This is a genomic window from Streptococcus mitis (assembly GCF_001281025.1).
Lineage (GTDB): Bacteria > Bacillota > Bacilli > Lactobacillales > Streptococcaceae > Streptococcus > Streptococcus mitis_AK.
This window is the reverse complement of record NZ_CP012646.1, coordinates 1,540,695-1,771,380: the sequence shown is the minus strand read 5'-3', so window position 1 is coordinate 1,771,380 and position 230,686 is coordinate 1,540,695. Positions and strand designations below refer to the sequence as shown.

The following is a 230,686-nucleotide window of genomic DNA, read 5'->3' as shown; positions in this document are numbered from 1 at the left end:
CAACTATTGACAATTCCAATTTACATATTATCTGTAAATAACACAATTGTATTGGAAAATATTATCTTTTTACCCATGTTAGGCTATTGTATGATAACTACGATAATCACTTTATTAGTATCTGAACAAGAAATCAATGCTAATAATTATCAGAATATTAAAGGCTCGAGAAATACAGCCAGTATATGGGGAGCGAAAATTTTTGTGTTAGATTTACTATTATCTTTACTTACTATTCCTTTATGGGTAGTTGTAGGTATAGAGTTAGAACACTTTTCATATTATTTTTACGTAGGAATAGTTAGTTGGTTATTACTAATATTGCTAAATCATTTCCACATGCTATTGACATTGTTTATTGCGAAAGGTGGCAATTTACTTATTGCTGTTGTAGAAAGTTTATTTATATTATTTGCAACAAATAAAGTTTTTCTTAATATTTTTTGGATTCCAGTAATTTTACCAGTTAATATAATTTTAGAAAATAATTTTAGAAGCACAACTAATTTATTAGCTTTAACTTTTTATGTTGTATTATTGTTTGTTGCTAATTTAGTAGTTGTAAGCAGAAAAGGTGTTTAATTATATACTATGATTGAAATGAAGGGAGTGTTAAATTTTTGGATGGAAGTTTGGGAATTGTTTTGACTTTACTTTATATCCAAAATAAGTCTGTAAAGACATATTGGAGAGAGGCGTTATTGATTTTTGATAATTTAACTATAGAAAATTAGGAGGAGAACTATGAAATTCAAAAAAATCTATCTTTCCGTAATTTTTTTCTTAAGTTTACTTGGATTGACTGGATGCACATATGAGAAGTATGATGTTAAATTTCTCGACTCAAGTTATAATCGATTTGATTATAAAGGAGAGCATTATGGTGTAACTAATCAATTAATTTTATATGAAGATATTGAAAGTAAAGTAAGCAATCATGATGATATTTATGAAATATCTTACGATGATTCCAATAATGAAATAAAGAATGATTTATTGGAGATGGGTGACTTATATCAGACCAAGAATAGAGAATTTGCCATAAAAATTGATAGTACTTTCTATAAATGTAGACTACTTGATAATATTTCTAAAGAAGAACTCCTAAAAGTTTCTGACTTATTTTATGTTCACTTAGTAGGAGGATTTGCTATCAATGAGCAAGAAGCCAGAGAGTTGAAGATAGGGGAACAATCATTTACAATTACTGAAGAAATTATTCCAAAAGAAGAGCTTAGTGCTACAGTTGCTAACTTAGATAATCAAGTGAAGTCTGTCACTAGATTATCAGGGGAGCATGAAAGTTGGAAATATGGAGAAATTTGTTCTTTAAAAAATCAGTCTATCCATGAGAAAGTAGCAGTTAAATTGAATGGAGAATATCATTTGGCTTTCTTTAGAAGTTAGTTTGTATATTAGATATGTGACACAAAAATTTTTCCCAGCATCTTTCAAATCAAATTCCCTTGACTTTCTTTATAATTGTGAGATAATAAGTAAAATATATAAAGGAGTTATATAAAATGGCTATAGCGAATTCAAGTAAAATTGTGACCTTCCAAGCTAATAGAGAATTAGTAAATGATGCCATGGAAGTGTTAAAAGAAAAAAATCTCTCTCTTTCATCGGCACTTAGATTATTTTTAAAGAATGTTGCCGTAACAAATGAAGTAGATTTACTTAGTGAAGAGGAATTGGAGAAGGAGTATTTATTTAGACAATTACAAGCAGAAGTTCAAGAAAGTTATGCTAAGATTGAGGCTGGGAATTACTTGACAGATGAGGATGTTGTGACACGCTATGGATTATAAAAAATATAGGATTTTGTATTCTCCTAGAGTGATTGATAGTTTGGATAAAATATATCAGTATATAGCAGAGGAAATCGGTTCTGTAGAGTCTGCGAGACGAAAAGTGGCGAGTATCAGAAAAGATATTAATCGTCTAGAAATTTTCCCCCAAGCTGGATTTGATGCCGATGAAAAATTTGGTAAGAAATTAGACCCTCGCTACCAAACGCGAGGATTGGCCTTGAGTAAGGATTATATTGTATTATATACAATTGTTGAGGATACCGTCAGACTTGCTTATTTACTTCCTTCAAAAAGTGATTACATGAAATTATTCAAGACTAAGTCGAGATATGACTAATTCATAATCTAGAAGATGTATGTTTAGTGATGAATAAAAATCCTAGTTTGGCTCAGCCAAACTAGGATTTTCTTACACGTTTTTGTCTACGATAGCCATTGAGTTTCTTATTTTCCCAATAGCTATTAAAGATTTTCTCCTTGCTTTCACGATTGATTTCCAAAAAATAGGCATAAATCAAATCGATAAAGAAGAGCATAGGAAGTTGAGCAGATATACGTTGAATGTAGGAAGGCTGACTGTGGCTAGCAACAAGAACGTTTTCTGTATAGGTCTGACTATCTTTATTGGGAACACTTGTAAAGAGTACAGTCTTTGCCCCCATCTCCTTAGCGTCTAATAGACTATCTAAAATAGAAGGAGTTGTGCCAGAAAGTGAGAAACCAAGTACGAGACAATTTTCGTCCATAATACTGGTTGTCCAAGCAAAGCCGTCTTGATCGGTCAAAGCCTCGCAGACCACACCTAGACGCATGAAGCGTAATTTCATTTCGCGAGCAACGAGGCCAGAACTCCCTGTTCCGAAGAAGTAGACACGCTCAGCATCTTCGATTAACTGGGCAATTCGTTCTAGTTGGACTTCGTCAATCAAGTCTTGTGTTTGTTCCCTCATATTGCTATAGCTTCTGAGGACTCGTTTGGTCAGTGGACTGTGCTTGGAGACTTGGTTGGCTTGATTTTCTGCCTGATGTTGGTATTGGAAAATGAATTCTCGGTAGCCAGTAAAGCCACACTTTTTAGCAAAGCGAGTTAGTGCAGCCTGAGAGATATGTAATTTTTGAGTGACCTGTTGGGAAGATAAATCATCTGTAATCGTTTCAGCTTGCAAAAAATAGCGAGCGATTTCTTGCTCTAGGTCTGTCATTTCTTCAAAATGAAGATCAATAATGCTTGCGATATCTTGCGGGTTCATGATACTCCTTTATTTGAGTCTAGCTATTAATCGATAATTATTTTTTGTAGCTTTTGTAAATATTATATCATATAAAATAGTTATGTTTAAATAAAAAAACCATCAGAAACTAAATTAAAAAAGCTCACTTCTTTTCCATAATTTTCTTCTCAAATTGTGGTACAATGAAGAGTAAGATTTTAAATAGAAATGAGACTGACTTGTATGAGAAAATTTGATAGCCATTCGATTCCGATTCGGCTTAATTTATTGTTTTCAATTGTTATTTTGCTTTTTATGGCCATTATTGGTCGCCTGCTTTACATGCAGGTTTTGAATAAGGATTTTTATGAGACAAAATTAGCATCTGCTAGTAAAACAAAGGTGACCACTAGTTCGGCTCGGGGCGAAATTTATGATGCTAGCGGCAAGCCTTTGGTTGAAAATACTGTGAAACAAGTTGTTTCCTTTACTCGAAACAACAAAATGACGGCTGCAGATTTGAAAGAAACAGCAAAGAAGTTGCTAGCCTATGTGGGAGTTTCTTCACCAACATTGACTAATCGACAGTTGGCAGATTACTACCTAGCAGATCAAGATGTCTATAAGAAGGCAGTGGAAAGCTTACCACGTGAGAAACGCCTTAATTCTGATGGCAATCAATTATCTGAGTCTGAGCTTTACAATAACACAGTAGAAAGCATAGATCCAAGTCAATTGACCTACTCGGATGACGAAAAGAAAGAAATTTACCTCTTTAGCCAACTCAATGCAGTTGAAAATTTTGCGACAGGTATCGTTGCGACAGATTCCTTGACAGATACCCAGATTGCCTTGATTGCTTCGGCTTCTAAGAATTTACCTGGTATCAGTATTTCGACTTCCTGGGATCGAAAAGTTCTAGAAACTTCACTTTCTTCTATAGTAGGAAGTGTTTCTAGTGAAAAAGCGGGTCTCCCAGCTGAGGAAGCAGATGCTTATATTAAAAAGGGTTATTCTTTAAATGACCGTGTTGGAACCTCTTATCTAGAAAAACAATATGAAGAAACCTTGCAAGGGAAACGCTCGGTGAAAGAAATCCAGCTAGACAAGTATGGCAATATGGAAAGTGTCGAAAATATCGAAGATGGTACCAAAGGGAACAATATTAAACTGACCATCGATTTGGCCTTCCAAGATAGCGTGGACAATCTGCTTAAAAGTTATTTCAATTCCGAGCTAGGAAATGGTGGAGCCAAGTATTCTGAGGGTGTGTATGCAGTTGCTCTAAATCCAAAAACAGGTGCTGTGTTATCCATGTCAGGGATCAAACATGACCTGAACACGGGAGAGTTAACACAGGATTCCTTGGGAACTGTGACCAATGTCTTTGTACCCGGTTCGGTTGTTAAGGCCGCTACCATCAGCTCAGGTTGGGAAAATGGTGTTTTATCAGGAAACCAAACCTTAACAGATCAGCCTATTGTTTTCCAAGGTTCAGCTCCAATTTATTCTTGGTATAAATTGGCATATGGATCTTTTCCTATTACAGCTGTGGAAGCCTTGGAGTATTCATCTAATGCTTACGTGGTTCAAACCGCTCTTGGAATCATGGGCCAGACCTATCAACCAAATATGTTTGTTTTAACTAACAATTTAGAATCCGCTATGGGGAAACTTCGTTCGACATTTGCTGAATATGGTCTTGGAGCCTCAACAGGCATTGACCTTCCAAATGAGTCAACTGGTTTTATACCAAAAGAGTATAATTTCGCTAATTACATTACCAATGCATTTGGTCAGTTTGATAACTACACCCCAATGCAATTGGCCCAGTACGTTGGAACCATTGCTAACAATGGTGTTCGAATTGCACCTCACATTGTTGAGGGAATTTATGGAAATAATGAACAAGGCGGCTTAGGGAACTTAATCCAATCTATTGATACCAAGGAAATGAATAAAATTAATATTTCTGAGTCTGATGTTTCCATCCTCCAACAAGGATTTTATCAAGTTTCACATGGTGGGAGTGCTCTGACGACAGGTCGTGCCTTTTCCAATGGTGCAGCTGTATCCATTAGTGGTAAAACAGGTACTGCCGAAAGTTATGTTGAGGGAGGTCAAAAAGCTAACAATACCAATGCTGTGGCTTATGCACCATCAGATAATCCTCAAATCGCTGTAGCTGTTGTCTTCCCTCATAACACCAACCTTACAAATGGTGTCGGACCTTCTATTGCGCGCGATATTATCAACCTCTATAACCAACATCATCCAATGAATTAGAAAGGAACATATGCTTTATCCAACACCTATTGCTAAGCTAATTGACAGTTATTCGAAGTTACCGGGTATCGGGATTAAGACGGCTACCCGTCTGGCCTTCTATACTATTGGAATGTCTGATGACGATGTCAATGAATTTGCTAAAAATCTCCTTTCTGCTAAGAGAGAGCTAACCTATTGCTCCATCTGTGGTCGTTTGACTGATGACGATCCTTGTTCTATCTGTACCGATCCAAGTCGTGACCAGAAAACGATTTTAGTCCTCGAGGATAGTCGTGATGTGGCAGCCATGGAGAACATCCAAGAATACCATGGACTCTATCATGTCTTACATGGTCTTATTTCTCCCATGAATGGTATCAGTCCAGATGATATCAATCTCAAGAGTCTCATGACTCGTCTGATGGATAGCGAGGTTTCAGAAGTGATTGTGGCCACAAATGCTACGGCAGATGGTGAAGCGACATCCATGTATCTTTCACGTTTGCTCAAGCCAGCTGGGATCAAGGTTACGCGTCTAGCACGAGGTCTCGCTGTGGGAGCAGATATCGAGTATGCGGACGAAGTTACACTCTTACGAGCCATTGAAAATCGAACAGAGTTGTAAGTCTAGACAAATTAACACACTCAATTCATTTATACAAAAAATCAAGAAGGCCGATATTTGTTTTATCGGTCTCTTTTTAGATTTCTTGAAGACTAGTATCAGGTTCAAGTTTCAAAAAAAGAAGCAAATATGATATACTAAAGAGCGAGTATTCTATTAGAATTAGGACAAGTAATATGAAACAAACGATTATTCTTTTATACGGTGGGCGTAGTGCAGAGCGTGAAGTCTCTGTCCTTTCAGCTGAGAGTGTCATGCGTGCGGTCAACTATGATCGTTTCACAGTCAAGACTTTCTTTATTAGTCAGTCAGGTGACTTTATTAAAACGCAAGAATTTAGCCAGACTCCCGGTCAAGAGGATCGTCTTATGACCAATGAAACCATTGATTGGGATAAGAAAGTGGCACCAAGTGCTATCTATGAAGAGGGAGCAGTGGTCTTTCCAGTTCTTCACGGTCCGATGGGAGAAGATGGCTCAGTTCAAGGATTTTTGGAAGTTTTGAAAATGCCTTATGTTGGTTGTAACATCTTGTCATCTAGCCTTGCCATGGACAAGATCACGACCAAGCGTGTGTTAGAATCTGTCGGGATTGCCCAAGTTCCTTATGTGGCTATCGTTGAAGGCGATGATGTGACTGCTAAAATCACCGAAGTTGAAGAAAAATTGAATTATCCAGTCTTCACAAAACCATCAAACATGGGTTCAAGTGTCGGTATTTCTAAGTCTGAAACTCAAGAGGAACTCCGTCAAGCTTTGAAACTTGCCTTCCAATATGACAGCCGTGTCTTGGTAGAGCAAGGGGTAAATGCTCGTGAAATCGAGGTTGGTCTCTTGGGCAACTACGATGTCAAGAGTACGCTACCAGGAGAAGTAGTCAAGGATGTTGCCTTTTATGACTACGATGCCAAGTATATTGACAACAAGATTACCATGGATATCCCAGCTAAAATCAGTGATGATGTGGTAGCTGTCATGCGTCAAAATGCAGAAACTGCCTTCCGTGCCATTGGTGGCCTCGGTTTATCTCGTTGCGATTTCTTCTATACAGATAAGGGAGAGGTTTTCCTCAACGAGCTCAATACCATGCCAGGTTTCACCCAGTGGTCAATGTATCCACTACTTTGGGACAATATGGGAATCAGCTACCCAGAACTAATCGAGCGTTTGGTTTACCTTGCCAAGGAAAGTTTTGACAAGCGCGAAGCGCATTTGCTATAAAATGAAAGAGAGGGTAGAAGCCAGAACCATCACTGCAAGGTGACTAGAGTTCTCGAGCTTCGACCCTTTTTAAAGGAGTAGAAATGAAATTAACAATCCATGAAGTGGCTCAAGTTGTCGGAGCTAAAAATGATGTCAGCATCTTTGAGGATGCTCAGTTGGAAAATGCTGAGTTTGATAGTCGTTTGATTGCGGCAGGGGATTTATTTGTGCCACTCAAAGGTGCGCGTGACGGTCATGACTTTATCGAAAGAGCTTTTGAAAATGGTGCAGCAGTAACCTTATCTGAGAAAGAGGTTGCAAATCATCCCTATATTCTAGTAGATGATGTCTTGACTGCATTTCAAAAACTAGCTGCCTACTATCTTGAAAAAACGACTGTTGATGTTTTTGCAGTTACAGGTTCAAATGGTAAGACAACGACCAAGGATATGTTGGCACACTTGCTATCAACAACCTACAAAACCTACAAAACACAAGGCAACTACAATAATGAGATTGGTCTTCCTTACACAGTTCTCCATATGCCTGAAGGAACAGAAAAGTTGGTCTTGGAGATGGGGCAGGATCACTTGGGCGATATTCATCTCTTGTCAGAATTGGCTCGTCCAAAAACAGCCATCGTGACCTTGGTTGGAGAAGCCCATTTGGCCTTTTTCAAAGACCGTTCTGAGATTGCTAAAGGAAAAATGCAAATTGCTGATGGCATGGCGTCTGGTTCCTTGCTTTTGGCACCAGCAGATCCGATTGTAGAGGACTACTTGCCTACTGATAAAAAGGTGGTTCGTTTTGGGCAAGGAGCAGAGCTGGAAATCACAGACTTGATTGAGCGCAAGGACAGTCTGACCTTTAAGGCCAATTTCTTGGAGCAAGCCCTTGATTTGCCAGTGACTGGCAAGTACAATGCCACCAATGCCATGATTGCATCCTATGTTGCCCTGCAAGAAGGAGTGTCAGAGGAGCAAATTCGTCAGTCCTTCCAAGGTCTTGAATTGACGCGTAACCGTACTGAGTGGAAGAAAGCAGCCAATGGAGCAGATATCCTATCAGATGTTTACAATGCCAATCCAACCGCTATGAAGCTGATTTTGGAGACATTTTCTGCCATTCCAGCCAATGAAGGTGGCAAAAAAATCGCTGTCTTGGCGGACATGAAGGAACTTGGTGACCAGTCTATTCAGCTTCATAATCAGATGATTTTGAGCCTTTCTCCAGATGTGCTGGATACTGTTATTTTCTATGGAGAAGACATTGCTGAATTAGCCCAATTGGCTAGTCAAATGTTCCCAATTGGCCACGTTTACTACTTCAAGAAAACAGAAGACCAAGACCAATTTGAAGACCTAGTCAAGCAGGTCAAAGAAAGCCTTGGAGTCAATGACCAAATCCTACTCAAAGGCTCTAACTCTATGAATCTAGCCAAGTTGGTAGAAAGTTTAGAAAATGAAGCCAAGTGATTTTGTCAAACATTTACGTATTTCTAAATCCATTTTTGACAAATAGCATGGTATAATAAAATGCAGGAAAATTTTGAATCATGAGGAAGACTAGATGAATTTATGGGATATTTTCTTTACGACCCAAGCAACAGAACCACCCAAATTTGACCTTTTTTGGTATGTTAGCCTATTTACGCTTTTAGCTTTGACCTTTTATACAGCCTATCGTTATCGTGAAAAGAAGGTTTGCCAACGATTTTTTAAAATCTTGCAGGCTGTTCAGTTGATACTCCTTTATGGTTGGTATTGGGTCAATCATATGCCGTTGTCAGAAAGCCTACCTTTTTACCATTGCCGTATGGCTATGTTTGTAGTGCTCTTGCTTCCTGGTCAGTCCAAATATAAACAATACTTTGCATTATTGGGGACATTTGGGACACTAGCGGCCTTTGTTTATCCAGTGCCAGATGCCTATCCTTTCCCACATATTGCGATTTTATCCTTTATCTTTGGCCACTTAGCTCTCTTGGGGAATTCTCTAGTTTATCTATTGAGACAGTATAACGCGCGATTGCTGGATGTGAAGGGAATTTTTCTCATGACCTTTGCACTAAATGCCTTGATTTTTGTGGTCAATTTAGTAACAGGTGGAGATTACGGATTCTTGACAAAACCACCATTGGTTGGAGACCATGGCTTAGTAGCTAATTATTTGATTGTTTCTATAGCCTTGTCTGCTGCAATAACTTTGACTAAGAAAATCTTAGAACAATTTTTAGAACAAGAAGCAGAAAAAATGATTGCAAAGAAAGCTTGATTTTAAGCTTTCTTTTTTTCATAAATCTGATTTTTTATAACTTGTTTGGAAAATAAAAAAATCTAAGGAACGAATGTAAAAAAATGGTAAGTAAATTTAGGAAAAACTAAGCACGATTGGATTTTTTGTGTTATAATATTCTGTGAATAGCTATGCCCTATTTTAGCTATTTTGAATAGAAGTTTGAAACTTGGAAGAGAGAGGATGCGATGTAATGGCTAGAGATGGTTTTTTTACAGGCTTAGATATCGGAACTAATTCGATTAAAGTATTGGTTGCCGAACTTAGAAATGGTGAACTTAATGTAATTGGTGTAAGTAATGCCAAGAGTAAAGGTGTAAAGGATGGGATTATCGTTGATATTGAAGCAGCAGCAACTGCTATCAAGTCAGCTATTTCCCAAGCAGAAGAGAAAGCTGGCATTTCAATCAAATCAGTGAATGTTGGTTTGCCTGGAAATCTTTTGCAAGTAGAACCAACTCAAGGAATGATTCCAGTTACATCTGATACAAAAGAAATTACAGATCAAGATGTCGAAAATGTTGTCAAATCAGCTTTGACAAAGAGTATGACACCAGATCGTGAAGTCATTACTTTTATTCCAGAAGAATTTATCGTAGATGGTTTCCAAGGTATTCGTGACCCGCGTGGCATGATGGGTGTTCGTCTTGAAATGCGTGGTTTGCTTTACACAGGTCCCCGTACTATTCTTCACAATTTACGTAAGACAGTTGAGCGCTCAGGTGTTCAGGTTGAAAATATTATTATTTCACCATTGGCTTTGGTTCGTTCTGTCTTGAACGAAGGAGAGCGTGAATTTGGAGCTACTGTGATTGATATGGGAGCAGGTCAAACAACTGTTGCTACAATCCGTAACCAAGAACTCCAGTTTACAAATATTCTTCAAGAAGGTGGAGATTATGTCACAAAAGATATCTCTAAGGTCTTGAAGACTTCACAAAAACTAGCTGAAGGATTGAAATTGAACTATGGTGAAGCCTACCCTTCACTTGCAAGTAATGAAACCTTCCAAGTTGAAGTAATTGGTGAAGTAGAACCTGTAGAAGTTACAGAAAGCTACCTAGCAGAGATTATTTCAGCCCGCATTAAGCACATTTTTGAACAAATCAAACAAGAGTTGGAAAGAAGACATTTGTTGGATCTTCCAGGTGGGATTGTTCTGATTGGTGGAAATGCTATTTTACCAGGTATTGTAGAACTTGCACAGGAAGTGTTTGGCGTTGGCGTCAAACTTTACGTTCCAAATCAAGTTGGAATCCGTAATCCTGCCTTCGCTCATGTGATTAGCTTGTCTGAATTTGCTGGTCAATTGACTGAGGTGCATTTGTTAGCACAACGAGCAGTCAAGGGTGAAGATACTTTGCGTCACCAACCAATTAATTTCGGTGGGATGATTCAACGTGTTACGCAAGTAGCACAACCTACCCCTATTCAACCAGTTCAAAATACTGAGGTAGAGCAATCAGCTTCTACAAACGTAGTTGCTCCGAAAGAAGATAAAGTATCTTCTCAAAACAAACCAAAAATCGCAGATCGCTTCCGTGGTTTAATTGGAAGTATGTTTGATGAATAAAAGAGGAAAAATAAACTATGACATTTTCATTTGATACAGCGGCTGCTCAAGGTGCAGTGATTAAAGTAATCGGTGTTGGTGGAGGTGGTGGTAACGCCATTAACCGCATGGTTGACGAAGGTGTTGCAGGCGTAGAATTTATCGCAGCAAACACAGATGTACAAGCTTTGAGTAGTACTAAAGCAGAGACAGTAATTCAATTGGGTCCTAAATTGACTCGTGGTTTGGGTGCTGGAGGTCAACCTGAAGTTGGTCGTAAAGCTGCTGAAGAAAGCGAAGAAACATTGACAGCTGCTATCAGTGGAGCGGATATGGTCTTCATTACTGCTGGTATGGGAGGTGGATCAGGTACTGGTGCGGCTCCTGTTATTGCTCGTATTGCTAAAGATTTGGGTGCTCTTACAGTTGGTGTTGTGACACGTCCTTTCGGTTTTGAGGGAAGCAAACGTGGTCAATTTGCTGTTGAAGGAATCAACCAACTTCGTGAACATGTGGATACCCTATTGATTATTTCAAACAACAACTTGCTTGAAATTGTTGATAAGAAAACTCCACTTCTTGAAGCTCTTAGCGAAGCAGATAACGTACTTCGCCAAGGTGTTCAAGGGATTACGGATTTGATTACAAACCCTGGTTTGATTAACCTTGACTTTGCCGATGTGAAAACAGTTATGGCAAATAAAGGGAACGCCTTGATGGGTATCGGTATCGGTAGTGGAGAAGAACGTGTGGTAGAAGCAGCTCGTAAGGCAATCTACTCACCACTTCTTGAAACAACTATTGACGGTGCTGAAGATGTTATCGTTAACGTTACTGGTGGTCTTGATTTGACCTTGATTGAAGCTGAAGAAGCATCAGAAATCGTCAATCAAGCAGCTGGTCAAGGAGTGAACATCTGGTTGGGAACATCTATTGATGAAAGCATGCGTGATGAAATTCGCGTAACAGTTGTTGCAACTGGTGTTCGTCAAGATCGTGTTGAAAAAGTTGTTGGACATGCACCAAAACAAGCAGTTCGTCATGAGCAAGCAAGTCCTAGTCATGCACACAATCATAATCGTCAGTTTGATATGGCTGAAACTGCAGAAATTCCAAGTCCAGCACCTCGCCGTACAGAAACTTCTCAATCTTCAGCATTTGGTGATTGGGACTTGCGTCGTGAGACAATTGTTCGACCAACTGATTCAGTTGTATCACCAGTTGAACGTTTCGAAGCACCATCTTTACACGATGAGGATGAATTAGACACTCCTCCATTTTTCAAAAATCGTTAAGTAAATGAATTTGAAAGAAAATACAGAACGTGTTTTTCAACAAATAAAAGATGCAAGTCAGCAGTCAGGAAGAGAAGCCAATTCTGTTTCGGTTGTTGCTGTTACAAAATATGTAGACGTACCGACAGCGGAGGCTTTGCTTCCGCTAGGTGTGCATCATATTGGTGAAAATCGTGTGGATAAATTTCTTGAGAAATATGAAGCTTTAAAAGATAGAAATATTACCTGGCATTTGATTGGAACCTTGCAAAGACGCAAGGTCAAAGATGTCATTCAGTATGTTGATTATTTCCACGCTTTGGATTCATTAAAACTAGCAGAGGAAATTCAAAAAAGAAGTGACCGAGTTGTTAAGTGTTTCTTACAAGTAAATATCTCAAGGGAAGAGAGCAAACATGGTTTTTCAAGGGAAGAACTATTGGAGCTCTTGCCAGAATTGGCCACCTTAGATAAAATCGAATACGTCGGCTTGATGACCATGGCTCCTTTTGAAGCTAGTAGTGATGAGTTGAAAGAGATTTTTAAAGCTACGCAGGATTTGCAACTAGAAATTAGAGAAAAACAAATTCCCAATATGCCAATGACGGACTTGAGTATGGGTATGAGTCGTGACTACAAGGAAGCGATTGAATTTGGCTCAACATTTGTCAGAATTGGTACAGCATTTTTTAAATAGGAAAGAAATATGTCTTTAAAAGATAGATTTGATAAATTTATAGATTATTTTACAGAAGATGGAGAAGATGTTGGTACTGCATATCAGCCTAAAGCTGAAGAGCCGATTGTGACTCCAGTCCCTTCTGTTCAAGAGTTGCCTCAACAAGCTGGTAGCACGCCATCTAAAGATAAAAACATCACTCGTCTTCATGCCCGTCAACAAGAGTTGGCTATGCAAAGTCAACGTTCTACTGATAAGGTGACAATTGATGTTCGTTATCCACGTAAATACGAAGATGCCACAGATATTGTTGATTTATTAGCTGGTAACGAAAGTATTTTGATTGATTTCCAATATATGACAGAAGTTCAAGCTCGTCGTTGTTTGGACTATCTGGATGGGGCGCGCCACGTTTTAGCTGGTAACATGAAAAAGGTAGCATCTACTATGTACCTGCTGACACCAGTTGATGTTGTCGTCAATATTGAAGACATCAAAATTCCAGATGAATCACAAAATGGTGAATTTGGCTTTGATATGAAACGTACGAGAGTGAGATAATGCTCTTTCTCATTCGTTTTATTCAAAATGCAGTGGATATCTATTCACTGATTTTAATCGTGTTTGCTCTGATGTCTTGGTTCCCTAATGCTTATGAATCACGTCTTGGACGCTTGATCATTAGTTTAGTGAAACCGATAATAGCTCCCTTGCAACGTTTACCCCTCCAGATTGCAGGTCTTGATTTGTCTGTCTGGATTGCGGTATTACTAGTTCACTTCCTAGGGGAGCAGTTGATTCGACTTTTAGTAATCTTTCTATGAACAAGATGATTTATCAACACTTTTCTAAGAATGATTCGTCTTTTATTGATAAGGGAGTAGAATGGATAAAAAAGGTAGAAGATTCTTATTCTCCTTTTTTAACACCCTTTGTAAATCCCCATCAAGAAAAGATTTTAAAGGTGCTAGCATCAACCAACGGCATCTCCTACATGAGCAGTCGGCAGTTTCTTGAAACTGAATATGTACGGGTACTCCTGTATCCTGATTATTTTGAGCCGGAATTCTCTGATTTTGAACTATCCTTGCAAGAAATAGTCTATGCTAATAAGTTTGAATGCTTAACGCATGCAAAAATATTAGGGACTGTTTTAAATCAGCTGGGAATCGATAGGAAGCTATTTGGTGATATCTTAGTCAATGAAGAGAGGGCACAGATTATCATTAATCGACAGTTTATGCTCCTTTTTCAAGACGGCATTACGAAAATTGCTCGTTTACCGGTTCGTCTAGAAGAACGGGATTTTACTGAGAAAATTGCTACAGTAGAAGATTATCAAGAATTAGATATTTGTATTTCTAGTTCTAGATTAGATGTTTTTCTGGCAGGTGTCTTCAAGCTGTCTAGAAATCAGGCAAGTCAGTTAATTGAAAAACAGGCAGTCCAAGTGAATTACCATTTAGTTGAAAAATCAGATTATGCAGTTCAAGTTGGTGATTTGATTAGTGTTAGGAAATTTGGTCGATTGAAACTCGTTAGAGATAATGGGCAAACAAAAAAAGATAAAAAGAAATTAACGGTCCAATTGTTATTAAGTAAGTGAGGAAAAATATGCCAATTACATCGTTAGAAATCAAAGATAAAACCTTTAGCACACGCTTTAGAGGGTTCGATCAAGAAGAAGTAGATGAATTTTTAGATATTGTAGTCCGTGATTATGAAGATTTGGTTCGCTCTAATCATGATAAGGATTTACATATTAAGAGTTTGGAAGAGCGTTTGTCTTACTTTGATGAGATGAAAGATTCATTGAGTCAATCTGTATTGATTGCACAGGATACAGCTGAGCGAGTAAAACATGCTGCAACTGAACGTGCAAATAATATTATCCACCAAGCAGAGCAAGATGCACAACGCTTGCTGGAAGAAGCTAAGTACAAGGCAAATGAAATTCTTCGTCAAGCAACTGACAATGCTAAGAAGGTTGCTGTTGAAACAGAAGAATTGAAGAACAAGAGTCGTGTCTTCCATCAACGTCTTAAATCTACAATTGAGAGCCAGTTAGCAATTGTTGAATCTTCAGATTGGGAAGATATTCTTCGCCCAACAGCGACTTATCTTCAGACAAGTGATGAAGCTTTCAAAGAAGTGGTCAGTGAAGTCTTAGGTGACTCTGTCTTGCAACAACATCAAGAGGAAGAACCAATTGATATTACTCGCCAGTTTTCTCCCGAGGAAATGGCAGAGTTGCAAGCGCGTATCGAAGCGGCTAATAAGGAACTTGCAGAAGCCGAAGCAAGAGCTGAGCAGGAACAAGTGGTTTCACCAGCTCCGGTTGTTGAAGAAAGTCCAGCTCATCCAGTTGGTCCAATGTATGAAGAGCCAGAAGTAGCTCCAAGCCATTATTCAGGACCAACACCAGCTACTGAAGCTGTAAACTCAGAACCAGGTTTTGCGGCACCGCAAGAATCTGTTACAATTTTATAAGAAATGATTTGAGAACAATATCTTATCCTTATATTTCCAGCGAGCAGGAGATGGTGTGAGTCCTGTAATCCCTAATGATAAGATTATCCTCTCAAAAACTCAAGTCTGAAGCTAGTAAGATTTGACGTTCCCCACGTTACGGGAAAAGAGGGAGAAAGATTAGATCTTTTTCCGAACAAAGGTGGTACCACGATTTTCGTCCTTTTTGGCAGTCGTGGTTTTTAATTTGTTATTATTTATAAAGGAGATACCATGAAACTCAAAGATACCCTTAACCTTGGGAAAACAGCTTTCCCAATGCGTGCAGGACTTCCTACCAAAGAGCCAGTTTGGCAAAAGGAATGGGAAGATGCAAAACTTTATCAACGTCGTCAAGAATTGAACCAAGGAAAACCTCATTTCACCTTGCATGATGGCCCTCCATACGCGAACGGAAATATTCACGTTGGACACGCTATGAACAAAATTTCAAAAGATATCATTGTTCGTTCAAAATCAATGTCAGGTTTTTACGCACCATTTATCCCGGGTTGGGATACTCATGGTCTGCCAATCGAGCAAGTTTTGGCAAAACAAGGTGTCAAACGTAAAGAAATGGACTTGGTTGAGTACTTGAAACTTTGCCGTGAATACGCTCTTTCTCAAGTAGATAAACAACGTGAAGACTTTAAACGTTTGGGTGTTTCTGGTGACTGGGAAAATCCATATGTGACTTTGACTCCTGACTATGAAGCAGCCCAAATCCGTGTCTTTGGTGAGATGGCTAATAAAGGTTATATCTACCGTGGTGCCAAGCCAGTTTACTGGTCTTGGTCATCTGAGTCGGCTCTTGCTGAAGCGGAGATTGAATACCATGACTTGGTTTCAACTTCTCTTTACTATGCCAATAAGGTAAAATATGGCAAAGGTGTTCTAGATACAGATACTTATATCGTAGTCTGGACAACAACTCCATTCACCATCACAGCTTCTCGTGGTTTGACTGTTGGTGCAGATATTGATTACGTTTTGGTTCAACCTGCTGGTGAAACTCGTAAGTTTGTGGTTGCTGCAGAATTATTGACTAGCTTGTCTGAGAAATTTGGCTGGGTTGATGTTCAAGTTTTGGCAACTTACCGTGGTCAAGAATTGAATCATATCGTAACAGAACACCCATGGGATACAGCTGTAGATGAATTGGTTATCCTTGGTGACCACGTTACGACTGATTCTGGTACAGGTATCGTCCATACAGCCCCTGGTTTTGGTGAGGATGACTACAATGTCGGTATTGCTAATGGTCTTGAAGTCGCAGTGACTGTTGACGAACGTGGTATCATGATGAAGAATGCTGGTCCTGAGTTTGAAGGTCAATTCTATGAAAAGGTAGTTCCAACTGTTATTGACAAACTTGGTAACCTCCTTCTTGCCCAAGAAGAAATTTCTCACTCATACCCATTTGACTGGCGTACTAAGAAACCAATCATCTGGCGTGCAGTACCACAGTGGTTTGCCTCAGTTTCTAAATTCCGCCAAGAAATCTTGGACGAAATTGAAAAAGTGAAATTCCACTCAGAATGGGGTAAAGTCCGTCTTTACAACATGATCCGGGACCGTGGCGACTGGGTTATCTCTCGTCAACGTGCTTGGGGTGTTCCGCTTCCTATCTTCTACGCTGAAGATGGTACAGCGATCATGACTGCTGAAACGATTGAACACGTAGCTCAACTTTTTGAAGAACATGGTTCAAGCATTTGGTGGGAACGTGATGCCAAAGATCTCTTGCCAGAAGGATTTACTCATCCAGGTTCACCAAATGGTGAGTTCAAAAAAGAAACAGATATCATGGACGTTTGGTTTGACTCAGGTTCATCATGGAATGGAGTTGTTGTAAATCGTCCTGAGTTGACTTATCCAGCAGACCTTTACCTAGAAGGTTCTGACCAATACCGTGGTTGGTTCAACTCATCACTCATCACATCTGTTGCCAACCATGGTGTAGCACCTTACAAACAAATTCTGTCACAAGGTTTTGCCCTTGATGGTAAAGGTGAGAAGATGTCTAAATCTCTTGGAAATACCATTGCTCCAAGTGATGTTGAAAAACAATTTGGTGCTGAAATCTTGCGTCTTTGGGTAACAAGTGTGGATTCAAGCAACGACGTGCGTATCTCTATGGATATCTTGAGCCAAGTCTCTGAAACTTACCGTAAGATCCGTAACACTCTTCGTTTCTTGATTGCCAATACCTCTGATTTTAACCCAGCTCAAGATTCAGTAGCTTACGATGAGCTTCGTTCAGTTGATAAGTACATGACGATTCGCTTTAACCAGCTTGTCAAGACCATTCGTGATGCTTATGCAAACTTTGAATTCTTGACAATCTATAAGGCCTTGGTGAACTTTATCAACGTTGATTTGTCAGCCTTCTACCTTGATTTTGCTAAAGATGTTGTTTACATCGAAGGTGCTAAATCATTGGAACGCCGTCAAATGCAGACTGTCTTCTATGACATTCTTGTGAAAATCACGAAACTCTTGACACCAATCCTTCCTCACACTGCGGAAGAAATTTGGTCATACCTTGAGTTTGAAACAGAAGACTTTGTTCAATTGTCAGAACTGCCAGAAGCAGAAACTTTTGCTAATCAAGAAGAAATCTTGGATACATGGGCTGCCTTCATGGACTTCCGTGGTCAAGCTCAAAAAGCCTTGGAAGAAGCTCGTAATGCCAAAGTTATCGGTAAATCACTTGAAGCACACTTGACAGTTTATCCAAACGAAGTTGTGAAAACTCTACTCGAAGCAGTAAACAGCAATGTAGCTCAACTTTTGATTGTGTCTGAATTGACCATCGCAGAAGGGCCAGCTCCAGAAGCTGCCGTAAGCTTCGAAGATGTATCCTTCACAGTTGAACGCGCTGCAGGCCAAGTATGTGACCGTTGCCGTCGTATCGACCCAACAACAGCAGAACGTAGCTACCACGCAGTCATCTGTGACCACTGTGCAAGTATCGTAGAAGAAAACTTTGCGGACGCAGTCGCAGAAGGATTTGAAGCGAAATAAGGTTGAGAAGTCTAGGGAAAACTCCATTTGAGAAGAAAAGACAACTAATTTTATAGTCTATTAAACGCATTGTATCACGTTTTTGAACACCTGATACGATGCGTTTTTATCATGTTTGTACCTTTTTGTCCTGCTCTTGTTTCAATCAACTCTACACCGTTATATATTATAGAAATTCAAAAAGCTCATGATTCATCTGAAAAGCAGATTTCATGAGCTTTTATCGTAATTCTAAATAGATTCATTAATCAAGTTTTTGAGATTTAATAGGAGATGCTCTAAAGTTAGGACTGTTTTCTCATGATGATCTTGCTGGTAGAGATTTTGAAAATAGTCTTGGATATCGTCTTCAAAATGTTGAGGTAGATGAGAGCAATTGTTTTTTGCGTACTGGAGCATGCGTTTTTCTCCTGGATGGAGCTGCTCATTGAAGGCAAAGAGCAAATCGAAGTAAGAAGCGAAAAACTCGCTACTTCTGTGATTAATGCTGAGTAAGTCTTTGCGTTTGAGGGCTTTTTTGATTTGTCTTGAAAAAGCTGGCATAGCTTGGTCTAGAAGCAGGAATTGCTTGTTGATGATATTCTTTTTCAGCTCAGCTGGATAAGGAAGATTGTACTTTTTCTGGAGGGCAGCATAGTGACCATCTCGATCGTAGAGAATCTTGCTGTTGAGTAGATTGTACCACATACAAGTAGTGTAAGAATTCTGGGCTTGGTGCTCTAAAACTACGACCTGTAAATTTTTGTCAAATTCGTCTAGAGAGCGGTAAATCAGTTCAATCTCTATGCCATTATTGAGAACACAATCATCCTCCAATTCCCAAAATTGATTGCCGATTTCCATATAGGAGCAGTATTTACTGAGAATTTCTTTTCGGATGTCTGGCGAGAGGGGAGCACTGAGGTAGACATATACATCATAGTCAGAGTCTTTGTCAAAATCTTGTCCAGCCCGTGATCCTCCTAGAGCTAGTGCCTCTACTTGTTCCAGTTGAGCCAATTCTTTAAAGAGCTGTTGTGGCATAATGGTAACCTTCTTTATTTTTTGACATCATTCTAACAAAAAGTAGGGAGACTAGCAAGAGTGAAATGGAAATTTCTTCTCACATAATTGCTGATCTTGTTCAAAGCAACCCAACTGCCAAACAGTCGGTTCCTTTTTGGTTTTGACTAGCTTTTTTGTGAAAAATTGTGTAAAATAGAATAGATAAACGAGGGGAAACCTCGGAAAATTTAAAGGAGAATCCATCTAATGGTAAAATTGGTTTTTGCTCGCCACGGTGAGTCTGAATGGAACAAAGCTAACCTTTTCACTGGTTGGGCTGATGTTGATTTGTCTGAAAAAGGTACACAACAAGCGATTGACGCTGGTAAATTGATCAAAGAAGCTGGTATCGAATTTGACCAAGCTTACACTTCAGTATTGAAACGTGCGATCAAAACAACTAACTTGGCTCTTGAAGCTTCTGACCAATTGTGGGTTCCAGTTGAAAAATCATGGCGTTTGAATGAACGTCACTACGGTGGTTTGACTGGTAAAAACAAAGCTGAAGCTGCTGAACAATTTGGTGATGAGCAAGTTCACATCTGGCGTCGTTCATACGATGTATTGCCTCCAAACATGGACCGTGATGATGAGCACTCAGCTCACACTGACCGTCGTTACGCTTCACTTGACGATTCAGTCATTCCAGATGCTGAAAACTTGAAAGTGACTTTGGAACGTGCCCTTCCATTCTGGGAAGATAAAATCGCTCCAGCTCTTAAAGATGGTAAAAACGTATTCGTAGGAGCTCACGGTAACTCAATCCGTGCCCTTGTAAAACACATCAAAGGTTTGTCAGATGACGAAATCATGGACGTGGAAATCCCTAACTTCCCACCATTGGTATTCGAATTCGACGAAAAATTGAACGTCGTTTCTGAATACTACCTTGGAAAATAAAAAATTGTAAGTCTAGAATTGATTTCTAGGCTTTTTATGTTAGTATGGTAGTATGATAAGGAATAAAAAACAAGATTATGTATTGGCTTACAAGCAACCAGCGTCAACAACATATAAGGGTTGGGAAGAAGAGGCTTTACCAATAGGCAATGGTTCTTTAGGGGCAAAAGTATTTGGCCTTATAGGGGCTGAGCGGATTCAATTCAATGAAAAAAGTCTCTGGTCTGGTGGTCCACTTCCTGATAGTTCAGATTATCAGGGTGGAAATCTTCAAGATCAGCATAACTTTTTAGCTGAGATTCGGCAGGCTCTGGAGAAGAGAGACTACAATACTGCTAAAGAACTGGCTGAACATCACCTAGTCGGGCCAAAAACGAGTCAATATGGGACCTATCTGTCCTTTGGGGATATTCATATTGAGTTTAGCAAGCAAGGCAAGACTTTGTCTCAAGTGACGAATTACCAGAGACAGCTGAATATCAGTAAGGCGCTTGCGACGACTTCTTATGCCTATAAGGGAACGCGATTTGAACGTGAAGCCTTTGCGAGTTTTCCAGATGATCTCTTGATTCAGCGCTTTACTAAGGAAGGGGCGAAAACTCTAGATTTTACTATAGAACTGTCGCTAAGTCGTGATTTGGCTTCTGATGGAAAGTATGATCAGGAAAAATCTGATTACAAGGAATGCAAGTTGGATATTGCTGATTCTCATATCTTGATGAAGGGGAGGGTTAAGGACAATGCCCTCCAATTTGCTAGTTGTCTAGCTTGGGAAACAGATGGGGATATTAGAGTTTGGTCAGATAAGGTTCAGATATCAGGAGCCAGTTATACCAATCTTTTCTTGGCTGCTAAGACTGATTTTGCCCAAAATCCTGCTAGTAATTATCGCAAGAAAATAGATTTAGAGCAACAGGTAAAGGACTTAGTGGAGATAGCTAAAGAAAAGGGCTATGCCCAATTGAAATCAAGGCATATTCAGGACTACCAAGCCTTATTCCAGCGTGTTCAATTGGATTTGGGGTATGATGTTGACACATCCACTACAGATGATTTGCTAAAAAATTATAAGCCACAAGAGGGGCAGGCTTTGGAGGAACTGTTCTTCCAGTATGGGAGGTATTTATTGATTAGTTCTTCCAGAGATTGCCCAGATGCTCTACCAGCTAACCTACAGGGAGTCTGGAATGCGGTCGACAATCCTCCTTGGAATTCGGACTATCACCTGAATATCAACTTGCAGATGAATTATTGGCCAGCCTATGTGACTAACCTCTTAGAAACGGCCTTTCCGGTCATCAACTATATCGATGATTTGCGTGTCTATGGTCGCATAGCGGCTGCAAGGTATGCAGGAATCGTTTCTCAGAAAGGGGAAGAGAATGGTTGGTTGGTCCATACTCAAGCGACTCCTTTTGGCTGGACGGCACCTGGTTGGGATTACTATTGGGGCTGGTCGCCAGCTGCCAATGCGTGGATGATGCAAACGGTCTATGAAGCCTATACATTTTATAGGGACCAAGACTATCTCAGGGAGAAAATTTATCCCATGTTGAGGGAAACGGTTCGTTTTTGGAATACCTTTTTACATGAGGATAAGGAGGCCCAGCGTTGGGTATCTTCTCCATCTTATTCGCCAGAACATGGGCCGATTTCGATTGGCAATACCTATGACCAATCTCTGATTTGGCAATTATTCCATGATTTTATTCAGGCTGCTCAAAAATTGAGGCTGGATGAAGACTTGTTGACGGAAGTCAAAGAAAAGTATGATTTATTAAATCCTCTTCAAATTACTCAATCTGGTCGAATCAGGGAGTGGTATGAGGAGGAAGAGCAGTATTTTCAAAATGAGAAAGTGGAAGCTCAACATCGGCATGCTTCCCATCTGGTGGGACTTTATCCTGGAACTCTCTTTAGTCATAAGGGGCAAGAGTATCTTGATGCGGCGCGTGCTAGCCTCAATGATCGTGGAGATGGGGGAACAGGCTGGTCCAAGGCTAATAAGATCAATCTCTGGGCGCGTTTGGGAGATGGCAATCGAACCCATAAATTATTAGCAGAGCAGTTAAAGACATCCACCTTGCCCAATCTTTGGTGTAGCCACCCTCCTTTTCAGATAGATGGTAATTTTGGTGCTAGCAGTGGCATGGCAGAAATGTTACTCCAGTCTCATACAGCTTATCTGGTGCCCCTAGCTGCCCTACCTGATGCATGGTCATCAGGTTCCGTTTCAGGCTTAATGGCACGTGGACATTTTGAAGTTAGTATGCGCTGGGAGGATAAAAAACTCTTACAGATGACCATTTTATCAAGAAGTGGAGGAGATTTGCGAGTTTCTTATCCAGGTATTGAAAAAAGTGTGATTGAAGTCAATCAAGAAAAAGCAGAAGTGAAATGCATGGGGAAAGATTGTATTTCAGTGGAGACTGCAGAAGGCGATATGGTTCAATTCTATTTTTAAGAAGAGGATAGAAGGCAGTGGTTTGAGACTGACTTTTTTGAAGGATTTGAGAATGTAATACTCTTCGAAAATCAAATTCAAACCACGTCAGCTTCGCCTTGCCGTATATATGTGACTGACTTTGTCAGTCTTATCTACAACCTCAAAGCGGTGCTTTGAGCAACCTGTGGCTAGCTTCCTAGTTTGCTCTTTGATTTTCATTGAGTATGAGCAGTTTCCAACTAGTTGAAAAAGCGTTATAATGGTAGTAGGAAGTAATTTGTTTGAGAGAGGGTGTGTCTTATGGCTTATATTGAGATGAAACACTGTTACAAGCGTTATCAGGTTGGGGACACGGAGATTGTAGCCAATCGCGATGTGAATTTTGAGATTGAAAAGGGTGAATTGGTTATTATTCTAGGTGCATCTGGTGCAGGCAAGTCAACGGTTCTTAACCTTCTTGGTGGAATGGATACCAATGATGAAGGAGAGATTTGGATTGATGGTGTCAATATTGCAGACTATAGTTCCCACCAGAGGACCAATTATCGTAGAAATGATGTCGGTTTTGTTTTTCAGTTTTATAATCTAGTTTCCAATCTAACCGCTAAGGAAAATGTGGAGTTGGCTTCAGAAATCGTGTCAGATGCCTTGAATCCTGAACAGGTCTTGACAGATGTAGGTCTGGCTCATCGTCTCAATAACTTTCCAGCCCAGCTTTCTGGAGGGGAGCAACAGCGAGTCTCCATTGCACGCGCGGTAGCCAAAAATCCTAAAATCCTCCTTTGTGATGAACCGACTGGAGCCTTGGATTATCAGACGGGCAAGCAGGTTTTGAAAATTCTCCAAGATATGTCTCGTCAAAAAGGAGCGACGGTGATTATCGTGACTCACAATGGAGCTTTGGCGCCCATTGCTGATCGCGTGATTCATATGCACGATGCCAGTGTCAAGGATGTGGTGATGAACCAGCATCCTCAGGATATCGACAGTTTGGAGTACTAGCATGATCAAGCGAAAAACCTATTGGAAGGACTTAATTCAGTCCTTCACAGGCTCCAAGGGGCGTTTTTTATCCATCTTGACCTTGATGATGTTGGGGTCTCTAGCCCTAGTAGGCCTCAAAGTGACTAGCCCCAACATGGAGGCGACAGCTAATGCTTATTTAACAACTGCTCAAACCTTGGATTTGGCAGTTATGTCTAATTATGGTTTGGATCAAGCAGATCAAGAAGAATTAGAACAGATAGAGGGAGCAGATTTTGAGTTTGGCTATTTGACAGATGTGACTATGGAAAATGGGCAGGATGCCATTCGGCTGTATTCTAAACCAGAGCGAATTTCAACCTTTCAGCTAAGAGAGGGACGACTTCCTCAGTCAGACCAGGAAATTGCTTTGGCCAGTCATTTACAAGGCCAATATCGTGTAGGACAGGAGATTAGCTTTAAAGAAAAAGAAGAGGGACATTCCTCTTTAAAAGACCATACTTATACCATTACTGGTTTTGTGGATTCAGCTGAAATCCTCTCCCAGCGAGATATGGGCTACGCAGGAAGTGGAAGTGGGACTCTGACAGCCTATGGGGTGATTTTACCTAGTCAGTTTGATCAAAAAGTCTACAATATAGCTCGTTTGAAATATCAAGATTTAGCAGACTTAAATGCTTTTTCAGAAGCTTATGAAGAAAAATCCAAGCAACATCAGGAAGACCTGGAACAAGCTTTGTCAGATAATGGCAAGGCACGTCTGCAACTCTTGAAAAAAGAAGGCCAAGAGTCTTTAGACAAAGGTCAAGAGACCCTTGACAAGGCTGAGACTAATCTGCAGGAAGGTAAGCGTCGTTTAGCAGCTGCTCAAGCTCGTTTACAGGCTCAAGAAAGTCAACTAGCCTTGCTTCCTCAAGCACAGAGAGAGCAGGCTAGTGCTCAACTTACCCAAGCTAAGCAGGAATTGAGCAAGGAAGAGGACAAACTAAAGCAGGCTGAACAAAATTTAGCCCAAGAAAAGGAAAAATTAGAAAAACATCAGCAAGTCTTGGATGATTTAGCTGAGCCCAAGTATCAAGTCTATAATCGGCAAACCATGTCTGGCGGTCAAGGCTACCTCATGTACAGTAATGCTTCAGCCAGTATTCGGGCAGTGGGCAATATCTTTCCTGTAGTGCTTTATGCCGTAGCAGCTATGGTGACCTTTACAACCATGACTCGCTTTGTGGATGAAGAGAGAACACATGCAGGGATTTTTAAGGCCTTGGGCTATCGTAGCAAGGATATTATTGCCAAGTTTCTCCTTTACGGTCTAGTAGCTGGGACTGTAGGAACAGCTCTAGGTAGCATACTTGGACATTATTTGCTAGCCAGTGTGATTTCAAGTGTCATTACAAAAGGCATGGTGGTGGGAGAAACCCAGATTCAGTTCTATTGGACCTATAGCTTATTGGCTCTTGTCTTGAGTTGGTTGGCGAGTGTGTTACCAGCCTATCTGGTAGCTCGGAGGGAACTTCACGACGAAGCAGCCCAACTTTTACTGCCTAAACCACCTGTTAAGGGAGCTAAAATCTTACTGGAGCGCATCGGTTTTATCTGGCGTCGTCTCAGTTTTACCCATAAGGTAACAGCTCGCAATATCTTTCGTTATAAGCAACGGATGTTGATGACAATCTTTGGTGTGGCAGGTTCAGTCGCTTTGCTTTTTGCCGGTTTGGGAATCCAATCCTCTGTAGCAGGAGTTCCGTCTAGACAGTTTCAACAAATCCAACAGTATCAGATGATTGTCTCTGAAAATCCTAGTGCGACCAATCAGGACAAGGAAAATCTAGAAGAAGTGTTGAAAGGGCAGGACATCAAAGCCTACCAGAAAATCTATTCTAAAACGCTAGACAAGGATTTCAAAGGTAAGGCTGGTCTTCAGACAATTACCCTTATGATGACAGAGAAGGAAGATTTGACACCCTTTATTCATCTGCAAAATCATCAGCAGGAGCTGACATTAAAAGATGGAGTTGTCATCACAACTAAACTTGCTCAGTTGGCAGGTGTCAAGGTTGGGCAGACTCTAGAAATTGAAGGTAAGGAACTAACGGTCGCTGCTATTACTGAGAACTACGTTGGTCACTTTATTTATATGAGTCAGGCTAGCTATGAGCAAATTTACGGACAGCTACCCCAAGCCAACACTTATTTAGTCTCGTTAAGAGATACCAGTGCTACTAGTATCGAAAGACAGGCCGGCTTACTTATGAATCAATCTGCGGTGTCCAGTGTTGTCCAAAATGCTTCAGCCATTCGACTCTTTGACTCCGTCGCAAGTTCACTCAATCAGACCATGACCATCTTGGTCATCGTATCGGTTCTGTTGGCTATTGTTATCCTTTACAATCTGACCAATATCAACGTGGCTGAGAGAATCCGTGAACTCTCCACTATCAAGGTTCTCGGTTTTCATAATAATGAAGTCACTCTCTACATTTACCGTGAGACGATTGTGCTGTCCCTTGTGGGAATCGTACTTGGTTTGGTATCTGGTTTCTATTTACATCAATTTTTGATTCAAATGATTTCGCCTGCGACCATTCTCTTTTATCCGCTGGTAGGCTGGGAAGTCTATGTAATCCCAGTGGTAGCAGTAAGCGCCATTTTGACCGTACTTGGTTTCTTTGTCAATCATCATCTGAGAAAGGTTGATATGCTTGAAGCTTTGAAATCTGTAGAGTAAGGTAGTTGTTTTTATCTGATTGAATTTATATTTACTCGTAAACAAAAATCCTCCGTTTCAAAGAGTAGGGAACTCTTTGTGACAGAGGATTTTTTCTATAGGGCTTTAGCAGCTGCAATTGCGGCTTCGAAGTTTGGTTCAGAATTGATATTGTCCACGTATTCAACGTAGCGAATCGTATTGTCAGTATCGAGGACAAAGACTGCGCGTGCCAATAGATGCCACTCATTGATTAAGAGGGCATAATCACGTCCAAAGGAATGGTCGAAATAGTCTGAGAGCATGATGGCATTTTCAATACCTTCAGCACCACACCAACGTTTTTGGGCAAATGGTAGGTCCATAGAAACAGTCAATACGACCGTGTTGTCCAGTCCAGCCAGTTCTTCATTAAAGCGACGCGTTTGAGTTGAGCAGATACCTGTATCGATAGAAGGCACGACACTCAAGACTTTTTTCTTGCCATCAAAATCAGCCAGAGATTTTTTAGAAAGGTCTGTTGTAGTGAGTGAAAAATCAAGTGCCTTGTCGCCGACTTGTAGTTGTTTACCTGTAAAGCTCACAGGATTTCCGAGAAAAGTTACCATAAGATACTCCAATCTTTTTTCTTCCATTTTAGCTGAAACGGTTAGAATTTTCCAATGATTTGACCGGAAATGTGGGCATAGAAAAAAACGCCAGCTCATGAGAGAATGACGTTTTTCAGAGGCTTATTTTGCCAATCCTTCAGCAATCTTGTCAAGGTTGTATTTCATCATGTTGTAGTAGCTATCGCCTTCTTTACCTTGTTCTGCGATAGAGTCAGTAAAGATTTGTGCGTAGATTGGGATGTTTGTGTCTTGTGAAACAGTCTTCATTGGACGGTCATCCACACTTGATTCTACAAAGAGTGAAGGAACTTTTGTTTGGCGAAGTTTTTCAACCAAGGTTTTGATTTGTTCAGGAGTTCCTTCTTCTTCAGTGTTGATTTCCCAGATATAGGCACTTGGGACACCGTAGGCTTTAGAGAAGTATTTGAAGCATCCTTCGCTGGTTACGATCAATTTCTTCTCAGCAGGGATGTTGTTAAATTTCTCCTTAGCTTCCTTGTCAAGTTTGTCTAGCTTATCAGTATATTCTTTGAGATTTTTTTCGTAGAATTCCTTGTTGCTAGGGTCTTTAGCGCTCAATTGTTTTGCGATATTTTTAGCAAAGATCATACCATTTTCAAGGTTAAGCCAAGCGTGTGGGTCTTCTTTGCCTTTTTCGTTTTGACCTTCAAGGTAGATAACATCAACGCCTTCGCTGACTGCAAAGTAGTCTTTGTTTTCAGTTTTCTTAGCATTTTCTACCAATTTTGTAAACCAAGCATTGCCACCTGTTTCAAGGTTGATCCCGTTATAGAAAATCAAATCAGCTTGAGAAGTTTTCTTAACGTCTTCAGGAAGTGGTTCGTATTCGTGTGGGTCTTGACCAACAGGAACGATACTGTGAAGATCAATCTTGTCACCAGCAATATTTTTAGTAATATCAGCGATGATTGAGTTTGTAGCAACAACTTTTAGTTTTTGACCAGAAGCTGCATCTTTTTTTCCACTAGCACATGCTACAAGAGCAATGACGGAAAGAAAGAGAACGAGTAATGTACCTAATTTTTTCATTAGATCCTCCAATTTATTGGGGTTTTGCCCCTTATTTTAACAAATGTTTATTTTTCAGTTTCAAATATCGTTGTTTTGGAGCGATAAAGAAGCTAATGAGAAAGAAACTAGCGGCTGTAAGCACGATACTAGAACCTGCCGCAACGTTAAAGCTATAGCCGATAAAGAGCCCCAAAACTGAAGCTGTCGCTCCAAATGTTGAGGAAAGGAAAATCATGCTTTTCAGGCTATTAGCATACAGATAAGCAGTTGCCGCTGGGGTAATCAGCATGGCTACAATCAGGATAGTTCCGACACTTTGCATGGCTGTCACAGACACGAGAGTTAGGAGTACCATGAGAAGGTAGTGATAGAAATTGACAGGCATTCCCATGGCTTTAGCCAAGAGTTCATCAAAGGATGTTATCAAGAGTTGCTTGAAGAAAATCCAGATTAACAAGAGAATGGCTGCCCCCACACCCATAGTAATAAACATATCCGTATCTTGGACGGCCAGGATATTACCAAAAAGAATATGGAAAAGGTCAGTTGAACTTTTAGCGACACTAATCAAGATGATACCGAGGGCTAAGAAAGAAGAAAAGGTAATGCCGATGGCGGTATCGCTTTTGATAATCGAGTTTCCCTTGATGTAGGTAATGATGATAGCAGCTAGTAGTCCGAAGACAATGGCTCCGATAAAGAAGTCAAGGCCCAAGATAAAGGAGAGGGCTACACCTGGCAAGACAGCATGTGAAATGGCATCTCCCATGAGTGACATCCCGCGTAGGATGATGAAACATCCCACAGCTCCAGCTACGACCCCAATGACAATAGCTGTTATCAAGGCATTTTGTAAGAAATGGAATTTTTGCAATCCATCGATAAATTCTGCGATCATAGGTCACCTCCACTGAAAAAGAGTCGATTACCGTAAGCTTCTTTGAGATTGGCTTCGGTAAAGGTTTCTTTGGTTGGACCAAAGGCAATCACTTCTCGATTGACAAGCAAGACTTGATCGAAGTAGTGGGGAACCTTGCTGAGGTCGTGGTGGACGATGAGAACCGTCTTCCCAGCTTTTTTTAGATCTCTCAGCGTATTCATGATGATTTCCTCACTAACGGAGTCAATCCCAACAAAGGGTTCATCCAAGAGGATATAGTCGGCTTCCTGCACCAGACATCTGGCAATCAAGACCCGCTGGAATTGACCTCCAGACAGTTGACTGATTTGACGTTCAGCGTAGTCAGCTAGACCGACAATTTCAAGGGCCTCTTGCACTTTCTTCCAATGTTTAGCATTTAAACTTCGAAAGAGAGGGATAGAGGGAAAGAGTCCTAGTGAGACACATTCCTTGACCTTGATGGGAAAGTTGTAGTCGATATTTATTTTTTGTTCGACATAAGCGATTCGATGTAAGGATTTTTTAACTTCCTTGTCATCGAGAAATGCCTGACCTTGATGTGGGATAATTCCCAGCATACCTTTTAATAATGTTGATTTCCCAGCACCGTTTGGACCAATGATACCGGTAATTGTTGGTCCATGGAGCGCTAGTGAAATATCCTTAAGTGCCAACGTCTCTTTGTAGGAGACACTGAGGTTTTCGATACGTATCATACAGTTGTATTCCTCCTGTCTCTTAATATACATTAAAAAAAAAATTAAGTCAAGTTAATTTTTGAAAAAATTAAAATAATAACTGAAAAACAATAGAAAGTATCAGTTCATTTTTAATTGCATTCCCAGGTAATTTTTGTTAAGCTAAAAGCAAGTACAAATGAAAGCGAGAACAAGATGACACGTTATCAAGACGATTTTTATGATGCAATTAATGGGGAATGGCAGAAGACAGCTGAAATCCCAGCCGATAAGTCTCAAACTGGAGGTTTTGTTGATTTAGACCAGGAAATTGAAGACCTGATGCTGGCGACAACAGACAAGTGGTTGGCAGGAGAAGAGGTGCCTGAGGATGCTATCTTGGCAAACTTTGTCAAATACCACTGCCTAGTTCGTGATTTTGACAAGAGAGAAGCTGACGGTATCACACCTGTTTTGCCTCTTCTTAAAGAATTCCAAGAATTGGAGACTTTTACGGATTTCACTGCCAAACTAGCAGAGTTTGAACTTGCTGGCAAACCTAATTTTCTTCCTTTTGGTGTATCGCCAGACTTTATGGATGCCAGAATCAACGTTTTATGGGCTAGCGCTCCAAGCACGATTCTGCCAGACACGACCTACTATGCAGAAGACCATCCTCAGCGCGAAGAGCTCTTGACTCTTTGGAAAGAAAGTAGCGCAAATCTTCTCAAGGCTTATGATTTCTCTGATGAAGAAATTGAAGACTTGTTAGAGAAAAGACTAGAATTGGACCGTCGAGTTGCGTCAGTAGTGCTTTCTAATGAAGAAAGTTCAGAATATGCTAAACTCTACCATCCATATGCTTATGAAGATTTCAAAAAATTTGCGCCTACCCTACCTTTGGATGACTTCTTCCAAGCCGTTCTTGGACAAGTGCCAGACAAGGTTATTGTAGACGAGGAACGTTTCTGGCAAGCAGCAGACCAATTCTATAGTGAAGAAGCTTGGCCTCTCCTCAAGGCAACCTTGATTTTGAGTGTGGTTAATCTCTCAACAAGCTATTTAACAGAAGAAATCCGTGTCTTATCAGGTGCCTATAGCCGTGCGCTTTCAGGAGTTCCAGAAGCCAAAGACAAAGTCAAGGCAGCCTACCAGCTAGCACAAGGTCCTTTCAAACAAGCCTTGGGGCTATGGTATGCCCATGAAAAATTCTCTCCAGAGGCCAAGGCAGACGTGGAGAAAAAAGTGGCAACTATGATTGATGTCTATAAGGAACGCTTGGCTAAAAATGACTGGCTGACTCCTGAAACTCGTGACAAGGCCATCGTCAAACTCAATGTTATCAAGCCTTACATCGGTTACCCAGAAGAATTGCCAGAACGCTATAAGGACAAGGTAGTGGATGAAAATGCTAGTCTTTTTGACAATGCTCTAGCCTTTGCGCATGTGGAAATCAAGCACAGTTGGAGCAAGTGGAACCAACCTGTAGACTACAAGGAATGGGGCATGCCTGCTCATATGGTCAATGCCTACTACAATCCGCAGAAGAACCTGATTGTCTTCCCAGCAGCTATTTTACAGGCTCCTTTCTATGACTTGCATCAGTCATCTTCTGCTAACTACGGTGGTATTGGGGCAGTTATTGCCCATGAAATTTCCCACGCCTTTGATACCAATGGAGCTTCCTTTGATGAAAATGGTAGCCTCAAAGATTGGTGGACAGAGAGCGACTATGCTGCCTTCAAGGAGAAAACACAAAAAGTTATTGACCAGTTTGATGGACAAGATTCTTATGGTGCAACCATCAACGGTAAATTGACTGTGTCAGAAAACGTGGCTGACTTGGGAGGAATCGCTGCAGCGCTTGAAGCAGCTAAGAGAGAACTAGACTTCTCAGCAGAAGAATTCTTCTACAACTTCGGTCGTATCTGGCGCATGAAAGGTCGTCCAGAATTTATGAAACTTTTGGCTAGCGTTGATGTGCACGCACCAGCCAAACTTCGTGTCAATGTACAAGTACCAAACTTCGATGATTTCTTTACAACCTATGATGTCAAAGAAGGAGACGGTATGTGGCGTTCACCAGAAGAGCGCGTGATTATTTGGTAAGGCAAAAAATCTAGTCATCAGAAAAAAGGCATCCAATCAGGTGTGAAAACCTTGATTGGATGCCTTTTGTAATAGAAAGATTTGCTGGATAGTTTACTTAAATTTCGATTGTCATCATCTTATTAGAAAAAAGGATTGAAGGTTTTTTCGTGAGCAATAGTAGTAGCTGGTCCATGCCCTGGATAGACATCGTAGTTAGGGAGGGTGAAGAGTTGAGTCTGGATACTATGGAGGAGTTGTTCCATACTACCAGTTGGAAGGTCGGTCCGTCCGATTGTTTCACGGAAAAGAGCATCACCTGTCAAGACTAGGTGAGCATCAGGAAAGACGATAGAAACACCACCGATAGAATGTCCTGGTGTTGGTAAGACAGTGAAACGAAATTCCTCTAGTTGGTATTCTTCGTGAAAGATAAAAGTGTGTTCAGCAGGTTTTGCGACCACATCTGCCATATCATCGTGGCGAGGTAGCCCAGAGAGATTATCGACAGGAGTATAAAGCCAGCTGGCCTCACTTTCTGCAATATAGACAGGAGGATTGCCAAAAGTCTCGCGAACTAGGTCCAGACTCATGATATGGTCATAATGGGCGTGGGTCAAGAGAATAGCGCAGATAGGTTTGTTGATGTTCTCTATTGTCTGACGAATAGCTTCCCAATGGCTACCAGGATCGACGACGATGAGGTGTTTTTCACCCTCTAGGTAATAGGTATTTTCATAGGCAACAGGATTCACGGTTTTATGGATTTTCATATTAGCTCCAATCTCAAAGAATGTACTAAGATAAGTATAGCACAGTTAGGGAGAATAAGCTGGAAAAGGAAATAGGTCTAGAAAGCAGAATACGGTTTGGATAAGAAAAATAAGCCTCGAGTTAGTTAGAGGCTTAAGCTGTTTTAATTACCAGCATAATATTTTTGGATTCCCTTGATAATCCCTTCAACTAGTTTATCTTGGTAGTCACTGCTGCGGATTTTTTGGTTTTCTTCTGGATTATCCATATATCCCATCTCCAGCAAAACAGCTGGTTTAGCTGTTTCACGGAGAACAGCAAAGGTTGCTTGCAAGAGCCCAGCATCCCTAGCTCCAGTTTCAGCTAGCAGTGAAGAATGGATATCAGCTGCGAGACGATTACTTTCACTCATCCGTTCAGGATTGTTGTGCCAATCCTTGTTAATCTTGCTAGGGAAACCAGGTTCATCCTTGTAAGAATAGGTCTGGATACCCAGATTAACGGTTGTATCATTCCCTTTTGCATTGAAATGAAGGCTGATGAAAAAGTCTGCATTGGTCTTGTTGACCATACGAGAACGCTCGGTAATAAAATCAACATCTATGTCACTGTCTCGAGAGGTGAGAACGGTATAGCCGAGTCCTTCTAGTCGTTTACGTAGCTTACGATAAACTTGTAGGTTCAATTCTTTTTCAGCTATGCCATAGTAATAAGCCCCGCGGTCCTTGCCACCGTGTCCTGGATCTAGAAAAATAGTTTTAGAGTAATGTCCTTTTTGAAAACCTTGTGCTAATTCACGAACCCATTTTCCATTCCCTTGGAAGAGCTGGTTTTTACCATCCACAGCATAGGTTCCTGTAACATACACACCATCGTCCTTAAGATAGTACCAAGCTTGATAGTCCGGGTCATAAATCCATTCCTTATGGGCCATGTAGCCACCAGATTTAAGATAGTAGGAACCAATCCATTGTTTTTGGGCATAGCGTCCGCCAGATTTTAGGTAAAACCAACTAGAGTAGCTTTGGTCGTAGACCCATTCCTTATCTGCCATAGCACCGCTGGATTTGAGGTAGTAATCGCCTTTCCAGACATTGGCCAACATTCTACCGTAGCCATCAAAAGCATACCACTTGCCATTGATTTGGCTCCATTGGTTGGATAAATATTTACCTGAACCATTGATATAGTACCAATTATTTCCCATTTGGTACCAAGTGTTTTCAAGCAAGTAGCCATGACTATCAAAGAGATAACCATCGTAGAGAGTATCGGTAAATTTGACCCCAGTTTGACTATAAAAAGTCCACTTGTTCCCCTCTTTTACCCAGCCAGTTTGTATAGGTTGATTAGGTTTGGTTTCCGTAGAAAGAGAAGGTTTGCTTTCTTGCTCACTTGAACTAGCTATACTTGACGAGTTTTCTGTACTAGCTTGAGAACTACTAGCAGAAGTATTTGTAGAACTGTTAGTAGAATGATTAGTGGAAGTATTTATTGAGCTACTAGTTGAACTAGTCATAGGGGCAGTAGTGGAATGACTCGTATCATCAGCTAAAACGACTTGGCTCGATAAGCCAAGAACAGCCAAGGCTAAAAGTGTCAGTCTTTTGTGTGATTTCATGTTGTTTGCCTTTCTAGAAAAATGAAAATTCAGTAATTATCGTAAAAAAAACTGTTCATATTACCATTATACACTAAAAAAATCAGAAAATTACCAAAATATCAAACCTTTTCTTATTTAAGAAGAAAAGATTTTCATTTCACTAACTTTTAGCGTAGCCTATATTTCAAAAAAGATAGATGAAATCAGATAATTTTATTATTTTAGTGTGAATCTTTTTTTATCCTCCTTCCCAACAACTTGAATAAGCTTTAGAATCCTCTTTTTCTAGTTTTCATATTCTTAAAAAAGTGATAAAATGGTAGGAAGAATTGGAGAGTAGAGATGCCAAAAGAAGTGAATTTAACAGGCGATGAAGTTGTCGCTTTAACACAGAAATATTTATCGGAAGAGGATGTGGCTTTTGTCCATAAGGCCTTGGTTTACGCCGTTGAATGCCATAGTGGTCAATATCGTAAATCAGGTGAACCTTATATCATTCACCCTATCCAAGTGGCAGGTATTTTAGCCAAACTCAAGCTGGATGCTGTAACGGTAGCTTGTGGTTTCTTGCATGACGTGGTAGAAGATACAGAAGCGACTCTGGATGATTTGGAAAGAGAGTTTGGTCCTGATGTGCGGGTAATCGTAGATGGGGTTACCAAGCTCGGTAAGGTAGAGTACAAATCGATCGAGGAGCAGTTGGCTGAAAATCATCGCAAGATGCTCATGGCCATGTCTGAGGACATCCGTGTTATCTTGGTAAAATTGTCAGACCGCTTGCATAATATGCGAACTCTGAAACATCTTCGAAAAGACAAGCAGGAGCGTATTTCCAAAGAAACCATGGAAATATATGCTCCTCTTGCCCATCGTTTGGGGATTTCTAGCGTCAAATGGGAACTGGAAGACCTATCTTTCCGTTATCTCAATCCAACGGAGTTTTATAAGATTACCCATATGATGAAGGAAAAGCGCAGAGAGCGTGAAGCCTTGGTGGATGAGGTAGTTACGAAACTAGAAGACTATACGACGGATCGTCACTTGAAAGGGAAGATTTACGGTCGTCCCAAGCATATTTACTCGATTTTCCGCAAAATGCAGGATAAGAGAAAACGGTTTGAGGAAATCTATGACCTGATTGCTATTCGTTGTATTTTAGATACCCAAAGTGATGTTTATGCCATGCTTGGTTATGTGCATGAACTTTGGAAACCAATGCCAGGTCGTTTCAAAGACTATATCGCTAACCGCAAGGCCAATGGTTATCAGTCTATCCATACGACTGTTTATGGACCAAAAGGGCCGATTGAATTCCAGATTCGGACCAAAGAAATGCACGAGGTGGCTGAGTACGGGGTTGCGGCTCACTGGGCTTATAAGAAAGGCATTAAGGGGCAGGTCAACAGCAAGGAATCAGCTATTGGGATGAACTGGATCAAGGAGATGATGGAGCTCCAAGACCAGGCTGATGATGCCAAGGAATTTGTGGACTCTGTGAAGGAAAACTATCTGGCTGAGGAGATTTATGTCTTTACCCCAGATGGTGCCGTCCGTTCCCTTCCCAAAGATTCAGGACCGATTGACTTTGCCTACGAAATCCATACAAAAGTCGGTGAAAAAGCGACAGGTGCCAAGGTCAATGGTCGTATGGTTCCGCTGACAACCAAGCTCAAGACAGGGGATCAGGTTGAAATTGTTACCAACCCGAACTCCTTTGGGCCAAGCCGTGATTGGCTCAATATGGTCAAGACCAGCAAGGCTCGCAACAAGATCCGTCAGTTCTTTAAAAACCAAGATAAGGAATTGTCTATCAACAAGGGTCGTGAGATGCTGATGGCACAGTTCCAAGAAAATGGCTATGTGGCCAATAAATTCATGGACAAGCGTCATATGGATCAAGTTCTGCAAAAGACTAGCTACAAGACAGAAGAATCCCTCTTTGCGGCTATTGGTTTTGGAGAAATCGGTGCGATTACTGTCTTTAATCGTCTGACTGAAAAGGAACGTCGTGAAGAAGAACGTGCCAAGGCCAAGGCTGAGGCAGAAGAACTTGTCAAGGGTGGCGAGGTTAAGGTTGAGAACAAAGAAACCCTCAAGGTTAAGCATGAGGGTGGAGTGGTCATTGAAGGTGCCTCAGGTCTCCTAGTGCGGATTGCCAAGTGTTGTAATCCTGTTCCTGGTGACGATATTGTTGGCTATATCACCAAGGGGCGTGGTGTGGCTATTCACCGTGTGGACTGTATGAACCTGCGTGCCCAAGAAAACTACGAGCAACGTCTCCTTGATGTGGAGTGGGAAGACCAGTATTCAAACTCAAATAAGGAGTATATGGCCCATATCGATATCTATGGTCTCAATCGTACAGGACTGTTGAACGATGTGCTGCAGGTTCTATCAAACACAACCAAGAATATCTCAACAGTCAACGCTCAACCAACCAAGGATATGAAGTTTGCTAATATCCATGTATCCTTCGGTATTGCCAACCTCTCTACACTGACTACGGTCGTGGACAAGATTAAGAGTGTGCCAGAAGTTTACTCTGTCAAACGGACCAATGGCTAATTGTCCGAGCTTCTACTAGAAAGGCTATTATGAAAATCATTATCCAACGGGTTAAAAAAGCCCAAGTCAGTATCGAAGGTCAGGTTCAGGGAAAAATCAATCAGGGACTCTTATTGCTGATTGGTGTTGGACCAGGGGACCAAGAGGAAGATTTGGATTATGCTGTGAGAAAACTGGTCAACATGCGTATTTTTTCAGACGTAGAAGGCAAGATGAACCTGTCTGTCAAAGATATTGAAGGAGAAATCCTCTCTATTTCTCAGTTTACCCTCTTTGCGGATACTAAGAAAGGCAATCGTCCAGCCTTTACAGGGGCAGCCAAACCTGATATGGCATCAGACTTCTATGATGCATTCAATCAAAAACTAGCGCAAGAAGTGCCCGTTCAGACAGGTATTTTTGGAGCGGATATGCAGGTTGAGCTGGTCAATGACGGACCAGTCACCATTATCCTTGATACTAAAAATAGATAAGAAAGACCAAGCCCAGCCGGCTTGGTTTTTCTTATCTATCATAAAATACTCCAAAATGAAATCAGTTCCTGATAGGCTTTTGGGAAGTCTCTTTTCAGGCTTTGGCTTATGCGATAGGAAGGGATGAGGTGTCCTAGGATGAGGAGAGTTCCCTGAAGGAAAAGTGGCATACCACTTAAAAACAGCAAGGAGAGAATGATCAGGCTATCCCATAGAAGGATTTGTAAGGTAAAACGCCAGAATCTCGGTCTAATCTGGGAATAGAGGTGACTAAAGTGGTCACAAAGTTGGTTGGAAAGATAGGTCAATAGCACAGGATGAAAGAAAATGAGCCAACCGCTATAAATCAACATCCAATCCCAAGTAAGCCCCTTTTTAAATGCCAAAAATGCCAGCATGATTCCATCAATGACAAGGAGTTGAATGGTTTTGATGAAGATGATTTTTTTCATGCCAAAACCTCCTTTTCCTTAGAGACACTCCCATAAAGTGATGTGTTTGTCGTAAAAGTCTGGATAGTTTTCTCTTAGGTGGTCAGTTGTCATATAATAAAAAGTAGAATGGCAAGCAGTGATGATTGGCATAAGAGATGAAAAACGATGAGAACTAACGAAGGCTAAAAGGACAAAAAATAGAAAGTCGCTGATGAGCACCCCTAAATAGTAGAAGCGAATCTTTTTATTGATTTGAGGATAAATCTCAGCGAATTGATGTTTGAGTCGGACAACCAAGCGAAATAACAGGAGTCCTTGAGTAAGGAGGAAAATAAAACCAGATAGCAAGAGCCACTCCAAAGATGTCTCGGGTCTTTTGTTAAAAAATGCGAATAGTAGCAAATCGATAACTGCAATTGCTGTAAAATGGATTCTAAAGAGATTTTTCATAAGATGACCTCCCTCTTTTATCTAACTTCATTCTACTCCAAAAGAATGGGAGTTACAAGTAAAATGATAAAAATAGCAGAAGGGAGATTCTCTTAAGTCGACTTGTTTTTTTATTTAAGTTTTCTTCTATTATCTTACTTCTTCATCATTCCAGACAAATAAAGCTCCGATTGCATTGAGGATATAAAAGATGTATTTTCCGATATTGGCAAAATTTCCTTGAATACCAGCTTTTGTCAGCTGAACGAAATTGTAAATCAACCAAAAGCCCCACTGAGTTGTTAGTTTCAATGCGTTAAAAGCATTGGCAATGAGGGACAGTGCAAAGGCAATAGTTGTTACGTAGGCAAGGAGATTCATCTTTCCTCCATAGCCGATATAGTTGGTCACAAAGGCAAAGAGGAAGGCGATGATGGAAATGATGATGGCCGCCAATTTTAGCTGTTTTTGGCTCATTTGGTTGGGTCTGCCTTCTTGCGAAGCTTCCCATTTCTTAATAGCAAAGGTATAAATGAGGAAGGTGACGGGATAGGTGATAATAGCCGCCTTATTTCCAAGGATATAATCAATAGCACCGGACAAAATGGTATTAACAATACCAAAGTAATTTCCCCATTTGCTTAATTTCCCCGTGAAACGAGTGGATAACATGGAAATCCCAACGTTGGTTACGGAAATCAATCCAAAGGGAACAAGAGCTGTCCATGGGCCCCAGTCTACGAATTTGTCGAGACGGGAGTTGAGGTAACCAGATGCAATCGCAATCCCAACGACCAGAGCAACTCCAAAGAGGTCAAACCATTTAGATGTAGCAAAAATTTTTAGTGATTTCTTCATATGTTAAACTATCTTTCTTGTTTTTTACAAACATTCTACAACTAAATGAAAGCAAAATCAAATGATAGAAATAAAACCCTGAAAATAAAACTTTCAGGGTTGGTAGGGGACTTGAGAAATTAGTTGATTTTCTCGACATAGAGTTGTGTTGCAATGTCCATATTCACTTGTAAATCCTCGTCTTTACTAAGGATAGTAAAGGTGTTGCTGAAGCCATCAAACTGCTTGACTTGGAGCGGATCACCGATGTGAAGTGAGTGCTTGTCCAGATAATTGAGAATGTCAAAACTATCGTGCACCCGAGTTAGACGGTAGGATCCACTCTCTTTGATATCAGCTAGTGGTAGGTTATTGATTTCAACTAAGAGTTCTCCCTTGGCAGGAATAGTTCCTCCGTGAGGGCAGGTCTTGGGGAATCCAAGTAATTTTTCTAGTCTCTCAACGAATAGCTCAGAGACAGTATGTTCCAAGACCTCAGCTTCTTCATGAATCTGGTCACTCGTATAGTCTAAATGATGAACTAGAAAAACTTCAATCAAGCGATGTTTACGGTAGAGCTCAGAGACCAGTTTGAGGCCGAGGTCAGTCAGTAGATAGCCACATTCCTTGTCCTTGAGGATGAGGTTTTCACTCTTCATCCGTTTAATCATTTCAGTTACGGCAGGGGGAGAGACTTGCATACGAGCCGCAATTTCCTTGTTGGTAATCTTATGCAAATCTATGCCAATTTCATAAATACATTTTAGATAGTCTTCTTTATTCGGGGTCATTCGCTTCCTCTTGTCTAATATCTCTATCTAGTATATCAAAAAAAGCTAGATTTCTCTAGCTGTGACTTTTTATGTTATACTTATTGCAAGAGAAAAAACGAGGAGATGGATATGACGAAAATAGCTCTTCTTTCAGATATTCATGGAAATACCACCGCCTTGGAGGCTGTTTTGGCAGATGCTCGGCAGCTAGGAGTGGATGAATACTGGCTTTTGGGAGACATTCTCATGCCAGGAACAGGGCGTAGAAGGATTTTGGACTTGTTGGCTGAACTACCGACTACGGCTAGAGTTTTGGGAAACTGGGAAGATAGTCTGTGGCATGGTGTCCGAAAGGAATTGGATAGTACTCGTCCCAGTCAACGCTATCTCTTGCGCCAGTGCCAGTATGTTTTAGAGGAAATTTCCCTAGAAGAAATTGAACTGCTCCACAATCAACCTCTCCAGCTTCATCGTCAGTTTGGGGATTTGACGGTGGGAATTAGCCACCATCTGCCTGATAAGAATTGGGGTCGAGAGTTGATTCATACTGGAGCGCAAGAGGATTTTGACCGCTTGGTGACCAATCCACCTTGTGATATTGCTGTTTATGGTCATATTCACCAGCAGTTGCTTCGTTACGGGACTGGTGGGCAATTGATTGTCAATCCAGGTTCGATTGGGCAACCTTTCTTTCTAGATGCCCAATTGCGGAAGGACTTGCGGGCCCAGTATATGGTTTTGGAGTTGGATGACAAGGGCTTGGTAGATATGGACTTCCGACGGGTGGACTACGATGTGGCAGCTGAATTGCAGTTGGCTAAAGACCTCAAACTTCCCTATTTTGAGGTTTATTATGAAAGTCTGGTCAATGGTATCCACCATACCCACAATCAGGAATTTTTGAGAAAATTAGCCCAGAAAGAGGGCTACGATAGGGAGTTAGATGCCTGGTTGAAAAGTGGTAATGATTGACATTACAACTAAAAAGGGTATAATAATAGAAAAAGAAGAGTAGAGGCAGAGTAGCCTCGTAAAAAGGAGAAGAGGATGCAAATTCCAAGTAGATTTACCATTGCGACTCATATGCTGATAATCATTGCCCTCAAGGGGAAGGAAAGCAAGGTGACCAGTGATTTTCTGGCTGCTAGTGTCGGGGTCAATCCTGTCATTATCAGAAAAACCTTGTCCCAGTTGAAGAAGGCAGAGCTGATTTCAGTCGCGCGCGGAACAGGTGGGACAGAGATTGTCAAGGATCTCAAAGACATTAGTCTATTAGATGTTTATCAAGCGGTTGAGTGTCTTGGAAAGACTGGTCAACTCTTCAGTTTTCATGACAACCCAAATCCAAATTGCCCAGTTGGAGCTCATATTCATGATGTTTTGGATCAAAAATTGGAGAGAATCCAGCTGGCTATGGAGGCTGAACTTGGTCAGACCAGTCTAGAACAAGTTGTGGCCGATGCAGAGAGTCAAATGAAGGAGTAAGAGGGATAGATGCCCTCTTTTTCTCTATGTAAAATTGTGATAAAATAGAATCATTAAAGGAGGAAGAAATGTATCTCGTTATAGGAATTGTATTAGCATTTATAGTGTCATTTTGGAAGGATAATAGAAGTTTGTGGAATCCAGTATTATTCTTATTATCCCTCATTTCCAGTTATTTTTATCTAGGCTACCTTTTTTATCAAAATGGGTATGAGAAGATTCATTTCGCTTTTTTTATATTTCCCTTTATTTTACTTCCTTTTTTGCTTTTTCTAAGTGGCATCTTTCTAATCTATAATGGGGTCATTTTGTTGAAGCGAGAGGGACGTTCAAAGGCTAATTATCTCTCCATGCTCCTTGGAATAGTCATTTTGCTATTTTTTGCTTTGATGTCATTTCGATTGGGAGGACGACATGAATTATTTTACACCAATCACTTTCTAAATATTTTATTTGCATTTATTGCTTATTCTTACTTTATTTTTGGTTTTGCTTTTGTGGCTTTTATTCTGTACTCTATCTTGTATCTCTTTATTCCTAAGAAGAAGCATTATGATTTTATTATCATTCATGGTGCAGGTTTGTTAGACGGAGAAAAGGTAACACCTTTGCTGAAGAGGAGAATTGATAAGGCAGTGGAAGCTTATCACAAGTCTAAGAATCCTCATATCAAAATCATTGCCAGTGGTGGTCAAGGAGGAGATGAGAAGATTTCTGAAGCGCAGGCCATTACAAACTATCTGCTTGAAGAGACCGATGTTCCCCAAGATGGGATTATCCTGGAGGACCAATCAAGGACTACCTACGAGAACCTTCTCCTTTCTAAGGAACTTGGTGAGGAACTGGTAGCCAAACCTCAATTCCTCTTTGTTACAAATGACTATCATGTTTTTCGTACCAGTACCTATGCGCGTAAGTTAAATATGAAGGGAGATGGCCTCGGATGTAGGACGGCAGGCTACTACATACCATCTGCTTTTATTCGGGAGTACGTAGCGCTCTGTGTCAAGATGAAATGGCTCTTCCTTGCCTTGTATGTCCTGCTGTTAGTTATCATTTTGTTAGCCTATAAAGGGGTTATTTGGTAGTTAGATTTTATTAAAAAAGACTTAGAATGCACATGAAAGTCTGTGTTCTAGGTCTTTTGTTTTATATACATTTGATTTTTGAAAGCTACTATCTATTTTTCCAAGCTTGGTAACGGGTATCAATTAATAATTGGGTAAGACGTCCCATAGTTTCCCTTTCTTCTTGGGTGAGGGATTGCGCTTGGACAAAGAGATGACGAATGTGTTCGATAGCCTTTAAGGAAGCCAAGTCATTGATAGAGGTGATACCAGCATCAAGAATACTGCCAAAGAAGAGGTCGAAATAGAGCTGGAGTTCCTCATCAGGGACTGTGGCCACCCATTCTTTGAAGGTTGTGTCAACTTGTTGGCTATCACTGTTGGTTTTATCCAGTTGGACGAAGTGCTTGTCCTCAATCTGCCAACTAAAGGTATCGTGCTGGGCGATACCACCTAAGGCAGTACTGTACACGATGATTTGGTGGGCCGGAATTTCCAACATCATACCGATGATGGAACCTTGTGGAATGAAGACCTTGGTTTTATCCATTATCCTTTGATAGCCCTCGGTTTGTGTCAATTCTGTGTGGAGACCAGGTGCATCAAAGGTATAAACTGTTGTGATTTGATTTTGCAAGCTTTGCTCAATTTGGCTAGCTGCATAAATGGCTAGATTTCCTCCCTTGGAATGCCCAGCCAGAATGACTTTTTTCTTCGGATGTTGGGCAAAAAAGTTCTTTAAATAGCGGAGGGCATGCTTTTGAGCAGGAATTTCCTTCATATAGGTTAGGTGAAAATCTTCCTTCCAGCCAATGATACTGTCATCTGTCCCACGAAAGACAATCAGATAGGTATCGAGAGTGAGGCGGTATGTCATAGCAGCAAATTGCTTTTGCAGTTCAGGGTCGATGTCGTTGATAAAATGGGAGAGTTTGCAATTTTTGAAGCGTTTGTGTTGAGCTAGCTCATCTAATAGCTGGAGGCGATTTTTGCTGGTCAACATGTTAGATTCTCTTGGGACCTGAGGAGCCAGGTCCAAAAGTCGCTGAGGACTTGTGGAGACCAGATTATCAAAGGAGAGGTAGGTGATTTCTGTTAAGGCTAGAATGTCTAACTCATTCAAAGGTAAGTCGTAAAAGGAATCGTATGTGACATCTTTCAGATAGTCAAAAATATTGGCCATAAGAGCTCCTTTCTTTTTATTTATCTTATCAAATTTCCCTCAAATTAGCTAGTAGGATTGTCTTGCTTTGTTGGCTAAAAACAAACTATTTCAAATTCAGTTTCAGACCTTCGAGCATGGAAAAATCTGTTATAATAATAGAAAAGGAGAAGCGCATGCACAAGATTTTATTAGTAGAAGATGATCAGGTCATTCGTCAACAGGTCGGGAAAATGCTCTCTGAATGGGGATTTGAAGTGGTTCTGGTAGAAGACTTTATGGAAGTGTTGAGTCTATTTGTCCAGTCGGAGCCTCATCTAGTCCTCATGGATATTGGTTTGCCCTTGTTTAATGGCTATCACTGGTGTCAGGAAATCCGCAAGATTTCCAAGGTACCTATCATGTTTCTGTCTTCGAGAGACCAGGCTATGGATATTGTCATGGCAATCAATATGGGGGCGGATGACTTTGTGACCAAGCCTTTTGACCAGCAGGTTCTTTTAGCCAAGGTTCAGGGCTTGTTGCGTCGTTCCTATGAGTTTGGGCGTGACGAGAGTTTACTGGAATATGCTGGTGTTATCCTCAATACCAAATCCATGGATTTACATTATCAAGGGCAAGTCTTGAATTTGACCAAGAACGAATTCCAGATTTTACGCGTGTTGTTTGAACACGCAGGAAATATTGTAGCGCGTGATGACCTGATGCGGGAACTTTGGAATAGTGACTTTTTCATTGATGATAATACCCTCTCTGTGAATGTGGCTCGTTTGCGTAAAAAGTTGGAAGAGCAGGGATTGATAGGATTTATCGAGACCAAGAAAGGGATAGGGTACGGACTGAAGCATGCTTGATTGGAAACAATTTTTTCTAGCCTATCTGCGCTCCCGTAGTCGTCTGTTTGTCTATCTGCTTTCTTTGACGTTTCTGGTTTTGCTCTTTCAGTTTTTATTTGCCAGTTTGGGAATTTACTTTCTCTATTTTTTCCTGCTGTGTTGCTTTGTAACCATCTTATTTTTCACTTGGGATATATTGGCGGAGATGCAGGTCTATCGTCAGGAACTTCTCTATGGTGATAGGGAAGCCAAGTCTCCTTTGGAAAGCGTTTTGGCTGAGAAATTAGAAGCGCGTGAGATGGAACTCTATCAGCAGAGGTCAGATTCAGAAAGAAAACTGACGGATTTGCTGGATTACTATACCTTGTGGGTCCATCAGATTAAGACCCCCATTGCAGCCAGTCAACTCTTAGTTGCAGAAGTAGCCGACCGCCAACTGAAGCAGCAATTAGAACAGGAAATTTTCAAGATTGACTCCTATACCAATCTAGTTTTACAATACCTGCGTTTAGAAAGTTTTCATGATGATTTGGTCTTAAAGCAGGTTCAAATTGAGGATTTGGTCAAGGAAATAATTCGTAAATATGCTCTTTTCTTTATTCAAAAAGGCCTAAATGTCAATCTACATGACCTTGATAAAGAAATCGTGACGGATAAAAAGTGGCTGCTAGTGGTTATTGAGCAAATCATCTCAAACAGTCTCAAGTACACCAAGGAAGGTGGTCTGGAGATTTATATGGAGGGGCAAGAGCTTTGTATCAAGGATACGGGAATCGGGATAAAAAACAGTGATGTCCTCCGAGTCTTTGAACGTGGCTTCTCAGGATATAATGGACGCCTAACTCAGCAGTCATCTGGACTTGGCCTCTATCTATCTAAGAAAATTTCTGAAGAACTGGGGCACCAGATTCGTATCGAGTCTGAGGTTGGAAAAGGAACGATAGTGCGGATTCAGTTTGCTCAAGTAAAGTTAGTCCTTGAGTGAGAAGAGACAATGAGTTTTTACCCAATCTCTTTTTGCTATATTTCAGGATATTTGAAGACTGTTTTTTACAAAACCAATAATAGAATTTTTAATACGGAATATAGTATAAATACTGGTTCAAAGTGAAGTTTTGTATGCTTTATACTTTTGTTGAGTATAAAATCTATAAACTATGGGTGAATTACAAAAATTAATTTGAGATGAAGTGAATTGTAGACTTGGGAAATGTCTCCTATTCGATTTCAGAATGAATCGTTGATACAGGATTAAAAGAACTGCAGCTTTCTTTTTATTTTGAATGAGATAGGTATATATAGATTTGTGTAACTGGTGTAGAACTGTTTCCAAGAATTTATTGAATGTATCGAATACACACATCCTATTGATTTTGAACCAGTTTTTAATTTCTAAATGTTATAATAGTTTTATCAAGTAAAAGGAGACTACCATGATTGGAGACAATATAAAATTCTTACGAAAATCACATAATCTGATATAACCAGAATTTTCACGGATTGTGGGTGTGTCACGAAATAGCCTAAATCGTTAGAAAAACTGAAAAAGCTTACTTTCAATAGAAGTGTTGGAAATATTCATTTTACATCTATCAAAGAAACATGGGATAGACCTATATTTTACAAAATAGCAAATTATATTTTGAATGATAGTAAAAACTGCAGAACTTGTGTGATTTACAATTATTGCACTAAATGTCTGAGTATCGCACTATCTGAAATAAGGAATAGTAGAGATTGTTCTGAGATATGTAAAAAAACGCATTAGCAAGGAGTATCGTATATGCTACCATATCTTAAAACTATTAGATGGTATCTCTTCTTTAATTTTCTTTTTGGTGTAGTATCGAATATCTGCACAGCTTTGTTACCGTATTTCACGCAGGCATTAATCAAAGGGGATTATCAAGTAGCTCTATATGGTTACTCTATGTCAGTGGCAGGCTATTTGAGTTGTAACTATATCCAAATGATACTTGATTGGAAGCAGGGGATTATCTTTTCGACTACTTTGAAAAATGAGTGGTTTCGTTCACTTCTGGGACTCAGTCACCACGATTTCAAGCAGAAAACAGTAGCAGAGTATATTTCCTATCAATCTAATGACCTAGATTCGTTGGAAAAGGATTACCTTCCTCCATTGATGAGTTTTATCAAACAAATTTTACGTATCATCATTTACGCTTTCATTATTAGCAGAACAATTAATCCTATTGTATCACTGATTTTAATCTTTTCTACTGGAATTAGTATTCAAATTCCTAAAATCGTTGGGAAGTTGACCGCTAATCGTAGACAGGTTTACTTGAAAAAACAAGGAGATTACTATCGAACTTTGGAGGATTTGCTCATGGGACATCATTTGGTAAATAAACTAACTATGTCGCATTTTTTGAATCAACAAAAGAGCTCTCTAAAGAATTTGCAGGATAAGTATTTTAAGTATGGTTTGACAAAAATTACAGGCATCTTATTGACAGGTGTTTCTTTTGAATTCATTAGTCTTGTTCTGTTTATTTATTTAGCCTACTCTTTATCTCACCAGCAACTCGGTATTCCTGAGGTGGTGGCGAGTTTCGGATATATTAATGCTTTTTCTGAACCAATACAGGAAATCCTTTATGATTTACAAATGTTAGAGTCCGTAAAGCCTGTAATCAAGAGTTTTCAAAACATTGTTGGGAGACCCGTTTCAGTTCAAGCACCTCAACATTCTTTTGATACGATTACTTTGAAAAACATTTCCAAACAACTGGGAGAATCAAAATTGATAATTACTTCCGCTACGATTCAAAAAGGGGATAAAATTGCGCTTATTGGTAAGAATGGGTCTGGAAAAAGTAGTCTTCTCAACATTTTAAATGGAACAGATGAAGATTTTGAAGGACAAATTGTGCTAGATGGGCTTGTTTTGGACCATCTTTGGGGAAGATTCGGTATGATTCTGCAACAAGAACATACATTTATTTCAAGTTATGAAAATAATGTAACGCTATTCAATAGTTTCAATGAAAAATTCAGAGAAGAAGATTTTGAAAAAATTCCACCACAATCCCTGTCAGGTGGTCAGCAACAACGAATGTATTTAAATCGTGAGAAAAATCGTAAAAATCCATTGCTTATCCTAGACGAACCTTTCTCTGCATTGGATACTAATCAGTTTAAAATGGAATTGGAAAGAGTTCTGGAACTACCAAGTGCCGTCATTGTTACTTTACATCGCCAAAACGAATTATTAAGTAAGTTTGACCAAGTTTGGGAAATTAAGAATGGAGAACTTGTAATTTTGAAATAGCTAAATTATAAAGAATAAAACGCATAGTATCAAGGTTCAGGAGATATCGTTTTTCTTTTTCGGATAAGGATACAAAAATTTCTTCCTTTCTCTATCTTTTAAATGAATTGATTTCTTCAGAGAAAGATTGTAAATTTTTTGATATAATATGTAGGATGGACTGATGGATATTTAAATGATAATGTTCAAAAGAATCACAGGTAAGAATTAAAAACATGTCAGTTTGGACAGAACTCTCTCTACCATCATCCATGCAGAAACAAGATTATATGAAATAAAAGGAGTAACCAATGTCCGGAAACTATTCAACACGGGAATACCGTGAGAAATTATACGATGACCTTCATGTTCGATTGAGAGATACAGCGATTTTGATGTGTGCAATTTTTATTGCCTCTATCGGTCTAAATATGAATTCAACAGCTGTTATTATTGGAGCCATGTTAATTTCACCTCTCATGACACCGATTGTTGGACTGGGATTCGGTTTAGCTATTTTTGATACGCGTTTAATCAAGCAATCTCTAGAGGTTTTATTGACTCAAGTGTTGGTCAGTTTGCTTGTCTCGACTCTGTATTTCTGGATTTCTCCCTTGTCTTATGCAAGTAGCGAGTTGATCGCACGAACCTCTCCAACCATTTGGGATGTTCTCATTGCTATTGCTGGTGGGATTGCTGGTGTGATCGGTTCAAGGAAAAAAGAAGCAAACAATATCGTGCCAGGAGTAGCCATTGCTACAGCTTTGATGCCGCCTATCTGTACTGCTGGCTATGGTTTAGCTAATGGGAATGTACGATTTTTATTGGGGGCTCTCTATCTTTTCTTGATCAACTGTGTCTTTATCATGCTAGCCAACATTGTTGGAACAAGAATTTTGATGAGAAAATCTCCTTTAACTTCATTTAAAGAGCTGAGCATTAAAATGAGAATTGGCTTGATTTCTTTGATTGTATTGTTGATTCTTCCAGCTAGCTATTCGGCAGTTACTCTGACAATAGAACAAGCGCGCAAAGAAGGGATCAAACAGTTTGTAGGAAAAGAGTTCGCCAATTATACGGTTATTAATCAAGTCTACAAGTCAAGGGACAATGAATTGGTCTTGACGGTTGTTGGAGATCCGATTTCAGAAGAAGAATTAGAAACACTCCACCAAAAACAAGCCTCTTACGGTATTCAATCTGTTCAATTGAAAGTGAATCAAGTTCAGAACTCGCCAACATTAGATAGTGAAGCGACCAAGGAATTTTATGAAAACATTGACAAGTATATTGATCAAAAACTCTCTGAAAAAGATTCACAAAACGATCTCGTAAAAGAAAATGAAGCAGACAAGGATTGAGGACAATGAACTGAATCGGTTTTTACGCCGTGTTTTTCTTGTATCTTCCTCTTTCTTACTTATAGCAGGTTGTTTTTGCTTGAATAAGAAATAAATTAGAAGTTCTATCATCTAAGAAAAATGATGAAAAAAATCATTTAACTAATGGTGTGAACGTTTAGTGTTTATCAGCTCCATTCTCTGTAATTTTGGGGGTAAAATCCACACCATTTAGATAAAATTAGTTGAATTTGATTGGAAAAACGCTTTTATAAAAGCGGAGAAAAGTCTTGATATTACGCTGTTTTTAGTCCAACTGAAATTCATACTTTCCAAACCAGGCTTGAAAAAAGCTCGTAAAGCATCACAATTTAGTAAACGTTAAAACTTATTTAAACTTATTGAAAGCATTTCGTATCAAAAATACGGGATGCTTTTTCTGTTCACCCCAAATTTTTGTAACTAGGTGATACTTGAAATTAATACAAATTTGGTTGTTTTTGATAAATCTAAGCAACACTAAATGATGAAGTGAAAGGGGATGAATCTTTGATAGTATTCATTTATTGTGAAATATGATATACTTATTAATTAGATGGATGAATACTTCTAGAGTTAAATATAGCATAATAGGGACAGACTTTTTGGTTTATTTTTGTTTGTAGTCGGATTATGAAAGAATATCCAATATTATGCGATAAGATAGAATGTTACAAAAAAGAAAGGGGATGCAATCCGATGAAGAAAGACAGATTAATTGTATTGACAGATGCTGTTCTAGCAATTATTATGACCATCTTGATTTTAGAGTTAGAAAAACCAACAACACCAAGTCTTAAAGCTTTTTGGGATTTACGGCAAAATTTCTTTGCTTGTTTTCTTTCCTTTTTCTGGTTGGGATCGTTATGGATGGCACTAAACACATTATGGGAAAAGGTTGAGAAAATTTCCTCAGAAATTATTTGGTGGAATTTGTTTCTACTCTTGGAGCGGCAGGAGTTCTCTTTGGAGAATTTCATGCCATCCAAGATACCAGTCTGAATGATGTGGTGGACCGGATCTATATAAATGTCAAGGATTTACCGTTTCAGTCCTTGGGAGCTTTAGCTAATATCCTGTCTGATGTTAAGAAGGGACTGATTCAAGACAGTCATATCTGGTCTTTCTTCCAGTCATTTTTCAAACAATATCAGTTGATAATCAGCTTAAATCAGATCTATCAGTTTGTCTATCTTTCTCTGATGGAGATCATGTCCTATCTTCACTTTGATTATTGGAAAAAACGGCTCGGTCAGGAGCTAGTATGAATAAGGAGAACAAATGAGACGTTTAAAAATGTTATGGCATATTATACAGGTTACGGGTTTTACTCGGTTTGCTCTGAGTTTTGTGACCTTTGTTTTTGGGTCAGGAGGCGTGCTTTTCCTAGTTGAACCTGCTATCACAAATTACGGAGACGGTCTTTGGTATGCTTTTGTGACTTCGACGACTGTCGGCTACGGGGATCTCCTAGCTGTGACCTTGATTGGAAGGATTACCAGTGTCTTCTTGACGATTTATGGGCTCATATTTTTTGGCTGTTTATCAGCTGTTATTATTAATTATTATACCGATTTAAATAAGGAAAGAGGAGAGGACAAATGACTGCCAATTATTCAACACGGGAATACCGTGAGAAATTATACGATGACCTTCATGTTCGATTGAGAGATACAGCGATTTTGATGTGTGCAATTTTTATTGCCTCTATCGGTCTAAATATGAATTCAACAGCTGTTATTATTGGAGCCATGTTAATTTCACCTCTCATGACACCGATTGTTGGACTGGGATTCGGTTTAGCTATTTTTGATACGCGTTTAATCAAGCAATCTCTAGAGGTTTTATTGACTCAAGTGTTGGTCAGTTTGCTTGTCTCGACTCTGTATTTCTGGATTTCTCCCTTGTCTTATGCAAGTAGCGAGTTGATCGCACGAACCTCTCCAACCATTTGGGATGTTCTCATTGCTATTGCTGGTGGGATTGCTGGTGTGATCGGTTCAAGGAAAAAAGAAGCAAACAATATCGTGCCAGGAGTAGCCATTGCTACAGCTTTGATGCCGCCTATCTGTACTGCTGGCTATGGTTTAGCTAATGGGAATGTACGATTTTTATTGGGGGCTCTCTATCTTTTCTTGATCAACTGTGTCTTTATCATGCTAGCCAACATTGTTGGAACAAGAATTTTGATGAGAAAATCTCCTTTAACTTCATTTAAAGAGCTGAGCATTAAAATGAGAATTGGCTTGATTTCTTTGATTGTATTGTTGATTCTTCCAGCTAGCTATTCGGCAGTTACTCTGACAATAGAACAAGCGCGCAAAGAAGGGATCAAACAGTTTGTAGGAAAAGAGTTCGCCAATTATACGGTTATTAATCAAGTCTACAAGTCAAGTAACAATGAATTGGTCTTGACGGTTGTTGGAGATCCAATTTCAGAAGAAGAATTAGAAACCATTCGTCAAAAACAAGCCTCTTACGGTATTCAATCTGTTCAATTGAAAGTCAAGCAATTCCATAATTCGGCAAAATTAGATAGTGAGGCGACCAAGGAATTTTACGAAAACATTGACAAGTATATCGAACAAAAACTCTCTGAAAAAGATTTACAAAACGATCGCGCAAAAGAAAATGAAGCAGACAAGGATTGAGGATATTGACCTTATCCAACTCATGAAAGCAAATCTTGTTTGGTGGTTTGACCAATCACTACTAGCTCAGGTTAAATAAAATATAAAAAGCAACAGCTGAAATAGTTGTTGCTTTTTAGGTATCTAGGATTTTATCCCAGATTTTATCTCTTATTTCTCAACGCGTGATTTGTTGGCGATATCAGCTAGGATAGCTTGAACAAAATCATCTACTGAGACAGTTTGTGTTTCTTTTTGGCCGTAGCGACGAACGTTGACTGTTCCGTCTTCCATTTCCTTGTCCCCAACGATCAATTGGTAAGGAATCTTGCTGGTTTGTGAAGCACGGATCTTGAACTGCATTTTTTCATTGCGCTCATCTACATCTGCACGGACACCGCGGTCACGGAGTTTCTTAGCCACTTCCCATGCGTAGTCCACGTGTTTCTCGTTAGATACTGGGATGAGGGTTACTTGGTGTGGTGCAAGCCATGTTGGGAAGGCACCCTTGTAGTTCTCAATCAAGATAGCTGTGAAGCGTTCCATAGTTGAGATAACTCCACGGTGGATCATAACTGGACGGTGCTCTTCGCCATCAGCTCCGATATATTTAAGGTCGAAGCGTTCTGGAAGCAAGAAGTCAAGTTGGATAGTAGAAAGAGTTTCTTCTTTTCCAAGAGCGGTCTTAACTTGAATATCCAATTTTGGTCCATAAAAGGCTGCTTCACCTTCGGCTTCAAAGTAGTCCACGCCCATTTCATCAAGAGCTGCACGAAGCATGGTTTGAGCATTTTCCCACATCTCATCGTTATCAAAGTACTTATGAGTATCTTGAGGGTCACGAAGAGAGAGGCGGAAGCGGTATTCAGTCAAGTTGAAGTCTTCATAAACATCGATAATCAACTGAAGGGCACGCTGGAATTCTTCTTGGATTTGTTCCGGAGTCACAAAGAGGTGACCGTCGTTAAGAGACATTTCACGTACACGTTGAAGACCAGTAAGGGAACCAGATTTTTCGTAGCGGTGCATCATACCGATTTCAGCGATACGGATTGGCAACTCACGGTAAGAGTGAACATGGTGTTTGAAGACTTGGATGTGGTGTGGACAGTTCATTGGACGAAGGACAAATTCTTCCCCGTCACCCATGTCCATAGTTGGGAACATGTCTTCTTGGTAATGATCCCAGTGACCAGAAGTCTTGTAAAGCTCAACTGAAGCAAGTGGTGGAGTGTAAACGTGTTGGTAGCCAGAAGCCAACTCTTTGTCTACGATGTAGCGTTCCAACTCACGACGAATAGTCGCACCATTTGGCAACCAGAATGGAAGCCCTTGACCAACCTCTTGAGAAATCATGAAGAGGTCAAGCTCTTTACCAAGTTTACGGTGGTCACGTTCCTTAGCTTCTTCACGCATTTGAAGGTAGTTTTTCAAGTCTTTCTTGTCAAACCAAGCTGTACCATAGATACGTTGCATCATAGCGTTGTCGCTATTTCCACGCCAGTAAGCACCTGCTACATGGAGAAGGTGGAAGATTTGGATGCAGCCTGTTGAAGGGACGTGTGGGCCACGGCAAAGGTCTACATATTCACCCTGACGGTAGATGGTCAAACCACCTTCGTCTTCTGAGTGTTCTTCAATCAATTCCAACTTGTAAGGGTCGTTCTTGAAGATTTCACGAGCCTCGTCTTTAGTCACTTCTTCACGAATTGATGGGAAGTTTTCTTTGACGATTTTTTGCATTTCTTCTTCGATACGAGGAAGGTCTTCGTTAGAGATTTGACCAGCAGTGTTATCAGTATCGTAGTAGAAGCCGTCTTCGATTGCTGGACCAACACCCAAGTGAATGTCTGGGAAAAGACGACGAGCTGCTTGGGCAAACAAGTGAGCGGCTGAGTGACGCAAGATTGGAAGGGCATCTTCGTGGTCAGGTGTCACAATTTCGATGCTTCCATCTTCAGTGATAGCACGAGTAGTGTCGATGAGTTTGCCGTTAAATTTACCAGCAAGAGCTTTTTTAGCTAGGGAATTGCTGATAGATTGGGCAATTTCAAAAGTTGTAACGCCGGATTCGAATTCACGAACAGCGCCGTCTGGGAAAGTAATGTTAATCATGATGTTCTCCTTACTTATATTATTGACGAATGTGTTAACCCTATTCTGAAAACAGGGACAGAGGATTGTGAAAGCTAGAAAAACAAAAAGCGACATCCTCAAAAGGACGTCGCAACGTGGTTCCACCTTCATTTATGTTCCTCAAAAAAGAGGGACACCTCTGATTGGCTCTAACGTGGCCACCGTTTTATGTTTTCATAAAAACTCAAGAGTAGTATCAGTTTAGGCTTTCTATGCGTTTCCAGCAACCACGCACTCTCTAGTAGAAAGGGACTAAGTGACTTGTCTCTATGGATTATTATAGCATGATTGTGAGATTTTTCAAGGATTTTGTGAAAGTTTTTTGTTTTTCATTTTTTGTAGAATATGCTTGATACCAATACCGGAAGCCATGCCCACCAGAGCAAAGGTTTCATAGGCTAAAAAGTAGAACCAGATAAATTCACCAAAGGTTATGATAGTAAAGCAAAAGAGCAGTCCGTTACCAATTAACCACCAAAGTGAAAAACGGAAACGGTAGCTATAAAGTAGCGATACAATCAAGATTACCAGAGGTGTATAGAAGAGAATATTATTTACGTAGAGACTCTTGAGCAAAAGGGGGTCAGAAATGATTAGTGATAACAACTCATAAAGTGGCCAATAAAAGAAGAATATGACCAGATAGTAGGGGAGATGGAAATAGAATCTACGCATGATAATCACCTCGTTTTAAAAAACAGATAACTTAGATTTCTTGCTATGATTATTATAGCATCTTTAAAACAAGAAAGTAAATCTGTTGACAAAGAAGTTAGTTATTGGTAGAATAGGGATTGTCGTAAAGACAAATAACTTCTTCTTGGTTACAGGCATGCCAACCTGTCACTCGGATGAAGCCAAATAAAAAGGAGAAACATCATGGCAATCTCAAAAGAGAAAAAAAATGAAATCATCGCACAATATGCACGTCACGAAGGTGATACAGGTTCAGTAGAGGTTCAAGTTGCTGTCCTTACTTGGGAAATCAACCACCTTAACGAACACATCAAACAACACAAAAAAGACCACGCTACTTACCGTGGATTGATGAAAAAAATCGGTCGCCGTCGTAACTTGCTTGCATACTTGCGTAAAAACGACGTTAACCGTTACCGTGAGTTGATCAACTCTCTAGGACTTCGTCGCTAATTCAAGATACAAAGGCCGTCAAAAGCACAAAGCAAAAATAGGAAAATTGACGAAGAAACTTCAGTTTCTAGGAGATTTTATCTTTTTTGCCAAGTGCTTAGGCCGTGTTCAATTGAGCATATCTTGATAATGAAGCTACTCTAAATTGGGTAGCTTTTTTGTATGGATTTTAGACAGAGCTCAAGTTAGCTCTCTGATTTTCAGAGGGCTTTTTACGTTGTTACCTTACCTCGATATACTCAAGTATTATCTTCGGTTACGGTTCCTAGCACTGTAAGGTAAAATAAACCAGAATGATCTCCCTTCGGGGAGATTTTTTTGTTTCACTAAAAATTTTGTACAATCTTCGGCTTACCGCCTAGTCTATAAACGTTTTATCCAGCAAGAATCATGATGCTAAGGGCGTAAAAAATCCGTATGAAAATAGGGAAATGACACCGTGTTCGATGAACACAAGGAGTTTCATCTTTTTCACTAGGATTTTAGCCCGAGCTCAAATTAGCTCTCTGACCTCAGAGGGCTTTTTCATTAAGGTTTTATCGGTCACAATTTTGGAGACTACAAAAACCTCAAATGGTATCAGCTAATTACACCATAAGGGTGCGTAGCTACTCGGCTTGAAATGCCGAGTAGCTGTCTGCAAGCTCCTTCGGAGAGCCCACACTTTACGAAGTAAAGTATAGTATGTTATACTCTACATGGAAGTAGTCACTGAATTCCAGTTAGAAATTACTTTGTAACTACGTTTTGAGGAGGAGTAAAATGCTTTCCTATGTTCGACATTACCCACTAGCGATAGCTAAATTAATGTGTCTGTGCTCTCCTAAAATCTGCTGATTTATTACTGACCAATACAGGAGGTTTTTTATGGGACAGACAATCATATCTGCTATTGGTGTTTATATTTCCACCAGTATCGATTATTTAATTATTTTATTTATTTTATTTGCACAGCTATCACAGAATAAACAAAAATGGCATATTTATGCGGGGCAATATCTAGGCACAGGCTTACTTGTAGGGGCGAGTTTAGTTGCTGCTTATGTCGTTAATTTTGTGCCTGAAGAATGGATGGTTGGATTGCTTGGTTTAATCCCTATCTATTTAGGGATTCGCTTTGCAATTGTTGGAGAAGGTGAGGAAGAAGAGGAAGAAGAGGAAGAAATTATTGAAAGATTAGAACAAAGCAAGGCAAATCAACTGTTTTGGACAGTTACATTGCTAACAATTGCGTCTGGCGGAGATAATTTAGGTATCTATATACCTTATTTTGCTTCGTTAGATTGGTCACAGACCCTCGTGGCCTTGCTTGTGTTTGTAATCGGCATAATTATCTTATGCGAGATTAGTCGGGTGTTATCCTCTATTCCGTTAATATTCGAGACAATTGAAAAATACGAGCGAATCATTGTGCCCTTAGTATTCATTGTACTTGGACTATACATCATGTATGAAAATGGCACGATAGAGACTTTTCTGATCGTGTAGATTTTTTTGTTTCACTAGGATTTTAGCCCGAGTTCAAATTAGCTCTCTGACTTCAGAGGGCTTTTTGCGTAGGCACCTTACCTCGATATACTCAAGTATTATCTTTGGTTACGGTTCCTAGCACTGTATGGAAAAACCAACCATAATTTTTCTGATTTTAATTGTATTTTTTCCATAGCTTGTTACACAGTTGAAAATATGGTATACTTTTCATGAGAATTTTCTAAATTTTTAATATTCTATCAAAGGAGGTTTGCATGCTTTCCAAATTTTCTGGAAGCCGACAAGACCAGCAATTTCTGTTACTTTTAGTTATTTTGCTAGGTATTTTAGGGATTTCTCTCTTTCTAGCAGTTTCAATGGGATCTGTTGCGATTGATCTAGGAGCTACCTATCGGATTATTTTGAGCAGGTTGGGATTTCCTCTTGAGATAGGAGAGGTTTCCAAGTCTACTCTTGCCATTGTATGGAACATGAGATTCCCTCGAGTATTGTTAGGTCTGATAGTGGGGGCTGGTCTTTCTATGTGTGGTAGCGTGATGCAGTCTACAGTGAACAATCCCATCGCAGAGCCTTATGTCTTAGGAATATCTGCGGGTGCAACTCTAGGGGCAACCTTGAGCATCATTCTTGGTTTAAAAGTGATGATTAGCCTTGGAGCTTTTCTTGGAGCTATTTTGGCAACCATTGCTGTCCTCATCATTGCCTCTATGCAGGGAAGGATGACGACTTCTAGTCTGATTTTATCAGGAACCGTGGTCAATGCTCTCTTTCTGGCTTTTTCAAACTTTATTATCTCAGTTGGAGCTAATGCGGATAGTGTGATGACCATTAAGTTTTGGACCATGGGCTCGCTCGCTGGGACTTCCTGGGCAGACTTGGTCCTGCCAACTATAGTAGTAGGAATGGCCTTTCTATTTTTCTCTACCCAGTATCGTGTTTTTAATGCGATGATGATGGGAGATGAGGCTGCTTTAACTTTGGGAATTCCCTTACGCTTTTATTGGTATCTTTATGTGACCATGGTGGCTGTGCTGACAGCAGTCTTAGTGGCAACCTGTGGGATTATTGGATTTGTCGGTCTGATTACTCCACATTTAGCTCGAGGGTTAGTAGGAACGAATTATAAGAGGCTTTTTCCTGTTGCAACCTTGCTAGGTGCCCTCTTTGTCATCTGGGCAGACGTACTCTCTCGTATCATCATTCCAAACGCAGAGCTTCCTATTGGTATTTTCACAGCCTTAGTAGGTGCTCCCTTCTTTATCTACATTGTTGGAGGTAGGCGAAGGGAGGTGAGGAGCTGATATGGACTTGATTTGTCAGGATGTCCACTTTGGACTGGGAGAGAAAAAAATCCTCAAGGGAGTTTCTCTTAAAGTTGAAGGGAATCAATTTCACACGATACTAGGACCAAATGGAAGCGGGAAAACCAGTCTACTTAAACTCCTCTATCGTCAGGAAAAGGCGGACAAAGGCTTGATAAGCCTAGATGGAAAGCCTCTGGAACAATGGACGCTCAAAGAAACAGCCAAGCAAATGGCAGTTGTGACCCAGTTTAACCAACTGCAGTTTGATTGTACAGTTGAAGAAATCGTCTTGCTGGGAAGAACTCCCCACCTCTCTTTTTTACAGAAGGAAAGGGAAAGGGATTTTACGCTCGTTCAAGATGCCCTCGTTAAGGTGGATATGCTCGAGAAGAAAACTCGTCTCTATTCGTCCCTGTCGGGGGGAGAGAAACAGCGAGTTTTGTTAGCCCGCGCCTTGGCGCAAGAACCGACTCTCTTGCTCCTGGACGAACCAACCAATCACCTGGATATCAGGTATCAGCTAGACTTGTTGGCCATTGTGAAGAATCTCAAGGTCAATGTTCTAGCTGTCCTGCATGATATTCAACTTGCTTGTCGCTATTCGGATTATCTCTATCTGATGAAAGAGGGGGAAATCCTTTACCAAGGGACTCCAAAGGAGACCATCACCCCTGAGTCATTGCAAACTGTATATGGAGTTCAAAGTCAAGTGACTTGGACCGAGGATCAGCAAGCCATGATTCACTATTTATAAGAATGAAAAGGAAAACAATATGAAAAAAACACTAAGCATTTTACTCGTAACAGTAGCTACCTTAACTTTGGCAGCTTGTGGCAATACTACTACAGAAAAAGCTACCACACAACCTAGCACAGAAACAAGTCAAAAGGCTAAAGCAGAGACGACTTATCCACTAACGGTCAAAACCTATGACGCGAAAGGGAATGAAGTCGAACAAGTTTTTGACAAGGCACCTGAAAAAGTTATTACAAACAATCTTTCAACCACTGAAATCTTATTGGAGTTAGGGTTGAAGGATAAAATTGCTGGCATGCTTAATCCTGATAATGCTGTGACGGACAAATACAAGGACGCGATCGCGACGATTCCTCAAATTGGAGATAAAAAAACAGTCTCACAAGAAACAGTTCTTTCTTATGAGCCAGACGCTGTGATGGGGCGAAACATGATGTTTTCTGAAAAATCCTTGGGGACAGTTAGCACTTGGAATGAAAACAAAATCCCAGTTTATACTCAAAAAGCTTCTCTCTCAACAATTCAGCAAGATTTGGGGAATATCGTAGAAGATGTCAAAAATCTTGGAATGATTTTTAATGTTCAGGAAAAATCCAATGAATACGCAGCCCAATTACAAACTAAAATTGACGCTGTTAAGAAAGCAAATCCAGCAAGCCAAGGTGAAAAGAAAAAGGCTTTGATTATGGTTGCTTATAATGATCAAACCTTCGGTGCCTACAAGTCTGCTTTGCAAGAAAGTTTGTTGAACCAACTTGGTTATACAAACGTTGCTACGGGGACATCAGGCTTGACCTTGGAAAATCTCGTGTCAATGGATCCTGAATTGATTATCTATGTAACCAGCGATCGTAATAAAAAATTGGATGAAAAAGCAGTAGAGTTGATGAAGGCAAATGCTGTTTTGGAAAGCGTTCCTGCTATTAAGAATCAAAAAATCATGACCATCTCTTACGATGAATTGATGGACTATGGTCCATCAGTGATTGATTCCCTTGAGAAAATCAATGACTTTATCAATAAATAATGAGTTTGATTGGGAAGGAATTCAAGTCAAAATCAGCCTTCCCTCTAACTACGACCCCAATCAAACCTATCCGGCTATTTTATTGAATGATGGAAACTTGGATTTCCTATCGTCCCTTTCCGAATCTGTGATTTTAGTGGGCTTGACCTCTAAAAATCGCTTAGACGACTACACTCCCTGGGCGACATCAGCTCTGAGAGATGGAGCTCCAGATTTTGGAGGTCAGGCCAACGCCTATCATGATCATTTATTTGGAGGTCTTTTAGACAAGTTGCAGTCGCTTTATCGCCTGGACGAAACTCGCCTTGCTTATGGAGGCTACTCACTAGGTGGTTTGGCGGCAGTCTACAGTCTTTTCAGCTTTGACAAGGTTTCCTGTGTCTTTTCGATCTGCGGTTCCTTTTGGTATCCTGATTTTGTGACTTACTGCAAGGCAGAGACAGTGAAAAATCTAGACTGTTTGCTGTATTTACAGAATGGTCAAACAGAAGGAGCCAATCATAGTAATCGCTTGGCTCAAGCACCAGCCTATGCTGAACAGATCCATACCAGTCTTCAGAAATGCTATCCGAACGGCCAGTTTGTCTTTGATCCTCATGGACACCATGAACAAGTAGTTGAACGATTCCTAGCTTTTTCCAGCTGGTTAGCCCAAAAATGGAAAATCGAATAAAAGATTTATCCCTTGGCTTTTGCCAAGGGATTGTTGTATTTGTTTAACCAAGGTTTTCTCTTTTTTTATCTGGATTCCATACGAAGCTCGCGATAAAGCTAAAGATGATGGTTAGGATAGCGAGGATAATGGCAAGGATGAGAGCAGGGATGCGGATAAACCACCAGAGTGGGTTTGGTTTTTTATCATTGTGCCATTGTTTCGTTTCTTGGTCCAAACGTTGAAATTCTGTTTGGATACGATTGGCGACTGTTTCAATGCCTTCATCATTCATTTTCTTGATATCTGAGATATCGATTGGATTTCCAAAGTTCATATCGACACGTTCACGGCTAACTAAGCCCTTCAAAGTCATGGGACCTGTGTAGGTAACCGGCATGATACGGACCTTGGCCATTTTGGCAATCAAGGCTACGCCACCCTTGACATCGTTTGAGTGACGGCTCCCACTTGGAAACATGATGAGAGAGCGATCACTTTTTTTGAGAACATTGATAGGGTATTTGATGGCAGAAGCGCTAGGATTTTCACGGTCGATAGGAAAGGCACCACACATACGAATCCACCAGCCAAAGATACGGTTGGTAAAGAGCTCTTTTTTGGCCATAAAGATAAATTGTTTTGGCTTGGTCGCAAAGGCCATGTAAACAGGATCCCACCAGGTACGGTGAGGTGCAACCAAAATATAATTTTCATCTTGATTAGGAATTTTATCAGTATTATGATAGTGGGCATTGCCATTGATGGACCATAGGAGCAAGACAACCAATCCACGTAAATAAGTATAAAACATGCGATCTCCTTCGATTATTTTCTTGTTATTATTATACCTTATCAAAGGAGGGCTGGCAAACTTTTCCCTTGACTAGGTGCATATTTGGGATGAGATTAGAATTCTTTTAGAAAAAATGATATGATAGAATTCATGGATAAAAATAAGATTATGGGATTAACCCAAAGAGAAGTCGAGGAAAGACAGGCTAAGGGCTTGGTCAATGATTTTACTGCTTCGGCCAGTACCAGTACCTGGCAAATCATCAAACGAAATGTCTTTACCCTTTTTAACGCTTTGAACTTTGCCATTGCTTTGGCACTAGCCTTTGTGCAGGCTTGGAGCAATCTGGTCTTCTTTGCCGTTATCTGTTTTAACGCTTTTTCTGGAATTGTGACCGAGCTGCGAGCTAAACACATGGTGGATAAGCTCAATCTCATGACCAAGGAAAAGGTCAAAACCATCCGTGATGGCCAAGAAGTGGCTCTGAATCCTGAAGAATTGGTGTTAGGAGATGTCATTCGTCTGTCTGCTGGAGAGCAGATTCCCAGTGATGCCTTGGTTTTGGAAGGTTTTGCGGAAGTCAATGAAGCCATGTTGACGGGGGAAAGTGATTTGGTGCAAAAGGAAGTGGATGCCTTGCTTTTGTCAGGAAGTTTTTTAGCCAGTGGGGCAGTTTTAGCTCAAGTTCACCATGTAGGTGCAGACAACTATGCTGCCAAACTCATGCTGGAAGCCAAGACCGTTAAACCAATCAACTCTCGTATCATGAAATCGTTGGACAGGCTAGCTGGTTTTACTGGGAAGATTATCATTCCTTTTGGTCTGGCTCTCTTGCTAGAAGCCTTGCTTTTAAAAGGCTTGCCTCTTAAGTCGTCCGTTGTAAACTCGTCGACAGCCCTTTTGGGGATGTTGCCTAAGGGAATTGCCCTTTTGACCATTACTTCGCTCTTGACAGCAGTGATCAAGCTGGGCTTGAAAAAGGTCTTGGTGCAGGAGATGTACTCTGTTGAGACCTTGGCACGCGTGGATATGCTCTGTTTGGATAAGACGGGCACCATCACCCAAGGAAAGATGCAGGTGGAGGCTGTTCTTCCGCTGACGGCAACTTACGGTGAAGAGGCTATTGCCAGCATCCTGACAAGCTATATGGCCTATAGTGAGGATAAGAATCCAACTGCCCAAGCTATTCGCCAGCGATTCCAAGGCCAAGTAGCCTATCCTATGATTTCCAATCTTCCCTTCTCTAGCGATCGCAAGTGGGGAGCCATGGAGTTAGAAGGTTTGGGAACAGTTTTCTTAGGTGCCCCTGAGATGTTGTTGGATTCTGAGGTCCCAGAAGCCAGGGATGCCTTGGAGAGAGGGTCACGTGTCTTGGTCTTAGCTCTCAGTCAGGAGAAATTAGACCATCGCCAGCCGCAGAAACCATCTGATATTCAGGCTCTAGCCTTGCTAGAAATCTTGGACCCTATCCGAGAAGGAGCTGCGGAGACGCTGGACTATCTCCGTTCTCAGGAAGTAGGACTAAAAATTATCTCTGGTGACAATCCAGTTACGGTTTCCAGTATTGCTCAGAAGGCTGGTTTTGCGGACTATCACAGCTATGTAGATTGTTCGAAAATCACGGATGAGGAATTGGTTGCTATGGCGGAGGAGACTGCGATTTTCGGTCGTGTTTCCCCTCATCAAAAGAAACTCATCATCCAAACGCTGAAAAAAGCGGGTCATACAACAGCTATGACGGGAGACGGAGTCAATGATATTCTGGCCCTTCGTGAGGCGGATTGTTCTATCGTGATGGCTGAGGGAGATCCTGCGACTCGTCAGATTGCCAATCTGGTTCTCTTGAACTCTGACTTCAATGATGTTCCTGAGATTCTCTTTGAAGGTCGTCGCGTGGTCAATAACATTGCCCATATCGCCCCGATTTTCTTGATAAAGACCATCTATTCATTCTTGCTCGCAGTCATCTGTATTGCCAGTGCTCTTCTGGGACGGTCTGAATGGATCTTGATTTTCCCTTTTATTCCAATCCAGATTACCATGATTGACCAGTTTGTGGAAGGTTTCCCACCATTCGTTCTGACTTTTGAGCGAAATATCAAACCTGTCGAGCCAAACTTCCTCAGAAGATCCATGCTTCGTGCCCTACCAAGCGCTCTCATGGTCGTCTTCAGCGTACTCTTTGTGAAAATATTTGGAAGTAGCCAAGGTTGGTCTGAGTTAGAAATCTCAACTCTACTCTATTATCTCTTGGGGTCAATTGGTTTCTTATCAGTTTTTAGAGCCTGCATGCCATTCACTCTCTGGCGTGTCTTCTTGATTGTTTGGTCAGTAGGAGGCTTCCTAGCCACAGCTCTCTTCCCAAGAATTCAAAAATTGCTTGAAATTTCAACACTTACAGGACAAACATTACCTATTTATGGTGTCATGATGTTGGTCTTTACCTTGATTTTCATCCTGACTAGTCGCTATCAAGCCAGAAAATAAAGAAAGACTGCAATCTGAGGATTGCGGTTTTTTTAGGTGCAAGATTGCCAGCGGAAATGTGGTATAATAAGAAATAATATAGTTTTGGAAAGTGAGAGAAAATGATTTCAAAGAGATTAGAATTAGTGGCTTCCTTTGTGCCACAGGGAGCCATTTTACTAGATGTGGGGAGTGACCATGCTTATCTGCCTATCGAGTTGGTCGAAAGAGGACAAATCAAAAGTGCCATTGCAGGTGAGGTCGTAGAAGGTCCCTATCAGTCCGCGGTTAAAAATGTTGAAAGTCACGGGTTAAAGGAGAAAATCCAAGCCCGTTTAGCAAATGGCTTGGCAGCCTTTGAAGAGGCCGACCAAGTATCGGTTATCACCATTGCAGGTATGGGTGGTCGTTTGATTGCTAGGATTTTAGAAGATGGCTTGGACAAGTTAGCTCATGTAGAGCGTTTGATTCTCCAGCCCAATAATCGTGAAGACGATTTGCGTATCTGGTTACAAGAGAACGGATTTCAGATTGTAGCCGAAAGCATCTTAGAAGAAGCTGGCAAGTTTTACGAGATTTTGGTGGTGGAAGCAGGACAAATGAAGCTATCAGCCAGTGATGTTCGCTTTGGCCCTTTCTTGTACAAAGAGGTCAGTCCAGTCTTTGTCCAAAAATGGCAAAAAGAAGCTGCTAAGCTAGAGTTTGCCCTCGGACAAATTCCAGAAAAAAACCTGGAGGAACGTCAAGTTCTAGTAGATAAAATTCAAGCCATCAAGGAGGTTCTCCATGCTAGCAAGTGACGTGATTAACGCATATGAAGCCTTTTGCCCTCAGGAATTTTCCATGGAGGGAGACAGTCGTGGCCTGCAAATTGGAACTTTAGACAAGGATATCCAAAGGGTCATGGTGGCTCTGGATATTCGTGAAGAAACGGTGGCTGAAGCCATTGAAAAGGGTGTGGACTTGATTATTGTCAAGCACGCGCCTATCTTTCGTCCGATCAAGGATTTGGTAGCTAGCCGTCCGCAAAATCAGATTTACATCGACCTCATCAAGCATGACATCGCAGTTTATGTCAGCCATACCAATATTGACATCGTTGAAAATGGTCTCAATGATTGGTTTTGCCAGATGCTAGGAATCGAGGATACAACTTATCTTCAGGAAACAGGTCCTGAACGTGGAATTGGACGTATTGGAAATGTTCAGCCTCAGACATTTGGGGAATTGGCCCAACATGTCAAGCAAGTCTTTGGTTTAGATAGCCTTCGAATGGTGCATTATCAAGAGAGTGATTTGCAGACGACTATTTCAAGAGTGGCCATCTGTGGTGGCAGTGGGCAGTTATTCTATAAAGATGCTTTGGCAAAGGGGGCAGATGTCTATATTACTGGCGATATCTACTACCATACTGCCCAGGATATGTTGTCTGATGGTTTGCTAGCATTAGACCCAGGCCACTATATCGAAGTGCTTTTTGTAGACAAAATCGCAGCACTTCTTAGTCAATGGAAGGAAGAGAAGGAATGGACTATTGATATTGTCCCTAGTCAAGCATCGACCAATCCTTTCCATCATATCTAGTTAGAAAGTGAAAACAATGAAAAAAGTTGCCATTATCGGAGCAGGAGTTGTGGGAGCAACAGCTGCCTACTACCTCTCGAAAGAAAGTGAACTAGAGGTGACAGTCTTTGACCATGGACAAGGTCAGGCTACCAAGGCCGCAGCAGGAATTATCAGTCCTTGGTTTTCCAAACGTCGTAATAAAGCCTGGTACAAAATGGCGCGCTTGGGGGCTGACTTTTATGTGGATTTATTAGCTGATTTAGAGAAGTCAGGTCAAGAAATCGACTTTTACCAGCGTTCGGGAGTCTTTCTCCTGAAAAAGGATGAAACTAAGTTGGAAGAACTCTATCAACTAGCCCTCCAGCGTAGAGAAGAATCTCCTTTGATAGGGCAATTAGCCATTCTGGACCCAGCATCAGCTAATGAATTATTCCCTGGCTTGCAGGGATTTGATCACTTGCTCTATGCTTCTGGTGGAGCGAGAGTAGATGGTCAACTCTTAGTGACTCGTTTGCTGGAAGCCAGTCAGGTCAAGCTGGTCAAAGAAAAAGTGACTCTGACACCTTTAGCATCAGGCTACCAGATTGACGAAGAGGTGTTTGATCAGGTTATTTTGGCGACGGGAGCTTGGTTGGGGGACTTGTTAGAACCCTTGGGTTATGTTGTGGATGTCCGTCCTCAAAAAGGACAACTACGAGATTATCAGCTTGCCCAAGACATGGAATCTTACCCTGTTGTTATGCCAGAAGGGGAGTGGGATTTGATTCCTTTTGCAGGTGGGAAATTATCCCTAGGCGCTACCCATGAAAATGACATGGGATTTGATTTGACGGTAGATGAAACCTTGCTCCAACAAATGGAGGAGGTAGCCTTGCCTCACTATCCAGCTTTGGCTAAAGCGACTTCCAGAAGTGAACGAGTGGGAATCCGTGCCTATACCAGTGATTTCTCACCTTTCTTTGGGCAAGTACCTGGCTTAGCAGGTGTCTATGCTGCTAGTGGACTAGGTTCATCAGGCCTCACAACTGGTCCTATTATTGGTCACCATCTAGCTCAACTGGTCCAAGATAAGGAGTTGACCTTGGACCCTCTAAACTACCCAATTGAAAACTATGTCAAACGAGTAAAAAGCGAATAAGCATTTTACTGAAATTTTAGTTCCCCCTCTAGGATGGCAAATGACATTCCCTATCAAAAATGGTAAAATAAGAAAAAATAATCCGAGAATCGAGGAAAGAAGATGCAAGAAAAGATTTTGGTAACGGGTGGAGCAGGTTTTATCGGAACCCACACTGTTATTGAGTTAATCCAAGCAGGTCATCAAGTTGTTGTGGTGGATAACCTTGTTAATAGTAACAGAAAAAGTTTAGAAGTTGTTGAAAGAATCACAGGAGTTGAAGTGCCTTTCTATGAGGCAGATATCCGTGATACCGATACTCTAAGAGATATTTTCAATCAAGAAGAACCAACAGGGGTCATTCACTTTGCTGGCTTGAAGGCTGTTGGCGAATCAACACGTATCCCTCTTGCCTACTATGACAACAATATAGCTGGGACTATTAGCCTTTTGAAAGCTATGGAAGAAAACAACTGTAAGAACATCATCTTCAGTTCTTCTGCGACAGTTTACGGAGATCCTCATACAGTGCCAATCTTGGAAGATTTCCCACTTTCAGTGACCAATCCATATGGCCGCACCAAGCTTATGCTAGAGGAAATTTTAACGGATATCTACAAGGCAGACTCAGAATGGAATGTGGTCTTACTTCGTTACTTCAACCCAATCGGAGCCCATGAGAGTGGTGATTTGGGAGAAAATCCAAACGGTATTCCAAACAACCTCTTGCCATATGTGACGCAAGTAGCCGTTGGAAAATTAGAGCAAGTGCAAGTGTTTGGAGACGATTACGATACAGAAGATGGAACTGGTGTTCGTGACTATATCCACGTTGTCGATTTGGCCAAAGGTCACGTTGCAGCTCTGAAAAAAATCCAAAAAGGTTCAGGTCTAAACGTTTATAACCTTGGAACAGGTAAAGGCTACTCAGTTCTTGAAATTATCCAAAATATGGAAAAAGCAGTGGGACGACCAATTCCTTACCGCATTGTCGACCGTCGCCCAGGGGATATCGCAGCCTGCTATTCAGATCCTGCAAAAGCCAAAGCAGAACTGGGCTGGGAAGCAGAACTCGGCATCACCCAAATGTGTGAAGACGCATGGCGTTGGCAAAGCAAGCATCCAAATGGATTTGAAGACTAAGATGGTGATATCAATCATTGTCCCCTGTTTAAACGAAGAGGAAGTACTTCCTCTTTTTTATCAGGCTTTGGAAGCTTTACTTCCAGATTTGGAAACAGAAATCGAGTATGTCTTTGTCGACGATGGATCAAGTGATGGGACCTTGGAACTCTTAAAGACCTATCGGGAGCAAAATCCGGCAGTTCATTATATTTCTTTCTCGCGAAATTTCGGCAAAGAAGCAGCCCTTTATGCAGGCTTGCAATATGCGACAGGAGATCTAGTGGTGGTGATGGATGCAGACCTCCAAGATCCTCCTAGTATGTTGCTAGAGATGAAAGCCTTACTAGACCAGAATGCAGACTTGGACTGTGTTGGAACACGCAGAACCAGTCGAGGGGGAGAACCCTTCTTTCGCAGTTTCTGTGCTAATCTCTTTTATCGTCTTATGCAAAAAATTAGTCCAGTAGCCTTGCCGTCAGGTGTCCGTGATTTTCGCATGATGAGAAGATCTGTAGTGGATGCCATTTTAAGCTTGACTGAGTCCAATCGCTTTTCGAAGGGACTCTTTGCCTGGGTCGGCTTTAAAACCCACTATCTGGACTATCCCAATGTCGAAAGGCAGGCAGGAAAGACCAGTTGGAGTTTTAGGCAACTCTTTTTCTACTCCATTGAAGGGATTGTTAATTTTTCAGATTTTCCCTTGATTATAGCCTTTGTGGCAGGTCTCCTATCTTGTTTTATTTCTCTACTTATGACCTTTTTTGTTGTGGTTCGGACCCTCATTTTGGGCAATCCGACATCAGGTTGGACCTCTCTGATGGCTGTTATTCTCTTCCTTGGTGGGATTCAACTCTTGACCATTGGGATTCTCGGCAAGTATATCAGTAAGATTTATCTAGAGACTAAAAAAAGACCACTTTATCTCGTCAAAGAAAAAAGTGACCTTCCTGATTTTACAGAAAAAAATAAAGAGAAAAGACTATAATTTTGCATGGAAATATGCTAAACTAGAAGGAGTAGAACGTTCTTGTCTATATTATAGTTAATCTTTAATCAAGGCACGTGTCGGACAGTTTCTAACAGCTTCTACGACGTCCTGACTAGGAGAAATTTCTTTTTCTAGTTGATCAGGATCATCGTAAAAACGCACGATTCCATTATCGTGGTAATCAAATAATTCAGAATAAGTTTGGCAAAGCCCACAGGCAATGCAACGTTCAGGTATAAGTGTGATTTTCATATTTATATTGTAATAAGAAAAGTAAAAAAAAACAAGGAGTAAGGTATGGCAAAAGAACCGTGGCAAGAAGATATTTATGAGAATCAAGAAGAAACAAGATCAGAACGTCGTAAGAGAGAACAAGGTGGAGGAGTGCTGGCTAATCGTATCTTGACTATTTTAGCAAGTATTTTCTTTGTGATTGTAGTCGTGATGATTATTGTTCTTATCTATCTTTCATCGGGTGGGAGTAATCGCACAGCAGCCTTGAAAGATTTTCACGATTCAGATACAAAAGTAGAGCAAGTTTCTTCTACTTCTAGTAGTAGTTCAGAGCAGGCATCTTCTAGTTCAGAGGAGAAGGTAGAAGAGTCATCTAGTAGCTCAGAACATCCAACTGATCCAGAAGGAACTACAAAAGTTATGGCTGGAGAAGGAGAAGCAGCTATTGCCGCTCGTGCAGGAATCTCGATTGCTCAGTTAGAGGCTTTGAATCCTGGCCATATGGCTACAGGATCTTGGTTTGCTAATCCTGGAGATGTGATTAAGACTAGATAGGAGTCATAAATGAAGACGATTCAAATTGCTATTGACGGTCCAGCTTCAAGTGGTAAGAGTACGGTCGCAAAGATTATTGCTAAGGATTTTGGTTACACCTATCTAGATACAGGTGCCATGTATCGTGCGGCGACCTATATGGCTCTGAAACACCAGTTAGGAGTGGAAGAGATTGAGGAACTTTTAGCCTTATTGGACCAGCATCCAATCAGCTTTGGGCGCTCAGAAACTGGAGAACAACTTGTCTTTGTAGGAGATGTGGACATTACTCATCCTATTCGTGAAAATGAAGTGACCAATCATGTTTCGGCTATTGCAGCAATTCCTGAAGTACGTGAGAAACTAGTTTCTCTCCAACAAGAGATTGCCCAGCAAGGTGGGATTGTCATGGACGGTCGCGATATTGGAACGGTTGTATTGCCACAAGCAGAATTGAAAATTTTCCTAGTAGCTTCGGTAGATGAAAGAGCAGAGCGTCGTTACAAGGAAAATATTGCTAAGGGAATTGAAACAGACCTTGAAACCCTAAAAGAGGAAATTGCTGCGCGTGACTACAAGGATAGCCATCGTGAGACTTCGCCTCTCAAACAAGCAGAGGATGCTGTCTACCTTGATACAACTGGTTTGAGCATTCAAGAAGTAGTTGAAAAAATCAAAGCAGAAGCTGAAAAAAGAATGTAAATTTAGAAAAGCCGATAGATTGATATCGGTTTTTTCTAAATTTGTCAAAATGGTGATTTTAAGGTATAATAGTTGCTGTTCGAGAAATTTTGATTTTCAAAGAATAGTGAATGATTATAAGGAGAAACCATGAACAACCTACCAAATTGCCCAAAATGTAACTCAGAGTATGTCTACGAAGACGGTGCCCTACTGGTTTGCCCAGAGTGTGCTCATGAGTGGAATCCTGCTGAAGTTGCAGATGTAGAAGAGGGTCTTGTTGCTGTCGATGCCAACGGAAATAAATTGGCTGACGGTGATACAGTCACTCTAATCAAGGACTTGAAAGTAAAAGGTGCGCCAAAAGATTTGAAACAAGGGACGCGCGTGAAAAATATCCGCATCGTAGAAGGCGATCACAATATCGACTGTAAAATTGATGGCTTCGGTGCCATGAAACTCAAATCAGAGTTTGTGAAGAAAATTTAAGTATGTCAAAACACTATAAACTTGTATTTTATAGCCGTATCTTCTTGTTTCTAGCGGCTTTTACGGGAGTTTATCTTGAAATCACCAAGCATGGTGGATTTGGGATGCTGCTCTATTATACGGTTCTGTCCAACCTTTTAGTAGCGATTTTTACGCTCTATCTCCTAAAGGTTATGAGCCGTTTAGGTGAAAACTGGCAAAGGCCAAGCCTCTTGCGTTTAAAAGGTGGGGTCACCATGAGTATCATGATTACCTGTGTGATTTACCATTTCCTCTTAGCGCCTATTGCGACTAATTTCTATACTCTAGAAAATTTCCTTTGCCACTATATCGTTCCGCTTTGGTTTTTAGCGGATACCCTCTTTTTTGACAAACAGGGTCAATACAAAATCTGGGATCCAGTTGTGTGGACGATTTTACCCTTGCTTTATATGATTTTTGCTCTTTTTAATGGCTTGGTACTGAAACTAGACATTCCTAATTCTAAGGTCAGTCCCTTCCCTTACTTCTTTTTGAATGTGAACAAGGGTTGGGATGTCGTGTTCAAGTGGTGTCTGATTATCTTTGTTGCCTATATGGTGGCAGGATTTATCTTCTACTTTATTAAGCAAATCAAGAGAAAATCATCCTAAGACACAAGGGATTCATTTTCGAGTTTAAGAAGGAGTCTGTACACTAAAGAGGCTTCTTCTTTTCTTGCTTGTTTGATGACTATCAAAAAAGTAGAAGATTAAGAGAAATATAGAAAGAGATTTCATGAAACAATTTTTAGAACGGGCCAGTATTTTGGCTCTCTCCCTCGTTTTGATTACGTCCTTTTCCATCTCGAGTGCCCTGCCAGCCATGTTTGACTATTATCAAGGTTATCCTAAGGAACAAATTGAGCTCTTGGCGAGCTTGCCTTCCTTTGGAATCATGATTATGTTATTACTAAATGGTTTCTTAGAAAAAATATTTCCTGAGCGCTTACAGATCAGTTTGGGATTGCTGATTTTATCACTAAGTGGAACTGCTCCCTTTTGGTACCAAGCTTATCCTTTTGTCTTTGGAACACGGATTCTTTTTGGTTTAGGTGTTGGGATGATCAATGCCAAGGCCATTTCTATTATCAGTGAACGCTATCAAGGAAAAACGAGAATTCAGATGTTAGGGCTACGCGGTTCTGCAGAGGTCGTTGGGGCTTCTCTCATTACCTTGGCAGTCGGCCAATTGTTGGCCTTTGGTTGGACAGCTACTTTCTTAGCTTATAGTGCTGGATTTTTAGTTCTGATCCTTTATCTGCTCTTTGTACCTTATGGAAAAGAAAAGAAAGAAGTCAAGAAAAAAACGAAGGAAGCAAGTCGCTTAACTCGGGAAATGAAGGGCTTGATTTTTATCTTAGCTATTGAAGCGGCGGTTGTAGTTTGTACCAATACAGCTATTACCATCCGTATTCCAAGTCTGATGGTGGAAAGAGGACTGGGAGATGCCCAGTTATCTAGTTTTGTTCTTAGTGTCATGCAGTTAATCGGGATTGTGGCTGGTGTGAGTTTTTCTTTCCTGATTTCAATATTTAAAGAGAAACTGCTCCTCTGGTCTGGTATTACCTTCGGCTTGGGGCAAATTGTGATTGCCTTGTCTCCATCCTTGTGGGTGGTAGTGGCAGGAAGTATTCTGGCTGGCTTTGCCTACAGTGTAGCCTTGACGACAGTCTTTCAACTTGTCTCTGAAAGAATTCCAGCTAAACTCCTCAATCAAGCAACCTCATTTGCAGTTTTAGGCTGTAGTTTCGGAGCCTTTACGACTCCATTCGTTCTAGGTGCAATTGGCTTATTAACTCACAATGGGATGTTGGTCTTTGCTATCTTAGGATCTTGGTTAATTGTAACCTCTATCTTTGTCATGTACCTACTTCAAAAGAGAGCTTAGGATTGGTTTCCTAAGTTTTTCTTTTTTGGATTTTTGTACCCAGACACTATTTGATTTAGGGCCTTGTTTACAGACTAATTTCTTGATAAAATAGAAGTTATGACAAGATATAAAGCAACTATTTCCTATGATGGTTACGCCTTTGCTGGTTTTCAGCGCCAGCCTCATGCGCGTAGTGTTCAGGAAGAAATTGAAAAAACCTTGACCAAGTTAAATAAAGGGCAAGCCATTACTGTTCACGGTGCTGGTAGGACAGATAGTGGGGTTCATGCCCTGGGACAGGTTATTCATTTTAACCTGCCTTATCAAATGGATGAGGAGAAGCTCCGTTTTGCTCTAGACACTCAGTCCCCTGAAGATATTGATGTGATTTCGATTGAGCTTGTGGCGGATGATTTTCATTGCCGTTATGCTAAGCACAGTAAGACCTATGAGTTTATCGTGGATAGGGGCCGTCCCAAAAATCCGATGCGCCGTCACTATGCCACCCACTTTCCTTATCCGCTTGATGTGGAACGGATGCGGGAGGCTATCAAAAAATTAGAAGGCACTCATGATTTCACCGGCTTTACAGCCTCTGGGACTAGTGTAGAGGATAAGGTTCGCACCATCACAGAAGCTAGTCTTAGGGTTGATGAGACAGGCCAGTTTTTGACCTTTACCTTTTCAGGAAATGGTTTCTTGTATAAGCAGATTCGTAATATGGTGGGGACACTGCTTAAAATCGGCAATAACCGCATGCCAGTAGAGCAGATTGACCTCATCTTGGAGAAAAAGGACAGGCAGCTTGCAGGTCCCACTGCAGCACCAAATGGTTTATATTTAAAGGAGATTCGTTATGAAGAATAATCGTATTTTAGCACTTTCTGGAAATGATATTTTTAGTGGTGGTGGTTTGTCAGCTGATTTGGCTACTTATACCTTGAACGGCTTGCATGGCTTTGTAGCAGTGACTTGTTTGACAGCCTTGACGGAAAAGGGCTTTGAAGTCTTTCCAACTGACGATACCATTTTTCAACATGAATTAGATAGCTTGCGTGATGTGGAGTTTGGGGGGATTAAGATTGGTCTTCTACCAACTGTCAGTGTGGCTGAGAAGGCCTTGGACTTTATCAAGCAATGCCCAGGAGTGCCTGTGGTTCTGGACCCTGTCTTGGTCTGCAAGGAAACACACGACGTAGCTGTAAGTGAACTCTGTCAAGAGTTGATTCGCTTTTTCCCTTATGTCAGTGTGATTACGCCTAATCTTCCTGAAGCAGAATTATTGACTGGTCAGGAAATCAAAACCTTGGAAGACATGAAAGCTGCAGCGCAGAAATTGCATGAATTAGGAGCGCCAGCAGTCATTATCAAGGGAGGCAATCGCCTTAGTCAGGACAAGGCTGTAGATGTCTTTTATGATGGACAAAACTTTACAGTCCTAGAAAATCCTGTCATTCAAGGGCAAAATGCTGGTGCAGGTTGTACCTTTGCCTCTAGCATTGCCAGTCACTTGGTTAAAGGTGATGAACTTTTACCAGCAGTAGAAAGCTCTAAGGATTTCGTTTATCGTTCTATTGCACAAGCAGATCAGTATGGAGTAAGACAATATGAAGCAAACCAAAACAACTAAAATCGCCCTTGTATCCCTCTTAACCGCCCTCTCTGTGGTTCTAGGTTATTTCTTAAAAATTCCAACACCGACAGGCATTTTAACTCTTTTAGATGCGGGTGTCTTCTTTACGGCCTTCTACTTTGGTAGTCGTGAAGGGGCTGTAGTAGGAGGACTAGCAGGTTTCTTGATTGACCTCTTATCAGGCTATCCTCAGTGGATGTTCTTTAGCTTGGTCAACCATGGCTTGCAGGGATTTTTCGCAGGATTTAAAGGAAAAACTCAGTGGTTAGGCCTTATCTTAGCAACGATTGCCATGGTAGGGGGTTACGCCTTGGGCTCTACATTGATGAATGGCTGGGCTGCAGCTCTACCAGAAATTTTACCAAATTTCATGCAAAATATGGTAGGGATGATTGTAGGATTTATCCTTAGTCAAAGTATCAAGAAGATTAAGTAATGAGGCTGAGTCAAAAGTCTTTCAAATAAGAAAAACGCATAGTATCAGGTGTTGAAAAACCTTGATACTATGCGTTTTATTGTGGGAAGATTTTCGAAGAATTTTAATCAAAATAAAGCAAGTCTTTGCTGGTGTTTGTAAAGAGGTCAAAGCCATCTTTGGTAACAACACCACAGTCTTCGATACGGACACCGACTTTACCAGGGATATAGATACCTGGTTCAACAGAGAAGCACATGCCTTCTTCGATGACCATGTCGTTTCCTTCCATGATAGATGGGAATTCGTGGACATCCATACCGATACCGTGACCAAGACGGTGGTTGAAGTACTCGCCGTAACCAGCTTTTTCAATGACCTCACGGGCCGCGCGGTCCACTTCATGAGCAGTCACACCTGGCTTGATAAAGTCAAGAGCAGCTTGTTGGGCTTCAAGAGTTAAGTTGTAAATATCTTTCTTGAATTGGTCTGGTTTGCCGACAGCGACCGTACGAGTCATATCTGACGCATAGCCGTTGACTAGAACACCAAGGTCAAAGAGGAGAAGGGCGTTATTTTCAACTTTGTTTGCTGCTGGAATACCGTGTGGATTTGCAGCATTATCACCAGTCAAGACCATGGTATCAAAACTCATTTCATAACCTTCACGCTTCATAGCAAAGTCGATTTGGGCAATAATATCTGTCTCAGTCTTATCAAGAGAAATATTGTCAAAACCAACCTTAACAGCCTTGTCCGCATAGAGACCGGCCACCATCATTTTTTGCACTTCGTCAGCTGATTTGATAAGGCGCATACGTTGGATACGAGGAGTGAGGTTTTCAAACTCAGCAGTTTCAAAGACTATTTTCAAGCCATGATATTTGGTCAAGATGAGATTGTCAAACTCAACAGCGACACGTTTGAAGTCAAGTTGTGGAAGAGCATGTTTCATTTTTTGCCATGGATTTTCAGAATCCACATAGCCCACAACTGGGAAGGAAACAGTGCTGCTTGCACGCTCAACCTCAAGGGCTGGGACAAAGAGGAGAGGTTCCTGATCTGCTAGGACAAAAAGGAACATTTGGCGTTCATGGGGATCACTGTAAAAGCCAGTGAGGTAATTGATTGTGACGGGGTCAGATACGACAGCGACGTCTAGTTTTTCTGATTCAAGATATGTTACGATTTGTTGTAATTTAGACATATGCTACCTTCTTTCTACCCCTCTATTTTGGCAAAAAATGAGAGAAAATGCAAGGGAGAAGGGTAAAAGAACAGACAAAAAGAACTCCGACAAGATAACGGAGTTCTTTGATATCATTTTCCTTTGTTTAAGAAAAGTCAGCCTTGCTTTTGACATCACTGTATTCTTCAGCGATTTCTTGGCTGAGAATGTCCTCATAAGCAGGGAGTTGAATGTCCTGACCATATTTCTTCTTGAGGGCAGTAGTGACTAGGCGATAAGCTAGATTGGCATTACGAGAGAGGATAGGCCCGTGGAAGTAGGAACCAAAGACATTCTTATAATGAACACCTTCGCCGACTTTTTCTTCGTTATTTCCATTTCCATAGACAACCTGTCCCAGCGGTTTTTGATCATCTGAGAGGAAGGTACGGCCCTGATGATTTTCAAAACCATAGTAGGTTTCATCGAAATCTTCATTGTGAATCTTGATGTCCCCGATAAAACGGTTATTGGTCTGATTGAGGGTGTAGTGGCCCATGACCCCTAGTCCTTCGATGCGTCTCCCTGAAGCTTCAACATAATATTGGCCCAATAGTTGGAAACCACCGCAGATAGCCAGAACCACACCGTCGTTTTGGATGTAGTTGTCAATGCTCTCTTTTTTAGCAGGTAGGTCGTCTGCAATGATACTCTGTTCAAAGTCTTGACCACCACCGAAAAAGGCAATGTCGTAGTGATTTTCATCAAAGCTATCATGGAGAGAAACGATGTCAACCGTCACATGGGCTCCCAGTTTTTCAGCCACATACTTGAGCATGAGGATGTTTCCATTGTCCCCGTAGGTATTCATGAGATTTCCGTAGAGGTGGGCAATGTTGAGCTGATAGGGGTAATTGCCAGCTTTTGAGGAAAGTGAAGTATAAACCATTAGTTCATCTCCTTTCTAACAATCTGACGACTAGCCAGCAGTTCGCGGAATTCAAGCATAGCAGTATAGGTAGCCAGAATATAAGCATGCTTGCAGTCTTGGTTCTCAATGGTCTTGAGAACTTGCTCCAGACTACTTGTTTCAGTGATTTTCTCAGCTGGATAGCCTGTTACTCGTAGACGACGAGCGATTTCAGAATGACGAACACCGCCAGCGTTGATTTCGGGAATGTCCATGTCAGTGATTTGTTCAAAATCAGCATCCCAGATCCAGCTGGTATCAATTCCATCTGCATAGTTGGCATTTAGGAGAACAGATAGACTAAATGGATAAGGTGCTAGTTTAATCATTTCGATAGCTTGGGTCGCACCGACTGGATTTTTAATCAAGACGAGGGTACATTCCTTGTCACCGATATGGAAGGATTCTTGGCGTCCAAAGACAGCACGGCTCTTATCAAATCCCTGCTTGATGAGTTGTGAATCTGCACCAAGGAAACGGGCGATAGCAACCGCTGCTAGGGCGTTGTAGATATTGTAGAGACCACCGATTTGAATACCGTATTCTTGTCCGTCAATGACAAAGCGAGAGCGATTGTTGGTCAACTCAACCAATTCTGTCAAGCGATAGTCGAGATCAGGACGTTTACATCCACAACCTTCACAGATATAGGCACCCAAGTTTGCATAGGTATTGTGCTCATATTTGAGGATGCCTTGGCAGTCAGGACAGAGAATTCCTTCTGTATTATAGTGAGCCAGCTGGGCTGGGCCTTTCTCCAAGTCAAAACCAAAATACTCTACAGGATTTGGAATAGCTGGCTTGTAAAAAAGTGGACTGTCTCCATTAAGGAGAACAGTGGCAGTAGGCACCTTACGAATAGCGTCCAAAATCATCTTGTAAGTTGTGTAAATCTCACCATAGCGGTCCATCTGGTCACGGAAGATATTCGTGATGACAAAAAGGCTTGGCTGGATATAGTCACAGATACGAGATAGACTGGCTTCGTCAATTTCTAGGACGGCAATGTTTTTTCCGGTTTTAGAAGATTTGGCAGTCAAGAAGGTCGTCGCAATTCCTGTAATCATGTTGGCACCGCTTGGGTTGGTCAAAACTTGACCATAAACCTCTTTTAAAATGCCGACAGTGAGGGCAGTTGTCAGGGTTTTTCCGTTGGTTCCAGTGACCACGACAATCTCGTAGTTCTTAGCTAGGTTTTGTAAAATATCTTTATCAAATTGAAGGGCAAGTTTTCCTGGAAGCGTACTTCCACGGCCAAGACGGCTTAAAATGAAGTGGGAAGAGCGCCCAGCTAGGAGGCCCAAAGTAGTTTTTAATTTCATGTTTCTATTATATCATAAAAGAGGGAAAAGACAGATTTGAGATTTCGCAGAAGTAAAAACAGCCCAAAGAGGGCTGTTCGATACGATTAAATCTCAACTTAAATCGCAAACAAGTCATTCAAGTTCTCAGCCAAGGTTGGGTGAGTGAAGATTTGTTTTGTGAAGTAAGTGTAAGGAATCTTGTTGTCCATAGCAACAGTGATGATATTGATGATTTCTTGAGAACCTTCTGAGAAGATGCTTGCACCGAGAATTTCTTTTGTTTCAGTATTCACAACAGCTTTGAAAGCTCCGCGAAGGTCGCCATTTACATGACCACGAGGCATCGCAGCAACAGGGATTTCCTTAACGGCGTATGGAAGTTTCAAATCAGCTGCTTGGCTTTCAGTCAAACCGACTTGTGAAAGGGCAGGTGTGATAAACATGGTGTTTGGTACATTGAGACGGTCTTCAAGCGTGTAGCTACCATCTCCAGCAAGGTAGCTGTAAACAACACGGAAGTCATCAAGTGAAATGTAAGTAAATTGAAGGCCACCGTTGACATCTCCAACTGCAAAGACACCAGGAACGTTTGTTTGACAATGTTTGTCCACTTTAATAGCACCACGTTCAGTTAGTTCAATATCTGTATTTTCAAGTTGAAGTGGTTCTACATTTGGTTTGCGTCCAGTTGCGTAAAGAAGGGCATCGAAACGGTAAGTTTCATTTTCAGTTACGACAAGCACTTGGTCACCGTCATTTTTAATTTCAGTAGTACGGATATTTTGAAGCAATTCAATACCGTCTTCTTCCATGTATTGTTTAGCAAGAGCTGCGATGGAAGGTTCTGCACGAGGAAGGAAAGTATCCAAGGCATCTAGGACTGTGACCTTGCTTCCAAGTTTGTTGTAAAGGCCGGCAAATTCAAGACCGATATTTCCACCACCAAGGACTCCAAGGTTTTCAGGTAATTTGTCCAAGTTTTGGATACCTGTTGAGTCAAAGACGTTTTTGCTTGTAGCAAGTCCAGGGATTGGCAAGACGTTTGAAACAGCACCAGTGTTGATGACGATTGTTTCAGCAGTCAGTTCTTTCTTTTCATCACCAGCTTGGATTTCGATGACTTTATTTGAAAGGAAGTGAGCTTCCGCATCAAAGATATCTACGCCTGTACCAGCAACAGTAGCATAGTTTTTACCGTTGAGGCGACCAGTGATAGTGTTTTTGGTAGCAATCACTTCTTCAAAAGACAAGTCTTTCTCAGCAGCAACTAGCAAAGTCTTAGTTGGGATACATCCGATGTTGATACAAGTTCCACCGTACATAGCTTTGCTACGTTCAACGAGAGCAACTTTTTTGCCAGCTGAAGCCAATTTACCAGCTAGTGTTTTACCAGCTTTACCAAATCCGATAACGATTAAATCATAAGTTAACATTTAGAGTTCCTCCTATTCGATTTTCATTCTAGCACAAGAAAAAAACTTTTGCACAATTCTGCTACGCTTTAAAAAAGTTTATGAAATAGTGGAAATTATAGCCTTACTTTCTCAGAAAAATCGTTTACATGATATTATCGATGGATTGGGCTATCTTTTGCTTCTCTCTTGTGTTATACTAGATAGGTTGCAAAGAAAACAGTACTTTTCTTTTGTGGAAAAGAAGCAACACGATTTTATATCCAGTATATGAAAATACGTCATAAAAAGAAAAGTATAAACTAAGCCCTATAGGGTGGCTTCGCACCACCTTTAGAAAGAAGAATATCGTGAAATTTAATGAATTAAACTTGTCTGCTGATTTGCTAGCAGAGATTGAAAAAGCTGGTTTTGTAGAAGCCAGTCCGATCCAAGAACAAACCATTCCCTTGGCCCTTGAAGGCAAGGACGTTATCGGTCAAGCTCAGACTGGTACGGGAAAAACTGCGGCTTTTGGTTTGCCAACTCTTGAAAAAATTCGTACAGAAGAAGCAACTATCCAAGCCTTGGTCATCGCTCCAACTCGTGAACTAGCTGTCCAAAGTCAAGAAGAACTCTTCCGCTTTGGTCGTAGTAAGGGAGTCAAAGTCCGTTCAGTATATGGCGGATCAAGCATTGAAAAGCAAATTAAGGCTCTTAAATCTGGTGCCCATATCGTGGTGGGAACACCTGGTCGCCTCTTGGACTTGATTAAACGCAAGGCCTTGAAATTACAAGATATTGAAACTCTTATCCTTGACGAAGCGGATGAAATGCTCAACATGGGCTTCCTTGAAGACATTGAAGCTATCATCTCCCGTGTTCCTGAAAGCCGTCAAACCTTACTTTTCTCAGCAACTATATTTCATGCAAAATATGGTAGGGATGATTGTAGGATTTATCCTTAGTCAAAGTATCAAGAAGATTAAGTAATGAGGCTGAGTCAAAAGTCTTTCAAATAAGAAAAACGCATAGTATCAGGTGTTGAAAAACCTTGATACTATGCGTTTTATTGTGGGAAGATTTTCGAAGAATTTTAATCAAAATAAAGCAAGTCTTTGCTGGTGTTTGTAAAGAGGTCAAAGCCATCTTTGGTAACAACACCACAGTCTTCGATACGGACACCGACTTTACCAGGGATATAGATACCTGGTTCAACAGAGAAGCACATGCCTTCTTCGATGACCATGTCGTTTCCTTCCATGATAGATGGGAATTCGTGGACATCCATACCGATACCGTGACCAAGACGGTGGTTGAAGTACTCGCCGTAACCAGCTTTTTCAATGACCTCACGGGCCGCGCGGTCCACTTCATGAGCAGTCACACCTGGCTTGATAAAGTCAAGAGCAGCTTGTTGGGCTTCAAGAGTTAAGTTGTAAATATCTTTCTTGAATTGGTCTGGTTTGCCGACAGCGACCGTACGAGTCATATCTGACGCATAGCCGTTGACTAGAACACCAAGGTCAAAGAGGAGAAGGGCGTTATTTTCAACTTTGTTTGCTGCTGGAATACCGTGTGGATTTGCAGCATTATCACCAGTCAAGACCATGGTATCAAAACTCATTTCATAACCTTCACGCTTCATAGCAAAGTCGATTTGGGCAATAATATCTGTCTCAGTCTTATCAAGAGAAATATTGTCAAAACCAACCTTAACAGCCTTGTCCGCATAGAGACCGGCCACCATCATTTTTTGCACTTCGTCAGCTGATTTGATAAGGCGCATACGTTGGATACGAGGAGTGAGGTTTTCAAACTCAGCAGTTTCAAAGACTATTTTCAAGCCATGATATTTGGTCAAGATGAGATTGTCAAACTCAACAGCGACACGTTTGAAGTCAAGTTGTGGAAGAGCATGTTTCATTTTTTGCCATGGATTTTCAGAATCCACATAGCCCACAACTGGGAAGGAAACAGTGCTGCTTGCACGCTCAACCTCAAGGGCTGGGACAAAGAGGAGAGGTTCCTGATCTGCTAGGACAAAAAGGAACATTTGGCGTTCATGGGGATCACTGTAAAAGCCAGTGAGGTAATTGATTGTGACGGGGTCAGATACGACAGCGACGTCTAGTTTTTCTGATTCAAGATATGTTACGATTTGTTGTAATTTAGACATATGCTACCTTCTTTCTACCCCTCTATTTTGGCAAAAAATGAGAGAAAATGCAAGGGAGAAGGGTAAAAGAACAGACAAAAAGAACTCCGACAAGATAACGGAGTTCTTTGATATCATTTTCCTTTGTTTAAGAAAAGTCAGCCTTGCTTTTGACATCACTGTATTCTTCAGCGATTTCTTGGCTGAGAATGTCCTCATAAGCAGGGAGTTGAATGTCCTGACCATATTTCTTCTTGAGGGCAGTAGTGACTAGGCGATAAGCTAGATTGGCATTACGAGAGAGGATAGGCCCGTGGAAGTAGGAACCAAAGACATTCTTATAATGAACACCTTCGCCGACTTTTTCTTCGTTATTTCCATTTCCATAGACAACCTGTCCCAGCGGTTTTTGATCATCTGAGAGGAAGGTACGGCCCTGATGATTTTCAAAACCATAGTAGGTTTCATCGAAATCTTCATTGTGAATCTTGATGTCCCCGATAAAACGGTTATTGGTCTGATTGAGGGTGTAGTGGCCCATGACCCCTAGTCCTTCGATGCGTCTCCCTGAAGCTTCAACATAATATTGGCCCAATAGTTGGAAACCACCGCAGATAGCCAGAACCACACCGTCGTTTTGGATGTAGTTGTCAATGCTCTCTTTTTTAGCAGGTAGGTCGTCTGCAATGATACTCTGTTCAAAGTCTTGACCACCACCGAAAAAGGCAATGTCGTAGTGATTTTCATCAAAGCTATCATGGAGAGAAACGATGTCAACCGTCACATGGGCTCCCAGTTTTTCAGCCACATACTTGAGCATGAGGATGTTTCCATTGTCCCCGTAGGTATTCATGAGATTTCCGTAGAGGTGGGCAATGTTGAGCTGATAGGGGTAATTGCCAGCTTTTGAGGAAAGTGAAGTATAAACCATTAGTTCATCTCCTTTCTAACAATCTGACGACTAGCCAGCAGTTCGCGGAATTCAAGCATAGCAGTATAGGTAGCCAGAATATAAGCATGCTTGCAGTCTTGGTTCTCAATGGTCTTGAGAACTTGCTCCAGACTACTTGTTTCAGTGATTTTCTCAGCTGGATAGCCTGTTACTCGTAGACGACGAGCGATTTCAGAATGACGAACACCGCCAGCGTTGATTTCGGGAATGTCCATGTCAGTGATTTGTTCAAAATCAGCATCCCAGATCCAGCTGGTATCAATTCCATCTGCATAGTTGGCATTTAGGAGAACAGATAGACTAAATGGATAAGGTGCTAGTTTAATCATTTCGATAGCTTGGGTCGCACCGACTGGATTTTTAATCAAGACGAGGGTACATTCCTTGTCACCGATATGGAAGGATTCTTGGCGTCCAAAGACAGCACGGCTCTTATCAAATCCCTGCTTGATGAGTTGTGAATCTGCACCAAGGAAACGGGCGATAGCAACCGCTGCTAGGGCGTTGTAGATATTGTAGAGACCACCGATTTGAATACCGTATTCTTGTCCGTCAATGACAAAGCGAGAGCGATTGTTGGTCAACTCAACCAATTCTGTCAAGCGATAGTCGAGATCAGGACGTTTACATCCACAACCTTCACAGATATAGGCACCCAAGTTTGCATAGGTATTGTGCTCATATTTGAGGATGCCTTGGCAGTCAGGACAGAGAATTCCTTCTGTATTATAGTGAGCCAGCTGGGCTGGGCCTTTCTCCAAGTCAAAACCAAAATACTCTACAGGATTTGGAATAGCTGGCTTGTAAAAAAGTGGACTGTCTCCATTAAGGAGAACAGTGGCAGTAGGCACCTTACGAATAGCGTCCAAAATCATCTTGTAAGTTGTGTAAATCTCACCATAGCGGTCCATCTGGTCACGGAAGATATTCGTGATGACAAAAAGGCTTGGCTGGATATAGTCACAGATACGAGATAGACTGGCTTCGTCAATTTCTAGGACGGCAATGTTTTTTCCGGTTTTAGAAGATTTGGCAGTCAAGAAGGTCGTCGCAATTCCTGTAATCATGTTGGCACCGCTTGGGTTGGTCAAAACTTGACCATAAACCTCTTTTAAAATGCCGACAGTGAGGGCAGTTGTCAGGGTTTTTCCGTTGGTTCCAGTGACCACGACAATCTCGTAGTTCTTAGCTAGGTTTTGTAAAATATCTTTATCAAATTGAAGGGCAAGTTTTCCTGGAAGCGTACTTCCACGGCCAAGACGGCTTAAAATGAAGTGGGAAGAGCGCCCAGCTAGGAGGCCCAAAGTAGTTTTTAATTTCATGTTTCTATTATATCATAAAAGAGGGAAAAGACAGATTTGAGATTTCGCAGAAGTAAAAACAGCCCAAAGAGGGCTGTTCGATACGATTAAATCTCAACTTAAATCGCAAACAAGTCATTCAAGTTCTCAGCCAAGGTTGGGTGAGTGAAGATTTGTTTTGTGAAGTAAGTGTAAGGAATCTTGTTGTCCATAGCAACAGTGATGATATTGATGATTTCTTGAGAACCTTCTGAGAAGATGCTTGCACCGAGAATTTCTTTTGTTTCAGTATTCACAACAGCTTTGAAAGCTCCGCGAAGGTCGCCATTTACATGACCACGAGGCATCGCAGCAACAGGGATTTCCTTAACGGCGTATGGAAGTTTCAAATCAGCTGCTTGGCTTTCAGTCAAACCGACTTGTGAAAGGGCAGGTGTGATAAACATGGTGTTTGGTACATTGAGACGGTCTTCAAGCGTGTAGCTACCATCTCCAGCAAGGTAGCTGTAAACAACACGGAAGTCATCAAGTGAAATGTAAGTAAATTGAAGGCCACCGTTGACATCTCCAACTGCAAAGACACCAGGAACGTTTGTTTGACAATGTTTGTCCACTTTAATAGCACCACGTTCAGTTAGTTCAATATCTGTATTTTCAAGTTGAAGTGGTTCTACATTTGGTTTGCGTCCAGTTGCGTAAAGAAGGGCATCGAAACGGTAAGTTTCATTTTCAGTTACGACAAGCACTTGGTCACCGTCATTTTTAATTTCAGTAGTACGGATATTTTGAAGCAATTCAATACCGTCTTCTTCCATGTATTGTTTAGCAAGAGCTGCGATGGAAGGTTCTGCACGAGGAAGGAAAGTATCCAAGGCATCTAGGACTGTGACCTTGCTTCCAAGTTTGTTGTAAAGGCCGGCAAATTCAAGACCGATATTTCCACCACCAAGGACTCCAAGGTTTTCAGGTAATTTGTCCAAGTTTTGGATACCTGTTGAGTCAAAGACGTTTTTGCTTGTAGCAAGTCCAGGGATTGGCAAGACGTTTGAAACAGCACCAGTGTTGATGACGATTGTTTCAGCAGTCAGTTCTTTCTTTTCATCACCAGCTTGGATTTCGATGACTTTATTTGAAAGGAAGTGAGCTTCCGCATCAAAGATATCTACGCCTGTACCAGCAACAGTAGCATAGTTTTTACCGTTGAGGCGACCAGTGATAGTGTTTTTGGTAGCAATCACTTCTTCAAAAGACAAGTCTTTCTCAGCAGCAACTAGCAAAGTCTTAGTTGGGATACATCCGATGTTGATACAAGTTCCACCGTACATAGCTTTGCTACGTTCAACGAGAGCAACTTTTTTGCCAGCTGAAGCCAATTTACCAGCTAGTGTTTTACCAGCTTTACCAAATCCGATAACGATTAAATCATAAGTTAACATTTAGAGTTCCTCCTATTCGATTTTCATTCTAGCACAAGAAAAAAACTTTTGCACAATTCTGCTACGCTTTAAAAAAGTTTATGAAATAGTGGAAATTATAGCCTTACTTTCTCAGAAAAATCGTTTACATGATATTATCGATGGATTGGGCTATCTTTTGCTTCTCTCTTGTGTTATACTAGATAGGTTGCAAAGAAAACAGTACTTTTCTTTTGTGGAAAAGAAGCAACACGATTTTATATCCAGTATATGAAAATACGTCATAAAAAGAAAAGTATAAACTAAGCCCTATAGGGTGGCTTCGCACCACCTTTAGAAAGAAGAATATCGTGAAATTTAATGAATTAAACTTGTCTGCTGATTTGCTAGCAGAGATTGAAAAAGCTGGTTTTGTAGAAGCCAGTCCGATCCAAGAACAAACCATTCCCTTGGCCCTTGAAGGCAAGGACGTTATCGGTCAAGCTCAGACTGGTACGGGAAAAACTGCGGCTTTTGGTTTGCCAACTCTTGAAAAAATTCGTACAGAAGAAGCAACTATCCAAGCCTTGGTCATCGCTCCAACTCGTGAACTAGCTGTCCAAAGTCAAGAAGAACTCTTCCGCTTTGGTCGTAGTAAGGGAGTCAAAGTCCGTTCAGTATATGGCGGATCAAGCATTGAAAAGCAAATTAAGGCTCTTAAATCTGGTGCCCATATCGTGGTGGGAACACCTGGTCGCCTCTTGGACTTGATTAAACGCAAGGCCTTGAAATTACAAGATATTGAAACTCTTATCCTTGACGAAGCGGATGAAATGCTCAACATGGGCTTCCTTGAAGACATTGAAGCTATCATCTCCCGTGTTCCTGAAAGCCGTCAAACCTTACTTTTCTCAGCAACTATGCCAGATGCCATCAAACGTATCGGTGTTCAGTTTATGAAAGAACCTGAGCATGTGAAGATTGCTGCTAAGGAATTAACAACAGAATTGGTTGACCAATACTATATCCGAGTTAAAGAGCAAGAAAAATTTGATACCATGACTCGTCTCATGGATGTGGAACAGCCTGAGCTTGCTATCGTATTTGGTCGTACCAAACGTCGTGTGGATGAATTGACTCGTGGTTTGAAAATCCGTGGCTTCCGTGCAGAAGGAATTCATGGAGACCTAGACCAAAACAAACGTCTTCGTGTCCTTCGTGACTTTAAAAATGGCAATCTTGATGTTTTGGTTGCGACAGACGTTGCAGCACGTGGGTTGGATATTTCAGGTGTGACCCATGTCTATAACTACGATATTCCACAAGATCCTGAAAGTTATGTTCACCGTATCGGTCGTACAGGTCGTGCCGGTAAGTCAGGTCAGTCTATTACTTTCGTATCACCAAATGAAATGGGCTACCTCCAAATCATTGAAAACTTGACTAAGAAACGCATGAAAGGCCTTAAACCTGCAAGCGCAGAAGAAGCCTTCCAAGTAAAAAAACACGTAGCTCTCAAGAAAATCGAACGTGATTTTGCAGATGAGACTATCCGTGCCAACTTTGAGAAATTTGGTAAGGATGCTCGTAAGCTAGCTGCCGAATTTACTCTAGAAGAATTGGCAATGTATATCTTGAGTCTGACTGTTCAAGACCCAGATAGTCTTCCTGAAGTGGAGATTGCACGTGAAAAACCACTGCCATTTAAACCATCAGGTAATGGCTTCGGTGGTAACGCTAAGGGAGGTCGTCGTGGAGATGACCGTCGTGATAATCGCCGAGGAGACAACCGTCGTGGTGGTCGCCGTGATGATTTCAAAAAAGGAAGTCGTGGCAACGATCGTTTTGATAAGGAAAAACGTTACCGTAAGGATAATAAAAAACCACGCAATACTTCAAGCGAAAAGAAAACAGGCTTTGTTATTCGTAACAAGGGCGATAAATAAGAAAAAGCGGTTCAAAATGAATCGCTTTTTTATATAAGGAGACCGAATGGAAAAAGAAAGATAAATAAAATAGTTATATTATCTTCTTGTAATGTTATAATACACAAAAACAGGGAGCTTGTCAATAGAAAAGAAGCAATTTAATTAAAAATATTCTTGTTTTTTCAAATTGCAATTAAATAAGCAATTTTCAGATAATAATTGAAAATTCAAGCTGTTTATGTTATAATGATAGCGATTAAATTCGAGGTGAAAAATGGCACATTTATTAGAAAAAACTAGAAAAATTACTTCTATCCTGAAGCGCTCAGAGGAGCAGTTGCAGGAAGAGCTTCCCTACAATGCGATTACCCGTCAATTGGCAGATATTATCGACTGTAACGCCTGTATCGTTAATAGCAAGGGACGTCTCCTTGGTTATTTCATGCGTTACAAAACCAATACAGATCGTGTCGAGCAATTCTTCCAAACTAAGATTTTCCCGGACGACTATGTACAGGGCGCGAACATGATTTACGATACAGAAGCCAATCTGACAGTTGATCATGATTTAAGCATTTTTCCTGTGGAAAGTCGTGCCGACTTTCCAGATGGTTTGACGACTATTGCACCGATTCATGTATCAGGGATTCGACTTGGTTCTTTGATTATTTGGCGCAATGATAAAAAATTCGAAGACGAGGACTTGATTCTTGTTGAAATTGCGAGTACCGTTGTTGGAATTCAACTTCTCAACTTCCAGCGTGAGGAAGATGAGAAAAATATCCGTCGCCGTACTGCTGTTACCATGGCGGTTAATACCCTTTCTTACTCCGAACTTCGTGCTGTTTCAGCTATTTTAGGGGAGTTAAACGGAAATGAAGGACAGTTGACTGCGTCAGTGATTGCAGATCGTATCGGAATAACCCGTTCGGTGATTGTCAATGCCCTTCGTAAACTTGAGTCTGCGGGAATTATTGAAAGTCGCTCACTTGGAATGAAGGGAACCTATCTTAAGGTCTTGATTTCAGATATTTTTGAAGAAGTGAAGAAAAGAGATTACTAATGACTAAGGCTTTAATTTCGATTGACTATACAGAAGATTTTGTTGCTGATAGTGGGAAGCTGACAGCAGGTGCTCCAGCTCAGGCGATTTCGGATGCCATCAGCAAGGTAACTCGATTAGCTTTTGAACGAGGAGATTACATCTTCTTTACAATCGATGCTCACGAAGAAAACGATTGTTTCCATCCAGAAAGCAAGTTGTTTCCTCCTCACAATTTGATTGGGACTAGTGGACGGAATTTATACGGAGATTTGGGGACCTTTTATCAAGAGCATGGTTCAGACAGTCGTGTCTTTTGGATGGATAAACGCCATTACTCAGCTTTTTCAGGGACTGACCTGGATATCCGTTTGAGAGAGCGTCGAATTTCTACCGTTATTTTAACAGGAGTTTTGACGGATATCTGTGTCCTGCATACAGCTATAGATGCCTATAATCTAGGATATGATATCGAGATTGTTAAACCAGCTGTTGCTTCCATCTGGCCTGAAAACCATCAATTTGCCCTAGGTCATTTCAAAAATACACTCGGAGCTAAGTTAGTAGATGAAAAGCTAAATGAAATTTCAGAGTAATTTATTTGATGAAATGAAAAAAATTGAAAAAAGTGTTGACAAGCATCCTAAAAGTTGATATACTAGTAAAGTAATCGACGCGGGGATGGCGGAATTGGCAGACGCGCAGGACTAAGGATCCTGTGACCGCTTTAGGTCGTGAGGGTTCAAGTCCCTCTCTCCGCATAGGATAAGAGTTAGCTTAGGCTAGCTCTTTTGTTTTCATCTAATTCAAGTAGAGCAAAAAATTTTTGCTCTTTTTTTGTATTTCATAAACATTTCATATTTGGATTTTATAATAGTATTACAAATATGGAGGTGACGAATGAATCCAATCCAAATAGCTTGGGCTTATGTCAGCAGAAAACGACTGAGAAGTTTTATTTTATTTCTGATTTTATTGGTCCTATTGGCTGGAATTTCAGCCTGTTTGACTCTGATGAAGTCCAACAAAACAGTTGAAACCAATCTTTACAAATCACTCAACACATCTTTTTCTATTAAGAAGATAGAAAATGGGCAGACCTTCAAGTTGTCAGAGATAGCGTCCGTGAGCAAGATTAAGGGACTGGAAAATGTCTCTCCTGAACTCGAGACGGTCGCAAAACTGAAAGACAAGGAAGTAGTGAGTGGCGAGCAGAGCGTGGAGCGTGATGATTTGTCAGCTGCGGACAAGAACTTGGTTAGCTTAACGGCACTTGAGGATTCATCCAAGGATGTCACCTTTACCAGTTCAGCTTTCAATCTAAAAGAAGGGCGACATCTTCAAAAAGGGGATTCAAAGAAAATCCTTATTCACGAAGAGTTGGCCAAGAAGAACGGTCTTTCGCTTCATGACAAGCTTCGCTTGGATGCTGGACAGTCAGAAGCTGGTAAAGGACAAACTGTCGAGTTTGAGATTGTCGGCATCTTTTCTGGTAAAAAACAAGAGAAATTCACAGGCTTGTCTTCTGACTTCAGTGAAAACCAAGTCTTTACAGACTATGAAAGTAGCCAAACTCTTTTGGGCAATAGCGAACCTCAAGTTAGTGCAGCGCGCTTCTATGTAGAAAATCCTAAGGAAATGGACGGACTCATGAAGCAGGTAGAAAACTTGTCCTTGGTTAGTCAAGGTTACCAAGTTGAGAAGGAGAACAAGGCTTTTGAACAAATCAAAGACTCAGTTGCAACCTTCCAAACCTTTCTGACCATTTTCCTTTATGGGATGTTGATAGCAGGAGCAGGAGCCTTAATTCTTGTTTTGTCTCTCTGGTTGAGAGAAAGGGTCTACGAAGTGGGAATTTTACTGGCGCTTGGAAAAGGCAAGAGCTCGATTTTCCTACAGTTCTGTTTAGAGGTAGTTTTGGTATCTCTCGGAGCTTTGCTTCCATCCTTTATCGCTGGAAATGCCATTACATCCTATCTGCTCCAAACTGTCCTAGCCAGTGGAGATCAGGCAGTCTTACAAGACACGCTAGCCAAAGCAAGCAGTTTATCAACCAGTATCTTATCTTTTGCAGAATCCTATGTTTTTCTAGTTCTGCTCAGTTGCTTATCTGTAGCACTTTGTTTCCTATTCTTATTTAGAAAATCGCCGAAAGAAATTTTATCATCTATTAGTTAAGAAGGAGAAATCATGACTTTATTACAATTACAAGATGTTACCTACCGTTATAAGAACACTGCTGAAGCAGTCCTATATCAGATCAATTATAATTTTGAACCCGGGAAATTTTACAGTATTATTGGGGAGTCAGGAGCGGGGAAATCCACTCTCTTGTCCCTCCTTGCTGGTTTAGATAGTCCTGTTGAAGGTTCTATCCTTTTTCAAGGAGAGGATATTCGTAAGAAGGGCTATTCTTACCATCGCATGCACCATATTTCCCTGGTCTTTCAAAATTATAACTTGATAGATTATCTTTCTCCACTGGAAAATATCCGCTTGGTCAACAAAAAGGCAAGCAAGGATACACTGCTTGAGCTTGGTTTGGATGAAAGTCAGATCAAGCGGAATGTTCTCCAGTTATCAGGTGGTCAACAGCAACGTGTTGCCATTGCTCGTAGTTTGGTCTCAGAAGCTCCAGTTATTCTAGCGGATGAGCCAACGGGAAATCTGGACCCTAAAACTGCTGGAGATATTGTCGAACTGCTCAAATCACTTGCCCAGAAAACAGGTAAATGTGTGATTGTCGTCACCCACAGTAAAGAAGTGGCACAAGCGTCAGATATTACACTTGAGTTGAAGGACAAGAAACTGACTGAAACTCGCGATACTACGAAATAATACGAGCTTTTTCTGTTCGAACTATAAAATAGAATAAAATCTAGAAAGGGAACCTATGTTACACAACGCATTTGCCTACGTTACAAGGAAGTTTTTCAAATCGATTGTCATCTTCCTGATTATTCTCCTCATGGCGAGCTTGAGTTTGGTCGGCTTGTCGATCAAGGGAGCTACTGCCAAGGCTTCTCAGGAGACCTTTAAAAATATCACCAACAGCTTCTCCATGCAAATCAATCGTCGCGTCAATCAAGGAACGCCTCGTGGTGCTGGGAATATTAAGGGTGAAGACATCAAAAAAATCACCGAAAACAAGGCCATTGAGTATTATGTTAAACGCATCAATGCCATTGGAGATTTGACTGGCTATGAACTCATCGAAACGCCAGATACCAAGAAAAATCTGACACCTGACCGTGCTAAACATTTTGGAAGTAGCTTGATGATTACAGGAGTCAATGACTCTTCTAAAGAAGACAAGTTTGTCTCTGGTTCTTATAAGTTGGTCGAAGGTGAGCACTTAACCAACGACGACAAGGACAAGATCCTCCTGCACAAGGACTTGGCAGCCAAACACGGCTGGAAAGTAGGGGACAAGGTCAAACTAGACTCTAATATCTACGATGCAGACAATGAAAAAGGTGCCAAGGAAACAGTCGAAGTGACAATCAAGGGACTCTTTGATGGTCATAATAAGTCAGCAGTAACCTACTCACAAGAACTCTATGAAAATACAGCTATCACAGACATTCACACTGCTGCAAAACTTTATGGATACACAGAAGACACAGCTATTTATGGGGACGCAACCTTCTTTGTGACAGCGGACAAGAACTTGGATGACGTCATGAAAGAGTTGAATGGCATCAGTGGTATCAACTGGAAGAGCTATACACTCGTTAAGAGCTCCTCTAACTACCCAGCTCTTGAGCAATCCATCTCTGGTATGTACAAGATGGCCAATCTCCTCTTCTGGGGTAGCTTGAGTTTCTCAGTTCTTCTCCTTGCCCTCTTGCTCAGCCTTTGGATCAATGCCCGTCGCAAGGAAGTGGGTATTCTCCTCTCTATTGGTCTCAAGCAGGCAAGTATCTTGGGTCAATTCATCACTGAATCCATCTTGATTGCCATCCCTGCTCTTGTTTCTGCTTACTTCTTAGCTACTTACACAGCGCGTGCAATCGGAAATACTGTTCTTACCAATGTCACTTCAGGTGTTGCCAAGCAAGCTAGCAAGGCTGCTCAAGCCTCTAACCTTGGTGGTGGTGCAGAAGTAGATAGCTTTAGTAAGACCTTGTCGAGCCTAGATATTTCCATTCAGACATCAGACTTTATCATCGTCTTTGTCCTTGCCTTGGTTCTAGTGGTTCTCGTTATGGCGCTTGCTTCAAGCAATCTCCTAAGAAAACAACCAAAAGAGCTCTTGCTGGATAGTGAATAAATTTGAAAAAATTAGTCTAAAATAGAGACTACATCTTATTTTTTATTCAAGAATGGTGGATAGAGAATGGCTATTTAACAATTCAAAATAGAGCCGAAAGCAGTGGTGAAAATCATTGCTTTCAGTTGCTTTCTTTGTACTTTGGTACTTAAACATGATATACTAAAGATATGGAATCTATTAGAAAGGAATTTCACAACTTATATATGGAATTGTGCATAAGAATCTATAGAAACTTTATTTTGAAAATAGATAGATAAATCTGTAGAAGCCTGTGCATATCGCAAACATAGGCTAGTAGGCCTAGGAAGAGTCTACTTTGGAAAATATAGATTAGTGAGGAAAAATAAACATTATGAGACAAACAAATGTTAGAGGAACATTATCCCTCCGTGGCTTTAGAAAATTAAGAACTGGTGCAATTGTTGCGACAGGTGTGATTTTATTGGGGCTGGGCTTTTTAGCTCCAACTGTGTCAGCCAGTGAACAAGATGGTATCTGGGTAGCCAGAACAGTTGCAGAAGTAAAAGCTGATATTCAAAAAGAAGGTGATTTATTTAAGTATGTTATTAAGTGGGGGGACACATTAAGTGTTATCAGCGAAGCAAGTAATATCCCTGTAGATGTACTCCAAGAAATGAATCAAACTTCAGGCAAGAATTTATTCTTACCGCACAATGAATTGTACTTTACTGAAGCTGAAACGATTTCAGATACAGTCACAAAACACAAGATTGTCATCAAGGAAAGTGGTGCAAGTGGCGAAGTTCGCACTTACGAAGTCTTGCTCAAGAAAGATCAAGAGACAAAAGCTGTTACTTTTGAATTAACAGATGTCACTGAGAAAGTTGAAAAAATGGCTGTGAACTATAGCCCAGTCTATCAGCCTGTATCAGCTCCAGTAGTGGAAAGAGCGGAAGAATCGGGTGAAGAACTTGCCTCAGAAGCACCAGCAGAGACAAGCCCAGAAGTTAAGGAAGAAACAGAAGCTCCAGTAGCGTCAAAAGCAGAAACAAGGTCAGAAACTTTAAATGCTCCATCTGCATATACTACAAATGGGTCAGGAAACTCAACTGAATCAAGTCCAGCAGCAGACAAGGCCCCTTCAAATATAGGAACTACAAATCAACCTGTAGCTTCAAATCCAAGTTCTGAAGCGCCAGCGCCAAAAGCAGAGGTACCAGTGACTCCGGCACCGAAAGTAGAAGCGCCATCGACTCCAATGCCAAAAGCAGAAGAACCATCGACTCCAGCACCGAAAGCAGAGGCACCAGCGTCTCCAATGCCAAAAGCAGAAGGACCATCGACTTCAGCACCAAAAGCAGAGTTACCATCGACTCCAGCACCGAAAACAGAAGAGCCAGCAACTCCAGCACCAAAAGCAGAGGCACCAGCAACTCCAGCACCGAAAGCAGAGGCACCATCGACTCCAGCACCGAAAGCAGAAGCGCCATTGACTCCAGCACCAAAAGCAGAGGTACCAGTGACTCCGGCACCGAAAGTAGAAGCGCCATCGACTTCAATGCCAAAAGCAGAAGAACCATCGACTCCAGCGCCAAAAGTAGAGGAGCCAGCGTCTTCAGCACCAAAAGCAGAAGAACCAGCAGCAACTGAGCCAAAAACAAAAGAGCCAGTGGCAACAACGCCAAAAGTGGAAGAACCATCGACTCCAGCGCCAAAAGCAGAAGAACCATCGACTCCAGCGCCAAAAGTAGAGGAGCCATCGACTCCAGCGCCAAAAGCAGAAGAACCATCGACTCCATCACCAAAAGTGGAGGAGCCATCGACTCCAGCGCCAAAAGTGGAAGAACCATCGACTCCATCACCAAAAGTAGAGGAGCCATCGACTCCAGCGCCAAAAGTGGAAGAACCATCGACTCCATCACCAAAAGTAGAGGAGCCATCGACTCCAGCACCAAAAGTGGAAGAACCATCGACTCCATCACCAAAAGTAGAGGAACCAGCAACACCAGCACCGAAAGTGGAAGAACCAGCGACACCAGCACCGAAAGCAGAGGAACCAACGACACCAGCGCCGAAAGTGGAAGAACCAGCAACACCAGCGTCATCAGCACCGAAAGACGATGAATCAGGTTCTTCAGTTGAATCTCCATCAACAGGCAATCATTCAGACGAGTCAGGAACACCATCTGAAACTCCTACAGGTGACTCAACTTCGTCACTGGACGCTTCAGGCGAGCCCAATTTCACTGAACAGCCAGCTGGAGAATCAGGTAAATCTGAAACAACGTCAGAACCTTCTAATACTCCATCTGCGGAAGCTACAAATGATTCAGGGAATACAGCAACATCAAGTCCGCTAACATATGGTACTACTTCAAACACAGGGACTACAGAACAACCTGAAACTCCAGCTTCAAAACCAGAAGTAACAACACCCAAAGAGGATAAACTACCAACTAATCAAAATGGAGATACATCAAATCCGGCTCCGGCACCCAAAGAAGATACTCCGTCTGAAGAAGTAGCACCTAAAGGTGAAAAACTTGAGGAAGCAAAAAAAGATGGAAAAGATGTTATTGAAAAAATTGCGGCTTCAAAACTTAGTGAAATTGAAAAAGTTAAAGATGAAGCAGAAAAAGCTAAGTTAGAAGCTCAATTAAAAGAATTAAAAGAAGCAGGATTAGAAGCGATAAATAATGCTAAAGATCACGATGCAGCAGTAGATGCTACGGATGAATATCAAACTAAGATTGATGAGATTAATGTTCCAGGTGAAGAATTACCTGCACCAAATTATAATAAAGATAATTTAACAAATGGTCGTAATGAGGGTACTACTATTAATGATGGAAGTACAGCAATAGGTCATGGGTCTGGTGAAGATACAGCAACAACTCCAGCACAACCTTCTTCAACTTCAGAAGGGACTTCAAGTTTTAGAAATGCCCCATCAGTTCAAGCAAGAGCAAGAAGAGTGGCACGTTCAACATCAGAACCAGATGGAACTGTAAATATTAGCTATAACTTCGCTGGAATGCCAGATATTCATGGTTTTCTATCTGACCCGGGAGAAGATAACACTGTCAAAATTCCTGCTGGAACGAGTGAAGCACAGGCAAAAGAGCTAGTAAAAGAAAAAATTCAAGCCAAGATAAAAGACTTAGCTGCTAGAGGGTATCATGTGAAAAATGACATTATTTTTGAACAAGATACTACTGTGAAAAATTATAACTACGTCGTTACATTCACTAAGGAGACTACAGGAACTTCAGGTTTCAGAATGGCTCCAGCAGTTCAACCACGCGCTAGCAGAAATCGTAGAAGTCTAGAACAGCCAGCTCCTCAAAAGGTCAAAGTCAATGTTTTTTATAACTTTGATCAAATGAAAGATATTGCAGGTTTCCTAGGAGATATCAATGGAACTCCTCTTGAAGTCGCGGAAGGTTCAACAAATGAACAGGTTAAAGCAGCTGTCAAGAACCAAGTTGATGCTAAGAAAGAAGAGTTGAGCAAACGTGGCTATACTTTCAAAGAGGACTATGTATATCAAGCTAATGGGAAAGATTATAATTACGTTGTAACATTTTCAAAAGCAGCTAAATAATTTTCAGTCCATAGAGAGCCAAATGTGAGCAGAGAGAGCGGTAGGCTCTCTTTGTTTTATCTAGTGGTCAGTTTCTTAAAGACAAAAGGCCAGTAAGAGGATATAATAAAATAGAGTAGGTATTTATTCTAAGAAAAATAAAAAATAGAGAGCAGTTAAAGTATGAAAATTTTAATTGTAGAAGATGAAGAGATGATCCGTGAAGGGATCAGTGACTATTTGACGGATTGTGGTTATGAAACCATTGAGGCTGCAGATGGGCAAGAAGCCTTAGAAAAATTTTCCAGCTATGAAGTAGCCTTGGTTTTACTGGACATCCAGATGCCCAAGCTCAATGGCTTAGAAGTCATAGCGGAGATTCGTAAGACTAGTCAGGCCCCTGTCTTGATGCTGACCGCCTTTCAAGATGAGGAATACAAGATGAGTGCCTTTGCCTCTCTGGCAGATGGCTATCTGGAAAAACCTTTTTCTCTGTCCCTCTTAAAAGTGAGGGTAGACGCGATTTTCAAGCGCTATTATGATACGGGACGAATCTTCTCCTATAAGGATACCAAGGTGGACTTTGAGAGCTACAGTGCCAGCCTAGCAGGTCAAGAAGTGGCTGTTAATGCTAAAGAGTTGGAAATTTTGAACTATCTGGTGAAAAATGAAGGAAGGGCATTGACTCGATCTCAGATAATCGATGCCGTATGGAAAGCGACAGATGAGGTTCCCTTTGACCGTGTCATTGATGTTTATATCAAGGAACTGCGGAAAAAGCTAGACTTGGATTGCATCCTCACTGTGCGCAATGTTGGTTATAAATTGGAGCGAAAATGAAACGAACAGGTTTATTTACAAAGATATTTATCTATACCTTCTCGATATTTAGTGTTCTGGTTATCTGCCTTCATTTGGCTATTTATTTTCTTTTTCCTTCGACTTATCTGAGTCATCGTCAGGAAACCATTGGTCAGAAAGCGACAGCCATTGCCCAGTCCCTAGAAGGTAAGGATAGGCAGAATATCGAGCAAGTCTTAGACTTGTATTCTCAGACTAGTGATATCAAGGGGACCGTCAAGGGCGAGATGACCGAGGACAAGTTAGAAGTAAAGGACAGCCTTCCTCTGGATACAGATCGCCAGACAACCTCTCTTTTTATCGAGGAGCGCGAGGTGAAAACGCAGGACGGTGGTACCATGACTCTCCAGTTTTTAGCGTCCATGGATTTGCAAAAGGAAGCAGAGCAAATCAGTCTCCAGTTTCTTCCCTATACCTTGCTGGCATCCTTTCTGATTTCCCTTTTGGTAGCCTATATCTATGCTCGGACCATTGTTGCCCCGATTTTGGAAATCAAGCGAGTAACTCGTAGAATGATGGAACTGGATGCCCAAGTGCGATTGCACGTGGATTCTAGGGATGAGATTGGTGATCTCAAGGAACAAATCAATAGCCTCTACCAGCATCTTTTGACTGTCATTGCGGACTTGCATGACAAGAATGAAGCTATTCTCCAGCTGGAAAAGATGAAGGTCGAATTCCTACGAGGGGCTTCCCATGAACTGAAAACACCCTTAGCTAGTTTGAAAATCCTGATTGAAAACATGAAAGAAAATATCGGTCGTTATAAGGATAGAGACCGCTATCTGGGAGTAGCCTTAGGAATTGTGGATGAGCTCAATCACCACGTTCTCCAGATACTTTCTCTCTCTTCTGTGCAGGAATTGCGAGATGATAGGGAAATAATAGATCTCCTCCAGATGACGCAAAGTCTAGTTCAAGATTATTCTTTGCTAGCAAAGGAGAGAGAACTTCAGATTGACAATAGTTTGAACCACCAGCAGGCTTATCTAAATCCATCTGTGATGAAATTAATCCTGTCTAATCTCATCAGCAATGCTATCAAGCACTCCATTCCAGGCGGCTTGGTCCGCATCGGAGAGAGAGAAGGGGAACTTTTTATCGAGAATAGCTGTAGTCCTGAAGAACAAGAAAAACTGGCTCAGTCTTTTTCTGATAATGCTAGTCGCAAGGCCAAGGGTTCTGGGATGGGGCTCTTTGTGGTCAAGAGTCTATTGGAACATGAAAAATTACCTTATCGTTTTGAGATGAAGGAGAATCGTTTGACCTTCTTCATAGCTTTTCCAAGAATCGCCTAAGACTAGGGAGAGAAAGGGTTTACATAGATGAAGCTAGAAGAAATTCAATCGAAACTGCGGGAAAAACTAGATTTTTTTGTCAAAAAGTGATAAAATGAACAATGTAAATGGGATGACCCATAAAAATATACAGGAGGCCTGATAAAATGGCAATCGTTTCAGCAGAAAAATTTGTCCAAGCAGCTCGTGACAACGGTTATGCAGTTGGTGGATTTAACACAAACAACCTTGAGTGGACTCAAGCTATCTTGCGCGCAGCAGAAGCTAAAAAAGCTCCAGTTTTGATCCAAACTTCAATGGGTGCTGCTAAATACATGGGTGGTTACAAAGTTGCTCGCAACTTGATCGCTAACCTTGTTGAATCAATGGGTATCACTGTACCAGTAGCTATCCACCTTGACCACGGTCACTACGAAGATGCACTTGAGTGTATCGAAGTTGGTTACACTTCAATCATGTTTGACGGTTCACACCTTCCAGTTGAAGAAAACCTTAAATTGGCTAAAGAAGTTGTTGAAAAAGCACACGCTAAAGGTATCTCAGTAGAAGCTGAAGTTGGTACTATCGGTGGTGAAGAAGACGGAATCATCGGTAAAGGTGAATTGGCTCCAATCGAAGACGCTAAAGCAATGGTTGAAACTGGTATCGACTTCTTGGCAGCTGGTATCGGTAACATCCACGGTCCTTACCCAGCAAACTGGGAAGGTCTTGACCTTGACCACTTGCAAAAATTGACAGAAGCTCTTCCTGGATTCCCAATCGTATTGCACGGTGGATCAGGTATTCCTGATGAGCAAATCCAAGCAGCTATCAAACTTGGTGTTGCCAAAGTTAACGTTAACACTGAATGCCAAATCGCATTCGCTAACGCAACTCGTAAATTCGCTCGTGATTACGAAGCAAACGAAGCAGAATACGACAAGAAAAAACTCTTCGACCCACGTAAATTCTTGGCTGACGGTGTAAAAGCTATCCAAGCATCAGTTGAAGAACGTATCGACGTATTCGGTTCAGAAGGTAAAGCTTAATCTAGCTGAATAATATAGAATAGAAACCTGCCCATTGGGTGGGTTTTTTGGTGTTTTAAGGAGACTATTAAGCCAGAATTTTGGACTAATACTCTTCGAAAATCTCTTCAAACCACGTCAGATTTATCTGCAACCTCAAAGCTGTGCTTTGAGCTACCTGCATCTAGCTTCCTAGTTTGCTCTTTGATTTTCATTGAGTATAAAAATAGCACTTTAAGAGAAAAATTTTCAATTTCATAAATTTTAGGCAAACGCTTGCATTCTAGTTTTTATTGGATTATAATAGGTTGGTATAAAGCCTTTTGTAGTAATAAAATGTAGAAGGTATAGAAAGTAAGGATTTAGAATACTTGTAGTCAAAAACACAATGTTGCTATTCCTTACATAGGGAGATAGATATGGCAATGATAGAAGTGGAACATCTTCAGAAAAATTTTGTGAAGACTGTTAAGGAACCGGGGTTGAAGGGGGCATTACGCTCCTTTATTCATCCTGAAAAACAGACCTTTGAAGCGGTCAAAGATTTGACCTTTGAGGTTCCCAAGGGGCAAATTTTAGGATTTATCGGGGCCAATGGTGCAGGGAAGTCGACAACCATTAAAATGCTGACAGGAATTTTGAAACCGACATCTGGTTTTTGTCGGATTAATGGCAAGATTCCCCAGGACAATCGTCAAGATTATGTCAAAGATATTGGCGTAGTTTTTGGACAACGAACCCAGCTATGGTGGGATTTGGCACTGCAAGAGACCTACACGGTTTTAAAGGAGATTTATGATGTACCAGACTCGCTCTTCCATAAGCGTATGGACTTTTTGAATGAAGTCTTGGATTTGAAGGACTTTATCAAGGATCCCGTGCGGACTCTTTCACTGGGTCAAAGGATGCGGGCGGATATTGCGGCTTCCTTGCTTCACAATCCCAAGGTTCTCTTTTTAGATGAGCCGACCATTGGTTTGGACGTTTCGGTCAAGGATAACATTCGTCGGGCTATTACCCAAATCAATCAAGAGGAAGAGACAACCATTCTCTTGACCACTCACGACCTGAGCGACATTGAGCAGCTCTGTGATCGGATTTTTATGATTGACAAGGGGCAAGAGATTTTTGATGGAACGGTTAGCCAGCTTAAGGATACATTTGGCAAGATGAAGACTCTCTCCTTTGAACTGCTACCAGGTCAAAGTCATCTAGTTTCTCACTATGAAGGCTTTTCGGATATGGCCATTGATAGACAAGGGAATAGTCTCAACATTGAATTCGATAGTTCTCGCTACCAGTCAGCTGATATTATCAAGCAAACCCTGTCTGATTTTGAAATCCGCGACTTGAAGATGATGGATACGGATATTGAAGATATTATCCGCCGCTTCTACCGAAAGGAGCTCTAAGATGGTCAAATTGTGGAGACGTTATAAACCCTTTATCAATGCAGGTGTTCAGGAATTGATTACCTATCGAGTCAACTTTATTCTCTATCGGATCGGCGATGTCATGGGTGCTTTTGTGGCTTTTTATCTCTGGAAGGCTGTCTTTGATTCTTCGCAAGAGTCCTTGATTCAGGGTTTTAGTATGGCAGATATCACCCTCTACATCATTATGAGTTTTGTGACCAATCTTCTGACTAGATCCGATTCGTCCTTTATGATTGGGGAGGAGGTCAAGGATGGCTCTATTATCATGCGCTTGTTGAGACCAGTGCATTTTGCAGCCTCCTATCTTTTCACTGAGCTTGGTTCCAAGTGGTTGATTTTTATCAGCGTTGGACTACCATTTTTAAGTGTCATTGTTTTGATGAAAATCTTATCTGGGCAAGGGATTGTAGAAGTGCTGGGATTAACTGTCCTTTATCTTTTTAGTTTAACGCTGGCCTATCTGATTAACTTTTTCTTTAATATCTGCTTTGGATTTTCTGCCTTCGTGTTTAAAAATCTTTGGGGTTCCAATCTACTCAAGACTTCCATAGTGGCTTTTATGTCTGGAAGTTTGATTCCCTTGGCTTTCTTTCCCAAGGTTGTTTCAGATATTCTGTCCTTCCTGCCTTTTTCATCCTTGATTTACACTCCGGTCATGATTATCGTTGGGAAATACGATGCCAATCAGATTCTTCAGGCGCTCGCTTTGCAGTTTTTCTGGCTCTTAGTGATGGTGGGCTTGTCTCAGTTGATTTGGAAACGAGTCCAGTCCTTTATTACCATTCAAGGAGGTTAGTATGAAAAAATATCAACGCATGCATCTGATTTTTATCAGACAATACATCAAGCAAATCATGGAATACAAGGTGGATTTTGTAGTTGGTGTTCTGGGAGTTTTTCTGACCCAAGGCTTGAACCTCTTGTTTCTCAATGTCATCTTTCAACACATCCCATCCCTAGAAGGTTGGACTTTTCAAGAAATTGCTTTTATCTATGGATTTTCCTTGGTTCCCAAGGGACTGGACCATCTCTTTTTTGACAATCTCTGGGCACTGGGACAACGCTTGGTGCGAAAAGGGGAGTTTGACAAGTATTTGACACGTCCTATCAATCCTCTCTTTCATATTCTAGTTGAGACTTTTCAGATTGATGCCTTGGGAGAACTCTTGGTTGGTGGGATCCTACTAGCGACAACGGTATCTAGCATTGCTTGGACTCTTCCAAAATTCCTACTTTTCCTAGTCTGCATTCCTTTTGCGACCTTGATTTATACTTCCTTGAAGATAGCGACAGCCAGCATCGCTTTTTGGACCAAGCAGTCAGGAGCAATGATTTACATTTTTTATATGTTTAATGATTTTGCCAAGTATCCCATTTCCATTTACAATTCAGTCCTTCGATGGTTGATTAGCTTTATCGTGCCATTTGCCTTTACGGCCTACTATCCTGCCAGCTATTTCTTGCAGGACAAGGATGTAATCTTTAACATCGGAGGTTTGATGTTGATTTCTCTGGTTTTCTTTGTCATTTCCCTTAAACTTTGGGATAGGGGCTTGGATGCCTACGAAAGTGCAGGTTCGTAAATAATAGAATACCAAAGCCTTGTCTCAGGACAGGCTTTTTCTAATAGAGATGAAAAATTCTTGACACCTATTCTTAGAGTGCTATACTGTAAGTGTAATCGCCGATTTAGCTCAGTTGGTAGAGCAAGGCACTCGTAAAGCCTAGGTCACAGGTTTAAACCCTGCAATCGGCAAAGAGAAGAAACTCATTCTACTGGGTTTCTTTTTTATAAATATAAGATGAATAGATAGTATTAGACTATTAGTGCCTATAATTTCACTTGTTGCACCAAAATATATATAAAATTTTGAAAAATTATGATATAATTTATCCTAATAAGTTTACAAAAGAATTTAATAGTAGGGTTTCATCAGGATAACTTTTTAGATTATTTTTTGAACTTTAAGACATTCACATATACTAGAAAAAATCTTGTAAATTTATCTAAGGTAAATGTAAAATATAGTGAAAATAGGAGTAATAACATGACTAAGAAAGATTTTAAAGAGAAAAATGGTCCTAAACAAACTGTTTCAAATGTAGCGAAGGGATCCTCTCCATCGACAATTGTTGGAACGGCTCTCAAAATAAAAGTCTATATTGGTATCGCTCTTAGTCTTTTGGTTGTTGCAATAGTAGCAAGCATCCTTTTCTTATCACCTAATGAAAAGAAAGAATCAACCGAAGCCATCCCTTCGGTTGTAAAAAAAGAGAACAAAAGTCAAGAAACGACAGATAATTCTACATCATCTGAAATCAGGAAGAAGAAAGAGGAGGAAATTCAAAAACTCAAGGAACAGCTAGCTAGTTTAGATAGCAAAGTCGCTGAGTCAGAGAAGTTAGTTGCAAGCTAAAAGAAGAAACTGCTGTGCCAAGATTGGATATCGAGTCATTAAGAAATAACGATTTATCTAGTTTGAAAGGTACTTGGCGTACAGCTTCGGGTAATGAATATGTCATTAATGAGTCTGGGGAAGTACGTTCCTCTTGGCTATCAAATGGTCAAAAATCTGAAGCGATTATTGAACTAGATAATAGTCATTCTCATTTGAAAAATCGAACTTCAGATTCTAGATTTCGAGATGTAGAAACAGTAAGTGCACATGTTAAAAATGAAATTGTTGGAGGCTTTATCGTAGTTGCTGTACCTAGTGGAGTTGTAATGCAAGCTGGTGATGGTGGAAAATTGACAGATAAAAGCAATCATGACGAGGATAGACTGTTTGCAGGACAGCAGTATGAAGCGATGTTGTCGAGACCAGAAGATGTTTACTATCGTGTAAAACCAGATACTAGTAAACTTGAGGGAGAGGAGAAGAATTTAGCTCAACTACAGGCTGAACGCGAAGCAATAAAAACTTCTCTAGAATCTAAGGAAAAGAGAAATACTAACTAGAAAAAACTAGTTTAGAATCTAACTTTCGATTGTTTTAGTTCAGAAATACTGTTGCAATTGCTAGAATGAAGAAGCTCATTAGGGCTTCTTTTCTTTTATCTTAACGCTTCAACCACTTAGACCGAGATTAAGACCAGATAGGCAAAAGAATTTGTTCTTGAAATTGAGCTCTGCTATAATGATTTTTGTAAGGGACGTGAGGATACAACATCAAATAACTCAAGTTCTAAAAAAGAAATTGGAGATAAAAAAATGAAAAAATTATTAGGGATTATATTTTTAGTAGCAGCAGCGACAGTAGTGTATTTTGGTTCTGTTGGATGGCCAAGTTTAAATGTAAACCTCTGGTCATTGATTCCGGTAGGGCTGTTCCTATTTTTCACTCTAGAGAATCTTTTGAAAAAAGACTACAAGGCTAGTCTGATGTGTTTGATTATTGCCTTTATCATCGCAAATGCAATTTTGGATTTGTTGCCAATTTCAAGTGGTTTGGTAATTGGAGCAGGTGTGCTGGCTTGTGTAGGCATTGGTTACCTCTTTCCTGATAAAGAAGGAAAATAGGAATTGATGAAAAAATAGGTAAAGAAAAAAACACTTCAATCACTGTATTTCCGTTTGATTGAGGTGTTTTTGATTTAGTTTTTTATTTCTGAGCCATCAATTCAACAATCATCTCGATATACATGACAAGGGTTACTAAAAATCCTGCACGCCAGAAAAATTTGATGAATTTAGGATAGTAAAAGCTACGTTTTTTCAAAAGGAAGAAAAAAACGAGAATAATGGCTAGGAGTGAGAGGGATAGGCCCAGTCTAGGGAGGAAATTATGGGTAAAGGTTTTAGCTGTAATAAGGTAATATTCAAATACCAAGACTGGAAAAGCCAAATCTGCAAAGTTTCGTCCTAGTTTTTTTAATCTAAAAAGTTTGGTTATGATAATGCAGACGACTAAGGTCAGTATCAATAATAAAATAGATGCTAATTTCATTAAAATCATACCCATATTGTATCATAAAAAATCGCTAATGGAAACGAGAAACAGAGGAATTTATAGGAAAGTCAGGCTTTTGAGATTGTAGATGTTTTTTGTTATAATGAAAGTTATGAAATCTTATAATACCTTGAATGATTATTATCGAAAACTATTTGGAGAAAAGACCTTTAAAGTCCCTATTGATGCGGGGTTTGACTGTCCCAATCGTGATGGGACTGTGGCTCATGGAGGCTGTACTTTTTGTACGGTTTCAGGTTCTGGAGATGCTATCGTAGCACCGGACGCGCCTATCCGTGAGCAATTTTATAAGGAAATTGACTTTATGCACCGTAAGTGGCCAGAGGTCCAGAAGTATCTGGTTTATTTTCAAAATTTTACCAACACCCATGAAAAGGTGGAAGTGATTCGGGAGCGCTATGAGCAGGCTATCAATGAGCCAGGTGTAGTAGGAATCAATATCGGAACGCGCCCAGACTGTCTACCAGACGAAACCATTGAATATTTGGCTGAGTTATCGGAGCGCATGCATGTGACGGTTGAATTGGGCTTGCAGACCACTTATGAAACAACCTCTGACCTGATTAACCGCGCCCACTCCTATGAATTATATGTAGAAACGGTCAAGCGCTTGAGAAAGTATCCAAAAATTGAGATTGTTTCTCATTTGATCAATGGACTTCCTGGTGAAACCCATGAGATGATGATTGAAAATGTCCGCCGCTGTGTCACCGATAATGATATTCAAGGGATTAAACTGCATTTGCTCCATCTTATGACCAATACACGTATGCAACGAGATTATCACGAAGGACGTTTGCAGTTGATGAGCCAGGACGAATATGTTAAGGTCATCTGTGACCAACTGGAAATCATTCCCAAGCATATCGTCATCCATCGAATCACAGGAGATGCACCTAGGGATATGCTGATTGGTCCTATGTGGAGCCTCAATAAATGGGAAGTCCTCAACAGTATTGAGATGGAGATGCGACGTCGTGGAAGCGTTCAAGGATGCAAGGCTGCAAAACAGGAGTTTGAAAATGAAAAGACCACTTGAGATGGCACATGATTTTTTGGCTGAGGTAGTGACAAAAGAGGATATCGTAGTGGATGCGACTATGGGAAATGGTCATGACACCCTTTTTTTAGCCAAGCTAGCTAAGCAAGTCTATGCCTTTGATATTCAGGAGCAAGCCTTGGAAAAGACCAAGGAGCGTTTGGGCCAGGCTGGAATGACAAATGCCCAGTTAATCTTGCAAGGCCATGAGACACTGGACCAGTTTGTGACAGAAGCCAAGGCAGGGATTTTTAATCTGGGATATCTGCCGTCAGCTGATAAGTCTGTCATTACCCGACCTCAGACAACGATTGAAGCCTTAGAAAAGCTGTGTGGCTTACTTGTCAAAGGTGGACGGATTGCTATCATGATCTACTATGGTCATGATGGAGGAGATATTGAGAGGGATGCTGTCTTGGAGTTTGTTAGCCAGTTGAGCCAACAAGATTACACAGCTGTCATTTACCGAACCCTGAATCAAGTTAACAACCCACCATTTTTAGTGATGATTGAAAAATTAGAAAGATATAGACATGGATAAACAATACTTACGTGAAAAGCTGGATGCCATGCGCCAGAATTTTGTTGAATCAACCCACCACGAACGAGCAGTGGGTGTGTTAGACCAAGCGCATATGAGCAAAAAAATGCTTAAAATCAAGAAAAAATTAGTTGCTCTTGAGATGGAACGGTGCCAGAAAAAAATTGAGCACAAGGATTGTTCCAAGATTGACCAAAAAATCAAAGAGCAGAAGGAGATTTTTGAATCTTGTTGTAAAAAAGATTAAGGAGGACGTGCGTGGAATTATTGATTTACCTCATCCTATTTTTACTGGTTTTGATTGTCTCAAGTACAACCAATAAGCTCCTGCCCTTTTTGCCGCTTCCTTTGGTGCAAATTCTTCTGGGAATTGTGATTGGTCTCTTTTTACCCAATACCGACTTTCACCTCAATACGGAGTTGTTTTTGGCCCTGGTTATCGGGCCCTTACTTTTCAGAGAGTCGGAAGAAGCGGACATTACAGCTATTTTAAAACACTGGCGAATCATTGTTTATCTCATATTTCCAGTGATTTTCATCTCGACTCTGAGTTTGGGTGGCTTGGCCCATCTTCTTTGGTTCAGCCTTCCCTTGGCAGCTTGCTTGTCTGTTGGGGCAGCCCTTGGGCCTACGGATTTGGTAGCTTTTGCCTCTCTTTCGGAGCGCTTTAGTTTTCCTAAGCGCGTGTCCAATATCCTTAAGGGTGAAGGACTCTTGAATGATGCATCTGGTTTGGTTGCCTTTCAGGTGGCCTTGACAGCCTGGAAAACTGGAGCCTTTTCCCTTGGGCAAGCTAGTAGTTCGCTCATCTTTTCAATTCTAGGCGGTTTTTTAATTGGCTTTTTAACAGCCATGACCAACCGTTTCCTCCACACCTTCTTGCTAAGTGTGAGAGCAACAGATATTGCTAGCGAGCTTTTATTAGAATTGAGTTTGCCTCTGGTGACTTTCTTCCTAGCAGAAGAAGTCCATGTTTCAGGAATTATTGCTGTTGTGGTTGCTGGCATTTTAAAGGCAAGCCGATTTAAGAAAATTACGCTCCTCGAAGCCCAAGTGGATACGGTGACTGAGACGGTCTGGCATACAGTAAACTTTATGCTGAACGGTTCTGTCTTTGTGATTTTAGGGATGGAGCTGGAAATGATAGCAGAACCTATCTTGGCCAATCCAATCTATAATCCCTTACTTTTATTGCTATCTCTTGTCGCCCTCACCTTTGTCCTCTTTGCTATTCGTTTTGTCATGATTTATGGCTATTATGCCTATAGGACTAGACGTCTCAAGAAGAAGCTAAATAAGTATATGAAGGACATGCTTCTTTTGACCTTCTCAGGTGTCAAGGGAACGGTGTCGATTGCTACGATTCTTCTGATACCAAGTAATCTAGAGCAGGAGTATCCTCTCTTGCTTTTCCTCGTCGCAGGTGTGACGCTTGTAAGTTTTTTAACAGGTCTCTTGGTCTTGCCTCATCTTTCTGATGAACAGGAAGAAAGCAAGGATTATCTCATGCATATCGCCATTTTAAATGAAGTGACGCTAGAGTTGGAAAAAGAGTTGGAAGACACAAAAAATAAACTTCCCCTCTATGCGGCTATTGACAATTATCATGGACGTATTGAAAATCTCATCCTGAGTCAAGAAAATAAGGGGGCTCAAGAAGACTGGGAGGCCTTAAAACTTCTCATCCTCAGTATTGAAAGTGATGGTTTAGAACAGGCTTATGAAGAGGACAAGATGAGTGAGCGTGCCTATCGAGTCTACCAACGTTATTTGAAAAACATGGAACAAGGTATCAATCGCAAGTTTGCGTCACGATTGACCTATTATTTCCTTGTTTCCTTGCGGATTTTACGTTTTCTCCTTCACGAAGTCTTTACTCTTGGCAAGACCTTCCGCAGTTGGAAAAATGAAGAATCACAGAAACTCAGAGCCCTTGACTATGATCAAATTGCAGAGCTCTATCTAGAAAATACAGAGATGATTATCGAAAGTCTGGAGAATCTTAAAGGGGTTTATAAGAGTTCTTTAATCAGCTTCATGCAGGATTCTCGTCTCCGTGAAACAGCTATCATCACCAGTGGTGCCTTTGTCGAACGGGTTATCAATCGTGTCAAACCCAACAATATCGATGAAATGCTGAGAGGCTATTATCTGGAGCGTAAATTGATTTTCGAATACGAAGAAAAACGATTGATTACGACCAAGTATGCCAAGAAATTACGACAAAATGTGAATAACTTAGAGAACTATTCTCTGAAGGAAGCTGCCAATACCCTGCCTTATGATATGATGGAATTGGTAAGAAGAAATTAATCAAGATTGTAAGTGAAGGAGTGTGACATGAAGAAGTGGTGGAAAGAGCTGATAGACAAGCCTTTAGTAAAAGCTTTTTTACATTATTATCAAGCATCAGATAGTGAGTTGACCAGTGTCGCAGTAGCCTACTATTGGTTGATTTCGATTTTCCCCCTGCTTTTGGTGGTGGTCAATATCCTCCCTTATTTTCAGATTCCAGTTTCTAATTTTTTAAAGGTTGTCAATGAATTCTTGCCGGAAAGCATGTATGATGTGGTGGCAAAGATTATTACAGAAGTGCTGACCCAACCGTCAACAGGCTTATTGAGTTTTGCGGTTTTATCAGCCCTCTGGACCTTTTCAAAATCTATGAATTTTCTACAGAAAGCCTTTAATAAAGCTTACGGAGTAGCAAAAAATCGTGGAATGATTTACCATCAGCTTATGAGTTTGTTTGTCAGTTTTGGTTTGCAGATTCTCTTTGCTTTAGCTCTGTTTTTGAGTGTCTTTGGCCGTATGCTCCTCAACCTTGTCAAAAGCTATTGGAAATCGGATAGTCCTCTCTTTGATTATCTGCAAGACCTAACAGGCCCTTTGGTCTATGCCTTGATTTTTGCCATCCTAGTCATGCTCTACTATTTTCTACCCAATGTTAAGGTGCGAAGGATTCGCTCTGTATTGCCAGGTAGTGTCTTTGTCTTGTTGACCCTGGTCTTACTGCTCAATATCTTTTCAGTCTATGTTAACAATTATGTCAATCACCTAGTGGACGTCCGTTTTTTCAGTTCCGTCGTCGTGGTGGTCATGATGTTCTGGTTTATTCTTATCGCTAAGATTTTAATTGTCGGCGCGGTGATCAATGCCAGTGTTCAGAGTTTGAAAGATCCGAGCTTTAGAATAAATTAACTCTTTATCTATTACAAAACGCATATTATCAGGCTTTATAAAACCTTGATAATATGCGCTTTTTTTGATTGTGAAAATTAATAGATAAACATGGCATCACCGAAACTAAAGAAGCGGTAGTGTTCTTGAATGGCATGGTGATAAGCGTCTAAGACTAATTCACGGCCTGCAAATGCAGAAACCAACATAACCAGAGTTGATTTTGGCAGGTGGAAGTTGGTTGAGAAGGCATCCACAACCTTCCATTCATAGCCAGGTTTGATAAAGATATTGGTCCAGCCAGAATCTGCTTGGATTTGCCCATCAAACTTGGAACCAATAGTCTCCAAGGTGCGGATAGAAGTGGTTCCGACAGCGATGACACGGCTTCCATTTTCCTTGACAGATCGAAGAGTGGCAGCCGCTTCCTCAGAAAGTTGGTAGAATTCTGAGTGCATTTCGTGTTCGTCCAGATTGTCAACTGAAACGGGTCTAAAGGTTCCGAGTCCGACATGAAGAGTCAGATAGACTAGATGAACACCCTTAGCTTGGATTTCTGCCAGCAATTCTTTGGTGAAGTGCAATCCAGCAGTTGGTGCAGCAGCAGAGCCACTTTCCTTGGCATAAACAGTTTGATAACGTTCACGGTCATCCAGTTTTTCATGGATATAAGGTGGCAGTGGCATTTCACCCAGACTTTCCAAAACTTCTAGGAAAATTCCTTGGTATTCAAAGCGGACAATGCGGCCCCCGTGAGTCAATTCTTCCGTAACAACAGCTCTGAGACGGCCATCACCAAAGCTAACACGAGTCCCGACCTTGAGGCGTTTGGCAGGTTTAGCCAGAACCTCCCACTCATCGCCACTAATGTTTTTGAGTAGGAGCAGTTCCACATGACCTCCAGTTTCTTCCTTTTGACCATAGAGACGGGCAGGGAGAACGCGGGTATCGTTCATAACGAGGGCATCACCAGGTTCCAGCATATCAATAATAGAGTGGAAGTGTTTATCCTGCATTTCTCCCGTCTCACGGTTGACAACGAGGAGTTTAGAGGCATCCCGTTTTTCGAGAGGCGTTTGGGCAATCAATTCCTCGGGTAAGTGGAAATCAAAATCAGCTGTATTCATATATCTGTTCATTCTTTCTAAGTTCTAATCTTATCCATTATAACATGTTTCAAGTATAGTCGCTCTTTTTTTAGAAATTAAATCGTTTTCACTTGACAAAAATTGGTCTATACCATATAATAAATATAGATTGAAACGGAGGATAAAAAGATGAAAGTTATTAAAGTTGAAAACCAAATCGAAGGTGGAAAAGTTGCTTTTGAGATTTTGAAGGAAAAATTGGCCAACGGCGCTCAAACCCTAGGACTTGCGACAGGAAGTAGCCCACTTGAATTTTACAAGGAAATTGTTGAGAGTGACCTTGATTTTTCAAATCTAACCAGTGTGAACCTTGATGAGTATGTAGGGCTTGATGGAGACAATCCACAGTCTTACCGTTACTTCATGCAAGAAAACTTGTTCAACCAAAAACCATTTAAAGAAAGTTTCTTGCCTCGTGGGGTTAAGGACAATGCTGAAGCTGAAGTTGAACGCTACAACCAAATTTTAGCTGACCATCCAGTTGACCTGCAAATCTTGGGAATCGGTCGCAATGGACATATCGGATTTAATGAACCTGGTACTCCATTTGACAGTCAAACCCACCTTGTAGAGCTTGATAAGTCTACTATTGAAGCAAATGCTCGCTTCTTTGACAAGATTGAGGATGTTCCAACCCAAGCCATTTCAATGGGGATTAAAAATATCTTGGATGCCAAGTCAATCCTTCTCTTTGCTTATGGTGAATCAAAAGCAGAAGCCATTGCCGGAACAGTGTCTGGACCAGTGACTGAGAGTATACCAGCAAGTAGCCTCCAAAATCACCCTGATGTGACTATTATCGCAGATGCTGAAGCGCTTAGCTTACTTGAAAAATAAAAAAGCAACCACTTGCTCTTTGGAGTGAGTGGTTTTTTACTTCAAATGTTCACTATCCTGCTAAAAGAAATTTTTCTGTAAATTCCCGTAACAGTTGTCGATATTTCTCATAAAAAGGTATCCAATAGAAAATTATTAAATGTCTGTAAACTGTGATATAATCGTATTGACTATTTTTTATGATACTATACGATTTTTATTAAGACAGTCGATAGTTGTTGATGCTGGAAACCATGATATAACTGGCAATTCCTGACATGTGAAGAAAGGTTGAAATCCAGCCTGTTATACTTGGTAGAAGCATGGTGAGAGATAGAACGATTAGAAGGATATAAAATAGTTTTAATCCTAAATTGAAATTTTTCCATATACTAAACATACTCATCACCCCACCCGTTACAAAAGCATAGCCAATAGCAGAGATACCCGATGCTTGAATGTCTTGATTCTGTGTTAATAGATGGAATACTATTGAAGATATTACCATAGAAGTAATAAAAACGAAAAATACATATTTTGATCCCCTTTTATACTCCAATAGCCCACCAAAAGGAAGTAACATTAAAGTATTTAAAACTAAATGAAACCATATAAACCATACTGGTGCTTCTTTACTTCCATGTATAAATGTACCACTAAAGTATTGCCAACAATAAATTGGCTTTGAATGAAATGCAAATAAGTCATACATTACACTTCCCCAAAAGGTAGTAAGAATTCCTAGCAATAAACAAATTACAACTAAAATACTGACCACAGGGTAAATTTTTATGATTCTTTTCATGTTATAGACTCACTTCTAAATAATACTAATTTTTGCTAATCAATATGTGCCACTATTATATCATTTCCATCTATAAATGTTAATCAATTTTAACAAGATTAAACAAGATTAAAATTGAAGATAATATAAGTTTATGGCAGTTTTTTCTTGACAATTATTCCTTTTACGTGTAGAATAGAATAGATCTTGAACTTGAAGGGAGTGAAAAAAATGTCTAAAACAGTAGTACGTAAGAATGAATCTCTTGACGACGCACTTCGTCGTTTCAAACGTGCGGTTACTAAAGCTGGTACTCTTCAAGAAACACGCAAACGTGAATTCTATGAAAAACCTTCTGTAAAACGTAAACGTAAATCAGAAGCAGCTCGTAAACGTAAAAAATTCTAATTAGAAATGAAAGGCTAGAGAAATCTAGTCTTTTTCTTTTAAATAAATACTCCAAAGCCTGCAAAAATCTCAAATATCCTCCTACAATTTGATATAATAGAGAGAAGAACTTATTTGAAGGAGGAAATGATGTCGGTTTTAGTAAAAGAAGTGATTGAAAAGCTTAGACTAGACATTGTCTATGGCGAACCAGAATTGCTTGAAAAGGAAATCAATACAGCGGATATTACGCGACCTGGTCTTGAAATGACGGGCTATTTTGACTATTATACGCCTGAGCGAATCCAGCTCTTGGGAATGAAGGAGTGGTCCTATCTCGTTTCGATGTCCTCTCACAACCGTTACCAAGTATTGAAAAAAATGTTTCTACCTGAGACACCTGCGGTCATTGTTGCTCGTGGTTTGGTGGTTCCAGAGGAGATGCTAAAGGCAGCCAGAGAATGTAAGATTGCCATTTTAACCAGCCGTACGGCAACCAGTCGTTTATCTGGGGAGTTATCTAGTTATCTGGATTCACGTTTAGCAGAACGGACCAGTGTGCACGGTGTCTTGATGGATATCTATGGTATGGGTGTCTTGATTCAGGGCGATAGTGGCATAGGTAAGAGTGAGACAGGTCTAGAGCTTGTCAAACGTGGTCACCGTTTGGTAGCTGATGACCGGGTCGATATCTTTGCCAAGGACGAGATTACTCTTTGGGGTGAACCGGCTGAAATTTTGAGACATCTGATTGAAATTCGTGGGGTTGGGATTATCGATGTTATGAGCCTCTACGGTGCGAGTGCCGTCAAGGATTCTTCACAAGTCCAGCTGGCTGTTTACTTGGAAAACTATGATACACATAAGACCTTTGATCGTCTTGGAAACAATGCAGAGGAACTTGAAATTTCTGGCGTATCTATTCCTCGTATTCGTATTCCAGTTAAAACAGGTCGTAATATCTCTGTCGTGATTGAGGCTGCTGCCATGAATTATCGTGCCAAGGAAATGGGCTTTGATGCGACGCGTTTGTTCGAAGAACGCTTGACCAATCTCATTGCTCAAAACGAGGTGCCTAATGCTTGATCCAATTGCTATTCATCTAGGCCCTCTAGCCATTCGTTGGTATGCATTGTGTATTGTGACAGGCTTGATTCTTGCGGTTTATTTGACCATGAAAGAAGCACCTAGAAAGAAGATCATACCAGACGATATTTTAGATTTTATCTTGATAGCCTTTCCCTTGGCTATTTTAGGAGCTCGTCTCTACTATGTTATTTTCCGTTTTGATTACTATAGTCAGAACTTGGGAGAGATTTTTGCCATTTGGAATGGTGGTTTGGCCATTTATGGTGGTTTGATAACTGGTGCCCTTGTGCTCTACATCTTTGCTGATCGTAAACTCATCAATACTTGGGATTTTCTAGACATTGCTGCGCCTAGCGTCATGATTGCCCAAAGTTTGGGGCGCTGGGGTAATTTCTTTAACCAAGAAGCTTATGGTGCAGCGGTGGATAATTTGGATTATCTACCTGGCTTTATCCGCGACCAGATGTATATTGAGGGAAGTTACCGTCAACCGACCTTCCTTTATGAGTCTCTATGGAATCTACTTGGATTTGCTTTGATTTTGATATTCAGACGAAAATGGAAGAGCCTTAGACAAGGTCATATCACTGCTTTCTACTTGATTTGGTATGGTTTCGGTCGTATGGTTATTGAAGGCATGCGAACAGATAGCCTCATGTTCTTTGGTCTTCGAGTGTCTCAATGGCTATCAGTTGTCCTTATCGGACTGGGTATTTTTATCATTCTATATCAAAATCGAAAGAAGGCCCCTTACTATATTTCAGAGGAGGAAAACTAAATGTTAGAAGTTGCATATATTCTTGTTGCCCTAGCTTTGATTGTCTTTTTAGTCTATCTAATCATTACTGTACAAAAGCTTGGACGTGTTATCGATGAAACAGAGAAGACGATTAAAACCTTAACTTCAGATGTGGATGTGACCTTGCATCATACCAATGAATTGCTGTCTAAGGTCAATGTCTTGGCAGATGATATCAATGTCAAAGTAGCAACGATTGATCCACTCTTTAGTGCTGTTGCAGATTTATCTCTATCTGTTTCCGACCTCAATGACCATGCGCGTGTCTTGAGCAAGAAAGCTTCATCAGCTGGTTCAAAAACACTCAAGACTGGTGCAAGTCTGTCAGCTCTACGTGTCGCAAGTAAATTTTTCAAAAAATAAAAAAGGAGAATTCTTATGGGTAAACTATCCTCAATCCTTTTAGGAACCGTTTCAGGTGCAGCTCTTGCCTTGTTTTTAACAAGCGATAAGGGCAAACAAGTTTGCAGTCAGGCTCAAGATTTTCTAGATGATTTGAGAGAAGATCCTGAGTATGCCAAGGAGCAGGTCTGTGAAAAACTAACAGAAGTCAAGGAGCAGGCTACAGATTTTGTTCTTAAAACCAAAGAACAGGTTGAGTCAGGTGAAGTTACTGTGGACAGTGTACTTGCTCAAGCCAAATCATGTGCTCGTCAAGCGACAGAAGCATCAAAAGCTCGATTCAATAATCTCAAGGAGCAATGGCAAGAAAAGGCCGAAACTCTTGATGAATCAGAAGAGATTGTTATTGACATAACAGAAGAATAAACCATCACCATCTCTGGACGGACTGTGTATCTGGGGATGGTGATTTTTTTCTCCTAGCCTGTCTTTGTGGTATAATAATTACTATGCAGAAAAAACCAACGTCAGCCTATGTGCACATCCCATTTTGTACCCAGATTTGTTATTATTGTGATTTTTCGAAAGTTTTTATCAAGAATCAGCCGGTAGATAGTTATTTGGAACATCTGTTAGAAGAGTTTCAATCTTATGATATTCAAAAGTTGCGAACCCTCTATATCGGTGGTGGCACACCGACAGCTTTGTCAGCTTCGCAACTGGAGGTATTATTGAAGGGCTTGACTAAAAACTTGGACCTGTCTGTCTTAGAAGAGTTGACTATTGAGGCTAATCCAGGCGATTTGGATGCAGATAAGATAGCTGTTTTGAAAAACTCGGCTGTCAATCGTGTTTCGCTAGGCGTGCAGACCTTTGATGATAAGATGCTGAAAAAGATTGGGCGCAGTCATTTGGAGAAGGATATTTATGAAAATATCGACCGTCTGAAACTGGCTGTTTTTGACAATATCTCTATTGATTTGATTTATGCACTGCCTGGTCAGACCATGGAGCAGGTCAAAGAAAATGTGGCTAAGGCCATTGGACTTGATATTCCCCATATGAGTTTGTATAGCTTGATTTTGGAAAATCATACGGTCTTTATGAACCGCATGCGACGAGGGAAATTGCCTCTGCCTAAGGAGGAACTGGAAGCTGAGATGTTTGAATATATCATCGCAGAGCTGGAGCGAGCTGGTTTTGAGCATTATGAGATTTCCAATTTCTCAAAGCCCGGTTTTGAAAGTCGGCACAATCTCATGTACTGGGATAATGCTGAGTACTATGGCATCGGTGCTGGAGCATCTGGTTATGTCAATGGAGTGCGCTATAAAAATCATGGCCCCATTCGTCATTACCTCAGTGCGGTTGAGGAAGGCAATGCACGTATCACAGAAGAACACCTGAGTCAAAAGGAGCAAATGGAAGAAGAAATGTTCCTAGGTCTCCGCAAGAAATCAGGAGTCTCCATGGTGCGATTTGAAGAAAAATTTGGACGGTCTTTCGATGGACTTTATGGAGAAATTGTCAGAGACTTGGTTCAACAGGGACTCATGCAAATAGAGGGTGACCGAGTTCGTATGACAAAGAGAGGTCTCTTTTTGGGAGACACCGTAGCAGAACGATTTATTTTGGAGTAGGATGATGGGCTTAACTTATCAAATGAAAATGAAAATTCCTTTTGATATGGCTGATATGAACGGTCATATCAAGCTTCCAGATGTGATTTTACTATCCCTGCAAGTTTCAGGGATGCAGTCGATTGAACTGGGAGTTAGTGATAAGGCCATTTTGGAAAACTATAATCTGGTCTGGATTATCACAGATTATGATATTGAGGTGGCTCGTTTGCCTCGTTTTGCGGAAGAAATCACCATCGAAACGGAAGCACTGAGTTACAATCGACTCTTTTGCTACCGTCGCTTTACCATTTATGATGAAGCAGGAGAGGATCTTATCCACATGATGGCGACCTTTGTTCTCATGGACCGAGATAGTCGAAAAGTCCATGCTGTCGAACCTGAGATTGTAGCTCCTTACCAGTCTGATTTTGATAAAAAGCTTATCCGCGGGCCAAAGTATGAGTCTTTGGAAGGGCCAATCAGCAAGGATTACCATGTTCGTTTTTACGACTTGGATATGAATGGTCATGTTAATAACAGTAAGTATTTGGACTGGATTTTTGAGGTTATGGGAGCGGATTTTTTGACCCAATATATTCCTAAGAAAATCAATCTCAAGTATGTCAAGGAAGTTCGACCAGGTGGGGTGATTACATCGGCTGTTGAACGGACTGGACTGGAAAGTAAACATGAGATTACAAGTGACGGGGCTACCAATGCCCAAGCCATCATCATTTGGCAAGAAATGAAGAAGGATTAGAGAAAAATATGAAATATAAAGGCTATTTAATTGATTTAGACGGAACCATTTATAAGGGGAAAGATCGAATTCCAGCAGGGGAGGCTTTTATCCATGAATTGCAAAAGCGGGACATTCCCTATCTTTTTGTGACCAACAATACAACCCGCACTCCAGAGAGTGTTCAGGAGATGTTGGCTCAGAATTTTAATATCGATACGCCCCTATCGACTGTCTACACAGCGACTTTGGCGACTATCGACTATATGAACGACTTGGGGCTTGAAAAGACGGTATATGTTATCGGAGAATCAGGTCTCAAAGAAGCCATCAAGGCGGCTGGTTATGTGGAAGACAAGGAAAATCCTGCCTATGTGGTAGTAGGTCTGGACTGGCAAGTTGACTATGAAAAATTTGCGACAGCAACTCTTGCTATTCAAAAAGGCGCTCACTTTATCGGAACCAATCCTGACCTCAACATCCCGACAGAACGAGGGCTTTTGCCGGGGGCTGGTTCGCTGATTACCCTGCTTGAAGTAGCAACACGAGTGAAGCCTGTTTATATTGGGAAACCAAATGCCATCATTATGGACAAGGCGGTTGAGCACTTAGGTTTGGAACGTGAAGAATTAATCATGGTTGGGGACAATTACCTGACTGATATCCGAGCTGGGATTGACAATGGTATTCCAACGCTCTTGGTGACGACAGGTTTTACCAAGGCAGAAGAAGTAGCAGACCTACCAATCGCACCGACTCATGTAGTTTCTAGCCTTGCGGAGTGGGATTTTGATGAAAACTAAACGGATCTTTTGGAGCTCTATGCTCTTTCTCCTCTCCCTCTCAATCCTTCTGACCATCTATCTGGCTTGGATTTTCTATCCGCTGGAAATTCAGTGGCTGAACTTAACGGATCGAGTCTATCTAAAACCAGAAACCATTCAATACAATTTTCATATCTTGATGAATTACCTGACCAATCCTTTTAGTCAGGTCCTAGAGATGCCAGATTTTCGTTCGTCAGCAGCTGGTCTGCACCATTTCGCAGTGGTAAAGAATCTCTTTCATTTGGTTCAGCTAGTAGCTCTAGTGACACTGCCAAGTTTTTACGTCTTTGTCAAAGGGATTGTGAAAAAGGGCTTCTTGTCTCTATTTAGTAAAGGGCTTTTGACTCTAGTAGTCTTGCCTGTGCTGATTGGTCTTGGGGGAGTTTTGATTGGTTTTGACCAATTCTTTACTCTTTTCCATCAAATTCTCTTTGTGGGAGATGATACCTGGCTTTTTGATCCAGCCAAGGATCCTGTTATTCTGATTTTGCCAGAGACCTTTTTTCTTCATGCCTTCCTCCTCTTTTTTGCCCTCTATGAAAGCTTCTTTGGCTTTTTGTACCTGAAAAGTCTTAGGAAATAATACTAAAGATGTTCTTATTTTGAGTAAATAAGTTAGGTATGTGATTCGAAACTATTGTCAAGAGTGAATTAACTAAATCTACCTTACCTCAATCGTTCGCAAACAGTCTATTTTTCTTGAAAAAAATAGGCTTTTTTTTCTAAAAATCTCTAGTCAAGCGCTTTATTTTTTTGTATAATAGAATTAGCAAAGTATAGATAAGAAGAGAAAAGCATGATTACACTATTTCTATCACCGAGCTGTACTTCATGTCGTAAGGCTAAGGCCTGGTTAGAAAAACATAAGGTGCCCTTTGAGGAACACAATATTATGACCAGTCCTTTAACAAGAAAAGAATTACAACACATCCTTTCCTTGACCGAAAATGGTACTGATGACATCATTTCAACTCGTTCAAAAATTTTTCAAAAATTGAATATTGATGTAGAGAGTATCTCGGTATCGGAATTGCTTCATTTGATTGAGCAGTATCCTAGTCTTTTGCGTCGTCCCATTATTATTGATGCCAAACGTATGCAAATCGGTTTTAATGAAGATGAGATTCGTGCTTTTCTCCCTCGTAGTTACCGTAAGCAAGAACTAAAAGAAGCAAGAATGAGAGCTGGTATTAGTTAATGAACAAACAGTATAGTTACCCACTAGATTTGTCGTGGAGCACTGAAGAACTTGCTTCAGTGCTTTCTTTTTTTAATGATGTTGAAGCTGCCTATGAGGGCAAGGTAGAGGCTAAAAAGTTACTGGACTCCTATAAGGGATTCAAAGCGGTCGTGCCAAGCAAGAGTGAAGAGAAACGTTTGGGACGAGAATTTGAAACAGTGAGTGGCTATTCGCTTTACCGAGCAGTTCAGGCTGCCAAAGAAAAAGGGGAAGGAAAGATTTCTCTTGGAAAGTAAATTTGAATTTGCTAAAGAGCTTGTTAAGAAGGCGGGCCAGTACATCCTTGACCATATGCAGGAAGATTTGTGTGTTGAAACCAAGTCCTCTCCAACAGATTTGGTGACCAGACTGGACAAGGAAGTTCAGGAGCTATTGGTTGGTGAGATTTTGTCTCGTTATCCTGAAGATAAGATTTGTGCTGAAGAAGGTTGTCTGCGAGCCTCGGTTCAAGAGGGCAAGGTTTGGGTCATTGATCCCATTGATGGTACCAATAACTTTGTAGCCCAGCAGGAAGATTTTGCTGTCATGATGGCTTATTTTGAGAATGGTCAAGGGCAATTTGGTCTGATTTATGATGTGGTCAAAGGGGATTGTTATCACGGTGGCGGAGCCTTTCCAGTTTGTCTAAATGATAAGCCCCTAGCTCCTTTTAAAACTAAACCACTTGGAGATTTTCTTATTGCAGGGAATAGTGGCATGCTGGAAACCAATGAATGGGGCTTGGCTGATTTGGGTCGAGCGGTCCTCGGTGTTCGTGTCTATGGGAGTGCGGCCATTAGTTTTGCCAAGATTTTGTCAGGACGTTTGTTGACCTATGTTACTTATCTGCAACCATGGGATTATGCTGCTGCTAGTATTTTAGGGGAAAGTCTGGGCTATCGGATTGTGACTCTTTCTGGTGAAACTCCTAATTTTCAAACCAGACAGCCGGTCATGATGCTACCTCTTGAGATGCAGGAGGAAATTCAGTCCTATATTTACGAAAGGAAAAGAACTTAAATGCAATTTCCAGAAGGATTTGTTGAAAAATATGAAGAGATACTAGGAGATGAGGCAAGAGATTTTCTTGCCTCTTTTGAGGAGGAAGCGGTTTCGGCCTTTCGGGTCAATCCTTTAAAAGAAGCGCCAGTTTCCTTTTCTGATCCCATTCCTCAAACCCCTTGGGGACATTATGGGAAGGTTTCAGGGAAATCGCCTGAGCATGCTACTGGTTTGGTTTATTCGCAAGAACCTGCTGCTCAGATGGTTGCTCAGGTAGCCCAACCCAGTCCTGGAATGAAGGTCTTGGATCTGGCTGCTGCTCCAGGTGGTAAATCAACTCAGCTTGCAGCCTATCTAGCAGGGGAAGGGCTCCTTGTTTCCAATGAAATTTCAAGCAAACGGGCTAAGATTTTAGTAGAAAACATGGAGCGCTTTGGAGCGACAAATGTCGTGGTGACCAATGAATCTGCTGACCGCTTGGTCAAGGTCTTTAAAGGCTATTTTGACTTAATCGTTCTTGATGCCCCTTGCTCGGGGGAAGGAATGTTCCGTAAGCAGCCAGATGCTATGGACTATTGGAGCCTCGCTTATCCGAGTCAATGTGCTAGTTTGCAAAGAGAAATTCTGTCAGATGCAGTGACCATGTTAGCTGAGGGTGGTCGTCTGGTTTATTCGACTTGTACCTGGGCACCTGAGGAAAACGAAGAGATTGTCAATTGGCTGCTGGAAGAGTATGATTTTGACTTGTTGCCAGTTGAACATATCAATGGAATGGTAGCTGGAATTGACCTGCCAGAAGTGGCTCGGATGTACCCTCATCATTTTAAGGGAGAGGGACAATTTGTAGCCCATTTACAGTTTAAGGGTGAAAATCCTGCCCCTAAATTTAAGGTAAGCAAGAGCAACCTCAGCCGAGAACAAGTTACTTTGTGGCAGGAATTTGCACAAAAACACTTGAAAATCAATCTAAGGGGAATCTTGCAGACTTTTGGGGACCAACTCTATCTCTTGCCAGAACTCTTGCCAGATTTAGGAAAACTCAAGATTGCTCGGAATGGACTGCATCTAGGGACTTTTAAGAAGAAACGCTTTGAGCCTAGTTTTGCTCTTGGTCTAGCCTTGAAACCGAGTCAGGTCAAGCAGTCGGTTGGACTTGACCAAGAAGGGTTTGTAAAGTATGTTGCTGGCGAAACCGTTCAGCTGGCAGAAAGTCTGCCAAATGGTTGGTACCAAGTTTTAGTTCAAGGAAATGGGTTGGGTTTTGGAAAGGTAACTGGAAATGTTTTGAAAAATTATTTTCCAAAAGGCCTCAGATTCAAGTGAAAATGCTAGTCAAAGTAGCTTGTCTATGTTATAGTGGAAGTATGGATTTTTTTCAAATTGTCTTTCATTTTAAGTCAAAATTGGTGGGCAAGGTAACTGAGCAAATTTCTAGTAAAATTAAGCTATCAACTTCAGTTGGCTTCCAATTTTCAAAAGAAAAACATAAATAAATAGTTGAAAAAATTCACAGCATTCACCATTATTTTCAAGGAGAAAAACAGTGAAAAAAAGGAAAAAACTCGCTCTATCCCTTGCGGCTCTTTTGCTAGCAGGTTCTTTGGCGGGATGTGCTAGCTGGATTGATCGTGGAGAATCCATGACGGCTGTTGGCTCAACGGCTCTTCAGCCCTTGGTTGAAGCAGCAGCAGATGAATTTGGCTCTATGAACGTTGGAAAAACAGTCAACATCCAAGGTGGAGGATCTGGTACAGGTCTGTCTCAGGTTCAGTCTGGAGCCGTTGATGTAGGAAATTCAGACGTATTTGCCGAGGAAAAAGACGGTATCAACGCCTCCGCTCTAGTGGACCACAAGGTTGCCGTAGCGGGCTTGGCAGTCATTGTAAATAAGGAAGTTGACGTTGAAAATCTGACAACTGAACAACTCCGTAGCATCTTCACAGGTCAAGTGACCAACTGGAAAGAAGTCGGTGGGAAAGACCTAGCCATTTCCATTATCAACCGCGCGGCAAGTTCTGGTTCGCGTGCAACCTTTGATAGTGTTGTCATGGATGGTCAATCTGCCGTGCAGAGTCAAGAACAGGATTCAAATGGGATGGTCAAAAACATTGTTTCCCAGACACCAGGAGCCATTTCTTACCTAGCCTTTGCCTATGTGGATGACTCGGTTAAACGCATGAAGTTGAATGGCTATGAGCCGATTGCAGAAAATGTTACAAGCAATAACTGGCCTTTGTGGTCTTATGAACACATGTACACCCTAGGTCAACCAAATGAATTGGTGGCAGAATTCCTCAACTTTGTTCTCTCAGATGAAGCGCAAAGCGGAATTGTTAAGGGAATGGGCTATATTTCTGTTAAGGAAATGAAGGTTGAAAAAGATGCTGTAGGAACGGTGACAGCACTAGAAGGGAGTCAATAATGAATCAAGAAGAATTAGCTAAAAAATTACTTTCTCCCTCAAAGAACTATCGTCTAGAGAAATTAGGAAAAGGCTTGACCTTTGCCTGCCTGTCTTTGATTGTCATCATTGTGGCCATGATTTTGATTTTCGTAGCCCAAAAAGGCTTGTCGACCTTCTTTGTCAATGGGGTCAACATCTTTGATTTTCTCTTTGGACAAACTTGGAATCCTTCAGGTAAACAATTTGGTGCCCTTCCCATGATTTTGGGTTCCTTTATTGTCACAATCCTATCAGCCCTTATCGCAACTCCTTTTGCCATTGGTGCAGCTGTCTTTATGACCGAGGTCTCACCAAAAGGTGCTAGAATCTTGCAACCAGCCATTGAATTGCTAGTCGGAATTCCTTCAGTAGTGTATGGATTTATAGGTTTGCAGGTCGTAGTTCCTTTTGTCCGTAGTATCTTTGGTGGAACTGGTTTTGGGATTCTGTCAGGGATTTTCGTACTCTTTGTCATGATTTTACCGACGGTAACCTTTATGACAACAGATAGCTTGCGTGCGGTGCCTCGTCACTACCGCGAAGCAAGTTTGGCTATGGGAGCCACCCGCTGGCAAACCATCTGGCGCGTGACCTTGAAGGCAGCGCGTTCAGGGATTTTCACAGCAGTGGTCTTTGGGATGGCGCGTGCCTTTGGTGAGGCTTTGGCCATTCAGATGGTCGTCGGAAACTCAGCCGTTGTCCCAACTTCATTGACAACACCTGCTGCGACCTTGACTTCTGTGTTGACCATGGGTATTGGAAATACCGTCATGGGTACAGTTGATAATAATGTTCTCTGGTCACTGGCCTTAGTCTTGCTTTTGATGAGTTTGGCCTTCAACAGTGTGATTAAATTGATTACGAAAGAAAGAGGAAAGAAAAACTATGCACGCTAAGAAATTAGATAAAATTGCAACAGCTGTCCTCTACTCGATTGCAGGAATTATCGTTGCCATCCTGGCATCCTTGATTCTTTATATCTTGGTTCGTGGTTTGCCCCACATCTCTTGGTCTTTCTTGACTGGCAAATCCTCTTCTTACCAAGCAGGCGGAGGGATTGGAATTCAGCTCTATAATTCCTTCTTCCTTCTGGTTATTACCTTGATTATCTCTGTGCCTTTGTCTATGGGAGCTGGGATTTTCCTAGCTGAATACGCCAAAAAAGGTCCTGTGACCAATTTTGTCAGAACCTGTATTGAAATCTTGTCTTCACTGCCATCAGTGGTTGTAGGTCTCTTTGGTTACTTGATCTTTGTAGTTCAGTTTGAGTATGGATTTTCAATTATTTCAGGCGCCTTGGCCTTGACGGTCTTTAACCTTCCTCAGATGACTCGAAATGTTGAGGACAGCTTAAAACACGTTCACCATACGCAACGTGAGGCTGGTCTGGCTCTTGGGATTTCTCGTTGGGAGACAGTTGTCCATGTGGTCATTCCAGAAGCCCTTCCAGGCATCGTAACGGGGGTTGTCTTGGCCTCTGGTCGTATCTTTGGTGAGGCTGCGGCTCTTATCTATACAGCAGGACAATCCGCTCCAGCTCTAGACTGGTCTAACTGGAATATTCTCAGTGTGACCAGCCCAATCTCTATCTTCCGTCAAGCAGAAACCTTGGCTGTCCACATCTGGAAAGTTAATAGTGAAGGAACCATTCCTGATGGAACTATCGTATCAGCAGGTTCTGCAGCTGTGCTCCTCATCTTTATCCTCATCTTTAACTTTGGAGCCCGTAAACTCGGAAGTTACCTACATAAGAAATTAACCGCTGCCTAAAGGAGAAGCCATGTCAAAATATAATTGGGATGAAAAGCATATCATCACCTTTCCTGAAGAGAAAGTGGCCCTCTCTACTAAGGATTTACATGTTTACTACGGTAAAAATGAATCCATCAAGGGCATCGATATGCAATTTGAAAAAAATAAAATTACTGCCTTAATTGGCCCTTCTGGTTCAGGAAAATCAACCTACCTCCGCAGTCTCAATCGGATGAATGATACCATTGATATTGCCAAGGTCACAGGTCAAATTCTCTACCAAGGGATTGACGTCAACCGTCCAGAAATCAATGTCTATGAGATGCGTAAGCACATTGGAATGGTCTTCCAACGCCCAAATCCCTTTGCCAAGTCTATCTACCGCAATATCACTTTTGCCCATGAACGTGCAGGAGTTAAGGACAAGCAAGTTTTGGATGAAATTGTGGAAACTTCTCTTCGTCAGGCTGCCCTTTGGGACCAGGTCAAAGACGATTTGCACAAGTCAGCCTTGACCCTATCAGGTGGTCAGCAGCAACGTCTCTGTATCGCTCGTGCTATCTCGGTTAAACCAGATATTCTCTTGATGGATGAGCCGGCGTCAGCTTTGGATCCGATTGCGACAGCCCAGCTGGAAGAAACTATGCTGGAATTAAAGAAGGACTTTACCATCATCATCGTGACCCACAGTATGCAGCAGGCTGCGCGTGCTAGTGACTACACAGGATTTTTCTACTTGGGTGACTTGATAGAGTATGATAAGACCTCTAATATTTTCCAAAATGCCAAACTACAGTCAACCAATGACTACGTAACAGGACACTTTGGATAGAAAGGAAACAGTATGAAAGAAGCGATTTTACAGGTGTCAGACCTGTCCGTTTACTACAATCAAAAGAAGGCCTTGAATAGTGTTTCCCTATCTTTCCAACCTAAGGAAATTACAGCCTTGATCGGTCCATCTGGATCAGGGAAATCAACCCTCCTAAAGGCTATCAACCGCATGGGTGATCTCAATCCAGAGGTAACCACAACTGGTTCAGTAGTTTATAATGGTCACAACATCTACAGCCCACGTACAGATACAGTTGAATTGCGGAAGGAAATCGGTATGGTCTTTCAACAACCGAACCCTTTCCCTATGTCTATCTACGAAAATGTTGTTTACGGGCTTCGTATCAATGGAGTTAAGGATAAGCAGGTTCTGGATGAAGCAGTAGAAAAAGCCTTGCAACGAGCTTCTATCTGGGATGAGGTCAAGGATCGCCTGCATGATTCAGCTATCGGGCTTTCAGGTGGACAACAACAACGTGTCTGTGTTGCTCGTGTCTTGGCAACCAGTCCTAAAATCATTCTCTTGGATGAACCGACTTCAGCTCTGGACCCTATCTCGGCTGGTAAGATTGAGGAAACCTTGTATGGTTTAAAAGATAAATACACCATGCTCTTGGTTACGCGTTCCATGCAACAAGCCTCTCGTATTTCTGACAAGACAGGATTTTTCCTAGATGGAGATCTGATCGAGTTTAACGATACCAAGAAGATGTTCCTCAACCCACAACACAAGGAAACAGAAGATTATATTTCAGGAAAATTTGGATAAGGAGATAAATGATGTTACGTTCTCAATTTGAGGAAGATTTAGAGAAATTGCACAACCAGTTCTATGCTATGGGACAAGAAGTGCTATCCCAAATCAATCGGACAGTGCGTGCCTTTGTTACGCATGACCGTGATTTGGCCAAGGAAGTTATCGAAGATGATGCAGAAGTAAACGAATACGAAGTGAAATTGGAGAAGAAATCATTTGAAATGATTGCCCTTCAACAACCGGTTTCTCAGGACTTGCGTACTGTTCTAACAGTCTTGAAGGCTGTATCAGACTTGGAACGTATGGGGGACCATGCTGTTTCCATTGCAAGAGCAGCCATTCGTATGAAGGGGGAGCAACGTATCCCAGCTGTTGAAGAAGAAATCAAGAGAATGGGTCGCGATGTCAAGAACTTCGTTGAAGCAGCCCTAGAACTCTATCTGAATGGTTCAGTAGGCCAGGCCTATGAAGTAGCAGCAATGGATGAAAAAATCAACCATTACTTTGATAGTATTCGTGACTTGGCTACAGAAGAAATCAAAAAAAATCCTGATGCCATTGTTACAGGTCGTGATTACTTCCAAGTGATTGCCTTCTTGGAACGTATTGGAGACTATGCCAAAAATATCTGTGAATGGGTTGTTTACTTTGAAACAGGTAAGATTGTCGAACTATAAAGTATTCAAAGGATAAAATTATTGTGAAAGCTTACTTTTTAATACAGTAAGCTTTCATTGTATAGATAGTTTACTTTGTCAGAGGTGAATAATGAACTACATACAGAATATCAGAAAAAAAGTTGGAAAAGATAAAATTATTTTAAATTTTACCTGTGGAATATTAAGTCAATCAGGAAAAATTTTATTACAAAAACGAGCAGATAAAGGAACGTGGGGATTACCAGGTGGTGCTCTTGAATTAGGAGAATCGGCTTTAGAAGCTTTAGTGCGAGAGTTTTATGAAGAAACAGGAGTCGAAGTGAGGGTGGAAAAACTCTTAAATGTTTATACAAAATATTCAGACAGTTATCCGAATGGTGATGAGGCTCAAGTTCTTACAATCTTGTATTTAGTTTCATCTGAAACTTCTATCTCTACAAATTTTTTTACAAGTGATGAAACTTTAGAATTAGGATTTTTTGATCATAGTGACATACAAAATATTGCAATTGTAAACCAGCAGCATCAAGATATGATAAATGATTTTTTTGAAAATAAGTTCCCAATAGATAGATAAACTAACCACTGTATTTCTATTTTTTAGTAAATATATTTTATGAAAATGTAAGAAAAATACTTGACAAGCAACTTGGATAGCGTTATAATTATACAAAATTAACAGAGAGGTTGTTTATTTATGAAATCAAAAAAATGGATATTTGTTTTATGTAGTTTTCTTGCAAGTTTCTTCTTAGTAGCTTGCCAGTCGGGTTCTAATGGTTCTCAGTCAGCTGTTGAGGCCATTAAGCAAAAGGGGAAATTAGTTGTGGCGACCAGTCCTGACTATGCACCTTTTGAATTTCAGTCTTTAGTTGACGGAAAAAATCAGGTAGTCGGTGCGGATATTGATATGGCCCAAGCTATCGCTGATGAACTTGGGGTGAAGTTGGAAATTTCAAGCATGAGTTTTGACAATGTCTTGACCAGTCTTCAAACTGGTAAGGCTGACCTAGCAGTTGCGGGAATTAGCGCTACTGACGAGAGAAAAGAAGTCTTTGATTTTTCAATCCCTTACTATGAAAACAAGATTAGTTTCTTAGTTCGTAAGGCTGATGTAGAAAAATACAAGGATTTAACTAGCCTTGAAAGTGCTAATATTGCAGCCCAAAAAGGGACTGTTCCAGAGTCTATGGTCAAGGAACAATTGCCAAAAGCTCAGCTGACTTCCCTAACTAATATGGGTGAAGCAGTTAATGAATTGCAGGCTGGAAAAGTTGATGCTGTTCACATGGATGAGCCTGTTGCCCTTAGCTATGCTGCTAAAAACGCCGACTTAGCTGTCGCAACTGTCAGCTTGAAGATGAAGGACGGCGAAGCTAATGCAGTTGCCCTTAGAAAAAATAGTGCTGATTTGAAAGAAGTGGTGGACAAGGTCATCCAAAAACTCAAGGATGACGGTACCTACCAAAAATATCTTGAAAAAGCGGCAACCTTAACAGAAGTTGAAGAATAAGAAAAAGCAGAGTTGGAGATCATTCCAATTCTGCTTTTAAATAGTTTAAAACATTTTCTAGGTTCTCTAAGGACACCTTGGCAAATTGATAAGGGCAGGTATCCAAGTAAGCTTTCTCAAAGAAGTCCAATTTCAGTTGACTGTGTTTGAGGCTGGCGATTTTAGGATACCGTCTCAGGTCTAGCAATAAACCATCGTGTAGGGGAAAATGAGGAAGGGGACAAGGTGTTTTAGCTAGTTTTTCCTCGATTTGTTTTTGGTAAGCTTCCTGATTGGATAAGCGAGCTAGCCGATTTTTCTCAAATAATTGACTGTCAATATAGAGTGACAGGGCCTTTTGCATGATGAGGTTGCTATCGTAATCTAGGATATTTTTGTAGGCCACAAAGGCTTCCTTGATAGCATTTGGAAGGATGAGTGCCGTTATCCGCAGGGCTGGAAAGAGGCTGGTTGAGAAGGACTTGATATAAATGACCAGCTCCTCTGTATCCAGATAGTGGAAGGTCTGGCCCTTTTTAGAGTCCAAATCCCCCAGATAGTCGTCCTCTACGATATAGACCCCATACTTGGCAGCTAAGTCAAGAATAGCCCGTTTGTCCTGCTCAGAATAGGAATGCCCCAGAGGATAGTGAAAACGAGGAATGGTATAGAAAAACTTGATCTTTCCTGTCTTGAAATGGCTTTCCAGTTCCTCCAAGTCAATTCCATCAATGCCTCGTTCAATCGTTTGATAGTCCAATCCCTGAGCAATCAAGAGGCGATTCATTCGATGGTAGGTCGGCTGTTCCACCAAGATTTCCTTGGCTTGGCTAGGAAAGGATATTTGAGAAAGGATAAAAAGGGCTTGTTGAGTTCCAGAAGTCAGTACCAGTTGATCAGCCTTGCAGTAGAGAGCTTGGTCAAAGAGGAGTTTATGAATGGATTGCCTTAAGTCTTCTAATCCTTCTTGGTTGTCATAGTAGTTGAAGAGGTAGTTTTCCCGTCCAATCAGGGTTTCATTGACACAGAGTCGGAAATCGTCATAGGCACTGGCATGTTCGTCGGTAACCTCAATTTCTAGGTCCTGGTGTTGCCCTTGTTCTAGGACATAGTAGCCACTCTGGGGCTTGGCATAGAGGTATTGTTCGTGCCGTAATTCCAGTAGGGCTCTCTGAATAGTGTCCTTGCTACAGTGAAAGTCAAGGCTCAGTTGACGAATAGAAGGCAGGCGACTTCCCGTTGGAAAGCGTCCAGACTCGATACCGTTTTTCAGATAAGATACGACCTCTTGGTACTTGCTTTGTTTCTTCATTCCAGACCTCCCTTGATTTTGTTACATTGTACCCTTTTTTTTCCTTCTTGGCAATGTCTAGGGTGTTTCTCTCGTTCACATCTAGGGGCAAATGTGGTATACTTAGGAGTAACATTTATAGAATAACAGACAAGAAAGTGAATGGATAAGAACGTGCAGGAACCAGTGAAATTATTTCAATACAATACCCTTGGAGCCTTGATGGCTGGCCTTTATGGTGGGACTATGACAGTAGGAGAATTGCTAGAGCATGGTGACCTTGGTTTGGGAACCTTGGATTCCATTGATGGAGAATTGATTGTCTTGGATGGCAAGGCTTATCAGGCCAAAGGATCAGGCGACCAGCCAGAGATTGTGGAGGTGTCACCAGATGCCCTTATTCCTTATGCAGCAGTAGTACCGCATCAGGCAGAGGTTATTTTCCGACAGCGCTTTGAGATGACGGACAAGGAATTGGAGGAGCGAATTGAGTCTTATTATGACGGGGAAAATCTTTTCCGCTCTATCAAGATTCGTGGGGAATTTTCACATATGCATGTGCGCATGATTCCCAAGTCAACACCAGAGACCAAGTTTGCTGATGTTGCAACCCATCAACCTGAATATCGTCGTGACAATGTCGCAGGAACCATCGTTGGTTTCTGGACGCCAGAGATTTTTCATGGAGTTAGTGTGGCAGGCTACCATCTGCACTTCATCTCAGATGACTTGACCTTCGGTGGGCATGTCATGGATTTTGTCATAAAAGAAGGAATCATCGAAGTGGGGGCAGTTGACCAATTAGACCAACGTTTCCCAGTTCAAGACCGCCAATACTTGTTTGCCAAGTTCAATGTTGATGAGATGAAAAAAGATATTGAAAAGGCAGAATAGGAGAAGAAAATGAACATTCATATCATTATTACCATTGTGTTTTTGCTGACTTTTCTAATAGGGAGCATTTGGTATGCCAAAAAGAAGTACCAGATTAATTTAGCTGTTTTGGGCTTGGGGGCTGTAGCCTTCTTTGTCTCTTCACAGATTTTGGAAAAACTGGTGCATATCTTCGTTTTACATCCTCAAAAAGACGGTAGTATTGCCCTCTTGCAAGACCATCCGCTTGTCTATATCATCTATGGTTTAGCCATGGCAGCATTTTTTGAGGAAACTGCTCGTCTTATTTTCTTCAAATGGTTGGAGAAAAAGAGAAGTTTGGAAAAGGCAGATGCCTTGGCTTATGGATTGGGGCATGGTGGCTTGGAGTTGATTTTCCTAGGTCTTACTAGTTTGATTAATCTCTACATCGTTCTCTCAGCAGTTCAAACTCAGAATCCACAGGTCATGCAATTGCTGTCTGAAAATATGTTGAAAACTATTCAGTCGCTATCAGTCTGGCAGATTTATTTGCTTGGTTTTGAGAGAATCTTGGCGCTAGGTTTCCAATTACTCTTGACTGTTTGGGTTTACCAAGCTGTTCGCCAGAAAAAATGGATTTATCTCCTAGCGGCCTATGGACTACATGCCTTCTTTGACCTGACACCATCTCTTGCCCAAGTTGGCTGGTTGACCAATCCAGTCTTGGTTGAAATTGTCCTAGCACTTGAACTTGTTCTGGTTGCCTATGGAACTAAGGCAATCTTTTGCAAAAAATCATAAGAAAAAGGGGGGAACCTCTTTTTCTTATGCAAAAACCAAACGAGATTTTTTTTAGGGTCGTCAAATGGTCTTAAAAATGGTATAATGGAATGAATTTTGTAAAAGGAAGAGTGTCATGTCAGTAAAAGAAAAAATGCTTGAAATCTTAGAAGGGATTGATATCCGTTTCAAGGAACCCTTGCATAGCTATAGTTATACAAAAGTAGGTGGAGAGGCCGATTATTTGGTCTTTCCACGAAATCGTTTTGAGTTGGCTCGCGTTGTCAAATTTGCCAATCAAGAAAATATCCCTTGGATGGTTCTTGGGAATGCCAGCAACATCATCGTTCGTGATGGTGGGATTCGTGGATTTGTTATCTTGTGTGACAAGCTTAATAATGTTTCCGTTGATGGCTATACCATTGAAGCTGAAGCTGGTGCTAACTTGATTGAAACAACTCGCATTGCCCTTCGTCACAGTTTGACTGGCTTTGAGTTTGCTTGCGGCATTCCTGGAAGCGTTGGCGGTGCTGTCTTTATGAATGCGGGTGCCTATGGTGGCGAGATTGCCCATATCTTGCAGTCTTGTAAGGTTTTGACCAAGGACGGAGAAATCGAGACCCTGTCTGCCAAAGATTTGGCTTTTGGTTACCGCCAATCAGCCATTCAAGAATCTGGTGCAGTTGTCTTGTCAGCTAAATTTGCCCTTGCTCCAGGAAGTCATCAGGTTATCAAGCAAGAAATGGATCGTTTGACGCATCTACGTGAACTCAAGCAACCTTTAGAATATCCATCTTGTGGTTCGGTCTTTAAGCGTCCAGTAGGGCATTTTGCAGGTCAATTAATTTCAGAAGCTGGCTTGAAAGGTTATCGTATCGGTGGTGTTGAAGTCTCAGAAAAACACGCAGGTTTTATGATTAATGTTGCTGACGGAACGGCCAAAGACTACGAGGACTTGATTGAGTCTGTGATTGAAAAAGTCAAGGAACACTCTGGTGTCACTCTTGAGAGAGAAGTCCGTATTTTAGGTGAAAGCATGTAGGAAGCTGTAGTTGAAAAGCTGCTGCTATGTCATGGAAAGGGGGTGAAAGCCTATCGTTAGTGCAGAAGAATGTAGGCAGTTCAATCTCCTACACGAGGTAGTAGCGGCCTGACAGAGCCCTGATCTGTTAATCTATGAAAAAGAAGGAATAAATGACAATTGAAAAAACCAATTATTGAATTCAAAAACGTCTCTAAAGTTTTTGAAGACAGCAACACCAAGGTTCTCAAAGATATCAACTTTGAGTTGGAAGAAGGGAAATTCTACACCCTTCTAGGCGCGTCTGGTTCAGGGAAATCAACTATCCTTAACATTATTGCAGGTTTACTGGATGCGACGACAGGAGATATTTTATTGGACGGTGTCCGTATCAATGACATCCCAACCAACAAGCGAGACGTCCATACGGTCTTCCAATCCTATGCCTTGTTTCCACATATGAATGTGTTTGAAAATGTTGCCTTTCCACTACGCTTGCGCAAGATTGACAAGAAAGAAATCGAGCAACGCGTAGCGGAAGTTCTCAAGATGGTTCAGTTGGAAGGGTACGAAAAACGTTCTATTCGTAAACTTTCTGGAGGACAACGTCAGCGTGTGGCCATTGCCCGCGCCATCATCAACCAACCCCGTGTGGTCTTGCTAGACGAGCCTTTATCAGCGCTGGACTTGAAATTGAGAACAGACATGCAGTATGAACTGCGTGAACTGCAACAACGATTGGGCATTACCTTTGTCTTTGTCACTCACGATCAGGAAGAAGCCCTGGCTATGAGTGACTGGATTTTTGTTATGAACGATGGTGAGATTGTCCAGTCAGGAACACCTGTGGACATCTACGACGAGCCGATTAACCACTTTGTTGCCACCTTTATCGGTGAGTCAAATATCTTGCCAGGAACCATGATTGAGGACTACTTGGTTGAGTTTAACGGCAAACGCTTCGAAGCGGTCGATGGTGGGATGAAGCCAAATGAACCTGTTGAGGTCGTGATTCGTCCAGAGGACTTGCGGATTACCCTTCCTGAAGAAGGCAAGCTCCAAGTTAAGGTCGATACCCAGCTCTTCCGTGGGGTGCACTATGAAATTATCGCCTATGACGAACTTGGAAATGAATGGATAATCCACTCAACCCGTAAGGCCATCGTGGGTGAGGAAATCGGTTTGGACTTTGAGCCAGAAGACATCCATATCATGCGTCTCAACGAAACCGAAGAAGAGTTCGATGCCCGTATCGAAGAATACGTGGAAATTGAAGAGCAAGAAGCAGGTCTGATCAATGCAATCGAGGAGGAAAGAGATGAAGAAAACAAGCTCTAAACTCTTTGTAGTGCCCTACATGCTCTGGATTGCACTCTTTGTCCTGGCACCCTTGGTCTTGATTTTCGGACAATCCTTTTTCAATATCGAAGGCCAGTTTAGTTTAGAAAATTATAAATCCTACTTTGCGTCACAAAACTTGACCTACCTCAAAATGAGCTTTAACTCTGTACTTTATGCAGGAATTGTGACCTTTGTGACCTTGCTTATCAGCTATCCAACAGCCCTCTTTTTGACTCGTCTCAAGCACCGTCAACTCTGGCTCATGCTGATTATTTTACCAACCTGGATCAACCTTCTTCTTAAAGCTTATGCCTTTATCGGAATTTTTGGTCAAAATGGCTCTATTAACCAATTCTTGGAATTTATCGGAATTGGTTCGCAACAGTTGCTCTTTACCGATTTCTCCTTTATCTTTGTCGCAAGCTACATCGAGCTTCCTTTTATGATATTGCCAATCTTCAATGTCTTGGACGATATGGATAACAATCTCATCAATGCCAGCTATGACCTCGGTGCGACCAAGTGGGAGACCTTCCGACATGTCATCTTCCCTCTGTCTATGAATGGTGTGCGAAGTGGAGTTCAGTCGGTCTTTATCCCCAGCTTGAGTCTCTTCATGCTGACCCGTTTGATTGGTGGGAACCGTGTTATTACGCTGGGAACGGCTATTGAACAGAATTTCCTAACCAATGACAACTACGGTATGGGTTCAACCATCGGTGTAATTCTCATCCTGACCATGTTCATCACCATGTGGGTTACCAAGGAAAGGAGAGAACGATGAAAAAATTTGCCAATCTATATCTGGGACTGGTCTTTCTTGTCCTCTACCTGCCAATATTTTACTTGATTGGCTATGCCTTTAATGCAGGCAACGACATGAATAGCTTTACAGGCTTTAGTTTGAGTCATTTTAAAACCATGTTTGGCGATGGTCGCCTTATGTTAATTGTGACTCAGACCTTTTTCTTGGCCTTCCTGTCAGCCTTGATTGCGACCATTATCGGGACTTTTGGTGCCATTTATATTTACCAATCTCGTAAGAAATACCAAGAAGCCTTTCTTTCACTCAATAATATCCTCATGGTTGCGCCTGATGTTATGATTGGTGCCAGCTTCTTGATTCTCTTTACCCAACTCAAGTTTTCACTTGGCTTTTTGACCGTTCTATCTAGTCACGTGGCCTTCTCCATTCCTATCGTGGTCTTGATGGTCTTGCCACGTCTTAAGGAAATGAATGGCGACATGATTCATGCGGCCTATGACCTTGGTGCCAGTCAATTTCAGATGTTCAAGGAAATCATGCTTCCTTACCTGACTCCGTCTATCATTGCAGGTTATTTCATGGCCTTCACCTATTCACTAGATGACTTTGCCGTAACCTTCTTTGTAACGGGAAATGGCTTTTCAACCTTGTCAGTCGAGATTTACTCTCGTGCTCGTAAGGGGATTTCACTAGAAATCAATGCCCTGTCTGCCCTTGTCTTTCTCTTTAGTATTATCCTAGTGGTTGGATATTACTTTATCTCTCGTGAGAAGGAGGAGAAAGCATGAAAAAACTCTATTCATTTTTAGCAGGAATTGTAGCCATTATCCTCGTCTTGTGGGGAATTGCGACTCATCTCGATAGTAAAATCAATAGCCGAGATAGTCAAAAACTGGTTATCTACAACTGGGGGGACTATATCGATCCTGAACTATTGGAGCAATTCACAGAAGAAACAGGCATCCAAGTCCAGTATGAGACCTTTGACTCCAACGAAGCCATGTATACCAAAATCAAGCAGGGTGGAACGACCTACGATATTACCATTCCTAGTGAATACATGATTAACAAGATGAAGGACGAAGACCTCTTGGTACCGCTTGACTATTCAAAACTTGAAGGTCTTGAAAATATCGGACCAGAGTTCCTCAACCAGTCCTTTGACCCAGGCAATAAATTCTCCATCCCTTACTTCTGGGGAACCTTGGGAATTGTCTACAATGAAACCATGGTAGAGGAAGCGCCTGAACATTGGGATGACCTTTGGAAGCCAGAGTATAAGAACTCTATCATGCTCTTTGATGGGGCGCGTGAGGTACTGGGACTAGGACTCAACTCGCTAGACTACAGCCTCAACTCCAAGGACACCCAGCAGTTGGAAGAGACAGTGGACAAGCTCTACAAACTGACTCCAAATATCAAGGCTATTGTGGCGGACGAGATGAAGGGTTACATGATTCAGAATAATGCTGCTATCGGCGTGACCTTCTCTGGTGAAGCTAGCCAAATGCTAGAAAAAAATGAAAATCTACGCTATGTGGTACCGACTGAGGCCAGCAACCTTTGGTTTGACAATATGGTCATTCCCAAAACAGTTAAAAACCAAGACGCAGCCTATGCCTTTATTAACTTTATGTTGAAACCTGAAAATGCTCTCAAAAATGCGGAGTATGTAGGCTATTCAACACCAAACCTACCAGCTAAGGAATTACTCCCAGAGGAGAAGAAAGAAGACAAGGCCTTCTATCCAGATCCTGAAACCATGAAACACCTAGAAGTTTATGAGAAATTTGACCATAAATGGACAGGCAAATACAGCGACCTCTTCCTACAGTTTAAAATGTATCGGAAGTAGGAGTAGAACGTAAGAAAACGAATCAGTTAGAGCTGGTTCGTTTTTTAAAAAATAGAAGGCAATTTTTGTAACTGTATGTTTTTCTATGATAGTTGCTGTGTTTAGTAATATGAAAATTGAGGATAAAAATAGTGATAAGTGAAATAACGGCGCATTTATTTCAAGATTTTTTTATTTGTTGAATTCTATCTCCTTCATTAAAATTGCTTCATTAAAATTTTTAAAATTGACTACTAGCTACATACGCTTTTACCTCCTTTTATGCTATAATATTCTCAATAGAATCTTTAATCTTCAAATAAATATTCCTTATGGAATAATTCCGTTTTATACCGTTTAGAATATTTGAGAGGATACAATGTTTAATAATGATTTTTTTAGAGCTCGTCTTAAGGAACTGAGAAAGATCAAGAAGTTAACTCAGGTACAAATTTCTGAGATGATTGGTGTATAACAAGGTACTTATTTTCGTTGGGAGAATGGAACTTTAGAGCCTAATTTAGACGCCGTTGTCAAATTAGCAAAATTATTTGATACCACGACAGATTATTTACTAGGAAAAACGATTTATAGTACTCTAGATGGTATTTCTCATCCAATCACTAGAATTGATATGAAGAAGTTAAAAGAGTTTAATAAAACTGAACTTAATGATTTGAAATTTGCGCTTGTTATGAATGGAATAAAAAAACATTTCACTGTATTTGACTATATGGATGAGCTAGTTTCTGAATATAATTTAGACAAAGAAGAGCAAGGAATATTGCCGACTCTCTTTAAAGAGGTTTATGATTATTTTAATGCAGATTAATGGTTTATAAGATTAAGCCTCAATAGATAGAGAATAATATATTCTTGTTGAGTGATTCTATTTTATGAAGGTTGTTTGTAGTTGAAGGGGGAAATAGATGGACTCTAAAATTGATACAGCTTGGAACTTGTTTCTGGAAGGAAAAATATCAGAAGCTAAAAAGTTAGTTGAACAAGAGTTTTCCATTGATACCTGTGCGGATTTTAGTCTTTTAAATTTGATGGGATATTTATTGTTAGCAGAAAAAGACTATGTTTCATGTACCCATATCTTTGAGAAATACATTTTATTAGCGCAACAAAATGAAGATAAAGAAAATGAACACATTGGCTTACATCAATTAGCTATGATCTACAGAGATCAGGGGGATTTTCATAAGGCTTTAAAACTTATTGAAGATGAAGAGAAGATAGTTGAAGAGCATTTTCCAAATGATAATCTAAAGAAAGCTGTGAATAATTACGAACAGGGCTATGTGAGATTTAAATTAAACAATCTTGATGAGGCTCTTACATTCATGAATCTGTCATTGGAACAATCTTTAGAGACTGATGATGTAATTTCTCAAGCTTGTAGCTATAGAGGGTTAGGTGAAATCTATTTAGCCTTGGAAGATACGGAATTATCCAACACACATTTCAAACGAGCTATAGAACTTTTCGAAAGTGTTGGAGAATTTGAAGGGATAAAGGAAATTGAGGAATTGATTAATGAATGATTTTACATTTAGGTTTTGTTATTAGTTTGCTTTATCTTAAAGAATGTAGATATGCAATTGACAGTCTAGATAATATTAAAGCGAGAGAGTGATATGTTATTTTGGATTTGTTTAATATCAACAATTATATTGGCTAATTTTGTTCGCCTGAAAGAGTAATCAAAGATACAGGTAATTGGTCTGATTCAATGGGAATGATTTCCAGTTGACGCAAGCTTAAAAAAACGTTATAATAAGAAAGTTGAGAATTGATTTTCTCTTGTCTTAGTCCAGAGAAATGGCGGTGCTGCGAGCCATCTAAGCTAGGAAGTCATGCTACTCAATTTAACAATTGCATAAGAATAAGAGAATGACAAGTTCATTGAATGAAGGTGGTACCGCGGTTTTTCGCCCTTCGTGATATGAGCTTGTCTTTTGATTTTTGGAGGTGTTGATGAAAACATTTCTTGTCAAACAAAAGTTTCGTCTTGGAGGCGAACGCTTCGCTATCAAGGATGACAGGGGAGAAATCGCCTATCAGGTGGAGGGATCATTTTTTAAGATTCCCAAAACTTTTACCATCTATGATGCGGCTGGTGAACAGGTCAGTCAGATTAGTAAAGAAATCTTGACCTTGCTCCCTCGTTTTGAGATTCAGCTTCAGGATGGCTCGAGTTTTGTCATTCGTAAGAAGTTGACCTTCTGGCGAGATAAGTATGAGTTTGATAATCTAGGTCTTCGTATCGAGGGCAATATCTGGGATTTGGATTTCAAATTGCTGGATGATCGCGATCAGCTGATTGCGGAAATTAAGAAGGAACTCTTCCATCTGACCTCTACCTATACCGTAACGGTTCTTGAGGACGCTTATGCAGACCTAGTCATTTCCCTCTGCGTCGCGATTGACTATGTGGAGATGCTGGAAAGCCAATCACATTAAACAAGTAAATAAGGAGACAATATGAAACAACTATCTAGTGCACAAGTACGCCAAATGTGGCTTGATTTCTGGGCGACCAAAGGTCACTCAGTAGAACCATCAGTGAGTTTGGTTCCTGTAAATGACCCAACTCTTTTGTGGATCAACTCTGGGGTAGCAACCCTTAAGAAATACTTTGACGGGACCATCATCCCTGAAAATCCCCGTATTACCAATGCGCAAAAGGCTATCCGTACCAATGACATCGAAAACGTAGGGAAAACTGCTCGTCATCATACCATGTTTGAAATGTTGGGGAACTTCTCTATCGGGGATTACTTCCGTGACGAAGCGATCACTTGGGCTTATGAGCTTTTGACAAGCCCTGAATGGTTTGATTTTCCTGCTGAAAAACTATACATGACCTACTATCCAGATGATAAAGATTCTTATAACCGCTGGATTGAAGTGGGAGTGGATCCAAGTCACTTGATTCCAATCGAGGACAACTTCTGGGAAATCGGTGCAGGACCTTCTGGACCAGATACAGAAATCTTCTTTGACCGTGGAGAAGCCTTTGACCCAGAAAATATCGGTATTCGCCTGCTTGCAGAAGATATCGAAAACGACCGTTACATCGAAATCTGGAACATCGTTTTGTCACAATTTAACGCAGATCCTGCTGTTCCTCGTAGCGAGTACAAGGAATTGCCACATAAGAACATTGATACGGGCGCTGGTTTGGAGCGTTTGGTAGCCGTTATCCAAGGGGCTAAGACTAACTTTGAAACGGACCTCTTCATGCCAATCATTCGTGAAGTGGAGAAATTGTCTGGTAAGGTCTATGACCAAGATGGCGATAACATGAGCTTCAAGGTTATCGCTGACCACATCCGTTCTCTTTCATTTGCCATCGGTGATGGTGCCCTTCCAGGAAATGAAGGTCGTGGTTATGTCCTTCGTCGTCTTCTCCGTCGTGCTTCTATGCATGGTCAAAAATTGGGTATCAACGAGCCTTTCCTTTACAAACTCGTTCCAACTGTTGGAAAAATCATGGAAAGCTACTATCCAGAAGTGCTTGAGAAACATGACTTTATTGAGAAAATCGTTAAGAGCGAAGAAGAATCATTTGCGCGTACTCTTCACTCAGGTCAACACTTTGCCCAAGGCATTGTAGCAGACTTGAAAGAAAAAGGTCAATCTGTCATTGCTGGTTCAGATGTATTCAAACTTTATGACACTTATGGATTCCCAGTTGAATTGACTGAAGAAATCGCTGAAGAAGCTGGGATGACTGTGGACCGTGAAGGATTTGAAGCAGCCATGAAAGAACAGCAAGAGCGTGCGCGTGCCTCAGCTGTCAAGGGTGGCTCAATGGGGATGCAAAATGAAACCCTTCAAAACATCACTGTAGAAAGTGTCTTCAACTACAATGCTAGCCAATTGTCTTCTAAATTGGTGGCTATCGTGGCTGACAATGCAGAAGTAGAAGCTGTGTCAGAAGGAACTACCTCTCTTATCTTTGCGGAAACGCCATTCTATGCTGAAATGGGTGGACAGGTCGCTGACCATGGACAAATCTTGGATGAGTCAGGTAAGGTTGTGGCTACTGTGACAAATGTTCAAAAAGCACCAAACGGACAAGCTCTTCATACAGTTGAAGTCCTTGCACCGCTTGCCTTGAACCAAGAATATACCTTGGCAATCGATACAAATCGTCGTCACCGTGTCATGAAAAACCACACTGCGACTCACTTGCTTCACGCTGCCCTTCACAATATCCTTGGAAGCCATGCAACTCAGGCAGGATCTCTTAATGAAGTTGAATTCCTCCGCTTTGACTTTACCCACTTCCAAGCAGTGACTGCTGAAGAATTGCGCGCGATTGAACAGCAAGTCAACGAGAAAATCTGGGAAGCTCTTGAAGTGAAGACAGTTGAAACGGATATTGACACTGCCAAGGAAATGGGAGCTATGGCCCTCTTTGGTGAGAAATACGGCAAGGAAGTCCGTGTTGTTACTATCGGTGACTACTCTATCGAGCTTTGTGGGGGTACCCACGTTGGCAACACTTCTGAAATTGGCCTTTTCAAGATTGTCAAAGAAGAAGGTATCGGATCAGGAACTCGCCGTATTTTAGCAGTGACTGGTAAGGAAGCCTTTGAAGCCTACCGTGAACAAGAAGACGCTCTTAAAGCTGTCGCAGCAACCTTGAAAGCACCTCAAGTCAAGGAAGTACCTCACAAGGTAGAAGGACTTCAAGAACAACTTCGTCAACTTCAAAAAGAAAATGCTGAATTGAAAGAAAAAGCCGCAGCGGCTGCTGCAGGCGATATCTTCAAGGAGGTTAAGGAAGTCAACGGTCACCGTTACATTGCTAGCCAAGTATCTGTATCTGACGCTGGTGCCCTTCGTACTTTTGCGGATAACTGGAAACAAAAAGACTACTCTGATCTTCTTGTCCTAGTTGCTGCTATCGGTGACAAAGTCAATGTTCTTGTAGCAAGCAAGACAAAAGACCTTCATGCAGGAAATCTTGTCAAAGAATTGGCACCAATCGTCGATGGACGTGGTGGTGGTAAACCAGACATGGCCATGGCAGGAGGAAGCAACCAAGCTAAGATCCAAGAATTGTTGGATGCAGTAGCAGGTAAATTGTAATCAAGTAAAGATCTATCCATTTGGTGGGTAGGTCTTTTTGACTACAAAAAAGCCAAATCCGTTTGGATCTGGCTTGATAATCATTGGCAATTAGATTGTATTGGCTGCCCAGACACTTACCGAAGCAGTTGAGACTGGAAATTGTCCATAACCTTCCTCATCAATTGTAACTTGACCTAGGTGGTTTTCAAGTAAATCTACAAAGGTTTGGTTAGCCCATTCTTGGCCGACAAACATTGATTTGCTGTTTTCTTGGTCATTTGAAATCAAGACTGCGATTGGGGATTGATTTTCAGCGCCTGAGCGTACCCAACCAATACAGTTAGGATCATCAAAGTAGTCATTTTGTTCTCCATAAGCCAAATCTTTTCGGATAGCTAGGAGGCGGTCAAGGACTTCTTTGAAATCTTGCTGAGCATACTGCCCTGAAATCCCATAGTAGTCTCCGTAAAAGACACATGGAAGGCCGTCTTGGCGTAATAGAATGAGGGCATAGGCTGCTGGTTTGAACCATTCTTCAACAGTAGACTCAAGAGCCTGACCACGTTGGGTATCGTGGTTGTCGACAAAGGTTACAGCCTTGTAAGGTTTGAGTTCAACCAAGCTATCTGTGAAAATACCACGAAGGTCATAGTTTGCGCCAGCTTGACTGGCTTCAAAGAGATTCTGGTGGAGACGAACATCAACAAGGTCGAATCGTTCTTCCGTTTTTTCAAGATAGTCTAGATTGGCTTCCTTGTCAGGATTCCAAAATTCACCAAAAACATAGAAATCCTCACCGTATTTTTCCTTCATATCACGGATAAAATTGCTCATGAAGAAAGAGTCAATGTGTTTAACGGCATCCAAGCGGAAACCAGCTACACCAGTCGTTTCCATGAACCAGTCAGCCCAGTCATAGATATTTTGGATGACTTCAGGATGTTTAAAGTCTAGGTCGGCATACATGAGGTAGTCATAGTTACCGTTTTCATTATCGACCAATTCCTCATTTGCCCACCCCTTGTTGTCTCCTTGAATCAGATAAATCCCAGACTTTCGGCGTTTGGCATCATAGTCTGTACCGGTGAAGTGGTACCAGTGCCAGTGGAAGTCATTGTAGGTATCTTGGCGACCATCGAAGGTAAAGCTAGTCCAGCCATTGATGGTGAAGGGTTCCCCAAGTTCAACTGTACGGTCTACAGGATCCACTTCAATAACCTGAAAGGCTTCCATGTGATCAGCAGCAGCCTTGTGATTGAGCACCACATCGGCCATAGGTTGAATTCCCTGTGCTTTTAGGGCTTGAATGGCTTGAAGATAGTCCTCTTTAAAACCATACTTGGTGCGGACAGTTCCTTTTTGATTAAACTCTCCTAAGTCGAATAAGTCATAGACCCCATAACCTACATCTTTTTCATTGGTTGCCTTAAAAGCTGGTGGCATCCAGACGTGGCTAATCCCCAGATGAGCTAGGTGTGGAGCATCTTCAGCCAGACGCGTCCAGTGCTGACCATCGTGGGGCAGATACCATTCAAAGTATTGCATGAGTGTTTGATTTTGCATGATGTTTCCTCTTACTTGTCAATCTTGTTCTTTATTCTATCATAAAGTATCGGTTAGCTCAAACGTTTGCGTAAAACTGAATAATAAGTTTTTGACTATTTTATATAAAATGTTGATTTTTAAAATGAAAGCGCTATAATTATAGTAAATTACATAGATAAAGAGAGGAGATTTCTCATGATTGAATTTCAAAATGTTAGTAAGTTGTATGGTGATAAAGAGGCTTTGAGCAATCTCAATTTGCAGATTGAAAATGGGGAGATTATGGGCTTGATTGGCCATAATGGGGCTGGAAAATCGACCACTATAAAATCCCTAGTCAGTATCATTTCGCCCAGCAGTGGTCGTATTTTGGTGGACGGTCAGGATTTATCGGAAAATCGCTTGGCGATCAAACGGAAGATTGGCTACGTAGCAGACTCGCCTGACTTATTTTTACGCTTAACGGCCAATGAATTTTGGGAATTGATTGCTTCATCCTATGATCTGACTAGCTCTGACTTGGAAGCTAGTCTAGCTAGGCTATTGAAAATTTTTGATTTTGCTGAAAACCGCTATCAGGTCATTGAAACTTTTTCTCACGGAATGCGTCAGAAAGTCTTTGTCATCGGAGCACTCTTGTCCGATCCTGATATTTGGGTCTTGGACGAACCCTTGACTGGTTTGGATCCCCAGGCTGCCTTTGATTTGAAGAAAATGATGAAGGAACATGCACAAAAAGGGAAGACAGTCTTGTTTTCAACTCATGTCCTAGAGGTAGCTGAGCAAGTCTGTGATCGGATTGCCATTTTGAAAAAAGGGCATTTGATTTATTGTGGTAGCGTAGAGGACTTGAGAAAAGACCATCCAGACCAGTCTTTGGAAAGTATCTACCTTAGCCTTGCTGGTAGAAAAGAGGAGGTTTCAGATGCGTCTCAAGGTCATTAAAAAATTAGTGGATATCAATATCCTCTATTCATCTCAAGAAGCTAATCTGGCTAACCTACGAAAGAAGCAGGCTAAGAATCCTGGGAAAAAAGTAAATGCTTCCGCTAGAGTCCTAAGTTCTTACATTTTTTCTAGTCTCTTGACGCTCTTAATGTTTATAAATATAGCCTTTCGTTTTCCTTTTGAGGAAATGCCAAGTTTTTTTAGTACGATGGTTGCTATTTTACTGGTGCTTGCCTTTTCAACTTCTTTCACTGCATTTTACAATGTCTTTTATGAGAGTAAGGACCTGGCCTCCTATAGGCCCTATGCCTTTAAAGAATCAGAGATTATAATGGCCAAAGGTCTGTCTGTCCTCTTGCCAGCTCTAGCTGGAATTGTACCAATCCTAGCTTATTTTCTAGTCCTCTACATTAGGCTAGCACCTTCTCTTTGGTTGGGTTTGCCTTTGATGCTACTGTCCTTGACCTTATTATTTGTCTCTGTTACTTTAGTGATGGTAGTGGCAGTACATTTCTTGGCTCAGACTACGGTCTTCAGAAAGTATCAGTCTATTTTTTCGAATGTGATGATTGGGATAGGAGTTCTCATACCTTTAATATTTGTCTTCTTTCTACAGTCGACTTCTGGACGTATTGTTGACAAAGTTAGAGACATTCCATTTCTCCTTTATCCTCTTCATCTCTTTTACAAAATAGCAGTGGAGCCTTTTTCGACAGAAGCCATCCTGGGTCTGCTCGCTTGGATAGGACTAACTCTCTTCTTGCTTTACTTGAGTAAAAAGAAGGTTTTTCCTCGTTTTTATGACGTGATTCTGCTTAATAGTGAGGAGAAGGTCAAAAAAGAACGTCGCAATAAGGAGAGAATTTCAACTACTAATAAAAAGGGCTTTTTCCGTATGGTTTTACGCTACCACCTCACCCTCTTGGGACAGGGAACTGGTGTGATTACAGTGCTTTTTACAAGTGCTTTCCTTCCTTATCTCATGATGATTGGTCTGATTTCCAACATCCGAGATTCTCAGATAGTTCCAGACATTCATCCTCCATATTGGTTACCCTTGTTTTTTATAGCTCTCTTTATAGCAGTTGTCAATAACAATATCACCAGCCTGCATTCAATTGCCTTGTCCTTGGAGAGGGAAAATGTTGATTTTCTGAAGAGTTTACCCTTTGACTTTGCTCGTTATGTGAAAGTGAAATTTTGGATTATATTTGCTGTCCAGTCCTTTTTACCAGTCCTGACTTTACTTGGCCTTTCTCTATATCTAGGCTTGCCCATCTTTTCGATGATTTATCTTCTTGTGGCATGGATCCTTGCCAGTGTCATCCTTTCTTGCCACAATTACTTTAAGGACGTGAAAAATCTGTCAACTAATTGGAGTAGCATTACGGACTTGGTGAACCGTTCAAATCGTATAGTAGCAATTGTTTTAATTTTGGTTTATAGTGCAATCTTAATGGCCCTTGTAATAGGGAGCTTATTCTTGGTTCAGTCTCTCTCCACTATCCTTGCCATTAGCTTGGGAGTAGGAGCTCTTATCCTTCTGCTTGGTCTTGCTATTTTTGGATATCATTACTACCTGTCACGCATATTGACGGAAATAGAAAAAAGATGAGATAGTTGGTCGCTTGCTTGATAAATTCAATTCGACAAACGCTTTTATAGTTTGTTAGAATGTAGTTGTAAATGATTAAGATTGGTAATCAAAAATATATAGGGAGGAATGTTTTGAATAAGAAATATAATATAGTTCTATTATTGTTGTTTATAGTTTATTTATTTGGATATTTTTCAATTTCAAAAACGTTAATTCCTATAATGTGTGTGATCCAAGTATTTTTGATAGAACATATATTTAGATTTCGAAATAGAATTATGCAGATAGGTGAAATTATAATTATTGTTGCTTCTATAATATTATTTATTGATAGTATATTGAGTTTGTAACAGAAGGCTTTTCTATAAAATCAAATTTTCCAGATACCTGCCGAAGCTGATTTATATCCTCATATTTCTTCTACTATCTTCGTCACTAAATTTGACAGACATATATTGCTGATACAACCTCTCTACTTACAATCTCGCAGTTAACCTGAGGCCAGTTTCCTCTTTGATTTTCGTTGAATTTTATTTTATAAAAAGAAATGCTCCTCCACGATGGAAGAGCATCTTTTATTGTGATTTTGATTCAGTTTCTGCAGACTCTGGATGGAGTTCTTGGTAACTTGGTGCCTTGAAAAGGTCAGCACTGGTTTTACCTTGTCGTTGGCTAAAGAGACTGGTTGATTGACTACCTTTTTCCTGCTCAATCTTTTGCAGAATTGGTAAAGAATTGAGGTAAGAAATACTTTCTGTATCAACTTTTCCAAGATGCTCTGCTTGGTAGAAACGTATCAAATCACCAGTTTGAATTTGGTCGCTGATTTTCAGCTGTTGGCTGGCTGCCTGCCGAACGATTTCTAGTTCAGTCTGAGCTTGTTCATCAAGATTACTGATTTCAAGACCACTCTCAGTATAGTAGGTTCGTCCGTCGTAGCTGGTATATTTGGGTGTGACGAAGGAATTAGCAGTCCGAAAGGCAACGATTTCTTGATGATCTGGAGACAGAAGATCTTGTCCAACTTGAAGGAAGGAATTGGACTCAATACCAAGGAGGTGTTCGAGAGTCGGTAAGATATCGATTTGTCCACCGTAGGTATTGATGATTTGTCCTTTTTCATAGCCAGGCATGACCACCATAAAAGGAACTCGTTGCAACATGGCATTGTCGTAATTCGACCAGTTCTCAGAAGTCTTGCCAATCAAGGGAGCCAGGTCAGGATTGCGGGAGTTAGAAATTCCATAATGGTCTCCGTAGATGACGATGATGGATTTTTCATAGAGGTCACTTTCTTTGAGATAGTCAAAGAAGGCCTTGATAGCACTATCCAGATAGTTAGCTGTTTGGAAGTAGCCGTTGATTGTTTCATCTTTGGTCTTAGCCAGTGGGAAACCAAGCTCATCGCCTGTTAGATTGCTAGCATAGGGATAGTGATTGGACACTGTAATATACTTGGCATAAAAAGGCTGCTGCAGGTGCTCCAGATATTGGATAGAATCTTTCATCATGATTTTATCATTTAAACCATATTGGAAAGAATTGCTACTGTCTTGCTTGGTAAAATAGGAAGCATCAAAGAAGTATTGGTAGCCCCATTGTTTGTAGGTTGTATTTCGATTCCAGAAGGTCCCGATATTACCGTGAAAGACTGCACTTGATTGGTAGCCATTTTTTGATAGGATAAAAGGCGCAGCCTGCTGGGTATTGGTACCTCCATAGTTGACCATGAAAGAACCTTGGTCAAGTCCAAACAAGCCGGTTTCTAGCATGGTTTCTGCATCTGAGGTTTTACCAGCCTTGACTTGGTTAAAGATATTCGAAAAGGCTAGGGTTGATTGCGAATGGTAGAGGGAATTAAGGAAGGGAGTGACTTCATGATCAGTTCCATCTATGTTGAGTTTATAGTCCAGTAGGAACTGCTGGAAACTTTCCAAGTGGAGATAAATCACATTTTTCCCTTTGGCAAGGCCAAAATAGTCTGGATTGGGCTTAGCAGAATGCTCTTGAATATAATCTGTAATAGGTTGAAGGTCGGTCTCAGAAGCCTTAGCACGTTCTTTGTTGGCGCTGTAGGATTGGTTGGCACTATAGCCCAAAAAGGCTGGCAAACTAAGGGCGCGGACAACATAATAATTAGAAAATCCTCGCGATAGGAGATCAGGACGTTCGATTTCAGCCAAGAAAAGGTTAGCTGAAAAGAGCAGAGCCGAGAGAGCAGTGATAGCAACACTGGAGCGGAATTTGAAAGGTCTCCTATCCAGCTGGATGATCTTTTTATAGAGAAGATAAGCCAGCAGTGGGAAATCCATAAAATAGATGAAATCCCAAAAACGCAGTAACTCTAGTTCTGCAGTACCAACAGATACCTTACTGACCACTTTCATGGTATTGGCCGTGATAAAGTCACTAAATTCTCGATAGTAAAAGACATTGGAATAAAGCCAAATGAATAAAAGGCTGTAAATAGCTATACTAAGACTGTAAAAGGTCTTGGTTGAGCGAGCATAGAGAGCTAGAGCCAGCAGGAGGAGTCCCAAAGGAAGGGGGTTGAAAAAGGCGATAAAGGCAAGGTAATTTCCCTGCAATTTGCCTACTTGAATATCTAAATTAAAGTCAACGGTATAGGCTAGTAAGGTCTTGAGCCAATAGAGGATTAAAAGGGTTAGGACAAAACCCAGTCTGGTACCCATGGCTTTTTGGATTTTGTTAAAATTGATTCTCACACAATTACTTCCTAAGTTTTTATTAGTATTAGTATACCATTTTTTAAAACTAGAGTAAAAAAGCAAGGGTAGTTTCTTTTTTGAGAATTGTCACAAAATTTGCTATAATAGGGACTATGAATAGAATAAGAGTCAGCAAACGGGTTGAAAAGAAGCTCGCTAAAGGGCTAGTTTTACTAGAAGCCAGCGATCTTGAGAATATCAATCTCAAGGATCAGGAAGTAGAAGTCTATCGTCAAGAAGGAAACTTTCTTGGGACTGCCTACCTTTCTCAGCAAAACAAGGGCTTGGGTTGGTTTGTCAGCAAGGACAAGGTGGCCTTCAATCAAGCTTTCTTTGAAGCACTGTTTAGACAAGCAAAAGAAAAGAGAAGTGTCTACTATCAAGATGAATTGACAACTGCCTTTCGTCTCTTCAACCAAGAGGGAGATGGCTTTGGCGGTCTGACAGTGGACCTTTATGGCGACTATGCTGTCTTTTCTTGGTATAACTCTTATGTTTATCAGATTCGCAAGGTTATCTCAGAAGCCTTTAGACAGGTTTTTCCTGAGGTTTTAGGGACCTATGAGAAGATCCGCTTTAAGGGTTTGGACTATGAATCAGCCCATGTTTATGGTCAAGAAGCACCTGACTTTTTCACTGTTTTGGAAAATGGTGTCTTGTATCAAGTCTTTATGAATGATGGCTTGATGACAGGGATTTTCCTAGACCAGCATGAGGTTCGTGGTAGTCTGGTTGACGGTTTGGCTATGGGCAAATCCTTGCTCAATATGTTTTCCTACACAGCAGCCTTTTCAGTAGCTGCGGCCATGGGAGGAGCAAGTCAGACAACTTCGGTTGATTTAGCCAAACGTTCACGAGAATTGTCTCAAGCACATTTTCAGGCAAACGGAATCAGTACAGACGACCATCGTTTTATAGTCATGGATGTCTTTGAGTATTTCAAGTATGCCAAACGAAAAGGCTTGACCTATGATGTGATTGTCCTAGATCCGCCTAGCTTTGCTCGGAACAAAAAACAAACGTTCTCTGTGGCCAAGGATTATCACAAGTTGATTTCCCAGAGTCTTGAGATTTTAAATCAGGGAGGGATTATCATTGCCAGTACCAATGCTGCCAATGTATCCCGCCAGAAATTTACAGAACAAATTGATAAAGGCTTTGCAGGAAGAAGTTACCAGATTTTAAATAAATACGGTCTTCCAGCAGATTTTGCCTATAATAAAAAAGATGAAAGTAGTAATTACCTCAAGGTGATTAGTATGAAGGTTAGTAAATGAAATTAATCGTTTCAGTAATGCCAAGAAGTTTAGAGGAGGCTCAGGCTCTGGATGCCACGAGGTATCTGGATGCCGACATCATTGAATGGCGTGCCGACTATCTGCCTAAAGAAGCGATTTTGCAGGTGGCTCCAGCTATTTTTGAAAAATTCGCAGGCCGTGAGTTGGTTTTCACTCTGCGAACTCGCTCTGAAGGGGGAGAAATCGACCTTTCTCCAGAAGAATATATCCATCTAATCAAGGAAGTGGCGCAACTCTATCAACCAGACTATATTGATTTTGAGTACTACAGCTACAAGGATGTTTTTGAAGAAATGCTGGACTTCCCAAATCTTATTTTGAGTTACCACAATTTCCAAGAAACACCTGAGAACATGATGGAAATCTTGTCAGAGTTGACGAGCCTAAATCCAAAACTTGTTAAGGTTGCGGTGATGGCTCACACGGAGCAGGATGTGCTAGACTTGATGAACTATACACGAGGCTTTAAAACCCTCAATCCTGAACAGGAATATGTGACCATTTCTATGGGCAAGGTGGGCAAGGTATCTCGTATCACTGCGGATGTGACGGGTTCTAGCTGGTCTTTTGCTAGTCTAGATGAGGCTAGTGCTCCTGGGCAGATTTCCTTAGCTAACATGAAAAAAATTCGGGAGATTTTGGATGAAGCTTGATGGCTATACACGTTTAGCTGCCGTTGTTGCTAATCCTATTAAGCATTCTATTTCCCCCTTTATTCACAATAGTGCCTTTGAGGTGACAGCTACCAATGGTGCTTACGTGGCTTGGGAGATTGAAGCGGCTGACTTGGAAGTCACAGTGGCTAATATTCGTCGCTACCAGATGTTTGGCATCAATCTGTCCATGCCCTATAAGGAGCAGGTGATTCCTTATTTGGATGAGATGAGCGACGAAGCGCGCTTGATTGGTGCGGTTAATACGGTTGTCAATGAGAATGGCAATTTAATTGGATATAATACAGATGGCAAGGGATTTTTTAAGAGCTTGCCTTCTTTTACAATTACAGGTAAGAAGATGACCCTGCTGGGTGCAGGTGGTGCGGCTAAATCCATTTTGGCGCAAGCTATTTTGGACGGCGTCAGTCAGATTTCGGTCTTTGTTCGTTCAGTTTCGATGGAAAAAACAAGACCTTATCTAGACAAGTTACAGGAGCAGACAGGTTTTAAAGTGGACCTGTATGCTTTAGAAGATGTTCCTGAACTGCAAGCAAGGATTGCCGAGTCGGATTTACTTGTCAATGCTACAAGTGTAGGGATGGACGGTCAATCATCTCCAGTTCCTGAAAGCATTGTCCTATCAGAAACTCTTTTAGTAGCAGATATCATTTACCAACCCTATGAAACGCCATTTTTGAAGTGGGCCAGAAGTCAGGGCAATCCAGCGATCAATGGCCTGGGAATGTTGCTATATCAAGCTGCAGAAGCTTTTCAACTGTGGACAGGAAAGGAAATGCCGACAGAAGAGATTTGGCAGTCCCTAACAGAAAAATACCAATAAAGAAAAGGAGATTCTCCTATGAAAATCAGAATCGATATTCCTCATCATCCTTATGATATTCAGATTGAAAAAGGTTGTCTGGCTCAGGCTGGTCAATGGTTGCGAGAACTCTGGCAACCACAAAAAGTGGTTATCATAACAGACAACCATGTAGCCTCTCTCTATGCGGAGAAGGTCAAGCTCAGCCTAGAAGATGCTGGTTTTCAGGTAGCAGTTTTTGACTTTTTAGAAGGGGAAGAAAGAAAGAATTTAACCACTGTCCAGAAAGTCTATGAATTTTTAGTCAAGCAAGGTCTGACTCGTAGCGATGGAATCGTGGCTCTTGGTGGTGGTGTCGTTGGGGACCTGGCTGGTTTTGTAGCCTCTACCTATATGCGGGGCATTCATTTTGTTCAGATACCGACTAGCTTGACAGCCCAGGTGGATTCTTCTATCGGTGGAAAGACGGGTGTTAATACTCCATTTGCTAAAAATATGGTGGGTACCTTTGCCCAACCAGATGGGGTTCTGATTGACCCACTTGTTCTTGAAACCCTCGGAAAAAGAGAGTTGATTGAAGGAATGGGTGAAGTTATCAAGTATGGCTTGATTGAGGATCCAGAACTATGGACTCTATTGACGGAGCTGGATGGTTCTGTAGAGAGCATTCTGGAACATGCGGAGACTTTGATTGAACATTCTTGTCAGGTTAAGCGCAAGATGGTAGTTGAGGATGAGTTGGACAATGGTGTACGCCTTTACCTTAACTTTGGCCACACTATTGGTCATGCCATTGAAGCAACGGCCGGTTATGGAAAAGTCATGCATGGAGAAGCTGTGGCCATGGGCATGGTGCAGATTTCCAAGGTTGCTGAGAAAAAGGGTCTCATGCCAGCTGGCATTACCCAGTCCATCACAGAAATGTGTCAGAAATTTGGCTTGCCTGTTGACTATGAAAACTGGGATGTTGACAAGCTTTATCAGGCTTTGACTCATGATAAGAAGGCGCGTGGCAATACCTTGAAATTGGTCTTGGTGCCAGAGCTTGGTTCTGCAACCATCTACCCAGTTTCTCTGGAAGAGATGAAAGACTACTTGGTAAAATAAGGAGAGTGTATGAGATATTTAACTGCAGGAGAATCACACGGTCCCCGTCTGACGGCTATCATTGAAGGAATTCCAGCTGGACTTCCTTTGACAGCTGAGGATATCAATGGCGATCTTAAACGCCGTCAGGGTGGCTACGGCCGCGGTGGTCGTATGAAGATTGAGAGTGACCAGGTTGTCTTTACTTCGGGTGTTCGCCACGGGAAGACGACTGGAGCTCCCATTACCATGGATGTCGTCAATAAGGACCATCAGAAATGGCTGGATATCATGTCTGCGGAGGACATTGAAGAGCGACTTAAAAGCAAACGAAAAATCACCCATCCTCGCCCAGGACATGCCGATTTGGTTGGGGGCATCAAGTACCGTTTTGACGATTTGAGAAATTCCTTGGAGCGTTCATCAGCTCGTGAAACCACCATGCGGGTGGCAGTTGGGGCAGTAGCCAAACGCCTCTTGGCTGAGCTGGATATAGAAATCGCCAACCATGTCATAGTCTTCGGTGGCAAGGAAATCGATGTTCCTGAGAATATCACAGTTGCTGAGATTAAGGAAAGAGCTGCCCGGTCTGGAGTTTCTATTGTTAACCAAGAAAGAGAACAGGAAATCAAGGACTATATTGACCAAATCAAACATGATGGTGATACCATCGGTGGGGTTGTGGAGACAGTCGTTGGAGGTGTTCCAGTCGGCCTAGGTTCCTATGTTCAATGGGACAGAAAATTGGATGCGCGATTGGCCCAAGCAGTTGTTTCTATCAATGCCTTTAAAGGGGTGGAATTTGGTCTTGGCTTTGAAGCTGGTTATCGTAAAGGCAGTCAAGTCATGGATGAAATTCTCTGGTCTAAAGAAGACGGCTATACCCGCCGTACCAACAATCTAGGAGGATTTGAAGGTGGTATGACCAATGGGCAACCAATTGTTGTTCGTGGCGTCATGAAACCCATTCCTACTCTTTATAAACCTCTTATGAGTGTGGATATCGAAACCCACGAACCTTATAAGGCAACCGTGGAGAGAAGTGATCCGACCGCTCTTCCAGCAGCAGGTGTAGTCATGGAAGCCGTTGTTGCAACGGTTCTGGCACAAGAAATCCTTGAAAAATTCTCATCAGATAATCTAGAGGAATTAAAAGAAGCAGTAGCCAAACACCGAGACTATACAAAGAACTATTAAGGAGTTCCTATGGCAAAAACAGTCTATATCGCAGGTCTTGGATTGATTGGAGCCTCCATGGCCCTAGGTATCAAACGCGATCATCCAGATTATGAAATTTTAGGTTATAATCGCAGTCAAGCTTCGAGAGATATCGCCTTGAAAGAAGGCATGATTGACCGTGCAACGGATGATTTTGCTAGTTTTGCTCCTCTTGCGGATATCATCATTCTCAGCTTGCCAATCAAACAAACCATTGCTTTCATTAAGGTATTGGCCAACTTGGACTTGAAAGAAGGGGTCATTATTTCAGATGCTGGTTCGACCAAGTCAGCCATTGTGGATGCAGCGGAGCAGTATTTGGCTGGCAAATCTGTTCGTTTTGTCGGAGCCCATCCTATGGCTGGTAGTCACAAGACAGGGGCTGCCTCTGCGGACGTCAATCTTTTTGAAAATGCTTATTATATCTTCACGCCTTCGAGCCTGACAAGTCCTGACACACTTGAGGAAATGAAGGATCTGCTTTCAGGTCTTCATGCTCGTTTTATCGAGATTGATGCCAAGGAGCATGATCGAGTCACTTCTCAGATTAGCCATTTTCCTCATATTCTGGCTTCCAGTCTTATGGAACAGACTGCTGTTTATGCTCAAAAGCATGAGATGGCAAGACGCTTTGCGGCGGGTGGTTTTCGAGATATGACTCGAATTGCGGAAAGTGAGCCAGGTATGTGGACTTCCATTCTCTTGTCCAATCGTGAGACTATTCTAGACCGCATTGAGGATTTCAAGGAACGGTTGGAAGCGATTGGGCAAGCCATCAGCAAGGGAGATGAAGAGCAAATCTGGAACTTTTTCAATCAAGCGCGTGAGCAACGTCAGGCCATGGAAATCCATAAGCGTGGTGGAGTGGATAGCTCTTATGACCTCTATGTCGACGTTCCCGATGAAGAAGATGTTATCCTGCGGATTTTGGAACTGCTACGTGGAACTTCCTTGGTTAATATTCACATCAATGAGGAAAACCGTGAGGATATTCACGGGATTCTACAAATTTCATTTAAAAATGCTCAAGACTTGGAACGAGCCGAGCACCTCATAACAGAAAATACCGACTATACAGTCGTCATTAAATAAGGAGAAAATCATGTCAAATATTTATGATAGTGCAAATGAACTCAGTCGCGGTCTACGCGAATTGCCAGAATACAAGGCTGTTAAAGCAGCTAAAGATGCTATTTCAGCAGATGTTGAGGCAAGCAAAATCTTTACAGAATATGTTGCCTTTCAAGAGGAAATTCAAAGATTAGCGCAGACAGGTCAAATGCCAGACGCTTCCTTCCAAGCGAAGATGGAAGGTTTTGGCAAGCAGATTCAGGGGAACAGCCTCTTGTCAGAATTCTTTACCAAGCAACAACAATTGGCAATTTACCTTTCTGACATTGAAAAAATTGTTTTTGAACCAGTTTCAGAATTGCTAAAATAAGAAAAGAACTATCATAAAGTCAGAAATTTTAAGGAATTTCTGGCTTTTTATGATAAAATAAGTAAAAGTATTGCAAGTATGAGGTCCAGTATGAAACTAAAAACAAACATTAGCCACTTACACGGCAGTATCCGAGTTCCAGGTGACAAGTCTATTAGCCATCGGTCCATTATCTTTGGAAGTTTGGCTGAGGGTGAGACCAAGGTTTATGATATATTACGTGGCGAAGACGTCCTTTCGACCATGCAAGTCTTTCGTGCCCTTGGTGTTGAGATTGAGGATAAAGATGGGATTATTACCATTCAAGGTGTGGGCGTGGATGGCTTTAAAGTCCCACAAAATGCCCTTGATATGGGAAATTCTGGCACCTCGATTCGCCTGATTTCAGGTGTTCTTGCTGGTGCAGACTTTGAAGTAGAAATGTTTGGAGATGACAGTCTTTCCAAACGACCTATGGACCGTGTGACTCTTCCACTGAAAAAAATGGGCGTCAGCATTTCGGGACAAACTGAGCGAGACCTTCCTCCCCTTCATTTAAAAGGGACGAAAAACCTAAGACCTATTCATTATGAGTTGCCAATTGCCTCTGCTCAAGTCAAATCAGCCTTGATGTTTGCAGCCTTGCAGGCCCAGGGGGAGTCTGTAATTATCGAAAAAGAGTGCACCCGTAATCATACTGAAGATATGCTGCAACAATTTGGTGGTCATTTAAGTGTGGACGGTAAGAAAATCACAGTCCAAGGGCCACAAAAATTGACAGGACAGAAGGTGGTCGTACCAGGAGATATTTCCAGTGCAGCCTTTTGGTTGGTCGCAGGTTTGATTGTTCCAAATTCTCGTGTAGTGCTGAAGAATGTTGGTATTAACGAAACGCGTACAGGTATCATCGATGTCATTCGTGCTATGGGTGGAAAACTAGAAATAACTGAAATTGACCCAGTCGCTAAATCTGCTACCTTGATTGTTGAGTCTTCTGACTTGAAAGGAACAGAGATTGGTGGCGCTTTGATTCCACGCTTGATTGATGAATTGCCCATTATTGCTCTTCTTGCTACCCAAGCACATGGTGTAACAGTTATCAAGGATGCTGAGGAACTTAAGGTCAAGGAAACAGACCGCATTCAGGTTGTGGCAGACGCTTTAAATAGCATGGGTGCGGATATCACACCTACAGCAGATGGAATGATTATCAAAGGAAAATCAGCCCTTCACGGTGCTAGAGTCAATACTTTTGGAGACCATCGTATCGGCATGATGACAGCTATCGCGGCCCTCTTGGTTGCTGATGGAGAGGTGGAGCTTGACCGTGCTGAAGCTATCAATACCAGCTATCCTAGCTTCTTTGATGATTTGGAGAGCTTGATTCATGGCTAAGGTGTTATTAGGCTTTATGGGGGCTGGAAAATCGACTATTGCAAGAGGATTGGATCCAGATTATCTCGATATGGATGCTCTGATAGAGAAGCGCTTAGGCATGTCCATTGCGGAATTTTTCTCGGAAAAGGGAGAAGAATCCTTTCGTCAGATAGAGTCTGAAGTCCTAGCTGATTTACTACAAAGAGATCAAGTTGTGTCAACTGGTGGAGGAGTGGTTATTTCTCAGAGAAATCGCAACTTACTCAAGACCAATTCTGATAATATCTACCTAAAAGCTGATTTTGAAACCCTCTACCAACGCATAGCAGCTGATAAGGACAATCAGCGCCCGCTTTTTCTAAATAATAGCAAGGAAGAATTAGCAGATATTTTCCAAGAAAGACAGGCTTGGTATGAGGAAGTAGCTAGTCGGGTTTTGGATGTGACCAAGCTAAGCCCAGAGGAAATTATAGAGGAACTGAGATGAAAATTGCTTATCTAGGTCCCAAGGGATCATTTTCACACCACGTTGTGCAGACAGCTTTTCCTCAGGAGGAATTGCAGGCCTTTGCCAATATTACAGATGTCATCAAGGCCTATGAGCAAGGCTTGGTGGACTATTCTGTGGTGCCAGTTGAAAATTCTATCGAGGGTAGTGTTCATGAAACCTTGGACTATCTTTTTCATCAGGCTCGCATTCAAGCAGTGGCAGAAATCGTTCAGCCTATTCATCAGCAGTTGATGGTGATTCCAGGTCATACTAAGATTGAAAAGATTTTTTCACATCCACAGGCCTTGGCTCAAGGAAAGAAATTCATCGATGAACAATATCCAGAGGCCCAAATCGAGGTAACAGCTAGTACAGCTTATGCGGCCCGCTTTATTTCCGAACATCATGACCAGCCTTATGCAGCCATTGCACCAAGAAGTTCTGCCGAAGAATATGGCTTGGAATTAATTGCCGAGGATATTCAGGAAATGGAAGCCAATTTCACACGTTTCTGGGTTTTAGGAGCTGAAAAGCCTTCTATTCCCTTGAAAGCACAAACTGAGAAAATGAGTTTGGCCTTGACCTTACCGGACAATCTTCCAGGTGCCCTTTACAAGGCTCTTTCGACCTTTGCTTGGCGAGGAATTGACCTGACAAAAATTGAAAGTCGTCCACTCAAGACAGCGCTAGGCGAATACTTTTTCATTATTGATGTGGATTATACTGATAAGGTCTTGGTCCACTTTGCCCAAAAAGAACTAGAAGCGATTGGAATCCAGTATAAAGTACTGGGCGCCTATCCTATTTATCCAATATCAGACCATGGAAAGGAGAGAAGATGAGTAAAGAAAATCCCTTAAGCCATCACGAGCAGTTGCGTTATGACTATCTTTTTAAGAACATTCATTACCTCAATGAGCGAGAGAAAAAAGAGTTTGCTTACCTGCAAGGTAAGTTAAATATGGCTAGCAGTAGTAAAGCTTCTCCAGAAATTTATAATGAAAATCACGATATGGAAGAGTCTTTCATGGAACCAGTCAATCAGTCTCCTCTTCCATCCTATGGTAACCGTAGTCGTGCAAAAAAATATCAGAAAAGTTATCCTCTTCCAAAGGTTAAGTCCAAAAAACGTAAGATTCGTTGGGGGCGCATTTTTGCAGGATTGCTTGCCCTTCTAGCCTGTGTCGGTTTTGGCATGATTTTTATGTTCCTAAAAGGTTATTCAAATGCTGATCCAAACAAACCTGCCAATGCTAAGGCAGCTCAAGTAGAAGTTTTTCATGGTCAAGATACCAAGGATGGGGTTAATATCTTGATTATGGGAACGGATGGACGGATTGGTCAGAACAGTGCTGAGACGAGAACGGACTCGATTATGGTTCTAAACGTTGGTGGCTCAGATAAAAAAATCAAGCTGGCCAGCTTCATGCGTGACAATTTGGTTTATATAGACGGTTATAGCCAAGTCATTAACGGTAGAAAGCAATCCGATAATAAGTTGAATGTGGCCTATGAGTTGGGGGAACAAGAAGGCCAAAAAGGGGCAGAAATGGTTCGCCAAGTATTGAAAGATAATTTTGACTTGGATATTAAATATTACGCTTTGGTAGATTTTCAGGCCTTCGCAACCGCTATTGACACTCTCTTCCCTGATGGGGTGACGATTGATGCCAAATTCTCAACCTTAGAAGGTCAACCTTTAACCGAAGCTACGGTGGGAGATGACTTACATGCTACAGAAACAGAGTCTCCAACCCAGACGATTAAAGTTGGGAAACAGCAGATGAACGGTTCAACCTTGCTAAATTATGCTCGCTTCCGTGATGATGACGAAGGTGATTATGGTCGTACCAAGAGACAACAGCAAGTATTGACAGCTGTTCTGCAACAACTCAAGGATCCAACCAAACTCTTTACTGGATCAGAAGCACTTGGTAAGGTCTTTGGCATGACCTCTACGAATGTTTCCTATAGTTTCTTATTGACCAATGGATTATCCTTCCTAGATGGAGCGCAAAATGGCATTGAGAGATTAACAGTTCCAGAACTAGGTGATTGGGTCGATGCCTATGATGTTTATGGAGGCTTGGGCTTGCTGGTCGATCAAAATAAATATCAAACCAAGCTCGCTCAAATGGGAATGAGATAAGTTAAGACAGAAAAATCAAAGTTTGAAGGCTATGTATCCAGCAGTCAGGCTTTGATTTTTTACAGTCTGCAATAGATTTTCACCCCTTATTTGTGGTATAATGAAACGATACGATAGAAAGAATAATGAACAATATGACTGATTTAAAAGCAATTCAGGCTCGTAGTCTGGAGATGGCTGAATATTTTGTTGCTTTTTGCAAGGAACATGATTTACTTTGTTATCTCTGTGGAGGAGGTGCTATTGGTGCCCTTCGAAACAAGGGTTTTATTCCTTGGGATGACGACCTAGACTTTTTTATGCCTCGTAAGGATTATGAGAAATTAGCAGAAATATGGCCTCGTTATGCAGATGAGCGTTATTTCTTGTCAAAGAGTAACAAGGATTTTGTCGATCGTAATCTTTTTATTACCATTCGTGACAAGGAAACCACCTGTATCAAACCTTACCAGCAGGATTTGAATTTACCACATGGTTTGGCCTTGGATGTGTTGCCTTTGGATTATTATCCGAAAAATTCAGCTGAGCGAAAGAAGCAGATTCGCTGGGCACTGATTTATTCACTCTTTTGTGCCCAAACTATTCCAGAAAAACATGGCGCACTTATGAAATGGGGAAGTTGCATTTTACTCGGTTTGACTCCAAAATCTCTTCGTTATCGCATTTGGAAAAAAGCTGAAAAAGAAATGACCAAGTACAGTCTAGATGAGAGCGATGGAATCACGGAATTATGCTCGGGTCCTGGTTACATGAGAAACAAGTACCTAATCGAATCTTTTGAAGATAATCTTTTCTTGCCATTTGAAGAGACAGAGATGCCCGTTCCAGTCGGCTATGATGCTTATCTCAGCACTGCTTTTGGGGATTATATGACGCCGCCACCAGTAGATAAGCAGCTACCACATCATGATGCTGTCATCGCTGATATGGATAAGTCTTATACAGAATACAAGGGAGAATATGGTGGCTAAGAAAAAAATATTATTTTTTATGTGGTCTTTTTCTCTCGGGGGTGGAGCAGAGAAGATTCTATCTACCATTGTTTCAAATCTAGATCCAGAAAAGTATGATATTGATATTCTTGAAATGGAGCACTTTGACAAGGGATACGAATCTGTTCCTAAACATGTATGCATTTTAAAATCTCTTCAGGATTACCGCCAAGCCAGATGGTTACGAGCTCTTTTGTGGAGAATGAGAATTTATTTTCCAAGACTGACCCGTCGCTTACTGGTGAAAGATGACTATGATGTTGAAGTTTCCTTTACCATTATGAATCCTCCACTTTTGTTCTCTAAAAGAAAAGAAGTCAAGAAAATCTCTTGGATTCATGGAAGTATTGAAGAATTTCTTAAGGATAGCTCCAAAAGAGAATCACATAGACGCCAGTTGGATGCTGCGGATACCATTGTAGGAATTTCAAAAAAGACCAGTCATTCTATCAAGGAAGTCTATCCAGACTATGCTTCGAAATTACAGACGGTCTACAATGGTTATGATTTTAAGACTATTCTAGAAAAATCTCAAGAGAAGATCGATATCGAGATTGCTCCTCAAAGTATCTGTACCATTGGACGGATTGAGGAAAATAAGGGTTCTGACCGTGTGGTGGAAGTGATACGATTATTACACCGAGAGGGAAAAAACTATCATCTCTATTTTATCGGGGCTGGGGATATGGAAGAGGAACTGAAAAAACGCGTCAAAGAATATGAGCTTGAAGACTATGTACATTTCCTTGGTTATCAAAAAAATCCTTATCAGTATTTGTCTCAGATGAAAGTTCTCTTGTCTATGTCTAAACAAGAAGGTTTTCCTGGAGTGTATGTGGAAGCCTTGAGTCTGGGAATTCCTTTTGTCTCTACGGATGTCGGAGGAGCTGAGGAATTATCTCAAGAAGGACGATTTGGACAAATCATTGAGAGCAATCAAGAGGCGGCTCAGGCAATTATTGACTACATGACCTCTGCCTCAAACTTCGATGTCAATGAGGCTAACCAATTCATTCAGCAATTTACAATTGCCAAACAAATCGAACAAGTAGAAAAACTATTAGAGGAGTAGCATGGAAACTGCATTAATCAGTGTCATTGTGCCAGTCTATAATGTGGCGCAGTACCTAGAAAAATCGATAGCTTCCATTCAGAAGCAGACCTATCAGAATCTGGAAATCATTCTTGTTGATGATGGAGCAACGGATGAAAGTGGTCGCTTGTGTGATTCAATCGCTGAACAAGATGATAGGGTGTCAGTGCTTCATAAAAAGAATGAAGGTTTGTCGCAAGCACGAAACGATGGAATGAAACAGGCTCACGGAGATTATCTGATTTTTATTGATTCAGATGATTATATCCATCCAGAAATGATTCAGAGCTTATATGAGCAATTAATTCAAGAAGATGCGGATGTCTCGAGCTGTGGTGTCATGAATGTCTATGCTAATGATGAAAGTCCACAGTCAGCCAATCAGGATGAGTATTTTGTCTGTGATTCTCAAACATTTCTAAAGGAATACCTTATAGGTGAAAAAATACCTGGAACGATTTGTAATAAGCTAATCAAGAGAGAGATTGCAACTGCCCTATCCTTTCCAAAGGGATTGATTTATGAAGATGCTTATTATCATTTTGATTTAATCAAGTTGGCTAAGAAGTACGTTGTTAATACCAAACCCTATTATTACTATTTCCATAGAGGGGATAGTATTACGACTAAACCCTATGCAGAGAAGGATTTAGCCTATATTGATATCTACCAAAAGTTTTACAATGAAGTTGTGAAAAACTATCCTGACTTGAAAGAGGTTGCTTTTTTCAGATTGGCCTATGCCCACTTCTTTATTCTGGATAAGATGTTACTAGATGATCAGTATAAACAATTTGAAGCCTATTCTCAGATTCATCGTTTTTTAAAAGGCCATGCCTTTACTATTGCTAGGAATCCAATTTTTCGTAAGGGTAGAAGAATTAGTGCTTTGGCTCTATTCATAAATATTTCCTTATACCGATTCTTATTACTAAAAAATATTGAAAAATCTAAAAAATTACATTAGAACGGGGGTGAGCAAGTGATTGATGGAAAACGATTATTATTTAGTTTGACCATAGTCAGTTATGCCTTGACGCTAGTAAGTGGAATTGTATATCTGTTTAATAATAACAATGTTAGCTTGCTTTCTACTTTATTGTTCTTACTGGTTAGTAGCTTAATTGCTTGTTGGAATGATATCAAGTATTACTTAATCCATTTTATTTTCTTTTTAACTATTTTTGTATTTCTGGTATCAAGGCCGACCATTGATTATTTTAGAGATGGCGCTTTGGATACCTATCATCCCATAGCCTATCGTTTTGCCTTTATAGTTGTCATGGTTTCGATATTGGGATTGACCACAGGGGGGCTCCTAGCTCGCTATTTTATAGCTAGAAAGAAAATACAAGTATCGAAGATAGAAAGTTCTCTAAAAGAGGTTTACATCAAGCGGTTGCGCTTTGTATCGCTAGGAGTTTTTCTTCTAACCTATCCTTTCTATTTCATTCGCTTATTTGAACGGCTCCTGTATCGCTTGCAGACTTCCTACTATGCCTACTATGCAAACTTTGAAAGTAAACTGCCTTATTTTACCTATATCTTATCAACATTTACGGTCTATGCAATGTGTATGTATTTGGCAACCAAGCCAAAGAAATGGCAGGCAACAGTAGTGCTTGTCTCCTTTATTGCAGCTAATACTATTCATTTAGCAATCGGGACACGCAATCCCTTTATTTTAAGTATTTTATTTGCTTTCGTTTATTACTTTATGCGGGAGCAAACAGAAAAGGGAAAATGGATTGGGTTTAAAGAGAAGTTAGCGATTTTTGTAGGTTCTCCTATTCTCATGTTAGCGATGGGAGTGCTCAATTATGTACGGGATAATGTCCAAGTTTCCCATACAGGTTTCTGGGATATCCTGCTTGACTTTATCTATAAACAAGGAACCAGTTTTGGTGTTTTGGCTCGAGGTTTTCTATTTAACAGTAGCCTCCCTTACCGAGATTTCCGTAATTTTACTTTTGGTCCTGTTCTTGATTATTTTGCAAGGGGGAGTTTGGGGGCCATTTTCGGAGGAAAAGCCTTTGAGCATACAACCAATAGTGTAGAGCTAGCTATCGATAGTAATAGTTATGCCCACAATCTATCCTATCTTGTTTTGAATAAGGAATATTTGAAAGGACATGGTATCGGAAGTAGTTATATTATGGAGTTGTATACAGACTATGGTATGATAGGAGTCTTTCTACTTAGTCTCTTACTCGGTATGCTATTTATAGCCATGTTGCAAGTAGCCTACCGCTCAAGAACAATTCTATTTGCCTTGTCCCTACTCATCTTGAATAATCTATTCTTTATGCCAAGAAGTAGCTTTTCAGAAAGTTTCTTCAATTTATTTACAATGCAATTCTGGGGAATTGTTCTTGTGATTCTATTCGTAGCGAAAATGCTTACAAAAGAGAACCAGTATCTACTAAACAAAGGAGAAAAAAATCATGTTTGAACATTATTCAGTAGCTGATTTGTTTGCAAATCTTTATAAAAAACGAAAAGCAAATATTCTAGCTCTCATCGCTTTATTTGCTCTCATTGCTGTACCATTTACAATTAAAGCAGTTAAGAATAAAAACACTGTCAAAGACACAACAAGTTATTCAACTTATCTTAGCTATAAAATTACTCCTCCAGAAGATTCAGCCAAAACGATTTTGAATCATCAAATTGGTGGTTATAGTGATTTCTACGGGAAATTGATTGATGGGAATTTGAATGGAGCTTATCTTTTCAATGATGTAGAGCCTAGTGAGTTGAAAAAAATTGCCAGTGAATTAGATACGACAGAGACAACCTTGAAAAATTCTACAAGTGACTATTGGTGGAAAAAATTGACCGTCTACTATATGATTGACGATGCAGGGGTTGGTGTGAAAATTTTGACACCAAGTAAAGATGCTAATGACTTGTTGGAGCGAAAAATTGATGGATTGATTGAGAAATTTAAACACACTTATGCAAATGTAAAAATTGAAAAATTGGAAACTATCAACTCTAAAGAATTGAATGCAAACGGTGAGACAGCGCTTGGCTTGAATGTGAAAAACTTGATTCTACGTTTAGCTGTTATTGGAGTAGTCTGTGTGATTTTGGTTGTGATGGGAAATGTATTGGTTTATCTCTTTAATCCAACAATCAATAGAGCAGGTGATTTTTCTCAATATCAAATTGATTTTGTAACAGAGATCACAACAATTGCCAACCTAGCAGATGTCTTGTCATACAAAAATGCTGGACAAGAATTGACTATTGTTAGCTCAAATAAAGCTATTCTAGATAAATTAAAACAAAATCAAGAGGCTTTGAAAGGAATGCATTTTGTAGATTTACAAGATGTACCATCTCTTTTAGAAAGAGATACCGTCCTTCTTGTTGAAGAATACGGAGTGACTCGTTATAAGAAATTTGAGCAAAGTCTTCAAATTCTTCGAAACTTAAATCGTTCTATCCTCGGTGTAGCAACCTTTAAACTATAAACTTTCTAATGTATTAGGTCTTCAAAGTTGGGCAAGAGCCGATTTTGAAGGCTTTTTCTATTTGTCTGCAGAAATTTTCTTTTATACTCAATGAAAATCAAAAAGCAAACTAGGAAGCTAGCCGTAGGCTGCTCAAAGCACCGCTTTGAGGTTGCAGATAAAGCTGACGTGGTTTGAAGAGATTTTCGAAGAGTATTAGAGTCTTCTACAGAAGTTACCCTAGGGAAAATCTATCTCGACAGAGGAGCCTTCTTTTGATAAAATCGTAAAAATCTAGTATAATAGATAGAACTGAAAGTATGAGGTTACTAGCAATGAAAATGAAACAAATTAGTGATACAACTTTAAAAATCACGATGTCTTTAGAGGATTTGATGGATCGAGGAATGGAGATTGCTGACTTTCTTGTTCCTCAAGAAAAAACAGAAGAGTTCTTTTATGCTATCTTGGATGAATTAGAGATGCCTGAGAGCTTTTTGGATACAGGTATGTTGAGCTTCCGTGTGACTCCAAAACCTGATAAGGTAGATGTCTTTGTAACCAAATCAAAGATTGACCAAAATCTAGATTTTGAAGATTTATCGAATTTGCCAGATATGGAAGAATTGGCTCAAATGTCGCCAGATGAGTTTATTAAAACCTTAGAAAAAAGCATCGCGGATAAAACCAAGGATGATATTGAAGCCATTCAATCTCTAGAGCAAGTTGAAGCCAAGGAAGAAGAGCAGGAGCAGGCTGAACAAGAAGCTGAAAGCAAGAAAGAGCCTTACATCTACTACATCCTTTCTTTTGCTAAGTTGGCTGACTTGGTGGCTTTTGCCAAGACAGTGACTTTTGAGATGGAAACTTCTGAACTCTACAAGATGAATGAGCGCTATTATTTGACTATTTTAGTGGATATTGAAAATCATCCAAGTCCATATCCAGCTTGGCTTTTGGCGCGTATGCGCGAGTTTGCGGACGATAGTGACATCAGTCGCTCTGTTTTGCAAGAGTATGGCCAAGTCTTGATGAATCACGATGCAGTGCTTAATCTGCAAAAGATTGTATAATCATTTCTGGAAACCTATTTCTAGATTTTAAGAAGAGCGAATCATCAGATTCGTTTTTTCTTTTCTAGACTGAAATAGTGATTTACTATAATAGGAATTTTCACAAAATTCTGTTATAATGGCTATATTAGAAAATTTCGAGGAGACAAACATGACAGTTAAAATTGCTTTACTAGGATTTGGTACCGTTGCAAGTGGTGTGCCTTTCCTCCTAAAGGAAAATGGAGAAAAAATTAATCAATCAGCACATTCAGAGATTGAAGTTGCTAAGGTGTTGGTCAAGGATGAAGATGAGAAAAATCGCTTGCTTGCAGCAGGGAATAACTTTAACTTTGTAACCAATGTGGATGACATTTTGTCAGATCAAGACATTACGATCGTAGTGGAATTGATGGGGCGTATCGAACCTGCTAAAACCTTTATCACTCGTGCCTTGGAAGCTGGAAAACACGTTGTTACTGCTAACAAGGACCTTTTGGCTGTCCATGGTGCAGAATTGTTAGAAATCGCTAAAGCTAACAAGGTAGCACTTTACTATGAAGCAGCAGTAGCTGGTGGGATTCCAATTCTTCGTACTTTGGCAAATTCCTTGGCTTCTGACAAAATCACTCGTGTCCTTGGCGTGGTCAACGGAACTTCCAACTTCATGATGACCAAGATGGTCGAAGAAGGCTGGTCTTACGATGATGCTCTTGCCGAAGCGCAACGTCTAGGATTTGCAGAAAGTGACCCAACAAATGACGTAGATGGGATTGATGCAGCCTACAAGATGGTGATTTTGAGCCAATTTGCCTTTGGTATGAAGGTTGCATTTGACGATGTAGTCCACAAGGGAATCCGCAACATCACACCAGAAGACGTAGCTGTAGCTCAAGAACTTGGCTATGTAGTGAAATTGGTTGGTTCAATCGAGGAAACTCCTTCAGGAATTGCTGCAGAAGTAACTCCAACCTTCCTACCTAAAGCACACCCACTTGCTAGTGTGAATGGGGTAATGAACGCTGTCTTTGTAGAATCTATCGGTATTGGTGAGTCTATGTACTACGGACCAGGAGCTGGTCAAAAACCAACTGCAACAAGTGTTGTAGCAGATATTGTCCGTATTGTTCGTCGCTTGAATGATGGAACAATTGGTAAAGACTTCAATGAATATAGTCGTGAATTGGTCTTGGCCAATCCTGAAGATGTCAAAGCAAATTACTACTTCTCAATCTTGGCTCCAGACTCAAAAGGTCAGGTCTTGAAATTGGCTGAAATCTTTAATGCCCAAGATATTTCCTTCAAGAAAATTCTCCAAGATGGAAAAGAGGGTGACAAGGCGCGTGTTGTTATCATCACACACAAGATTAATAAAGCCCAGCTTGAAAATGTCTCAGCTGAATTGAAGAAGGTTTCAGAATTCGACCTCTTGAATACCTTCAAGGTGCTAGGAGAATAAGATGAAGATTATTGTACCCGCAACCAGTGCCAATATCGGGCCAGGTTTTGACTCGGTCGGTGTAGCTGTAACCAAGTATCTTCAAATAGAGGTCTGTGAAGAACGAGATGAGTGGCTGATTGAACACCAGATTGGTAAATGGATTCCTCATGACGAGCGTAATCTCTTGCTCAAAATTGCTTTGCAAATTGTACCAGACTTGCAACCAAGACGCTTGAAAATGACCAGTGATGTTCCCTTGGCGCGTGGGTTGGGTTCTTCTAGCTCGGTTATTGTTGCTGGGATTGAACTAGCCAACCAACTGGGGAATCTCAACTTGTCTGATCATGAAAAATTGCAGTTGGCGACTAAGATTGAAGGACATCCTGACAATGTGGCTCCAGCCATTTATGGTAATCTCGTTATTGCAAGCTCTGTTGATGGACAAGTTTCTGCTATCGTAGCAGACTTCCCAGAGTGTGATTTCCTAGCCTACATTCCAAACTATGAATTGCGTACTCGAGACAGCCGTGGTGTCTTGCCTAAGAAATTGTCCTATAAGGAAGCTGTTGCAGCTAGTTCTATCGCCAATGTGGCGGTTGCGGCCTTGTTGGCAGGAGATATGGTGATAGCTGGACAAGCAATCGAAGGAGACCTCTTCCACGAGCGCTATCGTCAGGACTTGGTGAGAGAATTTGCGACGATTAAGCAAGTAGCCAAAGAAAATGGTGCCTATGCAACCTACCTCTCTGGTGCTGGGCCGACAGTTATGATTTTGGCTTCTCATGACAAGATGCCAACGATTAAGACAGAATTGGAAAAGCAACCTTTCAAAGGAAAACTTCATGACTTGAAAGTTGATATCCAAGGTGTCCGTGTCGAAGCAAAATAAAGAATAGATGATAGGATGGGGAAACTCTTGACCAGAGGGCTTCCTATCCTTTTTTTGAAAAGAAGTTTATACTCAATGAAAATCAAAGAACAAACTAGGAAGCTAGCCGCAGGCTGCTCAAAATACTGTTTTGAGGTTGCATATGGAAGCTGACGTGGTTTGAAGAGATTTTCGAAGAGTATTAGTTAAAAACTTGATAAAGGAGAAATAAAGATGGCAGAAATTTATCTAGCAGGTGGTTGTTTTTGGGGCCTAGAGGAATATTTTTCACGCATTTCTGGAGTGCTAGCAACCAGTGTTGGCTACGCTAATGGACAAGTCGAAACGACAAATTATCAGCTACTTAAGGAAACAGACCATGCTGAAACGGTTCAAGTGATTTACGATGAGAAGGCAGTGTCACTCAGAGAGATTTTACTTTATTATTTCCGTGTCATCGACCCTTTATCCATCAATCAACAAGGGAATGACCGTGGTCGCCAATATCGAACTGGGATCTATTATCAGGATGAAGCAGACTTGCCAGTTATCTACACAGTGGTGCGGGAGCAGGAGCGCATGCTTGGGAGAAAGATTGCAGTAGAGGTGGAGAAACTACGTCATTACATTCTAGCTGAAGATTACCACCAAGACTATCTTAAGAAGAATCCTTCAGGTTACTGTCATATCGATGTGACCGATGCTGAGAAGCCGTTGATTGATGCCTCTAACTATGAAAAGCCTAGTCAAGAAGTGTTAAAGGAAAGCTTAACTGAAGAGTCCTACCGTGTCACCCAAGAAGCTGCTACAGAGGCTCCATTTACCAATGCATATGACCGAACCTTTGAAGAGGGAATTTATGTAGACATCACGACAGGTGAGCCACTCTTTTTTGCCAAGGATAAGTTTGCCTCAGGTTGTGGTTGGCCAAGTTTTAGCCGTCCGATTTCCAAGGAATTGATTCATTATTACAAGGACCTCAGCCATGGAATGGAGCGAATTGAGGTTCGTTCTCGGTCGGGGAATGCTCACTTGGGTCATGTTTTCACAGATGGACCGCGTGAGTTTGGTGGCCTCCGTTACTGTATCAATTCTGCTTCCTTGCGCTTTGTGGCCAAGGATGAGATGGAAGAAGCAGGCTATGGCTATCTACTACCTTACTTAAACAAATAAATCAGAGATGGTGGGTGCTTCCCACTTTCTTCATTTCTAGAAAACGAATAGAAGGGATTTATGAAACACTTACTATCTTACTTTAAACCCTACATCAGAGAATCGATTTTAGCACCCTTGTTCAAGCTACTTGAAGCTGTGTTTGAGCTCTTGGTTCCCATGGTGATTGCTGGGATTGTTGACCAATCCTTGCCCCAAAGAAATCAAGGTCATCTCTGGATGCAGATTGGGTTGCTCCTTATCTTTGCAGTGATTGGTGTGGTAGTAGCCTTAATAGCCCAGTTCTACTCAGCTAAGGCTGCGGTTGGATTTGCCAAAGAATTGACAGGTGACCTCTATCGCCATATTCTTTCCTTGCCCAAGGACAGCAGAGATCGTTTGACCACTTCTAGCTTGGTCACTCGCTTGACTTCGGACACTTACCAGATTCAGACTGGTATCAATCAATTCCTGCGTCTCTTTTTGCGAGCGCCTATTATCGTTTTTGGTGCCATTTTTATGGCTTATCGCATCTCAGCTGAGCTGACTTTCTGGTTCTTGGTCATGGTTGTCATTTTGACCATTGTTATTGTAGGGCTCTCTAGACTGATTAATCCTCTCTACAGTGTTCTCAGAAAGAAAACGGACCAACTGGTTCAAGAAACGCGCCAGCAATTACAAGGTATGCGGGTTATTCGTGCTTTTGGACAAGAAAAACGAGAGTTACAGATTTTTCAAACCCTTAACAAAGTCTATGCAAGTTTACAAGAAAAGACAGGTTTCTGGTCTAGTTTATTACCCCCTTTGACCTATCTGATTGTCAATGGAACCCTCCTTATTATTATCTGGAAGGGATATGTTTCTATTCAAGGAGGATTGCTCAGTCAAGGTACTCTCATTGCCCTTATCAACTATCTCCTACAGATTTTGGTGGAATTGGTCAAGCTAGCTATGCTGATAAATTCTCTCAATCAGTCCTATATCTCTGCCAAGCGAATCGAGGAAGTTTTTGCTGAGGCTCCAGAAGATATTTATTTAGAATTAGAGAAAAAGCAAGTTACCAGCAATCAGATTTTACAAGTCCAAGAATTGACCTTTACCTATCCTGATGCGGCCCAGCCTTCTCTGAGAGACATTTCCTTTGATATGCAGCAAGGGCAAATCCTTGGTATCATCGGAGGGACGGGTTCTGGTAAATCAAGCTTGGTGCAAGTCTTACTTGGACTTTATCCAGCAGACAAGGGGAGCATTGACCTTTATCGAGATGGATGTAGTCCTCTTAATTTGAAGCAGTGGCGGTCTTGGATTGCCTATGTGCCCCAAAAAGTCGAACTCTTTAAAGGAACCATTCGTTCCAACTTGACTCTAGGTTTACATCAAGAAGTAACTGACCAAGAGCTTTGGCAGGCCTTGGAAATTGCACAAGCCAAGGATTTTGTCAGTGATAAGGAAGGACTCTTGGATGCTCTAGTTGAGGCAGGAGGGCGAAATTTCTCGGGCGGTCAAAAACAAAGGCTGTCTATCGCACGAGCAGTCTTGCGGCAGGGTCCGTTTCTCATCCTAGATGATGCGACTTCGGCTCTTGACACCATTACCGAGTCCAAGCTCTTGAAAGCTATCCGAGAAAATTTGCCAAATACGAGCTTAATTTTGATTTCTCAACGGACTTCGACGCTTCAGATGGCAGACCAGATTCTCCTCTTGGAAAAAGGTGAGCTCCTAGCTATCGGCAAGCACGATGACTTGATGAAGACCAGTCAAGTCTATCGTGAAATCAATGCATCCCAACATGGTAAGGAGGACTAGTATGAGACGACAAACTGCAAACCAGACGAGCAAACGTTTGGCAAAAGATTTAGCAAGTCATACCTTCCTTCTTTTTCTAGCCTTTCTAGGAACCATTGCCCAGGTTGCCTTATCAATCTACCTACCTATATTGATTGGGCAGGTCATTGACCAAGTCCTAGTGGTTGATTCTTCACCAGTTTTTTGGCATATTTTCATTCAAATGATCTTGGTGGTTATAGGAAATACCCTTGTGCAGTGGGTCAATCCTCTCCTCTATAATCGCCTAATCTTTTCTTATACTAAAGATTTGCGAGAGCGAATCATCCATAAGCTCCATCGTTTATCGATTGCTTTTGTCGATCGGCAAGGCAGTGGGGAGATGGTCAGTCGTGTAACCACGGACATAGAACAGTTGGCAGCTGGCTTGACCATGATTTTTAACCAATTTTTCATTGGCGTCTTGATGATTTTAGTTAGTATTCTTGCCATGCTTCAAATTCATCTCCTCATGACTCTCTTGGTCTTGCTGTTGACGCCACTGTCTATGGTAATTTCACGCTTTATTGCCAAGAGATCTTATCATCTCTTCCAAAAGCAAACAGAGACTAGGGGAATTCAGACTCAGTTGATTGAAGAATCGTTGAACCAGCAGACCATTATCCAGTCCTTTAATGCTCAAGAAGATTTTATCCAAAGACTGCACGAGGCGAATGCCAACTATGCAGGTTATTCACAGTCAGCTATCTTTTATTCTTCAACGGTCAATCCTTCGACTCGCTTTGTCAATGCGCTTATTTATGCCCTTCTAGCTGGAGTGGGAGCTTATCGTATCATGATAGGCTCTACCTTGACCATTGGACGCTTAGTGACTTTTTTGAACTATGTTCAACAGTACACCAAGCCTTTTAATGATATTTCTTCAGTGCTAGCTGAGTTGCAAAGTGCCTTGGCTTGTGCAGAACGTGTTTATGGAGTCTTAGATAGTCCTGAGGTGGCTGAAACAGGTAAGGAAGAGTTGACTAGTGACCAAGTTAAGGGAGCTATTTCCTTTAAACAGGTTTCTTTTGGCTACCATCCTGAAAAGATTTTGATTAAGGATTTATCTATTGATATTCCAGCTGGTAGCACGGTTGCTATTGTTGGTCCGACAGGTGCTGGAAAATCAACTCTTATCAATCTCCTCATGCGTTTTTACCCTATTAACTCAGGAGATATCTTGCTGGACGGTCGTTCCATTTACAACTATACCCGAGCGTCATTGAGACAGCAGTTTGGCATGGTGCTCCAAGAAACCTGGCTCAAGCAAGGAACTATTCATGATAATATTGCCTTTGGAAATCCTGATTCCAGTCGGGAGCAAGTGATTGCTGCTGCAAAAGCAGCCAATGCAGACTTTTTCATCCAACAGCTACCTCAAGGCTATGATACCAAGTTGGAAAATGCGGGAGAATCTCTCTCTGTCGGTCAAGCCCAACTCTTGACCATCGCCCGAGTCTTTCTAGCTATCCCTAAGATTCTTATCTTAGACGAGGCAACTTCCTCCATCGATACACGGACAGAAGTGCTAGTTCAGGATGCATTTGCTAAACTCATGAAGGGGCGTACAAGCTTTATCATTGCTCACCGTTTGTCAACTATTCAGGATGCAGATTTGATTCTTGTCTTGGTGGATGGCGATATTGTGGAGCATGGCAATCATCAGGACCTCATGGCTAGAAAAGGCAAGTATTACCAAATGCAGCAAGCTGCCGCTTTTAGCTCTGAATAAGCCTTTCTACTTTAAAATCTTATGAACGAAAAAAGTTGCCTTTGGGTGACTTTTTTGTTACAATAGCTAGAAAAATTATTCACTGTAAATTGTCTTATAGAAAAGGAGCCTAGAATGAAAGTCTTTCAGCATGTAAATATCGTGACTTGTGACAAAGATTTCCATGTTTATCTAGATGGAATCTTAGCCGTTAAGGATTCTCAAATCGTCTATGTTGGTCAAGAGCAGTCAGAGATTATAGAGCAAGCTGAGCAGATTATAGACTATCAGGGAGCCTGGATTATGCCTGGTTTGGTTAATTGCCACACCCATTCTGCTATGACCGGATTGAGAGGAATTCGAGATGATAGCAATCTCCATGAATGGCTCAATGACTATATCTGGCCTGCAGAAGCAGGATTTACTCCCGACATGACTACTAAGGCGGTCAAAGAAGCTCTGACAGAGATGCTCCAGTCAGGAACAACAACCTTTAATGATATGTATAATCCCAATGGTGTGGATATTGAGCGGATTTATCAGGCAGTGAAAGATTCCAAGATGCGTTGTTATTTCTCACCGACTCTTTTTTCTTCAGAGGCAGAGACAACTGCTGAGACTATAAGTAGAACTCGAGCAATCATTGAAGAAATTATTGGATATAAAAATCCAAATTTCAAGGTGATGGTGGCCCCACATTCTCCCTACAGCTGTAGTAGAGACTTGCTGGCAGAAAGCTTAGATCTGGCAAAAGAGTTGAATATTCCTATCCATATCCACGTGGCGGAGACCAAGGAGGAGTCAGGAATTATCCTGAAACGATACGGTAAACGTCCTCTTGATTTTCTCGAAGAACTGGGTTACTTAGATCATCCATCTGTCTTTGCTCACGGGGTCGAATTAAACGAGAGAGAAATTGAACGTTTGGCAACTTCTCAAGTGGCTATCGCTCACAATCCTATCAGTAACCTCAAACTGGCCTCAGGAATCGCTCCAATCATCCAACTCCAAAAAGCGGGAATGGCAGTAGGAATTGCGACAGATTCAGTTGCTTCCAACAACAACCTTGATATGTTTGAGGAAGGACGAACAGCAGCTCTCTTACAGAAAATGAAGAGTGGGGATGCCAGCCAATTCCCTATCGAAACAGCTCTCAAGGCTCTGACAATCGAAGGTGCTAAGGTCCTAGGAATGGAAAATCAGATAGGAAGTCTGGAAGTTTGCAAGCAAGCAGATTTTCTGGTCATCCAACCACAAGGGAAAATTCATCTCCAACCTCAGGAAAATATGCTGTCCCACCTCATTTATGCAGTCAAATCCAGTGACGTTGATGATGTTTATATCGCTGGAGAACAGGTTGTTAAGCAAGGCCAAGTCCTAACAGTAGAACTTTAAAAGAAAAATCACAAAAAATTTTAAAAAAGTTTGCAAAAATCTTGCATTCTTTTTTTAACTATGCTATACTTATATACGGTTTGAAAAAACTGCCTAAGACAGTAGGGGAGCTCGACTCATAAATATCCTACCGAGGACAAAACGTATCATGTAAAAAGAAGCGTATTGTACTTTCGTGTCTAGGTTTGGGCGCGTTTTTCTTTTGAAAAATTTCCCCAAGCAAAATAATAACGGAGGTGAACACACTAATGAGTGAAGCAATTATTGCTAAAAAAGCGGAACTAGTTGACGTAGTAGCTGAAAAAATGAAAGCTGCTGCATCTATCGTCGTTGTAGACGCTCGTGGTTTGACAGTTGAGCAAGATACAGTTCTTCGTCGTGAGCTTCGTGGAAGCGAAGTTGAGTATAAAGTGATTAAAAACTCAATCTTGCGTCGTGCAGCTGAAAAAGCTGGTCTTGAAGATCTTGCATCTGTATTTGTTGGACCATCTGCAGTAGCATTTTCTAACGAAGATGTTATCGCACCAGCGAAAATCTTGAACGACTTTTCTAAAAACGCTGAAGCACTTGAAATCAAAGGTGGTGCAATCGAAGGCGCTGTCGCATCTAAAGAAGAGATTCTTGCTCTTGCAACTCTTCCAAACCGCGAAGGACTTCTTTCTATGCTCCTTTCTGTACTTCAAGCGCCAGTGCGCAACGTTGCTCTTGCAGTCAAAGCGGTTGCAGACAACAAAGAAGACGCAGCTTAATCTTAAGCTACGCAGCGTAGCCTAGCTACGAAAATCTATTATAAATTTAAAACATATTTGGAGGAAATAACAATGGCATTGAACATTGAAAACATTATTGCTGAAATTAAAGAAGCTTCAATCCTTGAATTGAACGACCTTGTAAAAGCTATCGAAGAAGAATTTGGTGTAACTGCAGCTGCTCCTGTAGCTGTTGCTGCAGCTGGTGCTGCTGACGCTGGTGCTGCTAAAGATTCATTCGACGTTGAATTGACATCTGCAGGCGACAAAAAAGTTGGCGTTATCAAAGTTGTACGTGAAATCACAGGTCTTGGACTTAAAGAAGCTAAAGAACTTGTTGACGGTGCACCAGCACTTGTTAAAGAAGGCGTTGCAACTGCAGAAGCTGAAGAAATCAAAGCTAAATTGGAAGAAGCTGGAGCTTCAGTTACTCTTAAATAATAGAGCGACTATATTAGTAGCTTAAAAACATGATTAAACCGCTATTCTTAGGACTAGCGGTTTTTCTTTTTGTTCAAGAAGGGGCAAAAAGGGGGCTAGTATTCTTTAAAAGTGAGGAGAGTTAGATTGAAAGAATCATATTGGTAAATCGAAATGATGGATATTTGTATCATGTCATAAATCGTTATCAAACGATAATATTGATTTTCTTACAAATTAAGAGTATAATTTATGAAAATGAGTGTTCACTCAATTTTTGTGAAATTAAGGAGTAAAGAAAATGGTTGTTGAAGCAATAGAGTACAGTCGTTTCGGTAACGAAGAGGTCTTGGATTTGGTGAAGATCGACTCTACAGCCTTGGATGTAAATCAAGTGAGAGTAGAAGTTCATGCTGTTGGTTTAAATCCTATTGATTATAAAACTTTTGAAGGAGCGAAACCCCTTCGATTTTTATCTTTTATGACGAAATTAAGGAAACCAAGTCGTTGGTTTGAATCTAAATCATCTTTATTTCCAAAAGGTGTGGGGAGAGATTTTTCTGGTGTTATTACAGAAGTTGGTAATAAAGTAACTAGATTTTCAGTAGGGGATAAGGTGTTTGGAACAATGATTAGCGATCCTGGTTTGGGAACTAAGAGGGGAGCTTTAGCAACAGAAATTTGTGTCAATGAATCGGAAATTGCATTGAAACCAGAGATGATCGACATGACTCACGCAGCTACTATGGGAGTAGCTTCTCTAACAGTGGGAGGTGCTTTTAGAAAGATTGAGCTAAACTCTAAAGATGTTGTAGTTATTTCAGCTGCAGCAGGAGGTATTGGAAGTATCGCAGTACAGTATGCAGTTGCTAAGGGGGCGACAGTGATTGGAATAGCAAGTAAGAAAAATGCAGAGTATCTGAAGTCTTTAGGTGCCATACCAGTAAGTTACGAAGAGAACATCAAGAAGGCTCTTCTATCAGCTAGTCCAACGCCTATTACAAAGTTTTTGGATTGTTATGGATCTGATTATGTTAGATTGGCTTTTAGTTTAGGTTTAAAGGGAACAGCTATTGGGACATTAGTACCTTCACCCTATGTTATGATAAAAGGTGCTCAGTTTACTGGTCCGAGACATTCTACATACGATGATTTTAGCACTTTATATGAAATGGTCTCAGAAGGGAAGGTTCAGCTGAAAATTGATCAAGTGTATGACTTTTCTCTAAAGTCAGTTAGAGAAGCCTATCGTAGTCTGAAAATGGGACACAGTCGAGGCAAAAAAGTTGTAAAAGTAAGAGAGTAGAAGAGAGGTGCTAGCGATGGAAAGTTTAGAACAAAAGTATGCTCAGACGTTAGAAGCTAGCAACTTGAGCTTGAAACAACGTCGAGTATTATTATCAAGCTTAAAATTATTCTCAGAAATTGGATTTGAAAATACAACGTCCAGCCTTATTGCCGAACGCGCTGGAGTGTCAGAAGGAACGGTTTTTAGTTACTTTAAAACAAAGGAAGGTATTTTAGAAGCCATTTTATCTACTTTTCTAGAACAGGTTATTCCAGAAGTGATTGCGGATTTCTCAGAAAAGAAATTCACAGTAGATCAAGAAACTTTTCCCTTCTTTTTAAAAAGTATTGTTAGAGATAGGCTCTTTTTCATTCAGGAGAATCAAATGCATGTTAAAATTCTCTTGGGGCGTTCTTTTATTGATCAAAATCTTTCTATCCAGTTAGGAAATATTATTGTTCAATCTATAATAGAACCAATTAGCCCTGTTTTGAATCAATTTAAAGAAAAAGGACTTATTCTAAATTGGTCAAATGAAAGAATTGTTCGATACATTTTAGCATTGAGTTTTTCTTATCTTATTCCCATGATGTTGAATGATGAAGGAACTATAAACATAGATGAAGTAGTTGATGAAATTGTTGAATGTTTGTCATCTGCCTTAATGAAAGTAAAATAAATTCTGATGTTAAAACTCACTGTTAATGGTGAGTTTTTTTGAACCCAATATAAAAATCCCCAATCAGAGTGATTGAGGATTAAGCAAATGAGTCTTAAACAATACCTTGTGCAATCATAGCGTTTGCTACATTTTCAAAGGCAGCAATGTTAGCTCCTGCAAGGTAGTCTTTATCAAGACCGTATGTTTCTGAAGTTGTTTTAGCTGTGTTGAAGATGTTTGTCATGATGTCTTTGAGACGTCCATCAACTTCTTCACGAGTCCATGAAAGGCGAAGACTATTTTGGCTCATTTCAAGGGCTGAAACGGCTACACCACCAGCGTTGGCAGCTTTGGCAGGTCCGTAGAAGATACCATTTTCTTTGTAAACTTTGATGGCATCAAGGTCGCTTGGCATGTTGGCACCTTCAGATACACAGATAATGCCTTGAGCAACCAAACGTTTAGCTGCTTCACCGTTGATTTCGTTTTGAGTCGCACATGGAAGAGCGATGTCATAGTTTCCAGCGTAAGTCCATACAGAACCTTCATGATAAGTAGCGGTTGCTTTCTCAGCTGCATACTCAGTCAAACGAGCGCGACGTTTTTCTTTAACGTCAACCAAAAGATCGAAGTCGATACCATTTTCATCGATGACATAACCATTTGAATCAGATACAGAGATAACAGTTGCACCAAGTTCAGTCGCTTTTTGAAGAGCGTATTGAGCAACGTTACCAGAACCTGAAATAACAACTTTCTTACCAGCAAAGCTATTACCGTTAGCTTTGAGCATTTCTTCAGTGTAGTAAACCAAACCGTAACCAGTTGCTTCTGGACGAATCAAGCTACCACCAAATCCAAGAGGCTTACCAGTCAAGACACCAGCATCAAATTGGTTAAGGCGTTTGTATTGACCGTAAAGGTAACCAATCTCACGTCCACCAACACCGATATCACCAGCAGGTACATCAAGTGATGGGCCGATGTATTTTTGCAGTTCAGTCATGAAGCTTTGGCAGAAGCGCATCACTTCAGCATCTGTTTTACCTTTAGGATCGAAGTCTGATCCACCTTTACCTCCACCGATAGGGAGTCCAGTCAAGACGTTTTTAAAGATTTGTTCAAATCCGAGGAATTTCAAAATCCCTTGGTTTACAGTTGGGTGGAAACGAAGTCCGCCTTTGTATGGTCCAACAGCTGAGTTGAATTGAACACGGTAGCCACGGTTTACTTGAACTTTTCCATCACGGTCAACCCAAGGAACACGGAAAGAAATCACGCGCTCTGGTTCAGTAATACGTGCCAAGATATTTTCTTCTATATACTCAGGGTGTTTTTCAAATACAGGTTCTAAAGTGTTGAAAAATTCTTCGACAGCTTGGAGGAATTCAGCCTCGTGCCCGTTACGAGCTTTTACAGTTTCAAACACGCTTTGGATATATTCTTTAGCAGATGTCATATCGTTCTCCTTTTGTTGTTATATTTTATTACATGAGTCATTATAGCAGAAAATTTTTTAACTGTAAAGAGAAAAACAAAAATTTTCTAAAAATTCTATCAATTTAGTTTTGAGACTTTTTGAAAATAGATAAAAACGAACCTTTTTCTTGTAAATATCTTTCTCAAAGAGAAAATCTGAAAATGTGATATAATATTAGCAATAAAAGGAATCTGGAGGATTAGAATCATGGTATCAACGAAAACACAAATAGCTGGCTTTGAGTTTGACAATTGTTTGATGAATGCAGCAGGTGTGGCTTGTATGACGATAGAGGAGTTAGAAGGGGTTAAAAACTCAGCGGCAGGAACCTTTGTCACTAAGACAGCAACCTTGGACTTTCGTCAGGGAAATCCTGAGCCACGCTACCAAGATGTTCCACTTGGTTCTATCAACTCTATGGGCTTGCCAAATAATGGTTTAGACTATTATTTGGACTATCTTTTGGACTTGCAGGAAAAAGAGCCAAACCGAACTTTCTTTTTATCTCTAGTTGGCATGTCTCCAGAGGAAACCCATACTATCTTGAAAAAAGTCCAAGAGAGTGATTTTCGTGGTCTGACTGAGCTAAACCTCTCCTGTCCAAATGTTCCAGGAAAACCTCAGATTGCCTATGATTTTGAGACAACAGACCGGATTTTGGCAGAGGTATTTGCCTATTTTACCAAACCTTTAGGAATTAAATTGCCACCATATTTTGACATTGTTCACTTTGACCAAGCGGCAGCTATTTTCAATAAGTATCCTCTTAAGTTTGTCAACTGCGTCAACTCTATCGGAAACGGCCTTTATATAGAAGATGAGTCTGTCGTTATTCGTCCTAAAAATGGTTTCGGTGGCATTGGTGGTGAGTATATCAAACCAACTGCTCTAGCTAATGTTCATGCCTTTTATCAACGCTTAAATCCTCAAATCCAAATCATCGGAACCGGTGGCGTTTTGACTGGTCGTGATGCCTTTGAACATATCCTCTGTGGAGCGAGTATGGTGCAGGTGGGAACCACCCTTCACAAAGAGGGAGTTGGTGCTTTTGATCGTATTACCAATGAACTGAAAGCAATCATGGAGGAAAAAGGGTACGAGAGCCTAGAGGATTTCCGTGGGAAATTGCGCTATATCGATTAAATGAACTAAAAAGTTAGAAGAAAGGAGAGAAGATGCTAGCCATTGAAGAAAGCCAGAAGTTGACTTTATCAAATTTATCGAGCCTGAGCCTATTTACAGGGACAGATCAGGGTCAGTTTGAAGTTATGAAGAGTCAAGTATTGAAACAGATTGGTTATGATTCTGCCGACCTCAACTTTGCCTACTTTGATATGAAAGAAGTAGTTTACAAGGATGTGGAACTGGAGTTGGTCAGTCTTCCTTTCTTTGCGGATGAAAAAATCGTGATATTAGACCATTTTGTTGATATCACGACTGCTAAAAAACGCTTTTTGACAGATGATGAGCTCAAGTCATTTGAGGAATACTTTGACAATCCTTCACCAACAACCAAGTTGTTAATCTTTGCAGAAGGAAAGTTGGATAGCAAAAGACGGTTGGTTAAATTACTGAAGCGTGATGCCAAGGTCTTTGATGCAGTAGAAGCCAAAGAACAAGAATTGCGCCAGTATTTCCAAAAGTGGAGCCAGAAACAAGGTCTGCAGTTTACCAATCATTCTTTTGAAAATCTTCTTGTCAAATCGGGTTTTCAATTTAGTGAAATCCAGAAAAATCTCCTCTTTTTACAGTCCTATAAGGAAGACTCTGTTATAGAGGAAGAGGATATTGTCAATGCTATTCCCAAGACCTTGCAGGACAATATTTTTGATTTAACTCAGTTTATTCTGACTAAAAAGATGGACCAGGCGCGCGATTTGGTTAGAGACTTGACCTTGCAAGGTGAAGATGAAATCAAACTGATTGCAGTCATGCTAGGACAATTTCGGACTTTTACTCAGGTGAAAATTTTGTCAGAGTCTGGGCAAACAGAATCGCAGATTGGAAGTAGTTTAGGTAGTTTTCTCGGACGCAATCCAAATCCCTATCAGATTAAGTTTGCTCTGAGGGATTCACGAGGACTTTCCTTGAGCTTTTTGAAGCAAGCTATTTCTTATTTGATTGAGACAGACTATCAGATTAAGACAGGTCTTTATGAAAAGAGTTTCCTTTTTGAAAAGGCACTCCTACAGATTGCTAGTCAGGCCAATTGACATTTTTTGAAACTACAACTCGCGTCAGGATTATCTTGTCGTGGGTTTCTTGCTGATTTGCTTGTTTTATTAGAAAGTATTTCAGTGATTTCTTCATCTATAAGCAAAAAACTTGAAAAAAGTGAATGTTTGCGTTATCATTTTCATATAGAAAGAAAAAGAGGTATTACAGATGGCTATTATCTTACCAGAACTTCCATATGCATACGACGCTTTGGAACCATACATCGATGCGGAAACAATGCACTTGCACCATGACAAACACCATCAAACTTATGTCAACAATGCTAATGCAGCTCTTGAAAAACACCCTGAAATCGGTGAAGATCTTGAAGCCTTGCTTGCTGATGTAGAATCTATCCCAGCTGATATCCGTCAAGCGCTTATTAACAATGGTGGTGGACACTTGAACCACGCTCTTTTCTGGGAATTGATGACTCCTGAAAAAACAGCTCCTTCAGCAGAACTTGCAGCAGCAATCGATGCAACATTTGGTTCATTTGAAGAATTCCAAGCAGCCTTCACTGCAGCAGCAACAACTCGTTTTGGTTCTGGATGGGCATGGTTGGTTGTCAACAAAGAGGGTAAACTTGAAGTGACTTCAACAGCAAATCAAGACACACCAATCTCAGAAGGCAAAAAACCAATCTTGGGCTTGGACGTTTGGGAACATGCTTACTACGTAAAATACCGCAACGTGCGTCCTGACTACATCAAAGCTTTCTTCTCAGTGATCAACTGGAACAAAGTAGATGAATTGTACGCAGCTGCTAAATAATGATAGTTGGAGGGAAGAATTGTTCTTCTCTTTTTAAGGTTATATTATTTTGGTCTGACAAAATCGTCAGACTTTTTTCATTTTTATGAGAAACGTGCTAACTGTTAGAAATTATGGTAGAATAAAGTATTAAGTAATCGTGAAAAAAGGATATCTATGCGAAAAGAAATTGCACCTGAATTATACAACTATAACAAGTTTCCTGGTCCTGAGTTCCATTTACACGGGGACAAGGTTGAAACGGAAGGGATAGCTTTTTCCTTGGTGGAAAATATCAAGGATGCCTTTGATGTGACGGCTTTTAATCAGCGTTTTTCAGAAGTCTTAACAAAGTTTGATTATATCGTGGGGGACTGGAGTAATGAACAGCTTCGCCTACGAGGTTTTTACAAGGATGACCGAACAGAAGAAAAACTTGAAAAAATCAGTCGTTTACAAGACTACCTTTTAGAGTATTGTAGTTATGGTTGTGCCTATTTTGTCCTAGAAAATGAAGCCCCTAAGCGAGCATCATTTGACAAGAAAATGCGTAAGAAGGAAGAAGAAACATCTTCTAGAAAAGGAAAGAAATCGACTCAAACTAAACGAAAACCGAATGCAGATAAGAAAAATAGACGTCGTCAGAAAGACCAGCATTCTCAGAAAGAGGACAAGGGACAACGTCATTTTGTCATTCGTCAGAAGTGAGTAGAGAATAAGGAGAAGAAATGAAACCGTCAATTTATAGTTTAACACGTCAAACCATGCAGGAATGGGTTTTGGAGCAGGGAGAAAAGAAATTCCGTGCAGACCAAATTTGGGAATGGCTATATCGTAAACGTGTCCAGTCATTTGAAGAGATGACCAACCTTTCCAAGGATTTGATTGCTAAGCTCAATGACCAATTTGTGGTCAATCCCTTGAAACAGCGTATCGTTCAAGAGTCTGCTGATGGTACCGTTAAATATCTTTTTGAATTGCCTGATGGTATGTTGATTGAGACAGTACTCATGCGTCAACACTATGGTTTGTCAGTCTGTGTGACCACTCAGGTCGGCTGTAATATCGGTTGTACCTTCTGTGCTTCTGGTTTGATTAAGAAACAACGTGACCTCAATAACGGTGAAATCGTAGCACAAATCATGCTGGTTCAGAAATACTTTGATGAGCGTGGTCAGGACGAACGCGTCAGCCATATCGTTGTCATGGGTATCGGTGAGCCCTTTGATAACTACAACAATGTCTTGAATTTCGTCCGTACCATCAATGATGACAAGGGAATGGCTATCGGTGCTCGTCACATTACGGTTTCAACCTCAGGTTTGGCCCATAAAATTCGTGATTTTGCTAATGAAGGAGTTCAGGTCAATCTTGCCGTTTCCCTTCACGCACCTAACAATGAGTTGCGTTCAAGCATCATGAAGATTAACCGTGCCTTTCCGATTGAAAAACTCTTTGCTGCTATTGAGTACTATATCGAAACAACCAATCGTCGTGTAACCTTTGAGTATATCATGCTCAATGAAGTAAATGACGGTGTAGAACAAGCCTTAGAATTGGCTGAATTGCTCAAGAACATCAAGAAATTGTCTTATGTCAACTTGATTCCTTATAACCCAGTTAGTGAGCATGACCAATATAGCCGTAGTCCTAAAGAGCGCGTCCTGGCCTTCTATGATACGCTTAAGAAAAAAGGGGTCAACTGTGTTGTTCGTCAAGAGCATGGTACAGATATTGATGCAGCTTGTGGACAATTGCGCTCTAACACAATGAAACGTGACCGCCAGAAAGCAGTCGCAGCAGTCAATCCTTAATGATGAAGAAGAGTTATAATCATGTTTTGGTCTGGGGAGTCATTTTCTATAGCATTTGTATCGTCTATTTTTGCTTTACTCCTCAAGAACAATCTCCCGTGGGAGTGGAAACTCCAGGTATTCAGCATCTTGGACGCCTGGTTTTTCTTTTGACTCCTTTCAATTCTCTCTGGAAACTAGGTGAAGTGAGTGACATTGGACAATTATATTGGATTTTTCTACAAAATATCCTCAATGTCTTCTTACTTTTTCCTCTGATTTTCCAACTCCTTTATCTCCTTCCAAACTTGCGGAAAACAAAAAAGGTCCTTCTTTTCAGTTTTCTAGTGAGTCTTGGAATCGAGTGTACGCAGTTGGTCTTGGACTTTTTCTTTGATTTTAATCGAGTCTTTGAGATTGATGATTTGTGGACCAATACCTTGGGTGGCTATCTGGCTTGGCTCCTCTATAACCGATTACATAATACTAAATGAAAATCAAAGAGCAAACTAGGAAGCTAGCCGCAGGCTGTACTTGAGTACGGCAAGGTGAAGCTGACGTGGTTTGAATTTGATTTTCGAAGAGTATAAAAACAAGATAAGGAATTAAAATGAGTATTTTAGAAGTTAAAAATCTGAGTCATGGTTTTGGTGACCGTGCAATTTTTGAAGATGTGTCCTTCCGCCTCCTTAAGGGAGAACATATCGGTCTGGTCGGTGCCAATGGTGAAGGAAAATCAACCTTTATGAGCATTGTGACTGGTAAAATGCTGCCAGATGAAGGAAAGGTTGAGTGGTCCAAATATGTGACTGCGGGTTACTTGGATCAACACTCTGTCCTTGCTGAAGGCCAGTCGGTGCGTGATGTTCTCCGTACGGCTTTTGATGAGCTGTTTAAAGCTGAAGCTCGTATCAATGACCTTTATATGGAAATGGCTGAAGACGGTGCGGATGTTGATGCTCTCATGGAAGAAGTTGGCGAACTGCAAGATCGTTTAGAGAGTCGTGATTTCTATACCTTGGATGCTAAGATTGACGAAGTAGCGCGTGCCCTTGGTGTCATGGACTTTGGCATGGATACAGATGTAACTTCTTTGTCAGGTGGGCAAAGAACCAAGGTGCTTTTGGCAAAACTCCTCCTTGAAAAGCCCGATATCTTGCTTTTGGACGAGCCAACCAACTACTTGGATGCTGAGCATATTGACTGGCTCAAGCGCTATCTCCAAAACTATGAGAATGCCTTTGTCCTTATTTCACACGATATTCCATTCTTGAACGATGTTATCAATATCGTCTATCATGTGGAAAATCAACAGCTGACGCGTTACTCTGGTGACTACTACCAGTTCCAAGAAGTCTATGCTATGAAGAAATCTCAGCTAGAGGCAGCCTACGAACGTCAGCAGAAAGAAATTGCGGACCTTAAGGACTTTGTTGCCCGAAACAAAGCGCGTGTTGCAACACGAAACATGGCCATGTCCCGTCAGAAGAAATTGGATAAGATGGATATTATCGAACTGCAAAGTGAGAAACCAAAGCCATCCTTTGATTTCAAACCAGCTCGTACACCAGGGCGTTTTATTTTCCAAGCCAAGGATTTGCAAATTGGTTATGATCGTCCTCTGACCAAGCCTTTAAATCTTACCTTTGAACGTAATCAAAAGGTTGCTATTATCGGGGCAAATGGTATCGGGAAAACAACTCTCTTGAAGTCCCTCTTGGGCATTATTCCACCAATCGCTGGAGAGGTTGAACGTGGAGACTACCTAGAACTTGGCTACTTTGAACAGGAAGTAGAAGGAGGCAATCGTCAAACACCTCTTGAAGCTGTCTGGAATGCCTTTCCTGCCCTTAATCAAGCAGAAGTCCGTGCAGCCCTTGCCCGTTGTGGTTTGACAACCAAGCATATTGAAAGCCAAATTCAGGTTTTGTCAGGTGGGGAACAAGCCAAGGTTCGTTTCTGTCTCTTGATGAATCGTGAAAACAACGTTTTAGTGCTGGACGAGCCGACCAACCATTTGGATGTGGATGCCAAGGATGAACTCAAACGTGCTCTCAAAGAATACAAGGGATCTATTCTTATGGTCTGTCACGAACCAGACTTCTATGAAGGCTGGATGGACCAAATATGGGATTTTAATAATTTAACTTAAGAATGAGAGTAAAAGAAATACAGTACCGAATGTGGATACTGTATTTTTTGGTTTTTAAGATTTAATACTCTTCGAAAATCAAATTCAAACCGCGTCAACGTCGCCTTGCCGTACTCAAGTACAGCCTGCGGCTAGTTTCCTAGTTTGCTCTTTGATTTTCATTGAGTATAAAATCTTAGTCTTTTACCACTTCGATGCTGTCGATTGTGATAGCAGTAGTTGGCTTGTCTTTTTCATCTTTTTCTGCTTTGGCAATCTTATCTACAACATCCATACCGTCAATCACTTGACCAAAGACTGGGTGTTTGCCATCTAGACTAGGGTTTCCCCCTTCTTTATAGGCTTCGATGATTTTCTTTGGATACTTGCTTGTAGGGAGTTTAGCAGAGGTATCTGTAGAGTTTTGGTTGATGAAGAACTGGCTACCATTGGTGTTTGGTTGACCAGTATTAGCCATAGAAAGAGCACCACGGATGTTATATAGATAAGGAGTAATCTCGTTTTTGAAACCAGTTCCCTTGTCTTTAGTTTTATCCTTGTCATGCCAGATAGACTGACCACCTGTACCGTCTCCCTTTGGATCTCCAGTTTGGACCATAAAGCCATCGATGACACGGTGGAAGGTAATACCGTTATAGTAGCCTTCTTTAGCATGAGTGAGGAAGTTTTCAACCGCTAGAGGAGCGAGTTTAGGGAAGAGTTTGATACGGATATCTCCTTGACTTGTGTGGAGAATGACTTCAGCCTCGTCTTCAGCAACTTCTTTAGATAGTTGTGGGAAATTGGCGTTTTCGTTTGTCAAAGCATCATTTAACTCCTTGGCAGATTGGGCAGCTGCTTTGGAACTTTCCTCAGCGGCCAAGCTAGAATCTACATAGTCATCACCACGCAAACTACGTTGGATGCTGCTACATCCAGCTAGGGCTACAGTTGATAGTAAAAGAAGGGTTGCTAGTTTTTTCATTCTGATCCTCTCAAAAATTCATTTCTACCATTGTACCCTAAAAGGAAGTGGATTTCAAATATTAGTGACAAGGTAGTTTTAGAGAAAATCGACCAAAAAATCACTTGATTAGAGATTCTTCTTTGGATGGCGGTTGATAATTCCCTTGTATTGTTCCAGTATCTGCTCCCCTTTGGAGTTAATTTGTAGCCACGAACGGTAAAGTGACTTGCTAATTCTTCTTCTGAAAAGTTGTTATGAAGGGTTTGCTCCAGATCTGCAGCCTTCATCTTAGATAGTCCTGTAATTCCCTTGCTTTTCAGAATATTCTTTTTCATAGTAGCATTGAGATGATCAAGTGAGTCAAAAGCTGTTTCAATGACTGCATAACCTTTTTCCACCAGAGTTTTTAAATGTTTAGGGGCATCAATGTCATAAGTATACTCAAAGTATTTTGGAAACCAGATCTTAAGAAAGCTCGTAAAGCATCACAATTTAGTAAACGTTAATTCGAAAGAATTACTATACTTAAAAAGATTACTTTTTTGGGTGTTCTTTTTTATTTTCTTAAAAAATAATTAACTAGACAATAAATGTCCATCCTTTTTTGTAAAATTAATTTATTATAAAAAGAGGTGAGAGTGAATGAATTACTATCAAGTTGAATTTAAGAATCCTGATGATTTTTTTAAAACTCAGACGAATGATTTTATTACGTCTAATCATTTAATTTTTTTGAAAGAAGGAGAATCATACTATCTTATTTCTCAAGAAAATTACAATGACCAAGAAATTATGAAAAAAATAAATGATTTTTTTGATTATGAGTTCTTACTAGCTAAGGTAGAGCCTTTAATAGAAAGTGATTTTATCAAGAAACTTGGCAGAAGTGATATAGGAGATTTAGTCAAATTCTTACTTAGTGCAGAAAAAGAAAGATTTTCTGAACAATTAAAACCCAATTTAGAAAAGTTGGACGAGTTGAATGATATTATTGCCCTAATTGAATTTAAAGGAGCTATTCGAGAATTCATTGATTATATATCCTTCCAAGAAAAAATAAGCAATAATGAAAATCAACAACATTTTTATATTTTTACTGGTGAGAAAGGAACGGGTAGAAAGTTTGCAATCAAGTTTCTAGAGTCTATCTTTGGTATGAATGCGATATTTGTTAATTGCAATCATTATTTTGTTCCTAAAATGAGTGAAAAAGATTTCGCTGTATTAGTTGATTATCTTTCGGCAAGATCAAAAACAAAATCAGATATTTTTGATAATTTTCGACAAAAGAAGGGGAATTCCTTTAATATTATTATTTCTAGAAGCATTCAAGAAGCAGAAGCTATTAGAAAAGAGTTACTCGATGTTTTTAATAAGGTATCAATTATTAATTTCCCCCGGTATGATGAATCAGAGCTTAAAGGAATTGGTATTCAAATGCTAAATCAAAAAGGTGTTCATTTGAGTAACGAAGATTTTGAACGATTAGTAGCTGAAAATCACGTGCTAAAGGATGCCAAAGAAGTTCGCCTTTTTGTTCAAGAGCTTATTGAATTTGCAGTGCAAAATAATTATGATCCTTCAGAAAAAAATGAATTAAATCTCGATGGATTCATTCTCCAAAATAAATCTTCAGTTGAAGATGAAGAAAATGCGGAGAAAAAGCTGAGTGAATTAATTGGTTTAGAAGAAGTGAAAATGGTCCTAAAGCAGCAGTTAGCATATAGTCGAGTTTCTGTAATGCGTCAGGCACATGGATTTAGTAACGAAGTATTAAATCGTCATCTTGTTTTTTCCGGAAATCCTGGGACTGGGAAAACTGTAGTTGCTAGGCTCTTTTCAGAAATTTTATACAACAATAAGATAATTAAAGAGAATAAGTTAGTGGAGGTAGGTAGAACGGAATTAGTTGGTGAATATGTTGGTCAAACTGCTCCAAAAGTAAAAAGAGTTTTTGATGATGCAAGAGGGGGAGTACTCTTTATAGATGAGGCCTATAGTCTTATTCCAAGTAGTGATAGAGATTTCGGACATGAAGCTATTTCAGCGATTATACAGGAAATGGAAAATCGTCGGGATGAGGTTTTGGTTATTTTTGCTGGTTATGAAGAATTGATGGCTCAATTCATTGAAACTAATCCAGGATTATCCTCTAGAATTTCCAGAGAAATAAAATTTTTCGATTATACAATTGATCAACTAATTGCTATTTTAGAATTGATGATAAATAAAAGACATTATCAATTAACCGACGATTGTAAGATGGTACTACGTCAGCATTTTTCAGAAGTTGTAAATTGTAGCAATTTTGGAAATGCTCGATACGTTCGTAAATTAGTAGATGAGATTGTCTTCTGTCAAGCACAACGCGTGGTTGAAGGTGATAAGATTCAATTAGAAGATGAAAACTTTTTAAATCAAATTACATTGACAGATATCAATAAGGCTATTGTAGCTATTGAAGCAAAATCTTCAAAATCAATATCGTTGATAGGATTCGGAAGGTAGAGAAATCTATAGTAGGCTCTAAAAGAAGAAATCGGTGCTTGAAAAAGAGTACTATCAGTAAAAGATTTGAACTAAGAAATTGATTGAATCTGAACCATTGGGAATGCTATAATATTAGTAAAGGATTAGAATTATATGAACGACCAAGAACGCTTATTAACTATATTTTTACGCTTACAGTCTGGCGCGCATTTATCTAAGGCTCAGCTTGCTGATGAATTTGGTGTTAGTGAAAAAACTATACAACGAGATTTTTCTCTCTTGTCTGGTTTCTTAGATACACAACCAATGGTTGCAGCAGAGCTTGCTTATGATGCAAAGCACCATACAAGATACTTAAAAGGAAAATCTTTGTTTAATAAAAAGGATATTCTTGTAATTTCAAAGATTTTACTAGAAAATCGATCTTTGAATAAGGAAGAAAACAAGTCATTACTTGATAGTTTATTAGCACTTATTTCAAAAGATGAGCAAAATGAAGTTTCCAGTATTATTGCAAGTGAGTTGCTAAATTATGCACCATTGTCAGATACACAAAATCGTATTGATAAGGTTTGGGAATGGTCTGAAATGATTCGTAAGGAATTGCTACTAGATATTGAATATCAATCTCCCTATAATACTAAAAAGCATCATACCATTTTCCCGGTATCGCTTTATTATGATACTCATTACTTTTACATAGTAGCTTATAATTTAGTTTTTGATTCTTATATGACCTTGAAACTAGATAGAATTCTTAGTTGGGTAGAATCTAAAGAAAAGAAAAAACCTTCTCTCTCATATGGAAGAAAATTTCGTGATGGAGACATTCGTAATAAACGTGTAGATCCATTCATAGGAAAAGAGTTAAAGATCAGAGTCCTATTTGTCAATGATTCAGCAATTGTTGTTGATCAATTCCCAACAGCAAAAATTATTGAAAAAACATCAAATGGTAATATTATTGAATTTGTGAGTCAGGATACACCAGGGCTGAAGAGGTGGCTATTGGGTCAAGCGGAATCCTTAAGGGTATTGTCTCCACAGTCGTTAATTGATGACATGAAGATTCTTATTAAGAAAATGGAAGAAAATTACATTGACTAGATGTTTGAGAAAGACTGGGAGAAAGTTTTATCTGTTATAAAAGAATACTGTGAATTTCACCAACTAAAGGAGAAGATGAAATGAGTAGAGTTATATATAGAACTCGTCCATTTAGCCCCTACGCTAAGTATAGCAAGTATTGGAACGAATACATTCAAGAGGGTGACGAGATTATTAAGTACGTTTTTAATAAAGTTAAATTTCCCGACAGAGAATTAAGAAATAAAATATACTCAGATGAGAAACAAAGATGGACTATAGGTGATATTAATCTTCCTGATTGGTTATATGGATATGTGGTCAACGCTGATTTATCTGACAATGCCAAAAAAATTGTCAAACAATGGAGATTAGAGAAGTATATTTTTGAGTTAAATAATTACAAAGAAAAAGGCTATTTCATTGATGAAGAAAAGAAAATTGTGATAACGGATCGGGAAATATTAATGTTCCGAGAAGACTCAGAAATACCTTATTGGGATAAAATCACTTCCTTAGTAAAAGAAGCTTATAATCGTATTCGTATTACGCCTCAAATGTTGGAGTTGGTAAAAAAAGATTTTGAGACTCAAACAGTGGATTATGAAATACTTTGTGAAATGGCTGAACAAAATAGGAAGAAAAACGAAGAGAAAGAAAAAGAATTTTTAGCCAAGCAGCAAGAATTACAAGAGAAAAAAGATTACGAAGTAGCTATTCAATTGTTTTTAAGACTACAAAAAAACTTAGTTGATATAAAGCCAAAGTTAAGTGAAGAAGGAAGAAAAGAAATTGATCATCTTCTTAATTTAATCGATGAATCAGAAGTAAGTCGTGTTAGATATGATATTTTACATCAAGCGGGAGTCGAAATAATCTTGAAAGAAAAAAGTAAGAGAGGCTAATTTGAATGGATTATGTGACTAGAATACATTTAAAAAGAGACGATAACATTAGGAAAGAGTTAATTGGCTTCTGTTTAAATAATTCTGAACAGTATCTTGCACTTGGTTGGAGTCGCTTAAGTAGCGATATTCGGGAAGAAGACTTTAATGAATACTATGGACGAATAAAAAAAGAAAGAGGCAGAGCGAATCCAGCAATAAATGTTTTTAAGGATGCTCAGATAGATGATTTATTCTGGACACGAGATTTAAGTGGAAATTATTGGATATGTAAAGCGAAATCTCAAGCCAAAGTAGTTTGTGATACTCATTTGGATATTGGATCAGTTATCCAAGTTGATGCATTTAACGTGGGAATGCAAGTCCCTGGACAGATAAAGTCATCGTTTAATAGACCTCTTGGTGGTACAGTTGAGAGGATACGGGATAAAAGCATAATTGAATATTCAAAATTGATATTTAATAAATTTTCGAAAAAGAATTATTTTGAGGTAACAACCTATAGTGGAGGTCTCCTCGATAATCTACCTGAATTTGATTTAGAAGAACTTGTCATCTCATATCTTCAAATTAAGGAAAACTACTATGTCCTTTCTAATTCAATTGCAAAGAAATCAACTACTATAAAAATTGAATGTGAAATGATTTCAAGAGAAATTGATAACCCGAGAAAAGCAGTAGTTCAAGTGAAAGGAAAGAAAGCAAAGGAACTTGACGCCTTAGAATTTAAACAATACTTAGATGAAGGCTATATAGTATATTTATATGCTCCGAGAGTGATAAATTTAGATAAGATTGAAAATGTAGTTAGGATAGGGGACAACGATTTGTTAGATTTCTATGAGAAGTATAAGTTGATCCTACCAGCATCTATCACTCAGTGGGAAAACTTATTTATTGGGGATTGATAAATGATGAATATGTCGCAATTTCATGAATATATAATTGTATGAACTTTTTAGTAAAATTTAGCTCAATTCGTGTGTTTTTAGGGTGAAATTCACACCATTTAATTGAAAGTTATTCAAATTAGATGAAAATTTGTTTTCTAAAAAAACGAGAAAACGTTGATTTTAAGAGAATTTTGAATCATATTCGAATGGAAATTTTTAAAATCATGTTTCGGTGGTAAAAGTTCCAAAGTGGATTCTCCATAGTAGAATGATATCTCCTGCCAGGAGATTGTCTTTAAGTAGTACCATATTTCGTTTAGGAACGGGCTTGGGATTTAGGAGCCAAGCATCCACATCACGTTCAGGAGAGATAAAGGTTTTGACTTGATGGTCTTTGTAAATGTTCTCTATTGTAGTATTCATAAAGTTTCTCTTTCTAATTTATCTTTATTAGTCTAACCAATTTATAAATGGTGTAAAAATTTTATAGTCTGTCAAGTTTTTTTCTTGACACCTGCCAGAAATCTGCTATAATAGAACATGTGCTAAATAGCTCAGCTATTTCACCGAAATAAAAAATAAGAAAAGAGACTTTAAAAATGGCAGTTAAAATCCGTTTGACTCGTATGGGTTCTAAGAAAAAACCTTTCTACCGTATCAACGTAGCAGATTCACGTTCACCACGTGACGGACGTTTCATCGAAACAGTTGGAACTTACAACCCACTTGTTGCTGAAAACCAAGTAACTTTGAAAGAAGACCGCGTTCTTGCATGGTTGGCTGATGGAGCTCAACCTTCAAATACAGTTCGCAACATCCTTTCAAAAGAAGGTGTATTGAAGAAATTCCACGATTCTAAATTCTCAAAATAAGTTTAAAGTAGGTTGACAGATGGATACGATTGAAAATCTCATTATTGCGATTGTGAAACCCTTGATTTCACAACCAGATGCCTTAACTATCAAGATTGAAGATACACCAGAGTTTTTGGAATATCATTTGGATCTTGATCAAAGCGATGTGGGTCGTGTAATCGGTCGTAAGGGTCGCACTATTTCTGCGATAAGAACGATTGTCTACTCTGTCCCAACTGAAGACAAAAAAGTAAGAATCGTTATTGACGAAAAATAAGAAGGGCGGGACGAATGTCTCGCTTTTTTTGCAAGGAGCAGGATATGAAGGATTTAACGTTTAGACAATTACAAGACTACCTACTGGAACATTACCAGCAGTCTCGGACTGAGGAAGGTCTCTTTATGAAGTTAGTGGAGGAAGTCGGAGAAGTAGCTGAAGTTTTGAATGGGCGCTCTGGTCGAAAAGAGGGAGTTCAAGATTCGAACGAGGAACTAGCAAAAGAACTGGCTGATATCATTCACTATACAGTTGCTATCGCAGCTATTAATGATATTGACCTTATCAAGACTATCTTTGAGAAAGACAAAACTGCAGCCATTAAGTACCAACATGAACGTGATTTGGAAGGATTTTTGAAGGGGGACCTCTAAGACAATAATAAATGATTTTTACTAATAAAGAAGGTATTAGTAAATATAAGAAAGAGAAAGCAAGGAAAATGGTAGATTATGCTATAAAAGTAAGGAATTTCCAAGAGGTAGACAAGCTAGAACTTGTGAGATAAGAACGAGAAAAGCAGGTCAGCATAGCTGCCTCCTTTATAGGCAACGAGAAAGCATTTATCAGCTTGAAAGAGTGATAGTAGGCATAAAATATAAATCCTAGAAATAGCATCTAGCATTTTACTATGCTACAATGGAAAGACAGTCTCAAAGAATTCTAGTCAATTAATCTTTAGAATAGCTATTTTTAAAGGGAGTAACAGTCTATGAACGAGAAAACAAAAGCTTACCTAGCAGCTTTATCCTTTTCAGCAATCATTGGATTTTCTTTTTTATTTACTAAGATTGCTTTAGGCTATGCCAGTCCTCTCACAAACTTAGCGCATCGCTATACAATCGCAGCTTTAGTAATGGTTGTTCTTTATCAAACCAAACTTATTAAAGTGAGTTTAAGTAGAAAAGATATTCTTTCTATTCTGCCTATGAGTCTTTTCTATCCTCTTCTCTTTTTTATTTTTCAATCCTTTGCTTTACAGTATATATCGTCTTCTGAAGCTGGAATTTTACAGGCTCTTGTCCCGATTTTTACTCTCCTTTTAGCATCGGCCTTTCTCAAGGAAAAGACAAGCTTGCTTCAAAAGTTCTTTTTATTTTTATCCGTAGCAGGAGTAGTTTTCATCTTCCTTAGCAAAGGAGCTAACTTCGGTACTGAGACTGCTAGCTTTGGCTTTCTCTTGATGTTGGGATCTGTTCTCGCCAATGCAATAAGCAATATCCTCAGCAAGTCCAAAGGAGGTCGCTATCAGGCCATAGATATGACAGCTGTTGTGATATTTGTTGGCTTCGTCACCTTTAATACGCTGAGTCTGACCTCGCACTATCTAGATGGCAACATATTAGCTTACTTTGCGCCACTTGGACAGGTATCTTATCTGCTTTCAATTCTCTATTTGGGAATTCTAGCCTCTATCGTTACTGGTAGTCTCTCTATCTATGCTATTGTTCAACTTGGAGCATCGACCGTTAGTGTCTTTGGTAATCTTGGAACAGTTTTGACTATTCTAGCCGGAGCTCTTATCCTCCACGAACCAATTTATAGCTACCATGTGATCGGAGCAACATTGATTATTGCTGGAATTTTAGGCATGAATCTGATGAGAAAAAAGTAAAGATTGCTAAGCAGTCTTTTTCTTAATCTAAATGATACAGAAAATTCAAAATTTTTAATGGACTAAGTTTAGAAAACGATGATTTTAATATAGCATGATAAAATAGATAAAAAGAATAATACTAGGATAAAGAAGAGAGAGTTTAGAAATGAAGCAAAATGATATAGCTGAAGCTATTGCTTTTTATAACAGAAAACCCGAGACTTTGGTACGTCACATTATACCAGGCTTAGATTGTGATTTGGTTGTTTATCATCGTCCTGGAAACGCAAGTAAAGGCCACATTATTTTTTATCATGGAGCTTGTGGCCGTAGTCAGATGTGGGCTCACCAGTATGATGCCTTTGAAGGATTTGACCTCTATTTTGTCAACGTTAGAGGACAGGGTGAATCACCTATGAAAGTTGGCCTACCCGACTTAGAAGGTGCTGTTCAAGATGTAGATGCTATTTTGTCCTATTTCCAGTTGGATAAGGTGATATTGGTTGGTCATTCTTGGGGAGGAAATCCACTTCAAGAGTACACCTTTCGCCATCCAGAAAGAGTCCTAGCCTTGGTCATGGTAGATAGTTGGGGACAGCATCGTTACCTATCAGATAAAGAGAGAAATCGCATAAAATATAGTTCCCTTATGTATAAAACGATTCCTTGGAAGTTGATTGCAGATAAGAACTCAAAAATGTGTACAGATAATCCTATCACAAGAGAATTAGTCAAGACGGCAATCATAGAAACTGGGCGAGATGTTTTCTTGAACCTTGGAATCACAGGTTTCTTGGCAGTTCATGAGATAGAAGGATATAAAGGAAACCCTCCTATGCTATTAGTAAGAGGCGAAAATGATTTTCCCAAACACCTAAAAATGATCTACGATGATATCATTGCCTTAAATCCCAATGCGCGTCAAGTAACGATTTCAGATAGTAAACACCAACCGATGAATGACCATCCTAAAGAGTTTAATCAGCTTATTGGTGAATTTTTTGAAGAAGTAGTAGGCCCGTAAGATAGGAACTATCCAACTTGAGAAAATCTTTGGAACGTGATAAAATAAAGGATAAGGATTTTTAATAATTCATTATATAGAACGAGTGGATTTCTTTATGAAGAGGTTTGAAGTATCTACAGAAATTGGTAGTCTCTCTGTTACTTATCAAAAACAAAAGAAAATGCTAGTTTGTTTAAGTGGCGCAGGTTTGCTACCAAGTTATGAAAATTTTTCACTTATACTTGAAAAACTTCCTCCTACAATTGGTTATTTGACAATTGATTTTCCGAACACAGGTAGGAGTCCGATTCATGACCAATCTGCTAAAAATCTGGATAATCTTGCAGATGCGGTTTATGAAGTACTTGAAGAATTGGCGATTTCTGAATATATACTTTGTGTACATAGTTTGAGTGGAATTTTAGCTTGCAAATTGCTCAACAAACCAATTAAGTGTCAGGCTTTAGTAGCAATTGAACCGACAACTAAAAAAGTCATGTTTGCTGATTTTTCAGAAAATCCTTATCCAGAAATGGAAGAGCAGATGAGGCTGATTGACGAGTATGGTCCTGAACTTTATTTTAAGAACTTAACTCAAGCAACATTTAGCATTGAAATTAATAAAGAAATCTGGGAAATAATGCAAGAAAAAGGTTCAGAGTTGGAAAATCAAGATACAGGATTTCAGATATCTGGAGAGATTACTGAGGAAGATTTTGAGAATGTATCTATAGAATCTTATATCCCTGTATTTATTTTTTGTCAGCCTTATAGAGAAAAAGAGTACAGAGAATCAGAATATTGGACTTCCAATACTAAACTCATTTTAGGAGGGAATCACCATTATTTACAATGGTCAGAATCAGAAAAAATTGCGGCTATTATTCAAGAGTTGTCAGAATAATATGGAAAGAAGGAGACTACAGGAGACAAGATGAACTACTTTAATGTTGGGAAAATCGTCAATACGCAGGGGTTACAGGGTGAGATGCGAGTCTTGTCTGTGACGGATTTTGCAGAAGAACGGTTTAAAAAAGGAGCTGAGCTGGCTTTGTTTGATGAAAAAGATCAGTTTGTTCAAACAGTAACTATTGCTAGCCACCGTAAACAGAAGAACTTTGACATCATTAAATTCAAAGATATGTACCATATCAACGCTATCGAAAAGTACAAAGGATACAGTCTCAAGGTCGCTGAGGAAGATTTGAACGATCTAGACGATGGTGAATTCTACTATCACGAGATTATTGGTTTGGAAGTCTATGAGGGTGATAACTTGATTGGAACTATCAAGGAAATCCTGCAACCAGGTGCTAACGATGTCTGGGTGGTCAAGCGAAAAGGCAAGCGTGATTTGCTCTTGCCTTATATCCCACCAGTGATTCTCAATGTTGATATTCCAAATAACCGCGTCGATGTGGAAATCTTAGAAGGGTTAGACGATGAAGATTGATATTTTAACCCTTTTTCCAGAGATGTTTTCTCCGCTAGAGCACTCAATCGTTGGAAAGGCTCGAGAAAAGGGGCTCTTGGATATCCAGTATCATAATTTTCGAGAAAATGCTGAAAAGGCCCGCCATGTCGACGATGAGCCCTACGGAGGCGGTCAGGGGATGTTGCTCCGAGCCCAACCCATTTTCGATGCCTTTGATGCTATTGAAAAGAAAAATCCGCGCGTCATTCTCCTCGATCCTGCTGGAAAGCAGTTTGATCAGGCTTATGCTGAGGATTTGGCCAAAGAAGAGGAACTGATCTTTATCTGTGGGCACTACGAGGGGTATGACGAGCGCATTAAGACTTTGGTGACAGATGAGATCTCCTTGGGTGACTATGTCTTAACTGGTGGAGAATTGGCGGCCATGACCATGATTGATGCGACGGTTCGCCTGATTCCAGAAGTGATTGGCAAGGAGTCCAGCCACCAAGATGATAGTTTTTCTTCTGGCCTTCTTGAATATCCTCAGTACACACGTCCCTATGATTATCGAGGTATGGTTGTACCAGATGTATTGATGAGTGGTCACCATGAAAAGATTCGTCAGTGGCGATTGTATGAGAGTTTGAAGAAAACCTATGAACGCAGACCGGATTTGCTTGAACATTATCAACTGACAGCAGAAGAAGAAAAAATGCTGGCAGAAATCAAAGAAAACAAAGAATAAAGGAGAAACCTATGCAAGTAATCAAACGTGATGGAGAAATTGCTGAATTTAATCCAGACAAGATTTACCAAGCTATCTTAAAGGCAGCTCAGACTGTCTATGTATTGACAGATGATTTACGTCAAAACCTTGCACAAGTCACTAAGAAAGTGGTTTTGGATTTGGAAGAGGCCAAGGTGGAACGTGCTACCATTAGCATGATTCAGTCTATGGTTGAACATCGTCTACTAGGTGCAGGTTACATTACCATTGCAGAACACTACATTTCCTATCGTCTACAACGTGACTTGGAAAGAAGTGGTTATGGAGATCATATCGCAGTTCATTTACATTTTGAACAAATTCGCTAAGAAAAAGAGTGGGATGAAGCAACTACATCTCACTCTTTCTTAAATCTATTTTTTTGGGCTGTTTGGACGGTTGAAGGGACAAATCGTAGGCGTTGAATATCGCTTATGCGGATAATACGGGTCACATTTTTTGCAAAATTTTTCACGATAATTTGCTGGCGTTGCTGATCGTATTTGATGATGTCACCTGTAAAGCTTGTTTCAGACAAGATAAGGTGAACAGCGGTTTGTTTCTGGATAGCCTCTTCAATAGTAGCAGTCAGGGAGTTGGTTTCAGTATGGTCAGGCTGGTCATGTCCATTTAAAAAGTCATGTATTTTATCTAGAACTTGCTGGAATTTATATCTCATATTGGCCTCCCTTCTTTTATATCAATATTATATAAAATTTTCCTAAAATCTACAAGATTTTACGAATAAACTAATGAAAGCTAAAAAAGGAGAAGAAAATGGCAGAATTTACATTTGAAATCGAAGAGCACTTGTTGACTCTTTCTGAAAACGAAAAAGGTTGGACCAAGGAAATTAACCGTGTGAGCTTTAATGGTGCCCCTGCAAAGTTTGATATTCGTGCTTGGAGTCCAGACCATACTAAAATGGGCAAAGGGATTACTCTTTCCAATGAAGAATTTCAAACGATGGTGGATGCCTTTAAAGGTAAATAATACTCTTCGAAAATCAAATTCAAACCGCGTCAGCTTCGCCTTGCCGTACTCAAGTACAGCCTGCGGCTAGCTTCCTAGTTTGCTCTTTGATTTTCATTGAGTATAAGTTTTCAAAATGAAAGAAAAGGATATTGAGTTATGACAACTCGATATCCTTTTTTAGTTAGCAAAGTAAGCTTGATTTTTAAGGCGTTGAAGTAATGGACGGCTAATAAAACTAATAGCAATAATTTTACCAAGATCTGGAATGATAAAGGGAATAACCCCCACCACAAGAGCTTTTTCAAATGCCATTCCAGCTAGGAAATGCAAGCTTAGAATCCCGCCGACAAAGACAAGGGCATCACCCAAGAGGTTTGCAAGAAAAATATTGACAATCCCACTCTTGCTGTTGGTTAGAGAGGAAGTAAGTCCAGAGTAAATGAGATAAAACCAAAGATAGCCTGCAGTGGGGCCAACTAAAGCCTGAAAACCAGCTCCACCTCCTGCAAAGACAGGAAGACCGATAGCACCTAGAAGAAGATAGAGTCCAACAGAAAGTACAGCCTCTCTCGGTCTGAAGACAGTAGCAATCAAGCCGATTGCAAAGTTTTGAAGAGTGAAGGGGACGGGTCCAATTGGAAGACTGATTTGTGCCAAAACAGCAATGAGAGCAGCCCCAATAGCAGGGATAGCATAAACGTGAGCTTTTTTCAAAATAGTTAACCTCTTTTCTGATGTATAGTAACTATTATACTCGTAGAGTAATTATTGTCAACCAATTTTTTAATACAAGGTAACAAAAACTGTAACGGCCGATTTGCTGACTAATTAAGTTGGATAATTGTTTTGTTGATTCGAAAATTATCAAAAAAGAAGCAGACACATTTGTATCAGCTTCTTTTGTTTCGATTAACGCATAGTTACAAATTCTTCGGATGCAGTTGGGTGAATCGCCACAGTTGCATCAAAGTCTGCCTTGGTTGCTCCCATTTTGATAGCAACAGCAAATCCTTGAATCATTTCATCAACACCGTAGCCAATTCCATGAAGTCCGACAACTTTTTCTTCTGAACCAGCTGTTATGAGTTTGAAACGGGATTCTTGTCTATTGCTAGTAACGGCAGAGTACATAGATGCAAAGCTTGATTTGTAAACCTTGATTTGCTCTTGACCATATTCTTTGATAGCTTGTTCTTCTGTCAATCCCACAGTTCCTATAGCAGGGTGTGAAAAGACAACAGTTGGAATAGTTGTGTAGTCCATTTTAGCAGTTGTTTTTCCGTTAAAGAGACGCTCAGATAAAGTACGTCCAGCCTTGATAGCAACTGGAGTTAGTTCTTTTTCCCCTGTTACATCACCTAGAGCGTAGATTCCTTCAACAACAGTATTTTGGTATTTATCCACTTGGATAAAGCCACGTTCATTCAGAGTTACTCCAGCTTTTTCAAGTTGCAAGCTCTTAACGTTTGGACGGCGACCTGTAGCCCAGATAACTTGGCTAGCTGTGTGACTAGTACCATCTTCGAAATGAATGGTAATGCCCTCAGCAGTTTTTTCTAACTTGGCAGGGACTTTGTGAGTATGAAGTGGCAAGTTTGTTCTTTCCATTTCCTTTACCAAACCTTCAACGATGTAAGAATCAAAACCACGTAAAGGACGATCACGACGAACAAAGAGATCTGTCTTGACACCAAAGGTGTGGAGTACGCCAGCCAATTCAACAGCGATATAACCGGCGCCTAGAATTGCAACTGACTCTGGCAATTCTTCCCAGGCAAATACATCATCAGAAGAGCCACCTAGTTCAGCACCGGGAATGTTTGGAATACTTGGATGGGCACCAGTAGCAATCACGATATGTTTAGCACGAATCAGTTCACCATTTACGCTGACAGTATGAGAATCTACAAATTCAGCATGACCTTCAATCAAATCTACACCGTTGCGTTTAAAACTGCCATCATAAGAAGAACGAGCGCGATCAATGTAGGCTTCACGATTACGACGTAGTGTTGCAAAGTCAAAGTTAAGATCAGTAGTCTTAAAGCCGTAGTCTTCTCCAAATTGATGGAAAGTCTCAGCGATTTGTGCCCCGTACCACATGATTTTTTTAGGAACACAACCGACGTTGACGCAGGTTCCGCCTAGTTTCTTTTCCTCGATAACGGCTGCTTTAGCTCCGTGTTCACCAGCACGGTTCATGGTAGCAATTCCTCCACTACCTCCACCGATAGCAATGATATCATATTCTCTCATTGAAAACTCCTTTGTACTCTTTGAAATAGTAGAGTGTCATTTTTTGATAGTCATATTCTATCTTTTTTTTTATCTGATTGCAAAAATCTGCTACGTTCAAAAAAATTAAAGAAAAGGCTTGCAAAAAGGAAAAATAAAGTGTATTATATAACTAGTACAATGGCAATAAAAATAGATTCCGAACAATAATCAAATCCTGAAATGTCATTATTTCGTTCTGAACTGTTATTGTTTATATTTGGTAATTTTTATATAATATTGTTAAGGACTTTAAATCAAAAAGGAGTTTCATTATGAAAAAGAATCGCAAAGCTAAAAAGTGGCAATTGTATGCAGCAATTGGTGCTGCAAGTGTAGTTGTATTGGGGGCTGGAGGGATTTTGCTCTTTAGACAACCATCTCAGACTGCTGTAAAAGATGAGCCTACTCATCTTGTTGTTGCTAAGGAAGGAAGCGTGGCATCCTCTGTTCTATTATCAGGGACAGTAACGGCAAAAAATGAACAATATGTTTATTTTGATGCTAGTAAGGGAGATTTAGATGAAATCCTTGTTTCTGTGGGTGATAAAGTCAGCGAAGGACAAGCTTTAGTCAAGTACAGTAGTTCAGAAGCACAGGCTGCCTATGATTCAGCTAGTCGAGCAGTAGCTAAGGCAGACCGTCATATCAACGAACTCAATCAAGCACGAAATGAAGCCACTTCAGCTCCCGCTCCACAGTTACCAGCGGAAGGTACAGCAGCTCAAGCTCCAGTCTCAGGCAATGCAGTGTCATCTATTGATGCACAGCTAGGTGATGCTCGTGATGCACGTGCAGATGCAGCAGCGCAATTAAGCAAGGCTCAAAGTCAGTTGGATGCCATGACGGTTCTCAGTACCTTAGAGGGAACTGTGGTCGAAGTTAACCACAATGTTTCTAAATCTCCAACAGGAGCTAGCCAAGTGGTCGTTCATGTCGTAAGTAATGAAAACTTGCAAGTTAAGGGAGAACTATCTGAATATAACCTTGCCAATTTATCTGTTGGACAAGAAGTAACCTTTACTTCTAAAGTTTACCAAGATAAGAGCTGGACTGGTAAGATTAGCTATATCTCTGACTACCCTAAAAACAATGGCGAAGCAGCGAGTACAGCGGCTGCCGCAGCAGCTGGTAATTCTGGCTCAAAATATCCATATACCATCGATGTTACAAGTGAAATTGGTGATCTGAAACAAGGATTCTCTGTAAGTGTTGAGGTCAAGAACAAGAGTAAAGCTATTTTGGTTCCTTTAACAAGTGTTGTTATGGAAAATGATAAGAATTATGTCTGGGTACTTGACGAGCAGAAAAAGGCCAAGAAAGTGGAAGTTGGTTTGGGAAATGCTGATGCAGACAACCAAGAAATCACTTCAGGTCTGACAAATGGAGTCAAGGTCATCAGTAACCCAACGTCTTCTCTAGAGGAAGGAAAAGAGGTGAAGGCTGATGAAGCAACTAATTAGTCTCAAAAATATCTGCAGAAGCTACCGTAATGGTGACCAAGAACTGCAGGTTCTCAAAAATATCAATTTAGAAGTGAATGAGGGTGAATTTGTTGCCATCATGGGACCATCTGGTTCTGGTAAATCTACACTGATGAATACGATTGGCATGTTGGATACACCAACCAGTGGAGAGTATTATCTTGAAGGTCAAGAAGTTGCTGGACTTGGTGAAAAACAACTAGCCAAGGTCCGCAACCAACAAATCGGATTTGTCTTTCAGCAGTTCTTTCTTCTATCCAAACTCAATGCTCTGCAAAATGTAGAATTGCCCTTAATTTACGCGGGAGTTTCGGCTTCAAAACGTCGCAAGTTAGCTGAGGAATATCTAGATAAGGTTGAATTGACTGAGCGTAGTCACCATTTGCCTTCAGAATTATCTGGTGGCCAAAAGCAACGTGTAGCTATCGCGCGTGCCTTGGTAAACAATCCTTCTATTATCCTAGCGGACGAACCGACAGGAGCCTTGGATACCAAAACAGGTAACCAAATCATGCAACTATTGGTTGACTTGAACAAAGAAGGAAAAACCATTATCATGGTAACGCATGAGCCTGAGATCGCTGCTTATGCCAAACGCCAGATTGTCATTCGTGATGGCGTCATTTCATCTGATAGTGGTCTCGTAGAAAAGGAGGAAAACTAAGATGCAGAATCTGAAATTTGCCTTTTCATCCATTATGGCCCACAAGATGCGTTCTTTCTTAACCATGATTGGGATTGTTATCGGTGTTTCCTCAGTTGTTGTGATTATGGCTCTAGGTGATTCCATGTCTCGTCAGGTCAATAAAACCATGACCAAGTCACAGAAGAATATTCATGTTTTTTTCTCGCCAATTAAAAGTAAAGATGGTTCTTTTACCCAAAAACAATCAGCTTTGACAGTTTCTGGGAAAGAAGAGGAAGTTTTTGTTGAACCACCAAAACCTCAAGAAGCTTGGGTCAAGGAAGCTGCTAATCTCAAGGGAGTGGATAGCTACTATTTAACCAACTCGACGAATGTTACCTTAACCTACAAGGATAAAAAGGTCGAACACGCTAACATGACAGGTGGAAATGTCACTTATATGGATGCGGTCGAAAATGAAATCATTGAAGGTCGTGGTCTTAGAGAGCAAGATTATAAAGATTTTGCAAGTGTGATTATCCTAGATGATGAACTAGCCAATAGCCTTTTTGGTTCAGCAAAAGATGCACTCAATCAGATTGTTGAAGTAAATGAAATCAGCTACCGTGTTATTGGTGTCTATGAAAGTAAAGAAGCTAAGGCTGCAAAAACCTTTGGAGTCGGAGGACTACCAATTACGACTAATATTTCTCTTGCGGTCAATTTTAACACAGACGAGATTTCAAATATTGTCTTTCGTGTTAATGATACCAGCTTGAGCCAGACTTTGGGGCCAGAGTTGGCAAGAAGAATGACGGAGATTGCTGGTCTCCAACAAGGGGAGTATCAGGTAGCAGATGCAACAGAAGCCTTCAACGAAGTTCAACAAATGTTCGGCTTTATAACTACGATTATTAGTGCCATTGCGGGGATTTCCCTCTTTGTTGGAGGGACTGGTGTTATGAACATTATGCTTGTTTCGGTGACAGAGCGTACCCGTGAGATTGGTCTCCGTAAGGCTTTGGGTGCAACGCGTGCCAATATTTTAATTCAGTTTTTGATTGAATCCATGATTTTGACCTTGCTTGGTGGAGTTATTGGTCTAACCATTGCGACAGGCTTAACAGCTATAGCTGGTCTACTCTTGCAAGGATTGATAGCTGGTATAGAAGTAGGAGTATCAATCCCAGTTGCCCTATTTAGCCTTGCAGTTTCGGCTAGCGTGGGTATGATTTTTGGAGTTTTGCCAGCCAACAAGGCTTCGAAACTTGATCCAATTGAAGCCCTTCGTTATGAATAGAATAAACAAGATGGACACTCGTCTATCTTGTTTTTGTATGGATTTCCCTATCGAAAATCCTTAAAAATGTGATATAATGAAGTGTTAGAAAAACAGGTTTCATTTGCCTGGAAAGGAAAAATTATGTCTGAAAAGAATTTTTATATTACAACACCGATTTACTATCCATCTGGTAAACTTCATATCGGATCTGCCTACACAACTATCGCATGTGATGTCCTAGCACGTTACAAACGCCTGATGGGCTACGATGTCTTTTATTTGACAGGTCTTGATGAGCATGGTCAAAAGATTCAACAAAAAGCAGAAGAAGCTGGCATTACACCACAAGCCTATGTTGATGGAATGGCAGTTGGAGTCAAAGAACTCTGGCAATTACTCGATATCTCATACGATAAATTCATCCGCACAACTGATGATTACCATGAAAAGGTAGTGGCGCAGGTCTTTGAACGCTTGCTGGCTCAAGATGACATCTACTTGGGTGAATACTCGGGCTGGTATTCAGTTTCAGATGAGGAATTCTTTACAGAAAGCCAGCTTGCGGAAGTATTCCGTGATGAAGCTGGAAATGTGACTGGCGGTATTGCTCCATCAGGTCACGAAGTGGAATGGGTATCTGAAGAGTCTTATTTCCTTCGTCTTAGCAAGTACCAAGATCGTCTGGTAGAATTTTTCAAAGCTCATCCTGAATTTATCACTCCAGATGGTCGTCTGAATGAAATGCTTCGCAACTTTATCGAGCCAGGTTTAGAGGATTTGGCAGTTTCTCGCACAACCTTTACATGGGGTGTTCCGGTACCATCTAATCCTAAACACGTTGTCTACGTTTGGTTTGATGCTCTGCTCAACTATGTGACAGCTCTTGGCTACGATCAAGACGAACACGCTAACTTTGACAAGTTCTGGAACGGAACAGTCTTCCACATGGTTGGAAAAGACATCCTTCGTTTTCACTCAATCTACTGGCCAATCCTTCTTATGATGTTGGATATCAAATTGCCAGAACGTTTGATTGGTCATGGTTGGTTTGTCATGAAAGACGGAAAGATGTCTAAATCTAAAGGGAATGTTGTCTATCCTGAAATGTTGATAGAGCGTTTTGGACTAGATCCACTTCGTTACTACCTCATGCGTAGCCTTCCAGTTGGTTCAGACGGAACCTTTACTCCGGAAGACTATGTTGGCCGTATCAATTATGAATTGGCTAATGACCTTGGAAACCTCCTCAACCGTACTGTTTCTATGATTAACAAGTACTTTGATGGACAAATTCCAGCCTATGTAGAGGGCGTGACAGAGTTTGATCATGCTCTTGCTGAGGTTGCAGAACAATCAATCGCAGACTACCATACACACATGGAAGCAGTTGACTACCCACGTGCACTTGAAGCAGTCTGGACTCTTATTTCACGTACGAATAAATACATCGACGAGACAGCTCCATGGGTCTTGGCCAAGGATGAAGCTCTTCGTGACCAATTAGCAAGTGTTATGAGTCACTTGGCAGCCAGCCTTCGTGTTGTAGCTCACTTGATTGAACCGTTTATGATGGAAACCAGTCGTGCAGTTTTGACTCAACTTGGTTTAGCAGAAGTTGCTAGCCTTGAGAACTTGAGCTTGGCTGACTTCCCTGCAGGTGTAACTGTAGTTGCCAAAGGAACACCAATCTTCCCACGTCTGGATATGGAAGAAGAAATCGCCTATATCAAGGAACAAATGGAAGGCAACAAACCAGCAGTCGAAAAAGAGTGGAACCCAGACGAAGTTGAACTCAAACTAAACAAGGAAGAAATCAAGTTTGAAGACTTTGACAAGGTCGAAATCCGTGTCGCAGAAGTCAAAGAAGTGTCTAAAGTAGAAGGTTCAGATAAGTTGCTTCAATTCCGCTTGGATGCTGGTGATGGTGAAGATCGTCAAATCCTTTCAGGAATTGCCAAATACTATCCAAACGAACAAGAATTGGTCGGCAAGAAAGTTCAAATCGTTGCTAACCTCAAACCTCGTAAAATGATGAAGAAATATGTCAGCCAAGGGATGATCCTATCAGCTGAACATGATGGACAATTAACCCTTCTTACAGTTGATTCAGCTGTACCAAATGGAAGTGTGATTGGATAAAAATAGACAGGACTAGTTCATGCTAGTTCTGTTTTTTTCTTTAACTATTATGCTTTACAAACTAGTGTGAAAATGGTATATTATAGGTGAAGTTACTAGTATGTATTACAAAATAGATAGAAGGGAGAAGTGATGAAAGAAACTCAATTGTTAAAAGGTGTGCTTGAAGGTTGTGTCTTGGATATGATTGGTCAAAAAGAGCGATATGGTTATGAGTTGGTTCAGACTTTGCGAGAGGCTGGATTTGATACTATCGTTCCAGGAACTATTTATCCTTTGTTGCAAAAGTTAGAAAAAAATCAATGGATAAGAGGCGACATGCGTCCGTCGCCAGATGGTCCAGACCGGAAGTATTTTTCGTTAACGAAAGAAGGAGAAGAGCGTGTCTCAGTCTTTTGGCAACAATGGGATGATTTGAGTCAAAAAGTAGAAGGGATTAAGAATGGGGGTTAAACCATGAAGAAAATGAAGTATTATGAAGAAACAAACGCTTTGTTGCATGAGTTTTCTGAGGAGAATCAGCAGTATTTTGAGGAGCTGTGGGATAGTTTTAATCTTGCTGGATTTCTCTATGATGAGGACTATCTCAGAGAGCAGATCTATTTGATGATGTTAGATTTTTCAGAAGCAGAACGAGATGGCATGAGTGCAGAGGATTATCTAGGTAAGAATCCTAAAAAAATAATGAAAGAGATTCTCAAGGAAGCACCACGCAGTTCTATCAAGGAGTCACTGTTGACGCCAATCCTTGTCCTAGCGGTATTACGTTATTATCAACTACTAAGCGATTTTTCGAAAGGCTCTCTCTTAACAGTTAATTTGCTCACGTTTTTAGGGCAACTGATTCTTTTTCTGATTGGATTTGGACTTGTGGCCACAATCTTACGTTGGGGGCTAGTCCAAGATTCTCCTAAGAAGAAAATTGGCACTTATATTGTCGTTGGAATTCTTGTTCTGCTAGTCGTTCTAGGATATGTAGGAATAGGAAGTTTCATACAAGAAGGAGTCTTAAATCTTCCGGCTCCCTGGGATAGTTTGTCTGTCTTTACGTTTTCTCTAGTCATCAGTATTTGGAATTGGAAAGAACCGGTTTTTCGTCCATTTGTCAGTATGATTGTTGCTCATCTTGTTGTAGGTTCTCTGCTCCGTTTCTATGAGTGGATGGGAATTTCAAATGCTTTCCTTACAAAAATCATTCCTTTAGCTATCCTGTTTATTGGAATCTTTCTCTTTTTCCGTGGGTTTAAGAAGATAAAATGGAGTGAAATATAGTCAAAAAGCCGTTGTAAAGCGGTTTTTTGTTATAATGAAGGGAAGAATGTTAGAAATTGAAGGAGAAAAATTTGATGAGATACATAACTCTTGGTCAAGATGACAAAGAATTATCAGAAATTGTTCTCGGAATGATGAGAATAAAAGATAAGTCTGTAAAAGAAGTTGAAGAGCTTGTAGAAACAGCACTGTCTGTTGGAATCAATGCTTTTGACTTGGCTGATATTTATGGTCGTGGTCGTTGTGAAGAACTGTTAGGTCTTGTCCTAAAAAATCGTCTAGATTTAAGAGAAAAGATGTGGATTCAGTCTAAATGTGGAATTCGCATTGAAGAATTTACCTATTTTGATTTTTCTAAGGACTATATTATAAAATCAGTTGACGGAATTTTGCAAAGATTGAAGATTGATCATCTAGATAGCTTGCTCCTTCATCGACCAGATGCTTTGATGGAATCTGACCAAGTAGCAGAAGCCTTTGATCTCCTTTATAAACAAGGTAAGGTCCGAGATTTTGGAGTTTCTAATCAAAATCCTATGATGATGGAGTTGCTTAAAAAAGATGTCAAGCAGCCGTTAGCTGTTAATCAGCTACAATTGAGTGCGGCTTTTACACCAGGATTCGAATCAGGTTTTCATGTTAATATGGAAGATAGTCAAGCAGCTATGCGAGATGGCAGCATTTTTGAATATTGCAAATTACATGATGTGGTCATTCAAGCATGGTCTGTCTTACAATTTGGGTATTTTAAAGGGAATTTTGTTGGAAATGAGAAATTTCAAACTTTAAATCAAGGACTTGATCGTTTAGCTATTAAATATGGAGTAACCTCTTCAACTATTGCCATTTCTTGGATATTGCGTTATCCAGCAAAAATGCAGGCAGTCGTAGGTACAACAAATCCTAAGCACTTGAGAGAAGTTAGCCAAGCGGCAAACTTTAGCTTAACAAGAAAAGAATGGTATGAAATTTATCTAGCTGCAGGGAATAATTTGCCGTAAGTAGAAGCAGATGTAAATAAATCACAGTCAAAAAGCCGTTTTAAAGCGGTTTTTTTGTTATAATGAAGGGGAGAATTATTGATATTAAAGGAGAAAAACATGACATTTGAAGAGATCCTGCCTGGCTTAAAGGCTAAGAAAAAATATGTACGAACTGGTTGGGGAGGTGCGGAAAACTATGTCCAACTTTTTGACACCATTGAACAAAACGGGGTTGCACTTGAAGTGACACCTTATTTCCTAATCAACGTGTCTGGAGAAGGAGAAGGTTTTTCCATGTGGAGTCCGACACCTTGTGATGTTTTGGCGATAGATTGGGTAGAAGTGAATGACTAAACGTGTATTGATTACAGGAGTGAGTTCAGGGATTGGTCTGGCTCAAGCTCGCCTCTTTTTAGAGAAGGGCTATCAAGTTTATGGAGTTGACCAAGGTGAAAATCCACTCTTAGAGGGTGATTTTCACTTTTTACAGAGAGATTTGACCTTGGACTTGGAACCTGTTTTTGATTGGTGTCCTCGGGTTGATGTTTTGTGCAATACTGCGGGAGTTTTGGATGATTATAAACCACTTTTGGAACAGACAGCGCAGGAAATTCAAGAAATTTTTGAAATTAACTACGTTACTCCAGTAGAGTTGACTCGCTATTATTTGACGCAAATGTTGGAGAATAAAAAGGGAATCATCATCAATATGTGCTCTATTGCTTCTAGCCTAGCAGGTGGCGGTGGACACGCCTATACTTCTTCGAAGCACGCCTTGGCTGGCTTCACCAAGCAGTTGGCTTTAGACTATGCAGAAGCTGGGATTCAGATCTTTGGTATCGCTCCAGGAGCAGTCAAGACAGCTATGACTGCTGCGGACTTTGAGCCAGGTGGTTTAGCGGACTGGGTGGCTAGTGAAACACCAATCAAGCGTTGGATTAAGCCAGAGGAAATAGCAGAGATTAGCCTTTTCTTAGCAAGTGGAAAAGCAAACGCCATGCAGGGACAAATCCTGATGATTGATGGTGGCTGGTCTTTGAAGTAGGAGTAGTTGGATGGAAATCAAAAGACACTTTGGAGTCTACGCTGTTTGCTTTGAAAATGGGAAGTTACTCTGCATTGAAAAAACGAGAGGCCCTTATCAACATCGGTATGATCTACCTGGAGGCAGTCAGCAACTTGGAGAAGGACTGACGGAAACGCTGACTAGAGAAGTTATGGAAGAGACGGGATTTACTGTTAGAAGCTACTCTAATCCTCGAATCTACGATGTTTTCGTCAGGGAAGAGTTAAAAAATTTTATGGTTCACCATGTCATGGCCTTGTATGATGTTGAAATGAATGAGAGTGCACCTCAAGTTACGATTTCGGAAGCTGTGTCTGAAGGTGCGAATGATTCACTTGGATATATTTGGATGGATATTCAAGAGATCACAGAAGAAAATGCATCGCCATTAGTCTTGAAGGTTAAGTCTGAATTATTAGGATTTCCTGAACTTGACAAGACTTCTTACATGAATTGGAAGGTGAAGTAGGGGGATAATGGAACTATTTAAAACATGGAAGAAAAATATGGTTCTCTATGGTCTTAAATCTCAAATCGGAACTGTCTACCGAAACAGTGATAGGACAACAGGCTTTTATGATGTTGGGAATTTTCTATACCTAGCAGGGGAGTTGGATTCCAGATTTTGGGAAGATTTTGTTAGGAAATATGGTTTAGATTATAAGATTATTATTTCAGAAAATACCAATTGGCAAGATTTTCTGCATCGGAAAGTGGGGCTAAATTCTTTTACTCGCTATTCTTTTAAAGATAAGGCAAATTTTCAAGTTGAATTTTTAAATAATCTAGTTACTCATATAGAGGAAGATTACAATATTGTGCCTATTGATAATCATATTTATAACTGCTTTTCTGAGGAAGAATGGTCACAAGATTTACAGGGGGATTTTGAGTCCTATCAGGATTTTGTTTTAAAAGGTGGATTTGGCTTTGTGATTCTTAAAAATAATGAACTGATTGCTGGGATTTCCTCAGGGTTAGTTTACCGTGGAGCAGTTGAAGTGGAAGTTGCAACTAGACCAAACGAACAAGGAAATGGATTTGCTAAAAAACTTGGTGCTGCAATGATTCTAGAGAGTTTAAATAGAGATATGTTTCCACTTTGGGATGCTCATAACGAGGCTTCCAAAAAAGTAGCAGAATTTTTAGGATATGAGTTAGTTGAACCTTATGAAGCTTTTGAACTAGAGGAAAGCTTCATATAATGATATCTGATATTGTATCTTTTAAGACGAGGTGAATGGACATGAGAAACCAACTTGCCCTTAGTGGCGAAAAACTTGATGAAAAAGTTTACCCACAACTATTTCATCATGTTGGCATGGTTCGTGGGGAATATTTGTTGAGAGAGCTTAATCAAAACATTATATTAGCAAGTTGTCAGCAATTTGTAAAAGATTATCTAGACACTATTTGCTCCTTGTACTCAGATGAAGAGGTCTGGTATCGTTTTTCAGAATTAACAAATACAGAAGCTAATTGTTTAGAGGGGACTAAAGAGTATTTTGATGAACGTCATCCCTTGTTTGGATATAGAGGAACTAGGCGTTTGCTGGCGTGTCTGGATGAATTTCAGGCTGAAGCACATGTCGTTACAGAAGTTTATCAAAACAATCCGAATCTATCTATTATCTTTCCTTTTGTCAATGATGCTGAGCAGTTAAAGCAAGCTATTACAGTATTGCGTCAGCAGGGTTTTACTGGGAAAGTCGCCACAATGATTGAATTACCGTCAGCGTATTTCGACTTGGACAGGATACTGGAAGCTGGTATTTCAAAGATTGTAGTTGGAATGAATGATTTGACTTCTTTTATTTTTGCGACTGTGAGAAACAGTCAATGGCATGATATGGAAAGTCCAATAATGTTAGATATGCTAAGAGATATGCAGGATAAAGCAAGGATGAAAAAGATTGATTTTGCTGTAGCAGGCTATCTGAATACTTCTTTCATACAAAAAATGAATCAGATGGGTATCGAATGCATTATCCACTATAGTTCTATTCCAGAGATTTTTGATTTAGAAATTGACCATCCAGATCATCTTAAACACATAAAAGAAGAAAGTAAAAAATTACAAATGAGCACCTATGACACCGCAAGAAATGTGGAACGCCTACAAGCAAATTAACCCCTATATAGGAGATGAAATCGATGCTTGGGCTTTTTGAGAGGAACCAGACCTTTTAGCGGATTTGGTTTTAAAAGGCGAAAAAACAGCAACAGCTTCAGCCTACGACCTCTATGCACTAGAAGCCGAGTCTCTTCCTCAAGAAGGAACTTTTGATGTCATTTTAGATAGTCAAAATCAGGCTGTCTGTATTGTTGAAATTACAAAGGTTTCTGTCCAGCCCTTCAATCAAGTTTCTGCTCAACATGCCTTTAAGGAAGGGGAAGGTGACAAATCCCTCGCCTATTGGCGTCAGGTTCATGAGGATTGTTTCGCCGAGTGGCTGAGAGAAGCAGGATTGGCTTTTACACCTGAAAGCAAGGTTGTTTTAGAAGAATTTCGCAAGGTCTACCCACTGTAGACTGCAGAAGGAAGAAAGTTTTGGAAATCGCTGTCCAATCCTTTTTTCTTAAGCAAAACATGATATAATAAGTTTGTTTGAAGAAGAGTAGCAGCTCTTAAACTTAGAATAGGAGAAAACTATGCAAGCAGTTGAACATTTTATTAAGCAATTTGTTCCTGAACATTATGATTTATTTTTAGACTTGAGTCGTGAGACCAAGACGTTTTCAGGGAAAGTGACCATCACTGGGCAAGCACAGAGTGACAGCATTTCCCTCCACCAAAAAGACTTGGAAATCGCCACTGTAGAAGTTGCAGGGGCAGCTTGTCCATTCACAGTCGATCATGACAATGAAGCCCTTCATATTGAACTTGCGGAAGCAGGTCAAGTTGAAGTGGTTATCGCTTTCTCAGGAAAAATTACAGACAACATGACAGGGATTTACCCATCTTACTACACAGTTGATGGAGTGAAGAAGGAGGTCTTGTCTACTCAGTTCGAGAGCCATTTTGCGCGCGAAGCCTTCCCATGTGTGGATGAGCCTGAAGCCAAGGCAACTTTTGATTTCTCTCTACGTTTTGACCAAGCAGAAGGTGAAGTGGCCTTGTCTAACATGCCTGAGATTGATGTGGAAAACCGCAAGGAAACAGGTATCTGGAAGTTTGAAACAACACCTCGCATGTCTTCTTACTTGTTAGCCTTTGTTGCGGGTGATTTGCAAGGTGTGACGGCTAAAACTAAAAACGGTACCCTTGTAGGTGTCTACTCAACCAAAGCTCACCCATTATCTAACCTTGATTTCTCACTGGACATCGCCGTTCGCTCCATCGAGTTTTACGAAGATTACTACGGAGTCAAATACCCAATCCCTCAATCTCTCCATATCGCCCTTCCTGACTTCTCAGCAGGTGCTATGGAAAACTGGGGTCTTGTGACCTACCGTGAAGTTTGCTTGGTTGTAGATGAGAACTCAACTTTTGCTAGTCGCCAACAAGTTGCCCTTGTTGTGGCACATGAATTGGCTCACCAATGGTTTGGCAATCTCGTTACTATGAAATGGTGGGATGACCTTTGGCTCAATGAAAGCTTTGCTAACATGATGGAATATGTCTGTGTGGATGCCATTGAGCCAAGCTGGAATATTTTTGAAGATTTCCAAACAGGTGGAGTGCCTCACGCTCTTGAACGCGATGCGACTGATGGAGTTCAGTCAGTTCACGTCGAAGTCAAACACCCAGATGAAATCAATACACTCTTTGACGGAGCTATCGTCTATGCCAAAGGAAGTCGCCTCATGCACATGCTTCGTCGTTGGCTGGGTGATGCCGATTTTGCCAAAGGTTTGCATGCCTACTTTGAAAAACATCAGTACAGCAATACAATTGGTCGTGATCTTTGGGATGCCCTTGGTCAAGCGTCTGGACGTGATGTCGCAGCCTTTATGGATTCTTGGTTGGAACAGCCTGGTTACCCAGTTCTCACTGTCAAAGTTGAAAATGATGTTTTGAAGATTTCACAAAAACAATTCTTTATCGGTGAGAACGAAGACAAGAACCGTCTCTGGGTTGTGCCACTCAATAGCAACTGGAAAGGCTTGCCTGATACACTTGAAACTGAAAGCATCGAAATTCCAGGCTACGCAGCTCTTCTTGCTGAAAACAAAACAGCACTTCGCCTCAACACAGAAAATACAGCCCACTACATTACAGACTATCAAGGAGACTTGCTAGATGCTATTCTTGCTGACCTAGTTGAACTTGATAACACAAGCAAATTGCAGATTGTTCAAGAACGACGTCTGCTTGCTGAAGCAGGGCACATTTCTTATGCTGACTTGCTTCCAGTCCTTGATAAGCTTGCTAAGGAAGAATCTTACCTTGTCGTTTCAGCTGTCTCTCAAGTAATTTCTGCCCTTGAGCGCTTTATCGATGAAGGAACAGAAGCTGAAAGAGCCTTCAAAGTATTGGTTGCTAAATTGGCTCGTCATAACTATGACCGTCTTGGTTTTGCAGCTAAATACGGAGAATCAGATGAGGATGAATTGGTTCGTCAGTTAGCCATTTCTATGATGATTCGCTCAAATGATGCAGAAGCTAGCCAAGTCGCTAGCCAAATCTTCGAAGCTCATAAGGATCAGCTTGCAGGACTTCCAGCAGCTATTCGCTCACAAGTTCTGATTAATGAGATGAAACATCATGAGACTAAAGACTTGTTAGCACTTTATCTTGATACTTATACTCACGCAACAGATGCTGTCTTTAAACGCCAGTTGGCAGCAGCTCTCGCCTACAGTACAGATGCGAATAATATCCAAACCTTGATTAGCTCATGGAAGGACAAATTTGTGGTTAAACCACAAGACTTGTCTGCTTGGTATTACCAATTCCTAGCTCATCAAGCAACTCAGGAAACAGCTTGGTCTTGGGCGCGTGAAAACTGGGCTTGGATTAAGGCAGCTCTTGGTGGAGATATGAGCTTTGATAGCTTTGTTATCCTTCCTGCTCACGTATTTAAGACTCAGCAACGCTTGGCAGAGTACAAGGAATTCTTTGAACCGCAACTTTCTGACCTTGCTCTTAGCCGTAACATCGGTATGGGAATCAAGGAAATTGCAGCGCGTGTTGACTTGATTAACCGTGAAAAAGCTGCAGTGGAAGTAGTCGTTCTTCAATACGGAAATGCATAAATAAGCCTAAAATAAAAAGAAAACTCAGCTATCTCATGTAAAATGCAGAGAGTTGAGTTTTTTTTAAGGCAAATTTGGTATAATGGTTTTAATAAGGAGGAGTTTCTCATGATAAAAATCTTATTAGTTGAGGATGACCTAGGGCTGTCAAATTCAGTATTTGACTTTTTAGACGATTTTGCGGATGTCATGCAGGTATTTGATGGGGAAGAAGGTCTCTACGAAGCTGAGAGTGGCGTCTATGACTTGATTTTGCTTGATTTGATGTTGCCTGAAAAAAATGGCTTCCAAGTCTTGAAAGAATTGCGTGAAAAGGGGATTATGACTCCAGTTCTGATCATGACTGCCAAGGAAAGTTTGGATGATAAGGGACATGGATTTGAACTGGGAGCAGATGATTATCTGACCAAACCTTTCTACTTAGAAGAACTCAAAATGCGGATTCAAGCCCTTCTCAAACGTTCAGGTAAGTTTAATGAAAATACCTTGACTTATGGAAATATTGTAGTTAATTTGTCAACAAATACTGTTAAGGTTGAAGATACTCCTGTCGAATTGCTGGGCAAAGAGTTCGATTTACTAGTTTATTTCCTTCAAAATCAAAATGTTATTTTGCCTAAGACTCAGATTTTTGATCGTCTATGGGGATTTGATAGTGATACAACGATTTCGGTTGTCGAAGTCTATGTTTCAAAAGTCCGTAAGAAATTAAAAGGAACCACTTTTGCAGAGAATTTGCAAACCTTGCGCAGTGTTGGGTATATTTTAAAAGATGTTCAGTAAACTAAAAAAAACATGGTATGCGGATGACTTTAGTTATTTTATTCGCAACTTCGGTGTCTTTACCCTGATTTTCTCTACCATGACTCTGATTATTTTACAAGTCATGCATTCGAGTCTCTATACTTCGGTGGATGATAAGCTTCATGGACTGAGTGAAAATCCTCAAGCAGTTATTCAGCTTGCTGTAAATAGGGCAACAGAAGAGATTAAAGATTTAGAGAATGCCGCTACAGATACTAGCAAGACTGAAGTAAAACCCAATGTCAGTTCCAATACCGAGGTTATTCTTTTTGATAAGAATTTTACACAGCTCCTTTCTGGAAATCGATTTTTGGGATTGGATAAGATTAAGTTAGAAAAGAAAGAACTAGGTCATATCTATCAGATTCAAGTTTTTAATAGCTATGGACAAGAAGAAATCTATCGCATGATTTTGATGGAAACGAATATCAGTTCAGTTTCAACCAATATCAAGTATGCGGCTGTCTTGATTAATACCAGTCAGTTGGAGCAGGCCAGTCAAAAGCATGAGAAATTGATTGTGGTCGTGATGGCAAGTTTCTGGATTCTGTCTTTGCTTGCCAGTCTCTATCTAGCTAGAGTCAGTGTTCGTCCTCTGCTTGAGAGCATGCAGAAGCAACAGTCCTTTGTGGAAAATGCCAGTCATGAGTTACGAACTCCACTCGCAGTTTTGCAAAATCGCTTAGAGACCCTTTTCCGTAAGCCAGAAGCAACCATTATGGATGTGAGTGAAAGCATTGCATCGAGTTTGGAAGAAGTCCGAAATATGCGGTTTTTGACGACGAACTTGTTGAATTTAGCTCGTAGAGATGATGGGATTAAGCCGGAACTTGCAGAAGTTCCAACCAGTTTTTTCAATACGACTTTCACAAACTATGAAATGATTGCTTCGGAAAATGACCGTGTCTTCCGTTTTGAAAATCGCATCCATCGAACGATTGTCACAGATCAACTTTTACTAAAACAACTGATGACCATCCTATTTGATAATGCTATCAAATATACTGAGGAGGATGGTGAAATTGATTTTATGATTTCAGCGACTGATCGTAATCTGTATTTACTTGTGTCTGATAATGGAGTCGGTATTTCCGCGGAAGATAAGAAGAAAATTTTTGATCGTTTTTATCGAGTGGACAAGGCTAGAACCCGCCAAAAAGGTGGTTTTGGTTTAGGTTTATCCCTAGCCAAGCAAATTGTAGATGCCCTAAAAGGAACCATTACTGTTAAAGATAATAAACCAAAGGGAACAATCTTTGAAGTGAAGATTGCCATCCACACACCATCTAAAAAGAAAAAATAAAAATATCGCTCCAGACGGGGCGATATTTTGGATTTATCTTCTACGTTTTCGTTTGATAATAGACCGTTGAACTTTTAAGACAAGTAAACTGGATCCGATTGCTGCGACAAAGGCAAGAGCAGTTGATAATTTTAATGCTAAAAAGATAAAACTAAATATAGCAATACAGATACAAAAAACAGCGATATTAACAAAAAATAGGATTTCCTTGAGATTGGCATCAGACTGCGCTTCAGGTGTATAATCTTGATAGCGAGGAATCTGCTGGCTTAATTCTTCTTGATAGTCTACCTCATAGGATTGTAATTTTCTTACGGGCATTATTCTCTCCTTAACAGTACATACCTATTTTATCATTTTTTCAGCAGAGAATTATTACAGAAAGGTTACAATAAGAATAAAGTCCCTTTTCAAAATCACTTTTCTTGACACCATAATGTGAAAATGATAGGATGGATGGACACCAAATACTTATTAATATTCATAATTGCTTATATTAGCAAGGGAATTGAGCTACCAAATGATTCTTTTTTACGAAAATTTGTTTCCTTATTTTCTTGATTTTATTTAATTTGATTAGTGAGATTTGTTTTGAATACAGAGACAGATTTTCTGTCTCCTATTTTTATAGTAGTGGGGTGTCTAATTGATACCTCTTGGAAAAGTTAAAGGAGATAAGCATGTATCTTGCTATCAAAGAAATATTACGAAACAAACTTCGATATAGTTTGATTTTAACTACCATTTTTCTTATCGCTTTCATGGTCTTTTTTATGACTAGCTTAGCTCTTGGTCTTGTGCGAAACAACCGAGCCGCTATTGATAATTGGCAAGCGACGGGTGTGGTTTTATCTGACTACGCAAATGATAATTTGACAGCATCTTTTATTCCTGAAAAGGACTACAAGGATAAGAGTTCTAAAGAGGCTGCTCCACTAGGGTATATGTTTGCTGTAACCAATCTAGTCGATGATAGTGAAAAGGTCAATGTTTCCATCTTTGCTCAAGAGTGGGACGCTTTTATCTCTCCTAGTTTGACGGAGGGCCGTTATCCTGAAGGGGATGATGAGGTGGTTGTGGATCAGTCCTTTGAGAATTATGGAATCAAGCTAGGTGATGCCATTCAACTCAATGGAAGCGAGGAAAGTTACAAGGTTGTAGGCCTGACTCAAGGAAATAAATTTTTTACGGAGCCGGTTGTCTTTACGAGTTTGACAACTTATTGGACCTTACAAGGGACCTTGAAAGCTAATCGTGCCATCTCTGCTTTGGTATTGAAAAATGATATAGAAGTGGCTGGCGATGGATTGAAACAGATTTCTATTCCAAAAATGATATCGAAAATTCCTGGTTACACACCTCAGGTTAATGTATTTTCAGGGATGATTATTGCTATGATTGTCATCACAGGCTTGATTGTGGGTATATTTGTTTATATCATTACCATACAAAAACTAGGACTTTATGGAATAATGCGGGCTCAGGGAATACAGATCAAAACCATTGTATGGTCTCTTTTCTGTCAAATCTTCTTCCTAGCTGGTATGGGGATTGCTTTAGCCTTGCTGGCTATTGGAGGAGTGATTTTAGTCTTGCCAGCTACCTTCTTTTTCTACCCAAGTTGGTTAGCCTATTCTGTCCTAAGCTTGGTGATTTGCTTGATGGCCATGCTAGGTGGTGTCATTTCACTTCCACGCTTGCTAAAGGTGGACCCGATTACTGCGATTGCAGAATGATAAGGAGAATAGTATGACAGCATTGATTGAAATGACTCAAGTGACAAAAACGTACGGGGAAGGAAAGATGAAAGTCGTAGCTCTACATGAGACGAATTTTCAGCTAAATGCGGGAGAGTTCGTAGCTATCGTTGGGCCTTCAGGTTCTGGAAAGACGACTTTTCTAACGACTCTAGGACAACTTCAGGAAGAATCGAGCGGAAAAATTTTAGTTAAGGGGAAGGAAACAGGCAGTTTAACGGAGAAGGAGAAAACAGACCTCCGTTTTAGAGAGTTTGGCTTTATTCTTCAGGCTTCAAACTTAATTCCTTTTCTAACGGTCAAGGAACAGCTGGACTTGATAGACAGACTGGATAAGGGAAAAAATAGTAAAAGTGATCGAAAAGAGTTACTTGACTTGTTGGATTTGGAAAAGGTACAAGATCAGTATCCCAAGGCTTTATCAGGTGGCGAACGTCAACGGGCCGCAATTGCTAGAGCGCTTTATAACAATCCGAGCATCGTTCTTGCAGATGAGCCAACAGCTAGTCTTGACACAGAGCGGGCCTATCAAGTAACAAATATGCTAGCATCTATCGCACATGAGCAAGGTAGAGGAGTAGTGATGATTACGCACGATACTCGTCTTCTAGATAAGGTGGACCGTGTTTATGTGATGAACGATGGACACCTAGTTGAAGAAACACATGCATAAAAAGAGAGTGAACGGTGCTGGTACTGTTCACTTTTTAATTGCAAACCTTAAAAAATGACTTTGCCTTTTTTAGAAAATTCCCAGTATTCATAGCTGATTTTTGAGAAATGTGGTATAATTTTTCTTATGGAAAAGATTATCATTACAGCAACTGCTGAAAGTATTGAACAAGTTAAACAACTGCTCGAAGTTGGCGTAGATCGTATCTATGTCGGTGAGAAAGATTTTGGCCTTCGTCTGCCAACAACCTTTAGTCATGACAAATTGCGTGAAATTGCTAAGGTGGTTCATGAAGCAGGTAAGGAATTGATTGTTGCGGTTAACGCCCTCATGCACCAAGATATGATGGATCGTATCAAGCCTTTCTTAGACTTTTTGGAAGAAATCCAGACAGACTACATTACGATTGGGGATGCAGGTGTCTTTTATGTGGTCAATCGCGATGGCTATTCCTTTAAGACCATCTACGATGCTTCTACTATGGTAACTAGCAGTCGCCAGATTAACTTCTGGGGACAAAAGGCTGGTGCATCTGAGGCTGTTTTGGCGCGTGAAATTCCATCAGCTGAACTTTTCAAAATGCCAGAGATTTTGGAAATTCCTGCTGAAGTTTTGGTTTACGGAGCTAGTGTTATTCACCATTCTAAACGTCCGCTCTTGCAAAATTACTATAACTTCACGCATATTGATGATGAAAAGACTCGCAAGCGTGACCTTTTCTTGGCAGAGCCAAGTGACCCTGAGAGCCATTACTCTATCTTTGAAGACAATCATGGTACCCACATCTTTGCCAACAATGACCTTGATTTGATGACCAAATTGACAGAATTGGTGGAGCATGGTTTTACTCATTGGAAATTAGAAGGACTTTATACTCCTGGTCAGAACTTTGTTGAGATTGCAAAACTCTTTATCCAAGCGCGCAGCTTGATTCAAGAGGGTAACTTTAGCCATGACCAAGCTTTCTTGCTGGATGAAGAAGTTCGTAAACTTCACCCTAAAAACCGTTTCCTTGATACAGGATTTTATGACTACGATCCTGACATGGTTAAATAAAGTAAATGATTCGTTGAGAGAGCGAAGATGCAAACATTTCTTCTCTTAATTTTTCTTATTCTCCAATATTTTCAAAGAATTAGTAGGCTAGGATGCTCTATTTACTAGGATTTTTAAGAAAAGTGACCTTCTTGAGTTTGAAAATTATCCCATGTTTGCAGGTGCCAAATGGCCCTTTTTTTGGTATAATTTTTTATAATGAAAACGATTGGTAATCGCTATGTTGTGGTTGATTTAGAGGCAACTAGCACAGGTAGTAAGGCTAAAATTATCCAAGTGGGAATTGTCGTGATTGATGACGGAAACATCGTCGATCACTATACGACGGATGTTAATCCACATGAACCCTTGGATGCTCATATCAAAGAACTGACAGGATTGACAGACCAACGTCTGGCGCAAGCACCTGATTTTTCGCAAGTTGCTAGAAAAATCTTTGACTTGGTGAAGGATGGGATTTTTGTAGCCCATAATGTTCGATTTGATGCCAATCTCTTGGCGGAAAATTTATTTTTTGAAGGCTATGAACTAAGAAATCCTCGTGTTGACACGGTCGAATTGGCTCAGGTCTTTTTCCCTGAACTGGAAAAATATAGCTTGCCGATATTGTGTCGAGAATTAGGAATTCCTCTAAAACATGCTCACACAGCCCTTTCAGATGCCCAAGCTACAGCGGAATTACTTCTTTTTTTACGAGAAAAGATGGCCCAACTTCCTAAAGGTCTTTTAGAACGCTTGCTGGAAATGGCTGACGCTCTCTTATATGAGTCCTACTTGGTTATTGAAGAAATTTATTGCAACCAATCTATTCTGACTTCTTCAGATTTGGTCGAAGTTCAAGGACTATATTTCAAGAAACCTGCAACCCCAAATGAGTCACGAAAATTATCTCAAGATTTTTCTAAAAATATTTCTTTGTTGAACCTTGAAGTGAGGGAACGACAAGAAAGTTTTGCTAGAGAGGTTGGCTTGCTATTGAAAGATGAGCCTGTCTCTCTGATTCAAGCACCGACAGGGATTGGGAAAACCTATGGCTATCTCTTACCCGCTTTATCTCAAGCCAAAGAGCGTCAAATTGTTCTTAGTGTTCCGACAAAGATTCTTCAAAATCAGATCATGGAAGAAGAAGGAAAACGTCTTAAGGATGTGTTCCATATAGATATTCATAGTTTAAAGGGACCACACAATTATCTGAAGTTGGATGCCTTTTATCGTTCCTTGCAGGAAAATGATGAAAATCGCTTATTTAGACGCTTTAAAATGCAAGTCTTGGTTTGGTTGACAGAGACAGAGACAGGAGATTTGGATGAAATTGGACAACTCTACCGTTACCAACATTTTCTAACAGACCTTCGTCATGACGGAAATTTATCATCTCAAAGCTTATTTGTGACGGAAGATTTTTGGAAACGTAGTCAAGAAAAGGCGCAAACCTGCAAGCTTTTAGTGACCAATCATGCCTATCTTGTAACCAGACTTGAAGATAATCCTGAATTTGTCAGCGACCGTTTATTGATTATTGATGAAGTTCAAAAGATTTTGTTAGCTCTAGAAAATCTGCTTCAAGAGACCTACGATATCCAGTCTATTATCGATTTGCTTGATAAGGCTTTACTGGAGGAGCAAAATAAGGTCCAGCAACGAATACTAGAAAGTATTCGCTTTGAGTGCTTCTACTTGATAGAACAATTTCAGTCTGGAAAATCTAAGAAAAATATCTTAGATTCTCTTGCCAATCTCCATCAATATTTTTCAGAATTAGAAGTAGAAGGCTTTGAGGAGCTGGTTCGCTATTTTACAGCTGACCGAGATTACTGGCTTGAAGCAATTGAAACGAGTCAAAAGAAAATTCAAATTTCTTCTACGAAATCAGGACGTATTCTCCTATCTTCTTTAGTACCTAATTCATGTCAAGTCTTGGGAGTGTCGGCTACTCTTGAGATTAGTCAGAGGGTTTCTTTGGCAGACCTGTTAGGCTATCCTGAAGCTAAATTTGTCAAGGTTGAAGCTCATAAAAAACAGGATCAAGAAGTGGTCTTGGTTAAGGATTTTCCCTTGGTAACAGAAACCTCCTTAGAAGTTTATGCCCAAGAGGTAGCTGATTTGCTGATGGCTGTTCAAGCTTTCCAGCAACCGATTTTAGTTCTCTTTACTGCTAAAGACATGCTTCTAGCAGTATCGGATTTACTTCCAGTTAGCCATCTGGCCCAGTATAAAAATGGGGATGTTCATCAGCTAAAGAAACGCTTTGAAAAAGGTGAACAACAAATTCTGCTTGGTGCAGCAAGTTTCTGGGAGGGAGTTGATTTTTCAAGTCATCATTTTGTGATTCAAGTTGTACCAAGACTTCCTTTCCAAAATCCTCAAGAGCCCTTGACGAAAAAGATTAATCAGGAACTGAATCAGGAAGGAAAAAATGCCTTTTATGATTATCAGTTGCCAATGGCCATTATTCGTTTAAAACAGGCTTTGGGAAGAAGTATGAGACGCGAACACCAACGTTCCTTAACTCTTATTTTGGATAGGAGAATTGTCGGAAAGCGATATGGCAAACAAATTGTGACTTCTCTAGCAAAAGAAGCGACTGTTAAAACCGTCTCTCGATCCGAAATTGATGAGGCTGTTGATAGATTTTTAAATGAACTTTGATAAATAGTATAGTATGAAAGTATAAGGTTAGTGTATATGAAACGTTCTCTCGACTCTAGAGTCGATTATAGTTTGCTCTTGCCAGTATTTTTTCTACTGGTTATCGGCGTGGTGGCTATTTATATAGCCGTTAGTCATGATTATCCAAATAATATTCTGCCCATTTTAGGGCAGCAGGTCGCCTGGATTGCCTTGGGGCTTGTGATTGGTTTTGTCGTCATGCTCTTTAATACAGAATTTCTTTGGAAGGTGACTCCTTTTCTATATATTTTAGGCTTGGGACTTATGGTTTTGCCGATTGTCTTTTATAATCCAAGCTTAGTTGCCTCCACGGGTGCTAAAAACTGGATTTCAGTAAATGGAATTACCTTGTTCCAACCATCAGAATTTATGAAGATATCCTATATCCTTATGTTGGCTCGTGTGATTGTCCAATTTACAAAAAAACATAAGGAATGGAGACGTACAGTTCCGCTGGATTTCTTGCTGATTTTTTGGATGATTCTCTTTACCATTCCAGTCCTAGTTCTTTTGGCACTTCAAAGTGACTTGGGGACAGCTTTGGTTTTTGTAGCCATTTTCTCAGGAATCGTCTTGCTATCAGGAGTTTCTTGGAAAATTATTATCCCAGTATTTGTGACTGCTGTAACAGGAATTGCTGGTTTCTTAGCTATTTTTATCAGCAAGGATGGCAGGGCTTTTCTCCATCAACTGGGAATGCCGACCTACCAAATCAATCGTATCTTGGCTTGGCTTAATCCATTTGACTTTGCCCAAACAACCACTTACCAACAGGCTCAAGGGCAGATTGCCATTGGAAGCGGTGGCTTGTTTGGTCAGGGGTTTAATGCTTCTAATCTGCTTATTCCAGTTCGAGAGTCGGATATGATTTTCACGGTCATTGCAGAAGATTTTGGCTTTATTGGCTCTGTCCTTGTTATCGCCCTTTATCTCATGCTGATTTACCGTATGTTGAAGATTACTCTTAGATCAAATAACCAGTTCTACACCTATATTTCCACAGGTTTGATTATGATGTTGCTCTTCCATATCTTTGAGAATATTGGTGCCGTGACAGGTTTGCTTCCTTTGACTGGGATTCCCTTACCTTTCATTTCTCAAGGTGGATCGGCTATTATCAGTAACTTGATTGGTGTTGGCTTGCTTTTATCGATGAGTTACCAGACAAATCTAGCTGAAGAAAAGAGCGGAAAAGTTCCATTCAAACGGAAAAAGGTTGTATTAAAACGAATCAAATAAGGAGAAAATCATGGTTAAAGTAGCAGTTATGTTGGCTCAGGGCTTTGAAGAAATTGAAGCTTTGACAGTTGTAGATGTCTTGCGTCGTGCCAATATCACATGTGATATGGTTGGTTTTGAAGAGCAAGTGACAGGTTCGCATGCTATCCAAGTAAGAGCAGATCGTGTCTTTGATGGTGATTTATCCGACTATGACATGATTGTTCTTCCTGGAGGGATGCCTGGTTCTGCACATTTGCGCGATAATCAGGCCTTGATTCAAGAGTTGCAAAGCTTCGAACGAGAAGGGAAGAAACTAGCAGCCATTTGTGCTGCGCCAATTGCCCTCAATCAAGCAGGGCTATTGAAAAACAAGCAGTACACTTGCTATGATGGCGTTCAAGAGCAAATCTTTGATGGTCAATATGTAAAGGAAACAGTAGTGGTAGATGGTCATTTGATAACCAGTCGAGGCCCCTCAACAGCCCTTGCCTTTACCTACGAGTTGGTGGAGCAATTAGGAGGAGACGCAGAGACTTTACGAACAGGAATGCTCTATCGAGATGTCTTTGGTAAAAATCAGTAAAACGGGAGTCAAACTCTCGTTTTTTTATGTGGAAAACTCAGGGAAATCATCGCTTTTTCCATAAAAAAATGCTATAATGAAGGGTATGAAATATCACGATTATATCTGGGATTTAGGTGGAACTTTACTGGATAATTACGAAACTTCAACAGCTGCATTTGTTGAAACATTGGCATTGTATGGCATCACACAAGACCATGACAGTGTCTATCAGGCTTTAAAGGTTTCTACTGATTTTGCGATTGAGGCATTCGCTCCCAACTTAGAGCATTTTTTAGAAAAATACAAGGAAAATGAAGCCAGAGAGCTTGAACACCCGATTTTGTTTGAAGGAGTGTCTGAATTATTGAAAGATATCTCCAATCAAGGTGGGCGTCATTTCTTGGTTTCTCACCGAAATGATCAGGTCTTGGAAATTTTAGAAAAAACCTCTATAGCAGCTTATTTTACAGAAGTAGTGACTTCTAGCTCAGGCTTTAAGAGAAAACCGAATCCTGAGTCCATGATTTATTTAAGAGAAAAATATCAGATTTGCTCTGGTCTTGTCATTGGTGATCGGCCGATTGATATTGAAGCAGGTAAAGCTGCAGGATTGAATAACCACTTGTTTACCAGTATCGTGAATTTAAGACAAGTATTAGACATGTAAGAAAAAGGAATAAGATGACAGAAGAAATCAAAAATCTGCAGGCACAGGATTATGATGCCAGTCAAATTCAAGTTTTAGAGGGCCTAGAGGCTGTTCGTATGCGTCCAGGGATGTATATCGGATCAACCTCAAAAGAAGGTCTTCACCATCTAGTCTGGGAAATTGTTGATAACTCAATTGACGAGGCCTTGGCAGGATTTGCCAGCCATATTCAAGTCTTTATTGAACCAGATAATTCGATTACTGTTGTCGATGATGGACGCGGTATTCCAGTCGATATTCAGGAAAAAACAGGTCGACCTGCCGTTGAGACTGTCTTTACTGTTCTGCACGCTGGAGGAAAGTTTGGCGGTGGCGGCTATAAAGTTTCAGGTGGTCTTCATGGAGTAGGGTCATCAGTCGTCAATGCTCTTTCCACTCAATTAGACGTTCATGTCCACAAAAACGGTAAAATTCATTACCAAGAATACCGTCGTGGTCATGTTGTTGCAGACCTTGAGGTGGTTGGGGATACAGATAGAACTGGAACAACAGTTCACTTCACACCGGACCCAGAAATCTTCACTGAAACAACAACCTTTGATTTTGATAAATTAAATAAACGGATTCAAGAGTTAGCCTTTCTAAATCGCGGTCTTCAAATCTCTATCACTGATAAGCGTGAGGGGCTAGAACAAACTAAACATTATCATTATGAAGGTGGGATTGCTAGTTACGTTGAATATATCAATGAGAACAAGGATGTTATCTTTGATACACCAATCTACACCGATGGTGAGATGGATGATATCACAGTCGAAGTAGCTATGCAATACACAACTGGTTACCATGAAAACGTCATGAGTTTCGCCAACAATATTCATACCCATGAAGGTGGAACGCATGAACAAGGTTTCCGTACGGCACTAACTCGCGTTATCAACGATTATGCTCGTAAAAATAAGTTACTGAAAGACAATGAAGACAACCTAACAGGAGAAGATGTCCGAGAAGGATTAACTGCAGTTATCTCAGTTAAACACCCAAATCCACAGTTTGAAGGACAAACCAAGACCAAATTGGGAAATAGTGAAGTGGTTAAGATTACCAATCGTCTTTTCAGCGATGCTTTCTCTGATTTTCTCATGGAAAATCCGCAGATCGCAAAGCGCATCGTGGAAAAAGGGATTTTAGCTGCCAAGGCTCGTGTGGCTGCCAAGCGTGCGCGTGAAGTCACTCGTAAAAAATCTGGTTTGGAAATTTCCAACCTTCCAGGGAAATTAGCAGACTGTTCTTCTAACAATCCTGCGGAAACAGAACTCTTTATCGTCGAAGGAGACTCAGCGGGTGGATCAGCCAAATCTGGTCGTAACCGTGAGTTCCAGGCTATCCTTCCAATTCGCGGTAAGATTTTGAACGTTGAAAAAGCAAGTATGGATAAGATTCTTGCTAATGAAGAAATTCGCAGTCTTTTCACAGCGATGGGAACTGGATTTGGTGCAGAATTCGATGTTTCAAAAGCCCGTTACCAAAAGCTCGTTTTGATGACCGATGCCGATGTCGATGGAGCCCATATTCGTACTCTTCTTCTAACCTTGATTTATCGTTATATGAAACCAATACTAGAAGCTGGTTATGTTTATATTGCCCAACCTCCAATCTATGGTGTCAAGGTTGGAAGCGAGATTAAAGAATATATCCAGCCAGGAGCGGATCAAGAAATTAAACTCCAAGAAGCCTTGGCCCGCCATAGTGAAGGACGTGCCAAACCAACCATTCAGCGTTATAAAGGTTTGGGTGAAATGGATGATCACCAGTTGTGGGAAACAACCATGGATCCCGAACATCGCTTAATGGCAAGAGTTTCTGTAGATGATGCTGCAGAAGCAGATAAAATCTTTGATATGTTGATGGGGGATCGAGTAGAGCCTCGTCGTGAATTTATCGAAGAAAATGCCGTCTATAGTACACTTGATGTCTAAAAAATCGGGAGAAGTAGTTCCCTTGGTCTAAAAAATATGATATAATCATTACGATTGTTTCAAGTTAAAAAGGAGTTTAATATGTCTGGTAGTCTAGTAGTATATCTTATAATTGCAATTGCAATTATATTGCTGATTTCATATGCTATAGCAATTTATGTACGGAAACGCAATGAAAGTAAATTAGCAATTTTAGAAGAGAAAAAAGAAGAGCTGTACAATCTTCCAGTTAATGATGAAGTTGAAGCTGTTAAAAATATGCACTTGATTGGACAAAGTCAAGTGACTTTCCGTGAATGGAACCAAAAATGGGTTGACCTATCTCTTAACTCTTTTGCCGATATCGAAAATAATCTTTTCGAGGCAGAAGGCTATAACAATTCATTCCGTTTTTTCAAGGCTAGTCATCAAATTGACCAAATCGAGAGCCAAATTACCTTGATTGAAGAAGATATTGCGGCAATTCGCAATGCCTTGGCTGATTTGGAGAAACAAGAGTCTAAAAATAGTGGACGTGTTCTTCATACCTTGGACTTGTTTGAAGAGTTGCAACACCGAGTTGCTGATCATTCTGAAGAATATGGACAAGGTTTGTCTGAAATCGAAAAACAATTGGAAAATATCCAATCAGAGTTTTCTCAGTTTGTTACTTTGAACACTTCAGGTGACCCAGTAGAAGCTGCTGTGATTTTGGATAATGCTGAGAATCATATCTTGGCTTTGAGTCATATTGTTGACCGCTTGCCAGCAATTGTAAAAACATTATCTAAAGAGTTACCTGATCAATTGGAAGATTTGGAGGATGGTTACCGTAAGCTTTTAGATGCTAACTATCATTTTGCTGAGACGGACATTGAGTCTCGCTTCCAATTGCTTTATGAAGCTTTGAAGAAAAACCACGAAAATGTTGCTCAATTAGAGTTGGATAATGCTGAGTACGAAAATACTCAAGTTCAAGAAGAAATCAATGCACTCTATGATATCTTTACACGAGAAATCGCTGCTCAAAAAGTAGTAGAAGGCTTAGTTGCCACCCTTCCTACGTATTTGAAACACATGAAAGATAGTAATGCTGTTTTAGTAGAAGATATTCAACGATTAAGTAATAACTACCTGCTTTCTGAAACGGATGTTAGTCATGTTCACAGATTACAAGCTGAGTTAGAATCTTTAGAAGAATCTGTATTGGAATTAACTTCTGAACAAGAGGAACATTCTGAACCTTATTCATTCCTTGAAGATCGTTTGGAAAACTTACAAGCGACTTTGAAAGAAATTGAGGATGAACAAGTTGCGGTTAGTCAACGTCTTGCTCAGATTGAAAAAGATGACATCAATGCTCGCCAGAAGGCAAATGTTTATGTCAATCGTCTTCATACAATTAAGAGATATATGGAAAAACGCAATCTTCCAGGTATTCCTCAGAATTTCTTACAGTTGTTCTTTACAGCAAGTAATCATACTGAAGAGTTGATGGCTGAGCTAGAAGAAGCCCAGGTCAATATCGAAGCTGTGAACCGTATGCTTGAAATTACAACAAATGATATGGAAGCACTTGAAGAAGAAACCTATAATATTGTTCAATATGCAACATTGACAGAACAATTACTACAGTATTCGAACCGCTACCGCTCATTTGATGAACGAATTCAGGAAGCCTTTAATGAATCATTAGAAATTTTTGAAAAAGAATTTGATTACCATGCTTCATTTGATAAGATTTCGCAAGCTTTGGAAGTTGCAGAACCAGGTGTAACCAACCGTTTTGTCACTTCATACGAAAAAACACGTGAGACGATTCGTTTCTAACATAATAAAAAAGATTTGGTTCTGTGATAAGCAGCACCAAATCTTTTTTATTTATTCATTCATTGTTTTTAAAAATGCCCAGTTACCAATTGATCTTGAACCGTATTCTATCTCCATAAAGTTTAGTAGGACATAATCGTTTTTTTCGTAGAATGAGGCATTTCTAGCTGTGCTGGTAATGAAACCCAAGTGTTTACAGCCTTTTGATTTGACATAAGGTTCAATCCCTTGTGTCAGAAAAGTACTGCCAATTCCCTGTCCCTTACTTGCTGTATTAACAGCTAAAGCCATCAAATACCAATCAAACTCTCCTGCTTGTTCTAAGTGCTTTTTGGAACGTTTTATAAAGTCAAAGTATTTAAAAAGATTTCGTGGTCGAATGTAGCGAAAAATGTTTGTTCCGCCATTTCGTAGATAGGATAGTATACAGAAATCCTTTTGTTGCAAAAGGGCGACTGCTAGTAATTCTCCATCTTGTTCCGCAACTAAACAGTTTCCTTTTTTAATATAGACTCTAGTAAGCAGAATTTGCAATGTTTCTACAAAAGCAGGATAGGAGTCAGGTTTCTTCAAATCGTCTTTTAAAATCGTTAAAAAAGGATAGTCAAGAAAGGAATTAGCTAATAGTTTTCCAATTTTTTCGCTTTCTTCAAGTCTTGCCTCTCTATATATGATATCTCCCATGTTTGTCTCCTTAATTATCTATAAAATCTTGTATGATAAGATTTCAAGATAAAAAATTGGAGATGATCCAAAAAGCAAGTTAGAACCTCGTTTTGTACTATAAGGTCCAAAAAGCTTTTTAAACTCTCCAATTTTTTATTTGGTTGGAATCGAAATTCCAATTAATTTTTCTGAATAGAGGGTTTTGATATTGGCCTCATCAATAGAGTCCTTATCAATTTTACGTTTCAAGAAAAATTCTTGAATAGCTTCGATTTCAGGTTCGCGAATAGCACGGTGTTTGTTTGAGATGAGGATTTCATAGTGAAGCGGAGCTTGAGTAAAAATAACATCTGTATTCCCTGCAGAATAAACCTCAACAAGGGTTGCATCTGTACTTTCTAGCTGGCTTTTTACAAGTTGCGAGTGTGAGTTTGTCGTATTGATAAGCTTCATAACATTTCCTCCGATTTTCTAATTCTATTATAGCACTTTTTAAATAAAGTAGCTTGCTTTATACTCAATGAAAATCAAAGAGCAAACTAGGAAGCTAGCCGCAGGCTGTACTTGAGTACGGCAAGGCGAAGCTGACGTGGTTTGAATTTGATTTTCGAAGAGTATTAGTCAATCTTATGCTGTTTTTTCCAAGATTGGATTGCCCATTTATGGCTACCACGTTTGAGATTTTCAATAGCCTCGTCAATAGGGAACCAGGCAATATGATTAAAGTCCTCTAGTGGTTTTTGCACTTCTTTGAAAGAAGTCGCTTCATAGAGGTAGGCAGGATTGTAGTAGTAGGTGTCACGGTGACGAGAGTAGAAATATTCGTCAGCTTGTCCGTAATAGGTACCAATTTCAGCTGTGAAGCCAAGCTCTTCAATCAATTCACGTTTTAAGGCTTCCTGATGGTTCTCACCAGCTTCAATTTCACCACCTGGTAGGAACCAAGCGCCATTGGGTGCTTGAACAAGAACAATTTGTTTTTGTTCAGCATCAGGGATAACTGCATATACGCCATAACGGTGCTGGTAGGTTACATTCTCTTTTTTTTCTCCAAAGGTTGGATTTGCCATTGCATTTTCCTCATTATCTATTATCTTTATTATTATCTTAATGGACAAAGGCCGAGCTGTCAAGAACTTATAGTTATTTTTGTAAAAAGGAGCAGAAAATTTTCATTTTCTACTCCTTTTCTATAGGATTTATACTTCTTTTTCAGAAGTTTTTACTTCAGATTTTTTGGCAGACTTAATTTGAATCTTGCCCTTGCTGGTCATAACTGCCTTGAGGTCTTTTTCGCTTGGATTTTCAAGGTAGTAGTCAGTGATTGCGTCCTCAATATAGTCTTGAATAGTACGACGAAGTGGGCGTGCCCCCATTTTTGGATCATAACCGAGGTCAACTAATTTTTCCTTGACCTTGTCAGTTACATCTAAATGAATGTTGTTACTTGAAAGACGTTTGTTAACATCTGCTAGCATAAGCTCGACAATCTGAAGGAGGTTATCCTTGCTGAGAGCCTTAAATTCGATAATACCATCAAAACGGTTCATAAACTCTGGGCTAAAGAAGTTACCGAGTTCACCGAGAACAGAATTGGTACGTCCTTCTCTAGCAGCACCAAATCCAACGCTGGCTTCGGCCTTACCTGTACCTGCATTTGAGGTCATGATAATGATGGCATCCTTGAAGCTAACGGTACGTCCTTGCCCATCTGTCAAAC

225 protein-coding genes, 2 tRNA genes, 4 pseudogenes and 2 other annotated features (2 of these 233 only partly in view) are annotated in these 230,686 nt (G+C 40.5%); of the genes and pseudogenes, 187 read left to right on the top strand and 44 right to left on the bottom strand.

Annotated features, from left to right (window positions below):
- The 4 genes from RN80_RS08690 to RN80_RS08675 form a co-directional block, all read left to right on the top strand.
- Positions 1-582 carry the 3' portion of an ABC-2 family transporter permease gene (locus RN80_RS08690; RefSeq protein WP_049502160.1) on the top strand. It extends 81 nt beyond the left edge of the window, so the window shows 582 of its 663 coding nt (coding positions 82-663); its start codon lies off the left edge, out of view; it ends in the stop codon at positions 580-582.
- 162 nt (positions 583-744) lie between these two features.
- A complete protein-coding gene (locus tag RN80_RS08685; protein WP_060628651.1) occupies positions 745-1,407 on the top strand; it encodes a NisI/SpaI family lantibiotic immunity lipoprotein in 663 nt (220 codons plus the stop codon).
- A 116-nt stretch (positions 1,408-1,523) separates the two neighbouring features.
- Entirely contained in the window at positions 1,524-1,811 is a 288-nt protein-coding gene (gene relB / locus RN80_RS08680; protein WP_000951986.1) for a type II toxin-antitoxin system RelB/ParD family antitoxin, read from the top strand.
- A complete protein-coding gene (locus tag RN80_RS08675; protein ID WP_000384865.1) occupies positions 1,801-2,151 on the top strand; it encodes a type II toxin-antitoxin system RelE/ParE family toxin in 351 nt (116 codons plus the stop codon). Before relB ends, RN80_RS08675 begins: the two co-directional genes overlap by 11 nt.
- 61 nt (positions 2,152-2,212) lie before the next feature.
- Here RN80_RS08675 and RN80_RS08670 read toward each other — a convergent pair whose 3' ends face one another.
- Entirely contained in the window at positions 2,213-3,064 is an 852-nt protein-coding gene (locus tag RN80_RS08670; RefSeq protein ID WP_060628650.1) for a MurR/RpiR family transcriptional regulator, read from the bottom strand.
- A 189-nt stretch (positions 3,065-3,253) separates the two neighbouring features.
- On the opposite strand from RN80_RS08670, the gene pbp2b reads away from it, so the two are divergent.
- The 13 genes from pbp2b to ileS all read left to right on the top strand — a co-directional run bounded on the left by pbp2b (position 3,254) and on the right by ileS (position 18,455).
- Entirely contained in the window at positions 3,254-5,311 is a 2,058-nt protein-coding gene (gene pbp2b, locus RN80_RS08665; RefSeq protein WP_080998535.1) for a penicillin-binding protein PBP2B, read from the top strand.
- A 10-nt stretch (positions 5,312-5,321) separates the two neighbouring features.
- The gene (gene recR / locus RN80_RS08660; RefSeq protein ID WP_060628648.1) at positions 5,322-5,918 is read left to right on the top strand and encodes a recombination mediator RecR; all 597 of its coding nucleotides are present in this window, start codon (positions 5,322-5,324) and stop codon (positions 5,916-5,918) included.
- Between the two features lie 176 nt (positions 5,919-6,094).
- On the top strand, positions 6,095-7,138 hold the full coding sequence (locus tag RN80_RS08655; protein WP_060628647.1) for a D-alanine--D-alanine ligase: 1,044 nt from the start codon (positions 6,095-6,097) through the stop codon (positions 7,136-7,138).
- 83 nt (positions 7,139-7,221) lie between these two features.
- On the top strand, positions 7,222-8,595 hold the full coding sequence (locus tag RN80_RS08650) for a UDP-N-acetylmuramoyl-tripeptide--D-alanyl-D-alanine ligase (protein WP_060628646.1): 1,374 nt from the start codon (positions 7,222-7,224) through the stop codon (positions 8,593-8,595).
- A gap of 94 nt (positions 8,596-8,689) precedes the next feature.
- Positions 8,690-9,394, top strand: a complete 705-nt coding sequence (locus RN80_RS08645) for a YwaF family protein (protein WP_060628645.1) — start codon at positions 8,690-8,692, stop codon at positions 9,392-9,394.
- Positions 9,395-9,608: 214 nt separating this feature from the next.
- Positions 9,609-10,988, top strand: coding sequence for a cell division protein FtsA (gene ftsA / locus RN80_RS08640; RefSeq protein WP_033688313.1), 1,380 nt, complete (start codon positions 9,609-9,611; stop codon positions 10,986-10,988).
- 17 nt (positions 10,989-11,005) lie between these two features.
- The gene (ftsZ, locus tag RN80_RS08635) at positions 11,006-12,262 is read left to right on the top strand and encodes a cell division protein FtsZ (RefSeq protein WP_060628644.1); all 1,257 of its coding nucleotides are present in this window, start codon (positions 11,006-11,008) and stop codon (positions 12,260-12,262) included.
- A gap of 4 nt (positions 12,263-12,266) precedes the next feature.
- A complete protein-coding gene (locus tag RN80_RS08630; protein ID WP_004261850.1) occupies positions 12,267-12,938 on the top strand; it encodes a YggS family pyridoxal phosphate-dependent enzyme in 672 nt (223 codons plus the stop codon).
- Positions 12,939-12,947: 9 nt separating this feature from the next.
- Positions 12,948-13,481, top strand: coding sequence for a cell division protein SepF (locus RN80_RS08625; protein ID WP_000053356.1), 534 nt, complete (start codon positions 12,948-12,950; stop codon positions 13,479-13,481).
- On the top strand, positions 13,481-13,744 hold the full coding sequence (locus tag RN80_RS08620; RefSeq protein ID WP_060628643.1) for a YggT family protein: 264 nt from the start codon (positions 13,481-13,483) through the stop codon (positions 13,742-13,744). Before RN80_RS08625 ends, RN80_RS08620 begins: the two co-directional genes overlap by 1 nt.
- Positions 13,741-14,526, top strand: coding sequence for a YlmH family RNA-binding protein (locus tag RN80_RS08615; protein ID WP_060628642.1), 786 nt, complete (start codon positions 13,741-13,743; stop codon positions 14,524-14,526). Before RN80_RS08620 ends, RN80_RS08615 begins: the two co-directional genes overlap by 4 nt.
- A gap of 8 nt (positions 14,527-14,534) precedes the next feature.
- Positions 14,535-15,410: a DivIVA domain-containing protein gene (locus RN80_RS08610; RefSeq protein ID WP_060628641.1), complete on the top strand. Its 876-nt coding sequence runs from the start codon at positions 14,535-14,537 to the stop codon at positions 15,408-15,410.
- Positions 15,405-15,617, top strand: a binding site (T-box leader). It overlaps the preceding gene by 6 nt.
- A gap of 45 nt (positions 15,618-15,662) precedes the next feature.
- Positions 15,663-18,455, top strand: coding sequence for an isoleucine--tRNA ligase (ileS, locus tag RN80_RS08600; protein WP_060628640.1), 2,793 nt, complete (start codon positions 15,663-15,665; stop codon positions 18,453-18,455).
- A gap of 231 nt (positions 18,456-18,686) precedes the next feature.
- On the opposite strand, the gene RN80_RS08595 is transcribed toward ileS, so the two are convergent.
- Positions 18,687-19,478: a nucleotidyltransferase domain-containing protein gene (locus tag RN80_RS08595; RefSeq protein ID WP_060628639.1), complete on the bottom strand. Its 792-nt coding sequence runs from the start codon at positions 19,476-19,478 to the stop codon at positions 18,687-18,689.
- A 228-nt stretch (positions 19,479-19,706) separates the two neighbouring features.
- Between RN80_RS08595 and RN80_RS08590 the strand changes: the two genes are divergently transcribed.
- From RN80_RS08590 to RN80_RS08575, 4 genes are all read left to right on the top strand, one after another.
- The gene (locus tag RN80_RS08590; RefSeq protein ID WP_000240129.1) at positions 19,707-20,399 is read left to right on the top strand and encodes a phosphoglycerate mutase; all 693 of its coding nucleotides are present in this window, start codon (positions 19,707-19,709) and stop codon (positions 20,397-20,399) included.
- 52 nt (positions 20,400-20,451) lie between these two features.
- Entirely contained in the window at positions 20,452-22,863 is a 2,412-nt protein-coding gene (locus RN80_RS08585; RefSeq protein WP_060628638.1) for a glycoside hydrolase family 95 protein, read from the top strand.
- A 282-nt stretch (positions 22,864-23,145) separates the two neighbouring features.
- Entirely contained in the window at positions 23,146-23,847 is a 702-nt protein-coding gene (locus tag RN80_RS08580; RefSeq protein ID WP_060628637.1) for an ABC transporter ATP-binding protein, read from the top strand.
- Between the two features lies 1 nt (position 23,848).
- Positions 23,849-26,557, top strand: coding sequence for an ABC transporter permease (locus tag RN80_RS08575; RefSeq protein ID WP_060628636.1), 2,709 nt, complete (start codon positions 23,849-23,851; stop codon positions 26,555-26,557).
- 95 nt (positions 26,558-26,652) lie between these two features.
- On the opposite strand, the gene tpx is transcribed toward RN80_RS08575, so the two are convergent.
- From tpx to RN80_RS08555, 4 genes are all read right to left on the bottom strand, one after another.
- Positions 26,653-27,144 (bottom strand): thiol peroxidase, encoded by a 492-nt coding sequence (gene tpx / locus RN80_RS08570; RefSeq protein WP_000256026.1) that lies wholly within the window; start codon positions 27,142-27,144, stop codon positions 26,653-26,655.
- Between the two features lie 123 nt (positions 27,145-27,267).
- Positions 27,268-28,197: a metal ABC transporter substrate-binding lipoprotein/adhesin PsaA gene (psaA, locus tag RN80_RS08565; protein ID WP_060628635.1), complete on the bottom strand. Its 930-nt coding sequence runs from the start codon at positions 28,195-28,197 to the stop codon at positions 27,268-27,270.
- A 31-nt stretch (positions 28,198-28,228) separates the two neighbouring features.
- On the bottom strand, positions 28,229-29,077 hold the full coding sequence (locus tag RN80_RS08560; RefSeq protein ID WP_000559776.1) for a metal ABC transporter permease: 849 nt from the start codon (positions 29,075-29,077) through the stop codon (positions 28,229-28,231).
- Positions 29,074-29,796: a metal ABC transporter ATP-binding protein gene (locus tag RN80_RS08555; protein ID WP_060628634.1), complete on the bottom strand. Its 723-nt coding sequence runs from the start codon at positions 29,794-29,796 to the stop codon at positions 29,074-29,076. The genes RN80_RS08560 and RN80_RS08555 overlap by 4 nt, the downstream gene beginning before the upstream one ends.
- 177 nt (positions 29,797-29,973) lie before the next feature.
- Here RN80_RS08555 and pepO point away from each other — a divergent pair, with 177 nt between their 5' ends.
- Entirely contained in the window at positions 29,974-31,866 is a 1,893-nt protein-coding gene (pepO, locus tag RN80_RS08550; protein WP_060628633.1) for an endopeptidase PepO, read from the top strand.
- A 122-nt stretch (positions 31,867-31,988) separates the two neighbouring features.
- Here the strand turns inward: pepO and RN80_RS08545 are convergent, their stop codons facing one another.
- Both RN80_RS08545 and RN80_RS08540 read right to left on the bottom strand, forming a co-directional pair.
- On the bottom strand, positions 31,989-32,618 hold the full coding sequence (locus RN80_RS08545) for an MBL fold metallo-hydrolase (RefSeq protein ID WP_049500962.1): 630 nt from the start codon (positions 32,616-32,618) through the stop codon (positions 31,989-31,991).
- A 143-nt stretch (positions 32,619-32,761) separates the two neighbouring features.
- Positions 32,762-34,219 carry an N-acetylmuramoyl-L-alanine amidase gene (locus tag RN80_RS08540; protein WP_060628632.1) on the bottom strand — a complete coding sequence of 486 codons (1,458 nt, stop codon included), beginning with the start codon at positions 34,217-34,219 and terminating at the stop codon, positions 32,762-32,764.
- A gap of 324 nt (positions 34,220-34,543) precedes the next feature.
- Between RN80_RS08540 and RN80_RS08535 the strand changes: the two genes are divergently transcribed.
- Positions 34,544-36,766, top strand: coding sequence for a RelA/SpoT family protein (locus RN80_RS08535; protein ID WP_060628631.1), 2,223 nt, complete (start codon positions 34,544-34,546; stop codon positions 36,764-36,766).
- Positions 36,767-36,795: 29 nt separating this feature from the next.
- Positions 36,796-37,239 (top strand): D-aminoacyl-tRNA deacylase, encoded by a 444-nt coding sequence (dtd, locus tag RN80_RS08530; RefSeq protein ID WP_060628630.1) that lies wholly within the window; start codon positions 36,796-36,798, stop codon positions 37,237-37,239.
- A gap of 38 nt (positions 37,240-37,277) precedes the next feature.
- On the opposite strand, the gene RN80_RS09825 is transcribed toward dtd, so the two are convergent.
- The 4 genes from RN80_RS09825 to RN80_RS08505 form a co-directional block, all read right to left on the bottom strand.
- Positions 37,278-37,691, bottom strand: coding sequence for a hypothetical protein (locus RN80_RS09825; protein WP_080998534.1), 414 nt, complete (start codon positions 37,689-37,691; stop codon positions 37,278-37,280).
- Between the two features lie 18 nt (positions 37,692-37,709).
- Positions 37,710-38,123 carry a hypothetical protein gene (locus RN80_RS08520; protein WP_020903268.1) on the bottom strand — a complete coding sequence of 138 codons (414 nt, stop codon included), beginning with the start codon at positions 38,121-38,123 and terminating at the stop codon, positions 37,710-37,712.
- A 129-nt stretch (positions 38,124-38,252) separates the two neighbouring features.
- Positions 38,253-38,960 (bottom strand): nicotinamide mononucleotide transporter, encoded by a 708-nt coding sequence (locus tag RN80_RS08515; protein WP_000749110.1) that lies wholly within the window; start codon positions 38,958-38,960, stop codon positions 38,253-38,255.
- A 119-nt stretch (positions 38,961-39,079) separates the two neighbouring features.
- Complete coding sequence (locus RN80_RS08505; RefSeq protein WP_000188519.1) at positions 39,080-39,730, bottom strand: metal-dependent transcriptional regulator; 651 nt, start codon at positions 39,728-39,730, stop codon at positions 39,080-39,082.
- A gap of 111 nt (positions 39,731-39,841) precedes the next feature.
- On the opposite strand from RN80_RS08505, the gene RN80_RS08500 reads away from it, so the two are divergent.
- The 3 genes from RN80_RS08500 (at position 39,842) to RN80_RS08490 (ending at position 42,285) form a co-directional block, all read left to right on the top strand.
- Positions 39,842-40,684 (top strand): metallophosphoesterase family protein, encoded by an 843-nt coding sequence (locus tag RN80_RS08500; RefSeq protein ID WP_060628629.1) that lies wholly within the window; start codon positions 39,842-39,844, stop codon positions 40,682-40,684.
- A gap of 75 nt (positions 40,685-40,759) precedes the next feature.
- Entirely contained in the window at positions 40,760-41,197 is a 438-nt protein-coding gene (locus tag RN80_RS08495) for an Rrf2 family transcriptional regulator (protein WP_001166796.1), read from the top strand.
- Positions 41,198-41,265: 68 nt separating this feature from the next.
- Positions 41,266-42,285: a YdcF family protein gene (locus RN80_RS08490; RefSeq protein WP_060628628.1), complete on the top strand. Its 1,020-nt coding sequence runs from the start codon at positions 41,266-41,268 to the stop codon at positions 42,283-42,285.
- Between the two features lie 88 nt (positions 42,286-42,373).
- On the opposite strand, the gene RN80_RS08485 is transcribed toward RN80_RS08490, so the two are convergent.
- Entirely contained in the window at positions 42,374-43,447 is a 1,074-nt protein-coding gene (locus tag RN80_RS08485; protein WP_060628627.1) for a DUF2974 domain-containing protein, read from the bottom strand.
- 155 nt (positions 43,448-43,602) lie between these two features.
- Here RN80_RS08485 and RN80_RS08480 point away from each other — a divergent pair, with 155 nt between their 5' ends.
- The 8 genes from RN80_RS08480 (at position 43,603) to RN80_RS08450 (ending at position 51,566) form a co-directional block, all read left to right on the top strand.
- A complete protein-coding gene (locus RN80_RS08480) occupies positions 43,603-44,280 on the top strand; it encodes a response regulator transcription factor (protein ID WP_000548990.1) in 678 nt (225 codons plus the stop codon).
- Positions 44,273-45,247, top strand: a complete 975-nt coding sequence (locus tag RN80_RS08475; RefSeq protein ID WP_060628626.1) for a HAMP domain-containing histidine kinase — start codon at positions 44,273-44,275, stop codon at positions 45,245-45,247. The genes RN80_RS08480 and RN80_RS08475 overlap by 8 nt, the downstream gene beginning before the upstream one ends.
- 798 nt (positions 45,248-46,045) lie before the next feature.
- Entirely contained in the window at positions 46,046-47,557 is a 1,512-nt protein-coding gene (locus tag RN80_RS08470; RefSeq protein ID WP_004242726.1) for an ATP-binding cassette domain-containing protein, read from the top strand.
- Positions 47,558-47,847: 290 nt separating this feature from the next.
- Complete coding sequence (locus RN80_RS08465) at positions 47,848-48,897, top strand: DUF389 domain-containing protein (RefSeq protein ID WP_060628625.1); 1,050 nt, start codon at positions 47,848-47,850, stop codon at positions 48,895-48,897.
- A 717-nt stretch (positions 48,898-49,614) separates the two neighbouring features.
- A complete protein-coding gene (locus tag RN80_RS09815) occupies positions 49,615-49,917 on the top strand; it encodes a TMEM175 family protein (RefSeq protein WP_080976003.1) in 303 nt (100 codons plus the stop codon).
- On the top strand, positions 49,842-50,183 hold the full coding sequence (locus RN80_RS08460) for a hypothetical protein (protein ID WP_000397556.1): 342 nt from the start codon (positions 49,842-49,844) through the stop codon (positions 50,181-50,183). The genes RN80_RS09815 and RN80_RS08460 overlap by 76 nt, the downstream gene beginning before the upstream one ends.
- A 13-nt stretch (positions 50,184-50,196) precedes the next feature.
- Entirely contained in the window at positions 50,197-50,520 is a 324-nt protein-coding gene (locus RN80_RS08455; RefSeq protein WP_001253404.1) for a potassium channel family protein, read from the top strand.
- Complete coding sequence (locus RN80_RS08450; RefSeq protein WP_060628624.1) at positions 50,517-51,566, top strand: DUF389 domain-containing protein; 1,050 nt, start codon at positions 50,517-50,519, stop codon at positions 51,564-51,566. Before RN80_RS08455 ends, RN80_RS08450 begins: the two co-directional genes overlap by 4 nt.
- A gap of 150 nt (positions 51,567-51,716) precedes the next feature.
- Here the strand turns inward: RN80_RS08450 and thrS are convergent, their stop codons facing one another.
- The 3 genes and pseudogenes from thrS to RN80_RS09990 form a co-directional block, all read right to left on the bottom strand.
- Positions 51,717-53,660, bottom strand: a complete 1,944-nt coding sequence (gene thrS / locus RN80_RS08445) for a threonine--tRNA ligase (protein ID WP_060628623.1) — start codon at positions 53,658-53,660, stop codon at positions 51,717-51,719.
- A 40-nt stretch (positions 53,661-53,700) separates the two neighbouring features.
- A pseudogene (locus tag RN80_RS10260) lies at positions 53,701-53,881 on the bottom strand (hypothetical protein).
- Positions 53,882-53,981: 100 nt separating this feature from the next.
- Positions 53,982-54,356 carry a hypothetical protein gene (locus tag RN80_RS09990; protein WP_045611203.1) on the bottom strand — a complete coding sequence of 125 codons (375 nt, stop codon included), beginning with the start codon at positions 54,354-54,356 and terminating at the stop codon, positions 53,982-53,984.
- A 204-nt stretch (positions 54,357-54,560) separates the two neighbouring features.
- On the opposite strand from RN80_RS09990, the gene rpsO reads away from it, so the two are divergent.
- The 6 genes from rpsO (at position 54,561) to RN80_RS08410 (ending at position 60,082) form a co-directional block, all read left to right on the top strand.
- Positions 54,561-54,830, top strand: coding sequence for a 30S ribosomal protein S15 (gene rpsO, locus RN80_RS08435; RefSeq protein WP_001018251.1), 270 nt, complete (start codon positions 54,561-54,563; stop codon positions 54,828-54,830).
- 867 nt (positions 54,831-55,697) lie between these two features.
- On the top strand, positions 55,698-56,318 hold the full coding sequence (locus tag RN80_RS08430) for a CadD family cadmium resistance transporter (protein ID WP_060628622.1): 621 nt from the start codon (positions 55,698-55,700) through the stop codon (positions 56,316-56,318).
- A 257-nt stretch (positions 56,319-56,575) separates the two neighbouring features.
- Positions 56,576-57,622, top strand: coding sequence for a FecCD family ABC transporter permease (locus RN80_RS08425; RefSeq protein WP_060628621.1), 1,047 nt, complete (start codon positions 56,576-56,578; stop codon positions 57,620-57,622).
- A 1-nt stretch (position 57,623) separates the two neighbouring features.
- Positions 57,624-58,379 (top strand): ABC transporter ATP-binding protein, encoded by a 756-nt coding sequence (locus RN80_RS08420; RefSeq protein WP_045611207.1) that lies wholly within the window; start codon positions 57,624-57,626, stop codon positions 58,377-58,379.
- A 19-nt stretch (positions 58,380-58,398) separates the two neighbouring features.
- A complete protein-coding gene (locus RN80_RS08415) occupies positions 58,399-59,409 on the top strand; it encodes an ABC transporter substrate-binding protein (RefSeq protein WP_045611208.1) in 1,011 nt (336 codons plus the stop codon).
- Positions 59,390-60,082, top strand: a complete 693-nt coding sequence (locus tag RN80_RS08410; RefSeq protein ID WP_045611209.1) for an alpha/beta hydrolase-fold protein — start codon at positions 59,390-59,392, stop codon at positions 60,080-60,082. The genes RN80_RS08415 and RN80_RS08410 overlap by 20 nt, the downstream gene beginning before the upstream one ends.
- A 43-nt stretch (positions 60,083-60,125) precedes the next feature.
- On the opposite strand, the gene RN80_RS08405 is transcribed toward RN80_RS08410, so the two are convergent.
- Positions 60,126-60,875 (bottom strand): lysophospholipid acyltransferase family protein, encoded by a 750-nt coding sequence (locus RN80_RS08405; RefSeq protein ID WP_045611210.1) that lies wholly within the window; start codon positions 60,873-60,875, stop codon positions 60,126-60,128.
- Positions 60,876-61,007: 132 nt separating this feature from the next.
- On the opposite strand from RN80_RS08405, the gene RN80_RS08400 reads away from it, so the two are divergent.
- The 6 genes from RN80_RS08400 to RN80_RS08375 all read left to right on the top strand — a co-directional run bounded on the left by RN80_RS08400 (position 61,008) and on the right by RN80_RS08375 (position 68,116).
- Positions 61,008-63,344, top strand: a complete 2,337-nt coding sequence (locus RN80_RS08400; RefSeq protein WP_060628774.1) for a cation-translocating P-type ATPase — start codon at positions 61,008-61,010, stop codon at positions 63,342-63,344.
- A gap of 101 nt (positions 63,345-63,445) precedes the next feature.
- Positions 63,446-64,123, top strand: a complete 678-nt coding sequence (locus tag RN80_RS08395; protein WP_060628620.1) for a tRNA (adenine(22)-N(1))-methyltransferase — start codon at positions 63,446-63,448, stop codon at positions 64,121-64,123.
- Positions 64,110-64,907: a Nif3-like dinuclear metal center hexameric protein gene (locus tag RN80_RS08390; RefSeq protein WP_060628619.1), complete on the top strand. Its 798-nt coding sequence runs from the start codon at positions 64,110-64,112 to the stop codon at positions 64,905-64,907. Before RN80_RS08395 ends, RN80_RS08390 begins: the two co-directional genes overlap by 14 nt.
- A gap of 16 nt (positions 64,908-64,923) precedes the next feature.
- Entirely contained in the window at positions 64,924-66,027 is a 1,104-nt protein-coding gene (locus tag RN80_RS08385) for an NAD(P)/FAD-dependent oxidoreductase (RefSeq protein WP_060628618.1), read from the top strand.
- Positions 66,028-66,129: 102 nt separating this feature from the next.
- Entirely contained in the window at positions 66,130-67,149 is a 1,020-nt protein-coding gene (gene galE, locus RN80_RS08380) for a UDP-glucose 4-epimerase GalE (protein ID WP_060628617.1), read from the top strand.
- Between the two features lies 1 nt (position 67,150).
- Complete coding sequence (locus tag RN80_RS08375; protein ID WP_060628616.1) at positions 67,151-68,116, top strand: glycosyltransferase family 2 protein; 966 nt, start codon at positions 67,151-67,153, stop codon at positions 68,114-68,116.
- Positions 68,117-68,173: 57 nt separating this feature from the next.
- On the opposite strand, the gene RN80_RS09805 is transcribed toward RN80_RS08375, so the two are convergent.
- Positions 68,174-68,371, bottom strand: coding sequence for a ferredoxin (locus RN80_RS09805; protein WP_004235080.1), 198 nt, complete (start codon positions 68,369-68,371; stop codon positions 68,174-68,176).
- Between the two features lie 45 nt (positions 68,372-68,416).
- On the opposite strand from RN80_RS09805, the gene RN80_RS08370 reads away from it, so the two are divergent.
- The 8 genes from RN80_RS08370 to RN80_RS08335 all read left to right on the top strand — a co-directional run bounded on the left by RN80_RS08370 (position 68,417) and on the right by RN80_RS08335 (position 74,016).
- Entirely contained in the window at positions 68,417-68,908 is a 492-nt protein-coding gene (locus RN80_RS08370; RefSeq protein ID WP_001040919.1) for an SAG1386/EF1546 family surface-associated protein, read from the top strand.
- Positions 68,909-68,917: 9 nt separating this feature from the next.
- Positions 68,918-69,589, top strand: coding sequence for a (d)CMP kinase (cmk, locus tag RN80_RS08365; protein ID WP_060628615.1), 672 nt, complete (start codon positions 68,918-68,920; stop codon positions 69,587-69,589).
- A gap of 129 nt (positions 69,590-69,718) precedes the next feature.
- Entirely contained in the window at positions 69,719-70,057 is a 339-nt protein-coding gene (locus RN80_RS08360; RefSeq protein ID WP_045611217.1) for a zinc ribbon domain-containing protein YjdM, read from the top strand.
- A gap of 2 nt (positions 70,058-70,059) precedes the next feature.
- Positions 70,060-70,689 carry a Pr6Pr family membrane protein gene (locus RN80_RS08355; protein ID WP_060628614.1) on the top strand — a complete coding sequence of 210 codons (630 nt, stop codon included), beginning with the start codon at positions 70,060-70,062 and terminating at the stop codon, positions 70,687-70,689.
- Between the two features lie 124 nt (positions 70,690-70,813).
- Positions 70,814-71,965, top strand: a complete 1,152-nt coding sequence (locus RN80_RS08350; RefSeq protein ID WP_023946242.1) for an MFS transporter — start codon at positions 70,814-70,816, stop codon at positions 71,963-71,965.
- A 99-nt stretch (positions 71,966-72,064) separates the two neighbouring features.
- Positions 72,065-72,814: a tRNA pseudouridine(38-40) synthase TruA gene (truA, locus tag RN80_RS08345; protein ID WP_023946244.1), complete on the top strand. Its 750-nt coding sequence runs from the start codon at positions 72,065-72,067 to the stop codon at positions 72,812-72,814.
- The gene (locus tag RN80_RS08340; protein ID WP_000794766.1) at positions 72,804-73,577 is read left to right on the top strand and encodes a bifunctional hydroxymethylpyrimidine kinase/phosphomethylpyrimidine kinase; all 774 of its coding nucleotides are present in this window, start codon (positions 72,804-72,806) and stop codon (positions 73,575-73,577) included. Before truA ends, RN80_RS08340 begins: the two co-directional genes overlap by 11 nt.
- The gene (locus tag RN80_RS08335; protein WP_000814989.1) at positions 73,555-74,016 is read left to right on the top strand and encodes an ECF transporter S component; all 462 of its coding nucleotides are present in this window, start codon (positions 73,555-73,557) and stop codon (positions 74,014-74,016) included. Before RN80_RS08340 ends, RN80_RS08335 begins: the two co-directional genes overlap by 23 nt.
- 103 nt (positions 74,017-74,119) lie before the next feature.
- On the opposite strand, the gene RN80_RS08330 is transcribed toward RN80_RS08335, so the two are convergent.
- The 4 genes from RN80_RS08330 to RN80_RS08315 form a co-directional block, all read right to left on the bottom strand.
- Positions 74,120-75,202 carry a M24 family metallopeptidase gene (locus RN80_RS08330; protein WP_060628613.1) on the bottom strand — a complete coding sequence of 361 codons (1,083 nt, stop codon included), beginning with the start codon at positions 75,200-75,202 and terminating at the stop codon, positions 74,120-74,122.
- 127 nt (positions 75,203-75,329) lie between these two features.
- Positions 75,330-76,112 (bottom strand): lipid II isoglutaminyl synthase subunit GatD, encoded by a 783-nt coding sequence (gene gatD, locus RN80_RS08325; RefSeq protein WP_060628612.1) that lies wholly within the window; start codon positions 76,110-76,112, stop codon positions 75,330-75,332.
- Positions 76,112-77,455, bottom strand: coding sequence for a lipid II isoglutaminyl synthase subunit MurT (gene murT, locus RN80_RS08320; RefSeq protein WP_060628611.1), 1,344 nt, complete (start codon positions 77,453-77,455; stop codon positions 76,112-76,114). The genes gatD (RN80_RS08325) and murT (RN80_RS08320) overlap by 1 nt, the downstream gene beginning before the upstream one ends.
- A gap of 98 nt (positions 77,456-77,553) precedes the next feature.
- The gene (locus RN80_RS08315; protein WP_000958933.1) at positions 77,554-78,870 is read right to left on the bottom strand and encodes an FAD-containing oxidoreductase; all 1,317 of its coding nucleotides are present in this window, start codon (positions 78,868-78,870) and stop codon (positions 77,554-77,556) included.
- A 329-nt stretch (positions 78,871-79,199) separates the two neighbouring features.
- Between RN80_RS08315 and RN80_RS08310 the strand changes: the two are divergent.
- Positions 79,200-79,751 (top strand): annotated as a pseudogene (locus RN80_RS08310) (DEAD/DEAH box helicase); the annotation flags it as partial.
- 173 nt (positions 79,752-79,924) lie between these two features.
- Here RN80_RS08310 and RN80_RS08305 read toward each other — a convergent pair.
- The 4 genes from RN80_RS08305 to RN80_RS08290 all read right to left on the bottom strand — a co-directional run bounded on the left by RN80_RS08305 (position 79,925) and on the right by RN80_RS08290 (position 84,675).
- Positions 79,925-81,007 carry a M24 family metallopeptidase gene (locus tag RN80_RS08305; RefSeq protein ID WP_060628613.1) on the bottom strand — a complete coding sequence of 361 codons (1,083 nt, stop codon included), beginning with the start codon at positions 81,005-81,007 and terminating at the stop codon, positions 79,925-79,927.
- Between the two features lie 127 nt (positions 81,008-81,134).
- Positions 81,135-81,917 carry a lipid II isoglutaminyl synthase subunit GatD gene (gene gatD, locus RN80_RS08300; RefSeq protein WP_060628612.1) on the bottom strand — a complete coding sequence of 261 codons (783 nt, stop codon included), beginning with the start codon at positions 81,915-81,917 and terminating at the stop codon, positions 81,135-81,137.
- Entirely contained in the window at positions 81,917-83,260 is a 1,344-nt protein-coding gene (gene murT / locus RN80_RS08295; RefSeq protein ID WP_060628611.1) for a lipid II isoglutaminyl synthase subunit MurT, read from the bottom strand. The genes gatD (RN80_RS08300) and murT (RN80_RS08295) overlap by 1 nt, the downstream gene beginning before the upstream one ends.
- A gap of 98 nt (positions 83,261-83,358) precedes the next feature.
- The gene (locus tag RN80_RS08290; protein ID WP_000958933.1) at positions 83,359-84,675 is read right to left on the bottom strand and encodes an FAD-containing oxidoreductase; all 1,317 of its coding nucleotides are present in this window, start codon (positions 84,673-84,675) and stop codon (positions 83,359-83,361) included.
- 329 nt (positions 84,676-85,004) lie between these two features.
- Here RN80_RS08290 and cshA point away from each other — a divergent pair, with 329 nt between their 5' ends.
- The 17 genes and pseudogenes from cshA to RN80_RS08205 all read left to right on the top strand — a co-directional run bounded on the left by cshA (position 85,005) and on the right by RN80_RS08205 (position 103,545).
- Entirely contained in the window at positions 85,005-86,579 is a 1,575-nt protein-coding gene (gene cshA, locus RN80_RS08285; RefSeq protein ID WP_060628610.1) for a degradosome RNA helicase CshA, read from the top strand.
- A gap of 256 nt (positions 86,580-86,835) precedes the next feature.
- Positions 86,836-87,624 (top strand): GTP-sensing pleiotropic transcriptional regulator CodY, encoded by a 789-nt coding sequence (codY, locus tag RN80_RS08280; RefSeq protein ID WP_049542801.1) that lies wholly within the window; start codon positions 86,836-86,838, stop codon positions 87,622-87,624.
- Positions 87,624-88,199, top strand: coding sequence for a cysteine hydrolase family protein (locus tag RN80_RS08275; RefSeq protein ID WP_000158727.1), 576 nt, complete (start codon positions 87,624-87,626; stop codon positions 88,197-88,199). The genes codY and RN80_RS08275 overlap by 1 nt, the downstream gene beginning before the upstream one ends.
- A gap of 79 nt (positions 88,200-88,278) precedes the next feature.
- Positions 88,279-88,364: transfer RNA gene (locus RN80_RS08270), tRNA-Leu, on the top strand.
- 139 nt (positions 88,365-88,503) lie between these two features.
- A complete protein-coding gene (locus RN80_RS08265; protein ID WP_060628609.1) occupies positions 88,504-89,781 on the top strand; it encodes an ABC transporter permease in 1,278 nt (425 codons plus the stop codon).
- Between the two features lie 12 nt (positions 89,782-89,793).
- On the top strand, positions 89,794-90,441 hold the full coding sequence (gene vex2, locus RN80_RS08260) for an ABC transporter ATP-binding subunit Vex2 (protein WP_060628608.1): 648 nt from the start codon (positions 89,794-89,796) through the stop codon (positions 90,439-90,441).
- Between the two features lie 55 nt (positions 90,442-90,496).
- The gene (vex3, locus tag RN80_RS08255) at positions 90,497-91,876 is read left to right on the top strand and encodes an ABC transporter permease subunit Vex3 (protein ID WP_060628607.1); all 1,380 of its coding nucleotides are present in this window, start codon (positions 90,497-90,499) and stop codon (positions 91,874-91,876) included.
- A gap of 355 nt (positions 91,877-92,231) precedes the next feature.
- Complete coding sequence (locus RN80_RS08250) at positions 92,232-95,444, top strand: hypothetical protein (protein WP_060628606.1); 3,213 nt, start codon at positions 92,232-92,234, stop codon at positions 95,442-95,444.
- A 162-nt stretch (positions 95,445-95,606) separates the two neighbouring features.
- A complete protein-coding gene (gene vncR, locus RN80_RS08245) occupies positions 95,607-96,263 on the top strand; it encodes a response regulator transcription factor VncR (RefSeq protein WP_060628605.1) in 657 nt (218 codons plus the stop codon).
- On the top strand, positions 96,260-97,582 hold the full coding sequence (gene vncS, locus RN80_RS08240) for a sensor histidine kinase VncS (RefSeq protein ID WP_000831364.1): 1,323 nt from the start codon (positions 96,260-96,262) through the stop codon (positions 97,580-97,582). Before vncR ends, vncS begins: the two co-directional genes overlap by 4 nt.
- A gap of 146 nt (positions 97,583-97,728) precedes the next feature.
- Positions 97,729-98,610: a class II fructose-bisphosphate aldolase gene (locus RN80_RS08235; RefSeq protein WP_001019001.1), complete on the top strand. Its 882-nt coding sequence runs from the start codon at positions 97,729-97,731 to the stop codon at positions 98,608-98,610.
- Positions 98,611-99,008: 398 nt separating this feature from the next.
- A complete protein-coding gene (locus RN80_RS08230; protein WP_060628604.1) occupies positions 99,009-100,001 on the top strand; it encodes an ABC transporter ATP-binding protein in 993 nt (330 codons plus the stop codon).
- A gap of 1 nt (position 100,002) precedes the next feature.
- Entirely contained in the window at positions 100,003-100,821 is an 819-nt protein-coding gene (locus RN80_RS08225) for an ABC transporter permease (protein WP_060628603.1), read from the top strand.
- A 1-nt stretch (position 100,822) separates the two neighbouring features.
- Positions 100,823-101,608 carry an ABC transporter permease gene (locus tag RN80_RS08220; RefSeq protein ID WP_000760744.1) on the top strand — a complete coding sequence of 262 codons (786 nt, stop codon included), beginning with the start codon at positions 100,823-100,825 and terminating at the stop codon, positions 101,606-101,608.
- Between the two features lie 100 nt (positions 101,609-101,708).
- Positions 101,709-101,781 (top strand) — tRNA-Thr (locus RN80_RS08215).
- Between the two features lie 292 nt (positions 101,782-102,073).
- Positions 102,074-102,984 (top strand): annotated as a pseudogene (locus RN80_RS10255) (DUF6287 domain-containing protein).
- A gap of 252 nt (positions 102,985-103,236) precedes the next feature.
- Positions 103,237-103,545, top strand: coding sequence for a hypothetical protein (locus RN80_RS08205; protein WP_060628602.1), 309 nt, complete (start codon positions 103,237-103,239; stop codon positions 103,543-103,545).
- An 82-nt stretch (positions 103,546-103,627) separates the two neighbouring features.
- Here RN80_RS08205 and RN80_RS08200 read toward each other — a convergent pair whose 3' ends face one another.
- Complete coding sequence (locus RN80_RS08200; RefSeq protein WP_060628601.1) at positions 103,628-103,987, bottom strand: DUF3397 family protein; 360 nt, start codon at positions 103,985-103,987, stop codon at positions 103,628-103,630.
- A gap of 91 nt (positions 103,988-104,078) precedes the next feature.
- On the opposite strand from RN80_RS08200, the gene mnmL reads away from it, so the two are divergent.
- Genes mnmL through RN80_RS08175 form a run of 5 tightly spaced genes read left to right on the top strand, consistent with a single transcriptional unit; the run spans position 104,079 to position 108,777 of the window.
- On the top strand, positions 104,079-105,035 hold the full coding sequence (gene mnmL / locus RN80_RS08195) for a tRNA modification radical SAM protein MnmL/YtqA (protein WP_060628773.1): 957 nt from the start codon (positions 104,079-104,081) through the stop codon (positions 105,033-105,035).
- A complete protein-coding gene (gene mnmM / locus RN80_RS08190; RefSeq protein ID WP_060628600.1) occupies positions 105,019-105,576 on the top strand; it encodes a tRNA 5-(aminomethyl)-2-thiouridylate-methyltransferase MnmM in 558 nt (185 codons plus the stop codon). Before mnmL ends, mnmM begins: the two co-directional genes overlap by 17 nt.
- The gene (locus RN80_RS08185; protein ID WP_060628599.1) at positions 105,569-105,823 is read left to right on the top strand and encodes a hypothetical protein; all 255 of its coding nucleotides are present in this window, start codon (positions 105,569-105,571) and stop codon (positions 105,821-105,823) included. The genes mnmM and RN80_RS08185 overlap by 8 nt, the downstream gene beginning before the upstream one ends.
- A gap of 11 nt (positions 105,824-105,834) precedes the next feature.
- Positions 105,835-107,889: a cation:proton antiporter gene (locus RN80_RS08180; protein ID WP_033688397.1), complete on the top strand. Its 2,055-nt coding sequence runs from the start codon at positions 105,835-105,837 to the stop codon at positions 107,887-107,889.
- A 27-nt stretch (positions 107,890-107,916) separates the two neighbouring features.
- Positions 107,917-108,777, top strand: a complete 861-nt coding sequence (locus RN80_RS08175; protein WP_060628598.1) for a YihY/virulence factor BrkB family protein — start codon at positions 107,917-107,919, stop codon at positions 108,775-108,777.
- 77 nt (positions 108,778-108,854) lie between these two features.
- Here RN80_RS08175 and queA read toward each other — a convergent pair whose 3' ends face one another.
- Positions 108,855-109,883: a tRNA preQ1(34) S-adenosylmethionine ribosyltransferase-isomerase QueA gene (gene queA / locus RN80_RS08170; RefSeq protein ID WP_060628597.1), complete on the bottom strand. Its 1,029-nt coding sequence runs from the start codon at positions 109,881-109,883 to the stop codon at positions 108,855-108,857.
- Positions 109,884-110,033: 150 nt separating this feature from the next.
- On the opposite strand from queA, the gene RN80_RS08165 reads away from it, so the two are divergent.
- Entirely contained in the window at positions 110,034-110,741 is a 708-nt protein-coding gene (locus RN80_RS08165) for a glucosamine-6-phosphate deaminase (protein ID WP_060628596.1), read from the top strand.
- 199 nt (positions 110,742-110,940) lie between these two features.
- On the opposite strand, the gene RN80_RS08160 is transcribed toward RN80_RS08165, so the two are convergent.
- Positions 110,941-111,525, bottom strand: coding sequence for a rhomboid family intramembrane serine protease (locus RN80_RS08160; RefSeq protein ID WP_033688452.1), 585 nt, complete (start codon positions 111,523-111,525; stop codon positions 110,941-110,943).
- Positions 111,526-111,735: 210 nt separating this feature from the next.
- Here RN80_RS08160 and rpsU point away from each other — a divergent pair, with 210 nt between their 5' ends.
- From rpsU to RN80_RS08055, 21 genes are all read left to right on the top strand, one after another.
- Positions 111,736-111,912 carry a 30S ribosomal protein S21 gene (rpsU, locus tag RN80_RS08155; RefSeq protein WP_000048054.1) on the top strand — a complete coding sequence of 59 codons (177 nt, stop codon included), beginning with the start codon at positions 111,736-111,738 and terminating at the stop codon, positions 111,910-111,912.
- Positions 111,913-112,041: 129 nt separating this feature from the next.
- Positions 112,042-112,977 (top strand): HPr(Ser) kinase/phosphatase, encoded by a 936-nt coding sequence (gene hprK, locus RN80_RS08150; protein ID WP_000115157.1) that lies wholly within the window; start codon positions 112,042-112,044, stop codon positions 112,975-112,977.
- Positions 112,970-113,758, top strand: coding sequence for a prolipoprotein diacylglyceryl transferase (gene lgt, locus RN80_RS08145; protein WP_060628595.1), 789 nt, complete (start codon positions 112,970-112,972; stop codon positions 113,756-113,758). Before hprK ends, lgt begins: the two co-directional genes overlap by 8 nt.
- On the top strand, positions 113,759-114,142 hold the full coding sequence (locus tag RN80_RS08140) for a DUF948 domain-containing protein (RefSeq protein WP_000895046.1): 384 nt from the start codon (positions 113,759-113,761) through the stop codon (positions 114,140-114,142). It begins immediately after the preceding gene.
- Positions 114,143-114,157: 15 nt separating this feature from the next.
- Positions 114,158-114,547 carry a YtxH domain-containing protein gene (locus RN80_RS08135; RefSeq protein ID WP_060628594.1) on the top strand — a complete coding sequence of 130 codons (390 nt, stop codon included), beginning with the start codon at positions 114,158-114,160 and terminating at the stop codon, positions 114,545-114,547.
- Positions 114,548-114,630: 83 nt separating this feature from the next.
- Positions 114,631-115,761 (top strand): radical SAM family heme chaperone HemW, encoded by a 1,131-nt coding sequence (hemW, locus tag RN80_RS08130; protein ID WP_060628593.1) that lies wholly within the window; start codon positions 114,631-114,633, stop codon positions 115,759-115,761.
- 4 nt (positions 115,762-115,765) lie between these two features.
- Complete coding sequence (locus RN80_RS08125; RefSeq protein ID WP_060628592.1) at positions 115,766-116,503, top strand: acyl-[acyl-carrier-protein] thioesterase; 738 nt, start codon at positions 115,766-115,768, stop codon at positions 116,501-116,503.
- An 8-nt stretch (positions 116,504-116,511) separates the two neighbouring features.
- On the top strand, positions 116,512-117,285 hold the full coding sequence (locus RN80_RS08120; RefSeq protein ID WP_060628591.1) for a TIGR01457 family HAD-type hydrolase: 774 nt from the start codon (positions 116,512-116,514) through the stop codon (positions 117,283-117,285).
- Positions 117,275-117,892: a TIGR01906 family membrane protein gene (locus RN80_RS08115; RefSeq protein WP_060628590.1), complete on the top strand. Its 618-nt coding sequence runs from the start codon at positions 117,275-117,277 to the stop codon at positions 117,890-117,892. The genes RN80_RS08120 and RN80_RS08115 overlap by 11 nt, the downstream gene beginning before the upstream one ends.
- 213 nt (positions 117,893-118,105) lie before the next feature.
- A complete protein-coding gene (locus tag RN80_RS08110) occupies positions 118,106-118,507 on the top strand; it encodes a Spx/MgsR family RNA polymerase-binding regulatory protein (RefSeq protein WP_000631255.1) in 402 nt (133 codons plus the stop codon).
- A complete protein-coding gene (locus tag RN80_RS08105; RefSeq protein WP_001041974.1) occupies positions 118,507-118,785 on the top strand; it encodes a UPF0223 family protein in 279 nt (92 codons plus the stop codon). The genes RN80_RS08110 and RN80_RS08105 overlap by 1 nt, the downstream gene beginning before the upstream one ends.
- On the top strand, positions 118,775-119,548 hold the full coding sequence (locus RN80_RS08100; protein ID WP_060628589.1) for an inositol monophosphatase family protein: 774 nt from the start codon (positions 118,775-118,777) through the stop codon (positions 119,546-119,548). The genes RN80_RS08105 and RN80_RS08100 overlap by 11 nt, the downstream gene beginning before the upstream one ends.
- Positions 119,549-120,853, top strand: coding sequence for an RsmF rRNA methyltransferase first C-terminal domain-containing protein (locus tag RN80_RS08095; RefSeq protein ID WP_060628588.1), 1,305 nt, complete (start codon positions 119,549-119,551; stop codon positions 120,851-120,853).
- A gap of 220 nt (positions 120,854-121,073) precedes the next feature.
- A complete protein-coding gene (locus tag RN80_RS08090; RefSeq protein WP_060628587.1) occupies positions 121,074-121,952 on the top strand; it encodes a phosphate ABC transporter substrate-binding protein PstS family protein in 879 nt (292 codons plus the stop codon).
- Entirely contained in the window at positions 121,952-122,869 is a 918-nt protein-coding gene (gene pstC, locus RN80_RS08085; RefSeq protein WP_060628586.1) for a phosphate ABC transporter permease subunit PstC, read from the top strand. Before RN80_RS08090 ends, pstC begins: the two co-directional genes overlap by 1 nt.
- Complete coding sequence (gene pstA, locus RN80_RS08080) at positions 122,859-123,743, top strand: phosphate ABC transporter permease PstA (RefSeq protein WP_000543046.1); 885 nt, start codon at positions 122,859-122,861, stop codon at positions 123,741-123,743. The genes pstC and pstA overlap by 11 nt, the downstream gene beginning before the upstream one ends.
- A gap of 10 nt (positions 123,744-123,753) precedes the next feature.
- Entirely contained in the window at positions 123,754-124,557 is an 804-nt protein-coding gene (gene pstB / locus RN80_RS08075) for a phosphate ABC transporter ATP-binding protein PstB (RefSeq protein WP_000049848.1), read from the top strand.
- Positions 124,558-124,569: 12 nt separating this feature from the next.
- Positions 124,570-125,328: a phosphate ABC transporter ATP-binding protein PstB gene (gene pstB, locus RN80_RS08070; protein WP_060628585.1), complete on the top strand. Its 759-nt coding sequence runs from the start codon at positions 124,570-124,572 to the stop codon at positions 125,326-125,328.
- 11 nt (positions 125,329-125,339) lie between these two features.
- Positions 125,340-125,993, top strand: a complete 654-nt coding sequence (gene phoU, locus RN80_RS08065) for a phosphate signaling complex protein PhoU (protein ID WP_060628584.1) — start codon at positions 125,340-125,342, stop codon at positions 125,991-125,993.
- A gap of 91 nt (positions 125,994-126,084) precedes the next feature.
- Positions 126,085-126,552 (top strand): NUDIX hydrolase, encoded by a 468-nt coding sequence (locus RN80_RS08060; RefSeq protein ID WP_001106783.1) that lies wholly within the window; start codon positions 126,085-126,087, stop codon positions 126,550-126,552.
- A 120-nt stretch (positions 126,553-126,672) separates the two neighbouring features.
- Positions 126,673-127,488 carry an ABC transporter substrate-binding protein gene (locus RN80_RS08055; RefSeq protein WP_000837372.1) on the top strand — a complete coding sequence of 272 codons (816 nt, stop codon included), beginning with the start codon at positions 126,673-126,675 and terminating at the stop codon, positions 127,486-127,488.
- 19 nt (positions 127,489-127,507) lie between these two features.
- Here the strand turns inward: RN80_RS08055 and RN80_RS08050 are convergent, their stop codons facing one another.
- Positions 127,508-128,779, bottom strand: a complete 1,272-nt coding sequence (locus RN80_RS08050) for an aminotransferase-like domain-containing protein (protein WP_060628583.1) — start codon at positions 128,777-128,779, stop codon at positions 127,508-127,510.
- 141 nt (positions 128,780-128,920) lie between these two features.
- On the opposite strand from RN80_RS08050, the gene budA reads away from it, so the two are divergent.
- The 11 genes from budA to alaS all read left to right on the top strand — a co-directional run bounded on the left by budA (position 128,921) and on the right by alaS (position 140,464).
- Positions 128,921-129,652 (top strand): acetolactate decarboxylase, encoded by a 732-nt coding sequence (gene budA / locus RN80_RS08045; protein WP_033681610.1) that lies wholly within the window; start codon positions 128,921-128,923, stop codon positions 129,650-129,652.
- A gap of 9 nt (positions 129,653-129,661) precedes the next feature.
- Positions 129,662-130,414: a YhfC family intramembrane metalloprotease gene (locus RN80_RS08040; protein ID WP_060628582.1), complete on the top strand. Its 753-nt coding sequence runs from the start codon at positions 129,662-129,664 to the stop codon at positions 130,412-130,414.
- A 115-nt stretch (positions 130,415-130,529) separates the two neighbouring features.
- Positions 130,530-131,435, top strand: coding sequence for a UDP-N-acetylmuramate dehydrogenase (gene murB, locus RN80_RS08035; protein ID WP_060628581.1), 906 nt, complete (start codon positions 130,530-130,532; stop codon positions 131,433-131,435).
- A 159-nt stretch (positions 131,436-131,594) separates the two neighbouring features.
- Positions 131,595-132,752: an ABC transporter ATP-binding protein gene (locus RN80_RS08030; RefSeq protein WP_060628580.1), complete on the top strand. Its 1,158-nt coding sequence runs from the start codon at positions 131,595-131,597 to the stop codon at positions 132,750-132,752.
- Positions 132,733-133,539 carry an ABC transporter permease gene (locus tag RN80_RS08025; protein ID WP_000753801.1) on the top strand — a complete coding sequence of 269 codons (807 nt, stop codon included), beginning with the start codon at positions 132,733-132,735 and terminating at the stop codon, positions 133,537-133,539. Before RN80_RS08030 ends, RN80_RS08025 begins: the two co-directional genes overlap by 20 nt.
- Positions 133,536-134,309 (top strand): ABC transporter permease, encoded by a 774-nt coding sequence (locus RN80_RS08020; protein ID WP_000712739.1) that lies wholly within the window; start codon positions 133,536-133,538, stop codon positions 134,307-134,309. Before RN80_RS08025 ends, RN80_RS08020 begins: the two co-directional genes overlap by 4 nt.
- Entirely contained in the window at positions 134,306-135,376 is a 1,071-nt protein-coding gene (locus RN80_RS08015) for an ABC transporter substrate-binding protein (RefSeq protein ID WP_060628579.1), read from the top strand. The genes RN80_RS08020 and RN80_RS08015 overlap by 4 nt, the downstream gene beginning before the upstream one ends.
- Positions 135,377-135,989: 613 nt before the next feature.
- A complete protein-coding gene (locus tag RN80_RS10300; protein ID WP_253275431.1) occupies positions 135,990-136,187 on the top strand; it encodes a hypothetical protein in 198 nt (65 codons plus the stop codon).
- Between the two features lie 97 nt (positions 136,188-136,284).
- Entirely contained in the window at positions 136,285-136,905 is a 621-nt protein-coding gene (locus RN80_RS08005; RefSeq protein WP_060628578.1) for a tetratricopeptide repeat protein, read from the top strand.
- Positions 136,906-137,338: 433 nt separating this feature from the next.
- Positions 137,339-137,824, top strand: a complete 486-nt coding sequence (locus RN80_RS08000) for an LURP-one-related/scramblase family protein (RefSeq protein ID WP_020903187.1) — start codon at positions 137,339-137,341, stop codon at positions 137,822-137,824.
- A gap of 21 nt (positions 137,825-137,845) precedes the next feature.
- On the top strand, positions 137,846-140,464 hold the full coding sequence (gene alaS / locus RN80_RS07995; RefSeq protein ID WP_060628577.1) for an alanine--tRNA ligase: 2,619 nt from the start codon (positions 137,846-137,848) through the stop codon (positions 140,462-140,464).
- Positions 140,465-140,554: 90 nt separating this feature from the next.
- Here the strand turns inward: alaS and RN80_RS07990 are convergent, their stop codons facing one another.
- On the bottom strand, positions 140,555-142,009 hold the full coding sequence (locus tag RN80_RS07990) for an alpha-amylase (RefSeq protein ID WP_060628576.1): 1,455 nt from the start codon (positions 142,007-142,009) through the stop codon (positions 140,555-140,557).
- A 177-nt stretch (positions 142,010-142,186) separates the two neighbouring features.
- Here RN80_RS07990 and RN80_RS07985 point away from each other — a divergent pair, with 177 nt between their 5' ends.
- The 3 genes from RN80_RS07985 (at position 142,187) to RN80_RS10215 (ending at position 144,886) form a co-directional block, all read left to right on the top strand.
- Complete coding sequence (locus RN80_RS07985; RefSeq protein WP_060628575.1) at positions 142,187-142,936, top strand: ABC transporter ATP-binding protein; 750 nt, start codon at positions 142,187-142,189, stop codon at positions 142,934-142,936.
- Entirely contained in the window at positions 142,917-144,554 is a 1,638-nt protein-coding gene (locus RN80_RS07980; protein WP_060628574.1) for a hypothetical protein, read from the top strand. Before RN80_RS07985 ends, RN80_RS07980 begins: the two co-directional genes overlap by 20 nt.
- 71 nt (positions 144,555-144,625) lie before the next feature.
- Entirely contained in the window at positions 144,626-144,886 is a 261-nt protein-coding gene (locus tag RN80_RS10215) for a hypothetical protein (protein WP_080998532.1), read from the top strand.
- A gap of 225 nt (positions 144,887-145,111) precedes the next feature.
- Here RN80_RS10215 and RN80_RS07975 read toward each other — a convergent pair whose 3' ends face one another.
- Positions 145,112-147,229 (bottom strand): LTA synthase family protein, encoded by a 2,118-nt coding sequence (locus tag RN80_RS07975; RefSeq protein WP_060628772.1) that lies wholly within the window; start codon positions 147,227-147,229, stop codon positions 145,112-145,114.
- 149 nt (positions 147,230-147,378) lie between these two features.
- Between RN80_RS07975 and RN80_RS07970 the strand changes: the two genes are divergently transcribed.
- From RN80_RS07970 to RN80_RS07840, 27 genes are all read left to right on the top strand, one after another.
- Positions 147,379-148,542: a class I SAM-dependent rRNA methyltransferase gene (locus RN80_RS07970; RefSeq protein WP_060628573.1), complete on the top strand. Its 1,164-nt coding sequence runs from the start codon at positions 147,379-147,381 to the stop codon at positions 148,540-148,542.
- Positions 148,539-149,216: a type I 3-dehydroquinate dehydratase gene (aroD, locus tag RN80_RS07965; protein ID WP_000767758.1), complete on the top strand. Its 678-nt coding sequence runs from the start codon at positions 148,539-148,541 to the stop codon at positions 149,214-149,216. Before RN80_RS07970 ends, aroD begins: the two co-directional genes overlap by 4 nt.
- Complete coding sequence (locus RN80_RS07960; protein ID WP_045611294.1) at positions 149,206-150,060, top strand: shikimate dehydrogenase; 855 nt, start codon at positions 149,206-149,208, stop codon at positions 150,058-150,060. Before aroD ends, RN80_RS07960 begins: the two co-directional genes overlap by 11 nt.
- A gap of 18 nt (positions 150,061-150,078) precedes the next feature.
- Positions 150,079-151,146, top strand: a complete 1,068-nt coding sequence (gene aroB, locus RN80_RS07955; RefSeq protein WP_045611295.1) for a 3-dehydroquinate synthase — start codon at positions 150,079-150,081, stop codon at positions 151,144-151,146.
- Positions 151,147-151,155: 9 nt separating this feature from the next.
- On the top strand, positions 151,156-152,322 hold the full coding sequence (gene aroC / locus RN80_RS07950; RefSeq protein WP_060628572.1) for a chorismate synthase: 1,167 nt from the start codon (positions 151,156-151,158) through the stop codon (positions 152,320-152,322).
- A 9-nt stretch (positions 152,323-152,331) separates the two neighbouring features.
- On the top strand, positions 152,332-153,435 hold the full coding sequence (locus tag RN80_RS07945; RefSeq protein ID WP_060628571.1) for a prephenate dehydrogenase: 1,104 nt from the start codon (positions 152,332-152,334) through the stop codon (positions 153,433-153,435).
- Between the two features lie 10 nt (positions 153,436-153,445).
- Complete coding sequence (locus RN80_RS07940; RefSeq protein ID WP_060628570.1) at positions 153,446-153,784, top strand: YlbF/YmcA family competence regulator; 339 nt, start codon at positions 153,446-153,448, stop codon at positions 153,782-153,784.
- A 90-nt stretch (positions 153,785-153,874) separates the two neighbouring features.
- Positions 153,875-155,158 carry a 3-phosphoshikimate 1-carboxyvinyltransferase gene (gene aroA, locus RN80_RS07935; RefSeq protein WP_060628569.1) on the top strand — a complete coding sequence of 428 codons (1,284 nt, stop codon included), beginning with the start codon at positions 153,875-153,877 and terminating at the stop codon, positions 155,156-155,158.
- The gene (locus RN80_RS07930) at positions 155,151-155,627 is read left to right on the top strand and encodes a shikimate kinase (RefSeq protein WP_049493367.1); all 477 of its coding nucleotides are present in this window, start codon (positions 155,151-155,153) and stop codon (positions 155,625-155,627) included. Before aroA ends, RN80_RS07930 begins: the two co-directional genes overlap by 8 nt.
- Positions 155,624-156,472, top strand: a complete 849-nt coding sequence (gene pheA / locus RN80_RS07925) for a prephenate dehydratase (protein ID WP_049493369.1) — start codon at positions 155,624-155,626, stop codon at positions 156,470-156,472. The genes RN80_RS07930 and pheA overlap by 4 nt, the downstream gene beginning before the upstream one ends.
- The gene (locus tag RN80_RS07920) at positions 156,469-157,779 is read left to right on the top strand and encodes an LCP family protein (RefSeq protein ID WP_060628568.1); all 1,311 of its coding nucleotides are present in this window, start codon (positions 156,469-156,471) and stop codon (positions 157,777-157,779) included. The genes pheA and RN80_RS07920 overlap by 4 nt, the downstream gene beginning before the upstream one ends.
- A gap of 125 nt (positions 157,780-157,904) precedes the next feature.
- The gene (locus RN80_RS07915) at positions 157,905-158,750 is read left to right on the top strand and encodes a LicD family protein (protein ID WP_080983305.1); all 846 of its coding nucleotides are present in this window, start codon (positions 157,905-157,907) and stop codon (positions 158,748-158,750) included.
- The gene (locus tag RN80_RS07910; protein WP_080998530.1) at positions 158,740-159,843 is read left to right on the top strand and encodes a glycosyltransferase; all 1,104 of its coding nucleotides are present in this window, start codon (positions 158,740-158,742) and stop codon (positions 159,841-159,843) included. The genes RN80_RS07915 and RN80_RS07910 overlap by 11 nt, the downstream gene beginning before the upstream one ends.
- A 1-nt stretch (position 159,844) precedes the next feature.
- Positions 159,845-160,831 carry a glycosyltransferase family 2 protein gene (locus RN80_RS07905; protein WP_060628567.1) on the top strand — a complete coding sequence of 329 codons (987 nt, stop codon included), beginning with the start codon at positions 159,845-159,847 and terminating at the stop codon, positions 160,829-160,831.
- A 15-nt stretch (positions 160,832-160,846) separates the two neighbouring features.
- A complete protein-coding gene (locus RN80_RS07900; RefSeq protein ID WP_060628566.1) occupies positions 160,847-162,316 on the top strand; it encodes an O-antigen polysaccharide polymerase Wzy family protein in 1,470 nt (489 codons plus the stop codon).
- A complete protein-coding gene (gene tarQ / locus RN80_RS07895; RefSeq protein WP_060628565.1) occupies positions 162,309-163,343 on the top strand; it encodes a teichoic acid biosynthesis protein TarQ in 1,035 nt (344 codons plus the stop codon). Before RN80_RS07900 ends, tarQ begins: the two co-directional genes overlap by 8 nt.
- Positions 163,344-163,657: 314 nt before the next feature.
- Entirely contained in the window at positions 163,658-164,395 is a 738-nt protein-coding gene (gene mecA / locus RN80_RS07890; protein ID WP_060628564.1) for an adaptor protein MecA, read from the top strand.
- A gap of 151 nt (positions 164,396-164,546) precedes the next feature.
- Complete coding sequence (locus RN80_RS07885; RefSeq protein ID WP_060628563.1) at positions 164,547-165,833, top strand: homoserine dehydrogenase; 1,287 nt, start codon at positions 164,547-164,549, stop codon at positions 165,831-165,833.
- Position 165,834: 1 nt separating this feature from the next.
- Positions 165,835-166,704, top strand: a complete 870-nt coding sequence (gene thrB / locus RN80_RS07880; RefSeq protein WP_060628562.1) for a homoserine kinase — start codon at positions 165,835-165,837, stop codon at positions 166,702-166,704.
- Between the two features lie 213 nt (positions 166,705-166,917).
- Positions 166,918-167,856 (top strand): peptide-methionine (R)-S-oxide reductase MsrB, encoded by a 939-nt coding sequence (gene msrB / locus RN80_RS07875; protein WP_060628561.1) that lies wholly within the window; start codon positions 166,918-166,920, stop codon positions 167,854-167,856.
- Positions 167,857-167,916: 60 nt separating this feature from the next.
- Complete coding sequence (locus RN80_RS07870; protein WP_060628560.1) at positions 167,917-169,641, top strand: ABC transporter ATP-binding protein; 1,725 nt, start codon at positions 167,917-167,919, stop codon at positions 169,639-169,641.
- A 1-nt stretch (position 169,642) separates the two neighbouring features.
- The gene (locus RN80_RS07865; RefSeq protein WP_060628559.1) at positions 169,643-171,391 is read left to right on the top strand and encodes an ABC transporter ATP-binding protein; all 1,749 of its coding nucleotides are present in this window, start codon (positions 169,643-169,645) and stop codon (positions 171,389-171,391) included.
- Positions 171,392-171,505: 114 nt separating this feature from the next.
- Positions 171,506-172,765, top strand: coding sequence for a TRZ/ATZ family protein (locus RN80_RS07860; protein WP_060628558.1), 1,260 nt, complete (start codon positions 171,506-171,508; stop codon positions 172,763-172,765).
- A 74-nt stretch (positions 172,766-172,839) separates the two neighbouring features.
- Positions 172,840-172,975: a sequence feature (ribosomal protein L10 leader region), on the top strand.
- 38 nt (positions 172,976-173,013) lie between these two features.
- On the top strand, positions 173,014-173,514 hold the full coding sequence (gene rplJ / locus RN80_RS07855; RefSeq protein WP_001287277.1) for a 50S ribosomal protein L10: 501 nt from the start codon (positions 173,014-173,016) through the stop codon (positions 173,512-173,514).
- Positions 173,515-173,586: 72 nt separating this feature from the next.
- Positions 173,587-173,955 carry a 50S ribosomal protein L7/L12 gene (gene rplL, locus RN80_RS07850; RefSeq protein WP_001196965.1) on the top strand — a complete coding sequence of 123 codons (369 nt, stop codon included), beginning with the start codon at positions 173,587-173,589 and terminating at the stop codon, positions 173,953-173,955.
- A gap of 280 nt (positions 173,956-174,235) precedes the next feature.
- Positions 174,236-175,240, top strand: coding sequence for an NADP-dependent oxidoreductase (locus tag RN80_RS07845; protein ID WP_060628557.1), 1,005 nt, complete (start codon positions 174,236-174,238; stop codon positions 175,238-175,240).
- A gap of 16 nt (positions 175,241-175,256) precedes the next feature.
- Positions 175,257-175,901 (top strand): TetR/AcrR family transcriptional regulator, encoded by a 645-nt coding sequence (locus RN80_RS07840; RefSeq protein ID WP_060628556.1) that lies wholly within the window; start codon positions 175,257-175,259, stop codon positions 175,899-175,901.
- 94 nt (positions 175,902-175,995) lie between these two features.
- On the opposite strand, the gene gdhA is transcribed toward RN80_RS07840, so the two are convergent.
- Entirely contained in the window at positions 175,996-177,342 is a 1,347-nt protein-coding gene (gene gdhA / locus RN80_RS07835) for an NADP-specific glutamate dehydrogenase (RefSeq protein ID WP_060628555.1), read from the bottom strand.
- Between the two features lie 228 nt (positions 177,343-177,570).
- Here gdhA and RN80_RS07830 point away from each other — a divergent pair, with 228 nt between their 5' ends.
- The 7 genes from RN80_RS07830 (at position 177,571) to RN80_RS07800 (ending at position 184,278) form a co-directional block, all read left to right on the top strand.
- Positions 177,571-178,506 carry a dihydroorotate oxidase gene (locus RN80_RS07830; protein WP_049534520.1) on the top strand — a complete coding sequence of 312 codons (936 nt, stop codon included), beginning with the start codon at positions 177,571-177,573 and terminating at the stop codon, positions 178,504-178,506.
- 32 nt (positions 178,507-178,538) lie between these two features.
- Complete coding sequence (gene holA, locus RN80_RS07825) at positions 178,539-179,576, top strand: DNA polymerase III subunit delta (RefSeq protein WP_060628554.1); 1,038 nt, start codon at positions 178,539-178,541, stop codon at positions 179,574-179,576.
- A gap of 172 nt (positions 179,577-179,748) precedes the next feature.
- Positions 179,749-180,354: a superoxide dismutase SodA gene (sodA, locus tag RN80_RS07820; protein ID WP_000974746.1), complete on the top strand. Its 606-nt coding sequence runs from the start codon at positions 179,749-179,751 to the stop codon at positions 180,352-180,354.
- Between the two features lie 156 nt (positions 180,355-180,510).
- Complete coding sequence (locus RN80_RS07815) at positions 180,511-181,041, top strand: YutD family protein (RefSeq protein WP_060628553.1); 531 nt, start codon at positions 180,511-180,513, stop codon at positions 181,039-181,041.
- A 20-nt stretch (positions 181,042-181,061) separates the two neighbouring features.
- On the top strand, positions 181,062-182,147 hold the full coding sequence (gene rlmN / locus RN80_RS07810) for a dual-specificity RNA methyltransferase RlmN (protein WP_000804760.1): 1,086 nt from the start codon (positions 181,062-181,064) through the stop codon (positions 182,145-182,147).
- Positions 182,147-182,620, top strand: a complete 474-nt coding sequence (locus RN80_RS07805) for a VanZ family protein (RefSeq protein ID WP_049542941.1) — start codon at positions 182,147-182,149, stop codon at positions 182,618-182,620. Before rlmN ends, RN80_RS07805 begins: the two co-directional genes overlap by 1 nt.
- 116 nt (positions 182,621-182,736) lie before the next feature.
- On the top strand, positions 182,737-184,278 hold the full coding sequence (locus RN80_RS07800; RefSeq protein ID WP_000025378.1) for an ABC-F family ATP-binding cassette domain-containing protein: 1,542 nt from the start codon (positions 182,737-182,739) through the stop codon (positions 184,276-184,278).
- A 175-nt stretch (positions 184,279-184,453) separates the two neighbouring features.
- On the opposite strand, the gene RN80_RS07795 is transcribed toward RN80_RS07800, so the two are convergent.
- The gene (locus RN80_RS07795; RefSeq protein ID WP_060628552.1) at positions 184,454-185,242 is read right to left on the bottom strand and encodes a peptidylprolyl isomerase; all 789 of its coding nucleotides are present in this window, start codon (positions 185,240-185,242) and stop codon (positions 184,454-184,456) included.
- A complete protein-coding gene (locus RN80_RS09985; RefSeq protein WP_004234198.1) occupies positions 185,239-185,622 on the bottom strand; it encodes a hypothetical protein in 384 nt (127 codons plus the stop codon). The genes RN80_RS07795 and RN80_RS09985 overlap by 4 nt, the downstream gene beginning before the upstream one ends.
- Positions 185,623-185,866: 244 nt before the next feature.
- Here RN80_RS09985 and RN80_RS07785 point away from each other — a divergent pair, with 244 nt between their 5' ends.
- From RN80_RS07785 to RN80_RS10145, 4 genes are all read left to right on the top strand, one after another.
- On the top strand, positions 185,867-187,732 hold the full coding sequence (locus tag RN80_RS07785) for an AAA family ATPase (protein WP_001110403.1): 1,866 nt from the start codon (positions 185,867-185,869) through the stop codon (positions 187,730-187,732).
- Between the two features lie 135 nt (positions 187,733-187,867).
- The gene (locus RN80_RS07780; protein WP_000999613.1) at positions 187,868-188,821 is read left to right on the top strand and encodes a helix-turn-helix transcriptional regulator; all 954 of its coding nucleotides are present in this window, start codon (positions 187,868-187,870) and stop codon (positions 188,819-188,821) included.
- A gap of 80 nt (positions 188,822-188,901) precedes the next feature.
- Positions 188,902-189,705: a hypothetical protein gene (locus RN80_RS07775; protein WP_000091993.1), complete on the top strand. Its 804-nt coding sequence runs from the start codon at positions 188,902-188,904 to the stop codon at positions 189,703-189,705.
- A gap of 5 nt (positions 189,706-189,710) precedes the next feature.
- On the top strand, positions 189,711-190,613 hold the full coding sequence (locus RN80_RS10145) for a hypothetical protein (protein ID WP_000386831.1): 903 nt from the start codon (positions 189,711-189,713) through the stop codon (positions 190,611-190,613).
- A 207-nt stretch (positions 190,614-190,820) separates the two neighbouring features.
- Here the strand turns inward: RN80_RS10145 and RN80_RS07765 are convergent, their stop codons facing one another.
- Entirely contained in the window at positions 190,821-191,021 is a 201-nt protein-coding gene (locus tag RN80_RS07765) for a hypothetical protein (protein ID WP_001098347.1), read from the bottom strand.
- A 176-nt stretch (positions 191,022-191,197) separates the two neighbouring features.
- Between RN80_RS07765 and rpsP the strand changes: the two genes are divergently transcribed.
- The 9 genes from rpsP (at position 191,198) to RN80_RS07720 (ending at position 196,844) form a co-directional block, all read left to right on the top strand.
- Positions 191,198-191,470: a 30S ribosomal protein S16 gene (rpsP, locus tag RN80_RS07760; protein ID WP_060628551.1), complete on the top strand. Its 273-nt coding sequence runs from the start codon at positions 191,198-191,200 to the stop codon at positions 191,468-191,470.
- A gap of 19 nt (positions 191,471-191,489) precedes the next feature.
- Complete coding sequence (kphA, locus tag RN80_RS07755) at positions 191,490-191,729, top strand: RNA-binding protein KphA (protein WP_000379617.1); 240 nt, start codon at positions 191,490-191,492, stop codon at positions 191,727-191,729.
- A 44-nt stretch (positions 191,730-191,773) separates the two neighbouring features.
- Positions 191,774-192,103 (top strand): MazG nucleotide pyrophosphohydrolase domain-containing protein, encoded by a 330-nt coding sequence (locus RN80_RS07750; protein ID WP_004234201.1) that lies wholly within the window; start codon positions 191,774-191,776, stop codon positions 192,101-192,103.
- A gap of 338 nt (positions 192,104-192,441) precedes the next feature.
- Complete coding sequence (locus RN80_RS07745; RefSeq protein WP_001003374.1) at positions 192,442-193,344, top strand: DMT family transporter; 903 nt, start codon at positions 192,442-192,444, stop codon at positions 193,342-193,344.
- Positions 193,345-193,492: 148 nt separating this feature from the next.
- Positions 193,493-194,350: an alpha/beta fold hydrolase gene (locus RN80_RS07740; protein WP_060628550.1), complete on the top strand. Its 858-nt coding sequence runs from the start codon at positions 193,493-193,495 to the stop codon at positions 194,348-194,350.
- Positions 194,351-194,447: 97 nt separating this feature from the next.
- Positions 194,448-195,236: an alpha/beta fold hydrolase gene (locus RN80_RS07735; RefSeq protein WP_060628549.1), complete on the top strand. Its 789-nt coding sequence runs from the start codon at positions 194,448-194,450 to the stop codon at positions 195,234-195,236.
- Between the two features lie 30 nt (positions 195,237-195,266).
- Positions 195,267-195,785 (top strand): ribosome maturation factor RimM, encoded by a 519-nt coding sequence (rimM, locus tag RN80_RS07730; protein ID WP_045611339.1) that lies wholly within the window; start codon positions 195,267-195,269, stop codon positions 195,783-195,785.
- Positions 195,775-196,494 carry a tRNA (guanosine(37)-N1)-methyltransferase TrmD gene (gene trmD / locus RN80_RS07725; protein WP_045611341.1) on the top strand — a complete coding sequence of 240 codons (720 nt, stop codon included), beginning with the start codon at positions 195,775-195,777 and terminating at the stop codon, positions 196,492-196,494. Before rimM ends, trmD begins: the two co-directional genes overlap by 11 nt.
- An 11-nt stretch (positions 196,495-196,505) precedes the next feature.
- Positions 196,506-196,844 carry an ATP cone domain-containing protein gene (locus RN80_RS07720; RefSeq protein WP_001196040.1) on the top strand — a complete coding sequence of 113 codons (339 nt, stop codon included), beginning with the start codon at positions 196,506-196,508 and terminating at the stop codon, positions 196,842-196,844.
- A gap of 29 nt (positions 196,845-196,873) precedes the next feature.
- Here RN80_RS07720 and RN80_RS07715 read toward each other — a convergent pair whose 3' ends face one another.
- Positions 196,874-197,194, bottom strand: a complete 321-nt coding sequence (locus RN80_RS07715; RefSeq protein WP_045611343.1) for a hypothetical protein — start codon at positions 197,192-197,194, stop codon at positions 196,874-196,876.
- A 98-nt stretch (positions 197,195-197,292) separates the two neighbouring features.
- Here RN80_RS07715 and RN80_RS07710 point away from each other — a divergent pair, with 98 nt between their 5' ends.
- Positions 197,293-197,508, top strand: a complete 216-nt coding sequence (locus RN80_RS07710; protein WP_049542960.1) for a YdbC family protein — start codon at positions 197,293-197,295, stop codon at positions 197,506-197,508.
- Positions 197,509-197,667: 159 nt separating this feature from the next.
- Here RN80_RS07710 and RN80_RS07705 read toward each other — a convergent pair whose 3' ends face one another.
- A complete protein-coding gene (locus RN80_RS07705; protein WP_060628548.1) occupies positions 197,668-198,204 on the bottom strand; it encodes a biotin transporter BioY in 537 nt (178 codons plus the stop codon).
- 195 nt (positions 198,205-198,399) lie between these two features.
- Positions 198,400-199,746 carry a glutathione-disulfide reductase gene (gene gor, locus RN80_RS07700; protein ID WP_060628547.1) on the bottom strand — a complete coding sequence of 449 codons (1,347 nt, stop codon included), beginning with the start codon at positions 199,744-199,746 and terminating at the stop codon, positions 198,400-198,402.
- A 290-nt stretch (positions 199,747-200,036) separates the two neighbouring features.
- Between gor and RN80_RS07695 the strand changes: the two genes are divergently transcribed.
- The 16 genes and pseudogenes from RN80_RS07695 (at position 200,037) to ciaH (ending at position 215,921) form a co-directional block, all read left to right on the top strand.
- Complete coding sequence (locus tag RN80_RS07695; RefSeq protein WP_060628546.1) at positions 200,037-201,227, top strand: efflux RND transporter periplasmic adaptor subunit; 1,191 nt, start codon at positions 200,037-200,039, stop codon at positions 201,225-201,227.
- Positions 201,211-201,912 (top strand): ABC transporter ATP-binding protein, encoded by a 702-nt coding sequence (locus tag RN80_RS07690; RefSeq protein WP_060628545.1) that lies wholly within the window; start codon positions 201,211-201,213, stop codon positions 201,910-201,912. Before RN80_RS07695 ends, RN80_RS07690 begins: the two co-directional genes overlap by 17 nt.
- Before the next feature lies 1 nt (position 201,913).
- The gene (locus tag RN80_RS07685; RefSeq protein WP_060628544.1) at positions 201,914-203,173 is read left to right on the top strand and encodes an ABC transporter permease; all 1,260 of its coding nucleotides are present in this window, start codon (positions 201,914-201,916) and stop codon (positions 203,171-203,173) included.
- Between the two features lie 123 nt (positions 203,174-203,296).
- Entirely contained in the window at positions 203,297-205,294 is a 1,998-nt protein-coding gene (metG, locus tag RN80_RS07680; RefSeq protein ID WP_060628543.1) for a methionine--tRNA ligase, read from the top strand.
- A gap of 132 nt (positions 205,295-205,426) precedes the next feature.
- Positions 205,427-205,747: a PadR family transcriptional regulator gene (locus RN80_RS07675; RefSeq protein WP_000665422.1), complete on the top strand. Its 321-nt coding sequence runs from the start codon at positions 205,427-205,429 to the stop codon at positions 205,745-205,747.
- A 3-nt stretch (positions 205,748-205,750) separates the two neighbouring features.
- Complete coding sequence (locus RN80_RS07670; RefSeq protein ID WP_060628542.1) at positions 205,751-206,566, top strand: hypothetical protein; 816 nt, start codon at positions 205,751-205,753, stop codon at positions 206,564-206,566.
- A 74-nt stretch (positions 206,567-206,640) separates the two neighbouring features.
- A complete protein-coding gene (locus RN80_RS07665; RefSeq protein ID WP_060628541.1) occupies positions 206,641-207,567 on the top strand; it encodes an aldo/keto reductase in 927 nt (308 codons plus the stop codon).
- A gap of 99 nt (positions 207,568-207,666) precedes the next feature.
- Positions 207,667-207,903 carry a DUF2829 domain-containing protein gene (locus tag RN80_RS07660; protein WP_060628540.1) on the top strand — a complete coding sequence of 79 codons (237 nt, stop codon included), beginning with the start codon at positions 207,667-207,669 and terminating at the stop codon, positions 207,901-207,903.
- A complete protein-coding gene (locus RN80_RS07655) occupies positions 207,896-208,594 on the top strand; it encodes a 3-oxoacyl-ACP reductase (RefSeq protein WP_060628539.1) in 699 nt (232 codons plus the stop codon). Before RN80_RS07660 ends, RN80_RS07655 begins: the two co-directional genes overlap by 8 nt.
- A gap of 10 nt (positions 208,595-208,604) precedes the next feature.
- Positions 208,605-209,084 (top strand): NUDIX hydrolase, encoded by a 480-nt coding sequence (locus RN80_RS07650; protein WP_060628538.1) that lies wholly within the window; start codon positions 208,605-208,607, stop codon positions 209,082-209,084.
- 7 nt (positions 209,085-209,091) lie between these two features.
- Positions 209,092-209,820 carry a GNAT family N-acetyltransferase gene (locus RN80_RS07645; RefSeq protein ID WP_060628537.1) on the top strand — a complete coding sequence of 243 codons (729 nt, stop codon included), beginning with the start codon at positions 209,092-209,094 and terminating at the stop codon, positions 209,818-209,820.
- A gap of 41 nt (positions 209,821-209,861) precedes the next feature.
- Positions 209,862-210,746, top strand: a complete 885-nt coding sequence (locus RN80_RS07640; RefSeq protein ID WP_060628536.1) for a putative PEP-binding protein — start codon at positions 209,862-209,864, stop codon at positions 210,744-210,746.
- Positions 210,706-211,146: pseudogene (locus tag RN80_RS07635) on the top strand (ASCH domain-containing protein). The gene RN80_RS07640 and the pseudogene RN80_RS07635 overlap by 41 nt, the downstream one beginning before the upstream one ends.
- Before the next feature lie 121 nt (positions 211,147-211,267).
- The gene (locus RN80_RS07630; protein WP_060628535.1) at positions 211,268-213,814 is read left to right on the top strand and encodes a M1 family metallopeptidase; all 2,547 of its coding nucleotides are present in this window, start codon (positions 211,268-211,270) and stop codon (positions 213,812-213,814) included.
- Between the two features lie 108 nt (positions 213,815-213,922).
- Positions 213,923-214,597 (top strand): two-component system response regulator CiaR, encoded by a 675-nt coding sequence (ciaR, locus tag RN80_RS07625; RefSeq protein ID WP_060628534.1) that lies wholly within the window; start codon positions 213,923-213,925, stop codon positions 214,595-214,597.
- Positions 214,587-215,921, top strand: a complete 1,335-nt coding sequence (gene ciaH / locus RN80_RS07620; protein WP_060628533.1) for a two-component system sensor histidine kinase CiaH — start codon at positions 214,587-214,589, stop codon at positions 215,919-215,921. The genes ciaR and ciaH overlap by 11 nt, the downstream gene beginning before the upstream one ends.
- A gap of 33 nt (positions 215,922-215,954) precedes the next feature.
- On the opposite strand, the gene RN80_RS07615 is transcribed toward ciaH, so the two are convergent.
- Positions 215,955-216,242 (bottom strand): DUF3270 domain-containing protein, encoded by a 288-nt coding sequence (locus tag RN80_RS07615; RefSeq protein ID WP_060628532.1) that lies wholly within the window; start codon positions 216,240-216,242, stop codon positions 215,955-215,957.
- A 359-nt stretch (positions 216,243-216,601) separates the two neighbouring features.
- Between RN80_RS07615 and RN80_RS07610 the strand changes: the two genes are divergently transcribed.
- From RN80_RS07610 to ezrA, 9 genes are all read left to right on the top strand, one after another.
- Positions 216,602-217,657, top strand: coding sequence for an ABC transporter permease (locus RN80_RS07610; RefSeq protein ID WP_060628531.1), 1,056 nt, complete (start codon positions 216,602-216,604; stop codon positions 217,655-217,657).
- Between the two features lie 13 nt (positions 217,658-217,670).
- Positions 217,671-218,351: an ABC transporter ATP-binding protein gene (locus RN80_RS07605; RefSeq protein WP_060628530.1), complete on the top strand. Its 681-nt coding sequence runs from the start codon at positions 217,671-217,673 to the stop codon at positions 218,349-218,351.
- Between the two features lie 126 nt (positions 218,352-218,477).
- Positions 218,478-219,407 (top strand): peptidase U32 family protein, encoded by a 930-nt coding sequence (locus RN80_RS07600; protein WP_060628529.1) that lies wholly within the window; start codon positions 218,478-218,480, stop codon positions 219,405-219,407.
- A gap of 198 nt (positions 219,408-219,605) precedes the next feature.
- Positions 219,606-222,056 (top strand): bifunctional DnaQ family exonuclease/ATP-dependent helicase, encoded by a 2,451-nt coding sequence (locus RN80_RS07595; protein WP_060628528.1) that lies wholly within the window; start codon positions 219,606-219,608, stop codon positions 222,054-222,056.
- 36 nt (positions 222,057-222,092) lie between these two features.
- Positions 222,093-223,316 (top strand): FtsW/RodA/SpoVE family cell cycle protein, encoded by a 1,224-nt coding sequence (locus RN80_RS07590; protein WP_060628527.1) that lies wholly within the window; start codon positions 222,093-222,095, stop codon positions 223,314-223,316.
- A 10-nt stretch (positions 223,317-223,326) separates the two neighbouring features.
- Entirely contained in the window at positions 223,327-223,881 is a 555-nt protein-coding gene (locus tag RN80_RS07585) for a DJ-1 family glyoxalase III (protein ID WP_060628526.1), read from the top strand.
- A gap of 85 nt (positions 223,882-223,966) precedes the next feature.
- A complete protein-coding gene (locus RN80_RS07580; protein WP_060628770.1) occupies positions 223,967-224,530 on the top strand; it encodes an HAD family hydrolase in 564 nt (187 codons plus the stop codon).
- 14 nt (positions 224,531-224,544) lie between these two features.
- The gene (gene gyrB, locus RN80_RS07575) at positions 224,545-226,491 is read left to right on the top strand and encodes a DNA topoisomerase (ATP-hydrolyzing) subunit B (protein ID WP_060628525.1); all 1,947 of its coding nucleotides are present in this window, start codon (positions 224,545-224,547) and stop codon (positions 226,489-226,491) included.
- Between the two features lie 81 nt (positions 226,492-226,572).
- Entirely contained in the window at positions 226,573-228,300 is a 1,728-nt protein-coding gene (ezrA, locus tag RN80_RS07570; protein WP_060628524.1) for a septation ring formation regulator EzrA, read from the top strand.
- A 51-nt stretch (positions 228,301-228,351) separates the two neighbouring features.
- On the opposite strand, the gene RN80_RS07565 is transcribed toward ezrA, so the two are convergent.
- The 4 genes from RN80_RS07565 to RN80_RS07550 form a co-directional block, all read right to left on the bottom strand.
- Positions 228,352-228,984, bottom strand: a complete 633-nt coding sequence (locus tag RN80_RS07565) for a GNAT family N-acetyltransferase (protein ID WP_060628523.1) — start codon at positions 228,982-228,984, stop codon at positions 228,352-228,354.
- A 135-nt stretch (positions 228,985-229,119) separates the two neighbouring features.
- Entirely contained in the window at positions 229,120-229,419 is a 300-nt protein-coding gene (locus RN80_RS07560; RefSeq protein WP_000767189.1) for a DUF1827 family protein, read from the bottom strand.
- A 164-nt stretch (positions 229,420-229,583) separates the two neighbouring features.
- Positions 229,584-230,036, bottom strand: a complete 453-nt coding sequence (locus RN80_RS07555; RefSeq protein ID WP_060628522.1) for an NUDIX hydrolase — start codon at positions 230,034-230,036, stop codon at positions 229,584-229,586.
- A gap of 129 nt (positions 230,037-230,165) precedes the next feature.
- Positions 230,166-230,686 carry the 3' end of an ATP-dependent Clp protease ATP-binding subunit gene (locus RN80_RS07550; protein WP_049515692.1) on the bottom strand. It continues 1,738 nt past the right edge of the window, so only the last 521 of its 2,259 coding nucleotides appear in the window; its start codon lies off the right edge, out of view; it ends in the stop codon at positions 230,166-230,168.

Bases quoted from the DNA above. Each gene is read 5' to 3' on its own strand.
- vex3 (WP_060628607.1), top strand. From the start codon at position 90,497: ATGTTACACAACGCATTTGCCTACGTTACAAGGAAGTTTTTCAAATCG.
- ezrA (WP_060628524.1), top strand. From the start codon at position 226,573: ATGTCTGGTAGTCTAGTAGTATATCTTATAATTGCAATTGCAATTATA.
- phoU (WP_060628584.1), top strand. From the start codon at position 125,340: ATGTTACGTTCTCAATTTGAGGAAGATTTAGAGAAATTGCACAACCAG.
- RN80_RS07665 (WP_060628541.1), top strand. From the start codon at position 206,641: ATGAGATACATAACTCTTGGTCAAGATGACAAAGAATTATCAGAAATT.
- RN80_RS07660 (WP_060628540.1), top strand. From the start codon at position 207,667: ATGACATTTGAAGAGATCCTGCCTGGCTTAAAGGCTAAGAAAAAATAT.
- hemW (WP_060628593.1), top strand. From the start codon at position 114,631: ATGCAGAAAAAACCAACGTCAGCCTATGTGCACATCCCATTTTGTACC.
- RN80_RS07800 (WP_000025378.1), top strand. From the start codon at position 182,737: ATGAGTATTTTAGAAGTTAAAAATCTGAGTCATGGTTTTGGTGACCGT.
- RN80_RS08105 (WP_001041974.1), top strand. From the start codon at position 118,507: ATGAACAAACAGTATAGTTACCCACTAGATTTGTCGTGGAGCACTGAA.
- RN80_RS08290 (WP_000958933.1), bottom strand. From the start codon at position 84,675: ATGTTAACTTATGATTTAATCGTTATCGGATTTGGTAAAGCTGGTAAA.
- RN80_RS08250 (WP_060628606.1), top strand. From the start codon at position 92,232: ATGAGACAAACAAATGTTAGAGGAACATTATCCCTCCGTGGCTTTAGA.
- gyrB (WP_060628525.1), top strand. From the start codon at position 224,545: ATGACAGAAGAAATCAAAAATCTGCAGGCACAGGATTATGATGCCAGT.
- RN80_RS09815 (WP_080976003.1), top strand. From the start codon at position 49,615: ATGAAGAAAGACAGATTAATTGTATTGACAGATGCTGTTCTAGCAATT.
- RN80_RS09990 (WP_045611203.1), bottom strand. From the start codon at position 54,356: ATGCGTAGATTCTATTTCCATCTCCCCTACTATCTGGTCATATTCTTC.
- RN80_RS08625 (WP_000053356.1), top strand. From the start codon at position 12,948: ATGTCTTTAAAAGATAGATTTGATAAATTTATAGATTATTTTACAGAA.
- RN80_RS07930 (WP_049493367.1), top strand. From the start codon at position 155,151: ATGGCTAAGGTGTTATTAGGCTTTATGGGGGCTGGAAAATCGACTATT.
- tarQ (WP_060628565.1), top strand. From the start codon at position 162,309: ATGTTTGAACATTATTCAGTAGCTGATTTGTTTGCAAATCTTTATAAA.
- RN80_RS07945 (WP_060628571.1), top strand. From the start codon at position 152,332: ATGGCAAAAACAGTCTATATCGCAGGTCTTGGATTGATTGGAGCCTCC.
- RN80_RS08160 (WP_033688452.1), bottom strand. From the start codon at position 111,525: ATGAAAAGAATCATAAAAATTTACCCTGTGGTCAGTATTTTAGTTGTA.
- RN80_RS08230 (WP_060628604.1), top strand. From the start codon at position 99,009: ATGGCAATGATAGAAGTGGAACATCTTCAGAAAAATTTTGTGAAGACT.
- RN80_RS07830 (WP_049534520.1), top strand. From the start codon at position 177,571: ATGGTATCAACGAAAACACAAATAGCTGGCTTTGAGTTTGACAATTGT.
- RN80_RS07560 (WP_000767189.1), bottom strand. From the start codon at position 229,419: ATGAAGCTTATCAATACGACAAACTCACACTCGCAACTTGTAAAAAGC.
- RN80_RS07990 (WP_060628576.1), bottom strand. From the start codon at position 142,009: ATGCAAAATCAAACACTCATGCAATACTTTGAATGGTATCTGCCCCAC.
- RN80_RS08475 (WP_060628626.1), top strand. From the start codon at position 44,273: ATGCTTGATTGGAAACAATTTTTTCTAGCCTATCTGCGCTCCCGTAGT.
- RN80_RS08225 (WP_060628603.1), top strand. From the start codon at position 100,003: ATGGTCAAATTGTGGAGACGTTATAAACCCTTTATCAATGCAGGTGTT.
- murT (WP_060628611.1), bottom strand. From the start codon at position 83,260: ATGAAATTAAAAACTACTTTGGGCCTCCTAGCTGGGCGCTCTTCCCAC.
- RN80_RS08370 (WP_001040919.1), top strand. From the start codon at position 68,417: ATGGCAAAAGAACCGTGGCAAGAAGATATTTATGAGAATCAAGAAGAA.
- RN80_RS07970 (WP_060628573.1), top strand. From the start codon at position 147,379: ATGAATAGAATAAGAGTCAGCAAACGGGTTGAAAAGAAGCTCGCTAAA.
- RN80_RS07985 (WP_060628575.1), top strand. From the start codon at position 142,187: ATGATTGAATTTCAAAATGTTAGTAAGTTGTATGGTGATAAAGAGGCT.
- RN80_RS08315 (WP_000958933.1), bottom strand. From the start codon at position 78,870: ATGTTAACTTATGATTTAATCGTTATCGGATTTGGTAAAGCTGGTAAA.
- RN80_RS08410 (WP_045611209.1), top strand. From the start codon at position 59,390: ATGACTTTATCAATAAATAATGAGTTTGATTGGGAAGGAATTCAAGTC.
- RN80_RS08580 (WP_060628637.1), top strand. From the start codon at position 23,146: ATGGCTTATATTGAGATGAAACACTGTTACAAGCGTTATCAGGTTGGG.
- RN80_RS08655 (WP_060628647.1), top strand. From the start codon at position 6,095: ATGAAACAAACGATTATTCTTTTATACGGTGGGCGTAGTGCAGAGCGT.
- dtd (WP_060628630.1), top strand. From the start codon at position 36,796: ATGAAAATCATTATCCAACGGGTTAAAAAAGCCCAAGTCAGTATCGAA.
- pbp2b (WP_080998535.1), top strand. From the start codon at position 3,254: ATGAGACTGACTTGTATGAGAAAATTTGATAGCCATTCGATTCCGATT.
- RN80_RS07640 (WP_060628536.1), top strand. From the start codon at position 209,862: ATGAGAAACCAACTTGCCCTTAGTGGCGAAAAACTTGATGAAAAAGTT.
- gor (WP_060628547.1), bottom strand. From the start codon at position 199,746: ATGAGAGAATATGATATCATTGCTATCGGTGGAGGTAGTGGAGGAATT.
- RN80_RS08265 (WP_060628609.1), top strand. From the start codon at position 88,504: ATGAATCCAATCCAAATAGCTTGGGCTTATGTCAGCAGAAAACGACTG.
- RN80_RS10145 (WP_000386831.1), top strand. From the start codon at position 189,711: ATGGATTATGTGACTAGAATACATTTAAAAAGAGACGATAACATTAGG.
- RN80_RS07585 (WP_060628526.1), top strand. From the start codon at position 223,327: ATGGTTAAAGTAGCAGTTATGTTGGCTCAGGGCTTTGAAGAAATTGAA.
- RN80_RS07655 (WP_060628539.1), top strand. From the start codon at position 207,896: ATGACTAAACGTGTATTGATTACAGGAGTGAGTTCAGGGATTGGTCTG.
- RN80_RS08420 (WP_045611207.1), top strand. From the start codon at position 57,624: ATGGACTTGATTTGTCAGGATGTCCACTTTGGACTGGGAGAGAAAAAA.
- mecA (WP_060628564.1), top strand. From the start codon at position 163,658: ATGAAAATGAAACAAATTAGTGATACAACTTTAAAAATCACGATGTCT.
- RN80_RS08335 (WP_000814989.1), top strand. From the start codon at position 73,555: ATGAAGCAAACCAAAACAACTAAAATCGCCCTTGTATCCCTCTTAACC.
- RN80_RS08175 (WP_060628598.1), top strand. From the start codon at position 107,917: ATGAAGAAGTGGTGGAAAGAGCTGATAGACAAGCCTTTAGTAAAAGCT.
- pheA (WP_049493369.1), top strand. From the start codon at position 155,624: ATGAAAATTGCTTATCTAGGTCCCAAGGGATCATTTTCACACCACGTT.
- vncS (WP_000831364.1), top strand. From the start codon at position 96,260: ATGAAACGAACAGGTTTATTTACAAAGATATTTATCTATACCTTCTCG.
- holA (WP_060628554.1), top strand. From the start codon at position 178,539: ATGCTAGCCATTGAAGAAAGCCAGAAGTTGACTTTATCAAATTTATCG.
- rimM (WP_045611339.1), top strand. From the start codon at position 195,267: ATGAACTACTTTAATGTTGGGAAAATCGTCAATACGCAGGGGTTACAG.
- RN80_RS07690 (WP_060628545.1), top strand. From the start codon at position 201,211: ATGAAGCAACTAATTAGTCTCAAAAATATCTGCAGAAGCTACCGTAAT.
- RN80_RS08355 (WP_060628614.1), top strand. From the start codon at position 70,060: ATGTCAAAACACTATAAACTTGTATTTTATAGCCGTATCTTCTTGTTT.
- RN80_RS08305 (WP_060628613.1), bottom strand. From the start codon at position 81,007: ATGTCTAAATTACAACAAATCGTAACATATCTTGAATCAGAAAAACTA.
- RN80_RS08350 (WP_023946242.1), top strand. From the start codon at position 70,814: ATGAAACAATTTTTAGAACGGGCCAGTATTTTGGCTCTCTCCCTCGTT.
- rlmN (WP_000804760.1), top strand. From the start codon at position 181,062: ATGAAACCGTCAATTTATAGTTTAACACGTCAAACCATGCAGGAATGG.
- thrS (WP_060628623.1), bottom strand. From the start codon at position 53,660: ATGATTAACATTACTTTCCCAGACGGCGCTGTTCGTGAATTCGAATCC.
- RN80_RS08060 (WP_001106783.1), top strand. From the start codon at position 126,085: ATGAACTACATACAGAATATCAGAAAAAAAGTTGGAAAAGATAAAATT.
- RN80_RS08485 (WP_060628627.1), bottom strand. From the start codon at position 43,447: ATGGCCAATATTTTTGACTATCTGAAAGATGTCACATACGATTCCTTT.
- RN80_RS07920 (WP_060628568.1), top strand. From the start codon at position 156,469: ATGAGTAAAGAAAATCCCTTAAGCCATCACGAGCAGTTGCGTTATGAC.
- galE (WP_060628617.1), top strand. From the start codon at position 66,130: ATGCAAGAAAAGATTTTGGTAACGGGTGGAGCAGGTTTTATCGGAACC.
- rpsU (WP_000048054.1), top strand. From the start codon at position 111,736: ATGTCTAAAACAGTAGTACGTAAGAATGAATCTCTTGACGACGCACTT.
- RN80_RS08450 (WP_060628624.1), top strand. From the start codon at position 50,517: ATGACTGCCAATTATTCAACACGGGAATACCGTGAGAAATTATACGAT.
- RN80_RS07595 (WP_060628528.1), top strand. From the start codon at position 219,606: ATGAAAACGATTGGTAATCGCTATGTTGTGGTTGATTTAGAGGCAACT.
- RN80_RS07840 (WP_060628556.1), top strand. From the start codon at position 175,257: ATGGAAAGTTTAGAACAAAAGTATGCTCAGACGTTAGAAGCTAGCAAC.
- aroC (WP_060628572.1), top strand. From the start codon at position 151,156: ATGAGATATTTAACTGCAGGAGAATCACACGGTCCCCGTCTGACGGCT.
- budA (WP_033681610.1), top strand. From the start codon at position 128,921: ATGGATAAGAACGTGCAGGAACCAGTGAAATTATTTCAATACAATACC.
- RN80_RS08535 (WP_060628631.1), top strand. From the start codon at position 34,544: ATGCCAAAAGAAGTGAATTTAACAGGCGATGAAGTTGTCGCTTTAACA.
- RN80_RS08390 (WP_060628619.1), top strand. From the start codon at position 64,110: ATGCTAGCAAGTGACGTGATTAACGCATATGAAGCCTTTTGCCCTCAG.
- RN80_RS07685 (WP_060628544.1), top strand. From the start codon at position 201,914: ATGCAGAATCTGAAATTTGCCTTTTCATCCATTATGGCCCACAAGATG.
- RN80_RS08610 (WP_060628641.1), top strand. From the start codon at position 14,535: ATGCCAATTACATCGTTAGAAATCAAAGATAAAACCTTTAGCACACGC.
- RN80_RS08050 (WP_060628583.1), bottom strand. From the start codon at position 128,779: ATGAAGAAACAAAGCAAGTACCAAGAGGTCGTATCTTATCTGAAAAAC.
- RN80_RS08670 (WP_060628650.1), bottom strand. From the start codon at position 3,064: ATGAACCCGCAAGATATCGCAAGCATTATTGATCTTCATTTTGAAGAA.
- truA (WP_023946244.1), top strand. From the start codon at position 72,065: ATGACAAGATATAAAGCAACTATTTCCTATGATGGTTACGCCTTTGCT.
- RN80_RS08595 (WP_060628639.1), bottom strand. From the start codon at position 19,478: ATGCCACAACAGCTCTTTAAAGAATTGGCTCAACTGGAACAAGTAGAG.
- RN80_RS07910 (WP_080998530.1), top strand. From the start codon at position 158,740: ATGGTGGCTAAGAAAAAAATATTATTTTTTATGTGGTCTTTTTCTCTC.
- RN80_RS08575 (WP_060628636.1), top strand. From the start codon at position 23,849: ATGATCAAGCGAAAAACCTATTGGAAGGACTTAATTCAGTCCTTCACA.
- RN80_RS08110 (WP_000631255.1), top strand. From the start codon at position 118,106: ATGATTACACTATTTCTATCACCGAGCTGTACTTCATGTCGTAAGGCT.
- RN80_RS08360 (WP_045611217.1), top strand. From the start codon at position 69,719: ATGAACAACCTACCAAATTGCCCAAAATGTAACTCAGAGTATGTCTAC.
- RN80_RS08645 (WP_060628645.1), top strand. From the start codon at position 8,690: ATGAATTTATGGGATATTTTCTTTACGACCCAAGCAACAGAACCACCC.
- RN80_RS08620 (WP_060628643.1), top strand. From the start codon at position 13,481: ATGCTCTTTCTCATTCGTTTTATTCAAAATGCAGTGGATATCTATTCA.
- RN80_RS07630 (WP_060628535.1), top strand. From the start codon at position 211,268: ATGCAAGCAGTTGAACATTTTATTAAGCAATTTGTTCCTGAACATTAT.
- rplL (WP_001196965.1), top strand. From the start codon at position 173,587: ATGGCATTGAACATTGAAAACATTATTGCTGAAATTAAAGAAGCTTCA.
- RN80_RS07745 (WP_001003374.1), top strand. From the start codon at position 192,442: ATGAACGAGAAAACAAAAGCTTACCTAGCAGCTTTATCCTTTTCAGCA.
- tpx (WP_000256026.1), bottom strand. From the start codon at position 27,144: ATGGTAACTTTTCTCGGAAATCCTGTGAGCTTTACAGGTAAACAACTA.
- pstB (WP_000049848.1), top strand. From the start codon at position 123,754: ATGTCAAAATATAATTGGGATGAAAAGCATATCATCACCTTTCCTGAA.
- aroB (WP_045611295.1), top strand. From the start codon at position 150,079: ATGAAAATCAGAATCGATATTCCTCATCATCCTTATGATATTCAGATT.
- RN80_RS08520 (WP_020903268.1), bottom strand. From the start codon at position 38,123: ATGAAAAATCTCTTTAGAATCCATTTTACAGCAATTGCAGTTATCGAT.
- pepO (WP_060628633.1), top strand. From the start codon at position 29,974: ATGACACGTTATCAAGACGATTTTTATGATGCAATTAATGGGGAATGG.
- RN80_RS08495 (WP_001166796.1), top strand. From the start codon at position 40,760: ATGCAAATTCCAAGTAGATTTACCATTGCGACTCATATGCTGATAATC.
- RN80_RS07885 (WP_060628563.1), top strand. From the start codon at position 164,547: ATGACAGTTAAAATTGCTTTACTAGGATTTGGTACCGTTGCAAGTGGT.
- RN80_RS07565 (WP_060628523.1), bottom strand. From the start codon at position 228,984: ATGGGAGATATCATATATAGAGAGGCAAGACTTGAAGAAAGCGAAAAA.
- RN80_RS08675 (WP_000384865.1), top strand. From the start codon at position 1,801: ATGGATTATAAAAAATATAGGATTTTGTATTCTCCTAGAGTGATTGAT.
- RN80_RS08555 (WP_060628634.1), bottom strand. From the start codon at position 29,796: ATGATACGTATCGAAAACCTCAGTGTCTCCTACAAAGAGACGTTGGCA.
- RN80_RS07675 (WP_000665422.1), top strand. From the start codon at position 205,427: ATGAAAGAAACTCAATTGTTAAAAGGTGTGCTTGAAGGTTGTGTCTTG.
- rplJ (WP_001287277.1), top strand. From the start codon at position 173,014: ATGAGTGAAGCAATTATTGCTAAAAAAGCGGAACTAGTTGACGTAGTA.
- RN80_RS08185 (WP_060628599.1), top strand. From the start codon at position 105,569: ATGGATAAACAATACTTACGTGAAAAGCTGGATGCCATGCGCCAGAAT.
- RN80_RS08125 (WP_060628592.1), top strand. From the start codon at position 115,766: ATGGGCTTAACTTATCAAATGAAAATGAAAATTCCTTTTGATATGGCT.
- RN80_RS08165 (WP_060628596.1), top strand. From the start codon at position 110,034: ATGAAAGTTATTAAAGTTGAAAACCAAATCGAAGGTGGAAAAGTTGCT.
- RN80_RS08590 (WP_000240129.1), top strand. From the start codon at position 19,707: ATGGTAAAATTGGTTTTTGCTCGCCACGGTGAGTCTGAATGGAACAAA.
- psaA (WP_060628635.1), bottom strand. From the start codon at position 28,197: ATGAAAAAATTAGGTACATTACTCGTTCTCTTTCTTTCCGTCATTGCT.
- RN80_RS08135 (WP_060628594.1), top strand. From the start codon at position 114,158: ATGGGTAAACTATCCTCAATCCTTTTAGGAACCGTTTCAGGTGCAGCT.
- RN80_RS08040 (WP_060628582.1), top strand. From the start codon at position 129,662: ATGAACATTCATATCATTATTACCATTGTGTTTTTGCTGACTTTTCTA.
- RN80_RS08425 (WP_060628621.1), top strand. From the start codon at position 56,576: ATGCTTTCCAAATTTTCTGGAAGCCGACAAGACCAGCAATTTCTGTTA.
- hprK (WP_000115157.1), top strand. From the start codon at position 112,042: ATGTCGGTTTTAGTAAAAGAAGTGATTGAAAAGCTTAGACTAGACATT.
- RN80_RS08340 (WP_000794766.1), top strand. From the start codon at position 72,804: ATGAAGAATAATCGTATTTTAGCACTTTCTGGAAATGATATTTTTAGT.
- RN80_RS07600 (WP_060628529.1), top strand. From the start codon at position 218,478: ATGGAAAAGATTATCATTACAGCAACTGCTGAAAGTATTGAACAAGTT.
- RN80_RS07610 (WP_060628531.1), top strand. From the start codon at position 216,602: ATGTATCTTGCTATCAAAGAAATATTACGAAACAAACTTCGATATAGT.
- trmD (WP_045611341.1), top strand. From the start codon at position 195,775: ATGAAGATTGATATTTTAACCCTTTTTCCAGAGATGTTTTCTCCGCTA.
- RN80_RS08560 (WP_000559776.1), bottom strand. From the start codon at position 29,077: ATGATCGCAGAATTTATCGATGGATTGCAAAAATTCCATTTCTTACAA.
- RN80_RS08545 (WP_049500962.1), bottom strand. From the start codon at position 32,618: ATGAAAATCCATAAAACCGTGAATCCTGTTGCCTATGAAAATACCTAT.
- murB (WP_060628581.1), top strand. From the start codon at position 130,530: ATGTCAGTAAAAGAAAAAATGCTTGAAATCTTAGAAGGGATTGATATC.
- RN80_RS07980 (WP_060628574.1), top strand. From the start codon at position 142,917: ATGCGTCTCAAGGTCATTAAAAAATTAGTGGATATCAATATCCTCTAT.
- pstA (WP_000543046.1), top strand. From the start codon at position 122,859: ATGCACGCTAAGAAATTAGATAAAATTGCAACAGCTGTCCTCTACTCG.
- RN80_RS08430 (WP_060628622.1), top strand. From the start codon at position 55,698: ATGGGACAGACAATCATATCTGCTATTGGTGTTTATATTTCCACCAGT.
- murT (WP_060628611.1), bottom strand. From the start codon at position 77,455: ATGAAATTAAAAACTACTTTGGGCCTCCTAGCTGGGCGCTCTTCCCAC.
- ciaR (WP_060628534.1), top strand. From the start codon at position 213,923: ATGATAAAAATCTTATTAGTTGAGGATGACCTAGGGCTGTCAAATTCA.
- RN80_RS07805 (WP_049542941.1), top strand. From the start codon at position 182,147: ATGATGAAGAAGAGTTATAATCATGTTTTGGTCTGGGGAGTCATTTTC.
- msrB (WP_060628561.1), top strand. From the start codon at position 166,918: ATGGCAGAAATTTATCTAGCAGGTGGTTGTTTTTGGGGCCTAGAGGAA.
- RN80_RS08615 (WP_060628642.1), top strand. From the start codon at position 13,741: ATGAACAAGATGATTTATCAACACTTTTCTAAGAATGATTCGTCTTTT.
- pstC (WP_060628586.1), top strand. From the start codon at position 121,952: ATGAATCAAGAAGAATTAGCTAAAAAATTACTTTCTCCCTCAAAGAAC.
- RN80_RS07605 (WP_060628530.1), top strand. From the start codon at position 217,671: ATGACAGCATTGATTGAAATGACTCAAGTGACAAAAACGTACGGGGAA.
- RN80_RS07555 (WP_060628522.1), bottom strand. From the start codon at position 230,036: ATGGCAAATCCAACCTTTGGAGAAAAAAAAGAGAATGTAACCTACCAG.
- cmk (WP_060628615.1), top strand. From the start codon at position 68,918: ATGAAGACGATTCAAATTGCTATTGACGGTCCAGCTTCAAGTGGTAAG.
- RN80_RS08685 (WP_060628651.1), top strand. From the start codon at position 745: ATGAAATTCAAAAAAATCTATCTTTCCGTAATTTTTTTCTTAAGTTTA.
- RN80_RS10215 (WP_080998532.1), top strand. From the start codon at position 144,626: ATGATTAAGATTGGTAATCAAAAATATATAGGGAGGAATGTTTTGAAT.
- RN80_RS07905 (WP_060628567.1), top strand. From the start codon at position 159,845: ATGGAAACTGCATTAATCAGTGTCATTGTGCCAGTCTATAATGTGGCG.
- RN80_RS07785 (WP_001110403.1), top strand. From the start codon at position 185,867: ATGAATTACTATCAAGTTGAATTTAAGAATCCTGATGATTTTTTTAAA.
- RN80_RS08415 (WP_045611208.1), top strand. From the start codon at position 58,399: ATGAAAAAAACACTAAGCATTTTACTCGTAACAGTAGCTACCTTAACT.
- RN80_RS08020 (WP_000712739.1), top strand. From the start codon at position 133,536: ATGAAAAAATTTGCCAATCTATATCTGGGACTGGTCTTTCTTGTCCTC.
- RN80_RS08505 (WP_000188519.1), bottom strand. From the start codon at position 39,730: ATGACCCCGAATAAAGAAGACTATCTAAAATGTATTTATGAAATTGGC.
- RN80_RS08490 (WP_060628628.1), top strand. From the start codon at position 41,266: ATGTATCTCGTTATAGGAATTGTATTAGCATTTATAGTGTCATTTTGG.
- RN80_RS07590 (WP_060628527.1), top strand. From the start codon at position 222,093: ATGAAACGTTCTCTCGACTCTAGAGTCGATTATAGTTTGCTCTTGCCA.
- RN80_RS07720 (WP_001196040.1), top strand. From the start codon at position 196,506: ATGCAAGTAATCAAACGTGATGGAGAAATTGCTGAATTTAATCCAGAC.
- ileS (WP_060628640.1), top strand. From the start codon at position 15,663: ATGAAACTCAAAGATACCCTTAACCTTGGGAAAACAGCTTTCCCAATG.
- RN80_RS08140 (WP_000895046.1), top strand. From the start codon at position 113,759: ATGTTAGAAGTTGCATATATTCTTGTTGCCCTAGCTTTGATTGTCTTT.
- codY (WP_049542801.1), top strand. From the start codon at position 86,836: ATGGCACATTTATTAGAAAAAACTAGAAAAATTACTTCTATCCTGAAG.
- rpsP (WP_060628551.1), top strand. From the start codon at position 191,198: ATGGCAGTTAAAATCCGTTTGACTCGTATGGGTTCTAAGAAAAAACCT.
- RN80_RS08585 (WP_060628638.1), top strand. From the start codon at position 20,452: ATGATAAGGAATAAAAAACAAGATTATGTATTGGCTTACAAGCAACCA.
- RN80_RS07715 (WP_045611343.1), bottom strand. From the start codon at position 197,194: ATGAGATATAAATTCCAGCAAGTTCTAGATAAAATACATGACTTTTTA.
- mnmM (WP_060628600.1), top strand. From the start codon at position 105,019: ATGAAAAGACCACTTGAGATGGCACATGATTTTTTGGCTGAGGTAGTG.
- RN80_RS08115 (WP_060628590.1), top strand. From the start codon at position 117,275: ATGAAAACTAAACGGATCTTTTGGAGCTCTATGCTCTTTCTCCTCTCC.
- RN80_RS08400 (WP_060628774.1), top strand. From the start codon at position 61,008: ATGGATAAAAATAAGATTATGGGATTAACCCAAAGAGAAGTCGAGGAA.
- RN80_RS07870 (WP_060628560.1), top strand. From the start codon at position 167,917: ATGAAACACTTACTATCTTACTTTAAACCCTACATCAGAGAATCGATT.
- RN80_RS08205 (WP_060628602.1), top strand. From the start codon at position 103,237: ATGAAAAAATTATTAGGGATTATATTTTTAGTAGCAGCAGCGACAGTA.
- RN80_RS08375 (WP_060628616.1), top strand. From the start codon at position 67,151: ATGGTGATATCAATCATTGTCCCCTGTTTAAACGAAGAGGAAGTACTT.
- metG (WP_060628543.1), top strand. From the start codon at position 203,297: ATGTCTGAAAAGAATTTTTATATTACAACACCGATTTACTATCCATCT.
- aroA (WP_060628569.1), top strand. From the start codon at position 153,875: ATGAAACTAAAAACAAACATTAGCCACTTACACGGCAGTATCCGAGTT.
- RN80_RS07795 (WP_060628552.1), bottom strand. From the start codon at position 185,242: ATGAAAAAACTAGCAACCCTTCTTTTACTATCAACTGTAGCCCTAGCT.
- RN80_RS08095 (WP_060628588.1), top strand. From the start codon at position 119,549: ATGCAATTTCCAGAAGGATTTGTTGAAAAATATGAAGAGATACTAGGA.
- RN80_RS07670 (WP_060628542.1), top strand. From the start codon at position 205,751: ATGAAGAAAATGAAGTATTATGAAGAAACAAACGCTTTGTTGCATGAG.
- thrB (WP_060628562.1), top strand. From the start codon at position 165,835: ATGAAGATTATTGTACCCGCAACCAGTGCCAATATCGGGCCAGGTTTT.
- RN80_RS07940 (WP_060628570.1), top strand. From the start codon at position 153,446: ATGTCAAATATTTATGATAGTGCAAATGAACTCAGTCGCGGTCTACGC.
- ftsA (WP_033688313.1), top strand. From the start codon at position 9,609: ATGGCTAGAGATGGTTTTTTTACAGGCTTAGATATCGGAACTAATTCG.
- RN80_RS08220 (WP_000760744.1), top strand. From the start codon at position 100,823: ATGAAAAAATATCAACGCATGCATCTGATTTTTATCAGACAATACATC.
- RN80_RS07740 (WP_060628550.1), top strand. From the start codon at position 193,493: ATGAAGCAAAATGATATAGCTGAAGCTATTGCTTTTTATAACAGAAAA.
- vncR (WP_060628605.1), top strand. From the start codon at position 95,607: ATGAAAATTTTAATTGTAGAAGATGAAGAGATGATCCGTGAAGGGATC.
- RN80_RS08650 (WP_060628646.1), top strand. From the start codon at position 7,222: ATGAAATTAACAATCCATGAAGTGGCTCAAGTTGTCGGAGCTAAAAAT.
- RN80_RS07975 (WP_060628772.1), bottom strand. From the start codon at position 147,229: ATGGGTACCAGACTGGGTTTTGTCCTAACCCTTTTAATCCTCTATTGG.
- RN80_RS08470 (WP_004242726.1), top strand. From the start codon at position 46,046: ATGCTACCATATCTTAAAACTATTAGATGGTATCTCTTCTTTAATTTT.
- RN80_RS07960 (WP_045611294.1), top strand. From the start codon at position 149,206: ATGAAGCTTGATGGCTATACACGTTTAGCTGCCGTTGTTGCTAATCCT.
- rpsO (WP_001018251.1), top strand. From the start codon at position 54,561: ATGGCAATCTCAAAAGAGAAAAAAAATGAAATCATCGCACAATATGCA.
- alaS (WP_060628577.1), top strand. From the start codon at position 137,846: ATGAAACAACTATCTAGTGCACAAGTACGCCAAATGTGGCTTGATTTC.
- gatD (WP_060628612.1), bottom strand. From the start codon at position 81,917: ATGGTTTATACTTCACTTTCCTCAAAAGCTGGCAATTACCCCTATCAG.
- kphA (WP_000379617.1), top strand. From the start codon at position 191,490: ATGGATACGATTGAAAATCTCATTATTGCGATTGTGAAACCCTTGATT.
- vex2 (WP_060628608.1), top strand. From the start codon at position 89,794: ATGACTTTATTACAATTACAAGATGTTACCTACCGTTATAAGAACACT.
- RN80_RS08200 (WP_060628601.1), bottom strand. From the start codon at position 103,987: ATGGGTATGATTTTAATGAAATTAGCATCTATTTTATTATTGATACTG.
- RN80_RS08120 (WP_060628591.1), top strand. From the start codon at position 116,512: ATGAAATATAAAGGCTATTTAATTGATTTAGACGGAACCATTTATAAG.
- RN80_RS07765 (WP_001098347.1), bottom strand. From the start codon at position 191,021: ATGAATACTACAATAGAGAACATTTACAAAGACCATCAAGTCAAAACC.
- relB (WP_000951986.1), top strand. From the start codon at position 1,524: ATGGCTATAGCGAATTCAAGTAAAATTGTGACCTTCCAAGCTAATAGA.
- RN80_RS07710 (WP_049542960.1), top strand. From the start codon at position 197,293: ATGGCAGAATTTACATTTGAAATCGAAGAGCACTTGTTGACTCTTTCT.
- RN80_RS10300 (WP_253275431.1), top strand. From the start codon at position 135,990: ATGAAGAAGTTAAAAGAGTTTAATAAAACTGAACTTAATGATTTGAAA.
- RN80_RS08235 (WP_001019001.1), top strand. From the start codon at position 97,729: ATGGCAATCGTTTCAGCAGAAAAATTTGTCCAAGCAGCTCGTGACAAC.
- aroD (WP_000767758.1), top strand. From the start codon at position 148,539: ATGAAATTAATCGTTTCAGTAATGCCAAGAAGTTTAGAGGAGGCTCAG.
- ftsZ (WP_060628644.1), top strand. From the start codon at position 11,006: ATGACATTTTCATTTGATACAGCGGCTGCTCAAGGTGCAGTGATTAAA.
- RN80_RS07815 (WP_060628553.1), top strand. From the start codon at position 180,511: ATGCGAAAAGAAATTGCACCTGAATTATACAACTATAACAAGTTTCCT.
- RN80_RS08025 (WP_000753801.1), top strand. From the start codon at position 132,733: ATGAAGAAAACAAGCTCTAAACTCTTTGTAGTGCCCTACATGCTCTGG.
- RN80_RS08055 (WP_000837372.1), top strand. From the start codon at position 126,673: ATGAAATCAAAAAAATGGATATTTGTTTTATGTAGTTTTCTTGCAAGT.
- RN80_RS07580 (WP_060628770.1), top strand. From the start codon at position 223,967: ATGAAATATCACGATTATATCTGGGATTTAGGTGGAACTTTACTGGAT.
- RN80_RS08480 (WP_000548990.1), top strand. From the start codon at position 43,603: ATGCACAAGATTTTATTAGTAGAAGATGATCAGGTCATTCGTCAACAG.
- RN80_RS08465 (WP_060628625.1), top strand. From the start codon at position 47,848: ATGTCCGGAAACTATTCAACACGGGAATACCGTGAGAAATTATACGAT.
- ciaH (WP_060628533.1), top strand. From the start codon at position 214,587: ATGTTCAGTAAACTAAAAAAAACATGGTATGCGGATGACTTTAGTTAT.
- RN80_RS08455 (WP_001253404.1), top strand. From the start codon at position 50,197: ATGAGACGTTTAAAAATGTTATGGCATATTATACAGGTTACGGGTTTT.
- RN80_RS09805 (WP_004235080.1), bottom strand. From the start codon at position 68,371: ATGAAAATCACACTTATACCTGAACGTTGCATTGCCTGTGGGCTTTGC.
- RN80_RS07775 (WP_000091993.1), top strand. From the start codon at position 188,902: ATGAGTAGAGTTATATATAGAACTCGTCCATTTAGCCCCTACGCTAAG.
- RN80_RS08405 (WP_045611210.1), bottom strand. From the start codon at position 60,875: ATGTTTTATACTTATTTACGTGGATTGGTTGTCTTGCTCCTATGGTCC.
- RN80_RS07865 (WP_060628559.1), top strand. From the start codon at position 169,643: ATGAGACGACAAACTGCAAACCAGACGAGCAAACGTTTGGCAAAAGAT.
- RN80_RS07915 (WP_080983305.1), top strand. From the start codon at position 157,905: ATGAACAATATGACTGATTTAAAAGCAATTCAGGCTCGTAGTCTGGAG.
- RN80_RS08015 (WP_060628579.1), top strand. From the start codon at position 134,306: ATGAAAAAACTCTATTCATTTTTAGCAGGAATTGTAGCCATTATCCTC.
- lgt (WP_060628595.1), top strand. From the start codon at position 112,970: ATGCTTGATCCAATTGCTATTCATCTAGGCCCTCTAGCCATTCGTTGG.
- mnmL (WP_060628773.1), top strand. From the start codon at position 104,079: ATGAAAGTTATGAAATCTTATAATACCTTGAATGATTATTATCGAAAA.
- RN80_RS08005 (WP_060628578.1), top strand. From the start codon at position 136,285: ATGGACTCTAAAATTGATACAGCTTGGAACTTGTTTCTGGAAGGAAAA.
- RN80_RS07615 (WP_060628532.1), bottom strand. From the start codon at position 216,242: ATGCCCGTAAGAAAATTACAATCCTATGAGGTAGACTATCAAGAAGAA.
- RN80_RS07845 (WP_060628557.1), top strand. From the start codon at position 174,236: ATGGTTGTTGAAGCAATAGAGTACAGTCGTTTCGGTAACGAAGAGGTC.
- RN80_RS07860 (WP_060628558.1), top strand. From the start codon at position 171,506: ATGAAAGTCTTTCAGCATGTAAATATCGTGACTTGTGACAAAGATTTC.
- recR (WP_060628648.1), top strand. From the start codon at position 5,322: ATGCTTTATCCAACACCTATTGCTAAGCTAATTGACAGTTATTCGAAG.
- RN80_RS08330 (WP_060628613.1), bottom strand. From the start codon at position 75,202: ATGTCTAAATTACAACAAATCGTAACATATCTTGAATCAGAAAAACTA.
- RN80_RS08630 (WP_004261850.1), top strand. From the start codon at position 12,267: ATGAATTTGAAAGAAAATACAGAACGTGTTTTTCAACAAATAAAAGAT.
- gatD (WP_060628612.1), bottom strand. From the start codon at position 76,112: ATGGTTTATACTTCACTTTCCTCAAAAGCTGGCAATTACCCCTATCAG.
- RN80_RS08515 (WP_000749110.1), bottom strand. From the start codon at position 38,960: ATGAAGAAATCACTAAAAATTTTTGCTACATCTAAATGGTTTGACCTC.
- RN80_RS09825 (WP_080998534.1), bottom strand. From the start codon at position 37,691: ATGAAAAAAATCATCTTCATCAAAACCATTCAACTCCTTGTCATTGAT.
- RN80_RS07735 (WP_060628549.1), top strand. From the start codon at position 194,448: ATGAAGAGGTTTGAAGTATCTACAGAAATTGGTAGTCTCTCTGTTACT.
- RN80_RS08385 (WP_060628618.1), top strand. From the start codon at position 64,924: ATGAAAAAAGTTGCCATTATCGGAGCAGGAGTTGTGGGAGCAACAGCT.
- RN80_RS08540 (WP_060628632.1), bottom strand. From the start codon at position 34,219: ATGAAATCACACAAAAGACTGACACTTTTAGCCTTGGCTGTTCTTGGC.
- RN80_RS08275 (WP_000158727.1), top strand. From the start codon at position 87,624: ATGACTAAGGCTTTAATTTCGATTGACTATACAGAAGATTTTGTTGCT.
- RN80_RS07750 (WP_004234201.1), top strand. From the start codon at position 191,774: ATGAAGGATTTAACGTTTAGACAATTACAAGACTACCTACTGGAACAT.
- RN80_RS08000 (WP_020903187.1), top strand. From the start codon at position 137,339: ATGAAAACATTTCTTGTCAAACAAAAGTTTCGTCTTGGAGGCGAACGC.
- gdhA (WP_060628555.1), bottom strand. From the start codon at position 177,342: ATGACATCTGCTAAAGAATATATCCAAAGCGTGTTTGAAACTGTAAAA.
- sodA (WP_000974746.1), top strand. From the start codon at position 179,749: ATGGCTATTATCTTACCAGAACTTCCATATGCATACGACGCTTTGGAA.
- RN80_RS08500 (WP_060628629.1), top strand. From the start codon at position 39,842: ATGACGAAAATAGCTCTTCTTTCAGATATTCATGGAAATACCACCGCC.
- RN80_RS07650 (WP_060628538.1), top strand. From the start codon at position 208,605: ATGGAAATCAAAAGACACTTTGGAGTCTACGCTGTTTGCTTTGAAAAT.
- RN80_RS07780 (WP_000999613.1), top strand. From the start codon at position 187,868: ATGAACGACCAAGAACGCTTATTAACTATATTTTTACGCTTACAGTCT.
- queA (WP_060628597.1), bottom strand. From the start codon at position 109,883: ATGAATACAGCTGATTTTGATTTCCACTTACCCGAGGAATTGATTGCC.
- pstB (WP_060628585.1), top strand. From the start codon at position 124,570: ATGAAAGAAGCGATTTTACAGGTGTCAGACCTGTCCGTTTACTACAAT.
- RN80_RS07645 (WP_060628537.1), top strand. From the start codon at position 209,092: ATGGAACTATTTAAAACATGGAAGAAAAATATGGTTCTCTATGGTCTT.
- RN80_RS08395 (WP_060628620.1), top strand. From the start codon at position 63,446: ATGATTTCAAAGAGATTAGAATTAGTGGCTTCCTTTGTGCCACAGGGA.